Source organism: Microbacterium meiriae, from assembly GCF_040685015.1.
Classification (GTDB): Bacteria; Actinomycetota; Actinomycetes; order Actinomycetales; family Microbacteriaceae; genus Microbacterium; species Microbacterium meiriae.
This window is the reverse complement of sequence record NZ_JBFBHD010000001.1, coordinates 947,284-1,176,061: the sequence shown is the minus strand read 5'-3', so window position 1 is coordinate 1,176,061 and position 228,778 is coordinate 947,284. Positions and strand designations below refer to the sequence as shown.

At 69.4% G+C, this 228,778-nt stretch carries 202 protein-coding genes and 2 pseudogenes (2 of these 204 running past the window's edge); 104 read left to right on the top strand and 100 right to left on the bottom strand.

The annotated features are described in order from the left end of the window. A protein-coding gene (locus AB0N68_RS05740) for an AAA family ATPase (protein ID WP_280565869.1) crosses the window boundary here: on the bottom strand, positions 1–452 show its start. It extends 628 nt beyond the left edge of the window; 452 of the gene's 1,080 nt are visible here — the first part of the coding sequence; it begins with the start codon at positions 450–452; the stop codon falls past the left edge of the window. A gap of 319 nt (positions 453–771) precedes the next feature. Between AB0N68_RS05740 and AB0N68_RS05735 the strand changes: the two genes are divergently transcribed. Together AB0N68_RS05735 and AB0N68_RS05730 are read left to right on the top strand one after the other, a co-directional pair. Further along, positions 772–1,890: a HesA/MoeB/ThiF family protein gene (locus tag AB0N68_RS05735; protein WP_268777566.1), complete on the top strand. Its 1,119-nt coding sequence runs from the start codon at positions 772–774 to the stop codon at positions 1,888–1,890. Beyond that, a complete protein-coding gene (locus AB0N68_RS05730; protein WP_280565872.1) occupies positions 1,887–3,152 on the top strand; it encodes an MFS transporter in 1,266 nt (421 codons plus the stop codon). Before AB0N68_RS05735 ends, AB0N68_RS05730 begins: the two co-directional genes overlap by 4 nt. On the opposite strand, the gene AB0N68_RS05725 is transcribed toward AB0N68_RS05730, so the two are convergent. After that, positions 3,079–4,053: a DMT family transporter gene (locus AB0N68_RS05725; RefSeq protein ID WP_280565873.1), complete on the bottom strand. Its 975-nt coding sequence runs from the start codon at positions 4,051–4,053 to the stop codon at positions 3,079–3,081. The genes AB0N68_RS05730 and AB0N68_RS05725 overlap by 74 nt on opposite strands. A 214-nt stretch (positions 4,054–4,267) precedes the next feature. Between AB0N68_RS05725 and AB0N68_RS05720 the strand changes: the two genes are divergently transcribed. Beyond that, the gene (locus AB0N68_RS05720) at positions 4,268–5,629 is read left to right on the top strand and encodes a trimethylamine monooxygenase (RefSeq protein WP_259954108.1); all 1,362 of its coding nucleotides are present in this window, start codon (positions 4,268–4,270) and stop codon (positions 5,627–5,629) included. A 79-nt stretch (positions 5,630–5,708) separates the two neighbouring features. Here AB0N68_RS05720 and AB0N68_RS05715 read toward each other — a convergent pair whose 3' ends face one another. Continuing rightward, complete coding sequence (locus tag AB0N68_RS05715; RefSeq protein ID WP_363332308.1) at positions 5,709–6,392, bottom strand: Pr6Pr family membrane protein; 684 nt, start codon at positions 6,390–6,392, stop codon at positions 5,709–5,711. Positions 6,393–6,580: 188 nt separating this feature from the next. On the opposite strand from AB0N68_RS05715, the gene AB0N68_RS05710 reads away from it, so the two are divergent. The 12 genes from AB0N68_RS05710 to AB0N68_RS05655 all read left to right on the top strand — a co-directional run bounded on the left by AB0N68_RS05710 (position 6,581) and on the right by AB0N68_RS05655 (position 19,090). Continuing rightward, positions 6,581–7,720: a hypothetical protein gene (locus tag AB0N68_RS05710; RefSeq protein ID WP_292795048.1), complete on the top strand. Its 1,140-nt coding sequence runs from the start codon at positions 6,581–6,583 to the stop codon at positions 7,718–7,720. 114 nt (positions 7,721–7,834) lie between these two features. Next, positions 7,835–8,755: a hypothetical protein gene (locus tag AB0N68_RS05705; protein ID WP_292795046.1), complete on the top strand. Its 921-nt coding sequence runs from the start codon at positions 7,835–7,837 to the stop codon at positions 8,753–8,755. 220 nt (positions 8,756–8,975) lie between these two features. Beyond that, on the top strand, positions 8,976–10,262 hold the full coding sequence (locus AB0N68_RS05700) for an adenylosuccinate synthase (protein ID WP_060922320.1): 1,287 nt from the start codon (positions 8,976–8,978) through the stop codon (positions 10,260–10,262). Positions 10,263–10,267: 5 nt separating this feature from the next. Then, positions 10,268–11,371, top strand: coding sequence for a lactonase family protein (locus AB0N68_RS05695; protein ID WP_280565881.1), 1,104 nt, complete (start codon positions 10,268–10,270; stop codon positions 11,369–11,371). 123 nt (positions 11,372–11,494) lie between these two features. Beyond that, positions 11,495–12,835: an MFS transporter gene (locus AB0N68_RS05690; protein WP_363332510.1), complete on the top strand. Its 1,341-nt coding sequence runs from the start codon at positions 11,495–11,497 to the stop codon at positions 12,833–12,835. Positions 12,836–12,910: 75 nt separating this feature from the next. Next, positions 12,911–13,489: a biotin transporter BioY gene (locus AB0N68_RS05685; RefSeq protein WP_280565884.1), complete on the top strand. Its 579-nt coding sequence runs from the start codon at positions 12,911–12,913 to the stop codon at positions 13,487–13,489. Positions 13,490–13,951: 462 nt separating this feature from the next. Further along, on the top strand, positions 13,952–15,388 hold the full coding sequence (locus AB0N68_RS05680) for a dihydrolipoyl dehydrogenase family protein (RefSeq protein ID WP_292795042.1): 1,437 nt from the start codon (positions 13,952–13,954) through the stop codon (positions 15,386–15,388). A gap of 135 nt (positions 15,389–15,523) precedes the next feature. Then, positions 15,524–15,826 (top strand): DUF427 domain-containing protein, encoded by a 303-nt coding sequence (locus tag AB0N68_RS05675; RefSeq protein ID WP_280565888.1) that lies wholly within the window; start codon positions 15,524–15,526, stop codon positions 15,824–15,826. 52 nt (positions 15,827–15,878) lie between these two features. Further along, a complete protein-coding gene (locus AB0N68_RS05670) occupies positions 15,879–16,739 on the top strand; it encodes an ABC transporter ATP-binding protein (RefSeq protein WP_292795040.1) in 861 nt (286 codons plus the stop codon). Beyond that, the gene (locus tag AB0N68_RS05665; RefSeq protein ID WP_025104210.1) at positions 16,736–17,419 is read left to right on the top strand and encodes an ABC transporter permease; all 684 of its coding nucleotides are present in this window, start codon (positions 16,736–16,738) and stop codon (positions 17,417–17,419) included. Before AB0N68_RS05670 ends, AB0N68_RS05665 begins: the two co-directional genes overlap by 4 nt. After that, positions 17,416–18,135, top strand: coding sequence for an ABC transporter permease (locus AB0N68_RS05660; protein WP_025104209.1), 720 nt, complete (start codon positions 17,416–17,418; stop codon positions 18,133–18,135). The genes AB0N68_RS05665 and AB0N68_RS05660 overlap by 4 nt, the downstream gene beginning before the upstream one ends. 34 nt (positions 18,136–18,169) lie before the next feature. Then, positions 18,170–19,090, top strand: coding sequence for an ABC transporter substrate-binding protein (locus tag AB0N68_RS05655; protein WP_280565892.1), 921 nt, complete (start codon positions 18,170–18,172; stop codon positions 19,088–19,090). 158 nt (positions 19,091–19,248) lie between these two features. Here the strand turns inward: AB0N68_RS05655 and AB0N68_RS05650 are convergent, their stop codons facing one another. Next, positions 19,249–20,475 (bottom strand): AI-2E family transporter, encoded by a 1,227-nt coding sequence (locus tag AB0N68_RS05650; RefSeq protein ID WP_280565894.1) that lies wholly within the window; start codon positions 20,473–20,475, stop codon positions 19,249–19,251. 62 nt (positions 20,476–20,537) lie between these two features. Here AB0N68_RS05650 and AB0N68_RS05645 point away from each other — a divergent pair, with 62 nt between their 5' ends. Beyond that, positions 20,538–20,837, top strand: a complete 300-nt coding sequence (locus AB0N68_RS05645) for a chorismate mutase (RefSeq protein ID WP_025104206.1) — start codon at positions 20,538–20,540, stop codon at positions 20,835–20,837. A gap of 9 nt (positions 20,838–20,846) precedes the next feature. Here AB0N68_RS05645 and AB0N68_RS05640 read toward each other — a convergent pair whose 3' ends face one another. From AB0N68_RS05640 to AB0N68_RS05625, 4 genes are all read right to left on the bottom strand, one after another. Continuing rightward, a complete protein-coding gene (locus AB0N68_RS05640) occupies positions 20,847–22,553 on the bottom strand; it encodes a long-chain-fatty-acid--CoA ligase (RefSeq protein ID WP_280565896.1) in 1,707 nt (568 codons plus the stop codon). Between the two features lie 66 nt (positions 22,554–22,619). Next, positions 22,620–23,162, bottom strand: coding sequence for a GNAT family N-acetyltransferase (locus AB0N68_RS05635; RefSeq protein WP_280565898.1), 543 nt, complete (start codon positions 23,160–23,162; stop codon positions 22,620–22,622). Beyond that, positions 23,162–23,755, bottom strand: coding sequence for a short chain dehydrogenase (locus AB0N68_RS05630; protein ID WP_280565900.1), 594 nt, complete (start codon positions 23,753–23,755; stop codon positions 23,162–23,164). The genes AB0N68_RS05635 and AB0N68_RS05630 overlap by 1 nt, the downstream gene beginning before the upstream one ends. 105 nt (positions 23,756–23,860) lie before the next feature. Continuing rightward, positions 23,861–24,958 carry an ROK family transcriptional regulator gene (locus AB0N68_RS05625; protein ID WP_280565902.1) on the bottom strand — a complete coding sequence of 366 codons (1,098 nt, stop codon included), beginning with the start codon at positions 24,956–24,958 and terminating at the stop codon, positions 23,861–23,863. A gap of 122 nt (positions 24,959–25,080) precedes the next feature. Between AB0N68_RS05625 and AB0N68_RS05620 the strand changes: the two genes are divergently transcribed. Continuing rightward, positions 25,081–26,244: an ROK family protein gene (locus tag AB0N68_RS05620; protein WP_187662872.1), complete on the top strand. Its 1,164-nt coding sequence runs from the start codon at positions 25,081–25,083 to the stop codon at positions 26,242–26,244. A gap of 138 nt (positions 26,245–26,382) precedes the next feature. Here the strand turns inward: AB0N68_RS05620 and AB0N68_RS05615 are convergent, their stop codons facing one another. Genes AB0N68_RS05615 through AB0N68_RS05605 form a run of 3 tightly spaced genes read right to left on the bottom strand, consistent with a single transcriptional unit; the run spans position 26,383 to position 29,559 of the window. Further along, a complete protein-coding gene (locus tag AB0N68_RS05615; RefSeq protein ID WP_025104200.1) occupies positions 26,383–27,309 on the bottom strand; it encodes a carbohydrate ABC transporter permease in 927 nt (308 codons plus the stop codon). Positions 27,310–27,311: 2 nt separating this feature from the next. Next, positions 27,312–28,283 (bottom strand): carbohydrate ABC transporter permease, encoded by a 972-nt coding sequence (locus AB0N68_RS05610; protein ID WP_280565903.1) that lies wholly within the window; start codon positions 28,281–28,283, stop codon positions 27,312–27,314. A 31-nt stretch (positions 28,284–28,314) separates the two neighbouring features. Beyond that, the gene (locus AB0N68_RS05605; protein ID WP_187664064.1) at positions 28,315–29,559 is read right to left on the bottom strand and encodes an extracellular solute-binding protein; all 1,245 of its coding nucleotides are present in this window, start codon (positions 29,557–29,559) and stop codon (positions 28,315–28,317) included. Between the two features lie 282 nt (positions 29,560–29,841). Here AB0N68_RS05605 and AB0N68_RS05600 point away from each other — a divergent pair, with 282 nt between their 5' ends. The 5 genes from AB0N68_RS05600 to AB0N68_RS05580 are packed head-to-tail and all read left to right on the top strand — an operon-like array spanning position 29,842 to position 34,402. Beyond that, the gene (locus tag AB0N68_RS05600) at positions 29,842–30,741 is read left to right on the top strand and encodes an SIS domain-containing protein (protein ID WP_292798087.1); all 900 of its coding nucleotides are present in this window, start codon (positions 29,842–29,844) and stop codon (positions 30,739–30,741) included. A gap of 25 nt (positions 30,742–30,766) precedes the next feature. Continuing rightward, positions 30,767–31,759 carry an ROK family protein gene (locus tag AB0N68_RS05595; RefSeq protein WP_187662876.1) on the top strand — a complete coding sequence of 331 codons (993 nt, stop codon included), beginning with the start codon at positions 30,767–30,769 and terminating at the stop codon, positions 31,757–31,759. Further along, the gene (locus AB0N68_RS05590) at positions 31,756–32,700 is read left to right on the top strand and encodes a 1-phosphofructokinase family hexose kinase (protein ID WP_268777545.1); all 945 of its coding nucleotides are present in this window, start codon (positions 31,756–31,758) and stop codon (positions 32,698–32,700) included. Before AB0N68_RS05595 ends, AB0N68_RS05590 begins: the two co-directional genes overlap by 4 nt. After that, positions 32,697–33,629 (top strand): class II fructose-bisphosphate aldolase, encoded by a 933-nt coding sequence (locus AB0N68_RS05585; protein ID WP_280565906.1) that lies wholly within the window; start codon positions 32,697–32,699, stop codon positions 33,627–33,629. Before AB0N68_RS05590 ends, AB0N68_RS05585 begins: the two co-directional genes overlap by 4 nt. Continuing rightward, entirely contained in the window at positions 33,626–34,402 is a 777-nt protein-coding gene (locus AB0N68_RS05580; RefSeq protein ID WP_268777543.1) for a DeoR/GlpR family DNA-binding transcription regulator, read from the top strand. Before AB0N68_RS05585 ends, AB0N68_RS05580 begins: the two co-directional genes overlap by 4 nt. Before the next feature lie 256 nt (positions 34,403–34,658). Here the strand turns inward: AB0N68_RS05580 and AB0N68_RS05575 are convergent, their stop codons facing one another. The 4 genes from AB0N68_RS05575 to AB0N68_RS05560 are packed head-to-tail and all read right to left on the bottom strand — an operon-like array spanning position 34,659 to position 39,849. After that, on the bottom strand, positions 34,659–37,103 hold the full coding sequence (locus AB0N68_RS05575) for a CHAT domain-containing protein (protein WP_313366499.1): 2,445 nt from the start codon (positions 37,101–37,103) through the stop codon (positions 34,659–34,661). A 48-nt stretch (positions 37,104–37,151) separates the two neighbouring features. Next, positions 37,152–38,723, bottom strand: a complete 1,572-nt coding sequence (locus AB0N68_RS05570) for a S8 family peptidase (protein WP_268777541.1) — start codon at positions 38,721–38,723, stop codon at positions 37,152–37,154. A 50-nt stretch (positions 38,724–38,773) separates the two neighbouring features. Further along, on the bottom strand, positions 38,774–39,229 hold the full coding sequence (locus tag AB0N68_RS05565; protein WP_187662881.1) for a hypothetical protein: 456 nt from the start codon (positions 39,227–39,229) through the stop codon (positions 38,774–38,776). Further along, positions 39,226–39,849 (bottom strand): RNA polymerase sigma factor, encoded by a 624-nt coding sequence (locus AB0N68_RS05560; protein WP_232089144.1) that lies wholly within the window; start codon positions 39,847–39,849, stop codon positions 39,226–39,228. The genes AB0N68_RS05565 and AB0N68_RS05560 overlap by 4 nt, the downstream gene beginning before the upstream one ends. A gap of 119 nt (positions 39,850–39,968) precedes the next feature. Between AB0N68_RS05560 and AB0N68_RS05555 the strand changes: the two genes are divergently transcribed. Next, a complete protein-coding gene (locus tag AB0N68_RS05555) occupies positions 39,969–40,187 on the top strand; it encodes an SCO4848 family membrane protein (RefSeq protein WP_187662883.1) in 219 nt (72 codons plus the stop codon). 15 nt (positions 40,188–40,202) lie between these two features. Here the strand turns inward: AB0N68_RS05555 and AB0N68_RS05550 are convergent, their stop codons facing one another. Beyond that, on the bottom strand, positions 40,203–41,501 hold the full coding sequence (locus AB0N68_RS05550; protein ID WP_292793882.1) for an MFS transporter: 1,299 nt from the start codon (positions 41,499–41,501) through the stop codon (positions 40,203–40,205). Between the two features lie 70 nt (positions 41,502–41,571). On the opposite strand from AB0N68_RS05550, the gene AB0N68_RS05545 reads away from it, so the two are divergent. After that, positions 41,572–42,162 (top strand): ArsR/SmtB family transcription factor, encoded by a 591-nt coding sequence (locus AB0N68_RS05545; protein ID WP_187662885.1) that lies wholly within the window; start codon positions 41,572–41,574, stop codon positions 42,160–42,162. A 1-nt stretch (position 42,163) separates the two neighbouring features. On the opposite strand, the gene AB0N68_RS05540 is transcribed toward AB0N68_RS05545, so the two are convergent. The 4 genes from AB0N68_RS05540 to AB0N68_RS05525 form a co-directional block, all read right to left on the bottom strand. Further along, positions 42,164–43,282: an FUSC family protein gene (locus tag AB0N68_RS05540; protein ID WP_268777538.1), complete on the bottom strand. Its 1,119-nt coding sequence runs from the start codon at positions 43,280–43,282 to the stop codon at positions 42,164–42,166. A 173-nt stretch (positions 43,283–43,455) separates the two neighbouring features. Next, positions 43,456–44,142 (bottom strand): hypothetical protein, encoded by a 687-nt coding sequence (locus tag AB0N68_RS05535; protein ID WP_187662887.1) that lies wholly within the window; start codon positions 44,140–44,142, stop codon positions 43,456–43,458. Beyond that, complete coding sequence (locus AB0N68_RS05530; RefSeq protein ID WP_259951731.1) at positions 44,142–45,059, bottom strand: ABC transporter ATP-binding protein; 918 nt, start codon at positions 45,057–45,059, stop codon at positions 44,142–44,144. Before AB0N68_RS05530 ends, AB0N68_RS05535 begins: the two co-directional genes overlap by 1 nt. Continuing rightward, positions 45,056–45,445: a GntR family transcriptional regulator gene (locus AB0N68_RS05525; protein WP_025104181.1), complete on the bottom strand. Its 390-nt coding sequence runs from the start codon at positions 45,443–45,445 to the stop codon at positions 45,056–45,058. The genes AB0N68_RS05530 and AB0N68_RS05525 overlap by 4 nt, the downstream gene beginning before the upstream one ends. Before the next feature lie 201 nt (positions 45,446–45,646). On the opposite strand from AB0N68_RS05525, the gene AB0N68_RS05520 reads away from it, so the two are divergent. The 8 genes from AB0N68_RS05520 to AB0N68_RS05485 all read left to right on the top strand — a co-directional run bounded on the left by AB0N68_RS05520 (position 45,647) and on the right by AB0N68_RS05485 (position 54,615). Next, a complete protein-coding gene (locus AB0N68_RS05520) occupies positions 45,647–46,840 on the top strand; it encodes a class I SAM-dependent methyltransferase (RefSeq protein ID WP_280565820.1) in 1,194 nt (397 codons plus the stop codon). Positions 46,841–47,171: 331 nt separating this feature from the next. Beyond that, a complete protein-coding gene (locus tag AB0N68_RS05515; RefSeq protein WP_232089145.1) occupies positions 47,172–48,515 on the top strand; it encodes a quaternary amine ABC transporter ATP-binding protein in 1,344 nt (447 codons plus the stop codon). Next, positions 48,515–49,474: an ABC transporter permease gene (locus tag AB0N68_RS05510; RefSeq protein ID WP_259951736.1), complete on the top strand. Its 960-nt coding sequence runs from the start codon at positions 48,515–48,517 to the stop codon at positions 49,472–49,474. Before AB0N68_RS05515 ends, AB0N68_RS05510 begins: the two co-directional genes overlap by 1 nt. 170 nt (positions 49,475–49,644) lie before the next feature. Next, entirely contained in the window at positions 49,645–50,553 is a 909-nt protein-coding gene (locus tag AB0N68_RS05505) for a glycine betaine ABC transporter substrate-binding protein (RefSeq protein ID WP_259951737.1), read from the top strand. Positions 50,554–50,774: 221 nt separating this feature from the next. Beyond that, positions 50,775–51,470: a hypothetical protein gene (locus tag AB0N68_RS05500; protein ID WP_268777533.1), complete on the top strand. Its 696-nt coding sequence runs from the start codon at positions 50,775–50,777 to the stop codon at positions 51,468–51,470. 182 nt (positions 51,471–51,652) lie between these two features. Next, the gene (locus AB0N68_RS05495) at positions 51,653–51,931 is read left to right on the top strand and encodes a hypothetical protein (RefSeq protein ID WP_280565816.1); all 279 of its coding nucleotides are present in this window, start codon (positions 51,653–51,655) and stop codon (positions 51,929–51,931) included. 147 nt (positions 51,932–52,078) lie between these two features. Then, positions 52,079–53,056, top strand: coding sequence for a choloylglycine hydrolase (bsh, locus tag AB0N68_RS05490; RefSeq protein WP_292793892.1), 978 nt, complete (start codon positions 52,079–52,081; stop codon positions 53,054–53,056). A gap of 56 nt (positions 53,057–53,112) precedes the next feature. After that, positions 53,113–54,615: a lipase maturation factor family protein gene (locus AB0N68_RS05485; RefSeq protein ID WP_187662894.1), complete on the top strand. Its 1,503-nt coding sequence runs from the start codon at positions 53,113–53,115 to the stop codon at positions 54,613–54,615. 180 nt (positions 54,616–54,795) lie between these two features. Here the strand turns inward: AB0N68_RS05485 and AB0N68_RS05480 are convergent, their stop codons facing one another. The 6 genes from AB0N68_RS05480 to AB0N68_RS05455 form a co-directional block, all read right to left on the bottom strand. Further along, positions 54,796–55,563, bottom strand: a complete 768-nt coding sequence (locus AB0N68_RS05480) for an ABC transporter permease (protein ID WP_187662895.1) — start codon at positions 55,561–55,563, stop codon at positions 54,796–54,798. Continuing rightward, positions 55,560–56,375, bottom strand: a complete 816-nt coding sequence (locus AB0N68_RS05475; RefSeq protein ID WP_280565809.1) for an ABC transporter ATP-binding protein — start codon at positions 56,373–56,375, stop codon at positions 55,560–55,562. Before AB0N68_RS05475 ends, AB0N68_RS05480 begins: the two co-directional genes overlap by 4 nt. Continuing rightward, positions 56,372–56,743, bottom strand: a complete 372-nt coding sequence (locus AB0N68_RS05470; RefSeq protein ID WP_268777527.1) for a DUF1048 domain-containing protein — start codon at positions 56,741–56,743, stop codon at positions 56,372–56,374. Before AB0N68_RS05470 ends, AB0N68_RS05475 begins: the two co-directional genes overlap by 4 nt. 2 nt (positions 56,744–56,745) lie before the next feature. Further along, a complete protein-coding gene (locus AB0N68_RS05465; RefSeq protein ID WP_187662898.1) occupies positions 56,746–57,090 on the bottom strand; it encodes a PadR family transcriptional regulator in 345 nt (114 codons plus the stop codon). Positions 57,091–57,307: 217 nt separating this feature from the next. Beyond that, positions 57,308–57,946, bottom strand: coding sequence for a response regulator transcription factor (locus AB0N68_RS05460; RefSeq protein WP_105949014.1), 639 nt, complete (start codon positions 57,944–57,946; stop codon positions 57,308–57,310). After that, positions 57,934–59,178 carry a sensor histidine kinase gene (locus AB0N68_RS05455; RefSeq protein ID WP_268777526.1) on the bottom strand — a complete coding sequence of 415 codons (1,245 nt, stop codon included), beginning with the start codon at positions 59,176–59,178 and terminating at the stop codon, positions 57,934–57,936. Before AB0N68_RS05455 ends, AB0N68_RS05460 begins: the two co-directional genes overlap by 13 nt. Before the next feature lie 108 nt (positions 59,179–59,286). Here AB0N68_RS05455 and AB0N68_RS05450 point away from each other — a divergent pair, with 108 nt between their 5' ends. From AB0N68_RS05450 to AB0N68_RS05440, 3 genes are all read left to right on the top strand, one after another. Next, positions 59,287–60,054, top strand: coding sequence for an ABC transporter ATP-binding protein (locus AB0N68_RS05450; RefSeq protein WP_280565803.1), 768 nt, complete (start codon positions 59,287–59,289; stop codon positions 60,052–60,054). Continuing rightward, positions 60,054–62,558 (top strand): FtsX-like permease family protein, encoded by a 2,505-nt coding sequence (locus AB0N68_RS05445; RefSeq protein ID WP_280565801.1) that lies wholly within the window; start codon positions 60,054–60,056, stop codon positions 62,556–62,558. Before AB0N68_RS05450 ends, AB0N68_RS05445 begins: the two co-directional genes overlap by 1 nt. A 241-nt stretch (positions 62,559–62,799) precedes the next feature. Further along, on the top strand, positions 62,800–67,998 hold the full coding sequence (locus AB0N68_RS05440; protein WP_280565799.1) for a DUF7927 domain-containing protein: 5,199 nt from the start codon (positions 62,800–62,802) through the stop codon (positions 67,996–67,998). Positions 67,999–68,048: 50 nt separating this feature from the next. Here the strand turns inward: AB0N68_RS05440 and AB0N68_RS05435 are convergent, their stop codons facing one another. Beyond that, on the bottom strand, positions 68,049–70,589 hold the full coding sequence (locus AB0N68_RS05435; RefSeq protein ID WP_363332288.1) for a LuxR C-terminal-related transcriptional regulator: 2,541 nt from the start codon (positions 70,587–70,589) through the stop codon (positions 68,049–68,051). Positions 70,590–70,690: 101 nt separating this feature from the next. Between AB0N68_RS05435 and AB0N68_RS05430 the strand changes: the two genes are divergently transcribed. The 4 genes from AB0N68_RS05430 (at position 70,691) to AB0N68_RS05415 (ending at position 72,538) form a co-directional block, all read left to right on the top strand. Continuing rightward, the gene (locus AB0N68_RS05430; RefSeq protein ID WP_280565795.1) at positions 70,691–71,242 is read left to right on the top strand and encodes an ECF transporter S component; all 552 of its coding nucleotides are present in this window, start codon (positions 70,691–70,693) and stop codon (positions 71,240–71,242) included. Positions 71,243–71,280: 38 nt separating this feature from the next. Beyond that, positions 71,281–71,676: a DUF6153 family protein gene (locus AB0N68_RS05425; protein WP_259951753.1), complete on the top strand. Its 396-nt coding sequence runs from the start codon at positions 71,281–71,283 to the stop codon at positions 71,674–71,676. A 68-nt stretch (positions 71,677–71,744) separates the two neighbouring features. After that, the gene (locus tag AB0N68_RS05420; RefSeq protein ID WP_280565792.1) at positions 71,745–72,338 is read left to right on the top strand and encodes a DUF305 domain-containing protein; all 594 of its coding nucleotides are present in this window, start codon (positions 71,745–71,747) and stop codon (positions 72,336–72,338) included. Further along, positions 72,335–72,538 (top strand): type II toxin-antitoxin system RelE family toxin, encoded by a 204-nt coding sequence (locus AB0N68_RS05415; RefSeq protein ID WP_280565831.1) that lies wholly within the window; start codon positions 72,335–72,337, stop codon positions 72,536–72,538. Before AB0N68_RS05420 ends, AB0N68_RS05415 begins: the two co-directional genes overlap by 4 nt. Here the strand turns inward: AB0N68_RS05415 and AB0N68_RS05410 are convergent. From AB0N68_RS05410 to AB0N68_RS05395, 4 genes are all read right to left on the bottom strand, one after another. Then, positions 72,535–73,869 (bottom strand): threonine/serine exporter family protein, encoded by a 1,335-nt coding sequence (locus AB0N68_RS05410; RefSeq protein ID WP_187662908.1) that lies wholly within the window; start codon positions 73,867–73,869, stop codon positions 72,535–72,537. The two genes, AB0N68_RS05415 and AB0N68_RS05410, sit on opposite strands and share 4 nt — an antisense overlap. Position 73,870: 1 nt before the next feature. Continuing rightward, on the bottom strand, positions 73,871–75,226 hold the full coding sequence (locus AB0N68_RS05405; RefSeq protein ID WP_280565790.1) for an anaerobic C4-dicarboxylate transporter family protein: 1,356 nt from the start codon (positions 75,224–75,226) through the stop codon (positions 73,871–73,873). Then, a complete protein-coding gene (locus tag AB0N68_RS05400; protein ID WP_363332284.1) occupies positions 75,223–75,963 on the bottom strand; it encodes a Type 1 glutamine amidotransferase-like domain-containing protein in 741 nt (246 codons plus the stop codon). The genes AB0N68_RS05405 and AB0N68_RS05400 overlap by 4 nt, the downstream gene beginning before the upstream one ends. Before the next feature lie 97 nt (positions 75,964–76,060). Further along, positions 76,061–76,798: an SGNH/GDSL hydrolase family protein gene (locus AB0N68_RS05395; protein ID WP_268777515.1), complete on the bottom strand. Its 738-nt coding sequence runs from the start codon at positions 76,796–76,798 to the stop codon at positions 76,061–76,063. Between the two features lie 498 nt (positions 76,799–77,296). Here AB0N68_RS05395 and AB0N68_RS05390 point away from each other — a divergent pair, with 498 nt between their 5' ends. The 9 genes from AB0N68_RS05390 (at position 77,297) to AB0N68_RS05350 (ending at position 88,472) form a co-directional block, all read left to right on the top strand. Beyond that, a complete protein-coding gene (locus AB0N68_RS05390) occupies positions 77,297–78,823 on the top strand; it encodes a DUF5979 domain-containing protein (protein WP_292794785.1) in 1,527 nt (508 codons plus the stop codon). Positions 78,824–78,942: 119 nt separating this feature from the next. Next, on the top strand, positions 78,943–80,364 hold the full coding sequence (locus AB0N68_RS05385; RefSeq protein ID WP_268777513.1) for a sigma-70 family RNA polymerase sigma factor: 1,422 nt from the start codon (positions 78,943–78,945) through the stop codon (positions 80,362–80,364). 103 nt (positions 80,365–80,467) lie between these two features. Next, a complete protein-coding gene (locus AB0N68_RS05380) occupies positions 80,468–82,564 on the top strand; it encodes a DUF11 domain-containing protein (protein WP_313366500.1) in 2,097 nt (698 codons plus the stop codon). Positions 82,565–82,674: 110 nt separating this feature from the next. Beyond that, positions 82,675–83,772 carry a non-hydrolyzing UDP-N-acetylglucosamine 2-epimerase gene (gene wecB / locus AB0N68_RS05375; RefSeq protein WP_292793357.1) on the top strand — a complete coding sequence of 366 codons (1,098 nt, stop codon included), beginning with the start codon at positions 82,675–82,677 and terminating at the stop codon, positions 83,770–83,772. After that, on the top strand, positions 83,772–83,996 hold the full coding sequence (locus tag AB0N68_RS05370; protein WP_187662916.1) for an LPXTG cell wall anchor domain-containing protein: 225 nt from the start codon (positions 83,772–83,774) through the stop codon (positions 83,994–83,996). The genes wecB and AB0N68_RS05370 overlap by 1 nt, the downstream gene beginning before the upstream one ends. Beyond that, positions 83,996–85,354: an XrtP-associated glycosyltransferase gene (locus tag AB0N68_RS05365; RefSeq protein WP_259951757.1), complete on the top strand. Its 1,359-nt coding sequence runs from the start codon at positions 83,996–83,998 to the stop codon at positions 85,352–85,354. The genes AB0N68_RS05370 and AB0N68_RS05365 overlap by 1 nt, the downstream gene beginning before the upstream one ends. Further along, complete coding sequence (locus AB0N68_RS05360; RefSeq protein WP_292793351.1) at positions 85,354–85,947, top strand: exosortase/archaeosortase family protein; 594 nt, start codon at positions 85,354–85,356, stop codon at positions 85,945–85,947. The genes AB0N68_RS05365 and AB0N68_RS05360 overlap by 1 nt, the downstream gene beginning before the upstream one ends. Positions 85,948–86,023: 76 nt before the next feature. Next, positions 86,024–86,695 (top strand): hypothetical protein, encoded by a 672-nt coding sequence (locus AB0N68_RS05355; RefSeq protein WP_187662919.1) that lies wholly within the window; start codon positions 86,024–86,026, stop codon positions 86,693–86,695. Positions 86,696–86,729: 34 nt separating this feature from the next. Then, a complete protein-coding gene (locus AB0N68_RS05350; protein ID WP_292793348.1) occupies positions 86,730–88,472 on the top strand; it encodes a DUF7927 domain-containing protein in 1,743 nt (580 codons plus the stop codon). An 89-nt stretch (positions 88,473–88,561) separates the two neighbouring features. Here AB0N68_RS05350 and AB0N68_RS05345 read toward each other — a convergent pair whose 3' ends face one another. Then, on the bottom strand, positions 88,562–89,089 hold the full coding sequence (locus tag AB0N68_RS05345; protein ID WP_363332279.1) for a cytochrome C5: 528 nt from the start codon (positions 89,087–89,089) through the stop codon (positions 88,562–88,564). Positions 89,090–89,242: 153 nt separating this feature from the next. Between AB0N68_RS05345 and AB0N68_RS05340 the strand changes: the two genes are divergently transcribed. Further along, positions 89,243–91,423, top strand: a complete 2,181-nt coding sequence (locus tag AB0N68_RS05340; protein WP_280565774.1) for a S8 family serine peptidase — start codon at positions 89,243–89,245, stop codon at positions 91,421–91,423. A gap of 69 nt (positions 91,424–91,492) precedes the next feature. Here the strand turns inward: AB0N68_RS05340 and corA are convergent, their stop codons facing one another. From corA to AB0N68_RS05315, 5 genes are all read right to left on the bottom strand, one after another. Beyond that, complete coding sequence (gene corA, locus AB0N68_RS05335; protein ID WP_187662923.1) at positions 91,493–92,494, bottom strand: magnesium/cobalt transporter CorA; 1,002 nt, start codon at positions 92,492–92,494, stop codon at positions 91,493–91,495. A 291-nt stretch (positions 92,495–92,785) separates the two neighbouring features. Then, complete coding sequence (locus tag AB0N68_RS05330; protein ID WP_187662924.1) at positions 92,786–93,580, bottom strand: SDR family NAD(P)-dependent oxidoreductase; 795 nt, start codon at positions 93,578–93,580, stop codon at positions 92,786–92,788. Positions 93,581–93,990: 410 nt separating this feature from the next. Then, positions 93,991–95,013 (bottom strand): Gfo/Idh/MocA family protein, encoded by a 1,023-nt coding sequence (locus tag AB0N68_RS05325; protein ID WP_280565771.1) that lies wholly within the window; start codon positions 95,011–95,013, stop codon positions 93,991–93,993. Further along, complete coding sequence (locus tag AB0N68_RS05320) at positions 95,010–96,029, bottom strand: Gfo/Idh/MocA family protein (protein ID WP_363332276.1); 1,020 nt, start codon at positions 96,027–96,029, stop codon at positions 95,010–95,012. Before AB0N68_RS05320 ends, AB0N68_RS05325 begins: the two co-directional genes overlap by 4 nt. Beyond that, on the bottom strand, positions 96,026–97,195 hold the full coding sequence (locus AB0N68_RS05315; protein ID WP_280565768.1) for an ROK family transcriptional regulator: 1,170 nt from the start codon (positions 97,193–97,195) through the stop codon (positions 96,026–96,028). The genes AB0N68_RS05320 and AB0N68_RS05315 overlap by 4 nt, the downstream gene beginning before the upstream one ends. A 186-nt stretch (positions 97,196–97,381) precedes the next feature. Between AB0N68_RS05315 and AB0N68_RS05310 the strand changes: the two genes are divergently transcribed. The 8 genes from AB0N68_RS05310 (at position 97,382) to AB0N68_RS05275 (ending at position 106,830) form a co-directional block, all read left to right on the top strand. Then, positions 97,382–98,623 (top strand): ABC transporter substrate-binding protein, encoded by a 1,242-nt coding sequence (locus AB0N68_RS05310; protein ID WP_280565767.1) that lies wholly within the window; start codon positions 97,382–97,384, stop codon positions 98,621–98,623. A 67-nt stretch (positions 98,624–98,690) separates the two neighbouring features. Beyond that, positions 98,691–99,596, top strand: a complete 906-nt coding sequence (locus AB0N68_RS05305; RefSeq protein WP_280565765.1) for a carbohydrate ABC transporter permease — start codon at positions 98,691–98,693, stop codon at positions 99,594–99,596. After that, positions 99,593–100,498, top strand: coding sequence for a carbohydrate ABC transporter permease (locus AB0N68_RS05300; protein WP_187662930.1), 906 nt, complete (start codon positions 99,593–99,595; stop codon positions 100,496–100,498). The genes AB0N68_RS05305 and AB0N68_RS05300 overlap by 4 nt, the downstream gene beginning before the upstream one ends. A gap of 21 nt (positions 100,499–100,519) precedes the next feature. After that, the gene (locus AB0N68_RS05295) at positions 100,520–101,554 is read left to right on the top strand and encodes an NAD-dependent epimerase/dehydratase family protein (RefSeq protein WP_280565763.1); all 1,035 of its coding nucleotides are present in this window, start codon (positions 100,520–100,522) and stop codon (positions 101,552–101,554) included. Continuing rightward, positions 101,554–102,639 carry a dihydrodipicolinate synthase family protein gene (locus AB0N68_RS05290; RefSeq protein WP_187662932.1) on the top strand — a complete coding sequence of 362 codons (1,086 nt, stop codon included), beginning with the start codon at positions 101,554–101,556 and terminating at the stop codon, positions 102,637–102,639. Before AB0N68_RS05295 ends, AB0N68_RS05290 begins: the two co-directional genes overlap by 1 nt. Further along, the gene (locus tag AB0N68_RS05285) at positions 102,636–103,649 is read left to right on the top strand and encodes a hydroxyacid dehydrogenase (protein ID WP_259951768.1); all 1,014 of its coding nucleotides are present in this window, start codon (positions 102,636–102,638) and stop codon (positions 103,647–103,649) included. The genes AB0N68_RS05290 and AB0N68_RS05285 overlap by 4 nt, the downstream gene beginning before the upstream one ends. Beyond that, on the top strand, positions 103,646–104,572 hold the full coding sequence (locus AB0N68_RS05280) for a GNAT family N-acetyltransferase (RefSeq protein ID WP_259951769.1): 927 nt from the start codon (positions 103,646–103,648) through the stop codon (positions 104,570–104,572). Before AB0N68_RS05285 ends, AB0N68_RS05280 begins: the two co-directional genes overlap by 4 nt. A gap of 104 nt (positions 104,573–104,676) precedes the next feature. Continuing rightward, a complete protein-coding gene (locus AB0N68_RS05275) occupies positions 104,677–106,830 on the top strand; it encodes a peptidase C14 (RefSeq protein ID WP_313366501.1) in 2,154 nt (717 codons plus the stop codon). Positions 106,831–107,366: 536 nt separating this feature from the next. On the opposite strand, the gene AB0N68_RS05270 is transcribed toward AB0N68_RS05275, so the two are convergent. Both AB0N68_RS05270 and AB0N68_RS05265 read right to left on the bottom strand, forming a co-directional pair. Next, on the bottom strand, positions 107,367–108,221 hold the full coding sequence (locus AB0N68_RS05270) for an SDR family NAD(P)-dependent oxidoreductase (protein WP_292794596.1): 855 nt from the start codon (positions 108,219–108,221) through the stop codon (positions 107,367–107,369). After that, positions 108,218–108,868 (bottom strand): GntR family transcriptional regulator, encoded by a 651-nt coding sequence (locus AB0N68_RS05265; protein ID WP_280565755.1) that lies wholly within the window; start codon positions 108,866–108,868, stop codon positions 108,218–108,220. The genes AB0N68_RS05270 and AB0N68_RS05265 overlap by 4 nt, the downstream gene beginning before the upstream one ends. 151 nt (positions 108,869–109,019) lie before the next feature. Here AB0N68_RS05265 and AB0N68_RS05260 point away from each other — a divergent pair, with 151 nt between their 5' ends. The 11 genes from AB0N68_RS05260 to dinB all read left to right on the top strand — a co-directional run bounded on the left by AB0N68_RS05260 (position 109,020) and on the right by dinB (position 123,252). Further along, positions 109,020–110,381 carry an MFS transporter gene (locus AB0N68_RS05260; protein WP_268777494.1) on the top strand — a complete coding sequence of 454 codons (1,362 nt, stop codon included), beginning with the start codon at positions 109,020–109,022 and terminating at the stop codon, positions 110,379–110,381. 132 nt (positions 110,382–110,513) lie between these two features. Next, complete coding sequence (locus AB0N68_RS05255) at positions 110,514–112,049, top strand: ABC transporter substrate-binding protein (RefSeq protein ID WP_187662938.1); 1,536 nt, start codon at positions 110,514–110,516, stop codon at positions 112,047–112,049. A gap of 1 nt (position 112,050) precedes the next feature. Next, positions 112,051–113,013, top strand: a complete 963-nt coding sequence (locus tag AB0N68_RS05250; protein ID WP_292794602.1) for an ABC transporter permease — start codon at positions 112,051–112,053, stop codon at positions 113,011–113,013. Further along, entirely contained in the window at positions 113,006–113,854 is an 849-nt protein-coding gene (locus tag AB0N68_RS05245; protein ID WP_216353864.1) for an ABC transporter permease, read from the top strand. Before AB0N68_RS05250 ends, AB0N68_RS05245 begins: the two co-directional genes overlap by 8 nt. Next, complete coding sequence (locus AB0N68_RS05240) at positions 113,851–115,614, top strand: dipeptide ABC transporter ATP-binding protein (RefSeq protein WP_187662940.1); 1,764 nt, start codon at positions 113,851–113,853, stop codon at positions 115,612–115,614. Before AB0N68_RS05245 ends, AB0N68_RS05240 begins: the two co-directional genes overlap by 4 nt. Then, entirely contained in the window at positions 115,611–117,827 is a 2,217-nt protein-coding gene (locus AB0N68_RS05235; protein WP_313366502.1) for a hydrogenase maturation protease, read from the top strand. Before AB0N68_RS05240 ends, AB0N68_RS05235 begins: the two co-directional genes overlap by 4 nt. 34 nt (positions 117,828–117,861) lie before the next feature. Then, the gene (locus AB0N68_RS05230; RefSeq protein ID WP_292796017.1) at positions 117,862–119,250 is read left to right on the top strand and encodes a hypothetical protein; all 1,389 of its coding nucleotides are present in this window, start codon (positions 117,862–117,864) and stop codon (positions 119,248–119,250) included. A gap of 108 nt (positions 119,251–119,358) precedes the next feature. Continuing rightward, on the top strand, positions 119,359–120,117 hold the full coding sequence (locus AB0N68_RS05225) for an SDR family NAD(P)-dependent oxidoreductase (protein WP_259951777.1): 759 nt from the start codon (positions 119,359–119,361) through the stop codon (positions 120,115–120,117). Continuing rightward, the gene (locus AB0N68_RS05220) at positions 120,114–121,190 is read left to right on the top strand and encodes an enolase C-terminal domain-like protein (protein WP_292796011.1); all 1,077 of its coding nucleotides are present in this window, start codon (positions 120,114–120,116) and stop codon (positions 121,188–121,190) included. The genes AB0N68_RS05225 and AB0N68_RS05220 overlap by 4 nt, the downstream gene beginning before the upstream one ends. 1 nt (position 121,191) lies before the next feature. Next, a complete protein-coding gene (locus AB0N68_RS05215) occupies positions 121,192–121,995 on the top strand; it encodes an SDR family NAD(P)-dependent oxidoreductase (protein ID WP_292796008.1) in 804 nt (267 codons plus the stop codon). Between the two features lie 60 nt (positions 121,996–122,055). Further along, positions 122,056–123,252: a DNA polymerase IV gene (dinB, locus tag AB0N68_RS05210; RefSeq protein ID WP_292796005.1), complete on the top strand. Its 1,197-nt coding sequence runs from the start codon at positions 122,056–122,058 to the stop codon at positions 123,250–123,252. A 70-nt stretch (positions 123,253–123,322) separates the two neighbouring features. On the opposite strand, the gene AB0N68_RS05205 is transcribed toward dinB, so the two are convergent. Next, on the bottom strand, positions 123,323–123,673 hold the full coding sequence (locus tag AB0N68_RS05205) for a nuclear transport factor 2 family protein (RefSeq protein ID WP_292796002.1): 351 nt from the start codon (positions 123,671–123,673) through the stop codon (positions 123,323–123,325). After that, positions 123,666–124,415: an SDR family NAD(P)-dependent oxidoreductase gene (locus AB0N68_RS05200; RefSeq protein ID WP_292795999.1), complete on the bottom strand. Its 750-nt coding sequence runs from the start codon at positions 124,413–124,415 to the stop codon at positions 123,666–123,668. The genes AB0N68_RS05205 and AB0N68_RS05200 overlap by 8 nt, the downstream gene beginning before the upstream one ends. Before the next feature lie 77 nt (positions 124,416–124,492). On the opposite strand from AB0N68_RS05200, the gene AB0N68_RS05195 reads away from it, so the two are divergent. Continuing rightward, positions 124,493–125,467: a C-terminal binding protein gene (locus AB0N68_RS05195; protein WP_292795996.1), complete on the top strand. Its 975-nt coding sequence runs from the start codon at positions 124,493–124,495 to the stop codon at positions 125,465–125,467. A 10-nt stretch (positions 125,468–125,477) separates the two neighbouring features. Further along, positions 125,478–126,335, top strand: a complete 858-nt coding sequence (locus AB0N68_RS05190) for a fumarylacetoacetate hydrolase family protein (RefSeq protein ID WP_292795993.1) — start codon at positions 125,478–125,480, stop codon at positions 126,333–126,335. A 158-nt stretch (positions 126,336–126,493) separates the two neighbouring features. On the opposite strand, the gene AB0N68_RS05185 is transcribed toward AB0N68_RS05190, so the two are convergent. Together AB0N68_RS05185 and AB0N68_RS05180 are read right to left on the bottom strand one after the other, a co-directional pair. Beyond that, a complete protein-coding gene (locus AB0N68_RS05185) occupies positions 126,494–127,342 on the bottom strand; it encodes an SMP-30/gluconolactonase/LRE family protein (RefSeq protein WP_292795990.1) in 849 nt (282 codons plus the stop codon). Beyond that, positions 127,339–128,160, bottom strand: a complete 822-nt coding sequence (locus tag AB0N68_RS05180) for a hypothetical protein (RefSeq protein ID WP_187662951.1) — start codon at positions 128,158–128,160, stop codon at positions 127,339–127,341. The genes AB0N68_RS05185 and AB0N68_RS05180 overlap by 4 nt, the downstream gene beginning before the upstream one ends. Before the next feature lie 65 nt (positions 128,161–128,225). Here AB0N68_RS05180 and AB0N68_RS05175 point away from each other — a divergent pair, with 65 nt between their 5' ends. Further along, positions 128,226–129,074, top strand: a complete 849-nt coding sequence (locus AB0N68_RS05175; protein ID WP_292795987.1) for a Gfo/Idh/MocA family oxidoreductase — start codon at positions 128,226–128,228, stop codon at positions 129,072–129,074. Between the two features lie 101 nt (positions 129,075–129,175). Here the strand turns inward: AB0N68_RS05175 and AB0N68_RS05170 are convergent, their stop codons facing one another. From AB0N68_RS05170 to AB0N68_RS05160, 3 genes are all read right to left on the bottom strand, one after another. Next, positions 129,176–129,613, bottom strand: coding sequence for a VOC family protein (locus AB0N68_RS05170; RefSeq protein WP_268777478.1), 438 nt, complete (start codon positions 129,611–129,613; stop codon positions 129,176–129,178). 21 nt (positions 129,614–129,634) lie between these two features. Beyond that, on the bottom strand, positions 129,635–129,979 hold the full coding sequence (locus tag AB0N68_RS05165; RefSeq protein ID WP_259951788.1) for a TraR/DksA family transcriptional regulator: 345 nt from the start codon (positions 129,977–129,979) through the stop codon (positions 129,635–129,637). Between the two features lie 246 nt (positions 129,980–130,225). After that, positions 130,226–132,760, bottom strand: a complete 2,535-nt coding sequence (locus AB0N68_RS05160; RefSeq protein WP_292795982.1) for an MMPL family transporter — start codon at positions 132,758–132,760, stop codon at positions 130,226–130,228. 68 nt (positions 132,761–132,828) lie between these two features. Between AB0N68_RS05160 and AB0N68_RS05155 the strand changes: the two genes are divergently transcribed. Next, positions 132,829–133,401, top strand: coding sequence for a TetR/AcrR family transcriptional regulator (locus AB0N68_RS05155; protein WP_025104106.1), 573 nt, complete (start codon positions 132,829–132,831; stop codon positions 133,399–133,401). Positions 133,402–133,479: 78 nt separating this feature from the next. Here the strand turns inward: AB0N68_RS05155 and AB0N68_RS05150 are convergent, their stop codons facing one another. The 5 genes from AB0N68_RS05150 to AB0N68_RS05130 form a co-directional block, all read right to left on the bottom strand. Further along, on the bottom strand, positions 133,480–133,623 hold the full coding sequence (locus tag AB0N68_RS05150) for a hypothetical protein (RefSeq protein WP_363332262.1): 144 nt from the start codon (positions 133,621–133,623) through the stop codon (positions 133,480–133,482). Beyond that, positions 133,623–135,950 carry a phosphoribosylformylglycinamidine synthase subunit PurL gene (gene purL, locus AB0N68_RS05145; protein ID WP_187662961.1) on the bottom strand — a complete coding sequence of 776 codons (2,328 nt, stop codon included), beginning with the start codon at positions 135,948–135,950 and terminating at the stop codon, positions 133,623–133,625. The genes AB0N68_RS05150 and purL overlap by 1 nt, the downstream gene beginning before the upstream one ends. 109 nt (positions 135,951–136,059) lie before the next feature. Beyond that, positions 136,060–136,440: a PIN domain-containing protein gene (locus tag AB0N68_RS05140; RefSeq protein WP_280569560.1), complete on the bottom strand. Its 381-nt coding sequence runs from the start codon at positions 136,438–136,440 to the stop codon at positions 136,060–136,062. Then, a complete protein-coding gene (locus tag AB0N68_RS05135) occupies positions 136,437–136,700 on the bottom strand; it encodes a type II toxin-antitoxin system Phd/YefM family antitoxin (protein WP_259951792.1) in 264 nt (87 codons plus the stop codon). Before AB0N68_RS05135 ends, AB0N68_RS05140 begins: the two co-directional genes overlap by 4 nt. A 65-nt stretch (positions 136,701–136,765) precedes the next feature. Further along, the gene (locus AB0N68_RS05130; RefSeq protein WP_292795975.1) at positions 136,766–137,716 is read right to left on the bottom strand and encodes a helix-turn-helix transcriptional regulator; all 951 of its coding nucleotides are present in this window, start codon (positions 137,714–137,716) and stop codon (positions 136,766–136,768) included. A gap of 99 nt (positions 137,717–137,815) precedes the next feature. On the opposite strand from AB0N68_RS05130, the gene AB0N68_RS05125 reads away from it, so the two are divergent. The 4 genes from AB0N68_RS05125 to AB0N68_RS05110 all read left to right on the top strand — a co-directional run bounded on the left by AB0N68_RS05125 (position 137,816) and on the right by AB0N68_RS05110 (position 139,795). Beyond that, positions 137,816–138,256 carry a VOC family protein gene (locus AB0N68_RS05125; protein ID WP_292795972.1) on the top strand — a complete coding sequence of 147 codons (441 nt, stop codon included), beginning with the start codon at positions 137,816–137,818 and terminating at the stop codon, positions 138,254–138,256. Positions 138,257–138,524: 268 nt separating this feature from the next. Next, positions 138,525–138,752, top strand: coding sequence for a hypothetical protein (locus AB0N68_RS05120; RefSeq protein WP_187662965.1), 228 nt, complete (start codon positions 138,525–138,527; stop codon positions 138,750–138,752). A 7-nt stretch (positions 138,753–138,759) separates the two neighbouring features. Further along, positions 138,760–139,482 (top strand): 3-keto-5-aminohexanoate cleavage protein, encoded by a 723-nt coding sequence (locus AB0N68_RS05115; protein ID WP_280566525.1) that lies wholly within the window; start codon positions 138,760–138,762, stop codon positions 139,480–139,482. A 148-nt stretch (positions 139,483–139,630) separates the two neighbouring features. Continuing rightward, a complete protein-coding gene (locus AB0N68_RS05110) occupies positions 139,631–139,795 on the top strand; it encodes a hypothetical protein (protein WP_187662967.1) in 165 nt (54 codons plus the stop codon). 324 nt (positions 139,796–140,119) lie between these two features. On the opposite strand, the gene AB0N68_RS05105 is transcribed toward AB0N68_RS05110, so the two are convergent. Both AB0N68_RS05105 and AB0N68_RS05100 read right to left on the bottom strand, forming a co-directional pair. Beyond that, entirely contained in the window at positions 140,120–140,497 is a 378-nt protein-coding gene (locus tag AB0N68_RS05105; RefSeq protein WP_259951796.1) for a VOC family protein, read from the bottom strand. A gap of 58 nt (positions 140,498–140,555) precedes the next feature. Further along, the gene (locus tag AB0N68_RS05100; protein ID WP_232089151.1) at positions 140,556–141,260 is read right to left on the bottom strand and encodes a helix-turn-helix transcriptional regulator; all 705 of its coding nucleotides are present in this window, start codon (positions 141,258–141,260) and stop codon (positions 140,556–140,558) included. Between the two features lie 82 nt (positions 141,261–141,342). Between AB0N68_RS05100 and AB0N68_RS05095 the strand changes: the two genes are divergently transcribed. Beyond that, entirely contained in the window at positions 141,343–142,212 is an 870-nt protein-coding gene (locus tag AB0N68_RS05095) for an NmrA family NAD(P)-binding protein (protein WP_187662969.1), read from the top strand. Positions 142,213–142,255: 43 nt separating this feature from the next. Further along, on the top strand, positions 142,256–142,588 hold the full coding sequence (locus AB0N68_RS05090) for a hypothetical protein (RefSeq protein WP_187662970.1): 333 nt from the start codon (positions 142,256–142,258) through the stop codon (positions 142,586–142,588). Between the two features lie 62 nt (positions 142,589–142,650). On the opposite strand, the gene AB0N68_RS05085 is transcribed toward AB0N68_RS05090, so the two are convergent. Next, positions 142,651–143,652, bottom strand: coding sequence for an SDR family NAD(P)-dependent oxidoreductase (locus AB0N68_RS05085; RefSeq protein WP_292795963.1), 1,002 nt, complete (start codon positions 143,650–143,652; stop codon positions 142,651–142,653). A gap of 75 nt (positions 143,653–143,727) precedes the next feature. Between AB0N68_RS05085 and AB0N68_RS05080 the strand changes: the two genes are divergently transcribed. From AB0N68_RS05080 to AB0N68_RS05070, 3 genes are all read left to right on the top strand, one after another. Further along, positions 143,728–144,300 carry a TetR/AcrR family transcriptional regulator gene (locus AB0N68_RS05080; RefSeq protein ID WP_268777466.1) on the top strand — a complete coding sequence of 191 codons (573 nt, stop codon included), beginning with the start codon at positions 143,728–143,730 and terminating at the stop codon, positions 144,298–144,300. A gap of 116 nt (positions 144,301–144,416) precedes the next feature. Continuing rightward, the gene (locus AB0N68_RS05075) at positions 144,417–145,283 is read left to right on the top strand and encodes a hypothetical protein (protein ID WP_363332256.1); all 867 of its coding nucleotides are present in this window, start codon (positions 144,417–144,419) and stop codon (positions 145,281–145,283) included. Further along, on the top strand, positions 145,265–145,552 hold the full coding sequence (locus AB0N68_RS05070; RefSeq protein ID WP_363332254.1) for a hypothetical protein: 288 nt from the start codon (positions 145,265–145,267) through the stop codon (positions 145,550–145,552). The genes AB0N68_RS05075 and AB0N68_RS05070 overlap by 19 nt, the downstream gene beginning before the upstream one ends. 20 nt (positions 145,553–145,572) lie before the next feature. Here the strand turns inward: AB0N68_RS05070 and AB0N68_RS05065 are convergent, their stop codons facing one another. The 8 genes and pseudogenes from AB0N68_RS05065 to AB0N68_RS05030 form a co-directional block, all read right to left on the bottom strand. After that, positions 145,573–145,758, bottom strand: a complete 186-nt coding sequence (locus AB0N68_RS05065) for a hypothetical protein (RefSeq protein WP_259951805.1) — start codon at positions 145,756–145,758, stop codon at positions 145,573–145,575. Positions 145,759–145,790: 32 nt separating this feature from the next. Next, positions 145,791–145,946 (bottom strand): DUF2599 domain-containing protein, encoded by a 156-nt coding sequence (locus tag AB0N68_RS05060; protein ID WP_363332252.1) that lies wholly within the window; start codon positions 145,944–145,946, stop codon positions 145,791–145,793. Continuing rightward, a complete protein-coding gene (locus AB0N68_RS05055; protein ID WP_292795953.1) occupies positions 145,943–147,244 on the bottom strand; it encodes an RNA polymerase sigma factor in 1,302 nt (433 codons plus the stop codon). The genes AB0N68_RS05060 and AB0N68_RS05055 overlap by 4 nt, the downstream gene beginning before the upstream one ends. Beyond that, a complete protein-coding gene (locus AB0N68_RS05050) occupies positions 147,241–147,582 on the bottom strand; it encodes a YciI family protein (RefSeq protein ID WP_363332250.1) in 342 nt (113 codons plus the stop codon). The genes AB0N68_RS05055 and AB0N68_RS05050 overlap by 4 nt, the downstream gene beginning before the upstream one ends. 252 nt (positions 147,583–147,834) lie before the next feature. Continuing rightward, the gene (locus tag AB0N68_RS05045; protein WP_313366503.1) at positions 147,835–148,119 is read right to left on the bottom strand and encodes a hypothetical protein; all 285 of its coding nucleotides are present in this window, start codon (positions 148,117–148,119) and stop codon (positions 147,835–147,837) included. A 373-nt stretch (positions 148,120–148,492) separates the two neighbouring features. After that, positions 148,493–149,218 (bottom strand): hypothetical protein, encoded by a 726-nt coding sequence (locus AB0N68_RS05040; RefSeq protein ID WP_292795950.1) that lies wholly within the window; start codon positions 149,216–149,218, stop codon positions 148,493–148,495. A 31-nt stretch (positions 149,219–149,249) separates the two neighbouring features. Beyond that, on the bottom strand, positions 149,250–149,630 hold the full coding sequence (locus tag AB0N68_RS05035; RefSeq protein ID WP_187662975.1) for a hypothetical protein: 381 nt from the start codon (positions 149,628–149,630) through the stop codon (positions 149,250–149,252). A gap of 550 nt (positions 149,631–150,180) precedes the next feature. Further along, positions 150,181–150,675 (bottom strand): annotated as a pseudogene (locus AB0N68_RS05030) (DUF4188 domain-containing protein). A gap of 94 nt (positions 150,676–150,769) precedes the next feature. Here AB0N68_RS05030 and AB0N68_RS05025 point away from each other — a divergent pair. Then, a complete protein-coding gene (locus AB0N68_RS05025) occupies positions 150,770–151,384 on the top strand; it encodes a MerR family transcriptional regulator (protein WP_292795943.1) in 615 nt (204 codons plus the stop codon). 160 nt (positions 151,385–151,544) lie between these two features. On the opposite strand, the pseudogene vsr reads toward AB0N68_RS05025, so the two are convergent. The 13 genes and pseudogenes from vsr to AB0N68_RS04960 form a co-directional block, all read right to left on the bottom strand. Next, positions 151,545–151,802 (bottom strand): annotated as a pseudogene (gene vsr / locus AB0N68_RS05020) (DNA mismatch endonuclease Vsr); the annotation flags it as partial. Between the two features lie 99 nt (positions 151,803–151,901). Then, a complete protein-coding gene (gene drmC, locus AB0N68_RS05015; RefSeq protein ID WP_292795941.1) occupies positions 151,902–152,609 on the bottom strand; it encodes a DISARM system phospholipase D-like protein DrmC in 708 nt (235 codons plus the stop codon). A 3-nt stretch (positions 152,610–152,612) separates the two neighbouring features. Continuing rightward, complete coding sequence (gene drmB / locus AB0N68_RS05010; RefSeq protein ID WP_292795938.1) at positions 152,613–154,709, bottom strand: MrfA Zn-binding domain-containing protein; 2,097 nt, start codon at positions 154,707–154,709, stop codon at positions 152,613–152,615. Next, positions 154,706–158,404, bottom strand: coding sequence for a DISARM system helicase DrmA (gene drmA, locus AB0N68_RS05005; RefSeq protein ID WP_363332246.1), 3,699 nt, complete (start codon positions 158,402–158,404; stop codon positions 154,706–154,708). Before drmA ends, drmB begins: the two co-directional genes overlap by 4 nt. Further along, a complete protein-coding gene (locus AB0N68_RS05000; RefSeq protein ID WP_363332244.1) occupies positions 158,404–162,441 on the bottom strand; it encodes an Eco57I restriction-modification methylase domain-containing protein in 4,038 nt (1,345 codons plus the stop codon). Before AB0N68_RS05000 ends, drmA begins: the two co-directional genes overlap by 1 nt. Further along, the gene (gene drmD / locus AB0N68_RS04995; protein WP_313366504.1) at positions 162,431–165,628 is read right to left on the bottom strand and encodes a DISARM system SNF2-like helicase DrmD; all 3,198 of its coding nucleotides are present in this window, start codon (positions 165,626–165,628) and stop codon (positions 162,431–162,433) included. Before drmD ends, AB0N68_RS05000 begins: the two co-directional genes overlap by 11 nt. Before the next feature lie 61 nt (positions 165,629–165,689). After that, positions 165,690–166,874, bottom strand: coding sequence for a DNA cytosine methyltransferase (locus AB0N68_RS04990; RefSeq protein WP_292795929.1), 1,185 nt, complete (start codon positions 166,872–166,874; stop codon positions 165,690–165,692). A 441-nt stretch (positions 166,875–167,315) separates the two neighbouring features. Next, complete coding sequence (locus AB0N68_RS04985) at positions 167,316–170,354, bottom strand: C-terminal helicase domain-containing protein (RefSeq protein WP_292795926.1); 3,039 nt, start codon at positions 170,352–170,354, stop codon at positions 167,316–167,318. Then, positions 170,351–172,126, bottom strand: a complete 1,776-nt coding sequence (locus AB0N68_RS04980; RefSeq protein WP_292795923.1) for a phospholipase D family protein — start codon at positions 172,124–172,126, stop codon at positions 170,351–170,353. Before AB0N68_RS04980 ends, AB0N68_RS04985 begins: the two co-directional genes overlap by 4 nt. Then, on the bottom strand, positions 172,119–173,294 hold the full coding sequence (locus AB0N68_RS04975) for a DUF6361 family protein (protein WP_249521240.1): 1,176 nt from the start codon (positions 173,292–173,294) through the stop codon (positions 172,119–172,121). The genes AB0N68_RS04980 and AB0N68_RS04975 overlap by 8 nt, the downstream gene beginning before the upstream one ends. Next, positions 173,294–173,800, bottom strand: a complete 507-nt coding sequence (locus AB0N68_RS04970; RefSeq protein ID WP_249521239.1) for an HNH endonuclease signature motif containing protein — start codon at positions 173,798–173,800, stop codon at positions 173,294–173,296. The genes AB0N68_RS04975 and AB0N68_RS04970 overlap by 1 nt, the downstream gene beginning before the upstream one ends. Before the next feature lie 116 nt (positions 173,801–173,916). Beyond that, a complete protein-coding gene (locus AB0N68_RS04965) occupies positions 173,917–175,209 on the bottom strand; it encodes a hypothetical protein (protein WP_292795914.1) in 1,293 nt (430 codons plus the stop codon). Positions 175,210–175,323: 114 nt separating this feature from the next. Then, a complete protein-coding gene (locus AB0N68_RS04960) occupies positions 175,324–176,826 on the bottom strand; it encodes a SulP family inorganic anion transporter (RefSeq protein WP_292795911.1) in 1,503 nt (500 codons plus the stop codon). 197 nt (positions 176,827–177,023) lie between these two features. On the opposite strand from AB0N68_RS04960, the gene AB0N68_RS04955 reads away from it, so the two are divergent. Continuing rightward, positions 177,024–177,476 (top strand): hypothetical protein, encoded by a 453-nt coding sequence (locus tag AB0N68_RS04955; protein WP_292795908.1) that lies wholly within the window; start codon positions 177,024–177,026, stop codon positions 177,474–177,476. A gap of 4 nt (positions 177,477–177,480) precedes the next feature. On the opposite strand, the gene AB0N68_RS04950 is transcribed toward AB0N68_RS04955, so the two are convergent. The 5 genes from AB0N68_RS04950 to AB0N68_RS04930 all read right to left on the bottom strand — a co-directional run bounded on the left by AB0N68_RS04950 (position 177,481) and on the right by AB0N68_RS04930 (position 183,416). Then, the gene (locus AB0N68_RS04950) at positions 177,481–178,359 is read right to left on the bottom strand and encodes a metallophosphoesterase (protein WP_292795905.1); all 879 of its coding nucleotides are present in this window, start codon (positions 178,357–178,359) and stop codon (positions 177,481–177,483) included. A 42-nt stretch (positions 178,360–178,401) separates the two neighbouring features. Then, positions 178,402–179,424, bottom strand: a complete 1,023-nt coding sequence (locus AB0N68_RS04945) for a LacI family DNA-binding transcriptional regulator (protein ID WP_292795902.1) — start codon at positions 179,422–179,424, stop codon at positions 178,402–178,404. Then, the gene (locus AB0N68_RS04940) at positions 179,421–181,130 is read right to left on the bottom strand and encodes an ABC transporter permease (protein WP_292796023.1); all 1,710 of its coding nucleotides are present in this window, start codon (positions 181,128–181,130) and stop codon (positions 179,421–179,423) included. Before AB0N68_RS04940 ends, AB0N68_RS04945 begins: the two co-directional genes overlap by 4 nt. Positions 181,131–181,281: 151 nt before the next feature. Then, a complete protein-coding gene (locus tag AB0N68_RS04935; RefSeq protein ID WP_268777447.1) occupies positions 181,282–182,301 on the bottom strand; it encodes an ABC transporter ATP-binding protein in 1,020 nt (339 codons plus the stop codon). A gap of 35 nt (positions 182,302–182,336) precedes the next feature. Beyond that, entirely contained in the window at positions 182,337–183,416 is a 1,080-nt protein-coding gene (locus AB0N68_RS04930; RefSeq protein ID WP_363332238.1) for an extracellular solute-binding protein, read from the bottom strand. A gap of 216 nt (positions 183,417–183,632) precedes the next feature. On the opposite strand from AB0N68_RS04930, the gene AB0N68_RS04925 reads away from it, so the two are divergent. Beyond that, a complete protein-coding gene (locus tag AB0N68_RS04925) occupies positions 183,633–184,286 on the top strand; it encodes a hypothetical protein (RefSeq protein WP_313366507.1) in 654 nt (217 codons plus the stop codon). 394 nt (positions 184,287–184,680) lie between these two features. Beyond that, a complete protein-coding gene (locus tag AB0N68_RS04920) occupies positions 184,681–186,024 on the top strand; it encodes an HNH endonuclease signature motif containing protein (RefSeq protein ID WP_313366508.1) in 1,344 nt (447 codons plus the stop codon). An 85-nt stretch (positions 186,025–186,109) separates the two neighbouring features. Here the strand turns inward: AB0N68_RS04920 and AB0N68_RS04915 are convergent, their stop codons facing one another. From AB0N68_RS04915 to AB0N68_RS04905, 3 genes are all read right to left on the bottom strand, one after another. Next, on the bottom strand, positions 186,110–187,711 hold the full coding sequence (locus tag AB0N68_RS04915) for a glycosyltransferase family 2 protein (protein ID WP_313366509.1): 1,602 nt from the start codon (positions 187,709–187,711) through the stop codon (positions 186,110–186,112). A 129-nt stretch (positions 187,712–187,840) separates the two neighbouring features. Further along, positions 187,841–189,343 carry a DUF4127 family protein gene (locus AB0N68_RS04910; RefSeq protein WP_292793509.1) on the bottom strand — a complete coding sequence of 501 codons (1,503 nt, stop codon included), beginning with the start codon at positions 189,341–189,343 and terminating at the stop codon, positions 187,841–187,843. Positions 189,344–189,393: 50 nt separating this feature from the next. Beyond that, positions 189,394–190,110, bottom strand: coding sequence for a GntR family transcriptional regulator (locus AB0N68_RS04905; protein WP_259951856.1), 717 nt, complete (start codon positions 190,108–190,110; stop codon positions 189,394–189,396). 145 nt (positions 190,111–190,255) lie between these two features. On the opposite strand from AB0N68_RS04905, the gene AB0N68_RS04900 reads away from it, so the two are divergent. The 8 genes from AB0N68_RS04900 (at position 190,256) to AB0N68_RS04865 (ending at position 199,531) form a co-directional block, all read left to right on the top strand. Next, on the top strand, positions 190,256–191,527 hold the full coding sequence (locus AB0N68_RS04900) for an ABC transporter substrate-binding protein (RefSeq protein WP_363332235.1): 1,272 nt from the start codon (positions 190,256–190,258) through the stop codon (positions 191,525–191,527). Positions 191,528–191,537: 10 nt separating this feature from the next. Further along, positions 191,538–192,506 carry a carbohydrate ABC transporter permease gene (locus AB0N68_RS04895; RefSeq protein ID WP_363332233.1) on the top strand — a complete coding sequence of 323 codons (969 nt, stop codon included), beginning with the start codon at positions 191,538–191,540 and terminating at the stop codon, positions 192,504–192,506. Then, on the top strand, positions 192,493–193,359 hold the full coding sequence (locus tag AB0N68_RS04890; protein WP_085604539.1) for a carbohydrate ABC transporter permease: 867 nt from the start codon (positions 192,493–192,495) through the stop codon (positions 193,357–193,359). Before AB0N68_RS04895 ends, AB0N68_RS04890 begins: the two co-directional genes overlap by 14 nt. Next, the gene (locus AB0N68_RS04885; protein WP_292793500.1) at positions 193,356–194,039 is read left to right on the top strand and encodes an N-acetylmannosamine-6-phosphate 2-epimerase; all 684 of its coding nucleotides are present in this window, start codon (positions 193,356–193,358) and stop codon (positions 194,037–194,039) included. The genes AB0N68_RS04890 and AB0N68_RS04885 overlap by 4 nt, the downstream gene beginning before the upstream one ends. Further along, on the top strand, positions 194,036–194,947 hold the full coding sequence (locus AB0N68_RS04880; protein WP_292793498.1) for an ROK family protein: 912 nt from the start codon (positions 194,036–194,038) through the stop codon (positions 194,945–194,947). Before AB0N68_RS04885 ends, AB0N68_RS04880 begins: the two co-directional genes overlap by 4 nt. 71 nt (positions 194,948–195,018) lie before the next feature. Further along, the gene (locus AB0N68_RS04875) at positions 195,019–195,642 is read left to right on the top strand and encodes a PadR family transcriptional regulator (RefSeq protein ID WP_292793495.1); all 624 of its coding nucleotides are present in this window, start codon (positions 195,019–195,021) and stop codon (positions 195,640–195,642) included. 45 nt (positions 195,643–195,687) lie between these two features. After that, the gene (locus tag AB0N68_RS04870; RefSeq protein WP_292793493.1) at positions 195,688–197,457 is read left to right on the top strand and encodes an ABC1 kinase family protein; all 1,770 of its coding nucleotides are present in this window, start codon (positions 195,688–195,690) and stop codon (positions 197,455–197,457) included. Positions 197,458–197,572: 115 nt separating this feature from the next. Next, positions 197,573–199,531, top strand: a complete 1,959-nt coding sequence (locus tag AB0N68_RS04865) for a BCCT family transporter (protein ID WP_292793490.1) — start codon at positions 197,573–197,575, stop codon at positions 199,529–199,531. A gap of 18 nt (positions 199,532–199,549) precedes the next feature. On the opposite strand, the gene AB0N68_RS04860 is transcribed toward AB0N68_RS04865, so the two are convergent. Then, positions 199,550–201,133, bottom strand: a complete 1,584-nt coding sequence (locus tag AB0N68_RS04860) for an SDR family oxidoreductase (protein ID WP_292793487.1) — start codon at positions 201,131–201,133, stop codon at positions 199,550–199,552. Between the two features lie 118 nt (positions 201,134–201,251). Between AB0N68_RS04860 and AB0N68_RS04855 the strand changes: the two genes are divergently transcribed. Then, the gene (locus tag AB0N68_RS04855) at positions 201,252–202,475 is read left to right on the top strand and encodes an MFS transporter (protein WP_292793515.1); all 1,224 of its coding nucleotides are present in this window, start codon (positions 201,252–201,254) and stop codon (positions 202,473–202,475) included. On the opposite strand, the gene AB0N68_RS04850 is transcribed toward AB0N68_RS04855, so the two are convergent. After that, a complete protein-coding gene (locus AB0N68_RS04850; RefSeq protein ID WP_232089158.1) occupies positions 202,472–203,017 on the bottom strand; it encodes a MarR family winged helix-turn-helix transcriptional regulator in 546 nt (181 codons plus the stop codon). The two genes, AB0N68_RS04855 and AB0N68_RS04850, sit on opposite strands and share 4 nt — an antisense overlap. Then, positions 203,014–203,250 (bottom strand): hypothetical protein, encoded by a 237-nt coding sequence (locus tag AB0N68_RS04845; RefSeq protein WP_187663005.1) that lies wholly within the window; start codon positions 203,248–203,250, stop codon positions 203,014–203,016. Before AB0N68_RS04845 ends, AB0N68_RS04850 begins: the two co-directional genes overlap by 4 nt. 128 nt (positions 203,251–203,378) lie before the next feature. Here AB0N68_RS04845 and AB0N68_RS04840 point away from each other — a divergent pair, with 128 nt between their 5' ends. Together AB0N68_RS04840 and AB0N68_RS04835 are read left to right on the top strand one after the other, a co-directional pair. Further along, positions 203,379–203,825 carry a MarR family winged helix-turn-helix transcriptional regulator gene (locus AB0N68_RS04840; protein ID WP_187663006.1) on the top strand — a complete coding sequence of 149 codons (447 nt, stop codon included), beginning with the start codon at positions 203,379–203,381 and terminating at the stop codon, positions 203,823–203,825. A 69-nt stretch (positions 203,826–203,894) separates the two neighbouring features. After that, positions 203,895–204,221: a DUF7882 family protein gene (locus AB0N68_RS04835; protein ID WP_187663007.1), complete on the top strand. Its 327-nt coding sequence runs from the start codon at positions 203,895–203,897 to the stop codon at positions 204,219–204,221. Between the two features lie 169 nt (positions 204,222–204,390). Here AB0N68_RS04835 and AB0N68_RS04830 read toward each other — a convergent pair whose 3' ends face one another. Next, the gene (locus AB0N68_RS04830) at positions 204,391–205,143 is read right to left on the bottom strand and encodes an SDR family NAD(P)-dependent oxidoreductase (RefSeq protein WP_187663008.1); all 753 of its coding nucleotides are present in this window, start codon (positions 205,141–205,143) and stop codon (positions 204,391–204,393) included. A gap of 192 nt (positions 205,144–205,335) precedes the next feature. Here AB0N68_RS04830 and AB0N68_RS04825 point away from each other — a divergent pair, with 192 nt between their 5' ends. After that, entirely contained in the window at positions 205,336–206,271 is a 936-nt protein-coding gene (locus AB0N68_RS04825; protein WP_292793478.1) for a GrpB family protein, read from the top strand. Between the two features lie 21 nt (positions 206,272–206,292). On the opposite strand, the gene AB0N68_RS04820 is transcribed toward AB0N68_RS04825, so the two are convergent. The 4 genes from AB0N68_RS04820 to AB0N68_RS04805 all read right to left on the bottom strand — a co-directional run bounded on the left by AB0N68_RS04820 (position 206,293) and on the right by AB0N68_RS04805 (position 210,168). Continuing rightward, positions 206,293–207,639, bottom strand: coding sequence for an MFS transporter (locus AB0N68_RS04820; RefSeq protein ID WP_292793475.1), 1,347 nt, complete (start codon positions 207,637–207,639; stop codon positions 206,293–206,295). Between the two features lie 636 nt (positions 207,640–208,275). Beyond that, positions 208,276–208,698, bottom strand: a complete 423-nt coding sequence (locus AB0N68_RS04815; RefSeq protein WP_270369181.1) for a hypothetical protein — start codon at positions 208,696–208,698, stop codon at positions 208,276–208,278. Between the two features lie 73 nt (positions 208,699–208,771). Beyond that, positions 208,772–209,491 carry an RES domain-containing protein gene (locus AB0N68_RS04810; protein ID WP_083512992.1) on the bottom strand — a complete coding sequence of 240 codons (720 nt, stop codon included), beginning with the start codon at positions 209,489–209,491 and terminating at the stop codon, positions 208,772–208,774. Next, positions 209,407–210,168: a hypothetical protein gene (locus AB0N68_RS04805; RefSeq protein WP_017201976.1), complete on the bottom strand. Its 762-nt coding sequence runs from the start codon at positions 210,166–210,168 to the stop codon at positions 209,407–209,409. The genes AB0N68_RS04810 and AB0N68_RS04805 overlap by 85 nt, the downstream gene beginning before the upstream one ends. 258 nt (positions 210,169–210,426) lie before the next feature. Here AB0N68_RS04805 and AB0N68_RS04800 point away from each other — a divergent pair, with 258 nt between their 5' ends. Further along, positions 210,427–214,185, top strand: coding sequence for a hypothetical protein (locus AB0N68_RS04800; protein WP_151460109.1), 3,759 nt, complete (start codon positions 210,427–210,429; stop codon positions 214,183–214,185). Positions 214,186–214,236: 51 nt separating this feature from the next. Here the strand turns inward: AB0N68_RS04800 and AB0N68_RS04795 are convergent, their stop codons facing one another. Further along, entirely contained in the window at positions 214,237–214,887 is a 651-nt protein-coding gene (locus AB0N68_RS04795) for a hypothetical protein (RefSeq protein WP_151460108.1), read from the bottom strand. A 304-nt stretch (positions 214,888–215,191) separates the two neighbouring features. Here AB0N68_RS04795 and AB0N68_RS04790 point away from each other — a divergent pair, with 304 nt between their 5' ends. From AB0N68_RS04790 to AB0N68_RS04780, 3 genes are all read left to right on the top strand, one after another. After that, positions 215,192–217,900: an NACHT domain-containing protein gene (locus tag AB0N68_RS04790; protein ID WP_020372869.1), complete on the top strand. Its 2,709-nt coding sequence runs from the start codon at positions 215,192–215,194 to the stop codon at positions 217,898–217,900. A 76-nt stretch (positions 217,901–217,976) separates the two neighbouring features. Beyond that, positions 217,977–218,294, top strand: a complete 318-nt coding sequence (locus AB0N68_RS04785; RefSeq protein WP_040568244.1) for an ArsR/SmtB family transcription factor — start codon at positions 217,977–217,979, stop codon at positions 218,292–218,294. After that, a complete protein-coding gene (locus tag AB0N68_RS04780; protein ID WP_270366663.1) occupies positions 218,291–219,247 on the top strand; it encodes an arsenate-mycothiol transferase ArsC in 957 nt (318 codons plus the stop codon). The genes AB0N68_RS04785 and AB0N68_RS04780 overlap by 4 nt, the downstream gene beginning before the upstream one ends. Here AB0N68_RS04780 and AB0N68_RS04775 read toward each other — a convergent pair. The 5 genes from AB0N68_RS04775 to AB0N68_RS04755 all read right to left on the bottom strand — a co-directional run bounded on the left by AB0N68_RS04775 (position 219,229) and on the right by AB0N68_RS04755 (position 223,628). Further along, on the bottom strand, positions 219,229–219,807 hold the full coding sequence (locus AB0N68_RS04775) for a winged helix-turn-helix domain-containing protein (RefSeq protein WP_017201971.1): 579 nt from the start codon (positions 219,805–219,807) through the stop codon (positions 219,229–219,231). The two genes, AB0N68_RS04780 and AB0N68_RS04775, sit on opposite strands and share 19 nt — an antisense overlap. Positions 219,808–219,911: 104 nt before the next feature. Beyond that, the gene (pstB, locus tag AB0N68_RS04770; RefSeq protein WP_225855885.1) at positions 219,912–220,685 is read right to left on the bottom strand and encodes a phosphate ABC transporter ATP-binding protein PstB; all 774 of its coding nucleotides are present in this window, start codon (positions 220,683–220,685) and stop codon (positions 219,912–219,914) included. Between the two features lie 92 nt (positions 220,686–220,777). Next, positions 220,778–221,692 carry a phosphate ABC transporter permease PstA gene (gene pstA, locus AB0N68_RS04765; protein WP_017201969.1) on the bottom strand — a complete coding sequence of 305 codons (915 nt, stop codon included), beginning with the start codon at positions 221,690–221,692 and terminating at the stop codon, positions 220,778–220,780. Continuing rightward, entirely contained in the window at positions 221,692–222,648 is a 957-nt protein-coding gene (gene pstC / locus AB0N68_RS04760; protein ID WP_017201968.1) for a phosphate ABC transporter permease subunit PstC, read from the bottom strand. Before pstC ends, pstA begins: the two co-directional genes overlap by 1 nt. 14 nt (positions 222,649–222,662) lie before the next feature. Next, positions 222,663–223,628 carry a PstS family phosphate ABC transporter substrate-binding protein gene (locus tag AB0N68_RS04755; protein ID WP_026049689.1) on the bottom strand — a complete coding sequence of 322 codons (966 nt, stop codon included), beginning with the start codon at positions 223,626–223,628 and terminating at the stop codon, positions 222,663–222,665. Between the two features lie 252 nt (positions 223,629–223,880). Here AB0N68_RS04755 and AB0N68_RS04750 point away from each other — a divergent pair, with 252 nt between their 5' ends. Then, positions 223,881–225,350, top strand: a complete 1,470-nt coding sequence (locus tag AB0N68_RS04750; protein WP_017201966.1) for an FAD-dependent oxidoreductase — start codon at positions 223,881–223,883, stop codon at positions 225,348–225,350. Here the strand turns inward: AB0N68_RS04750 and AB0N68_RS04745 are convergent. Further along, entirely contained in the window at positions 225,324–226,496 is a 1,173-nt protein-coding gene (locus AB0N68_RS04745; protein WP_017201965.1) for an MFS transporter, read from the bottom strand. The two genes, AB0N68_RS04750 and AB0N68_RS04745, sit on opposite strands and share 27 nt — an antisense overlap. Next, the gene (locus AB0N68_RS04740; protein WP_017201964.1) at positions 226,493–226,837 is read right to left on the bottom strand and encodes an ArsR/SmtB family transcription factor; all 345 of its coding nucleotides are present in this window, start codon (positions 226,835–226,837) and stop codon (positions 226,493–226,495) included. The genes AB0N68_RS04745 and AB0N68_RS04740 overlap by 4 nt, the downstream gene beginning before the upstream one ends. Positions 226,838–226,920: 83 nt before the next feature. Here AB0N68_RS04740 and AB0N68_RS04735 point away from each other — a divergent pair, with 83 nt between their 5' ends. Both AB0N68_RS04735 and AB0N68_RS04730 read left to right on the top strand, forming a co-directional pair. Beyond that, positions 226,921–228,225, top strand: coding sequence for an FAD-dependent oxidoreductase (locus AB0N68_RS04735; RefSeq protein ID WP_151460106.1), 1,305 nt, complete (start codon positions 226,921–226,923; stop codon positions 228,223–228,225). Positions 228,226–228,286: 61 nt separating this feature from the next. Then, positions 228,287–228,445, top strand: a complete 159-nt coding sequence (locus AB0N68_RS04730; RefSeq protein WP_017201962.1) for a hypothetical protein — start codon at positions 228,287–228,289, stop codon at positions 228,443–228,445. A 96-nt stretch (positions 228,446–228,541) separates the two neighbouring features. Here AB0N68_RS04730 and AB0N68_RS04725 read toward each other — a convergent pair whose 3' ends face one another. Further along, positions 228,542–228,778, bottom strand: the final stretch of a protein-coding gene (locus AB0N68_RS04725; RefSeq protein ID WP_017201961.1) for an FGGY-family carbohydrate kinase. It continues 1,164 nt past the right edge of the window; only the last 237 of its 1,401 coding nucleotides appear in the window; its start codon lies beyond the right edge, outside the window; its stop codon occupies positions 228,542–228,544.

Genomic DNA, 228,778 nt, shown 5'->3' with positions numbered 1-228,778 from the left:
GCGCTGGAGCGGTTGATCTCGTCGAGCAGCACGAAGTTCGCGTGCACGGGGCCGAGCACCGTCCGGAAGCTGCCCGTTGCGGCGTCGTAGATCTGGTTGCCCGTGATGTCGCTCGGCAGGAGGTCGGGCGTGCACTGGATGCGCTTGAACTTCGCCTTCACGGTGTCGGCGAGCGTGCTGGCGGCAGTGGTCTTGGCGAGGCCGGGCACGCTCTCGAGGAGGATGTGCCCGCCGGCGATGAGCGCCACGAGCAGGCTGGTGCGCAGGCGCTCCTGGCCCACCATCTTCGCGGAGTACGCGTCGGAGATCGTCTGCAGCACGGAACCGGCGCGCGCCATCTCGGCGTCGGTCGGAGCGGCGGCGGGGGCCGCGGCGGCGATCGGCGCGGCGGACGCGGGCGGTGGCGGGGGTGCGGAGATCGTCGGCGGGGTCGGCGCGTCGGCGTCGGTCATCGGTCTTCGTCTCCCTCGGTCACACGCGGGCCCGCACGGCGCGCCCCTCCGCCGACCAGCGTAATCGCAACCTGCGCGGAGGTCGCCGCTTAGCGGCCGGATGAGTCTGCTCCAACGCCTCCATTGACATGCAACGTTTTACCCGCTGATACTTGGCTCGTTCGATACCGACCCGACTATGCGAGAGGAGGAGCTATGTCGTTCACAGTTCGGGCAACCAAGGAACGTGACATCAGCTGGGGTGTTCTCTGAGAACGCGCACGCCACCCCGTATCGCTCGGCCTCCTCGGTCGAGCGATACGGGGCCGGAAGGAACTTCATGCGACCGCAGATCAAAAGAGCGCTACCCATCTATTGGCTCGCTGACGATGTCGTCCGCATCGGCGCGCAGCAGGGGATCACGAAGGAGCTCACCGACCCGCAGGGCCAATTGCGCGTCCTGTTACCGCTGCTCGACGGCAGGCGTGAGTACGGCGACGTCCTTCGAGAGGCGTGCCAAGCCCTCGGCGACCTGTCTGAAGACGACGTGCGCGAGGGGATCCAGTATCTCGACGCAAGCGGCCTCATCGAGGACGCGTGCTCTTACGACAGCCTGCCCGTTCGGCTGGAGGCCAATCAGACGTTCTTTGCGGCCGCCGCCGAGAATACGCAGGCAGCGGCGAATCGTGCCCAGCACGTTCTCCGCGAGTCTCATGTCGTTCTGCTCGGGCTCGGAGGGGGCGGAAGCGCAAGCCTCCCGCAGCTTCTGGCGTGCGGCCTCCGTAAGCTCACCATCCTGGACTACGACGTCGTAGATGAGAGCAACCTCAACCGGCAGACTCTGTTCCGGACGAGTGATATCGGGCGGAAGAAGACCGACGTAAGCGCAGAGTATTGTCGAGCGTTCGCTCCGGACGTCGATGTCGAGGTGTTCGATCTGAAGGTCGCCTCGGTGGACGACATCGTTCGGGTCGCGCGGGGAGCCGACGTCATCATCTGCGCCATCGATGAGCCTCGGTTCATTGCCCAACGCCGTGCGAACGCCGCGGCGGTGCGACTCGGAATCCCCGTCGTCATCATGCTCACTCAGCACACCAGCGGCCGCTTCTTCTCGGTGGTTCCGCGAGAGTCCGGCTGCCTCGATTGCTTGCACATCTTCGACGAACTCAACACGGATGGCTTCCTGCGGCAGTTCCATGCACTGATGTCGCCGGCGAGAGACGCGGCGACCGCGGCGATTGCGCCGCACATTCAGAGGCTCACGTCCTTCGGCGTGGACGAGGCGATGCGCCTGATCACCGGATACGCGGCCCCTTTGGGTCTCGGCCGACAGGTCGAGGTGAACTACATCTCAGGAGCGCTCCGCATCATCATGAACTGGGATCGACACCCGGGCTGCCCGACGTGCGGATCGGGCGACTCCCAGTTCGACTACATCTTCGATGCCGACCCGCTGTGAATCCGCCTCGGCTGGGTCTCTGGCGCGTCCGCGACTATCGGGCGTGGTTCGCCGGTGACACGCTCACCCAAGTCGGCCTGAGCATCGGGGCCTTCGCCTTCACTCTTCTCGGCTACTACGTCACATCCGACGCCTTTCTCGCAGGGCTGATCGGCACTGTCTCGGCCGTCGCGCGGGCGGTGTCGACCCTTCCTGGTGGCGTTCTCGCCGACAGGTTCGACGCCCGAAGGCTGATGATCTGGTCGGGCGCGTCCGCGTTCGCAATCTACGCAGGGCTGTCGGCGATGTACGTCACGGGCACGCTGACGACAGCTGCGCTCATCGTGATCGCGGCAGGAGAGGGGCTCGTCGTGGGGCTCTTCTTCACGGTCACGGACGTCGCGCTCCCGCGCATCGTCGGGAAGCGATTCCTGGCCGAGGCATCCGCAGCCAACCAGTCTCGCGACGCAGCCATCCGGCTTGCGGCGGCACCGGTATCGGGGCTGCTCTTCGGTGTGCACCCTTCGTTGCCGCTGATCGTCTCGGCGGTCGCTCGGCTCGGAGAAGTCGGATCCGCCCTCGCGATACGCAAGGACCTCAGCCCCGAGGGCCTCGGTGACGAAGCGGAGGTGCGATCGCTCGCCGCAGGTCGTCGTTGGCTGGCGGTGTGGCGTCAACCGCGAACCCTCATCGGTCTGATCGTGCTGGTCAACTTCTGCCTGGGCGCCTGTGGAATGACCATCGTGCTCAGCCAGCAACAGACAGGCACCCCCGCGTGGCAGATCGGAACCATCCAGACCATGCAGGGCGCAGGCGTGCTCGCAGGTGGAGCCGTCGCGGGATGGATACTCCGCCGATACAGCGGGCGCGCGATCGTGCGCCTATCGATCTGCATGATCACTCTGGCGTTCACCGCTCTTCTCGTTACTCAGAGCGTTCCCGCTGTGGCGGTCATCGGCTTCGTCGCCTCGATGCCGTTGATACCTCTCAACGCCGTGCAGGGGTCGTACCTCGCGTTGATCATCCCCGACCAGATCCGCGGTCGCGTGCTGTCGCTTTCGTCCTTGCTCGGAGCGCTCGCCGGCGGTGCGGCGCCTCTGCTGGCCGGAGCGCTTCTGGAGTACGCCGGTTACTACCTTGCGGTCGGGGTGCCTCTCGCCATCCTCGCGGGGACGGCGGTGGCCGCTGCGCTCTCCAGGGCGGTCGGAGCTATTCCCCGGAGGAGCGAGTTCGACCAGGTCGAACCGCTTCCCCTGTCCGCGGGTGCCATCGCAGACGCGTGATGAGCACGCCGAGCAGGCACAGCGCGCCGCCCACGAACATGAGCGGGGTGGGCACCTCGCCGAGGATCAGCCAGGACAGCAGGATCGCGAGGGCCGGGACCACGTACGTCGTCGCGGAGGTCTTCCCCGCGGTGCTGCGCTGCAGCACGTACGCCCAGGTGGTGAAGGCGATCGCGGTGGGGAAGATACCGAGGTAGACCACCCATAGCGTTGCGTCGAGGGGCGCCGTCTGCACGTCGGCGATCAGGGCGCCGAGCCAGGGAAGCAGGGCGATCGTGCCGGCGGCCGCCCCGAGCCAGGTCAGCGTGGTGGCGTCGACCCCTGAGGTGAGCAGGTTTTTCTGCAGCAGGGTGCACCCCGCGTACATGACCGCGGCGAGAAGGGCCAGCAGGAGGCCCGTGAGGTCGGGGCCGGTGCTGCTGGTGGAGTTCATGCCGATGAGGACCACCCCGAGGAAGGCGATGGGAGCGCCGATCACGAGGGGTCGGGGGAATCCCTCCCGGAGGAAGAGACCGCTGAAGACGACGACCATGAGCGGCGCCAGGTTCACGACCATCGCGGCGGTCCCGGCGTCGAGGGTGCGTTCGGCGCTGTTGAGGGCAAGGTTGTAGATGCAGAACCATCCGACGCCCCACACGGCGATCAGCAGCCAGTGGCGGCGCTCCGGGAGACGGATGCCGTGCCGGAGCGCGATGATCGTCAGCACGAGGGTGCCCACGGCCATGCGCAGCAGCGCCAAGGCCCCGGGGTCGTAGTGCGGCCCCGCGCCACGGATCCCGATGAAAGCCGACGCCCAGAGTACGACGGTCACGCCGGCTGCGAGCAGCACGAGGGCGCCGCGCGATCGCGCCGGCGAGCCCTGCGGGTCGAGCCGCTCCGATGCCCTGATGTCCTGTCGCACCGTCCGATCCTGGCACCGGCCGCCGACATCGGCGATGCGCGGAAGCGACAGCCGTCGTCGCATTCCCGCCAGCGTCGCCGCGGGGCACTGCTAACGTCGAAGAGCAGCCACTGTCCGGGCGGGTCGAGCGTTCCGCTCCCACCGGGGAAGAACTGTCCTCCTCTCCCGGATACGGCTGCGCCCGATACATGACGGAAGAGTTTGAGGACGATACGTGACGAACAGTGAACGAGTAGCGATCATCGGCGCCGGCCCCTCGGGGATGGCGCAGCTGCGGGCCTTCGAGTCCGCGGCCCGTGCGGGGGCGGAGATCCCCGAACTGGTCTGCTTCGAGAAGCAGGCCGACTGGGGCGGCCAGTGGAACTACACCTGGCGCACCGGGCTGGACGAGTACGGCGAGCCCGTGCACTCCAGCATGTACCGCAACCTGTGGTCGAACGGCCCGAAGGAGGCCCTGGAGTTCGCCGACTACACCTTCGACGAGCACTTCGGACGGCCGATCTCGTCGTACCCGCCGCGTCCGGTGCTGTGGGACTACATCGCCGGGCGTCTCGCGAAGACGCAGGTGCGCGACCTCATCCGTTTCGAGACCGCGGTGCGCTGGGTGGAGTTCGACGAGGAGCGTGAGGTGTTCCGCCTCACCAGCGAGCACCTGCCCACCGGGCGCACCACCACGGAGGAGTTCGACCGGGTCGTCGTGGCCAGCGGTCACTTCTCCTTCCCGAACGTGCCGCACTTCGACGGCATCGAGACCTTCCCCGGATCCGTCGCCCACGCGCACGACTTCCGGGGCGCGGAGGCCCTCGCCGGGCGGGACGTGCTCGTGATCGGGTCGAGCTACTCGGCGGAGGACATCGGCAGCCAGGCGTTCAAGATGGGCGCCCGCTCGGTCACCGCGAGCTACCGGACCGCGCCGATGGGCTATGACTGGCCGGAGGGCTTCGAGGAGCGTCCGTGCGTCGAGCGCTTCGAGGGCCGTACCGTGCACTTCGCCGACGGCACCTCGAAGGAGGTGGACGCGGTCATCCTCTGCACCGGCTACCTGCACAAGTACCCGTTCCTGCCCGCGGAGCTCGCCCTGTCCTCGCCGAACAACGTCTACCCCGACGGGCTGTACCGGGGGGTGCTCTGGCAGGGCAACCCGCGCCTCGCCTACCTCGGCGCGCAGGACCAGTGGTTCACGTTCAACATGTTCGACGCGCAGGCCTGGTTCGTGCGCGACGTCATCCTCGGCCGGATCGCCCTCCCCGACGAGGCCGAGCGTGCCGCGTCCATCGCCGCGTGGCGGAAGCGGTTCGCCGAGATCGACTCGGCGGCGACGGAGATCCGCTTCCAGGCCGACTACATCCGCGACCTGCTGGAGTGCACCGACTATCCGGCGTTCGACCTCGATCGCGTCGTGGAGATCTTCCTCGCCTGGAAGCACGACAAGAAGGCCGACATCATGGGCTACCGCGACCGCGTGTACCCCTCGGTCATGACCGGGACGCTCGCCGCCGCACACCACACCCCGTGGCTCGACGAGCTCGACGACTCCCTCGAGCGCTATCTCGAGGCCGACGCGCTCCTCGTCTGATCGCCGACCCACCCCCTTCCGGCCGTCCCACCCCTTTTCGCACGTTCGCAAGGGGGTGGGGCGCACGGAAAGGGGTGGGTCACGGTCTGGCCCGACGCCGCCCGATCCCCACGACGAGCGCAGCGGTGGCGAGGATGATCGCGGCGATGAGGAGCACCCAGAGTGCGACACCGCCGTAGCCGCCGTTCAGCGCGGGATCGAGGAAGGGGTACGGGTACCACCACGGGTTCCCGGTCGCGGGTGCGGTCACGAGGTTCGCGCGGAGCAGTGTGTATATCACCCACACGATCGGGAAGATCGCGGCGATCCCCACGGCGCCCCAGCCGAGCGCACGACGACGCGGCGCGAACAGCACGTCGGCGAGCAGGACGAGCGGGATGACGACGTGCAGCACCTCGTTGGACCAGGCGACCGTGGGCCCCTGCGGCAGCGCGATCCCGCGGAGCAGCGTGTTGTAGACGACGCCCGTGACGATCATGTAGGTGCTCGCGCACACGAGCAGCGTCGCCAGCCACGTCGGTTCGACTCTCGCGTCGCGGTGCGTCAGCCCCCAGACCCCGCCGACGGCCAGCACGACCGCGGCAAGCACGTTGGAGAGGATCGTGAAGAAGCTGAAGAAGTTCGCGAACACGGTGGGCAGATGCGCGCCCCACGCGGTGTCTGCGGTGAGGGCGATCTCCAGGGTGCGCACGAGCTGCGCGACGATCGCCGCCACCGCGAGCGCCGCCGCCACGAGTCGGATGTAAGGCCACCACCGCGTCATCGCCACCTCCGTCGCCACTGTAGCGGGAACGAAACCGTGCCTCCGCCCCGGGTGTGGGATCGAAACCGTGCCTCCGGCGACTCGGGGAGGAGCGTATTCCGTCCCGTATCGCGCTTCCCCGGCGGACAAGCTTCGGCAATGATGGTCGAGATGGCGTCACGAAGGCCACGGACCCCCCGGAGGTAGTCATGTCGTACGACATCGAAGTGTATGGAAGGCTCCGGCTCGCACCGTCCGAGGTACAGACCGGGACGGGTTCAGTCACAGCGAGCGAGATCGCTGGCGAGGCGCTCGTTCAGGCCTTCACTCATGATTCAGGGGAGTACTGCTTCATCGTCGACGGGCCGCACGACGTCGGCGGCGAAGACATGGACAGTGTTCCCACCGGCCTCCCCGACAACGTGCGCTTCCGGTACAGAGTCGTCGTCGAAGGTTCTGCGCAGCCGCATATCGGACACGCGCTGCGTTTCGCGGATGAGCTTGCCGGGGCGGTGGGAGGGGTCGTGCACGATCCACAGGTCGTCGTGGAGGAGACGTCCGACCCTCGATACGTGTCACGGAGGACCGGACCCAGCCGCGAGAAGTTCCTGCACGTCGAGTGGTTCCGGTGCTTCGACGAGGAAAGCCCTTCGCTTGCTCAGATGTATCTCGAGTCAGCGAAGGAGCATCTTCCGGCCGCACTGCCCACCGTGTTCGGGGTCAGCGAGCCACTACGACGAAAGCTCGCCGAGGACGGGGTGGAAGGGGCCGACCGCATCTACCGCGAAGATAGTCACCAAAGCAGACTGGTCCTCCGGGGGCGAAAGCCCCTCATCTCGGGATTCATGGATTCGTGGTCCGATCAGTTCGTCGCTGAACACCAGTCCGCACACCTACTCTTCGACGCGGCGGCGCTCTCCAAGCCTCGATTCGTCAGCGCCTTCGAGAGCTTCTTCGTCGATTTCGCACAGCGTTCGAGCAGCTTCTTCTCGTACGCCGAGGTCACGCAGTCCCGCTTCTCACCGACGATGGCGCTGCCGCAATGGGGTGAGTGGCCGGGGCTGCCGCAGAGCCCTCCGTGGCTGAGCTGGTTCTCCACGGAGTACGCCGACCTCGTCCGCCCGCATCTGACCGCGGGTGCGCATCGCGAGCTGAGCGGCGGCATGCTCTATCGCTCGAACATGCCCGCGACGAGCGTCAGCGCTTCATGGACGGAGCCGGGGGCCTGGGTCCCCTCCGAGTTCGTTCCTGTTCAGGCGGATCCTGACAATCACCGCAAATCGACGGCTCGCGCGAGCGAGATGCCCATCGCGCTCCTGTCATCGGACTACTTCGTCAAGGTCCGGTGAACGCGAGTATTCGCACGATAGCGTCGGTGGGGCCGCTCGGAGGTCAAGCTTCCTGGCCAGTGCGAGGGGAGAAGACAGGTGTCATACGGATCGACGTGCGTCTATCACGTTCGCGTGCCGTACGACGTGAAGTCCGTGGGCGACGAGTTCCGTGCCGAGCCCGACGATCACCATCTTGGCGCGGCGAAGGAGTATGCGGAGGATCTCGCCACCGCGGTCGGCGGGCAGGTGGTCGATCCTCAGGTGATCTCCTCACCTGAGGACGAGGAAGCCGACCCTTCACAGCGGACGGCGGAGAAGCTCTACGTTCACCTCCGGTGGTTCCGAAGGTTTGGCGAACTCGCGGACGCCACTGCGCTTGCCGAACGGTACCTCCAAGCGGTCCGGGAGAGCTTCCCGCTCGCTGTGCCTGTTCGTTTCGGGTCGCATGAACCCTTTCAAGGACGCCTTCCCCGCGACGGTGGCGCCGCCTTCGATGCCCTGTACCGGGCGGAATGTCGCGCCGACAGCCTTGCCATGACGAGCAAGGACTTCATCTCGGCGAGCATCTCTCCATGGACCCCGATCGGTGGCGACTATCAGACGATCTCGATCGATTTCGAGCTCGACCACTTGGTGGAGTCGGACGCGTTAGGCGCAGTCGCGGGGTTCCTCGTGGATGTGGCACGTCGCGTCGGCAGCTTCTTCGCCTTCGCCGAGCTCAACGACACTCGGTTCGCGACGGCGCGTCCGCGCGGTTTCGACGGAGCGTGGGGAGGGCTGCCGGTCGACCCTCAGTGGGCCACCTGGTACGACGCGGAGTACTCCACGCTGGTCCGGCCCCGTCTCCGAGGTGGCGAGATCCAGGAGATCCCGGAGGGGCTCATGCACCGATGGTCCACCACACCGGCAAGGGCAGACGCGATACGCCGGGGGCTCAGCACCACATGGCCGCCACCCGATCTCGTGGGCTCGGTCCACACCACACCAGGCGGTCCCCGTGGGATCGCACAGGCGAAGGTCGTGCCGGAATCGCTACGAGTCCCTTCCTCGTGAGCGGGGGGCCGGTCCTCGGTGAACCTTCGTCGACGAATGTGCGCCGCCGCCCGGTGCGGGACCGAAACCGTGCCTCCAGGGCCCCGGGCCGGTGTGTATTCCGTCCCGTATCGCGCTTCCGAGGGCTGTCGGAGGCCTGCCGATAGGATGGGAGAGCCCGATCGGGCCAGCTCATCCGCCGGTGGAATCCCGGCGAGAGGCATCATCCAGGGGGTTACCCATGCCAGGAATCGTTATCGTCGGCGTGCAGTGGGGCGACGAAGGAAAGGGCAAGGCCACCGATCTGCTCGGTGAGCGCACCGACTGGGTGGTGAAGTTCAACGGCGGCAACAACGCCGGGCACACCGTCGTCGTCGGCGACGAGAAGTACGCCCTGCACCTGCTGCCCTCCGGCATCCTGTCGCCCGGCGTGAACCCGGTCATCGGCAACGGCGTGGTCATCGACCTCGAAGTCCTCTTCTCCGAGCTGGAGGCCCTGTCCGCCCGCGGCATCGACGTCTCGCGGCTCAAGGTCAGCGCCAACGCGCACATCATCACGCAGTACCACCGCACGCTCGACAAGGTCACGGAGCGCTTCCTCGGCAAGCGCAACATCGGCACCACGGGCCGCGGCATCGGCCCGGCCTACGCCGACAAGATCAACCGCGTCGGCATCCGCGTTCAGGACCTCTTCGACGAGAACATCCTGCGCCAGAAGGTCGAGGGCGCCCTCGACCAGAAGAACCACCTCCTGGTGAAGGTCTTCAACCGCCGCGCCGTCACCTGCGACGAGATCGTCGACGACCTGCTCTCCTACGCCGAGCGTCTGCGTCCGATGGTCGCCGACACCGGCTACCTCATCGACCAGGCACTGAGCCGCGGCGAGGTCGTCGTGTTCGAGGGTGGCCAGGCCACGATGCTCGACATCGACCACGGCACCTACCCGTTCGTCACGTCGTCCTCGGCCACGGCCGGCGGCGCCTCGACCGGGTCCGGCGTCGGTCCCGGCGCACTCGACCGCATCGTCGGCATCGTCAAGGCCTACACGACCCGCGTCGGCTCCGGCCCGTTCCCGACCGAGCTGTTCGACGAGCAGGGCGACTGGCTGCGCAAGCAGGGCTTCGAGTTCGGCACCACGACCGGGCGCCCGCGCCGCGTCGGCTGGTACGACGCCCCCATCACCCGCTACGCCACGCGCATCAACGGCATCACCGACCTCGTGCTGACCAAGCTCGACATCCTCACCGGGCTCGAGAAGATCCCCGTGTGCGTGGCCTACGACGTCGACGGGGAGCGCTTCGACGAGGTGCCGGTGAACCAGACCGACTTCCACCACGCGAAGCCGATCCTGGAGTACTTCCCCGGGTGGAGCGAGGACATCTCGACCGCGCGCACCTTCGAGGATCTTCCGCAGACGGCGCAGGACTACGTGCTCGCGCTGGAGGAGATGAGCAACACCCGCATCTCGGTGATCGGCGTCGGCCCGGAGCGCGATCAGGTGATCGTGCGTCACGACCTGCTCGACTGATCGGCATGACACGGTTCTGGCTCGGGGGCTACGGCCCGGCGATGGAAGGCTCCGCCGAGGGGATCGGCGTGCTGGCCGGTGACGAGGGCCGTGAGGCCACGACGCTCGCCTACCGCGGACCCGTGACGCAGACGCCGTCGCCGTCGTGGTTGGCGGCGCATCCGTCCCTCGACGTCGTGTACGCGGCGCTGGAGGGCGATGCCGCCGTGCAGGCGTTCGTGCGCACGGGCGATATGGCGCTGTCCCCGCTGGGCGATCCGGTGCCGACGGGGGACGGCGTCTGCCATCTCGCGGTGTCGCCGAACGGCCAGACGCTCGTCGCCAGCTGTTACGGCGACGGGCGGGTCGTCCGCTTCGGGCTCGCCGCCGATGGCCAGCTTGTCCCGGCGAAGGAGGATGCAGCCGCGGCCCTGCGTGCCGCCCTGTTCGGCGACGGCGATCCGGACGCGGCTCCCGTCACTCCCGCCGGCGATGGCATCGCCGCGGTCGATCCGTACGGCGCCGCGGACCGCGCATCCCACGCGCACGCCGCCGCCTTCCTCCCGGACGGCCGCGTGGTGACGACCGATCTCGGGTTCGATCTCGTCCGGTTCTGGCGCCTGCAGGGTGGTGGGCTCGCCCTCGATCAGGAGGTCGTGCTCCCGCGCGGCACCGGCCCGCGGCACATGGTCGTGCATCCGAGTGGCCACCTGCACATCGTGACGGAGTACTCGTGCGAGGTCTTCACGCTCGCAGCGGCCGCCGACGGCACCTGGAGCGTCGTCTCCTCGGCTCCGGCGAGCCCCATCGCACAGGTCGGCGTGGACTTCCCCGCCGAGCTCGCCCGCACCAAGGACGGTCAGTTCCTCTACACCGCTCTGCGCGGCAGCAACACCATCGCGGCACTGCGGGTGCGTGGCAGCGGCGAGGCTCTGGAGCCCGTCGCGCTCGCCGATTCCGGTGTCGACTGGCCGCGGCATCACCTCGTCTACCAGGGCAAGCTCCTCGTCGCAGGGCAACGTTCCGACACCGTGACGCTGCTCGACCTCGATGACCGCACGGGAGCCCCGCTCGGAGTTCGGCACGAGGCGCAGGCTCCCGCACCGACGAGCATCCTCCCGCTCCGCTGAGCCTGTGCGGGGCTGCGCGTACCCCGGGCTTGACCTCAACCATTCTTGAGGTTCTAGCGTCGTCCTCATGACGACCGAGACCGGGCGCGCTGCGCCGTCCACGCCCGCCCCGCCCCGCCCCGCATCCTCGGTGGCGAGTACGTCTGGATCACGATCGGCGCCTGCGCCCTCGTGTTCCTCGGCGCCTTCGAATCACTGGCGGTCACCACGGTGATGCCCGCGGTCAGCGCCGACCTCGACGGAGAGCGGCTGTACGCGCTCGCCTTCGCCGGGCCGCTCGCGACGAGCGTGATCGGCATGGTCGCGGCCGGAAACTGGTCGGACCGGCGGGGTCCCGTGGTGCCGTTGTATGCGTCCGTCGTCCTGTTCACGGTAGGGCTGCTCGTCGCGGGGCTCGCGTCGAGCATGGAGGTGCTCGTCGCCGGGCGCTTCGCCCAGGGGCTCGGCAACGGCGGGCTCATGGTGGCGCTCTACGTCGTGGTCGCCCGGGTGTATCCGACGTCGCTGCACCCGGCGATCTTCGCGGGGTTCGCCGCCGCGTGGGTCATCCCCTCCCTCATCGGTCCGACGATCGCAGGAGCGGTCACGGAGGTGTGGAGCTGGCACTGGGTCTTCCTCGGGGTCGTGGTCCTCGTCGTGCTCGCACTGCTGATGGTCGTCCCGGCTCTCCGGGGACTCGCCCGCAGCAGGGACGCGAACACGCCCTGGGCGCTCGGACGGCTGGGATGGTCGGTGCTCGCCGCCGTCGCGGTGCTCGCCCTCGACCTCGTGGGAGAGGTCCCGGTCGCCGGTCCGTTCCTTTCGGCGGTGGCGGTGGTGGTCGCGGTCGCGGCGGTGCGCCCACTCGTTCCTCGGGGCACCCTCGTCGCCCATAGGGGGCTGCCGTCGGTGATCCTGGTCCGCGGTCTGGGGGCGGCGGCGTTCTTCGGGACGCAGATCTACCTGCCGTACCTGCTCACGGATCGATACCTGCTGTCGCCGACCCTCGCCGGGCTCGCGCTGACCGGGGGTGCGCTCGCCTGGTCGGCGGCGGCGACCGTCCAAGGGCGGATGGGCGAGCGCCTGTCGAGCGTGACGGCCGTGCGGGTGGGGACGATCCTCGTGGTCGTCGGGATCGCGCTCGTCCTGGTGATCACCGTGATGCAGGCGCCCGCGCTGCTCGCCGCGTTCGCCTGGATCGTCGCCGGCGCCGGGATGGGGTTGATGAGCCCGCGCACGAGCGCTCTCGTCCTGGCGATGTCGTCCCCCGCGGAACAGGGGTTCAACAGTGGCGCCATGACCGTGGCTGACTCGTTCGGCAGTGCGCTCGCCCTCGCCGTCACGGGCTCGCTCTTCGTCGCCCTCGGGGCTGCGGCAGGGGTGGATCCGTTCGCCGGGGTGTTCGCCCTCGCCGCCGTGGTCGGGGCGGGAGCGGCCGTCCTCGCTCCGCGGACGAGGGGTGTCGACCCGGCCGCCGCGGGGTGATTTGCGCCCCGCGTGGCCCGCCCTCTAGCCTGATGAACGGTGTTCAGGTGAACACCGTTCAGGAAGGATGGACCGATGACCCCCACGACCCGCGACACCTCGGCGACCCTCGGCCGCGTCGCCGTCTTCGCCGCGCTCATCATCGTGCTCGGCACGGTCGTCGTCCCGCTGCCCGGCGGGGTGCCCATCACCGGACAGACACTCGCCGTCATGCTGGCGGGTCTCGTCCTCGGACCGCGTGTCGCGCCATGGTCGGTCGCACTCGTCCTCGTGCTCGCGGCGATCGGTCTCCCGGTGCTCGCGGGCGGGCGTGGCGGACTCGGGGTCTTCGTCGGCCCCACGGCGGGATATCTGCTCGGGTGGGTCGCCGGTGTCGTCGTCATCGGACTCCTGATGCGCACCGGCCGCCCGACCTGGTGGCGCGCCGCGATCGCGGCGTTCGTCGGCGGCGTCCTCGTCGTCTACGCCTTCGGCATCCCCGTGCAGGCCCTCGTCACCGGCGTCCCGCTCGACCTCACGGCCCTCTCGACCCTGGCCTTCCTTCCCGGCGACCTCATCAAGGTGACCGCGGCCACCCTCATCGTCATGGCCCTCCGTCGCGCCTATCCCCGGGCCTTCGCCGACCCCCGCCGCGTCCCCTCCGTCGTCGCCTGACTCTCGGGCCGCCCTTTCCGGTCCCGTCGACTCCGTCCGTTCCGTCGACTCCGTCCGTCCCGTCGACTCCGTCCGTCCTGTTCCAGATGCACGACCGTGGCACGTCTGCCGGAGGATCGCCCCGTCCGGATCGAGCGACCGTCCCCACGTCGTGCATCCGGAACCTCGGACCCGGCTCGCCGACCGGAATCCGGACCCGTACCCCGCCGGGACGAGTCCCTGGTTCCTGGTCCGGATGCACGACCAGGTCACGTCTGCCGGCGGATCGGTCCCGTCCGAGTCGCGCAGCCGCACTCGGATCGTGCACCCGGAACGTCGTCGGAAGGAACGTCGTGCATCCGGGACGGGGACCCCCCCGGGGAAGACGGGCACATCGGCCGACGGGAACAACTCACCCGTGACTCGACGTTCCTCATGAGCGAGACTGGGCCACGGACCGATGCGGCCACGAGAGGGGCGAGCATGACTGCTGCCGAGAAGACCGACGAATACGACCTCATCGTGCTGGGCGGTGGTCCGGTCGGGGAGAACGTGGCGGACCGTGCCGTGCAGGGCGGTCTCAGTGCGATCATCGTGGAGAGCGAGCTCGTCGGCGGGGAGTGCTCGTACTGGGCCTGCATGCCGTCGAAGGCCCTGCTCCGTTCGGCCCAGGCGCTCCGTGCCGCGCAGCACGTCGCCGGCGCCGCGCAGGCCGTCACCGGGACCCTCGACGTGCGGGCGGTGTTCGAGCGCCGCGACTCCTTCACGAGCAACTGGTCCGACGACGGACAGGTGAAGTGGCTCGAGTCCGCCCACATCGACCTCGCCCGAGGCCACGGCCGGCTGACCGGGGAGCGCGAGGTGACCGTGACCGACCAGGACGGCGGCACCCGCGTGCTGCGCGCCCGTCACGCGGTCGCCATCAGCACCGGCTCGGACGCGGTCATCCCGCCGATCGAGGGTCTGCGGGAGGCTTCGCCGTGGACGAGTCGCGAGGCGACCAGTGCCGAGGAGCTGCCCGAGAGCCTCGCGGTGATCGGCGGCGGCGTGGTCGCGGTCGAGATGGCCACCGCGTACGCCGCGCTCGGCTCGTCGGTGACGCTGCTCGCGCGCAGCGGGCTGCTGGGCGGGATGGAGCCCTTCGCCGGGGAGCGGGTGGCCGACGGCCTGCGTGAGCTCGGCGTCGACGTCCGCACCGACACCGGCACGACCGCAGTGCACCGCGACGGCGACCGGGTGACGATCACGCTCGACGGCGGGGAGACCGTGACCGCCGCCGAGGTGCTCGTGGCGACCGGACGCTCTCCGCGCAGCGCCGACATCGGCCTCGACGTTGTCGGACTCGAACCGGGCCGCTGGATCGAGACCGACGACACCCTCCGCGTCCCCGGACACGACTGGCTCTACGCCGTGGGCGACGTCAACGGCCGTGTGCTGCTGACCCACCAGGGCAAGTACCAGGCGCGCGCGGCGGGCGACGTCATCGCCGCCCGCGCGAAGGGCGACGCCGTCGACGACGCCCCCTGGGGGCGTCACGCCGCCACGGCCGATCAGGCCGCGGTGCCGCAGGTCACCTTCTCGATCCCGGAGGTCGGATCGGTCGGACTCACCGAGGCGGCGGCCCGCGAGGCAGGCACCGCCGTCCGGGCCGTCGACTACGACCTCGGCTGGGTGGCGGGCGCGAGCCTGTACGAGGACGGCTTCGCCGGGCAGGCGCGCCTGGTCGTCGACACCGACCGCGACGTCGTGATCGGGGCGACCTTCGTCGGCCCGGAGGTCGCCGAGCTCGTCCACGCCGCGACCATCGCGATCGTCGGGGAGGTCCCGATCGCCCGACTCTGGCACGCGGTGCCCTCCTACCCCACGATCAGCGAGATCTGGCTGCGGCTGCTGGAGGGCTACGGCCGCGACTCGGCCTGATCCGGGCAATCCGATTCCGGACGCGTGACGAACAGAACGCGCAATATGTCCCAGATTGACGACCCCGCGCGCAACCCGGTGCCGGATGTCCCACCCGTCTTATACGCTCGAACCCACATCCGAGGAGGCAGGACCATGAAGGCTGTACTCGCAGGAAACGTCATCGCCGAGGCCGACCAGGACGACCTCATCCGCATCGAGGGGAACTGGTACTTCCCGCCGGCATCCGTCGCGCCGGACGCCCTCGTCGAGAGCCCCACTCCGTACACGTGTCCGTGGAAGGGCGAGTGCCAGTACTACTCCGTCCAGGTCGGCGGAGAGCTGCACAAGGATCTCGCGTGGTCGTACCCGCATCCGTACCCGTCGGCGTTCGACCGGGTCGGCAAGGACTTCTCCGGCTACGTCGCCTTCGCCCCGGGCGTCGAGATCTCGGCCTAGTCCCGCACGACGCACGACCGCACGTCCGAACGACCGTCGGAGAGACACCCTCATGATCGAGTTCCGCAACGTCACGAAGCGCTTCCCCGAGGGGACGCTCGCCGTGGACGACTTCAGCCTCGTGCTGCCCTCCCGCAAGACCACCGTGTTCGTCGGATCCTCCGGCTGCGGGAAGACCACCCTGCTGCGGATGATCAACCGCATGGTCGAGCCGACGTCGGGGGAGGTCGAGATCGACGGGGAGAGCGTGCTCTCGGGCGACCCGGTCGCCCTGCGCCGGCGCATCGGCTATGTGATGCAGAACTCCGGGCTCATGCCGCACTTCACCGTCATCGACAACGTGGCCACCGTGCTGCGGCTGAACGGGGTGAAGCGCACACAGGCGCATGAGCGTGCTCGCGAGCTGCTCACGACCGTCGGCCTCGACCAGGCGCTCGCCGAGCGGTACCCGAGCCAGTTGTCAGGCGGTCAGCAGCAGCGCGTCGGGGTGGCCCGCGGGCTCGCCGCCGATCCGAACATCCTCCTCATGGACGAGCCGTTCGGAGCGGTCGACCCCATCGTGCGCGCCGACCTCCAGCAGGAGACCCTGCGGCTGCAGCACGAGCTCGACAAGACGGTCGTGTTCGTCACGCACGACATCGACGAGGCGTTCCTCCTCGGCGACCAGGTCGTCATCCTCGACAAGGGCGCCCGGATCGTGCAGGTCGGCAGCCCGAGCGAAATCATCGAGAACCCGGCCGACGACTTCGTCTCCTCGTTCATCGGAGCCGACCGCGGCCGCCGCGCGCTGCATCTCAAGCAGACCCCGCGCGGGACCGTGGTCGTCGACTCCGAAGGCCGCACGCAGGGAGCGATCGTCGATGCGCCGGAGGGCGTGGTCGACGGAGCAGATGCGATGAAGGCGGCCCCGTGAACTGGGTCGGCGACAACCTCGGGCTGATCCTCGAGCTCACCGCGGTGCACCTGCAGCAGAGCGCGATCGCGATCGTGCTCGGTTTCGTGCTGGCGCTCCCACTGGGGTGGGTGGCCTGGCGCTATCAACTCGTGAAGGGTCCGGTCATCGTCCTGACCGGACTGCTGTATACGATCCCGTCCCTCGCCCTCCTGATCTTGCTGCCGTCTGTGGCGGGCTACCCGGCGCGCAGCCCGGCCAACCTCGTCATCGGCCTGACGATCTACGCGATCGCGATCCTCGTCCGCGCGGTGTCCGACGGCCTGGACTCGGTCGACCCCGCGATCCGGCAGTCCGCGGTCGCGATGGGCTACGGCGGGTTCCGCCGCTTCTGGACGGTCGACTTCCCGCTCGCCGGGCCGGTCATCCTCGCGGGCCTCCGCGTGGCGGCGGTGAGCACCATCTCGCTCGCGACGGTCGGCATCCTCGTCGGCGTCACGAACCTCGGCTACCTGTTCACGAACGGCCTCCAGCGCCGCATCCTCGCCGAGGTCTTCACCGGCATCGTCGCCGTCGTCGTCATCGCTCTGGTCATCGACCTCCTGCTCGTGCTCCTCGGGCGTGCCCTCATGCCGTGGACGCGGGCGGCGGCCACCCCCGCCGCCGCGCGTCGGACGATCACGTTGAGGACGGCCGCATGAACGTGTTCACCGAGGCCTTCGCCTGGCTGTTCTCCCCCGACCGCTGGGTCGGGACGTACTCCCTCCCCGTCCTGTTCGGCCAGCATGTCTTCTACACGGTGGTCTCCGTGCTGATCGCCGCGGTGATCGCCGTACCGCTCGGCTGGCTCATCGGGCACACCGGGAAGGGGCGGGAGATCGCGGTCGCCGTCTCCGGAGCGGCCCGCGCCATCCCGTCCTTCGGACTCATGGTCCTCCTGGTGCTTCTGCTGGGCGTGCTGCGCACGCCGCTGGCGGCGATCATCACCTTCGTCGTCCTGGCGATCCCGTCCCTGCTGGCCGGCGCCTACACAGGCCTGGAGGCAGTCGATCGCCGAACCATCGATGCGGCACGGGCGATGGGGATGACCGGCTGGCAGGTGTTCTGGAAGGTCGAGGTGCCGCTCGGCATGCCGCTGCTCGTCGGCGGCCTCCGTTCGGCGCTGCTGCAGGTCATCGCCACGGTGACGATCGCGGCCTACGTGAACCTCGGCGGCCTCGGCTGGCCGATCATCCAGGGCATCCCGCTCCGCCGTTTCGACCAGGTGCTCGGCGGCGCGATCCTCGTCGCGGTGCTCGCGCTCCTCGTCGACCTCCTGCTCGCGCTCGCCCAGCACGCCGCGGTGCCCCGCGGTGTGCGCACCCGTCCGCAACGCCGCCGCGCTCGGGCGACCGCCCCCGCGGCCGCACCCGCCTGACCCACAGCATCGTCCCCCAGAGAAGAGGAAGTCCATGTTCACCGCACGAAAGTCCCGCCTCGCCCTTGCCGGCGGCGTCGCGCTCGCCGCCGCCCTCGCCCTCTCCGGCTGCGCCAACAGCAACCCCCTGGACGCGCCCACCGACGACTCCGGCGACGGTGGGGGCAGCGACACCATCGTCATCGGCTCGCAGGCCTACTACTCGAACGAGATCATCGCCGAGATCTACGCGCAGGCGCTCGAGGCCGCCGACTTCGACGTCGACCGTCAGTTCAGCATCGGCCAGCGCGACGCCTACATGCCGGACGTCGAGTCCGGGGCGATCGACCTGTTCCCGGAGTACACGGGCAACCTGCTCGAGTACCTGGACAAGGGTGCAACCGCCACGAGCCCGGACGACGTCTACGCCGCCCTGAAGGACGCGCTCCCGGACGGCCTCACCGCGCTCGACTACGCCGAGGCGTCCGACCAGGACACCTACACGGTGCTCAAGAGCTTCGCCGAGGAGAACGACCTCACCTCGATCGCCGACCTCGCGGACGTGACCACCCCGGTCACGATCGGTGCGGCGCCGGAGTTCGAGCAGCGCCCGTACGGTCCGGCTGCGGCCAAGGAGGTCTACGGCGTCGACCTGGCGTTCTCGGCCACCGGTCCCACGACGCTGGAGTCGCTGCTCGCCGGAGAGATCCAGGTGGCGGACATCTACTCGGCCGACCCCGCATTCCAGACCGAGGACATCGTGGCGCTGGAGGACCCGGAGAACATCATCCTGGCCTCCAACGTCGTGCCGATCGCGTCCAGCGACGTGGCCGACGAGATCGCCGACGTCATCAACGGCATCAGCGCCAAGCTGACCGCCGAGGAGCTCGTCGCCCTCAACGTGCAGAGCACGGTCGACCAGAAGTCGGCGGAGGACATCGCGAAGCAGTGGCTCACGGACAACGACCTCATCTGAGTCGTCTTCCCGCGAAGCGCCCGGCCCTCAGGGCCCGGGCGCTTCGTCGTTCTCGCCCGCCGGCGTGCACAACTCCGGAGATCTCGCCCGACACGCCGCGAGTACTCCCGGCTGACGGTGTGTCGTCCCGGATCTCCGGAGTTGTGCACGGGGCGGGGTCAGGTGCGAGAGTCCTGCTTCGGCACGACCACCTGCTTGACGATGATGAGGATCGAGGCGGTGACGGGCACGGCCACCAGGGCGCCGAGCAGGCCGAGGAGCGTGCCGCCGGCGAGAGCGCCGATGACGACGAGCGAGCCCGGCACCGCGACGGCCTTGTTCATGACCCGCGGCGTGAGCACATACGCCTCGATCTGCATGTAGACGAGGTAGATCGCGGCGAAGATCAGCGCGGCGATCGGGTTCGTGAACAGCGCGAGGATGGTGCCGATCATCCAGAACAGCACCGAGCCGACCAGCGGGATGAGCGTGACGCAGAAGGCGATGGCGGCCATGAGCGGCGGGAACGGCAGACCGAGGACCGTGTAGAGGATGAGGGCGAGGGTCGCGTTGCAGAAGGCGAGGACCACCATCCCCATCACGTAACCACCCACGGAGTCGGTGATCTGCTGGGAGATGTCGTCCGCGCGGCCGCGGTCGCGGGCCGGGACGAGGCGCAGCAGCCCCTGGCGCATGGCCGGGAGCGTCGCGACGAAGTACAGGGTCAGTACGAGCACCACGATCGCGCCCGAGATGCCGCTCGCGATGGACGCACCGACCTGCAGCGCGCCTCCGCCGATCGTCGCGAGGTTGCCGAAGTCCGACAGGAACTTCTCCACCTCCGATACGAGGTCCTGGAACTGGTCGCCGAACTGGTCGTTGAGGGTGGCGTAGATGTCGGACTTCGTGAAGTCCCGGATCATGCCGGGGACCGATTTCACGAAGCCCGCGATCTGCTCGACGACGATGGGAACGATCATCCAGAGGACGAGGCCGACGACGACGATGAGGGCGAGGATCGTCACCACGACGGAGAGCGCGCGGGACAGCCCGCGGCGTTCCAGGAAGCGGACGGCCGGGTCGAGGCCGAGCGCGGCGAACAGCGCGAGCGCGATGTAGATGAGCACGGTGGAGAGGTTGTAGAGCGCGCTGCCGATCACGAGCGCCCCGAGGCCGCCGAGCGTCACGAGGAACCCGAAGACGAACGGCCGATCGATCCGCGTCCAGAACGAGCGGCTCGGCGTGGTCGGCTCGATCACCACGGGCCGGGGCGGCCCGGTCACTGGCGAGTTTCCCGGCGCCTCCACCGCGGCGCCGACGAGCGCGGCATCGACGGGGGCGGGTTCCGGGGCGCGGCTGCCCTGGTCGTCCTGCGGAGCGGAGGCCGGCGACTGGTCGTTGCTCATGAGCACACGATAGCGGTGCCCCTCGTCGGGGGCAGGGTGATCTGCGGCTCTAGAGTAGGGGCATGACTGCCGCTGAGGATCCGAAGGCCGAACTGCTCCGGCTGCGTGCGAGCATCGACAACATCGACGCGGCCCTGATCTTCCTGCTCGCGGAGCGGTTCCGCGCCACACAGCAGGTGGGACACCTGAAGGCCGAGCACGCGATGCCGCCGTCCGACCCGAACCGCGAGGAGCAGCAGGTCGCCCGGCTCCGGGCGCTCGCCGAAGACGCCCACCTCGACCCGGAGTTCGCGGAGAAGTGGTTCAACTTCGTCGTCGCCGAGGTCATCCGGCACCACACCGAGGCCGCCGAGGGACGCTGACTCCGCTCGTCAGGCCCCGCGCGCCGCGAGCAGCCGATCGCGCACCTCGCGCCGCAGCACCTTGCCGATGAGCGACCGCGGGAGGTCGTCGACGGCGGTGATGCGCCGCGGCACCTTGTAGGCGGTCAGCCGCGTACGGCAGAAGTCGCGGAGCCCCTCCATGTCCTCGGCGGCACCCTCACGGAGCACCACGGCCGCCGCGACCTCTTCGCCGCCGCTCGACCGGGGCAGCCCGACGACGGCCGCCGCCACGACGTCCGGGTGGGCTTCGAGCGCGTTCTCCACCTCGCTGGGCGCGACGTTGAAGCCGCCGGTGATGATGAGCTCCTTCCGGCGGTCGACGATGGTGACGAATCCGTCCGGTGAGACCTCCGCGATGTCGCCGGTACGGAGCCAGCCGTCCGGCAACAGGGCCTCGGCCGTCTCCCCCGGCCGACCCCAGTAGCCCTGGAAAACCTGCGGTCCGCGCAGCAGCAGCTCGCCGGGCTCGCCCGTGGGCACGTCGGCGTCGGGGTCGTCGGGATCGACGATGCGGATCTCGGTGCTCGGGAACGGCACTCCCACCGTGCCGGGTCGCCGGGTCGGACCCATCGGGTTGCCGAGCGCGACGGGGGAGGCCTCGGTCATCCCATAGCCTTCGACGAGCAGCCCTCCGGTCGCCTCCTCCCAGCGCCGCACGGTCTCGACGGGGAGGCTCATGGCCCCGGAGATCGCGAACCGGACGCTCGAGAGGTCGACGGTGCCGCGTCCCGCCGCCCGCGCCAGCTGATCGTAGATCGGCGGGACGGCGGGGAGGAAGGTCGGCGGGCTCGTGCGGGCGGCGTCGGTCACGAGGCCCAGGTCGAACGTCGGGAACAGCACGACCTTGGCCCCGATGCTCAGGGCGAACGTGAGACACAGGGTGAGGCCGTACGCGTGGAAGAGCGGAAGCACGGCGTAGAAGGTCTCCTCGCCGTCGCGGAGCCCGGGCACCCAGGCCCGCCCCTGCATCGCGTTGGCCCGCAGGTTCGCATGGGTGAGGATGGCCCCCTTGGGAATCCCTGTCGTGCCGCTCGTGTACTGCAGGACGGCGGTGTCGCCGAGCGACGGCGCGGGCGTCCGTCGGGGAAGCCGCCGGTGGGACACGAGCTTCTTCCACGGCGTCAGGTGCCGCGCGCGCGGCGTGCCGGTCAGCTTCGCCCGGGACGCCCGGGCCTTCGGGACCGGGAGTCGCAGCAGGAGGCGCTTCGACAGGGGCATCGCCGCCGTGAGGTCGACGCTCACGATGTGGTCGACCCGGAGATCGTCCGGGAATCCCGCCACGGTGTCGGCGACCTTGTCCCACACGATCGCGACCCGGGCCCCGTGGTCCTCGAACTGGTGGCGCAGCTCTCGCGCCGTGTAGAGCGGGTTGTGCTCGACGACGATCGCGCCGAGACGCAGGACCGCGTAGAAGGCGACGACATGCTGCGGGCAGTTCGGCAGCACCAGCGCCACCCGGTCGCCCTTGGTGACCCCGAGGTGGCGGAGTCCTTCCGCGGCGCGGTCGATCTGCTCACCGAGGTCCCGGTAGCTCGTGACGGCGCCGAAGAACTCGAGGGCGGGCCGCCGCGCGTACTGCCGGATGCCGGCGGCCAGCATCTCCGGCAGCGTCTGCGTCGGCTCCTCGATGTCGGCCGGCACGCCCTCGGCATAGGAGCGGAGCCAGGGACGGGAGGACAGCGGCGCGTCGGTCATACCCTCATCCTCCGACACGGACCTGTGCTCCGCCTCCCCCTTGCGCTCACCGCCGTTCGGCGGCAGTCACCCGTCCGCGAGCATGCCCATGACGATCGCGTCGACCCATTCGCCGTCCCAGCGCAGCGCCTCCCGGCGCCGGCCTTCGACGACGAACCCGGCCTTCTCGTAGGCGCGCTGTGCCCGCGGGTTGAACGCGTACACCTCGAGCTCCACACGATGCAGCCCCACCGCGTCGAAGGCGTGACGGAGCACCGCGCGCGTGGCCTCCGTCCCGTATCCGGCGCCGAACCACCGCGGACCCGCGAGCGCGATGCGGAACCCTGCGGAGAGGTTCTCCTCGTCCAGGTCGCTGAGGACCACCTCGCCGATGTGCGCGCCGTCGTCGCGACGGAGGATCGCCCAATCCGCCCGGTCCTCCCGGTCGGCGAGCGACCGGAGCCAGGTCTCCACGCCCTCGTGCGTGAAGCGCGCGTGGGTGCCGGTCAACCGCAGCACCTCGGGCTCCTGCAGCGCCGCCCAGGTGCCGTCGAGATGCTCTGGTCCGAGCGGCACGAGGTCCAGCCGCTCGGTGGTCAGGGTGGGGACGGGAGTGAGGGAGAGCGCCATCAGACGGGGAGCACCCGCCCCGAGACGATGCCCTCGACCGCGCGCACGTACGCTTGGCCGACCTCGTCGTCGGTGACAGGGCGGTGGCCGGGGAAGGCCGAGAAGTACCCGGGGGAGTTCGCCAGCACGTCGGGGGAGACCGCATTGATGCGGATCCCCCGCGGGGCCTCGGCCGCCGCCGTGATCACGAACGACTCCAGGGCGCCGTTGGCCATCGCCGCCGCCGCTCCCGTCGCGATCGGCTCCCGCGCGAGCACGCCGCTGGTGAGGGTGAGGGAGCCGCCGTCGGTCACGTGGTCGAGGGCGACCCGCACGACGTCGAGCTGCGCGAGGGTCTTCCCGGTGAAGGCGGCGAGATAGTCGTCGCGGTCGAGATCGGTGAGCGGCTTGAAGGGCACGGAGCCCACGGCGACCACGACGGCGTCGACCGGGCCGACCCGCTCGAAGAGGCTGCGGATGGAGGCGGGGTCGGTCACGTCCACGTTCTGCTCGCCGGAGCGGGACGCCCGCACGACCTCGTGTCCCCGCACGTCGAGGGTGGCGGCGACGACCCCGCCGATGCTGCCGGTCGCGCCGATCACGAGTGCCTTCATGCGGATTCCTCTCCCAGGACGGATCGAGGCGACGGACCGGCCGCCCCGCGGGATCGAGTCTCCCATCCCTTCCGGGCGGGAGGGGACGGATGACGGGCGCGTCCGTCAGCGCGGGCTGAACTCGGCGGCCACCACGCGGGTCGCCGCACCCAGCAGGACGGCGTCTTCGACCGCGCTCGGCACCACGGTGGGCCCGAGAGAGGGGTGCGAGGCGGCTCGGACCGCGGTGGCCGTCGCGTCGACCAGTGCGGCTCCGACGATCTCGTCGGGACCGCTCAGCACGATCGTCGGCAGGTCGACGGCGGCGGCGATGACCGAGAGCGACGTGCCGAGCCGCGCACCCGCGGCGGCGAGCACCCGCGTGCGGTCCGCTCCCGAGGCGTCCAGGCGCCGGGCGATGGCGGGAGCCGCGGCCCACGCGTGGACGCAGCCGTCGCGTCCGCACAGGCAGACCTCGCCGGGGTCGCCGCCCGCACCGACGTGCGCGAGCTCACGGGCCCCGATGGATCGTTCGACCGGGGCGCCGTCGTCGCCGACGACGCGGATCGCGGTGCCGATGCGGGTGCCGAGGCGGACGAGGAGGAAGTCGGTGCCGACGGAGCCGAACCGCTGCTCGGCGTCGGCCACGAGATCGGCGTCGTCGAAGAGGTGCACGGGGGCGTCGAGGATCTCCGCGAGTCGTGGCCCGAGACCGAGCAGCGCGGAGGAGCCGGTGGGCACACCGATGCCGATGCCGAGCGCGGGACCGTCGGCGAGGCTCCGCAGCTCCGCGACGAGACCGGCGACGGCTTCCGCGGCGTCCGGGGTGCGCGGCCGGTGGAGGCGGTGCGAGAGGCGACCGTCGGGCGAGGCCAGCGCCCCGATGACCTCACCGGGCACGGAGAGGTCGAGCGCGATGACCTGCACGGCGCGCTGGTCGAACTCGAGCATCACGGCGGGCTTTCCCGGCCGGGACTCCTGACTGGGTCCGCTCTCCCGGATCACGCCGTCGGCGAGCAGATCGCGCACGACGTCGGACACGGTGGGGCGGGCGAGACCGGTGAGCCGGGAGAGATCCGCGCGGCTGAGAGCCGACTGCTCCATGAGCGTGCGCAGGACGAGGGCGCGGTTGCGTTCCCGGATGCCGCGAGCGTGGCCGTTGGACGACGTCTGCGCGTCTCGTGTCCGATCGGCGGCGCGCTCTAGGATCTGGGGGTAGCGCATGATGCTCCTCCCGATCGACGCTCGGGCTGACTAAGTTCAATGAATAAACTAACGGACCGAGCGTACGGAGCGGTACGCGCACTGTCAATCGACGGACCTCGGCCCCGAGAAGGAACTCGCAGATGTTCACCCACGACGACGCGCTGGACACCCAGGCGGCGGTTCGGCGAGCGAACCTGCGGCGGGCGCTCCAACTCGTCTTCCAGGCGTCCGGTTCGCAGACGCGCGCCGGTATCGCGCGGGCGACCGGCCTCACAGCGGCGACCGCGTCGTCCCTCGTCGCGGAACTGATCGAGCACCGGCTCATCGCGGAGGGCGAGCAGGCGGTGAGCACGGGGGGCAAACGCGCGACCACGCTCAGCATCGACGCGGAGCATCATCTGATCCTCGTGCTCGTCGTGCAGCCGACCAGTGCGTACCTGGCGCTCGTCGCCCTCGACGGCTCCGAGGTCGCCCGCCGCAGCGTCTCCTACACGACGCAGACCCGCGACCGGGTGCTGGACGAGACCGTCGCCGAGGTGGTGGCCGCCTACGGCGCGCGGCTGCTCGCGGTCGGCGTGCAGGTCCCGGGGACGACCGACGGGCGCACGGTGCTGGAGAGCGTGCAGCTGGAGTGGCACGAGGTGCCGCTGGCCGAGCGCTTCGAGACCATTGCGGGCGTCCCGGTCCTCCTCGTCAACGACGTCGACGCCGAGGCCATCGCGGAGGCCGGTCTGGACGCCGCACCCTCGGGTTACCGGCTGTTCATCCACAGCGGCGGAGGCATCGGCGCCGCGGTCACCCTCGACGGGGAGCTCGCGCCGGGGCCCCGCGACCGTGCGGGGGAGATCGGGCATGTGCAGGTGGTGTTCGGCGAGGCCGCGCGTCCGTGCCGCTGCGGACGCCGCGGCTGTCTGGAGTCGGCGGCCGCGATGGGACCGATGCTGGGGGAGGAGTTCTCGGACGCGCTGGACGTGCCGGCCGTCCGCACCCTCGTCTCCCGTGCGGATCAGACGCTGATCGACGACGGCGCGCGGGCCCTGGCCCGTGCCATCAAGCTCATCGGGGCGCTGCTCGATCCCATCGAGGTCGTCATCGGCGGTCCCGCGACGGAGCTCGGTCCTCGGTTCCTGGAGCGTGTCCGCGCCGAGAGCGGCTATCCCGCCCGCGGCACCGCCGACGTGCCGATCCGGTATGCCGATCCCCGCGTCGCTCCTTCCGCCGGGGCCGCGCAGGCCGCCCTCACCGCGGTCCTCGGCGTGCGATGGAGCCCCGAGCAGCTCCGCGCCGGCGGCCCCCGCCCCTGACCTCTGCCGACGGATGTTCCGGCTGCACGACCCGGGTACGTTCGCATGACCGGATCCGTCCGGAACCCCTGCACGCGCGCCGCGGTCGTGCAGGTGTGCCGGACGGGAACCCGGGGGGTGGACCGGAAGCCGGGTGGGTTACTTCACGCTGCCGGCGGTGAGGCCGCCGACGAGACGCTTCTCGATGAGCATGAACAGGATGATGACGGGCAGGATCGCGACGATCGAGACGCCGAACACGTACTGCCAGCTCGTCTCGTACTGACCGACGAACTTCGTGAGCGCGACCGACAGCGGCTGGTTCTTGTCCGTCGACAGGATCACCAGCGAGGCGGCGAACTCGTTCCAGCAGGCCACGAACGTGAACACGATCGCGGTGACGATGCCCGGCCAGACGAGCGGGAGGTTGATCCGGAACAGGACCGTGAGGCGCCCGGCGCCGTCGATCTGCGCGGCCTCGTCGACCTCCTTCGGGATGCCGGCGAAGAACGAGTGCATGATCCACACCGCGAACGAGAGGTTGAAGGCCGCGTTGATGAAGATCATCGCGGTCCAGGTGTCGCCGAGGCCGAGGACGGTGAACTGCCGGAACAGGCCCGAGGTGAGCACGGCCGGCTGCAGCATCTGGGTCACGATCACGAGGAACAGGAACACCATGCGCCCGGGGAACCGGAACCGGGCCGTGTAGTAGGCCGCGGGGAGCGACACGAGCAGCACGAGGAGGGTCGCGAACACGGAGATGACGATCGTCGAGACGAGGTTGTACGGCAGCGGCGTCTCGGGCGTCGACCACATCGTGAGGTAGTTCTCCCAGTGCCACTCCACCGGGAGGTAGGTCGGGTCGACCGAGCGGATCTGCGCCTTCGTCTTCACCGAACCGAAGAACATGATGAGGTACGGCAGCACGAAGATCGCGAGGACGAGGAATCCGGCGGCGGTGCGCAGGATCACCCGGGGCAGAGTCACCTGGTCGGCGGTGTAGCGGCGCCGACGGCCGGGGATCGGCGGGGTGCGTCGTCCGCGGGAGTCGGCGGTGGTCACGAGGGCGGTCTCGGTCACGGTCATGATCAGACCTCCTTCATGGGCTTGACGATCTTGACGTAGGCCGCGACGATCGCGATCACGATGAGGAAGGCGACGACCGACAGCGCGCTCGCGACGTCGACCTTCTTCTGCAGCTCGATGTACTTGAAGATCAGGGTCATGATCGTGTCGGCGCCGTAGCCCGGGATGGACCCGGTCATCACCTTGAGGATCGGCAGCGAGTTGAAGACGTTGATGATGTTGATGAGGATCGCCACGGCGAGGGCGCTGCGCAGCTGCGGCAGGATGATCGACCAGTAGGTCCTGGCGGCGCCGGCGCCGTCCATCTTCGCGGCCTCGATCGCGTCGGCGGGGACCGCCTGAAGTCCCGCGAGGATCGTGTAGGTCGTGAAGGGCAGCGACACGAACACCGCGATGACGATGGACCAGACGAACGCCGTCGTCGGGTTCTTCGTCCAGCCGTAGCCCACCGCGTCGTCGGAGAGCCCGATGTCGTAGAGGAACTTGTTGAACACCCCGAAGTACGGTTCGAGGCTGTAGTAGAAGACCATCGTGGTCATCACCACCGACGCGGCCCACGGCACGATGACCGCCATCCGCACGAGCTGGCGACCCGGGAACGCCTTGTTGAGGATCTGCGCGAGGCCGAGCGAGATGACGACCGTGAAGAGCACCACCGACACGACCCAGACGATCGTGCGGACGAAGATCGGCCAGAACTCCGGGAACGTGAAGACGGTCACGAAGTTGTCGAAGCCGACCGAGCCCTTGTCCAGACCCGAGAGCGAGATGTCCCGCGTGGAGTTGAAGAACATGACGCCGGCGGGGAACAGCACCACGCCGATGATGAGCACCAGCGCGGGAGCGATCCAGGGCAGCGCCTGGAGGAGGTCCCGCCCGCCGGGGCGACCGCGCACGGCCGTCCCGACGTCCGGGGTGCGGAGGCGGCCGGTGGCCGCCCCCGCGAGGTTCGAGGATTCTGTCGTCTGGCTCATGGGGGATTCCCGAACCTCTCCGTTCCGCGGGTCAGCCCGCGTCCACCTGGTCCTGGATCTGCTTCAGCACATCGGCCGCCGGCTGGTCCTGGATCTGTCCGAACAGCGACTTGAAGGCGCCGTCCGCGGCCGACCACTTCGGGTTGGTCGACGGGTAGAACTGCGCGTCGGGCAGCACGTCGAGGAACGGCTTGAGGGCCTCCTCGCCGGACAGCTCCTCGGCGCCGGACTTCGTGACGGGGAGGAAGCCCTCCGCCTGCACCCACGGCACGTAGACCTCGGGCGAGTAGAAGTAGTCGAGGAACTTCGTGATCGCCTCCTGCTTGTCGCCGTCGTTCTCGAACGCCATCAGCTGGTCCATGACGCCGAGGGTGAACGGCGAGCCGTCCTTCGTCGGGATCGGGACGATGGAGTAGTCGAGCTCCGGGTTGTTCTCGGCGATCTGACCGACCGTCGGCGGCAGGCCGACCTGCATGCCGATCTTGCCCTGGATGAAGATGTCCATCAGCGGGGAGCGCTGCGTGGAGCCGGGGTCGGCCTGGGTCGCTCCGGCGTCGATCATCTTCTTGATCTGCTCGGCGCCGACCAGGTTCTCCGGGGTGTCGATGGTGATCTCCGACGCGTCGCCGAAGGATCCCCCGCCGCCCCAGAGCCACACGGCGGCCTCGGCCTGTGCCTCCTCCGAGCCGAGCGGCATGCCGTAGCCCGCGACACCACCGCCGAGCCCGGACACCTTGGTCGCCGCGTCGAGCAGGGAGTCCCAGTCGGTCGGCGCCTCGACGCCCGCCTGGGAGAGGAGGTCGTTGTTGACGAACAGGGCGCGCGCGGAGGCGATCATCGGCAGCGCGTAGGCGGTGCCGTCGACCTCGGCGTTGGCGAGGAAGGAGTCCTGGAAGTCGGAGTAGACGTCGTCGGACACGACCTCCTCGACGGGGTAGAGCAGCTCGTCCTCGACGAAGCCCGCGAAGGGGCCGCCGTTGTAGATGTCGGGCGCCTCGCCGGCCTGGACCTTCGTGGAGATGACCTTCTCGAGGTTGTCCCACGACTGCACCTCGAGGTTGACCTTGATGTCGGGGTTCTTCTCGGTGAACCCGTCGATGACGTCTTCCCAGAGACCCTTCGTGGCGTCGGAGTAGCTGGGGACGAGCAGGTCGAGCGTACTGGCGTCGTCGCCGCCACCGCTGTCTCCTCCCGATCCACCGAAACCGCAGGATGCGAGCGACAGCGTGGCGACGGCCGCGACCGCTGCGGCCCCGTATCGCCGTGACTTGTTCATGGGCATTGCATTCCTCACTGTGGGTGCTGCTCCAGCGGGCGGGATCCGCTCTCCGGAGAGGGGGGTGGTGCACAGTCGCAGAACACTCCACGCGACGGTGCGTGATGATCGCGCCGCCTGCGCGGTCGTGATCGTCCGAGCGGGGGCTCGGGGGAACTCGTCCTGATTATTTGTCAGGCAAACAAACAAATCAAGATGTTGCTCTCCTGGGACGAAATACTATGATCGGATAACGCCCGAAACAATCACAAGTACGCAACAACTCGTCCGAAAGGCCTCTTCATGACCGCTTCGCTGCCCGGCGCACACATGCGCGCAGAGCTCCGCTCCCAGCCGGAGATGTGGGCCACCGCCGCCGAACTCACCGCCGAGCAGGCTCTGCTGCCGGCCCGGGGTGCACGGGTCGCGGTCGTCGGCTGCGGCACCTCGTGGTTCATGGCGCAGTCCTACGCCGCGCTGCGCGAGTCGTCCGGCCACGGCGAGACCGACGCGTTCGCGGCCTCCGAGGCCTTCGTCGACCGCGGCTACGACGCCGTCGTCGCCCTCACCCGCTCCGGCACCACGACCGAGGTGCTGGAGCTGGTCGACCGCATCAAGGGGCGCACCCGCACGATCGGCGTGATCGGCGACCCCGACTCCCCGCTCGTCTCCCTCGTCGACGACGCGGTGCTGCTGCCGTTCGCCGACGAGCAGTCCGTCGTCCAGACGCGCTTCGCCACGACGGCGCTCGCACTCTTCCGGGCGTCGCTGGGTGAGGACCTCTCCGGAGCCATCGCCGACGCGACGGCCGTGCTCGCCGAAGACGGGGACGACATCGAGCTGCGCGATGCCGAGCAGTACACGTTCCTCGGTCGGGGCTGGACGATCGGCCTGGCCCACGAGGCCGCCCTGAAGCTGCGCGAGTCGTCGCAGTCGTGGACCGAGGCGTATCCGTCGATGGACTACCGTCACGGTCCGATCGCCATCGCCGCCCCGGGCCGGGTGACGTGGCAGTTCGGAGAGGCACCGGAAGGACTGGCCGCGGAGGTGCGCGCCACGGGCGCCCGTTTCGAGCACCGCGCGATCGACCCGCTCGCCGATCTCGTGCGCCTGCACCGGACAGCCCTCGACCGTGCCGTGGCCCGCGGGCTCGCCCCCGACCAGCCGCGCAACCTCACGCGATCCGTCATCCTGGATGCATGACGCCAGCGATCCCCGGAGCCGAGCGATGACCCCGAACGACGCCGCGGACGCGATCCCCGACGTCGCGAGGGACGAGGCCGGCGAGAAGCTCGCCGCGGTGCGCACGCTCGGCGCCGGGTCGCCCGTCCTGGCCTTCGACGTCGGAGGGACGGACATCAAGTCGGCGCTGTTCGATGCGGACGGGCGGGCGCTCGGTCTCCGCCGCACGCCCACCCCCACGGCCGACGGCGACCGCACCCCCGCGCTGCTCGACCGGCTGCAGGTGCTCGCCGCGCAGCTCCGCGATGAGCATCCCGACGTGACGCCGCGCGCCGCCGGGCTCGTGGTGCCGGGGATCGTCGACGCGGCCGCCGGGATCGGCGTGTTCGCGAGCAACATGGGCTGGCGGGACGCACCGCTGCGCGCGCTCGCCGCCGAGCGTCTCGGCCTCCCCGTCGCGTTCGACCACGACGTGCGCGCCGCGAGTTGGGCCGAGCACGAGCTGGGCGGCGCGCGGGCCTACGACGACGCGGTGATCCTCGTGATCGGCACCGGGATCGCGGGGGCCCTGCTCGTCGGCGGCCACCCCTACACGGCCGGAGGCTACGCCGGCGAGATCGGGCACTCCCCGATCGCCGACGGACCGGTGTGCCCGTGCGGTGCCCGTGGCTGTCTGGAGGCCGTGGCCTCGGCGGGCGCCATCGCGCGCCGCTACCGGGAGGCCACGGGGACGACCCCGGACGGCGCCAAGGACGTCATCGCCCGCGCGGCCGCCGGGGACCGGGTCGCCGCCGACATCTGGGACTCGGCGCTGGACGCGCTCACCCTGTCGCTCGCGCAGCTGACCGCCGTGGTCGCCCCCGAGGCCGTGGTAATCGGCGGCGGACTGTCGCGGGCGGGCGGCGCGCTCTTCGACGAGCTGCGGACCCGTCTCGCGGCGCGTCTCAGCTTCCACCGCCTCCCCGCGCTCGTCCCCGCCGAGCTGTCCGGCAACGCGGGACTGATCGGCGCCGCCCTCCGTGCCAGGGAGCTCGCATGATCCTCACCGTCACCCCGAACCCGGCTCTGGACCTCACCTGGCGGGTCGATCGCCTCGTCGCAGGCGGGACACACCGCACGGACACCGGGGCGTCCCGCGCCGGCGGCAAGGGCCTCAACGTCGCCAGGGTCGCGCACGCCGAGGGGGCGTCCGTCCTCGCGCTGACCACGGCCGGCGGTCCGGTCGGCGCGGAGTTCGCCGCGGAGCTCACGGCCAGCGGCGTGCCCCATGTGCTCGTGCCCGTCGCGGCCGACACCCGTCGCAGCATCGCCCTCGTCGACGAGGCCGCGGGCGACACCACGATCGTCAACGAACGAGGGGTGAACCCCACCGATGCCGAGTGGGGCGGGCTTCTCGCGGAGATCGTCGACCGGCTTCCCGGCGCCGGGGTCCTCGTCGTCTCCGGGAGCCTCCCCCCGGGAGCGCCGGAATCGCTCGTGCCGATGCTCGTCGCGGTGGGCGCCGACGCCCGGGTCCCGGTGATCGTGGACACCTCGGGCCCGGCCCTCCTGCGCGCCGCCGACGCCGGAGCCACCGTGCTCAAACCCAATGCCGCGGAGCTCGCCGAAGCCACCGGCATCGACGACCCCGTCGAGGGGGCCCGGTCGCTGCTGGCCCGGGGCGCCGAGCTCGTGCTCCTGTCGCTCGGGGCCGACGGCATGCTCGCGGTGACCGCGACCGATCTCCTGCACGCCCGACTCGACGAGCCGCTCTCCGGCAACCCGACCGGTGCGGGAGACGCCGCGGTCGCGGCCTGCGCCGTGCTCTCCGCGGAGGGCGAGCGTGATCCCGAGGTCATCCTCCGCCGCGCGACCGCGTGGTCGGCGGCCGCCGTGCTCATGCCGCTCGCCGGCGACATCTCTCCCCGCTGGCGCGCGCTCGAGGAGCAGCTCCGCGTGTCCCGCCCCGACCCCGCCTCCTTCCGGAAGGACCCTTCGTGACCCTCGTCTCCGCCCGGGAGCTCGTCTCCGCGGCTGCCACCGCCGGCACCGGCATCGGTGCCTTCAACGTCATCCACCTGGAGACCGCGGAGGGCCTCGTGCGGGCCTCCGCACTCGCACAGCTCCCCGTGATCCTGCAGATCTCGCAGAACTGCGCCGACTATCACGGCGGTCTGGAGCCGATCGCCCTCGCGACGCTCGCCGCGGCAGGACGCGCGGAGACCCCGGTGGCGGTGCACCTCGACCACGCGGAGCGACCGGAGCTCGTCGACGAGGCGGTGGCCCTCGGCTTCGGCTCGGTCATGTTCGACGGCGGCGCGCTGCCCTACGACGAGAACGTGGCGGTGACCGCCGAGGTCGCCGCCCGGGCGCGCGCGGCAGGGGTCTACGTGGAGGGCGAGCTCGGCGAGGTGGGCGGGAAGGACGGCGCCCATGCCCCCGGCGTGCGCACCGATCCGGACGAGGCGCGGGCGTTCGTCGCCGCGACCGGGGTGGACGCGCTCGCCGTGGCCGTGGGGTCGTCGCACGCCATGACCGACCGCACCGCCTCCCTCGACCTCGACCTCATCGCCCGCCTGCGGGCGGCCCTCCGCGGTGCCGCCTCCGACGGGACGGACGTGCCTCTCGTGCTGCACGGCTCCTCCGGGGTTGCCGACGCCGTGATCGCCGACGCCGTGCGCGCCGGGATGACGAAGGTCAACGTCTCCACCCACCTCAACGGCTTCTTCACGCGCGCGGTCCGCGAGGTGCTCGCCGCCGACGAGCGTCTCGTCGACTCCCGCAAGTACCTCGCTCCCGCCCGCGCCGCCCTCGCGGACGAAGCCGCCCGGATGCTGCGACTGTTCGCCCTGCTTTCGTCGCAGAATCCCGCTCCGGTCGCAGAGGTTCCCGGCAGGGCTGCGACCTCGACGCGAAACGACGACCGGTGAAGCGCGCGGCCCGACTGCACGCGATCCTCGACCTCCTCGCGGCGGACGGGGAGGTGACGGTGGAGGAGCTGGTGGAGCGGTTCGGAGCCTCTCCGGCCACCACCCGCCGCGACCTCGACTCCCTCGCCGAGCAGCGGCTGCTCACCCGCACGCACGGCGGCGCCGTGGCGCAGACCGTCGCCTACGAGCTGCCCCTCCGCTACAAGAGCCATCTCCGCACGCACGAGAAGGAGAGCATCGCACAGACCGCGGCGGCGCTCGTCACCCCCGGTATGGTGGTCGGCCTCTCCGGCGGCACGACGACCACGGCCATCGCGGCCGCGCTCGCCGCCCGCGAGGACCTGGCGGCGGAGGGCGGGATCACGGTGGTCACGAACGCCGTGAACATCGCCGCTCAGCTCGCCACCCGGCCGGAGATCAAGGTGGTCGTCACGGGCGGTGTCATCCACTCGCGCACGTACGAGCTCGTGGGCCCGTTCGTCGAGCAGCTGCTCCGCGGGGTGCGGCTGGACCTCGCCTTCATCGGTGTGAACGGGATGGACGCGACAGCCGGGGCGACCACGCAGGACGAGCGCGAGGCGGCGGTGAACCGGATGATGGCGGAGCGTGCGCGGCGCGCCGTCGTCGTGACCGACGGCAGCAAGCTCGGGGTCGAGGCGTTCTCCACGGTCGGCGGGCCGGAGCTCTTCGCCACCGTCATCACGGATCGAGGAGCCGACGGCGCCGCGGTCGATGCGCTGCGCGCCGCGGGGTACAGCGTCCTCCTCGCCTGAGGCGCTCCGGCCGCCCGCGGACACCCCGAGGGCCTCGGCGTCCCCAGATCGCCGAGGCCCTGCGAGAGCGTCGCGGCTGCATACCGCGACGCTCCCGAGCAGATGGTGTCCGTCTCGTCTTCCCGCTCCCCAGCGGCGTTTCCCCAGAACCGACGGCGCCTCCCTCGGGCCTCTCCCTTCGAGGCCTGTCGCTCGACACCTTCCGAAGAACAGGAGAGGGTGGGTGCGATTCTGATACCTCGGTCCGGCAAAAAAGTCAGAATCCGTTGCCGTGACACTGGAATGGGGCGGAAACCCCCGTCGTCAGCGCGGCGCTCGCCAGGGCGTCGGCGGGAGAAGCGCCGGTCGAGAGGCCGTCGTGGACCGCGGTGAGGAGCTCGCAGGCGTCGTCGTCCGGCACCGTGACCGGGGCCGCGATCACCGAGTCCGCGCCCGCGTGCAGCCAGACCCGCGTCATGCCCAGGGCCTCCTCTCCCCAGCGCACGGAGGAGCGCCCCAGCTCGCACGCCGAGAGGATCACGGTCCGCGGCACCCGGGGGATGAGGTCGACGTCGTAGCCGAAGAGCACCCCGTCGGCGAGCTCGAAGCCGGAGAACAGAGGATTGTCGACCGCATGGCGTCCGTGCGCGGCGATGTGGAGCACATCGACGGAAGCGGCCAGTGCCGTGGCGGCGGTCACGGTCGCCTCGGTGCCCTGCAGCAGGCGGGTCGCCCCCCGCGTCGTCCATGAATCCGCCGCGCGCCGGACCTCTTCCGCCGCCCGCGGTACCCGTGGTCCCGCCGCGAAGCCCACGCTCGGGGTCGAGGCGGCGGCCGTCGTGCCGTGAAACCAGCGCGAGACCGAGGTCGCGAGGGTGAACGGCACGCCGTGCATGCTGGGGAGCATGGCCCACGGCACCCCGCCGAGGATCCCGGGAACGGTGACGACGAACCGCTCGGCGCCCGCGGCGGCCCGGCGCATCGGCCCGAGCAGCTCGTCGTCCAGGACTGCGAGGCGTGCCGTCAGAGCGCGCGCGGTCACCGGCCCCATCGCGCCGCCCCGCGTGAGCGCGGCCATGTCGAGGTCGGTTCGCAGGCCGTCGAGAGCGGTCCGTACCCGCGACCACGACAGGTCGACGACGGTCGCGCCGTCCGGCCGCACCACTACCCCGTGCAGGCCGGTGCCGGTGTAGACGTAGGCCAGCACCGCCGTATCGGACGGCAGGAGCGCGGAGGTCTCGGCGAGCGTCCGGCGCTCCCTCGTCGCTCCCGAGCCGGTGGCGGACCACTGCCGCTCCCGCACCCGGTCGCGGAGCGCGCGGACGGTGGGGTCGGTCGTCCAGTCCGCCCCCGCGAGGTCGGCGCGCAGCATCCGCAGTTCTGCGAGGTCGGCGGCGAGGGCGTCGTCGTGCGGGGGGCGGACGGGGGCGACCTGCTGGCTGAGGTGCCGGGCGCGCTCGGACCACTCGAAGAGCGTCGCAGGGTCGCGGCGGCGGACCGCGGCGGCGAGCCCGGTGAACACGAGGTCGCTGGCGTGCATGGCGACGGAGGCCTGCAGGTCGAGGGCGCCGAACGACCGCTGCCACACCGACAGCAGGTCGAGCCCGGCGGCCGCGGCGCGCAGCGCCTCCCCGTCACGGCCGCGTCCGGCGGCGCGGGCCGCACGGACCTCCTGCGCACGGAGCCGCAGCGGCGTCGGGGCCGAGGCGGGGACGCGGGGGAGGCGGCCGGTGCCGTCGCGGCGGGCGCTCAGCCGCAGGGCCGTGGCCTCGGTGCGGAAGCCGCTCCGGTCGAGCTCCTGCGCCACGCGTTCCCACGCGTCCGCATCGAGGGGGCGGTCGGGCCGGATCCGCTGCCGCGCCTCCAGCTGCACCGCGGCGGCTCTGGCCGCCCAGCCGCTGCTGCCGAGGGCGGTGAAGCGTCGGGCGGCGGTGCGGGCGGCGCGCTCGGCCGCCCGAGGGTCGTGCCGGACGAGCGAGCGGGCGAGGTGGAACTCGGCCTCACCACGGGCCTGGCGCATCCGCTGTGCACCGAACTGCACGGCCACGCGGCCGAGCAGCGCCTCCGCCTCGGTGGTCAGGCCCGCGTCGCGGAGCACCTCGGCGCGGTCGAGGTCGCTGATGGCGGTGGCCAGGGCGCTGGTGGCCGCGAACGTCGACCGGGACGCGGCCATCAGGCGCAGCGCCGACACGAGGTCCCCGCCGAGCAGCGCGGCATAGCCGAGGTTGTGCGTGGCCTCGGCGAGGGAGTCCCGTTCCTCGTGCGCCTCGTAGATCGCGATCGCGCGCCGGAGGTCGGCCATGCAGGTGTCCAGACGATGGCGCTGCATCCGCACCACCGACCGGTTCATCAGACAGTTCGCGAGCGCGGTGGTCTCGGCACCGGCAGCGGTGAGGGCGTCGATCGCGGCGGTCAGGCTCGCCTCGGCCTCCTCCATCCGTCCGCCGTGCATGAGGAGGGCGCCGAGCTGCCCGCCGAGGAGGGCGACCGTCTCGGCCTGCAGTCCGTCCCTGGCCAGGGCCTCCCGGCACAGCGCCTCCGCCGCCGCGGGCTCGCCGGTCTGCGCGAGCACGTAGGCGGCCGTCCCGTCGATGCGGGCGCGGAGGTCGGCGTCGTCGGTGCGGGCGGCGGCCTTCTCCAGTTCCCGCCGGGCGCGGGTGAACTGCCGGGCGTTGGCCGCCTCGACGCCGCGTCGGTGCAGCGCGCTCGCGGACAGGGGCATCCGTCCAGGATGCCGTGCCGGAGCGGTCGTGCGGAAGGGTGAGAGGCGTCAGGACCTCTCGTGCGGCGTCGGCAGCGACGTCAGGACGGCGGCGACGGCCTTCGCGGCGACGGCGGGCTTCACACCCTGGGTCGGGACGGCGCCGAGCTGGGCGGCGACCCGTCCGGCGATGTACGGAGCCGCGAAGGAGGTGCCGCTCCACACCGCGAAGCCGCCTCGGTAGTCGTCCGGGTCGAGCGTCTCGCGCGGCAGCCCGTCGACGTCTGCGCGGGTCGCGGCCTGCGCGCCGCCGACGAAGGCCGGCGAGGTGCTGACCACCGCGGCGCCCGGGGCGTACACCTGCACCCACGGGCCGACGTTCGAGAACAGGGCCACGGAGTGCGCCGACGGGTTCAGGGCGCCGACGGAGACGTGCGGAGCCCCGTCGTCGGACCGCAGCCCGTTGTCGGCGCCGGGCCACGGCCACAGCGACGCGGGGAAGGAGGGGCGGTCGATCGCGTCGTTGCCGGCCGAGCAGACGACCACGCAGCCGAGTTCCCTGGCCTTCGCGAGCAGCTCGTACAGCGTCGTGCTGAAGAGCCCGTCGGTCGGGGTCTCGTGGTAGTAGCTGAGGGAGAGGTTCAGCACGTCGATCGGGAAGCCCGTCGTCGGATCCTCCCGATGCCGCCGGAGCAGCTCCACGACCTGCGCCACGGTCTCGAGGAGCGTGCTCTCGTCCACCACCCCGAGCGCGCCGGCGACACGGATCGACAGGATGTCGGCGTCCGGAGCGGCCTGACGCACGAGGCCCGCGATGAAGGTGCCGTGCCCGGCCACCGCGTCGATCTCGCCGTCGAGCTGCCCGTAGAGGTCGGGGTAGCGCTCCGGGTCGGCGTCGTCCGTGAAGCCCACGGGGACGCCGTCGAGCTCCACGTGCCGGGTGACGATGTCGGACGGCAGCCAGGCGTGCTCGCCGCACCCGGTGTCGAGGACCGCCACGACCGGTCGTCGTCCGCGCTTCGGAGCGGCGGCGCGGGCCGGGGCGGGACCGAGCCAGGTGACCGGCTGCCGCGCCCCGCGTCCGGGCTCCAGGTAGTCGTCGCTGCCGCCTCCGCCGGGTGCCGCACCGCGGACGGGGTTCGTCCGGGTGAACGGGTTGGTCCGGGTGAACGGGTTCGTCCGGGTGAACGGGTTGAGTCCGACCGGATCGATCGAGAGCACGTGCTCGAGGCTGGTCCGCGGCATCGTCGAGCGCGACAAACGACGCGCGCGTTGCAGCACCCGCCAGGCATCGGGTGCCACGGGGGACTCGCCCCTGGTCGGCTCATCCGGCGTGGTCAAGCGCGCCCGCAGGAACCCCGCGACACCCGGCACGAGCTCGCCGTTCCCGATCTCGCGCTCCGGCGACTCCAACTCCAGCCGCCAGCCGAAGGAGTCGGCGGCATCCCTCAGGGCGCGCAGCTCGCGGTCGTACGCCTCCTGCTCGTCGAGGGCACGCGTGATCAGCAGGCGCTCCGGCAGGTACGCGGTGGGGAACGCTCGGATCCCGTCCACCGGTTCGGTGCTGGGGTCGAGGGCGGTCCCGCGGCGGATCGATCCCTCCGCGCGGTCCTGCCAGGTCCATCCCTGGGGCTGCTCCATCGGTCATCCTCTCCGTGGGCATCGACGGCGACGGCGCCGGCGATGCGGGGTCACAACTCGAACTGCGGGGTCTCCAGGGTGCGGGTCTCGTCGCCGACCGTCGCGGTCAGGCGCACGCGGCTGAGCCCCGACGGCACCTCGTCGAACACGAAACGGCCGGTCTCCGCCGGGGTCGTGCGGCGCTCGCGCTCGCCCTGCAGCAACACGATCTCCGCAGCGGCGGTGTCCACCCAGCCGTCGATCCGCCGTCGCCCGGACGCGGTCGTCGTGACGTGGAGGAGGATGCTCGTGCTGCCGTCGCTGAACTGCAGGGTGAGGGCGTCGGTCTCGCCGCGGACCGTGCCGAGCTGGCCCTCCACGAGAGTGAGCAGCGCGTACTCGCGGTTGAGCCCGTCCGCCGCGACCGCGGCGACCATCCGGTCGATCAGCCCGGCAGGGACCGGATCGACCTCTCCCCAGAGGCTGCGCAGGCGGGCGAAGAGCCGGGCGTCGTCCTCATCGCTCATGATCGTCCCTCCGTCCGACGGGCCGGGGCGTCGAGGAGGTCGCGGAGCTTCGCGAGGCAGCGGCTGCGGGTCGGCCCGATGCTGCCGACCGGCATGGACAGGTCGCGGGCGAGGCGCGCGTAGTCAGGGCGGTCCTCGAAGGCGATCACCCGGAGGAGACGCTGGCAGCGCTCGGCGAGGCGGCGTACCGCGGCCCAGAGCCGTCGGTTCTCGTCGTCCAGCGTGGCGTGCTCCTCGGCGGACGCCTGCTCCGGAAGCAGGGCGTCCAGGTCGTCGGATTCCGCGGTGTCGACGCGACCGTTCGCCTTGCCGACCTTCCAGGCCTCGCGGCGGGCGGTGGTCGTGAGCCACGCGGAGACGGCCCGCGGGTCGGCGATGGCACCGTGGCCGCGCACGAGCTGGAGCCAGGTCGTCTGCACGACGTCTTCCGCGAGGGTGCGTTCGAGGCCGTAGGCGCGCACGACGTGCCACAGCACCGGCGTCATCAGCCGCACCAGGTCGTCCATCGAGCGGCCGTCGCCATCGCGCCACGCATCGAACAGGTCCGCGGCACGTTCCCAGCGTGCGCGCCCGTCGTCGGATGCCGGATCGAAGGCGGCGCCGGGGGCACCGTCGATCATGAAGCCCATTGTGATCACACCTACCAGGAGCACGGCAAGGGCTCGGTGATACATGTCGCGGTCCAAGAATTCCGACGCCCGAATCCGTGGGGCGACGACACCCTCGATACCGTGGAGGGGTGATCGCTCTCGTCGTCGTGCTGTTCCTCAATGCCGGCTTCAACGTGCTCGTCTGGCCGCGGTTCTACAAGCGGGTCGCGAACGATCCGCGCGCCAGGGACGACAACGGCAAGGCCACCCCGTTCCTCCGCGTGCACGTCATCCTCATCGCGATCGCGCTGGTGCTCGCCGTAGCCTCCGCGGCGGCGGGGATCACCGTGCTGGCGGTCGCGCCCTAGCGCACTGTCTCCGCCTCAGTCCGCCTCGTACTGGGCGGCGTGCGCGGCCCACCGAGACTCGACGGGGAGGCTGCGGAGGGCGCGATTCCCGATCGCGAGGGCGGCGGCCAGCACGCACAGGGCTGCGCAGATCAGGATCGTGCCCTGGCGTCCCGCCCACGCGAGGCCGAAGCCGGCGATGAGGGGGGCGAGCGGCATGGCTCCCATCGCAAGCACGCCGATGGCGCTGTTCGCGCGCCCCAGCAGTCGGGAGGGCGTGGCCACCATGAAGTAGCCCATCATCCCCGCGTTCAGGGCGGGGAGGAGGAGCACCGAGGCACCGAGGACGACCGCGACGGCCCACGGCGCGGACACGAACGACAGCACCACGGCGCAGAGGGCGACGACCGTGAGTCCGCCGATCGTCAGCACCCCCGCCGGGATCCGGGGCACGAGGAACGGGGCGACGACCGCGCCGACGAGCATCACGGCGCCGATCGCCGCGCTGACCGTGCCGATGAGCAGTTCGGAGTGCCCCGCCTGCTGCAGGGCGTAGACGACGGTGGTGATCGCGGCGTTGAAGCCGAGGTTGATGATCGTCATGATGAGCATGACGCCGCCGAGGTCGGGGCGGGACAGCAGCCAGCCGAATCCCTCCCGGAACTCCCGCCAGGCGTTCGGGCGGGTGGTGGGCGCGTCGAGGTCCGCGTCCTCCTCGGCACCGGTGTCGGCGATGCCCGCTCGCCTGGTCTGACGGCCGAGCAACCCGGCGGTCAGGGCCGCGACGAGGTGGCAGAGGGTCATGACGGCACCGACGAGCCAGCCGCCCACGCCGAGCAACAGCCCGCCCAGGGGTCCGCCCGCGAGCTGGAGGGCGGCGTCGCGCCCCTGGTTCGCGGCCTGCGCCCGCCCCATCGCGTCGTCCGGGACGATCTCCTTCAATGCGCTCTCGCCGGCGACGTCGAAGAGGCCGCTCCGTGCGGCCAACAGCACGTCGATCACGAGGAGGGTCGCGAAGGTGAGAGCGCCGCCGAGAGCGAGGAGCGTGAAGGCTCCGGCCATCACGATCCCCAGGATCGAGCCGACGAGCATGAGCACGATGCGCCGGTGCCGGTCCGCCAGGATGCCGCCGACCAGCGTGAGCAGCAGGCGGGCCACCATGCCCGCACCTGCGATGACGCCGGCCTGCGCGGGGTCGTTCGTGATGATCAGCGCGAGCAGCGGCACGGCGAATCCGAACAGGGCAGACGCCAGGCCTTTGCTCGTGTCGCTGATGAGCCAGGTGAGGTAACGCGTGTTCCGCGACAGGCGGTGGGGGGTGGGCGTCATCGTCATGGCTCGACGATAGTTGCGCAAGACTAATTGCGCAACTATTCGTGCGGAAATGCGTGACTAGGATCGGGGAATGGCCGACGACGCGGAAACGACCTCCCGGGAGGACGCCGCCTTCATGACGTCGGCCATGCTCAAGGCCTACTCGCACCCGTTGCGCCGGCAGATCCTGCGTCTCATCGCCCGGCGGGGATTCCTGCGCGCGGCGGACATCGCGGGCGAGCTCGATGTGCCCGCCAACAGCGCCAGCTTCCACCTGCGAGTGCTCGCCGAGGCGGGGCTCATCGAGGAGGCGCCGGAGCAGGCCAGAGACCGCCGCGACCGCGTGTGGACGGGCCGCAAAGGGGCCCTCAACGTCGGCGGTCCGGAGAACCCCGTGCCCGACGAGGCGCTCGGCGGGGCCGTCGTGGCGGCGCTCGCCGAAGACCACCAGGACCTCGTGCGGCGGGTGATGGCCTGGACGCCGGAGTACGTCTCCGGGCGCACGGCCGAGGTGCACGCGTCATTCGTGCAGCGCACCATCCGCCTCACGGAGGCCGAGTTCGACGACGTGATGCACAACATCAACGACGTGCTCTCCGCCGCCGACGCCGCGCACGACGACACCGACCCGACCGGCCGTTACTGGCAGATGGACATCGTCGTCGCCGACGACACCATCTGAGTCACTCGTCGTCGTCGTCGGGGCGCTCGCCGCTGAGGATGAGGATGCGGCGGAGGTGCATCGCCGTCAGCACGCCCGGTCCCATCGAACTGCGGACGTCGAACGTGCGGTCGTCGACGCGCTCCAGCAGGAGCCGGATCGCCCGCGCCGCCTCGCCGCGACGGCGGTGCGCCGCGCTCGAGGCGGGGTCGTCCTCGGCGATGACGTCGGCGACGGCGTGGCAGGCCGCGGACAACGGCTCGGGCAGCGCGGGGTCGAGGGGCATGCCGGCGGGGCGCTCCCAGATCGTGTCGGCCGTCGCGTCGGCGATGTCGCGGATGAGGTGCGCGATCCGGTCCAGGGTGGAGAGCTGCTCGTGGATGTGGGCGGTTCCCGCGTGCCGACGGCGCGCTCGGGGGTTGTAGCGCACGCTCTCGTCGGCTTCGGCCAGGGCCGCACGGAGGTCGGCAGTGGTCTCGGCGAGCGCGGCGGCGTCGTCCGCCCACTGCGCGGTCTCCGGCGGCCAGGATTCGGAGACCGCGGAGCCGATGTCGTGCAGGTGTCCCGCGAGCTGTCGTCGGAACTGCTCCACCCGCGCCTCCGCCGATCCGATGAGCGGTGCGGGTGCGAAGAGAAGGTTCACCACCAGGCCGATCACGACTCCGACCCCCATTTGGGCCAGGTAGCCGACGGAGTAGTCGTCCGCGTTCTGACCGCCGATGATGAGCACGAACAGCGCCGCCATCGGGACGTACTCCTTCCCGACGCCGAACCAGCCGGTGCCGGAGACGAGGACGCCGAGGCCGACGACGAGGGGGATCGTCCACCACGTCGGTCCGACGGTGAGCACGATCACCGCGGCCAGACCGATACCGGTGGCCAGGCCGAACAGGGTCTGCAGGCTCGACCGCATGGACCCCATGAGCGTCGGATACATGCTCACGAGCGCGCCGAGGGGTGCGTAGTACGGATACTCGTCGGTGACTCCCGGCATGTGCGGCGCGATGGTCCACGCGAGCCCGACGGCGAGCGCCGTCTTGACGACGAGGAGCAGGCGGGCGGGGCGGACCGCCTCGCGAATGGTGCGGGCGAGGTACGAGCGGCGCTCGCGGACGCGCAGGCGCGAAAGGTCAGGCGTCACGTCATCCTCTCCTCGCGGCGGTCGGGTGGTCCTCTCTGGCGAGGATAGGGCCGAGGGCCGCCTGCGGCCACCGGGTTGCCCCGGCTCGGGCCGCTGGGTAGAGGCGGTAGGACGCGGATGCCGCGACCGCGCGGGGTGCGCAGTCGCGGCATCAGCGGATTCGGATCCTCACGTCAGGGCGTGGCCCGACGGAACGCGAGGAACGAGATGACGCTGAGGACGGCCACGACCACGAGCCCCCAGAGCGCGAGGCCCACGGCGCCGAGGTCGAGGATGCCGAGCCACACGTCGCCCCACAGCTCGAGCCGTGTCACCAGGTACACGACCCCCACGAGGAGGAGCGCCAGGGCGACGCCGACGATGGTGAGGACCATCGGACCCCAGCTCTTGTAGATGGTCGCGCCGGTGAACCCGACCACGAAGAAGAACAGGGCGAGGGTGAAGTAGACGACGAAGGCGCCGAGCGGGCCGGCCTCCCACAGCCACGGCAGGTGGAACACCCAGCCGTTCACGCCGTAGCCGTTGGTGGCGAGCTCGATCGCACCGCCCAGGAGGAACAGCACCCCGAGCAGTGCGCTCCCGAGGATCGCGGTCAGCAGCGTCCCGATGAAGAACTCGCGCCGGGTGACGCTCATGGCCTGCGAGAACGGGAAGGTCAGCGTCATGGCCGACAGGCCGATCGCGAAGAAGTACCACAGCGGCGCCTGGCCGCCTCCGCCGTACTTGGGGGCATCGCCCGGGATCATCGCGTAGATGAGGACCGAGATCACGACGGCGGAGCCGAGGATGATCAGGGGGACCCAGACGAAGGTCTGCCGGTTGATGAGCTGCAGCCGGATGACGTTGAGTGTGCGTCGCATCAGCGGACTCCTTCCGTGGTGGCATCGGCTCTCGTGGCGCCGCGGCTCTCGGCCTTCTGGGTGAGGCGGACGATGAGCTGCTGCAGCGAGACGGGGGCGAGGTCGAGACCCGCGGCCCGCACGTCGGCGCGGTCGTCGGCGGTGAGGGTGCCGAGCACGGTGACCGAGGCGACGCGGCCGAGTTCATCCCGGTGCAGCACCTCGCGGCCGGCGGTCCAGGCGTCGACCTTGGTGGCGTCGCCGACGACGGTCACGGCGCGGTCGCGGACGGCATCGGTGTCCTCGTTCAGGAGGATCTGGCCGTTGTCGATCACGATGACCTTCTCGATGAGGTTCGCGACCTCGTCGATCAGGTGCGAGGAGAGGATGATCGTGCGCGGGTGCTCCGCGTAGTCCTCCACGAGCCGGTCGTAGAAGATCTGCCGGGCGACGGCGTCGAGCCCCAGGTAGGGCTCGTCGAAGAACGTGATCTCGGCGCGGGAGGCCAGGCCGATGATGACGCCGACCGCGGAGAGCTGCCCGCGGGAGAGCTTCTTGATGGTCTGCTTCATCGGCAGCTGGAACTCCGCGATGAGCTCGTCCGCGAGGTCCTGGTCCCAGTGCGGGAAGAACAGGCGCGCGGCGGCGAACGCGTGCCGCGGGGTCGCGTCGTCCGGGTACTTCTGGCTCTCCCGGACGAAGCAGATCCGGCCGAGCACGTGGGCGTTCTCGTACGGGTGCTCGCCGAACACCTTCACAGTGCCGGAGGACTCGAAGTTCTGCGCCGTGAGGATCGACATGAGTGTCGTCTTCCCGGCACCGTTGCGGCCGAGGAGCCCGTAGATTGAGCCTCCCTCGAGCGAGAGCGACACGTTGTCGAGCGCCCTCTTCTCCTTGTAGCGCTTGGTGAGGTTCTGCACCTCGATGACGGCGGTCATGCGGGGTTCTTCCCTTCTGGGGTGGGGGCGGATGCGGCGCGCTGCCGGAGCAGGTCCGCGAGGTCTTCCGCGCCGAGACCCAGCGTGCGGGCCTCCGCGAGGAGCGGGTCGATGTAGCGGTCGGCGAAGGCCGCGCGGCGCTCGCCGAGGAGCAGTTCCCTGGCGCCTTCCGAGACGAACATGCCGATGCCTCGGCGCTTGTGGAGCACTCCCTTGTCGGTGAGCATGGCGACTCCCTTCGCAGCGGTGGCGGGGTTGATGCGGTAGAACGCGGCGAGCTCGTTCGTCGAAGGGGCCTGCGCCTCCTCGGCCAGCGAGCCGTCGAGGATGGAGTCCTCGATCTGCTCGGCGATCTGGAGGAAGAGCGGCTTGCCTTCTTCGATCATGAGTCCTCCGTGGTTGCTGGGTTACTTACTTGACTAAGTAACCATGGGACCCGGTTCCGTGTCAACCCTCTCCTTCGCGGGCAGGCACAGCTTCGGAGATCTCGGTCGACACGCCGCCAGACGGGCGGTCCGGGCGGCGTGCCGGCCGTCAGCTCCGAAGTTGTGCACGGGGGGGCGAGGCGGGCCGCGTACAGTGGGCTGGTGCCGGAGTTCCCCTACAGTCGTCTGCGTCGCTGGCCCGACGTCGAGGCGGACAACCTCCAGGCCCACGATGCGACCGATCTGCTGCTCGTGGAGCGGACGCTCGCCCTCGACGTGCCAGGGTCCGAGACGGTCGTGATCGGAGACGAGTACGGCGCGATCTCGCTCGCTCTCACGGCGGCCGGGAGGCGCGGGATCCGTGTGCACCAGGACCTCGCGACCGGACGCCGCGCGCTCGCCCGCAATGCGGAGGAGCTCAGGATCGGTGGGTTCACCCCGCACGAACTCGACGAGAGCCTGCTCGCCGGTGCGCAACTGGTGCTGCTGCAGCTCCCGAAGGCCCTCGCCGAACTGGAGGAGATCGCGGATGCGGTCGCCCGGTGGGCTGCGCCTGACGTGGTGCTCGTCGCAGGCGGTCGGGTGAAGCACATGACTCTGGCGCAGAACGAGGTGCTGGGGCGGAGCTTCGCCCGGGTACAGGCGCAGCGCGCCGAGCGGAAGTCGCGGCTGCTCGTCGCCTCCGAGCCGCTCCCGGTGCCCGAGTCGCCGCCGTTCCCGGTCACCGCGCGGCACGGCGACCTCGTCCTCGTGGCCCACGGCGGCGCCTTCGCCGGGTCCCGCCTCGATATCGGCACCCGGGTCCTGCTCGAGGTGCTCGACCTCGACGGTTCACAACTCAGGAGAACAGAGGTGACACGCGCCGAGAACGAGCGGAACGGCGGCGAGAGCGGCCGTTCTTCCGGAGTTGTGAACGGCGGACGCCGCGTGCTCGACCTCGGCTGCGGGACCGGAGCGCTCGCCGTGTCCTGGGCGCTCGCCCACCCGCAGGACCGCGTCGTCGCCACAGACCGTTCGGCCGCCGCCGTCGCCTCCGCCCGTGCCACCGCGTCGGCGAACGGCGTGGCCTACCGGGTCGAGGTCACGCACGACGACGCGGGTTCGGCGCTCGCCGCGGGGAGCTTCGACACGGCGCTCTTGAATCCGCCGTTCCACCTCGGCGCCAGCGTGCACACCGGCGCCGCGACCCGCCTGTTCGAGGCCACCGCGCGTCTGCTCCGACCGGACGGGGAGCTGTTCACGGTGTACAACTCGAGCCTCGGCCACCGGGCCGAGATGAGCCGTCTGATCGGCCCCACCGATCAGCTCCGGCGCACCCCGAAGTTCACCGTGACGCGCACCGTCCGGCGCCCGTGAGTACGCCGCCCCGAGATTGCTAGACGCTCGTACTATCCCCCGGTCAGCGGCGGAAACCCGGGTACGTCCGTGGAGCAGGATTTGCCGCTGACCGGCCATTTCGTTACGTTGGTCTGCGGGCCCGACGGCCCATAGACCAGTCCGCGGTCACGTCCTTCCTTCGATGAGCTGTGCGGCGAAGAGGCGTGGGCGTACGGTCGATCCCCTCTGCGGCGGATCCGAAATCCGCCGCCTGTGCCGCCACAGCGAAGACGTCGAACGGCCTCGTGAGGATCACCCGGGCGTAACCGAAGCAGGCTCAGCCACCCGAAGGCCGAGCCGCAGGGGAAACGTGTCCGAAACAGCACTCGAAGCGCGCCATCTGTACAAGGTGTTCGGGAGGAATCCGAGCGCCGCCGTCCGCCGACTGAAGGCCGGGGAGAGCCGCACGGCCGTCGCCGACGCGGGGACCGCCGCGGTCATCGACGCCAGCTTCACCGTCAACCGCGGTGAGATCTTCGTCATCATGGGCCTGTCCGGATCGGGCAAGTCGACCATCATCCGCATGCTCAACGGCCTGCACGACATCACCGCCGGCACCGTCACCGTGGGCGGCGACCCGATCACGGGGATCCCGGCCGCGCGCCTGCGCGAGATCCGCCGCGACCGCATCTCGATGGTGTTCCAGCACTTCGCGCTGCTGCCGCACCGCACGGTCGCCGCGAACGTCGCCTACCCGCTCGAGCTCAAGGGGGTCGGCAAGGCCGAGCGCCAGGCCAAGGCCGAGGAGATCCTCGCCCTCGTCGGACTCGAGGGCCAGGGAGACAAGCTGCCCTCCGAGCTCTCCGGCGGCATGCAGCAGCGCGTCGGCATCGCCCGCGCCCTCGCCGCCGACAGCGACATCCTGCTCATGGACGAGGCCTTCAGCGCGCTCGACCCGCTGATCCGCCGCGAGATGCAGGAGCAGCTTCTGGAGCTGCAGCAGAAGCTCCAGAAGACCATCGTCTTCATCACGCACGACCTCAACGAGGCCATGTTCCTCGGCGACCGCATCGCCGTCATGCGCGACGGGCGCATCGTGCAGATCGGCACGCCGGAGGACATCCTCATGGACCCGGCGAACGACTACGTCGAGCAGTTCGTGCAGGACGTCGACCGCGCGCGCGTGCTCACCGCCGCGAACGTCATGGAGCGTCCGCGCCCCGTCGTCGCCGAGTCGGCCGGTCCCCGCACCGCGCTCCGCCAGATGCGGGACGCCTACATGTCGGCGACCTACGTGGTCGGCAAGGATCGCCAGCTGGTCGGCGTCGTCACCGACCGCGACGCCGTGAAGCTCGTCCGTCAGGGCGCCACGCGCCTCGACTCGATCATCAAGCCGGTGCTGCAGAGCGTCCGCGAGGACGACGTCCTCATGAACCTGTTCGTCCCCGCCGTCGAGTCGCCGCTGCCCCTCGCGGTGACGGATGCCGACGGCCGCCTCGCGGGCGTGATCCCGCGCGTCACCCTGCTCGCGGCGCTCGGTCCCGGGCCCGGAGCGACCGAGGAGATCCTGCTGCCGATGACCCCCATGCCCCAGGCTGAGATCGACGCCGTGCTCGACGACGGATGGACGGCCGAGCCCGGCCCTTCGACGAGCTCAGGGACCCAGGGTGGGTTCGGCTCAGAGGCCCAGGTCGACACGGAGGAGGTGCGCTGATGGACGGTTTCCGCATTCCTGTGGGCGACTGGGTCGCCGCCGGCGTCGACTGGATCACCGCCAACCTCGACGGCCTGCTCGACGCGGTCTCGTTCGTGGTGAGCTTCCTCGTCGACGGCCTGACCCGCCTGCTCCTCACCCCGCACTTCGCGGTCATCATCGTGATCGCCGCGCTGATCGCCTGGGTCGTGCGGTCGTGGCAGCTCGCGATCGGCACGATCCTGTCGTTCGGGCTCATCGTCGCCATGGACCTCTGGGTCCCGGCGATGCAGACGCTCGCGCTGGTCCTCGTCGCCGCCGTCGTGGCCGTGCTGATCGCGGTGCCACTGGGCATCTGGTCGGCGCGCAATGCGACGGTGCGCGCGACGTTGAAGCCGGTGCTCGACTTCATGCAGACCATGCCGGCCTTCGTGTACCTGATCCCGGCGATCGTGTTCTTCGGCATCGGTGTGGTGCCCGGACTCGTCGCCACCGTGATCTTCGCGCTGCCTCCCGGCGTGCGCCTGACCGAGCTGGGCATCCGCGGTGTCGACGCCGAGACCGTCGAGGCCGGACACGCCTTCGGAGCGACGCCGAGTCAGATCCTCCGCGGGATCCAGCTGCCGCTCGCGATGCCGACCATCATGGCCGGCGTGAACCAGGTCATCATGCTCGCGCTGTCGATGGCGGTCATCGCCGGTATGGCCGGAGCCGACGGGCTCGGGAAGATGGTCGTCGAGGCGATCTCGACGATCAACATCCCCAAGGGTGTCGAGGCGGGACTGGGCGTCGTGCTCATCGCCGTGTTCCTCGACCGGGTGACCGCCGCTCTGGGCGCGCCCGGCGAGAACCGCTCCTCGCTCCTCGGCATGCTGAAGCGTCGCGGTTCGTCCCGGCCTTCCGCTCCCGTGGCGTCGGAGCCCGCAGCCTCCGCGCCCGCCGACTCCGCCCCGACCGAGTCCGAGCTCGCCCGCGCCTGAGCGCCCCGCCCCGCGCCCCCGTCTCCGTCCCCCACCCCCTTTCGTCCGGTGCGGGATGGAAAACGGGCGCCGGGGCGCGGCTCCCGGCACGGTTTCGATCCCGGCACAGCTGTCCCGCGGCCTCGTCCGCACCTCCTGAATCACATACGGAACGCAAGAGAGAGAGTCACATGAAGAAGAAGATCCTGACCATCACCGCCCTCGGTGCAGCCGCAGCGCTCACCCTCGCCGGATGCAGCGGCGACGGCGCCGGCGGCACGAGCGGCGGCGGCGACGGTGCCGAGGACAAGGGCACCATCACCCTCGGGTTCCTGCCCTCCTGGACCGACGGCCTCAGCACCGCCTACCTCCTGCAGGACCAGCTCGAGAAGATCGGCTACACGGTCGAGATGAAGACGCTCACCGAAGCCGGCCCGCTCTACACCGGACTCGCGCAGGGCGACGTCGACATGTACCCGTCGGCGTGGCCGGAACTCACCCACGCCTCCTACATGGACACCTACGGCGACGACATCGAAGACCTCGGCACGTACTACAAGAACGCGAAGCTGACCCTCGCGGTGCCGGAGTACTCCGAGCTCACCTCGATCGAGGACCTCGCGGGCAAGGGCGCCGACTTCGACGGCAAGATCTACGGCATCGAGCCGGGTGCGGGCCTGACCGCCCAGACCCAGAAGATGATGCCCGAGTACGGCCTCGACGGCGAGTACGAGCTCGTCACCTCGTCGACCGCGGCGATGCTCACCGAGCTGAAGACCGCGACCGACAAGAAGGAGGACATCGTCGTCACGCTGTGGCGTCCGTTCTGGGCGAACGACGCCTTCCCCGTGAAGGACCTCGAGGACCCGAAGGGTGCCATGGGCGAGGCCGAGGGCCTGCACTTCCTGGGCACCACGGGCTTCGCGGACGAGTTCCCCGAGGCGGCCGAGCTGATCAAGAAGATCAAGCTGGACGACGAGCAGTACGGCGCGCTCGAAGACCTCGTGGTCAACGAGTACGGCGAGGGCAAGGAAGCCGACGCGGTCGACGCGTGGCTCGAGGAGTACGGCGACCAGTTCGACTGGACCGTCACCAGCTGACACCCGTCGCACGTCTCGAAGGAGGGTCTCCCACAGCGGGAGGCCCTCCTTCGTCGTGGGCGACCCTTTTCGCTCGCGGTCACGGTCATGGTCGCGCTCAGCTATTCCGATCGTCCGGTCTGATCGCGCTGTCCCCCGAAGGGGGGACAGCGCGCCTACGACAGCCCGGGTACTGTCCTGTACAGGCGGGATGTTGAACTCGATACAAGAAGAGGTATCTGATGAATCGACAGAACCGATTCCCGCGCGTCGGTATCGCGAGCGTCGTGATAGTCGCCATGCTCGCTTCCTCCGGGGGTGTGGCAGCGAACGCGTTTGAAATCGACGGTACGGAGGAAGCCGTGGATGTCGTCTCGTCCGCCGCGGAGATCCATCCGCAGGCAGATGAAGTGACGCAGGTGCCGTTGCAGCCTCTGAACGGAGCGCTCGTCTCAGCCGGGGAGGACGCAACCGTATCCGTGCCTCGCGCCTTCTCGGACCCGATTGAAATCTCGCCGGCCGGTACGTGGGGAGGGGAGCTGACGGGCCTCACGATCGGTCTGCCTGAGCAGGTTCAAAGCGCTGAGGTGTCCGTTGCACAGGACGGGAGCGCGGTGGGCGAGGGGTCAGAGGTGACCGGGGTGATTCAGGCACTTGAGGGTGGTTTGCGCATTAGCACGGTCATCACCGGCCCGGATGCGCCCGGACGCTTGTCGTATGCGCTGCCCGACGATGTGGATATCGCGATCAACGAGGACGGCTCGGCTTCATTGAGCAGAACTGCCGTGGACGACGGCACTGGGGTACTCACCGCAATGATCGGAAGGATTGGCACACCGTGGGCTACGGATGCGAGAGGCCAGCGCATCGCGACGCACTACGAAGTCTCCGGCAGCAAGCTCGTCCAGGTCGTCGATCACCATCAGGGTGGCGGTTAACGTCACATCCTTGGCAGGCGCGCTCCTTGGCTTCGGTGCGGCACTCCTTAATGTCTGCAACATCAAGAGCCGTGGTGTTTGGGTAGGGCACACCTGGGTGACTGGAGTTCTGCCCTTCGCCCCTACGGTGATGCGGTCCGGCTACTTCTGCGTGCCCAATTAGCGTGAAAGGGTCTCCTGCGGTGGAGAAAACCATGACCAATATGTTGTTAGCTGCGCTGATGGTTTTGTCCACGGGCGCCTTGATGTCGACCGACCTTCGCCATATACGAGTGGTGCACGTAACGCTGTGGGGGCTCATGCTCTCAGAAGTCGCCCTCCTCGCTCTGCTGGTCTTCGTCGATGGAGCGAGTGCTGCGGGGTGGGTGCCGCTGATCCTCTGCATCGTCGCGGGAGTGAACGTCGCATTGTGGATCGGAGCTATCGTCCGGTCGTCGGGAGGAGCCGGTAGCGAGATCTGACACCCGTCGCACGTCTCGAAGGAGGGTCTCCCGCAGCGGGAGGCCCTCCTTCGTCGTGGGTGAGCCCCCCTTATGCTCATGCCCGGAAGGTGGAAGCATGGCCCGCACTCGCCGACCCGCCCGGGTCGCGGAGGGGGGAAGAGACCGATGTGCACAGGACTGAGCTTCACGACCGCCGACCACTACTTCGGGAGGAACCTCGATCTGGAGTTCTCCTACAACGAGACGGTGACCGTCACGCCGCGGAACTTCCCGTTCCCGTTCCACCGGCTGCCGTCGTTGCCGACGCATCACGCGATCATCGGGATCGCCACGATCGCCGACGGTTACCCGCTCTACTACGACGCCGTCAACGAGAAGGGGCTCGGCATGGCCGGGCTCAACTTCCCGGACAACGCGCACTATCCGGCACCGGGGTCGGGGGACACCGAGGTCACGCCGTTCGAGTTCATCCCCTGGGTTCTCGGACAGTTCGAGACCGTGGCCGAGGTGAAAGAGGCCCTGCGGTCGGTGAGTCTCGTGGACATCAACTTCAGCCCGGAGTTCCCGCTGTCGCCGCTGCACTGGATCATCGCCGACAAGAGCGCGTCGATCACGGTCGAGAGCGTGCGCGGCGGCCTCAAGGTGTATGACAACCCGTGGGGCGTGCTCACGAACAATCCCACGTTCGACATCCAGAGCTTCCGGCTCAACGACTATCAGCACCTCTCGAAGCGGCAGCCGGAGAACACCTTCGCCTCGGACGTCCCGATGGACCTCTACAGCCGGGGCATGGGCGGGATCGGCCTGCCGGGCGACCTGTCGTCGTCGTCGCGGTTCGTGAAGGCGGTGTTCACACGCATGAACTCGGTGTGCGGGACGTCGGAGTCGGAGTCGATCAGCCAGTTCTTCCAGATCCTCGGCTCGGTCGCCCAGCAGCGCGGGTGCGTGCAGGTCGGCGATGAGAACAAGTACGAGATCACGATCTACTCGTCGTGCGCCAACACCGCGACCGGCGTATACTACTACACGACCTACGAGAACAGCCAGATCACGCGTGTGGACATGCACAAGGAGGATCTCGACGGCTCCGAGCTCGCGGCGTATCCGCTCGTGAAGGGCCAGCAGATCGCGATGCAGAACTGATCTCCGGAACGCGCAACCCCCTCATCGGCCGGCGGGTCGCGGCGTAGCCTGTGGCCGTGGACGGGTTCGCGGCGGTCGACTTCGGGTTCGCCCGCGAGGTCCTGCAGCGGGGCATCGCGGCGCTGTACCTCGTCGCGTTCGTCTCGACGCTGAACCAGTTCCGTCCGCTCCTCGGCGAGCATGGGCTCCTGCCCGCGCCCGTGCTGCTCGACTGGGTGACGCAGAAGCGCGAGCGCCGGAAGCTGCTGCACCCCACGCTCTTCACCCGCGTCCGCTACACCGACCGGCGCCTGGTGGCCCTGTCCTGGGCGGGGATCGTCGTCGCCGCGCTGCTCGTCGTCGGGGTTCCCCAGCTCGGACCGCCGTGGGTGCCGATGCTCGCGTTCCTCGCCCTGTGGTTCGGCTACATGTCGGTGGTGAGCGTGGGGCAGACGTTCTACTCGTTCGGGTGGGAGATGCTGCTGCTGGAGGCGGGGTTCCTCGCGGCGTTCCTCGGCTCGAACGACCAGCCGCCGCCGACTGTGGTGATCGTGCTGTTCTGGTGGCTGCTGTTCCGGCTGGAGTTCGGCGCCGGGATGATCAAGATCCGCGGCGGACGCGAGTGGCGCGACCTCACCGCGATGACCTTCCACCACGAGACCCAGCCGATGCCCGGGCCGCTGAGCCGCCAGGCGCATCTGCTGCCGCGGTGGTTCCACAAGCTCGAGGTGGTCGGCAACCACGTCGCGCAGCTCGTCGTGCCGTTCTTCCTCTTCGCGCCGATCCTGTCCCTCTGGCTCCCCGACAGCGCTGGCTGGGTCCCTGAGCCTGTCGAAGGGGCCGCGTGGGTCGGTGCCGTCGCCGGGGGGATCGTGATCGCGACGCAGCTGTGGCTCGTGCTCACCGGGAACTTCGCGTGGCTGAACTGGGCCACGATCGTGCTCGGGTTCTCCGCGATCGGCCTCCCCGGCATCGGGACTCCGGAGCGGACGCCGGAGACCTCGCTGCCGTGGACGGTGTCGGGCATGCCGCTGTGGTGGGTCGTGGCGACCTCGGCGGTCGGTGTGCTCTTCGTCGTGCTGAGCGTGCCCGCGGTGCGCAACCTCTTCGCGCGACGGCAGCTCATGAACGCGAGCTTCAACCGCTGGCAGCTCGCCAACGCCTACGGAGCCTTCGGCACGGTCACGCGGGAGCGGGTCGAGATCGTCGTCGAGGGGTCGGACGACGAGGAGGGCCGGCACTGGCGCGAGTACGAGTTCCGGGGGAAGCCGGGGGACGTGCGGCGGATCCCGCGGCAGTTCGCTCCGTATCATCTGCGGCTGGACTGGCTGATGTGGTTCCTGCCGCTCGGGCACTCGCTGGACGACTGGTTCTCCGTGTTCCTCGTGCGGCTGCTGGAGGCTGATGCCCCGACGCTGCGGATGCTGCGGGTGGACCCCTTCCACGGCGAGCGGCCGCGGTGGGTGCGAGCCGTGTCCTACCGCTACCGCTTCACGACCCGCGCCGAGCACCGTGCCGACGGCGCGATCTGGGTCCGGACGGGTCGCCGTGTGGTGCTCGGTCCGGTCGGCCTCCGCTGAGGTCGCAGATCCGCACGAGGTCGCACGGATTCCGGGCGAAGCTGCGACCTCAGCGAGAATCTGCGACCTGACGCAACCCGACGCGACGGAACGCGGCCGGGAGAACACGCGCCGAGCGCGGCGAAACGCCCCGGCCGGGGAGAGTCCCCGGTCGGAGCGTTCCGTCTCGCTGGACGTCGATCAGCTGACCTTCTTCCGGTAGGAGATGATCGCGAAGACGTAGGCGACCGCGAGGATCCCGACGCACCAGGCGAGAGCGACCCAGATGTCGGACCCGACCGGCTCCCCCGCGAACAACGCCTGGATGGAGTTGACGATCGAGGTCACCGGCTGGTTCTCCGCGAACCACTGCACCGGAGCCGGCATGGTGTCGGTCGGCACGAACGCCGAGCTGATGAACGGCAGGAAGATCAGCGGATACGAGAAGGCGCTGGCCCCGTCGACGGTCTTGGCGTTCAGGCCCGCGATGATCGCCAGCCAGGTGAGCGCCAGGGTGAACAGCATCAGGATGCCGATCACTCCGAGCCAGGCCCAGACGCTCGCCCCGGTGCGGAAGCCCATCAGGAACCCGACCCCGAAGATGATCGCGAGGGTGATCGCGTTCGCCGTGAGGGACGTGAGCACGTGGGCCCACAAGACGCTCGACCGAGCGATCGGCATGGAGTGGAACCGCTCGAAGATGCCGCTCTGCATATCGGTGAACAGCCGGAACGCCGTGTAGGCGATGCCCGACGCGATCGCAATGAGCAGGATGCCCGGCAGCAGGTAGTTCACGTAGTTCTCGGCGCCGGTGCTCTGCTGGAGCGCGCCGCCGAAGACGTACACGAACAGGAGCATCAGGGCGATCGGGGTGACCGCGGTGGTAATGATCGTGTCGGGGCTGCGGAAGATGTGCCGCATCGAGCGGCCGGTGAGCGTCGCCGTGTCGGCGGCGAAGTGCGTGGTCATGCTGCATCTCCTTTCTTCACCTGGGTCCCTGAGCCCGTCGAAGGGTGGGTCCCTGAGCCTGTCGAAGGGCCGATGAGGCTGAGGAAGATCTCCTCGAGGGTGGGCTGCTTCTCGACGTACTCGACCTTCGCGGGCGGAAGGAGCCGCTTCAGTCCGGCGAGGGTGTCGTTCGCGATGATGCGGCCCTCGTGCAGGATCGCGATGCGGTCGGCGAGCTGCTCCGCCTCATCGAGGTACTGCGTGGTGAGCAGCACGGTCGTGCCGCCGCTCGCGAGTTCCTTCACGACGTCCCACACCTCGATGCGCGACTCGGGGTCGAGGCCCGTGGTCGGCTCGTCGAGGTAGATGACCTCGGGGTCGCCGACCAGGCTCATCGCGATGTCGAGCCGGCGTCGCATCCCGCCGGAGTACGTGCCGACCTTGCGGCCCCCGGCCTCGGTGAGCCGGAAGCGTGCGAGGAGCCGGTCGGCCACCGCACCCGGGTCGGGCAGGTGCCGCAGCTTCGCGACGAGCACGAGGTTCTCGCGTCCGGTGAGGATCTCGTCGACCGCGGCGAACTGCCCGGTGAGGCTGATCCTCTCCCGCACGCCGAGCGGGTCCGCCGCGACGTCGATGCCCTGCACCGACGCGGTGCCGGCATCCGCCTTCAGCAGCGTGGAGAGGATCCGGACCATCGTGGTCTTGCCCGCGCCGTTCGACCCGAGGAGGGCGAAGATCGATCCCCGCTCCGCCTCGAAGTCGACGCCGCGCAGCACGTGCAGGTCCTTGTACGACTTCTCGATGCCGCGGACGGAGATCGCAGGCGTCGTCATGATTCCTCCTCCTTCTTCTTCGCGTCGTCGAACGCCTTGATGAGGCGTGCGCGCTCCTTGTCGATCCACTGGCGACCGCCGTACGCCGCGGCGTAGTTCTCGGCGAACTCGACCGGGTCGTCGCCGACGATCGCGCTGACCGGGGTGCCGTCGATCGCGGCGCGCTCCCACATGTCGGCGATGTCGAGGAACATCTTCACGATGGTGTCGCCGTCGGTGAGGCCCCCGTAGGAGAGGTTGTAGCGCTGCTGGGCCTTCGCCATCTCCCGGTACGGTTCGGGGAGGGCGTTGATGCGGGCCTGCGCCTGCTTGTACTGCTTCTTCTCTTCGAGTGATCCGGTGATCGCTTCGATCCACTTCGCGGCCATGCTCAGTTCTCCTTGTTCTCGGTGTCGCGCTTTTCCAGCTGTTCGATGTGCGTCTTGAGGAAGCTCCAGGTGGTCCAGAACTCCTCGAGCTCCTGTCGGCCCTGGGCGTTCAGGGTGTACACCTTCCGGGGTGGACCCTTCTCGCTCGGCACCTTCTCGACGTCGACGAGGTTCTTCTGCTCGATGCGCACCAGGAGTGCGTAGATCGTGCCCTCGGCGATGTCGGTGAACCCGTGGTCTCGGATCCGTGCGGTGATCTCGTACCCGTAGGCCGGCTGCTCGGCGAGGAGGGCCAGCACGATGCCCTCCAGGGTTCCCTTGAGCATCTCGGTCATCTGCTTGCCCATCGTCCCCTCCTCTCGTTGTTTGTCTTCCGTTCGGTACTCAGTGTTGCTGGGTACCGGTACAAAGTAACACTGAGTACCGGTACTTAGCAACACCGAATACTGAATCTCTTCGCCGAGACCCCGGGTACGCGGCGAGACCCCGGGCTGCAGACGCGAGAACCCCGGGGCGTCGACGACAACCCGGGGTCTCAGCGAAAGAGGGGAGGGGGCGGAAGCGTCAGCCGCGGAGATAGGCGAGGACGGCGAGGACGCGGCGGTGGCCGCTGTCACTGGCGGCGAGCCCGAGCTTGGCGAAGATGTTGCCGATGTGCTTGCTCACCGCGGTCTCCGTCACGAACAGGCGTGCGGCGATGGTGGTGTTGTCGAGGCCCTCGGCCATCAGCCCGAGCACCTCACGCTCCCGCGGAGTGAGGGTCTGCACGGGGTCGTCGGCGCGACGCCGGCTCATGAGCTGCGAGATGACCTCGGGGTCCATCACGGTCCCCCCGGCGGCCACCCGGCGCAGGGCGTCGACGAACGCGGCGACCTTGCCCACGCGCTCCTTCAACAGGTAGCCGAGGCCGTCCGCCCCCGCCGCGAGGAGCTCCCCCGCGTAACGGTCCTCCACGTACGCCGAGAGCACGAGCACCGGGAAGCCCGGGCGGCGGGCTCTCGCCTCGGCCGCGGCCTTGAGCCCCTCGCTGGTGAAGGTCGGCGGCATCCGCACGTCGACCACCGCCGCATCGGCCTCGTCGAGCAGGGCGAGGAACCCGTCCGCGTCCGGCACGGCGCCGATCACGTCGAAGCCCTCACTGCGCAACAGGAGCGCGAGGCCCTCCCGCAGCAGGGTGTCGTCCTCCGCGATCACGATCCGCATGGCAGCTCCGTCCGCAGGATGGTGGGTCCCCCGGCGGGACTCGACAGGTCCATCGTGCCCTCGAACGCCTCGACCCGGCGTCGGATCCCCGCGAGACCCCCGCCCGGACGCTCGACCGCGCCGCCGACCCCGTCGTCCTCCACCGCGATGAGGAGCAGCTCGCCCTCTCGCTCGACCCGCACCGTGGCGCGGGTCGCGGCGCTGTACTTGTTCACGTTGGTCAGCGCCTCCGCGACTACGAAGTACGAGGCCGACTCGACCGCTGCCGGCACCCGACCGACGTCCGCGGCGTCGAGCGTGCACGGGACGACGCTGCGCCCGGCGAGCGAGGCGAGCGCCCCCTCGAGACCCAGTTCGTCGAGGATCGGCGGATAGATGTCGTGCACCGTGCGGCGGAGGCCGGCGAGGGCATCGGTCGCCGCGTCCTGCGCGCGCCGCAACGGCTCGAGCACGTCGCCACCCGTCTCCTGGGCGCGCTCCGCGATCCCCAGCATCATCACGACGTTCACCAGGCGGTTCTGGGCGCCGTCGTGCAGGTCGCGCTCGATGCGACGGAGCTCGGCGGCATGGGCGTCGAGGGCGGCCGCGCGGCTGAGAGTCAGCGCGTCGACGCGGGCGGCGAGGCGCGACTTCTGCGGCGTCGCGAGGAGCTTCGCCGAGACGAACGCCACCAGCCGGGCGACCACCGGCACGAGGAACAGCGCGGCCACCGCATAGGCGAGGGCGACGAGCGGCATGGTCCACGCCAGCTCCCACGACGTGACCGGGTACGGTGAGCCCACCGGGTCGTCGGCCGGGGCGAACTGCCAGTACCAGGTGACGGCGAGGCTGTTGACGGCGGACAGGGGCAGCGCGAGCGTCAGCAGCGACAGCCACATCACCGGGAAGGCGTGCACCGTGAGCCACAGCGCGTCTCGGGCGGTGGCGCGGGAGAAGGCGTAGCGGAGCCGTTCGTCGATCGTCGCGCCGCGCGGCAGCGTGCGCGTGAGCGGGGGGAGGTCCTCCCCGCGCCGGCGTCCGATCCGGCGGCGCGCCCGGTCGCTCCAGGCATGCAGCACCTGCACGACCTGCGGGAGCAGCAGCACCCCGCCCGTGATGAGCATGAGCGGCAGCAGCACGAGGATGACGCAGAACAGCGCGAGGGACACGACGGAGGCCCCGAGTTCGACGGCGAGGAACCGCGCATCGGGCAGCCATCCACGCAGCCAGCGGCGCATCCATCCGTCGTTCACCCTGCAAGTCTGCCCGAGCGCCCCGCGGCCCGCGGTAGAGCCAGCTCCACCATCGATGCGGCACCGTGCGGGATGGGAGCCGTCGCGCGGCTTTCCTACCGTCGAAGCATGACCTCCCTCTCCTCTGCGCCGCTCGTCGAAGCGGCCCCCGCCGAGGCCCTGCGCCTCAGCGGCCTCGTCAAGACCTACGGTTCCGGCAGCACCCGGGTGACCGCGCTCCGTGGCATCGACCTCGCCATCGCCCGAGGCTCGTTCACCGCGATCATGGGGCCGTCCGGCTCGGGCAAGAGCACGCTGCTGCACAGTGCCGCAGGCCTCGACCGCCCGACCAGTGGCACGGTGCACCTGGGCGGCACCGAGATCTCCGCGCTCACGCCCCGGCAGCTCACGGCCTTCCGCCGCGACCACGTGGGCTTCGTCTTCCAGGCCTACAACCTGCTGCCGGCGCTGAGCGTGGAGGACAACATCACCCTCCCGCTGCGCCTCGGCCGCCGCCCCCTCGATCACGGCCGGCTCGAGACGCTGCTCGACGCGGTGGGGCTCACCGACCGTCGCCACCGTCGCCCTGCCGAGCTCTCCGGCGGACAGCAGCAGCGCGTCGCGATCGCCAGAGCCCTCATCACCCGCCCGCACGTCGTGTTCGGCGACGAGCCCACCGGGGCCCTGGACTCCCGCACCGGGAAGCAGGTGCTCGACCTCCTCGCGCACACCACGAAGGAGCTGCATCAGACCGTGGTCGTCGTCACCCACGATCCCGTGGTGGCGTCCCACGCCGACCGGGTGATCTTCCTCGCCGATGGGGCGTTCGCCGGACATCTCGACGGCGGCACCCCGCAGCAGATCACGGATCGCATGAGCACGCTGGGGGAGTGGTGATGTCGGCCGCGCCGCTCGGGCTCGGACGGATCGTCCGCGCCGACCTCCGTCATCATCGGCGCAGTCTGGCCGGGGTCTTCGTCGCCATCTTCGTCGCGAGTGCGCTCGTCACGGGACTCGGCGTGCTCGTCGAGTCCGGCATCCGCGGCGGCCTCGCCCCGCAGCGCTACACGGCGGCCGAGGTGGTCGTCGGGGCGGTGCAGCAGGTCGACGTGCCGGAGGACCTGCCGGTGCCGCTGCGTGAGCGCGCTCCCGTCCCCGCCGACGCCGCGCGCGAGATCGCTGCGCTTCCGGGCGTCGAGGCCGTGGTCGCCGACGTGACCGTGCCTCTGTCGGTGCCCGGCGGGACGGCCCCTGCCGTGGTCGAGGCGCACCCCTGGTCCGCGACGGCACTCACCGGCTTCACGCTCGCGGAGGGGCGGGAGCCCGCCGCCGACGACGAGGTCGTGGTGGTCTCCGGAGCCGGGCATGCCGTGGGCGACTCCCTTGCGCTCGCCCACGGCGGCATCGCGGCGACGTACACGGTCGTCGGTGTGGTCTCGGCGGAGAGCCTGCCGGAGCGCGCGGTGTCGGTGTTCCTGACGGACGAGCGTATCCGCGACCTCGACCCGCACGACGGGGCCCCGCAGGCGCTCGGCGTGTTCGTCGACGGGGACCCCGAGCGCACGGCGGTCGCGATCCGCGAGGCGTTCCCGGATCTGGTCGCCCGGACCGGAGACGCCAGAGGAGACGTGGAGTTCCTCGACTCGGCGGCGGCGCGCACCCTGCTCATCGCTATCGGCAGCGCGTTCGTCGGCACCTGCATCCTCGTCGCCCTGTTCATCGTCGCGGGGACGCTGTCGCTGTCGGTCCAGGCGCGTCGCCGCGAGTATGCCCTGCACCGCGCGGTGGGGGCGACCCCGTCGCAGGTGCACGCCCTCATCGCGCGGGAGACGCTCGCGGTCGCCGTCGTCGCCGCGCTGCTCGGGATCGCCCCGGGGTACCTGCTGTCCTCCGCACTGCAGTCGGCGTTCGTGGCCGGAGGAGTCATCCCCGGCGACTTCGCCCTCGCGCTGAGCCCGTTCCCGGCGCTGAGCGCACTGGTGCTGGTGCTCGGAGCGGCCTGGGGAGCGGCGCGCATCGCGGCCCGGCGGCCCGCCCGCCTCGATCCGATCGAGGCGCTGCGCGACTCCTCGACGGGCCAGGGCCCGATCGGCCTGCCCCGCATCATCACCGGCATCGTGTTCGCCGCCGCCGGCGTCTCGGTCTCGACCGTCCCGCTGATGCTCCGCGGCGACGCAGCGGTCGGCGCCTCCGCCGGAGCCGCGATCATGCTCATCGTGGCGCTCGCGCTCCTGGGACCGTGGCTCGTCGCCCTGTGCGTGCGCCTCGTCGGGCCGGTGCTGCGTCGTTCGTCGGCCGCGGGCTTCCTCGCCGCCGCCCACACCACCGCGGGCAGTCGGCGGATGGCGGCCGCGATCCTCCCGATCGCCCTCGGCATCGGGTTGGGTCTCGTGCAGATCGGCGGGCCGGCGATCGTCGCGGACGAGGCCGCGACCCAGGCTCGGGCCGGGGTCACCGCCGACCTGCGTGTGGCCGCCCCGGCCGGGCTCTCCCCCGACGCCGTCGGCGCGCTGCGCGACGAGCCGGGGGTGACGGCAGCGACCGGCGTGGTCGTCAGCACCGCGGTGCTCGACTCGCTCGACATCGAAGGTCAGATCGAGCGCACGGAGTACGTGCTCCAGGGCGTGGACCCGACGACCGCGGACGGCCTGCTCGACCTGCGGGTGCAGGAGGGGTCCCTCACCGCCCTCGACGGCGGTGCGACCGTCGCGGTCAGCGCCGATGCGGCGCACACGCTCGGCCTCGACGTCGGCGACCCGGTGACGGGCGTCCTCGGCGACGGGGCGCCGCTGGAGGCGACCGTGGTCGGCATCTACGAGCGCGGTCTCGGGTTCGGCGATCTCACCATGGCGGTCGACCACGTCCGCGCGCACACCTCCGCAGCGCTCGACTCGTTCGCCCTCGTGTCGGTGGACGGTGACGCGCCGGCCGACGCCTTCGCCGCCGACGGTCTGCAGGTGGCCCCCGGCTCGGGTCAGAAGCCCAGCATGACCGGGGCCGTGTCGCAGCAGGGATGGGTGAGCCTCATCGGTCTGCTGGTCATCCTCGGGTACATCGCGATCGCCGTCGTGAACACGCTCGTCATGGCGACGGGGGAGCGGTCCCGGGAGTTCGCCCTGCTGCAGCTCATCGGCGCCTCCCGGGGACAGGTGCGCGCCACGATGCGCACCGAGGCGATCCTGATCGCCGCCCTCGCGATGGTCTTCGGCGTGCTGGTGGCGATCCCGCCGCTGATGGGGATGAGCTACGGCATCTCCGGGCAGCCGCTCCCGGCGATGCCCGTGCTCGGCTCCCTCGCGATCGTCGGCGGCATGGGCGCGCTCGCCCTCGTCGCGCTGCGGGTCGCGACAGGGGCCGCGCTGCGCCGCCGCCCGATCGAGGAGATCGGCTCTCGCGAGTAGGCCCGCGACCACCGGAGGGCGCATCGGGATCCCGGTGCGCCCTCCGGCGTGCCGTCCCGGGGTGAAAAGCAGGGGTGAATTCCCCCGGTTCGGTCGGGGGCCTCCGCGGCAGCCGGGCAGGCTGGCGGAGGCCCGGACCGAGTCCACCCTGCCCGAAAGGGTGCTCGGCGGTCGCCTGAGGGGGCGGGGGCTTCCGTGTGCGCGGATGCGTGCCGGAACGCGATGAATGGGGAGAGCAGTCATGGGATTCCGTGTTGCCCGCAAGGACCGCACGTCCGATGGCCTTCCGCCGGAGCGGCACAGCCGCTGGCGGGGCCGGACGAAGAGGCTGATCGGCGGTGCCGTGAGCACGGCGCTCGTCGCATCGTCGATGATCGTCGTCGGCGGGACGCTGACCGCCGCGCCTGCCGCCGCGGCAGAGCCGTTCCTCTGCACGCCGGGAGCGGTGTACGTGCAGAGCGCCACCGAGGTGCGCGAGTTCGCCGTGAACGAGCAGGGCGGCACCCTCGGCGCCACGAGCATCGGCCTCGGCCACTCCGACAACGGGCTCGGCCTGTCGGCGGACGGAACGTACGCGTACACGGTGACCAACGTCGGCACGGAGAAGGTGCTGGCCAAGCACGACCGTCGGGGCGAGGGAACGACGACCCGAACGCCGTTCACGCTGGGAACCAGCCGCACAGACTCCTCTGTCCTCCGAGGGGCCGTGCATCCCGTCACGGGCGTGTACTACTTCGCCAGCGGCACGCTCGATGGCGCCATCAACCTTTATGCGTGGAACGAGAGCGTCACGCCGCAGACCTACGTGCAGGTAGGCAAGCTGCGCCCGACTACCGGCAGCAGCGCCTTCGGGGCCAACGGCGACATGGCCTTCAGTGCCTCCGGTCAGCTCGTGCTGGTCGCCGACCGATACATCTACTCCGCCGACCTGCCCGCAACGCTCCAGCCCAGCACGGCCACGATCGATGCCAAGCAGGTGCACGACATGGGCGCGGGCGTGCAGGGCAACGGCATCGCGTTCGGGAACCTCGGCCACATCTTCGTCTCGGTGGGGGGGACCAACCCGTACATCGTCGAGGTCGATCTGCCCCGCGGACAGACCGTCAACACCACCTCGCTCGGGTCCTTCTCGCCCACCGACATGGCGAGCTGCACGTTCCCGAACACGCTGACGCTGAAGAAGGATCTCCCCGAAGGCCGTCACGCCGGGACCGACCAGTTCGGGCTCCGCGTGCAGTCGCCGGTCGGCTACCAGGTCGCGCAGACCGACGCCGTCACCCGTGGCGACCGCTCCGGTCTGCAGCCGGACTACGTCGGCCCCGTGTTCACCAACCAGGGGGACACCTTCCGGCTGTCCGAGTCGGCGGCGGGCTCGACCGACCTCACGAAGTACGACGCCTCCCTCGTCTGCCTGCAGGTGAACGCCGACGGCTCGACCACCCCGGTGGCCGTCACCGCCGACGGACAGGTCACCCAGCCGTCCGGCCCGCTCGGCACCGACGTCACGTGCACCTACACGAACGTCCGCCTCGCGCCGGACCTCGCGCTCCGCAAGACCTCCGACCCCGCCGACGGCACCGCCGTGCAGGCCGGCCAGCGACTGACCTACACGGTGCAGGCCGAGAACACCGGCAACACCCGCCTCGACCCGGTCACCGTGACCGACGACCTGTCGAGTGTGCTCGCCAACGCCGAGTACCAGGGCGACGTGGCCACGGCGATCGACGGCGACCCGGTGTCGTCCGGCGCCGCCACCGTCACGGGCGACGACCTCGCCTGGACCGGTGCCCTCGAGCCCGGGCAGGTACTCACGATCACGTACTCCGTCGTCGTCGACGAGGGCGTGGAGGGCGAGCGCATCGCCAACCGCGTCACCGCATCCGGCACGCCGCCCGGGGGTCTGCCTCCGATCACCCCTCCAGCCGTCACCACCGAGCACCCCGTCGCCGGCTTCGAGGTCGCGAAGACCTCCGATCCCGCCGCGGGCACCGTGGTGGAGCCGGGCCAGACCATCGAGTACACCGTCACGGGCACGAACACCGGGGCGACCGTCCTGAACCCGGCGACCGTCACCGACGATCTCTCCGGCGTGCTCGCGAGCGCCGCCTTCAACGACGACATCACGACCACGGTCGGCGGCACCACCGTCACCACGGGCGGCGCGACCCTGACCGGGAACGCCCTCGCCTGGACCGGAACGCTTCAGCCCGGACAGACCGTGACGATCACGTACTCGGTGACCGTGGGCGACGACACCTCCGGCGAGATCCTGCGCAACAGCGTGACCGGATCGGGCACTCCCACCACCCCGAACCCGGGCAACCCGACCGGGCCGCAGGTTCCGGGTGACCCCATCGTCCCGCCGACGGTCACCACCGAGCACCCCGTGATCGGCTCCGGCTTCACGATCTCGAAGTCGGCCGACCCCGCCTCCGGCACGGCCGTGTCCGCCGGTGACACGATCACCTACACGATCACCGGCACCAATACGGGCGACACCGACCTCGATCCCGCGGAGATCGTCGACGACCTGTCGGGCGTGCTCGGCTCCGCCGGCTACAACGACGACGTCACGGCCGACCGCGGCTCCGTGCGGGTCGCCGACGCCACCCTCACCTGGACGGGCGCCATCCCGCGCGGGGAATCGGTCACGATCCGCTACACCGTGACGGTGGACGCGGGTGTCGAGAAGGCCCTGCTGCACAACGTCGTCACCGGATCGGCCACGCCGCAGATCCCGACCGACCCCGCCGACCCCTCCGGGGCGAAGACCCCGGGCACCCCGATCGTCCCGCCGGCGGCAGAGACGGAGCACCCCGTCGTCGACACGGGCTTCGAGGTCTCGAAGTCGGCTGACCCGGCCTCCGGCACCGCCGTCCGCGCGGGTGACACGATCACCTACACGGTCTCGGGCGTCAACACCGGCAACACGGTCCTCGACCCCGCGACGATCGTCGACGACCTCTCCGCCGTCCTCGCGAACGCGGAGTACGGCGGCGACGCGAAGGCCTCGTCCGGATCCGTCGCGCTCTCCGGCACCACCCTCACCTGGACCGGGACGCTCGCTCCCGGCGACCGCGTCGACATCACCTACACGGTGACCGTGGACGAGGAGGCGACCGGCGTGCTGCTCCGCAACACGGTGTCCGGCGAGGGCACCCCGCTGATCCCGACCGACCCGACCGACCCGGAGAGCCCGACCACGCCGGGCACCCCGGTCGAGACCCCGCCGGCGACGACGGAGCACCCCGTCGCGACCCCCGGGTTCACCGTCACCAAGACGGCCGACCCGGCGACGGGCACGCGCGTCGACCCCGGCAGCGTGATCACCTACACCGTGACCGGCCGCAACACGGGCGACACCGTCCTCGACCCCGTCGAGATCGGCGACGACCTGCGCGCGGCGCTGGCCCACGCGTCGTACAACGACGACGTGTCCGCGACCCGCGGCGACGTCCGCGTGGCCGACGGCGCCCTCTCGTGGAACGGCGTGCTGCGCCCCGGCCAGGACGTCGTGATCACCTACTCGGTGACCGTCGACGCCACCGCCGGCGGCGAGACCATCGCGAACACGGCGACCGGAGAGGCGACCCCGCTGATCCCCGCCGACCCGAGCGACCCCGAGAGCCCCACGACTCCCGGCACCCCGATCACGCCGCCGCCGTCGAGCACGGAGCACCCCGTGAACGAGCCCGGCTTCGCGTTCGCCAAGACCGTCGACCCCGCCGCCGGTACCGCTGTCGACCCCGGTGATGTGCTCACCTACACGCTGACCGCGGTCAACACGGGCCAGACGGTGCTCGACCCGGTGACGATCACCGACGACCTGTCGGGCGTGCTGCCGTACGCGACGTTCAACGCGGACGCCGTGGCGAGCATCGCGGGTGCCGCTGCGGGTGCCGCGACCCTGGACGGCACGGAGCTGTCATGGACGGGGGCGCTCGCGGTCGGCCAGACCGTGACCGTCACCTACTCCGTGACCGTGAGCGCCGAGGGCGTCGGAACCGTGATCGAGAACGCGGCGTCCGCGACGGCGACCCCGCCGGGAGGATCGACGATCACCCCGCCGCCCGGTGTCACGACCAACCCGGTCAACGAGCCCGGATTCTCCGTCTCGAAGAGCGTCGACCCGGCTGCGGGCACGGCGGTCGACCCGGGCAGCGTCCTCACCTACACGGTGACCGGCGTGAACACGGGGGAGACGGCCCTCGACCCCGTCACCATCGCCGACGACCTCTCCGGTGTCCTGGCGCACGCGGAGTTCAACGACGACGCGACGGCGACGATCGGCGGCACGGTGACCACCGCGCCGACGGTGGCCGAGGAGGGGCTGTCGTGGACGGGTGCGCTGCAGGTCGGCGAGACCGTCACGATCACCTACTCGGTGACCGTGCGGGCGGATGCCGGCGGGTCCGTGATCGAGAACTCGGCCTCCGGCTCGGCGACCCCGCCGGGTGGCGTGCCGCCCATCGAGACGCCGCCGGCGACGACCGAGAACCCCGTGAACGAGCCGGGCTTCGAGCTGCGCAAGTTCGCCGACCCCGCCTCCGGCACGCGTGTCGACCCGGGCAGCGTCGTCACCTACACGGTGACCGGCGTGAACACGGGGGAGACGGCGCTGGCTCCGGTCCGCATCGTCGACGACCTCTCGGGTGTGCTCGCCCACGCCGCCTACAACGGCGACGCGACGGCGACCCTGAGCGACGGCACCGCCGCGACACCCGTCGTCGCGGGAGATGAGCTCACCTGGACCGGTGACCTCGCGGTCGGCGAGCGCGTCACGATCACCTACTCGGTGACCGTGCACGGCGACGCCGGCGGCGTGATCATCGCGAACACCGTCGAGGGCACGGCGACGCCTCCGGGTGGCGCCGAGCTGACCCCGCCGCCGGTGACGACGGAGAACCCCGTCGGCACCCCGGGCTTCGCGTTCGTCAAGACGTCCGACCCCGCATCCGGCTCCGCCGTCGCGACGGGCAGCGTCGTGACCTACACCCTCACCGGCACCAACACCGGCGAGACGGGTCTGGACGAGGTCGTCGTCACGGATGACCTGGCCGGAGTGCTGCGGCACGCCGACCTCCGCGGCTCGGCGACCGCCACGGTGGGTGACCGTGCGGTGGCCGCGCCGACGATCGACGGCACGACGCTGCGCTGGACCGGCAGCCTCGCCGAAGGGGAGCGCGTCGTGATCACCTATGCGGTGACCGTGCACGCCGACGCGGCGGGAGCGACGCTGCGGAACGCGGCCACGGCGTCGGCCACGCCTCCCGGCGGGGAGACGATCACGCCGCCGACGAGCACGACCGAGAACCCGGTGCTGACGCCGCTCGCTCTCACGGGTGGACAGCTGGCCCCGTGGGTCCTCGGGCTCGCGATCGCCCTGCTGATCGGCGGTGCCGTGCTGCTGCTGGTGCGCCGACGCCGCATGCAGAGCTAGCGGTTCCGCCGGAGAGCCCCGCCCGTCGTCTGCGACGGGCGGGGCTCTCGTCATCCGCGGAGGAGGCCGTGCCGGGCGGCCTGTTCGAGTGCCTCCGTACGGTTGGCCGCGTCGAGCTTGCGGTAGATGCTGCGGAGCTGCGTCTTCAGGGTGTTCGGCGAGACCTGGAGCTCCGCGGCGATCTCGGGCAGCGGCGCCCCGGTGGTGAGCGCGTGCAGCACCACCTGCTCCCGCGAGGACAGCCTCGGGCGGGCGGCGAACGATGGCAACGCGGATCGGCCGGGCAGCGGCGCGCCGCCGATCGGAGCGAGGTCGGCGCGGACGGCGGCGAGATCCTCGGCGCTGAGCAGCGCCAGCGGGGTGCGCAGTCCGCGGTCGGCGAGCTGGGCGTTCAGCGCCTCGGTCACGGCCTGCGCGGCGGCGGGACTGACCCGGTGGAGGGCTGCACTCTGCACCGCCGCGGCCTCCGCGCGCTCGCGCGAGGTCGTCGGCTCGAGGCGCGTGTGAGAGAGGAGCCGCGCCGCCTCGGGCGCGCGACCGTCGATCAGGGCGACCCTGGCTCGTTCCAGAAGGGTGCCGAAGCGGTCCGCCCCGGCGTCGCGCTGCTTGATGCCGCGCGCGGCGCGGATGTCGCCGAGGGCGAGGTGGAGCAGGATCCGCGGGCGGCTCAGCGCCTGGCGGGCCGGCGGAGAGCCGGCCTCGCGTCCGCGCAGCCGGGCGAACGACTCCAGTCGCTCCAGCCCACCGGCGGCATCGCCCTCGTGCAGCGCGATCCAGGCTTCGACCGTCGCCATCGTCGTCCAGTGCTCGCTCGTCGCCCGGTGCGGGAGGAAGGCGCGCGCGTGGTGCTTGGCTGCGGCGAGGTCGCCGTCCTCGACCGCCAGCATCGCCTCGGCGACGCGGTAGAACGTGCCGCGGTAGCCGTCCAGCTGCGCGGGATCCCACGAGCCGTCGCGGATGATCTCGACATAGTGCCGGGCCTCCGGCAGATCGCCGTTGAGGGCGTGGATCCCGCCGAGGAGGCTGACGGCGTGGAACGCCTTCCCGCTGCCCTGCGACGCCGCGAGGGCGGCGGCCTCGTCGAAGAGGCGCACGGCCTGTTCCCGACGGCCGCCGTAGTAGAGCGAGATGCCGAGGTGCGTGCACAGCAGCGGCATCTCCATCGCGTACTGCTCCCACTGGGACTCGGGTGTCTCGGTGAACAGAGCCAGCGCGCGGGCGGCCACCTGCCCCGCCCTGTCGGGCATCCCGATCACGCGCAGCGCCGCACTCTCGGCAGTCCAGATGAACAGGCGCTCCGTCGGCGAGAGCGTGTTCCGACGGGCGTTCGCGGCGGAGATCGCCATCCGCAGCAGCTGCAGTCCGCGCACCCGCCGGAGCCGGTTGGCATTGAGGCAGATGCCCAGGAGCATGGCCACCAGCGGCTCCTGCTTCAGCCGGGCGAGAGGCAGGTCGCCCAGCAGCGCCACGACCCGGCGACCGTCGTGGTCCAGGAGGTGGCTCCACCCGGACATGATGACGTGGGCCGCGAGGTGGAGGTCGTCCTCCTCCATCGCGAGGCGCAGTCCTTCGAAGGGGGCGCCGCGGCGCAGGGCGCCCTCGATCGCGAGGCGTCGGAGCACGCGGATCTCGGCGGGGAACCGCCGCAGGAGGTCGTGACGCAGCAGGGTGCGGGCCGGCGCGGCGATCGTGAAGGTCCGGCGCCCGGAGTCCGTCGACCATCGGCCGAAGCCGAACGCCTCGGCCTCGTCGAGGGCCGTGCCGATGTCCGGATCGCTGCTGAGGGCCTGCGCCAACGGCAGGTCGACCGTGTCCGTGATGCTGATCCGGATAAGACCCTCCAGGACGCCGGCGCCGAACGTGCCCTCCTCCATGCGGCTGCGGAGGTAGTCGTCGACCGCCGCCGTCGCGACCTCCACGATCGTCGTGCCGTCGGGGGCACGGCCGCGGAGAGCGACGGCACGCACGACCGCCGCGAATCCCTCGGTGGCCGCCCGCACGGCGACGGCGGTGTCCTCGTCCACGTCGAGAGCGCGGCGGATCTCGTCGGTGTCGAACGCGAGGTCTTCCGGAGAGATCAGCGCGGTGTCGATCACGAGGCCGATGCCGTCGCTGTCGAAGGGACTGGGGCGATTCGTGGCGACGATCAGGCGGACGTGCGACGGGACGGCGACCGTGCGGCAGAGGTCGAAGACCGCATCCCGGTCGAGCGCGGCGGCGTCGTCCAGGACGATGACGACAGGCTCCTCGTGATCGCACAGATAGTGCCCGACGGCGGGCCAGCCGTCCCCGGTGGCCGGATCGGTGCTGCCTGCGCCCGTGTCCGTGTCCGTGCCGCGCAGCACCCGCAGCAGCGCAGATGCCAGTGCCGGGCTCGTCGCCAGGGCCGGTGTGACCGTGAGCCACACGACCCGGGCGGAGCAGGTGAAGGCCCAGCCGACCAGGGCGGTGGTCTTCCCGGAGCCCGCGGCGCCGCGCAGCAGCGTGAGCGGAGCCCCGGCATCCAGCACCGCGTTCAGCCGCGGACGCCCGATCACGTGCGCGGAAACCCGCGGAAACCTCGTGTCCCCTTGCGCGCCGAAAGTCGGCATCGTCCCTCCCCAGGTACGCATCCCCACCCCTACGATATCCAAACCCGCACGGTGCAGGACGCTGCGGAGCGAGGGGCGCCGGGAGTTCTAGGCTCGGAGGAGTGAGTGGTCCGTTATCGCCCGTGTCCCGCCGTGTGCCGACCAGCGCCCTGCTCGTGAGCGCAGCCCTCGGCGCGGTTCAGGCCCTCGTCTTCCTGGCTGTCGTCCCGGTCACGAGCGTGCTGGCCGCCGCCTCCCCTCCCGCGTATGCCCTGGTCGCGGCCGTGCACACCGCACTGCCCTTCCTCGCCCGCGTCGTCACCCGGGTCCCTGGCATGGCGACGCTGGCCGCCTTCGTGACCGGGGTGCTGACGCTCGCGGTGTCCCCCATCGGGCTGCTCGGGGTGGTGCCGCTCGTCCTCGGCGGCGCGGTCCTCGACCTCGCGCTGCCGTTCCGGCGCGACGCCGCGGTCCGCCCGGGTCGTGTCCTGCTCGCCGGCGCCGTGACCGGGGTGGTGCTCTTCCTCGTGGCCCTCCCGGTGTTCTCCCCGGAGCACCTCGTCCCGCCGGTGCTCATCGCCACGCTGCTCGGCCGGGTGCTCGGGGAGCTCGCGGTGGCGGGAGTCGTTCTCGCCGTCCGCCGGCTGCTGCGTCGCGCGGGCGTCGCCCGCTGACTGCGGTCCACTATACCCCCACCGGGTATAGTGAACCCATGGCCGGTCGTCGCGTGCTCCAGAGGGCGCTGCTCGTCGTCCTCCTCGTGGGCGGCGTCGTGTTCGGGCTCCTCGGCATGCACGCGCTCGACACGCACGGCACCCCCGGAGCGCACGCGATGGCGGGCCACGCGGCACCGGTGCCCGGGCACCCCTCGGCGTCGGCGGCGCATGCGGTGTCCGTCGCCGAGGCGGCCGTCGCCCCCGACGACTCCGCGGGGGATGGCGGCGCGGCCTGCGTCCTCGCGCTCCTCGGCGGACTGCTCCTGGTGCTGCGCCCCACCCGCGCGGCCGTGATCGCTCCCCTGCTGCGCGCCCTCCGCGTGCGCGCGGGAACCGCCGCCGCCCCTCTCCGTCCCCCCTCACTCCACGTCCTCTGCATCAGTCGGACCTGATCGGCGCTGGTGAGCGCCCGGGCTCCGCGACCGCGGACGCCCTTCCGACAGACAGAGATGAGAGAGAAATGAAGAATCGAACCGCTGCCGCCGCCGCCCTCGTGCTGGTCGGAACCCTCGCCCTCGCGGGATGCGCCTCGGCCGCACCTGCGGGACCGGCCGACCACTCCGGTATGGATCACTCCACCTCGGACGCCCCGCTGGCCGGAGCGAACGAGGCCGATGCGATGTTCGCGTCCATGATGATCGTCCATCACGAGCAGGCCGTCGAGATGTCGGACATCGTGCTCGCGAAGGATGACGTCGACCCACGGGTGACCGACCTCGCCGAACGCATCAAGGCCGCTCAGGGCCCGGAGATCGAGCAGCTGCAGGGGTGGCTCGACGACTGGGGTGCCGAGGCGGGTGACCCCGCGGAAATGGACCACGGTGACGGCATGATGAGCGACGACGACCTCGCCGCGCTCGAAGCCGCCGCGGGCCCGGAGGCGTCCCGGCTGTTCCTGGAGCAGATGATCGCCCACCACGAGGGCGCGGTCGAGATGGCCGAGACGGAGGTCGCGGACGGCGAGAACGCCGACGCGGTCGCCCTCGCGCAGGACATCGTCGACGCGCAGACCGCGGAGATCGCGGAGATGAAGGAGATCCTCGCCACGCTCTGATCGACACCGGGTCCCGACGTATCCAGGCCGTCATCGAGCTCCTCTCCGAAGACCCACGGCCCCCCGCGGCACGCAAGCTCACCGGCCGACCGGAGTGGCGGGTGCGGACGGGGGACTACCGGGTTCTCTACCGGATCGAGGACGGGATCCTGACGGTCGTCGTCGTGCACGCCGGCCACCGTCGCGAGGTGTACCGCTAGCGATCGCGGCGGCGCAGGCGGCGCAGCGGGGCAGACAGGCGGTGCCAGAGCGTCGGCGCGGGCTCCTCGTCCTCCGCGGGCGGCGGGGCGACGGCGAACTGGACGAACTCCTCCGCGCCGTGGTGCACGACGCGGTAGAGCGCCGTGCCGATGAGCACACCCAAGGCGATCGACATGACGGAGACGAGGGCGGCGGTGAAGTCGGCGAGACCGTTGTCGGTCGCCACCGCCTCGGTGAGTCCCACCAGCCCCGCCGCTCCCGGCACCAGCAGCCAGAACGCGGGGAGGAACGTGAGCTGCGACGGGGCCCCGTGGCGCAGCCCGGCGATCCAGAACACGACCGGCGTGACGGCGACCGCGCCGACGAAGCCGCCGACCGCCGGGTCGATGAACTCCGTTCCCGCCCATTGGCCGAGGTAGGCGACGACCAGGGCGAGCAGCACCCACCCGAATGTGGACGGCGGGGAGGAGAAGTGCAAGTAGTTGCCGAGCGCGAACACGAGGATGCCCAGCAGCGGCACCCACCAGGGCAGGTAGGACGAGGAGGCGTCGAGCGCCTCGTACGAGTCGCTCGAGACGCCCACCACCGCGCCCGCGGCGAGGATGCCGAAGGCGAGGAGGGCGAGCTGCACGAACCCGTAGATGAGGCGGGACGCACCGGAGATCATCTGCCCGGCTGCGAGCTCGACCGTCGCCGTGGTGAGCACGCCGCCGGGGAGGAAGGTCACCAGCGGCGCGATCAGCAGCCGGATCGGGTCGCCGATCTCGATCACCTCCGCGAGCAGGAACACCGCGGCGGCGCACACGAAGGCCGCGGCGATGGGCATGACCAGCTGCAGCGTGGGGGAGCGCACGAGCTTGAGCAGGCCGATCCCGAAGCCGAGCACGAAGGCGACGAGCGCGCCCTGCCAGGTCGGCGCGAGCAGGAGCGCGAGGCCGGTCGTGAGGATGGCATGCCCGAGCGTGCGGGTGAACCAGCCGAGCCGCGGGCGCATCGCGCCGATCTCGTTGAGCCGCCGGATGCCGTCCAGCGGGTCCACGGCGCCGGTCTTCGCCTGCGCGATGAGGTCGTACAGCGCGGCGATCTGGTCGAAGCGGAACGAGGCGTTCGTGGCCGACCGGAACGCGACCCGCTGCTCCTCCGCGTCCCCCGTCTCCACGATGATGATCGTCGGCAGGACGACGAAGTCGGCGCCGTCTCCCCCCGATGCCGTGGCCACCTCGGCGATCGTGTCCCGGATGCGGTCGACGGACTCCGCCGATGCATTCATGCCCTGAGCCAGTCCCAGGAGGAACTGCCGCAGCGCCGACCGGTCGACGACGTCGGTCATGTCACGTGAACAGGAACGACAGCGCCACCCCGACGACGATGGCCGTGCCGACGTAGACGAGGTTCGGCAGCTGGAACGAGTGGTCGATGACGAACTTGCCCATCTTCGTCGTCCCGGTCTGGTCGAACGCGACCGTCGCCACCTGGCTGCCGTTGGCGGGCAGCGTGTAGATGCCCATCGCCGCCGGCCACAGCCCCACCAGCAGGGAGGCGGGCAGACCGATCGTGATGCCGATCGGGACGATCGCGTTCGTGGCGCTCGACTGGCTGGTCGTGAGCATGGCGACCGCGAAGAGCGCCAGCGCGAACAGCAGAGCGCCGAGGAAGGCGGACGATCCGGAGACGACCGAGCCCAGCCCGTCGACGATGAGGGTCTGGTTCGCGGCGACGAACGTGTTGGCGAGCCAGGCGATGCCGAACAGGGCGATGGCCCCGACGATGCCCGCGGGGAACGTGGACTGCTTCGGCACGTCGGCGGCCTTGACCTTGCAGAACACGAAGATCAGCGCGGCGATGATGCCCATGACGACCTCGATGATCACCGTGACGCTCAGGCGGAGCGGGCCGCCGTCGTCATCGGTGCCGATGACCGGACGGAGGTTCTCGAACAGGCCGAAGAAGACGATCACCGCGACGCCGGCGAGGAACAGCGAGGCCGAGAGCACGGCGGTCGGCGGGAGCTTGTTCTCGTGCGCGTCGACGGTGGGCGGCTTGATCTGCCCCTCCGCCAGGCGCTTCTGGTACTCCGGGTCGTCCTCGAGGTCCTTGCCGTGACGCATCATGACCAGGGCGGCGACGAGCAGGCCCGCGATCGAGGCCGGCCACATGATGAGGAGCAGGCCGCCGAGGTCGACGCCCTGCGGCGCGAGCAGCACGACCATCGATGCGGTGGCCGCGGAGACCGGCGAGCACAGGATGCCGACCTGCGAGGCGACGGCCGAGACCGACAGCGCCCGCTCCGGCCGGATCTTCTGCTGGTAGGAGACGTCGTAGATCACGGGCAGCAGCGGGTAGAAGATGTTGCCGGTCCCCGCGCCGACCGTGAAGAGGAACGACATGGCCGGCGCGAGGAAGACGACGGACTTCGGGCGTTTGCGGATGACCTTCGCGGCCACCGACACCATCCAGTCGATGCCGCCGGCGGCCTGCATGGTCGAGGCCGCGGTGATGACCGTGATGACGATGAACACCGCGTCGACGGGGGCGTTGCCGGGGGCCTCCCCGAACACGAACACGAGCACCGCGACGCCGACGAGGCCCCACACGCCCAGGCCGATCCCGCTCGTGCGGGTGCCCATGAAGATCGCCAGGACGACGACGATGAGCTCGGCGACGAGGATCCAGACGCTGTCGTTCACGACGACGGCCCCTTCACGACCGGCGCCGCCCCGGTGAGGACCTGCACCGGCAGCTCGGTCTCGACGATATTCCCGTCGGCCGCCTCGACCTTCAGCGCCAACGCGTTCTCGACCGGGCTGACCGCCGTGACGAACTCGCTGTTCTCGAAGTGCAACGACTGCAGGTTGCCCACCGCATACCCGGTGGAGAGCTCGCCGCTGAGCAGGGAGGCGTGGAAGAGCGGCCGTCGCTGGTCCTCGGCGTCGTAGTGCGGACAGAAGCTGCCGTGCAGGAACCCGAGACCCTCGGGGAGCACCTGCAGCGTGGGTCCGTAGCTGTCGGTCGTGCCGCCCTCGAACCAGCAGATGCCGCCCGCGCTGCCTCCCGTGAACACGACGTTCGACGAAGGGTCCTCCCACATCTCGCGCATGATCTCGTCGAGGCCCTGATGCTTCCAGACGTCGAGCATGTTGGCGGTGTTCCCGCCGCCGACGTGGATGACGTCGAAGCCCTTCACGAACCCGGCCAGGTCGTCGACGGCGCGATGGAACAGCGGCAGGTGGTGCGGCGCGCATCTGTCGGAGTCGTACGTGGAGTAGAAGCTCACGATGTAGGCGGTGTCATCGCCGGTCGCGGTGCCGACGAAGAGGACCCGAGGCCGCTCCTTGCCGGTGAGCTTCAGGATGTACTCGTGCGTCGGATCGTTCCGACGTTCCATCATGGCCTTGCCGGCCCCGGTTGCGACGACGTGCGACATGCCCCCACCTCACTGTCGAGTGTGAATGCGCTCAACCTAGCGTCGCGCCGTCACCGCCGTCCAGAGCGGTCACCCTGGCCGGGTGAATCCGGGCCTCTCAGCCGAAGACGCGAGCCGTGCCGACCATGCCTTCCAGGAGGGCGGCTGTGCGGGCGCGCGGTCCCTCCGGCGCGATGCCGAGGACGCGGGCGAGCTCCAGGGCGAGAGCGGCGTGTCCGGCGGCGCTGGGGTGGAAGGGGTCGTTCATGAGGCCCCACGGCATCCCGCCACCGCCCAGCTCCGCGAAGTGCGCGTACTGGTCGACGAGGATCACGTCCTCCGCGGACGCGATCCGACGGACGGCCTCCGCGAAGGCGGCGATCCGCGCCCGCTCCGGCGCGTTGCGGACGTCGATGGCGGGCGGCGTCTGGAGCACCGGGATGGCGCCGAGTTCGCGCACCCGGCTCACGAAGTCATGCAGGGAGGCGGCGTAGTCATCCGGCGAGATCACCGGTCGGGGCCCGCCGTCCGAGGCGTCGTTGGTGCCGACCATGAGGGTGACGACATCCGGCTGCCAGCCCGCGACCCGACGCTCCCAGTCGTCGAGGATGTCGACGATCCGGTTGCCGCTGATCGCGGTGTTGAGCACGATGTCGCGGACGCGCTCGAGCTCGCCCCTGATCAGCTCGTGGAGGTGCTCCTGGTAGCTGCGCCCGCCCTGGGTGTGCACCAGGCCGTGGGTGATCGAGTCGCCGGTGATGACCCAGTTCAGCGGTGCCGGGTCGCGGAGCGCGTCGGCGAGGCGGCGGAGGTCGTCGTCGGCGGTGGCAGGGGAGGCGGAGGGGGCGATCGGCACGTTTCCGAGCTTATCCGGCGTAATGCTCAGGGGCCGTCCCCGTCCTGTTTGCCGAGGGGCGAGGCTGGGCATGTGAGCGCGGACGGGATCCGTGGCCCAGGACGTCGTCGAATCCCCAACCCGACGACGTGGAGAAATCGAGTCCCTCGTGCGGCGGGCTGCTCCCCCGGCCCGCCGCACATCCCCGATCTCGGGGCGTTCCGTCGGCCCATTCCGGAACGCCGATATACGCGCGGCTGCGAACACCTGCGATGCGCCGCATGAGGGGTACGGTCGTTGGCGGCCTGTTCGAGGGAGGGCAACCTTGCGGGCCGGGGGAGAGCTCCGCGGCATCGCCGCGGGCGGAGAGAGTGCGACGCCGCGCGGCGTGGAGACACGTGCGGCGTGCATCGGCGCGTTCCGCAATCCTGCGGAACGCGCGTAGTACGTCGGGCCCCGCCGTGTCTCATCTTCGACCGTGCCCACGTCGCGTGTGCGCGGCTGTCACCGGAGGAACACATGCTGACCCATTCGCCACCCGTCCGACCCCGCTCGGGACGGAGCCGCGTCGCCCGCCGCGTCGCCGCCGTCGCCATGATCGTCGGCGGATTCGTCGGAGCCCTGCTCGTCCCCGTCGCGGCGACCGCGGCCCCGCCGTACACGACCGGCGCGACGGTCGAGTCCCTGGCCTTCACGGAGAAGGCCGTCGCCAGCGGCACGAAGGCCGAGCTGACCGGCACCTGGTCCCTGCCGGACAACCCGGTCGCACCTGCCGGTTTCGTCGTCGAGCTCCCCGAGGGCCTCCGTGGGCTGCCGGACACCTTCCCGTTGCTCGACGCGGCGGGAGCTGAGGCGGGACGCTGCGTGACGACCGCCGCGCAGCTCGTCTGCGACATCGACAGCGCCTACCTGGAGGAGCACCCCGTCGGTCTCTCCGGAGGCTTCTCCTTCTGGGCGACGGTGACCACCGAGGTGAGCGAGACCACCACGGTCACCTACGACTTCGGTGACGTCACCGCTTCCGTCGATGTGAAGCCGGACCCTTTCATCTGCACGACCGACTGTGACTTCCGAGGCCGCGCGGACTTCAAGAGCGGGGAGTACCAGAACACCTCGGACACCATCGCGTGGGACGTCGCCGTCGGGGCGGGAGCGAAGGGCATGGCCGCGGGTCAGGAAGTCGTCGTCACCGACGTCATCGGCTCCGACCAGGAGCTCCTGCGCGAATCCGCCGCCGGGGAACGCTATCCGTCGCTGTGGGTCGCCACCGGTCTGCAGACGCTCCCCAGCGGTCTCGTCGTCCCGGGGCCGGTCACCGAGGTCCCTGCCGCCGACTACACCGTCTCCGCCGACGGGACCACCGTCACCTTCACCGCCGTCGAGGGCGGCTTCTACAACGTGCACTACCTCTCGCGGGTGACCGACGACGGTGCGGCCGGCACCTACCGCAACGCCGCCGAGATCCGGGTCGGCACCGAGACATCGTCGACGGTCACGTCGGAGGTCACCCGCCACGGCGGCTCCGGGACGGGGAACGGTACGCGCGTCGGGCGCTTCACGGCGCTGAAGACCCTCAGCGGTCCGGCGGCCGCGACCGAGCGGATCCCCGCCGGGACCCGGTACGTGCTGGAGTACGCGTACCCGGCGGGGCCGGGCTTCCCGGCGGGGTCGGGGGTGCTCGATCTCGAAGCCGGATCGCCGGTGACGAGCCCGGCGCTGCCTGCCGGCGCGGAGGTCAGGGTCCGCGAGCGGGCGCCGGAGCCCGTGGCCGGCACCGCATGGGGAACGCCGGTGATCAGCCCGGAGCGGTTCACGGTGGGGGACGAGACCGTCACCGTGAGCGTGCAGAACCCGGTGGCCGTCGTGCCCCCGCCGCCCGTTCCGGCCACGCCGAGCACGCCGGCGACGCCGGCGGGCACTCCCGGGGGCTCGCTGGCCACGACCGGCGGGGAGATCGCGACAGCGGGTCTGCTCGCCGGGGTGCTGCTTCTGGGGATAGGAGGTGCGCTGGCGGCCGCGCGACGCGCACGCCGCGGGAACCGCTGATCGCACGCGCCGGGCGGGGTGCGGCCGACATCCGTCGGGTCGTGCCCCGCGTCGGCGCGAGAACGCACGGGTGAGGTCTGTCACCTCACCGACACAGGCCCTCGGGGGAAGGGAACACCATGAGCGACCAACGCAGAGACGAGGAGAGGGAACGCGACGCGGACCTGCTGGACCGAGTCCGCGGGGGTGACGAGCAGGCCTATGCGGAGCTGTGGGAGCGCTACGCACCCGCGGCGGCGGCCGTGGCCCGCAGCTACTGGTGGTCAGCCGATGCCGACGACCTCGTCGCAGAGTCCTTCACCCGCATCTATCAGGCGATCCAGGCCGGGAAGGGGCCCACGGCCGCGTTCAAGCCGTACCTGTTCGCCACGATGCGCAACCTCGCCATCAGCTGGGGCCGCGCCCGTCGCGAGGTGCCCATCGAGTACATCGAGGCGGTGGAGGACCCGAACAGCACGGATGCCGCGGCCGACGCCGATTTCGACGCCTCGCTCGTCTCGCAGGCCATCCTGGCCCTGCCGGAGCGCTGGCAGGATGTGCTGTGGTTCGGCGAGGTCGAGCACCTCTCCATGCACGAGATCGGCAAGCGCCTCGACATCAGCGAGCGCGCGGCCGCGGTCCTCGCCTTCCGTGCCAGGGAGGGGCTCCGGCAGGCCTGGATCACCGCGCACGTCGCGGCCCGCCCGCCGGCCTCCCGGGAGTGTCAGTGGACGATGGGGAAGCTGGGCGCGCACGCCCGCCAGCGCCTCACGCCCCGGGACACGGCCCGTGTGCACGCCCACCTCGACGAGTGCGCCGACTGCCGCGCCAAGGCCGAGGAGGCGCGTCACGCCAGCTCGCGCATGCTGTCCGTCCTCTTCCCCGCCGGCATCACGGTGGGGGCCGGTGCGCAGATCTGGCAGTCGCTGACATCTGCCGGACTGTCCGCCAGCGCCGCCCCGCTGCCGCCCGCGATCGCCGCTCCGGTCGCGGGTATCGCTGCGGCGAAGGCCACCATCGGTATCGTGGCCGCGGTCACCGCGACGACGCTCGCGGCGACCGTCGCCGCCACGGTGGTCGGGGGCACCGCCGTGGTCGCGGCGCCCGCCGCCACGGAGGTCGTGACGTGGAACGTACCCACCCCGGTCCCATCCCCGGAGGCGACATCCGCCCCGGCGGCGACGCCGGTCGCGAGCCCTCCGCCGTCGGCCGCGCCGGAGCCGTCCGCTCCGGCAGCGCCGCCGCCGGAGCCGGAGCCGGAACCCGCCCCCGAGGCGAGCGTGCCGAGCGCTCCTGTCCTCATCGACGTGCCAGGACAGGTCTCACGCACCGAGCTGCTGTCCGTGACCGTGGCGTGCGAGGTCGGTGCCGACCTCACGGTGTCCGCCTACGGCGCCACCCTGGCGGCGGGGACGTGCGCGGCGAACGAGCGATGGCAGGCGAGCTTCCGCGTCGACGCCTATCCGGTGCCCGCCGGGACCGCAGTGACCCTGAGTTTCGCGCAGTCCAACATCGCCGGGATCTCCGGCGCGGCGAGCGCGGAGGTGGTCATCGTGGATTGATTTCGGAACCGCGCGTAATCACCCCCGCGGATCGCTGTCCTGTAGGAGTCCGCCATCTCCGGATACCAGCGGATGAAGAGATCGAGATTGGAACCACATCGCCATGAGGAAACGATCGGGCGCCTTCGTGCTCGGATTGCTGCTCGCCCTGGGCGCCGTCGCTGCCGCGGCACCCGCTGACGCCGCGACGGGAGCCGCGACCATCGTCGACGCGAACACCGGCCGGTTCACGCTGCCGGACGGCACGATCGCCACCGCCACACTCGCCGGCGGCTCCCGCATCTTCGGCGGCGAGGGTAAGACGCTGAGCTCCTGGAGCGGCACGGACGCCATGTACGCGGCCGGTGTCTCGGCGAAGGACCTCGCGACGCTCGACGTCCACTCGAACGCGAACTGCGGGACGTCGTCGCGCTGCGGCGAGGGGCAGCTCACGATCACGTTCGATCACCCGGTCGACGATCCCGCGATCCACATCGCCGAGTTCGGCGCCGGGACCGGCGGTACCGGACTCGGCGGGATCTCGGTCGCGGACGGCATCCGCTTCGCCTCCGCCGACGGCGGCGCGACCCGTGCGGTCGTCTCCGACGGCGCCACCTTCGTGGACGGAGGCGACGGCTACTCCCGCGGCGACATGAGGATCTCCTGCACCGCGGCCTCGCGCCCCGGGGGCTGCGGAAGCTTCACCGTCCCGGGCACCAAGATCACCCGGATCGTCTTCGATGTCGCCCGCTTCGCCCTCGGCGGCACGCAGACCGCAGCGCTGGACGGCTACGCCCTCGGGGTGACCGCCACCGCCACGCCGGACCCGAAGGTCGCCGGACTCTCGATCGCCAAGGTCGTCGACAAGGCCGCGGCCGCACCGGGCGACGTCCTCGACTACACCATCACCGTCCGGAACACCGGCGAGGCGGAGGCCCGTCAGGTGCCCGTGACCGACACGCTTCCCGCCGGGCTGCGCGATGCGACGGCCGATCAAGGCGGCGTGGTCGCCGACGGCGCGGTCGCCTGGACGATCGACGCCCTTCCCGCCGGCGGCACGAGCACCCTGCACGTCTCCGGGACCGTCGACCGCGCAGGCGCGGGCACCACCCTCGTCAACCGCGCCGTGGTGGAGAACCCCGCCGGTGTCCCGGCCGAGACGCCGGCGCCCACGTCCTCCACGCCGTGTGCGGACGACGCGAGTGTCGCCTGCGCCTCCACGGTCGTCGCCGCCCTGCCGGCGTTGTCCCTCGCGAAGACCGTCGACAAGCAGGTCGCCGGCCATGACGAAGCGCTGTCGTACACCCTGGTCGTCGGCAACGCCGGGACGGCCCCGGCGACCGATGTCCCCGTGACCGATGTCCTTCCGCCCGCCTTGACCGCGGTCTCGGCCGATCAGGGCGGCGTGGTCGCCGACGGCGCCGTCCACTGGACGCTCCCCGAGGTCCCGGCCGGCGGCGAGGTCGTGCTGCACGTGACCGGCACGACGCCGGGAGGTCTCGACGAGGCCCAGCTCGTGAACCGCGCCACCGTGCAGAACTCCGCCGCTGCGCCGAACGGGACGCCCGCGCCGACGGTGACCACCCCGTGTCCCGACGACCCGCAGCAGGCATGCGCCCTGACCGCGGTGGCCCCGCTCGCCTCGTTGGAGATCGACAAGACCGTGGCGCAGTCCGCCGCGCCGGCCGGGTCCATCCTCGACTACACGATCACCGTGACGAACGTCGGCCCCGGTGCCGCGACGCAGATCCCCGTCGTCGACGACCTGCCCGACGGTGCGCGGTTCATCGCCGCCTCGACCGGGGGCGTCGCCGTGCAGGACAGGGTGGGCTGGGTGGTGCCGGAGCTCGGCCCCGGGGAGTCGGCCACGATGACCCTCCGCGCGCAGCTGCCGCGAGACGCCGAGGGCACCGTCGTCAACCGCGCCACCGTCGCCTATGACGAGTCGATGATCGCCGGCCTGCGGGCAGCGGCGGTCCAGGCCGGGATCGCCGTTCCGGACGACCTGTCCGGCCTCCCCGCGCTGCCGCCGCTGTCGGCGACGCACGCCTGCGCGGACGACGCGCAGTGGTCGTGCGCGGCGACCGTCGTCCGTGCCCCTGCCGCTGCAGGGCTCGCGCAGACGGGCGGCACGCCGCTCTCCGTCCTCCCCGCGATCGCGCTGCTGGCGGGTGGAGCTCTGCTCCTCATCGTCTCCGCGCGTCGCGCGACCCACCGATAACCACTGATCGCGTCAGCCACGGGGGACCTGCCTCCGGGGGCTGATCGAGGTACCCAGAAATGCACTTCTCACAGTCCACTTCGTCCGTTCCGCTGCCGAAAGGCTCCGTCATGATCGTCTTCGGGACCCGTCCCGAGATCATCAAGCTCGCTCCGCTCGTCCGCGAACTGGGAGATGCCGCCTTCGTCGTCCATACCGGGCAGCACTACGACCCGGGGATGTCCCGGGTGTTCCTCCGGTCCTGCGGGATCGAGCGCGTCGATCTCCAGCTGCATGTCGGCGGTCTCCCGCGCGCGGCGCAGATCGGGCGCGCCGCCGAGCAGATCGCCGAGGCCATCACCCGCTTCGAGCCGCGGTACGTCGTGGTCCAGGGCGACACGAACGCGACGTTCGCCGCCGCTCTCGCCGCGAATGCCGCAGGGGTGCGCCTCGGGCACGTCGAGGCGGGACTGCGGGCGCACGATCGCCGGATGCCCGAGGAGCACAACCGGGTGATGGTCGACCACATCGCCGACGACCTGTTCGCGGCGACGGCGGCGAACCGTGCCAACCTCCTCGCCGAGGGCATCGACGAGGAGCGCATCCGCGTCACCGGCAATCCGGTGGTGGAGGCGGTGCGCGCCCAGCGTGCGGGCGCGGCCGGCGATGCGGACGAGCTCGCGCGGCTCGGATTGACGCCTGCCGGCTTCGTCCTCGCCACCCTGCACCGTCAGGAGAACGTGGACACTCCGGAGAACCTCCTGGCCACCCTCCGCGCGTTCAACGCGATCGCGGCGTCGGGGTGGCCCGTCGTGTTCCCCGTGCACCCGCGCACCAGGGCGATGCTCAGCACGTTGGACGCCACGCATCTCCTGGACGCGCTGATCGCCGAGGAACCGCTTCCCTACGAGCGGTTCCTGGCGCTCGCCGCCCACGCCGCTCTGCTGGTCTCCGACTCCGGCGGCATACAGGAGGAGGCGACGGTGATCGGCCGCCCCGTCCTCGTCGTGCGGGACTCGACCGAGCGCCCCGAGGCGCTGGGCGCCTTCACCCGGCTCGTCACCCCGCAGGAGCTCGCTCCGGCCGCCTCCGCCCTGCTCGGCGCGGTGGAGCCGACCCTCGCCCGACTCGCCACCCTGCCGTCCCCCTTCGGCGACGGGCAGGCCACCGCGCGCATCGCGGCGCACATCCGCAGCACCGTCGCCTCGACCCGCACTGAGGAGTCCTGATGTACAGCAACGCCCTGACCACCCCGCTCGCCACGGTCGGCGCCCTCGCCGTCACAGGTCCGGAATCGATGACCACCTGGGTCATGGCGGCGGGCATCGCGGTGACCGTGGGGGCGGGGCTGCTCCTGCGCACCCGCCTGCTGCGGCGGTCGGCACCGGCTCCCCGCCCGATCCGTCGGTCCGTCGCGCCGGAAGAGGACCCCGCGCCGGGGAGGACACCCTGATGTTCCCGGTGCTCAACGCGTTCACGGTCCTGCTCGGCGTCGCGTTCGTCACGTACGTCCTGTTCATCCTCATCCCCTATCTCCGTTATCCGAAGACCACCCCGGGCGATCCGGCGAGCTTCGAATGGCACTTCTTCATCCCGTGCCGGGACGAGGAGGCGGTGATCGATACGACCGTGTCGCGGGCGCGGCGGGACTTCCCCGGCGCCCACGTCTGGGTGATCGACGACGACAGCGAGGACGCCACGGCGTCGATCGTCACCCGATGGGCCGAGGCCGACGAGCACGTGCATCTCGTTCAGCGCCGTCGCCCCGAGGCGCGGACCGGCAAGGGCGACGCACTCAACGCCGCCTATCATCAGCTCCTGGCCTGGCTCCCCGCAGACGCCGACCACGATCGGATCGTCGTCGTCGTCATCGACGCGGACGGCGAGATGGAGCCCAACGCCCTCGAGATCTGCGCCGCCGACGACATCTTCGGCGACGAGAGCGTGGGGGCGGCGCAGATCGCGGTCTGGATGAAGAACCGCGACGACCCGAAGCCCTACCCGCACGGCGGGCGGTTCGCCAACACGTTCGCGCGGTTCCTGCTGCGGATGCAGGATCTCGAGTTCCGCACCACCATCGCCGCGATGCAGTCGCTCCGGGCGAAGACCGGGACCGTGGGGCTGGGCGGCAACGGCCAGTTCACCCGGCTCTCCGTGCTCGATGCGATCGGCGACACCTTCGGCGAACCGTGGCACGGCGCCCTGCTCGAGGACTACGAGCTGGGCGTCCATGTCGTGCTGGCGGGCTACCAGGTCCGCCACGTCTACGACACGCACGTGAACCAGGAGGCGCTGCCTTCGATCCGCCGTCTGCTCACGCAGCGCACCCGGTGGGCGCAGGGGAACATCCAGTGCGTCAAGTACATCCGCGAAGTGGTGAAGTCGCCGTACGTCGACAACGCCGGGGTCATCGAGACCGTGTACTACCTCGTGCTGCCCTTCCTCCAGATGCTCGGAGGGCTCTCGTTCCTCATCCTGTTCAGCGCCCAGGTCGGGTACTGGGTGCAGCAGCCGGAGCTCTTCCAGGTCGCGCTCGGCGACACCCTCGGCGTCCTCGGGCTGCTGTTCGCCTTCTCCGTCGCCCCGTTCGCCGTCTGGGGGTTCGTCTACAAGATCCGCTGCGAACCCCAGGCGAGCTGGCTGACGGCGCTGGGGTGGGGGCTCGGGGTGTGGCTCTACGTCTATTACATGTACATCTGCATCGCGCGGGCGTTCCTGCGCATCGTCCGGGGCAAGAACGGATGGGCCAAGACACGCCGCAATGCGGAGGCCCACGTCGTCGTCAACGGATCCGTCGCCGTGGAGGCCTGATGACCACCGTCACCGAAACCCTGCCCGCCCTCCGCGCCCGTCGACTGGATCGGGTGTCGCCGCCGAACCGTGCCGCGCGGGTGGTCGTGGCCCTGCTGATGCTCACCGCGGGCGGAGCGCTCCTGGCGGTCAACACCTCCTTCCGCGCCGTCGAGGCGGTCGTCGCGACGTGGCTGCTCTCGCCGTTCGTCGAGGGCCAGCGCGCGGCGATCGGCGAGCACTATCTCGTCTGGACCCCGACCGGAGACCTGATCGCTCTGCAGATCACGGTCGAGTGCACAGCACTCCTGATCGGGCTCCCGCTCACCGTGGTCGCCGCGGTGATCCTCGCCTTCACCCGCGTGCGGTGGAGCCGGCTGTTCGGCGGGCTCGCAGCCATGTGGGGCATCGTCTTCGCGGTCAACATGCTGCGGCTCGTCCTGATCGGCTGGGCCACCCATACCTGGGGTCTCGATCCGGGCTACAAGGTGAGCCACGTGTTCGTGGGTTCCCTCGTCGGCGTCCTGGGGTACGTCGTCGGACTCGTCGTGATGCTCCTGATCATCGGCGTCCGTGCCCCGCAGCGCCGGAATACTCGCCGTCCGCGGGCGTAATCGACCCCCGTCCCCACCGTCTCATTCGCGGCGAAGCACTCTGCTCGTCGTGTCCACATCAAGAAAGAGGCTCATCATGAAGAGCATCCTCAAGACCGCGTGCAGCGCCGGTGTCGGCCTGCTGATCGTCGGGGGCTCGCTCCTCGGCGCGCAGGGGGCCATGGCCGCCGACCAGCCCGACTCCACCGACGGCGCATCGAGCGGCGGCATCTCCTCGGTCCGCAGCACGGAAGACGTCGACGGTCAGGCCTCGACCCGCGGCTACCTGGGTCGAGCCACCCAGACGGCCGCGACGGGCGTGACGCCGGGGTCCGAGATCAAGGAGGGCGCGATCGTGCAGCTCGTCAACGACGAGCAGATCGACGGCGTCTACAAGGTGATCCTGCCCGTGCCGGCGCACACGACCTTCGCGTCGGCGACCAGCGGCGGTCAGCTCGTCGGTGGGAACGTCGTCTGGACGTTCAACGTCACGCACGACGGCGGCACCAGCATCGTCACCCCGATGGCGACGTTCACCGTCGACGCCGACTACTGGGGTCCGCAGATCACCAACAGCGCCAAGGTGCTCTACACCGGCGGCGTCTTCACCGACGACCACCGCTTCACCTACAACTACAGCCACACCTTCGCCGAGCGTCCGCCGGTGCCGGTGGCCGATCCTGCCGTCGGACTCGCGGGCGCCGGAGTGATCGCCGTCGGAGCCGCTGGCGCGTTCGCGCTGCGTCGTCGTCCCTCGGCGACCCGGTGACGGGCGCCGGACAGACACGGAGGAACAGAGACCTGTGAAGAAGACATCCTTTCTTCGGGGTGCGCTGACCGTGGGGGTGCTCACCGCTCTGGCGGCGGGCGCCCTCGCGGGTGCCCCCGCCGCCTCGGCGGCCGACGTCAACGGCTGGAGCGGATCGGGAGACACCCGCACCGCGTCGGCCGCCGGAGCGACGGCTCGCATCACCACCACCGACAAGGTGCAGATCAAGAGCTCCGGTGACGTCGTCAACCTCGCCACCGTGCGCGACGGCGGGGAGCTCGGGCTCAACGTGATCGGCCTCAACGAGGGCTACCCCTGCAAGAACGGCATCGAGTGCGTCCGCGGGAACGTCGTGGTCGACTTCGGCCAGCAGGTGACGAACCCGAAGATCACCCTCGCCAACCTCGGCGGTGACGTGTACTCCATCGGCGGCGTCGTGCAGTCCTCGGCGAAGTACACGCTGAAGACCTCAGGGGTGAGCCTCAGCGCCGTGAGCGGCAACCTGGACGTGACATCGAACACGATCACCTCGACCTCCTTCGCCGCCAAGACCGGCACGGTGCAGGTCAACGGCACGGTCTCGAAGGTGGAGTTCCAGCTCAGCATGCGCTCGAAGGGCGCGTTCCTCGGGCTCGTGCCGACCTGGACGAAGGTGCCGAGCGACCTGCACAGCATCGACATCGACGTGGACACGCCGACGGCGCCCGCGCTGACGGTGGACAAGAACGATCACCGCGACAGCGCCGTGATCGGCGACCAGCTCTCGTACGACATCGTGGTGCGCAACACCGGCACCGCTGCGGCGAGCAACGTCGTCGTCAGCGACGACCTGCCGGCCGGGCTCACCGGTATCACCGCCTCGTACACCGCTGGCACGACCGGTCAGGTGTCGATCACCGGGCAGCGCGTCCAGGGCACGATCCCATCGCTCGCTCCTGGCGCGTCCTCGACGATCACCGTGAAGGCGACCGTCGGGGCATCCACGCCGATCGGGAACCTGCGCAACAACGCCTGCGCCGTGGGAACCGCCACGAACCAGGCCTGTGACTGGGACGACACCACCATCACCAAGAAGACCACGCCCGTGCTGACGATCAGCAAGGACGACGGTCAGGGTGATGTGAAGCTCGGACAGGACCTGACGTACGACATCGTCGTGCGGAACACCGGCGACGGTGCGGCCACGAACGTCGTGGTCAGCGATCCGCTCCCGGCCGGTCTCGACTTCGTCTCGGGCAGCGGCCCGTCGGGTGTGACGGTGAGCGCCTCCGGGCGCACCGTGACCGCCAACCTCGGCACACTCGAGGCAGGGCAGTCGGTCACGCTGAAGGTGAACGCCAAGGTCAACCAGTCGGCTCCTCCCGGGGCGCTGACCAACCAGGCCTGCGCGGTCGCCGGTAACGCGGCGAACGTCTGCGCGACCGACACCGACACCGTCAAGCGCGAGTTCTTCCAGTACACGTTCAACTCGAACCCGACCGACCCGACGCCGGGCCAGGCCGTGACGTACCGGATGGAGTTCGGCAACAACGGCAACGTCGACTCGGCGAACGCGGAGATCGCATACACGCTGGCGGGCATCCTCGACGATTCCAGCTGGAACCCGTCGAGCGTGACGGCCAATCGCGGCACCGTCACCGTGAGCGGCGACAGCATCGACTGGAAGGGAGCCCTCGCCTCGGGTGAGACGGTCGTGATCACCTTCACCGGTGTCTGGAACGGGAACGGCGACGGCTTCGCCTTCCCGAACGTCACCTACTACGGCAGCGCGCGCTAGCCGGCACTCAGGCGAACGCGCGGGTGCAGGCCCATTCCTCTGGGGTGGCCTGTGCTCGCGTGTTCGCCTGTTTCCGCGCGTCGGCGGGGTCAGTCGCGGTCGGCGCGGCTGATGAGGTCCATCAGCTCGTCGAGCGTGTCGACGTCGATGACCTCGGTGCCGTCGGGCTCGCGCACCTCGATGCCGTCGACCTCCAGCTCCTCATCGAGCTGCACGAGGATGCGCGACTCCGGGAACTGCCGGGGGGCGACGAACGCGAGCAGCACGGCGTCCGCGAACACCACGACCGACGTGGCCTCGAGGTCGTCCCGCAGGTCGACCTGCTCGACCACCGGCTCCTCGTCCACCGCATCCTCGATGTCGAGCGCGACCTCCTCGACGATCGCCCGCCACCGCTTCTCGCTCATCGAGAGCACGCGCGCGATGGCCGCCACGAGCTCGTCCGGATCCATGTCCTCCGCGCTCTCGTCGCCGTCGAGCTCGGGGTCCACGTTCACGTTCACGACGGTGCCGGCGGCGTCCAGGCTCGCCCGTCCGTAGACGAGACCGTTCTCGGAGACGGGGTCTTCGAGCACACCGCTCTCGACGATGCGGGACAGGAGGATTTCGAGCGCCATGCTTCCAGTCTCGCGCATCCTGCCTTCCGCGGCCCCTGGTTCCTCCGCGACCTCGGCCCAGGGTCGCGCGTAATCGAACACCCCTTCGCGCCTCTTGTTCACTGGACCATCCCGACTCGACGGCCCAGGGCCGCGTTCGAAAGGCAGGCTGCTGTGATCCGTCCCCTCTCCCGCGGCATCGGCGTGGCGCTCGCCGTCGGTGTCGCTCTCGCCCTCGCGATCCCGTCATCCCCGCTCCCGGCGGCTGCGGAGGTCGCCCCCGACACCCCCGCCCTGAACTGGGTCGTGAACACCGCCCCCGGCGGTCCGAGCGAGGAGACGCTGCGTGCGGCCATCGCCGACGCGGGAGGGACGTTCCTGATCTCGTACCCGGAGATCGGGGTCACCGTCGTCCGGGCGCCCGAGGGCGGGTTCGCCGCGCAGCTCCGCGACCTCCCGTGGGTGCAGTCCGTCGGTCCCACCCGCACGTCGACCACGCCCGACCGCCTCCCCGACCCCGCCGAGTCCGCGGCAGGCGTCACGGAGGAACCCGAGGCGATGCCTGCCGAGGGCACCGCGTGGGACACGGTCGCCGTCGGCGCGACGACCCCGGGCGGCGCAGGTGTGGTCGTCGGGGTCGCGGACAACGGCATCGATGCGGGGCACCCCGACCTCGCCGACCGCATCGACCCCGCTCTCTCGGTCGGCTGCGGCATCAACGGCGTCCCGGACACCCGACCGGCGGCGTGGGCTCCGGAAGCGGGACTCTCCGGGGCCCACGGGACGCATGTGGCAGGCAGCATCGCGGGCGCTGCGGACGGCGCCGGCATCCGGGGGATCGCCTCGGACGCGCGTGTCGCGGCCATCAAGGTCGACAACCAGACAGGGCACATCTACCCGGAGGCCAGCATCTGCGCCACGATGTGGGCGGTCCGGCACGACATCCCGGTCGTGAACCACAGCTACTACGTCGACCCCTGGTACGTCTGGTGCGCCGGCGACGAGACGCAGTCCGCCGCGCTCGAAGCCCTTCGGCGCACGTATGCGTACGCGCATGAGCAGGGCGTCGTCAGCGTCGCCGCCGTGGGCAACGAGGCGCAGGACCTCGCCACCATGACCACCGACGTCGTCAGCCCCAATGACGGTGCACCCGAGCCGCGGCCGGTCGACTCGTCGTGCCTGAAGGCCCCGGCCGGGCTGCCCGACGTGATCTCGGTCGCCGCCGCCGACCAGGACGAGACCAGCGGCGCCGTCGTCATGGCTCGATTCTCCAACTACGGAGCGGGCACGGTCACCGTCACCGCACCCGGCGTCGTCTGGTCTGCGGTGACCCGTCAGGACGACGGCTCGATCTACGCGCTGTTCCCCGGCACCTCCATGGCCTCCCCGCACGTCGCGGGGCTCGCCGCGCGGCTGCTCGCGGCCGACCCGACGCTCACCCCGGACGAGGTCACGCGCCGTATCACGGCAACGGCCGACGGGGTCGCGGACGAAGGGCCGGACCGGATGGGCGCAGGCCTCATGGACGCCGACATCGGCGCCTCCGTCCCCGCCGTCGGCGTCTACTCCCGTGTCGCCCTCACCGGTCAGCCGTTCCGGGTGACGGGCAGCGGGTATCCGCCGCGGAGCCGTGTGGAGCTTCGCGTGGGCACGGCCACCATGCCGGTGCAGACCGACGGGCAGGGACGGTTCGCGACCGTGTTCCCCATCCCGGCGGATGCCCCTGCGGGCGTGAGCACTCTGACCGCCGGCGCGGCCCGTGCGCCCATAGTCATCCGCACTTCTCCGGCTGCGCCGACCATCCTCACCCCGAAGGCCGGAACCACGGTCGCGGCGACCACCACGACGATCTCGGGTACCGGCGTCCCGGGCTCGCGCGTCCGCGTGCACGTGCGCGACGGGGAGCTCACGCCGTTCCTGCGGTTCGTGACCGTGCGCGACGACGGCACCTGGACGGTGGACGCGCCGCTGACGCAGGGGACCTACGAGGTCGTGGCCCGGACGGTCATGGGCACCGACACCTCGGCCACCACCGCGCCGATCCGGTTCTCGGTGCACACGAAGTCGGCGATCGGCTACTCGGTCGAGCTGTCCCCGCAGCCGGGAGCCGCGCAGGACACGCTGATCGTCCTGGACCTCGCCAACGCCGGGGCAGTGGGAGGACGGGCTGTCGTGGACATCGATCTGACGGCGTTCGCGGATGTCGAGGTCCCCGTGCCGCCGGTGGGCGAGGTCGAGCGGACGGCTCGGGGGCTGCGGTGGACCCTCACGCTGGACTCGGCGCAGAAGGCCCAGCTGCAGATCCCCGCGACCTCCGGCGACGACCCGGCGTTCCCCGTGATCGCTGTTCGATGAGACAGGCGGTCACGCCGGTTCAGGCGCTTTCCGGAAGCGATGGCCTGAATCGGCGTGACAGCCTGCGCGTCACAACCACTTCTTGTACTTGAACACCCCGAACAGGCCGACGGCGAAGGCAAGCATCGCCCCGATCGCCATCGGATAGCCGAACGCCCAGTGCAGCTCGGGCATCACGTCGAAGTTCATGCCGTAGACGGTGCCGACGAGGGTGGGCGCGAAGATGATGGCCGCCCACGAGGAGATCTTCTTGATCTCATCGTTCTGGGCCAAACCCGCCTCCGAATGCCGCCGGGCGACGAGGGCCGACTGCACCGTGAGGGCGTTCTCCAGGATCGCCCGGAACGAGTCCACGCGCTCGTTGACGCGGATCGTGTGGTCGAGCACGTCGCGGAGCGAGCGCTGCAGCTCCTCGTCGATCCGGTACTTCTCCGACCCGCGGCGCAGCCACTCCAGCATGCCGCTCAGGGGGTGCACGGCGCGCTGGAAGTTGATGACCTCCCGGGAGAGCTCGTAGATGCGGCGGGAGAGGGCGTCGTCGTCGCTGTCGCCGAAGAGCTGGTCCTCGATCTCGTCGATGTCGTTCTCGAGACCGGCGACGACGGGCTCGTACTCGTCCACGACCTCGTCGAGGATCGCGTAGAACACCGCCTCCGGTCCCATCGCGAGCAGCTCCGGGTTCGCCTCCATCCGGCGGCGGACCGCGGCGAGGTTCGGCGACTCGGCGTGGCGGATCGTCACCACGAAGTCGGGGCCGATGAACAGGTGCAGCTCCCCGAACTCGATCGACTCCTCCTTGTCGCGGTACCGAGCGGGGCGCAGCACGGCGAAGAGGGTGTCGCCGTAGCGCTCCACCTTCGAGCGCTGATGCCCCGAGAGCGCGTCCTCGACGGCGAGCGGATGCAGATCGAACTCCCGAGCGACGGACGCGACCTCCTCGGGACTCGGTCGATACAGACCGATCCACGCGATCCCGCCGGCGGCATCCAGCATCCGGTAGGTCTCGTCCAGGTTCTTCGGGGTCTCCACGCGACGTCCGTGGACGTACACGCCGTTGTCGATGAGCGCCATGATGCGGCTCCGTTCTCGCGGGTGCACGCAGACCACGGTCTGCGTGCGGATTCGTCAGGGGGCGGGAGACGCCGCCGATGACTGCGAGGCGAGAGGCACGGACGCGGAGCGGGAGCTCAACGCGCAGATGCAGGGAAGCGCGACGCAGCGAGGGCGGCGTCGTTACTATCGTCGGACATCGCCATCACCGCCTCTCCGTGCTTCTCCGGGGGCCAGCTTACCCCTCCGTTTCGAATCGCCCGAATGGCCCCATTCCGACCGGAGATGCCGCCACGTGCGCGATTCGAAGGATCAGGGGATGATGGCGTCGATGTAACCGCCGTCGACGCGGACCGCGGCGCCCGTCGTCGCCGAGGCGAGCGGGGACGCGAGGTACGCGACCATGTTCGCGATCTCCTCCGGCTCGATGAGCCGCTGCAGCAGGGACTGGGGGCGGTGCACGCGCATGAACTCACGCTGCGCCTCCTCCCACGGCAGCTGCGGATCCACGAGCGAGTACACGAAGTCCTCCACGCCGCCGGTGTGGGTCGGGCCCGCGAGCACTGAGTTCACCGTCACGCCCGTGCCGGCCGCCTCCTTCGCGAAACCCCGGGACACCGCGAGCAGCGCGGTCTTCGACATCCCGTAGTGGATCATCTCGGCGGGGATCACGACCGCGGAGTCGCTGGCGATGTCGAGCACCCGCCCCCAGCCGCGCTCGCTCATGCCGGGCAGGGTCGCGCGGATGAGCCGGACGGCGGCGAGCACGTTCACCTCGAAATACCGCCGCCACTCGTCGTCGGAGATGTCGAGCGCGGGGGTCGCTCCGAAGATGCCGAGGTTGTTGACGAGGATGTCCACGTCTCCGGTGGCGGCGAGGACCGCAGCGGCACCGTCCTCCGTGGTGACGTCGCCCGGGGCCGGGACGAGGTTCCGGTCCGGATCCTCCTCCTGCAGCGTGGCGATGACCGACGACACGGTCTCGGGGTTCCGTCCGTTGACCGCGACCCGCGCTCCCGCGTCGGCGAGGGTCGTCGCGATGGCGAGTCCGATGCCCTGAGTGGAACCCGTGACGAGGGCGGTTCTCCCGGCGAGGTCGATGCGCATGATGTCTCCTTCGTGTCGCTGCGGCCCCGGGTACAACGCCCGTCGCGCCGGTTTCATGCCCGCTCGCTCGCCCGCCACGGAAGGGGCGGGGAGGCGGGCATGCGCGCACGGTGTGCCTGCGGGAGGGCCGGGAGTGGGACGTGCCGTCTCCGTGCGGGACGGGAATCGCACCCGCGGGCCCTGAGTCAGGCGCGTTCTCGATCGGGCACGTGTCGACCCAGCGGGCCGGGAACTCGGCCATGCCGGTGGGTGCGGGACCGGAAACGGGCCCGGTACGGGAGCGGAAGGCGCGGTTTTGATCCCGCATGGCGGGACGCGGCACGTGCGGGACGGGAAACGGGCCTGGAGGGACGGGAGTGGGACCGTTTTCGATCCCGCGAGGTGCCGGTGGAGGTGCGCACGCCCCGGGGCTAGAGGGGGATGGGGGTGCCGGCGCGGGACGCGGACTCCTGGGCGGCCTTCACGATCTCGACGGTCCGGATGCCGACACCGGCGTCGGGCTGAGGCTGACGGCCCGCGCGGACGGCCTGCACGAACTCCTCGAGCAGCAGGGCGTCGAGGTCGGCCCCGACCGGGGTCCAGGTCTCTCCGTGGGAATCGTGCCCGGCCACGCCCTTCGCGAAGGGGCTCACGGTCACGGTCCCGCGCTCTGCCACGACCTCGAGGGTGAGGCCGCCCCAGGTCGCCGAGCTCGTCGGCCAGCTCCACGAGCAGTCGATCGTGGCGACCACGCCGCTCGGATACTGGATCGTCACGAGGCCCCCCGTCTCGACCGCGAGGTCGCGCTCCCCGTGCAGGATGCTGTTCGACACCGCGCGGACGGTCTGCGCGCGCTCTCCCAGGAGCTCGTCGAGGAGGTCGGCGCAGTGCACGACGTGGTCGACCAGGGCACCGCCGCCGGCGAGCTCGGGGTCGGTGAACCAGGCCCGGTCCTGCGGCAGCTTGCCGTTGTTGATGCCGGTGACGCCGAGGATCGCCCCGAGGCGTCCGCTGCGCAGCTCGGCGACCGCATCACGCACCGCGGGGGAGAAGCGCACCGGGTACGCCACCATGAGCAGCACGCCCGCCCGGTTGCAGGCGTCGCGCATCGCGATCGCGTCCTCGACGGTCGTCGCGAGCGGCTTCTCGCACAGCACGTGCACGCCGGCCGCGGCGGCCTGCTCGACGAGGGCGCGGTGACGGGAGTTCTCGGCGGCCACCACGACCGCGTCGGGGCCCCACGCGAAGGCGTCCTCGTAGGTCTCGACGTAGGCGACCCCGAGCTCCGCGGCCAGGGCGGCGCCGCGCGGAGCGTCGTCCGGGGCGGAGGCGCCGTCGGGGTCGGCGGCGATCAGCTCGACGTCGGGCATCTGCTGCAGCGCGTGCACGTAGCTGAGGGCGTGCGTGTGCGCGAAGGACAGCACGGCGATCCGCAGCGGGCGGGGAGCGGTCATCGGGTGGCCTCCTCGGCGACGGCGACGGCGGGGGACGAAGCGGGGAGGGCGACCGGGGCTCCGGAGGCGATCGAGGCGTAGGCGGCCTCGGCGACCGCGACCGCCCGGATCCCGTCCTCCGGGGTGACGGCGGCGTCGCGTCCCTCCGCGATCGCGGCCACGAAGTCGGCGATCTCCGCGTAGTACGGGCTCTCCTCCGGTGACATCGGCGGCAGGTAGTCGGTCGCACCCTCGACGAGCACGGCGTCGGTGCGCAGCGTGTGGTCCTCGGCGCTGTCGTAGCGCAGGCGCCCCTCGGAGCCGGCGACCCCGACGCTCGTGCGGAAGGGCATGCCGGGCTGCACCCAGCTCGCGTGCACGTGGCTGATGACCCCGTTGCGATGGGTCAGCACGACGTGCGCCGTGACCGGGGCCGGCACACGGTCGTCGACCGTCGGCGGGTTCTGCACGGCGTAGACGCTGTCGACCGGGCCGGCGAACCACAGCGCCTGATCGATGTCGTGGATCATGAGGTCGCGGATGACGCCGCCCCCGGCGCGCTCCGAGAAGAACCACGGGGCCTGGGGCGCGGCGCCGAGGCGACGGAAGCGCTGCACGGCGGGGATGCCGATCTGCCCGGCGTCGATGCCGGCCTTGATGCGGGCGTACTCCCCCATGTACCGGACGACGTGCGCGGGGAACAGCCGCACTCCCGCGGCGGCTGCGGCGGCGGTCACCTCGGCGGCGGCCTCCGCGGTCGCGGCGAGCGGCTTCTCGCAGATCACGTCGAGCTCGCGGGCGATGGCGCGCAGGGCGAAGTCGGCGTGGGTGCTGCTGGGGGTGACGATGTCGACGACATCGACCTTCTCGAGGAGCGCATCGACGTCGCCCACGACCTCGAACCCGTACTCGCCGGCGATCTCCTCGGCGCCCTCCTTCGAGGTGACGAAGCCCTGCACGCCGAGCGCCCGCCAGGCGTCGGCGTGCACGCGGGAGATCCCGCCCGCGCCGATGAGTCCGACCTTCAACGTGCTCACTGCTTCTCCTCGGGGTCGTCGCCGGCCGCGGGGTCGTGCGGCAGGGGGGTGATCGGTGGGGCGGGCATGTCCTCGATGCCGTAGATGTCGCCCGGATGCCGCTGGAACGCGTGCACGACGGCGCCGTGGGCGGCGGCTTCCGCTCCCAGCCGTGCCTCCGCGACGGGCACCTGGAACGGCAGTCCGAGGTGGCCGGGCAGAGCGGCGCGCAGGGGGTCGAGCAGCTGTTCGTGCGCGGCCGAGAGTCCGCCGCCGATCACGACCATGGCGGGGTCGACCGTCATGATCAGGGTCGCGATCCCATGGGCGAGTTCATCGATGAAGCCGTCGAGCTCCTCGTGGGCGGCCTGCTCTCCGGTGCGCGCCAGGGCGAACACCTCGGCGGCCGTCGGGGCGGTGCGCCACGAGATCTGCCCGGTCTCGGTGTTCAGGCCACGGAACGCCAGGCGGCCGATGTCTCCCGCCGCGTTGTGGATGCCGCGTCGGGGACGGCCCCCGAGGATGAGGCCCATGGCGATGCGGTTGCCGACGGACAGGTAGATGACGTCGTCGACGAGCTGCGCGACGCCGAGGTGGTGCTCCGCGACGGCCGCGAGTCGCACGCCGTTGTCGACGGCCACGGGGCAGCCGAACGCCTGACGCAGCTGCGAGCCGATGTCGATGCCGGACCACTCCGGGATGACGACCGAGGTGGTGACCCGTCCGTCGTCGTCGACGATGCCGGGCAGGGAGACGCCGATCGCCCGCAGACCGGTCCGCGGCAGCGAGAGCGGGGCGAGAGTGCCGCGGACGTCGTCGATCACCGCGGCGAGCTTGGCCGGGCCGTCCGGCTGCTCCGCGACGCCGGGGAACGCCCGCTGGGCGATGACCACGCCCGCGAGATCCGCGACGACGACCCGCACGCTCGCGACCCCGATGTCCACGCCCACCACCACACCGGCCGCGGCGTGGAAGGAGTAGCGGCGGGCCGGGCGCCCCGCGCCGCCGCCGTTCTGCGCGGGAGCGTCGACGAGGAGTCCGGAGTCGGAGAGCACCGCCACGGCGTTCTCCACGGAGGTGCGAGAGACCTCGAGCGAGCGGGAGAGGTCGCTGACGGTCGCCGGCCCGGCGTCCCGCAGCCGGAGTGCGGACCGCGCCACGATCGAGAGCGGACTGGTCGCGCCCATCGGGTCCCTCCTTCGTCTCCGCCGTTGGTGCGATCAAATTAGCACACCCGATTCTCAGATCGGGGATTGTTGTTCACGGCCGAGAAACACGGCCGAAACAAGGCTCTGAGAACTTGTGCTTGACGAATTATCCAAAGCCAATGTCATAATGAACCGTACTCAGCACGGTTTACGCAAAGGAGCACCATGCGCGTCAGCAAGATCACCGGCGTCGTCGCGGGAGTCGCGGCCGCCACCCTGTTGGCCGGATGTTCGGCCGGCGGAGGCAACACCGCAGAAGGCGAGCAGGACATCACGGTCTGGCTCTACCCCGTCATCGCCGACGAGGCGATGCACAAGGACTTCTGGGACTCGACCATCGAGGCGTTCGAGAAGGAGAACGAGAACGTCAACGTGAAGTACGAGATCTTCCCGTGGGCGAACCGCGACGAGGCCCTGCAGACGGCGATCGCCGCCGGCAAGGGACCGGACGTCGTCTACCTCATCCCCGACCAGCTCGCGGCGTACCAGAAGTCGATCGCGCCGCTGAACGACCTGCTCAGCGAGGAGCGCCAGGGCGACCTGCTCCCCAACGTCAAGGAGTCGGTCACGCTCGGCGGCGACATCCTCGGTGCCCCGATCCTCACCAGCGCGCAGCCCCTCATCTGCAACGCGGCCGCGTTCGAGGCCGCCGGCGTGACCGAGTACCCGGAGACCTGGGACGACATCGCCGAGATGGCCCCGGCCTTCGTCGACAAGGGCATGTACGCCCTCAACTACCCGGCGTCGGCCGAGAACACCCTCAACCTCACCTACTACCCGCTGCTGTGGCAGGCCGGCGGCGAGGTCTACACCGAGGACGGCGAGGTCGGCTTCGACAGCAAGGCCGGCGAAGAGGCGCTCACGTTCCTGACCGACCTGGCCGAGGAGGGCGCGCTCGACCCGGAGGCACTCACGACCAACGTCCCGCTGGAGCAGACCGCCATCGCCCAGGGCAAGGTCGCCTGCACCTGGAACAACGCCGTGACCGAGGTCGCGCCGTTCTGGGGCGAGGAGAACGTCAAGGTCCTCGCGCCGCTGACCGACAAGGAGTCCGTCGCCTACGGCACCGTCGGCTCGCTGTCCGTGCTCAAGGGCTCGAAGGCCCCGGAGGCTGCAGCCGCGTTCGCCGAGTTCGCGACCGGCGCCGACGTCGTCGAGCCGTACCTCAAGGCCGCCGGGTTCTTCTCGGCCCTCAGCACGACCGAGCCTCTGTACGCCGACGACCCGCTCCTCGGCGAGGTCGAGAAGTACGTCCCCGACACCACGGTGGGCGAGCTCGACGCCAGCTCCCGTGCGCTCATGGGCGTGCTCTCGCCGGAGATCCAGGCCGCCCTGCTCGGCCAGAAGTCCCCGGCCGACGCCCTGAAGGACGCCGCGGCCGCCGCAGCCCCGCTGCTGCAGAAGTGACACCCCGGGGGCGTGCGGGTACCCGCCGCACGCCCCCTCTCTCCGCCCCCCACGTGAGGAATCGACAATGACGACGGCCACCACGGCGCCGAAGCCCGCAGGACGGGTCGCCCGGGTGCTCGCCCGACGGGAAGCGCGCGTCGCGTTCCTGTTCGTGCTCCCCGCCTTCCTGCTGTTCATCGCCTTCCGCTTCGGCCCGAGCATCGCGGGTGTGGCGCTGAGCTTCTTCGACTACGACATCTCCGGCGAGATCGCCTGGCGCGGCCTCGACCACTTCCAGCGTCTCGTCGCCGACCCGCTGTTCTGGCGGGCGCTGGGGACCACGCTCATCTACACGGTCTTCGCGGTGCCGATCGCGCTCGTCCTGTCGACGATCATGGCCCTCGGCGTGCGCCGCGCCTTCCGGGGGGCCCGGTTCTTCCGCTCGATCTTCTTCCTCCCCGTCATCACCTCGCTCGTGCTGGCCGGCTCGATCTTCGTCTGGATCTTCTCCGCCAACGGTCCGTGGTCCGCGCTGATGGCCCCGCTCGGCCTCGGCGGCTCGTGGCTCGGCAGCACGGTGCTCGTGATCCCCGCGATCGTCGTCGTCGGCGTCTGGTCCCGGTTCGGCTACGGGATGATGATCCTCATCGCCGCCCTGCAGGACGTGCCGCGCGAGCTGGAGGAGGCGGCGCTGGTCGACGGCGCGAACGCCTGGCAGCGCTTCCGGTGGATCATCCTCCCGCACCTGCGCCCGACGTTCTTCTTCCTCGCGGTGATCGAGACGACGGCCGCCTTCCAGGTCTTCGACGTCATCTACGTGATGACCCAGGGCGGTCCGGCGAACGCCAGCTACTCGCTCGTCTACATGCTCTACGACCAGGGCTTCCGCTACTTCGACTACGGCTACGCGGCCGCGGTGGGCGTGGCCCTGTTCATCATGACCCTCGTGGTCGCCCTCATCCAGCGCCTCGTGATCGGAAAGCAGAAATGACCGCCCTCCTGCAGCCGCCGACGCAGACGACGCCACCCGCGACGCGTCCCGCCGCGCGCAAGCGCCGCTCGTTCCGCGCGCTCGAGCCGACCGGCTGGGGCATCGCCGTCCGCTGGATCTGGCTAAGTCTCGCCGGCATCCTCAGCTTCTTCCCCTTCTATGCGATGGTCGTGCTGAGCCTGAAGCCGGGCATGGTCGTCGAGCTGCCCGGCTCGCTGATCCCCTGGAACGACATCTCCTTCGAGGCGTACGAGCAGGTGCTCGGCGGACAGAACATCCTCGTCTGGCTCTTCAACACGCTCGTCTACTCGCTCGTGTCGGTCGTGGCGGTGCTGTTCCTCTCCGCGCTCGCCGGATACGCCTTCGCCAAGAAGCGCTTCCGTGGCAAGGAGGTCATGTTCTGGTCGTTCCTGGCGATGGTCATGGTGCCGTTCCACGTGACGCTGATCCCGACGTTCATCCTCATGGCGAACCTGGGCGGCATCGACACCTACTGGGGCCTCATCCTGCCGACGCTCGCGAACGCGCAGGCCGTGTTTTTGATGCGCCAGTTCATCCAGGGCCTTCCCGACGAGCTGTTCGAGGCCGCCCGCATCGACGGCGCCGGCGAGTTCCGCATCTTCCTGCGGATCGTGCTGCCGCTGTGCAAGCCGATCCTCGCGACGCTCGGGATCTTCGTCTTCCTCTGGCACTGGAACGACTTCCTCTGGCCGCTCATCATCGCCAAGTCCAACTCGATGTTCACGCTCACCGTGGGCATCTCGTCGCTGCAGCAGCAGGATGTGCCGCTCAGCACCATGCTCGCCGGCTCCGTCGTGGCGCTGCTGCCGATCTTCCTCGCGTACCTCATCGCTCAGCGGTACGTGCAGGAGGGCGTCACCGGCACCGGGATCAAGGGCTGAGAAGAAGGGAACCGCACCACCATGACGCAGTACGCATTCGCCTCCGAGGCCGAGCTCGAGGAGGCGCTCGCCACCCCGAGCGAGGGGCTCGTGGCCGACCTCGCTCAGGGCTCCGGAGACCTCGTGATCCTCGGCGCCGGCGGCAAGATGGGCCCGACCCTGGCGATGCTCGCCCGGCGCGGCCTGGACGCCGCCGGCCGCACCGACGACGCGGTGTACGCGGTCTCCCGCTTCGGCGACGCCGCCATCCGCGAGCGCCTGGAGGCCGCGGGGGTGCGCGTCGTGCCGTTCGACCTCATCGAGAACGACGACCTCTCCGGTCTCCCCGATGCCCCGAACGTGGTGTTCATGGTGGGCGCGAAGTTCGGCGCCGCGACCAACGCCTCCTGGGCCTGGGAGGTCAACGCGGCTCTGCCCGACCGCATCGCCCGCCGCTACCGCGACAGCGCGATCTCGGTGCTCTCCACCGGGAACGTGTACCCGTTCGTCCCCGCCTCCTCCGGCGGCGCCGACGAGGAGACCACGCCCGCGCCGATCGGCGAGTACGCGCAGTCCTGCCTCGGACGGGAGCGCGTGTTCGAGTTCGGGGCGCAGGAGCGCGGCACCAAGGTCGCGATCATCCGCCTGAACTACGCCGTCGACCTCCGCTACGGGGTGCTCGCCGACATCGGCAGCGCCGTGCACGCGGGGGAGCCGGTTTCGGTCGCCACCGCCAACGTCAACGTGATCTGGCAGGGCTACGCGAACGAGGTCGTGCTGCGGAGCCTCGTGCACGCCTCCACCGACCCCTTCGTGATCAACCTCACGGGACCGGAGCTGCTCAGCGTCTCCTCGATCGCCCACCGTTTCGGCGCCCTGTTCGAGCGGGAGGTCGAGATCGTCGACGAGCCGATGCCGACCGCGCTGCTCAGCGACGCCCGGCGCTGCATGGCCCTGTTCGGCTACCCGTCCGTCTCCGCCGAGGAGCTCATCCGCATGCAGGCCGGCTGGATCCGCGACGGACTGCCGATGATCGCCAAGCCCACCAAGTGGGCCGTGCGGGACGGGAAGTTCTGATGACCGACGCCGCTGCGCACACGGCGACCGTGCCGTCGCTGCGCCCTGAGGCCGCTGCGACCCTGGCCCGCGGCGCCGTGATCCCGGCCCATCCGCTCGCCCTCACCGCAGAGCGCACGCTCGACGAGCGGCGGCAGCGGGCGCTCTCCCGCTACTACCTCGACGCCGGGGCCGGCGGCCTCGCCGTCGGCGTGCACACGACGCAGTTCGAGATCCGCGACCCGGAGCACGCGCTCTTCGAGCCGGTGCTCGCGCTGGCCGCGGAGGAGATGGACGCCCGCGGCGACGCGACCCTCGTGCGCATCGCCGGAGTGGCGGGCGACACCGCGCAAGCGGTCGCCGAGGCGGAGCTCGCCCGCTCCCTCGGCTACGACGCCGTGCTGGTGAGTCCCCGCGTCGCGGGTGCGGACGAGCGTGCCCTGCTCGACCGCGCCCGCGCCGTCGGCGAGGTGCTGCCGCTGGTCGGCTTCTATCTGCAGACCGCGATCGGCGGGCCCGTGCTCGACCGCGAGTTCTGGCGGGAGTTCGCCGCGATCCCGTCCGTCGTCGCCGTGAAGGCGGCGCCCTTCGACCGTTATCGCACGCTGGAGCTCGTGCGCGGCGTGGCCGCCTCGGGACGCGCCGACGAGATCGCGCTGTACACCGGCAACGACGACGCGATCGTCGCCGACCTGCTCTCCGAGTTCCATGTCGACTCCCCGTCCGGGCGGCGCACCCTCCGGTTCGTCGGCGGGCTGCTGGGCCAGTGGGCCGTCGGCACGCATGCGGCCGTCGCGCTGCTGGAGCGTGTGCACCGAGCCCTCGCGGGAGACGCGGAGGCCTACCGGGAGGTGGGACGCCGTGCCTCGGACATGGTGGACGTGAATCAGGCAGTTTTCGATCCGGGCAACGACTTCCACGGGGTCATCGCCGGGGTGCACGAGATGCTCCGCCAGCAGGGCCTCCTCGAAGGCATCTGGTGCCTCGACCCGGCCGAGGGCCTCTCCCCGGGGCAGGCGGAGGAGATCGCCCGTGTCCGGCAGGCGTACCCGGAGCTCAACGACGACGCGTTCATCGCCGAGAACCTCGAGGCCTGGCTGCGATGACCGCGGGGACGGGCGCACCGACCGTGGTCGCGGTCGTCTCCGCCGAGCTGTTCGCGGAGTTCTTCTCGACGGACGATGCGGCCCGCCTGGAGACCATCGCGGCGCGGCTCGGTGGGTCGTTCGTGCGGGTGGACCGCCTCGCGGAGGCAGTGCTCGACGAGGCGCGCGTCGTGGTGACGAGCTGGGGCGTGGGTCCTTTCGACGACACCGTGCTCGCCACCCTCCCGAAGCTCGAGCTCATCGCGCACACCGGCGCCACGATCAAGCCCTTCGCCACCGACGCGCTGTTCGACCGTGGCGTGCGGGTGACGCAGGCCGGGGCGGGGATGGCCCGGTCGGTGGCGGAGGTGTCGCTGACGTTCACGCTCGCCCTGCTGCACCGGGTGCCGGAGATGCATGACGCCCTGCGCGTCGGCGACGGCTGGTGGGACGCGGAGGCCGTCGGGGTGCAGCACGAGATCCTCGGGGCGCCCATCGCGGTCATCGGCGCCTCCCGGACCGGGCGGGCGTACCTCGAGCTGATCCGGGCGCTCGGCGCGCAGCCGCTGCTCGTCGACCCCACGCTCGACGCGGCCGAGGCGTCGTCCCTCGGGGCGGAGCTCGTGGGGCTCGACGCCGCGCTTCGCCGCGCGCAGATCGTCGCGGTGCACGCCCCGACGTTGCCGGAGACGCACCACCTGATCGGTGCGCGCGAACTCGCCCTGATGCCGGATGGCGCGGGCCTGGTGAACACGGCGCGCTCGTGGCTGGTCGACGAGGCCGCCCTGCTCGCCGAACTCCAGCGCGGTCGGTTGAGCGCCGCGATCGACGTGTTCGACGAGGAGCCGTTGCCCGTGGAGAGTCCCTTCCGCTCGGCCCCGCGGGTGCTGCTCACCCCGCACCGCGCGGCCGGGACCAGGGAGGGGCGGCTGCGACAGGGGCGGATCGTGGCGGACGAGCTCGACGCCTTCGCCGCGGGGCAGCCCCTCGGACACGCCGTCCACCGCGACCAGCTCTCCTCGATGGCATGAGCGCCGTGCTCGTGCGGTCGGCGCGCGCGGAGGATCAGTCCGCCCTCGCTGCACTGTGGGCGGCCGCCTTCACGCCGCCCCTCGCGCCGGACCAGTGGCTGGTGGACGACGAGCGGCTGGATCACACGATCGTCGCCGCCGACGACGACGGCCTGTGCGGGTCGATCTACGGGTTGCCGAAGCGCCTGCGGGAGTCGGACGGCGGCGTGGCGCAGGTGCACGCGATCGGCAGCGTCGCGGTCGCCGAGCGGGCTCGCGGTCGGGGACTGGCCCGCCGGCTCGTGGCGGCCACCCTGGACGCGGCCGGTGACGCCGACTGGGCCCTGCTGTTCACCGGGACTCCCGAGGTGTACCGGTCGAGCGGCTTCGCGACCATCTCGATGCCCCGCACGATGGCCGGGCCGTGGACGGCGTCGGCGACGGCCGCAGAGCACGCCTCGGTCCGCCGTGAGTCCGTGGGACTCGGTGTCCTCGGCCCGGTGCGCGAGGTCTACGAGCGCTCCCGCACCGGTGCGGTCGTGCTCGCTCCGGTGCGCAGCGACCGCGACTGGACGATGGCGGAGGTGCGGCTACGGGGCGCGACGCTGTACCGGTTCGCCGAGGCGGAGACGACGGTCGGCTACGCGGTGGCGGAGGTGCGCGACGGCGTCGGGCTGCTGCACGAGAGCGCGACCGATCCCACCCTGGCCGATCCTGCCGCGGTGCGTCGCACCCTGCTGGACGCCGTGGCCGCGGACTGGGCCGCGGCGGGCGTCCGCACCTGCGAGCTGGCCGTCCCCGCGCTCGCCGCGGACGAACGCGCCGTCCGCGCGTTCGCTCCGGCGGCCGTGCGGCAGGACGACCGCACCGGGATGATCCGGCCGCTGCGCCGCGAGGCCCGGGTGGACGGCATCCGCCACTTCACGGCGGGCGACTACTTCTGAGCATCCGCTCGGAGAGCGCTGGGGATCGGGGACTGATCGGTGACCGCGATCCGGCCGAGGGCCGGACGCCTGACCGCGGCGAGGACGCCGCAAGGAGGATGAGCATGACCCAGCTGGACACCACCACGGAGACCGCCGCGCTGCGCAGTCGACGCATGCTGCTCGCCGGTTTCGGCGCCGCCGCCCTCGGCGGGGTCGCGGCGATCGGCACCCCTGCCGTCGCCCAGGCCGCAGGGCCCACCGTGCCGCAGGAGTCGTCGGGCTCCAAGAACGTCGCGCACGGAGGCGTCGCCACCGCTCTCGCGACGCGCAAGGGCAAGGACGGCGACCTCGTGCGCACGAGCGGCTACGCCGCCCCGGGCGACGGCGGCGACGGGCTCTACCGGTTCGTGAAGAAGGACGCCCCCGCGGCCAACGGCGGCACGGTGCTCGCGGGGCCGAAGGGCGGCGCCTGGGTGCTCGTGCACGACGGCACGGTCGACTTCCGGAAGTTCGGCATCATGGACGCCTCCGCGCCCGCCGACGACGCGCTCGACACGATGGTGGGCGACGCCCGCGTGCGGCGCGTGGAGGCGCACACCGACCTCAACTTCGTCCGTCGTCATAAGTTCTCCCGGTCGAACATCGCCTTCGACTTCGGGCACCACCTGATGACGACCGAGGGTATCGAGAACGCCGGGAAGGACGACCCCTTCGCGGCCGTCATGTTCTTCCGCGGCGAGGTGACCGACGCAGTGCAGGAGGCGAAGCTCGGGGAGGACGTGCCCGACCTTGCCGACATCTTCCCCGTCGCCGACTCCTCGTTCTTCGCGGTCGGGGAGTGGTACGCCGCCGAGGTCAACGCGCTGTCTGGTCGCTGGGAGCGCGAGCTGCAGCGGCTGGTGCAGGTGACCCAGATCGTCGACGGTCGGCACATCCGCGTGAACTACAAGAACGGCTGGCCGCTCGGCAAGGACCGCACGATGACGTGGCGGCATGTGAAGCCGGTGCAGGACGTGACGGTGTCGAACCTCAAGTTCCTCGGCAAGGGGACGGACGAGTACACCGGGTCGCACCCGCTGGCCTTCGAGTACGCGGTGCGCTGCGACGTGGACCACATCGACGGCACGGCGACCTTCTGGCCGCTGATCCAGCGCCGGTGGAACACCTACTTCACCACGGAGAGCTGCACGCTGAAGAACCCGACCTCCGTCACGTGGGGTGGCGCCGGCTACCTGACGCAGCAGATCTACTGCCTGTACGGGTACGTCGCCAACTGCCACACCGCCAACGCCCGGCACCTCAACGACTTCACCGCCAGCGCCTACTGCCTCGTGGAGAACTGCCACGGCGACGGCGACGACCAGGGACCCTTCGTCACGCACGGCCAGTACGAGCACGACCTCACCTACACGGGCAACTCCGGACTCATGACGTTCGCGAACTCCGGCGCCGCGTGGGGATCGGCGGCCAAGCGCATCACCGTCCGCAAGCACGTGTGCTCGTGGTTCGTCGCGCGCGTGCGCATCACCGACCTGACGCTCGAGGACGTGCAGGTGATCGGCAAGCCCTCGCTCGCCGGTTCCGGGATGCTGTGGATCAACGCGGACGGTGCGCAGCTGCGCGGCTGCACCGCGTCGGACACGCTCGTCATCACCCAGGCCTCCGACAACTCCGCGCGGCCGACCGTGATCGCCGACTCGCACTTCACGTTCGTCGCTCCCGGCGAGCTCACCAATGCGACGGTGAAGACGCCGGTGACCTTCGTCGACACGGTGCTCGACCGCGTCGGCGGCATGAAGATCAACGGGCCGGGTGCAGTCACCTTTCGCGGCTCGACCCTCACCGCGGCGGACGATGCCGCCCCCATCGCCTCGGCGACGGGCAAGCTGCGCGTCGAGGGCTCCACGCTCCGGAACGCCCGCATCGCGGCAGCATCGAAGGACCGTCAGGTCGTCGAGATCGCGGGTTCCGAGGTGTCGGCGAAGGGCGGGACGACGGTGTCGCGGTCGGGTGCGGGCGAGCTGCACCTGACGCTCGCCGACAGCACCTTCCGGGCGGAGGGGACGACCACGCACGTCGCCGTGACGAGCGGCGCGACCCACTACCGCGCGGTCGGCAACCGGTTCGAGGGCGGCGCCCTGGAGCTCCGCGACGACGCCTTCGGGGCCGGCTCGACACTGCTGCACACCGGCAACGTCGAAGCGAGTGTCACGCGCACGGCGTTCCCCGCCGAGGGCGACCGGGTCGTCGACACCGCCAACCTCGTCGTCGGCTGATCCCGCCGGGCACGACTTCGGAACTGCGGCGCGACCCGCCGCCTCCCCGGCCCCGCCTACGGCGTGTCGCCGGGGGTCTCCGGAGTTGTGCCCGGGCGGCGCAGCGGTGGGGCTGCTTGTCGCCGGTGTGCTCACCACGGGTGCCACGGTGGCGGCAGCAGGCGGACCGGTGCCCCAGTCTGTCCAGGCCGTCTGGAAGCCGATTCCGGCCGATGGCTCCGGGGGCAACCAGTCGCGTTGCGTCCTGCTGTCCGGATGCTTCGGCGGATGAGGGCCGCGATGAAGGGCCTGTTGGTCACGGTCGTTCTCGCGACGGGGGTGGTGGTCGCGGCAAGTGCCGCGCCGGCGCCCACCGTCGTCCAGGCCGACTGGAAGCGCACCATCATGGCAGGGTGAGTTGATCCCCCGGGCATAACTCCGGAGATGCGGCGCGATCCGCCGCCGCCTCGGCCCCGCCTACGGCGTGTCGCCGGGGTTCTCCGGAGTTGTGCCCGGGCGGTGCCGGGGGCTGTCCGGGTTCAGCGGGACTGACCTCCTCAGGCCTCGGACACACCCACGAGCTCGGCGCTGCGCTGCCAGAGGGCCTCGGCGAGAGCGGGATCGTTCACCTGCGGGTTCACGCGGGTGCTGAGGACGCGCTCGTCGTAGTAGCCGCCGGAGATCCAGGTCTCGCCCGGCGTGCCCTCCAGGAACCCGCGCAGCGTCGCGCCACCGCGGTCGCTGCCGATGAGGACGAGGCGGCGCAGCGGGGTGCGGTAGACGAGGCGCATGATGCTCGACGACTCGGCGGCGAAGTTCGTCGCCACGGTGCCGGGGTGGAAGGCCACCGCGCTGAGCCCCTGCGCATGGAACTTCTCGTGCAGGCTCTTCGCCATCAGGACGTTGGCGAGCTTGGCGTCGCCGTAGGCCTTGTTCGGGGAGTATCGGCGGGTGTTGTCGAGATCGTCGACGTCGAGATGCCCGAAGAGGCGGTGGGCGACACTGGAGGTGTTCACGACCGCGCCGCGCGCGGCGAGGAGTTGCGGGAGCAGGAGGTTCGTCAGCAGGAACGGGGCGAGGTGGTTCACCTGCATGGTCTTCTCGTGCCCGTCGACGGTGGGGGTGCGGTCGCCGAAGATGCCGCCGGCGTTGTTGGCCAGCACGTCGATGCCCGCCGCGCCCACGGCGTCCGCGAGCTGCGCGGCGAGGGTGCGCACGTCGTCGAGGCGCGCGAAGTCGGCAGTGAACCACTCCGCGCCGGCCTCCTCCGCCACGGCCCGCATCTTGTCGGGTGAACGGCCCACGAGGAGCAGGCGGTGCGGGGATCCGGCGAGCTGGCGGGCGGCGGCGGCGCCGATCCCGTCCGAGGCTCCGGTGAGGACGATGGTGCGCGCGGCCACGGCGGCGCTCACTCGGCCGACGGAGTGATGCGGCGCACGGCCCTGGTCACGTGCTCGGCGATCACCGCGCGCGCCTGCTCCGGATCGCCGGTCGCGATGGCGTCGACGATCTGCTGGTGGCTGCGCACGTGCTCCTCCTGCTCGGCGGGGTCGAGGGCGGAGTTGGCCGCCTGGATGAACCCGGCGATCCGGCCGCGGAGCTGGGCGCTGAGCTCGTCGAGGAACCGGTGCTCGGCGAGGTCGGCCAGGGTCTCGTGGAAGAGGCGGTCCTGGCGCAGGACCTCGGCGACGTCGCCCGGCGCCGCATCCGCCATCGCCTGGATGATGGCCTCCAGCCGGGCCGCCGACTCGTCGTTCCAGCGTTCCTGCACCCGGATCGCCATGAACTGCTCCAGCACGATCCGCAGGCTCGAGATCTCCTCCAGGTCCTGCGCGCTGAGCTGGGCGACGCGGGCGCCGCGGCGGGGCTCGCGGGTGATGAGGCGCTCCTCGGCGAGCCGGGTCAGGGCCTCGCGCACGGGGATGTGGCTGACGCCGAGACGGTCGGCGAGCTTGCGCTCCACGAGGCGCTCGCCCGGGGCGAGCTCTCCGGAGTGGATCGCCGCCCGGAGCTCGTCCGTGACCTGCTCGGCGATGTTCTGATCCGACACGCTGCGCATCCGGGGCCCTTCTCGATCTCGCGCGGCCCGGTGCTCGTCGAGCGGGGCTCCTTCGCTCGGTCGATGCTATGGCATGAGGGCGGGACTGGACAGGAAGCGCGCGGTGCTAGATGCTATAGCAAAACCCGAAACCGATGACGAAGGAGTTGTCATGTCCGGCAGAGAGACGCTCGCGCAGGCGCGCGCCGCGGAGGACGCGGTGGGAGCCGCCGCCATGAAGAAGGCGATCTGGAGGCTGGGTCCGTTCCTCGGACTGCTCTACCTCGTCGCCTACATCGACCGGAACAACGCGGGCTTCGCGAAGCTGGAGATGACCGCCGCCCTCCAGATCACCGAGGCCGCCTTCGGCTTCGCGGCGGGCATCTTCTTCATCGGCTACCTGTTGTTCGAGGTGCCGAGCAACCTGCTGCTGGAGAAGTTCGGCGCCCGCAAGTGGATCGCGCGCATCATGATCTCGTGGGGCATCGTCGCCGCGCTGACCGCCTTCGTGCAGGACGCGACGCAGTTCGCGATCGCGCGCTTCATCCTCGGGATCGCGGAGGCCGGATTCTTCCCCGGCGTGCTGCTCTACCTCACGCTGTGGTTCCCGCGGCAGTACCGCACGCAGGTGCTCGCCGTCTTCGTGCTCTCGAACCCGATCGCCAACGCGGTCGCCGCGCCGCTGTCCGGCTGGATGCTGGAGCTGCACGGGCTGTGGGGGCTGGACGGCTGGCAGCTCGTGTTCCTGCTGCAGGGCGTTCCCGCCGTGCTCCTCGCGTTCGTCGTGTTCTTCTGGCTCCCCGACCGTCCGCAGGACGCGCGCTGGCTGAACCCCGCCGAGCAGCGCTGGATCACCGACACGCTCGCCGCCGAGACCCAGGCGACCGAGCAGCGGCACGGACGCCTTCGTCTGGGCGAGGTCTTCCGCAACGGGCGCCTGTGGACGCTCATCGTGCTCTTCTTCGGCGTCGTTTTCGGTGCCTACGGCCTGGGGATGTGGCTGCCGACGATCGTGAAGAGCATGGGCGACTTCTCGAACTCGACCACCGGGTGGCTCGTGGCGCTGCCGAACCTGTGCGCCGCCCTCGTGATGCTGCCGTGGGAGCGCGCCGCCCGGAAGCAGGGCAACATCCCGCTGCAGATCGGCATCACGCTCAGCATCACCGCCCTGTCGCTCATCGCGGCGGTCGCGGCGCAGGGCACACCGGTGCTCGCGCTCGCAGCGCTGTGCGTCGGGATGTCGGCGCTCTTCTCGACCACCCCGCTGTTCTGGAGCCTGCCGCCGATGGTGCTCACCGGCACGGCAGCCGCGGCCGGCCTCGCCTTCATCAACTCGGTCGGCAACCTCGCCGGCTTCGCGGGACCCTACGCGATCGGCTGGATCAGCGAGACCACGGGGTCGGCGGTGTGGGGCCTGCTCCTCATCTCGGGGCTCACGCTGCTCGGGGCGACGATCGCCTTCGTGCTCAGCCGCCGCACGGACTTCACGACGGCGCCCGACCTCGCCGTCGAGGCGTCCACCGCCCGGCGATGACCGGTCCGGGTCGGCGGTCGTGACGAGAACGTGACCCCGCCGGCCCGGTTCGCTCTAGACGCCTCTCCGCTTTTGCTACATGCTATAGCGCAACACCCTTACCCGAAGCACCACCCGACCTTGGAGGCACCCATGTCGCGTCGTCGTGTTCGGCTCGGCGGAGCAGCAGTGCTGCTGACCGCCGCGCTCATCACCGCTGGTTGCAGCACCTCATCCACTCCCGACGGCCAGGCGCAGGAGGGCGGCACGCTCACCGTCGCCGCCGCGCAGGGCATCCCACAGCTCAATCCCGCCATCCGCACGTTCGCGTGGGAGGAGGTGCTGTTCCCGCTGCTGTGGAACGGCCTCACCACGACCGACGAGTCCGGCGAGGTCGTCGGCGATCTCGCCGAGAGCTGGGAGGCCTCCGATGACCAGAAGACCTGGACGTTCACCCTCCGCGACGGCGTGACGTTCTCGAACGGTGAGGACTTCACCGCCGACGACGCCGTGGCCGCCTTCGACTACTACCTCGACCCGGAGACGGCGACGCAGGAGAAGAACAAGATCTCGATGGTCACCGACGTCGCCGCGCCGGACGAGAAGACCGTCGTGGTGACGCTGTCCGAGCCCATCGCGACCTTCCCCGCGGGCATCGTCTGGGTGAAGATGATCGACGTCGACGCGCTCGACACGATCGACAAGGAGCCCATCGGCACCGGGCCGTACGTCGTGGACGCCTTCACGCCCGACGACAGCCTCACCCTCGTCCCCAACCCGGAGTACTTCGGCGAGGCGCCGGCGCTCGACGAGATCACGATCGTGAAGGCCGCGGAGTCCACCGCCGCCGTCACCGGCCTCCGCTCCGGCGACATCGACGTGCTGTGGTCGGTGCCGCAGGGGGATGTGGCGGGGCTGGAGGGCGGCGACATCGCCCTGGTGAAGCCCGAGAACCCCAGCCAATGGCCCTCGTGGGAGATCGACACGACGTCGCCGCCGTTCGACGACGTGCGCGCCCGGCAGGCCCTCGCCTACGCGATCGACCGCGAGGCCATCCTCGACGCCGCCTACTACGGCCAGGGCACGGTCTCGCCGACGAACAACGCGCTCGGCGAGGTCAACCCCTGGTTCGGCGGCGAGCTGACCGACTACTCCTATGACCTGGACAAGGCGAAGGAGCTGTTCGCCGAGGCCGGGGTGACCGAGGGCAGCACGCTCACCTGGTGGGGCGTGGCCGGACAGTACCCGGAGTGGAACACGAGCGGCGAGATCCTGCAGGCGAGCCTGAAGGAGATCGGCATCACGCTGAAGATCGACAACAACGACATCGGCACCTGGGTCGACGCGTTCTACCCCGCGGGCAAGAGCTATCCCGGGTACATCGTGCCGAACTTCCAGTCCACCCCGCCCGAGCCGGCCTACTCGCTGAACTTCTACCTGGAGGGGCGGTGCGAGTGCAACTGGGTCGACCCCGACTTCCAGACGGCGTTCGCCGACGCCGTCGCCGAGCCGGACGAGACCGCGCGGGCCGAGAAGTGGGGCACGGTGCAGACCATCATCAACGAGCAGGTGCCGCTCATCGTGCCGCTGCAGTCGACGGTCGTCACCGCCACCAGCACGGCGGTCGACGGTGTGTGGGTCGAGGGCGGCGGACAGCTGCACCTCGAGGGCGCGCAGCTGAAGGGCTGACATGGTCCTCTCCGTCCTCCGGCGGGTGGCGATCAGCATCGCGATGCTGATCGCCACCTCGCTCCTCGTCTTCGTCGTGCTCCGGCTGCTGCCGGGCGACCCCGTCATCACCCGCCTCGGCTCGACGCCGGGCGTGGATGCCGAGACCATCGCCCGGCTCCGGGAGGAGGCCGGCCTCGACGCCCCCGTCATCGAGCAGTACCTGCGGTGGATCGGCGGCGTCTTCACGGGCGACTTCGGCCAGTCCTACTTCAACCAGTACTCGGTGACGGAGCTCATCGCGCAGCGCCTGCCCGCGACGCTGGAGCTCACGCTCATCGGGGTGCTGCTGGCCGTGCTCATCGCCACCCCGGCTGCCGTGTTCGCCTCACTGCGTCCGCTCGGCCTGGTCGACAGGGTGCTCACCGCGATCTCGACCGCGGGCATGGCCCTTCCGCAGTTCCTCATCGGCATCGTGCTCATCGTCGTGTTCGCCGTGCAGCTCAAGGTGCTGCCGGCCCGCGGCTACACGCCGTTCGCGGAGGACCCAGCCGAGAACCTCGTGCGCATGATCCTCCCCGGCCTCACCCTCGCCTTCGCGGCGGCGCCGCTGCTCATGCGCTTCCTCCGGGCCTCGATGGTCGAGGTGCTGGACGCCCCCTACATCCGCACCGCGAAGGGCAAGGGACAGTCGGCGAGTGGCGTGGTGCTCGGCCACGCGCTCCGCAACGCCCTGATCCCCGGACTCACCATGCTCGGCCTGATCGTCGGCTACACCCTGGGCGGCGTGGTGATCGTGGAGTACGTGTTCGGCGTCCCCGGACTCGGCTCGCTCGCGATCGACGCGGTCTTCAAGCGGGACTACGCGGTGCTGCAGTCGGTCGTGCTGCTGATCTCCGCGATGTTCATCCTCACCACGCTCATCGTCGACCTCCTCTACGGGGTGCTCGATCCGCGTCTTCGTGCAAGGAGCAGCCGTGGCTGACACCCTCACCCTCGCGCTGCGCTCCGCGCGTCCCCGCCGACGGGTCGCCGTCGCCTCCTGGATCCCGCTGGGGCTGCTGGCGATCATCGTCCTCGCCTGCGTGCTCGCCCCGCTCCTGGCCCCGTACGACCCCGCGGCCCAGTCGTCCGACCGGTTCGCCGGTCCCTCGGCCGCGCACCTCTTCGGGACCGACGAGCTGGGCCGCGACCTCTTCAGCCGCGTGCTCTACGGCGGCCAGCTCACCGTGTTCATCGCCGGGGGCGCGACGCTCGTGGCCATGGTCCTCGGGATCGCCTGGGGTATGGCGGCGGCGTTCGGACGCGGCTGGGTCGATGAGATCCTCATGCGTCTCGCCGACACGGTCATGGCGATCCCGCAGATCCTGTTCGCGCTCGTCTTCATCTCCGCGTTCGGCGCCGACCCCGTCAAGCTCGCCGTCATCATCGGGGTGCTCCTCACGCCGACCACCGCGCGGCTCGTGCGGTCGTCGGTGCTCAGCGAACTGCAGGAGGACTACTTCACGGCCGCTGTGGCGTTCGGCTCGACCCGGCGCCGTCTGCTATTCGCCGAGGTGCTGCCGAACGCCAAGGGGCCGATCGTCGTGCAGGCGGCCATCAACGCCGCCAACGCGATCCTCCTGGAGGCGTCGATGAGCTTCGTCGGGCTCGGCATCGCGCCGCCCGAGGCCACCTGGGGCACGCTCGTGCAGCAGGGCTACCAGAAGATGTACCAGTCCATCGGGTACGTGCTGTTCCCCGCCCTGTTCATCTTCGTCACCATCTGGCTGCTCAACGTGCTCGCCGACCAGTTCGGCGGCGATCGGAAGGGGAGGGGCCGATGACCGACCTCACGCCCGTCCTGCAGGTGCAGGATCTCACCGTCTCCTACGGCGACGTCATGCCCGTCCAGGGCATCACGTTCGCGGTGCGGCCCGGTGAGCGCATCGGCCTCGTCGGCGAATCCGGCTCCGGCAAGTCGCTCACGGCGCTGTCGATCATGCGGCTGAACGACGGGGCGACCCTCGGCGGCAGCATCCGGCTGCGCGACCGCGAACTGCTCACGCTGAGCCCGCGGGAGATGACCCGCGTGCGCGGAGGCGAGATCGCGATGGTCTATCAGGACCCGATGTCATCGCTGAACCCGGTCCGCACGATCGGGCACCAGCTCGTGGAGGCGATCCGGCTGCACGACCGGGTCTCGGCGGCGGCCGCCCGCGCGCGGGCCGTCGAGCTGCTGACCGAGGTCGGGGTGCCGCTGCCCGAGGAGCGTCTGGGCCAGTACCCGCACGAGTTCTCCGGCGGGATGCGGCAGCGCGTCATGATCGCGATGGCCATGTCCTCCCGGCCCGCCGTGCTCATCGCGGACGAGCCGACCACGGCCCTCGACGTGACGACGCAGTCCCGGATCATCGACCTCCTCGATCGGCTCGCGGAGGACCACGGGACCGCGGTCGTGCTCATCACGCACGACCTCGGCGTCGCCGCCGGGTTCTGCGAGCGCATCCACGTGATGCGGCACGGGCGCGTGGTCGAGGAGGGGCCGGTCGACCGCATCTACACGGCCCCGGAGCATCCGTACACGCAGGCGCTGCTCGGCGCGGTCGTCGACCTCACGGTGGACGTGCAGCAGCCCATCCGCACCGCCGCGGAGGTGCTCGAACGCGGGACGGAGCCGCTCGCCGAGGCCGGGTCGATCAGCGCGGTGGATCGGGCGCGGGAGTCCGGCGACGTGCTGGTGGACGTGCAGGGCGTCTCGAAGGTGTTCACGCTCGGCTCCGGGCGCCGGGTGACCGCGGTCGACGACGTGTCGTTCCAGATCCGGCGCGGCGAGACGGTCGGGCTCGTCGGCGAGTCGGGCTCCGGCAAGTCGACCGTGTCGAAGGCCGTGCTCGCGCTCGGCGGCATCGACGGAGGCACGGTCGTCTTCGACGGGCAGCGCCCGCACGACCTCCGCGGCGAGGAGCTGCGGCGGCTGCGCAAGCGCATGCAGATGGTGTTCCAGGACCCGTTCTCGGCCCTGAACCGGCGGCAGACCGTCGCGCAGATCATCGAGGCGCCGCTGCGCGCCCACGGCATCGGCACCCGGGCCTCCCGCGCCGAGAAGGTGCGCGAGACCATGCACCGCGTGCGTCTGGACGAGGAGTTCGCGCACCGGCTGCCGCGCTCGATGTCCGGCGGGCAGTGCCAGCGCGTGTCCATCGCCCGGTCGCTCGTGCTCGAGCCGGAGTTCCTCGTGCTCGACGAATCGGTGTCGGCGCTCGACGTGTCGATCCAGGCGCAGGTTCTCAATCTGCTGCGGGAGCTGCAGGCGGAGCTCGGCCTCACCTACCTCTTCATCAGCCACGACCTGGCGGTGATCCGGTACATGTCCTCGACGGTCGCCGTGATGCAGCAGGGCCGCATCGTCGAGATCGGGGCGCGCGACGCGCTCTTCGCGAACCCGCAGCACGAGTACACGCGCGGGCTCATGGCGGCGATCCCCATCGCCGACCCGGTCCTCGAGCGCCGACGGCGCGCGGAGGCCGCGGCGCTCTGGCAGGCCCAGGGCGGGCAGACGGGCGCGGTCCCTGCCGCGCTCGCAGGACGAGGAGGACGACGATGACCACCATGGATCAGGAGACGGGGCCCTCGACGGACGCCGCGGGCGCCGGCGCGGCGGTGCGGTCGACCGGCCGCCGCGCGCTCATGGCCGGGCTCGGCGCGGTCGCGCTCGGCACGGCGGGCGTTCTCGCGAGCACCGCACCGGCGCAGGCCGCGCCGGTCGCCGCCGGCGCCAAGGACGTCACGCGAGCGGAGTCCGTCGCCGACCTGGCCCGTCTCCGCGCCCGCGACGGCGAGGTGGCGGTCGTCGCCGGGTACCGGAAGCCCGGCGACGCCGGACTGCTCGTGTACGTGGGCAGCGAGAACGCGAAGACCAAGGTCAACGGCGGCACCGTGATCGCGGGGAAGCACGACACCCGCTGGGTCCTGCAGCACGACGGCACCGTCGACTTCCGGGTCTTCGGCATCACGGGACCGGAGAAGCCGGCCGACGATGCGCTCGCGGCGATGGTGAACGATCCCCGCATCCGCCGGATCGAGGCGAGCACCGACCTCCTGTTCCGGCGCCGGCATCGCTTCACCCGGTCGTACGTCGAGATCGACTTCGGCGGACACGTCATCACGACGGACGGCATCGAGAAGAACACCCACGACAACCCGTTCGGTGCCGTGATGTTCTTCACCGGAGTGCCGAAGGACGTCACGGTCGAGCACGCGCTGGCCGAGGCCTGGCCGGAGTTGACCGACGCGGTCGCCGTGCCGGACGCGTCCCGGTTCCCCGTGGACTCGTGGTGGGCGGTGCAGTGCGACCCCGTCGCCGGAGGAGGGGCTGATGAGCGCGAGCTGCAGCGGTTCGTGCAGGTGACGCAGCAGATCGACGGCACCCACATCCGCATCGACTACCTCAACGGCTGGCCGCTCGACACGGGGCGGAAGCTCATCTGGCGGCAGATGGCACCGGTCGCGGGCGTGCGGATCGCGAACATGCGGTTCCTCGGCGCCGGTCCCTTCGACGGTCCCACCGACGGCTCCTTCCCCGACTCGCGCGAGCTCACCGGCTCCCACCCGATCGCCTTCGAGTACGCGATCCACTGCGACGTCGCCGACGTGCACGCGAGCCGCACCTGGTGGCCCGTCATCATGCGGCGCTGGAACACGCACTTCACCACGGAGCGCTGCTCGGTCGAGAACCCGCCGACGGTGTTCTACGGCGGTGCGGGGTACCTGACGCAGCAGATCTACAGCCTCTACGGCCGGGTGAGCGACTGCACGTCGTCGAACGCCCGGCACCTGAACGACCTCACCGCCAGCGCCTACTGCCTCGTCGAGAACTGCCACGGCGACGGCGACGACCAGGGCGGCAATCCCTTCACCACGCACGGCCAGTACGAGCACGACCTCACCTTCATCGGCAACTCGGGGCTGATGGACATCGCCAACTCGGGCGCGCAGTGGGGCACCGCGGCCAAGCGCATCACGGTGCGCGACCACGTCTGCTCCTGGTTCGTCGCCGGGACGAAGATCAGCGATCTGACGCTGGAGAACGTGCGCGTCATCGGCCGCTCGACCTTCGATCCGCAGGCGACCATGACCATCAACGCCGACGGTGCGCAGGTGCGCGGGTGCACCGCGGGACTTCTGGCGATCGGACAGCGGTCGCAGCGCTCATCGCGGCCGACCGTCATCCAGGACTCCACCTTTGCGCTGCCCAAGGATCAGGTGCTCGTGCAGACCCCGGTCACGGCTCCCGTCCGCTTCGTGGACTGCACGATCACCGGTATCGACGGGGTCAAGGCGCGCGGGTCTGGGCCGGTCGAGTTCGTGGACTGTCGTCTCAGCGGCCCGGCGACCGGCGCCCCGTTCGAGGTCGGCGCATCGAAGGTGACGATCCGCGGCGGATCCGTGCGCGACGTGCGCCTGACCGCGACAGCGGTGCGGGATCAGCTCATCGCTCTGGACGGGGTCGAGCTGTCCACGGAGCGCGCGGACGGGGCTCTGCTCAGCAGGGCCGCAGGCGCCGGCGTCGTCACCTGGCGGGTGAGCGGGGTGACCTCGACGGTGCCGAAGGGCGCTGCCCACCTCGACATCGGCGCGGGCGTCAATCACGCCCGCGTCACCGGCAGCCAGTTCGTCGGCGGACGACTGCGGCTGGCGAACGGTTTCGCCGAGCCGTCGACGCTGCTCTACAGCGACACCGTCGAGCGCGGCGTCGAGACCGCACTGCCGGAGGCCGGACCGCGCGTCGTCATCGCCGACGTGCTGACGAGCGCGTGACGGACGGCATCATGGACATCAGGGAGGACCACGCGTGAACGACACGGCAGCGGCGACGCACCTCGGAGACCGCATCCGCATCCCCCGCACGCAGGCGCGCATCGGCGTCGCCCGGCGCGACATCACGCCGCCCGTCGGCATCCGCGCCAAGAACTGGGGACCGGCCGACTGGGAGCGCTCCGAGGGGGCGCACCGGCCGTTCGAGCTGACCGCGCTCGCCGTGGTCGCCTCGGACGAGCGGCCGCGGGTGCTGCTCGCGGTGGACGGCACGTGGTGGCGCCGGGTCGCCGATGAGCAGGGCGTGCGCGGGGCGATCCTCGACGGTCTGGGCCTCGAGCCCGATCAGCTGATGCTCTCCCTCTCGCACACCCACGCGGGGGCCGTGCTGTGCGCCGCGGACGCGCATCTGCCGGGCGGCGAGCTCATCCCCGGGTACCTGGAGGCGCTGTCCGCCGCGGGAATCGCGGCAGGGCGGGAAGCGCTGGAGACCGCGCGACCGGGACTGATCGAGTGGACCACGGGCACCTGCGCCCTCGCGGCGGAGCGGGAGCTCGACCTCGACGGCCGCGCTCTCGTCGGCTACAACCCTCAGGGCACCGCCGACGACACCGTGACGATCGGCCGGATCAGCATCGACGGGGAGGTGCGGGCGACGCTGGTGAACTACGCCTGCCATCCGACGACCCTGGCCTGGCAGAACCGCGAGGTGTCGCCGGACTACGTCGGCGCGATGCGCGAGGTCGTGGAGGCGGCCACCGGTGCACCGTGCCTGTTCGTGCAGGGAGCCTCGGGCGAGCTGGCCCCGCGGGAGCAGTACACCGGCGACGCCGCGGTGGCCGACCGGCACGGACGTTCGCTCGGGCACGCGGTGCTCGCGGCGCTGGACGGCTTGCCTGTGCCCGGTGAGGAGCTGACGCTGGACGGGGTCGTGGAGTCGGGTGCTCCGCTCGCGATCTGGACCGGGACTCCGGCGGACGGCGGCGAGGAGGCGGCGGGAGTCGTCTCGTCGGTCGAGCTGCCGCTGCGCGACCTGCCCACCCTGGACGAGCTCGCCGAGGAGTGGAAGGACATCGACCCCCGGTCGCGGGAGGAGCGTCTCGGACGGGCCCGGAACCTCCGCGACGGCTACATCGAGGGGCCGACCGTGTCGCATCCGGTGTGGGCCTGGCGGCTCGGTGACGCCGTGATCCTGGGGCATCCGGGCGAGGCGTATTCCCGGCTGCAGACGACACTGCGGGAGCGGTTCCCGGAGACGCCGATCGTGGTCATGAACCTCACGAACGGTCCGGGCTTCGTGTACCTCCCGACCCGCGAGGCCTACGACCGCGGTGCCTATCAGTCCTGGCAGACGCCCCTGGCCCCCGGTGCCCTGGAGCTCCTGGAGGCCCATGCCGTGTCGTTGGTGGCCGGACTGCGGGGGTAGCCCCTTTCGAATCGCCCACTTTGCTCCATATCCGGCCGAAATCGAACCAGTTGCGCGATTCGAACCGGATAGAGTTGCTATAGCAAATCCCCGAGGTAGAGGAGAGACATGACCGCGCGCCCCGTCGCCATCGTCACCGGAGGCTCGGCCGGCATCGGCTGGGAGATCGGACAGCGACTCTCCGCGGACGGCTACCTCGTCGTCGCGACCGACCGAGTCCCCGGGCTCACCGCGGGTGAGAACCCCGCCGAGATCCTGTGGCGGGAGCTCGACGTCACCGACCACGCCGCCGTCGACCGGGTCTTCGGCGAGATCGAGGCGGAGCTCGGGCCCATCGAGGTGCTCGTGAACAACGCCGGGATCCAGCGGCACCGCGGGATCGAAGACCTCACGTGGGATGAGTGGTCCGCGGTCGTCGACGTGAACCTGCACGGGGTGTTCTCCGCGCTCCAAGCTGCAGGGAAGCGGATGCTCGACCGGGGCGAGGGCCGCATCGTCAACATCTCGTCCATCTCCTCGCGAGGCTCCGCGGGGCGGGCGCCGTATGCCACGACCAAGGCCGCCGTCATCGGCCTCACCTCCACGGCCGGAGCGGAGTGGGCGTCGCGGGGCGTGCGCGTCAACGCCGTGGCGCCCGGCTACGTCGACACCGGGGTGTTCCGGCAGGGCGTCGAACAGGGGACGCTGAGTCTCGACACGATCCTGTCCCGCATCCCCGCGAAGCGCCTGGCCGACGCGAGTGAGATCGCCGCGGCCGTGAGCTTCCTCGTGTCGGACCAGTCGCGCTACATGAACGGTCAGACGCTGTACGTCGACGGCGGCTTCATGGTGGACTACGGCGTGCCCCTCGCGAAGAAGCCCGAATGACCACCGTCGCCCGGATCGACACGGCCACGGCGGTGCTCCCCCTTCCGGCACCGCTGCAGCTCGGTGCGATGACGGTCACGCGACGGGAGTATTCCGCGGTGCAGGTGACGGCGGACGACGGCACCACCGGGGTCGCCTACTGCCTGTCGCGCGAGGCCCCGATGGCGGAGATCGTCGAGCGCCTGGTGGCTCCGCACGCGCTGGGGCTCGACGCCGACGACCCGGCGGCCGCGTGGGACCGGATGCTCCGCGGCAGTGCGATCGTCGGACGGGTGGGGCTCGTGCGGCGGGCGATCGGTCTCGTCGACATCGCCCTGTGGGACATCGCGGCCCGTCGTGCCGGCGTGCCGCTGTGGACCCTGCTCGGCACCGGTGACGCCCCGCGGGAGGGGATGCTCGTCGCCGCGTATCCCTCTCCGCAGCGGACGCCGCGGGAGGTCGCCGATGAGGTGCTCGCGCAGGCGGACGGCTGGGCGCAGGTGAAGATCTCCCGCATTCCCGATCCGGCATACATGCGCGAACTGCTCGCGATCCTCGGCGCCGAGCTGCCGTCCGCGACCGGTCTCGTCGTGGACGTGGGCTTCGGCTGGCCCGATGCGGAGGCTGCAGTGGCGGAGGTCGCGCAGTGGGGCGACCCGCGCCTGGCCTGGCTGGAGGACCCGCTGCTCCCCGAGGACGCGGCCGGCGTGGCCCGGATCCGCCGGGAGACCGGATTGCCGGTGGCGGTGGGCGACGAGGTGACGGACCCCGCCGTGCTCCGGGCTCTCGTGGAGGTCGGCGAGGTCGATGCCCTCCGCCTCGACGTCGTCGCGATCGGCGGCATCACGCCCGCCAGGGAACTCATCTCCTGGGCGGCAGAGCGCGGCGTCCCGGTGTCCGGACACGTGTACCCCGAGGTCACGGCGCACCTCGGCATCCAGGTGGAGACCTTCGCCCGCGGGGTGAACCCCTACGACCCCGCGCCCTCGTTCGTGACGGGCGGTCCGGAGTTCGCCGGGACCGTGACGCCGCCTGCAGCTCCCGGGCTCGGCTTCGGCCTCGATCCTGCCGTCTTCCGATTCGAGAGGGACTGACATGACACCTTCCCCGCGTAGCGTCGTGGTGACCGGCAGCGGCAAGGGCATCGGGCGCGCGGTCGCCGAGCGGCTCACCGCCGACGGCTGGATCGTGGTCGGGCTCGAACGCTCGCCCGGCTCCGGCACCGTCGAGGACGGCATCGTCGCCGAGGTGGTGCTCGGCGACGCCTCCGACCGCACGGCTCATCAGCAGGCGGCCGCCGCGGCGCGCGCCAGGGCTCCGCTGGCCGGCTGGGTCAACAACGCCGGCATCACGAAGCGCACGCCGCTGCACGAGCTCGACGAGACGGTCGTGCGCGAGATCGTCGACATCAACGGCTTCGGCTACCTCTGGGGCTGCTCGACGGCCGTGTCCGCGTTCCTCGATCAGGGCGTGGCGGGCGCGATCGTGAACATCGGGTCGATCCACGGTCGATCGAGCTTCGTGGACCACGCGGCCTACGAGTTCACGAAGGGTGGCATCGACGCCCTGAGCCGCAGCGTCGCGGTGACATATGGCGGAGTGGGCATACGGGCGAACACCGTCGCGCCGGGCGGCGTGCGCACTCCGCATCTGGAGGCACAGATCGCCAGGGCCGCCGACCCCGAGGCGGAGGAGCGGCTGCTCGCGGAGGGCCCGCCGATGGGACGCATCGCCCGCGCGGAGGAGGTCGCCGCGGTGACGGCGTTCCTCCTCTCCGACGAGGCCCCCTACCTCTCCGGCCAGTCCATCGCCGTCGACGGAGCCTGGACCGCGTCGTTCGGGGACATCGCGCTCGACCCCGCGCTGCGGGAGCGGTTCAAGGCGCCGCCGGCTTCCTGAGCGCGCCCACGCCGATGTCCCCGGTCCGTGCGACGATCCGCTCGTCGACGGGAGAACGGGATGCGCGGGGAAGCGACGGTTCTGCACGCCGATCTCGATGCGTTCTACGCCTCGGTCGAGCAGCGTGATGCGCCGGAGCTCCGCGGGCGCCCGGTGATCGTCGGCGGCGGGGTCGTGCTGGCCGCGAGCTATGAGGCGAAGGCACGCGGCGTCCGCACGGCGATGGGCGGACGGCGGGCACGAGAGCTGTGCCCCGACGCCGTCGTCGTGCCGCCGCGGATGGAGGCCTACTCCGCCGCCAGCAAGGACGTCTTCCGCATCTTCCGCGACACCACCCCGCTCGTGGAGGGTCTCTCGATCGACGAGGCGTTCCTCGAGGTCGGCGGTCTGCGTCGCATCGCCGGCACTCCCGAGGCCATCGCCGTCCGGCTGCGGGAGCGGGTGCGCGCCGAGGCGGGCCTGGCCATCTCGGTCGGCGTCGCCCGCACGAAGTTCCTCGCCAAGGTCGCGAGTGCGGTCAGCAAGCCCGACGGACTCCTCATCGTCGAGCCCGACCGGGAGGAGGAGTTCCTGCTGCCGCTTCCCGTCGAGCGGCTGTGGGGCGTCGGCGCCGTGACGGCGGAGAAGCTGCACCGGTACGGCATCCGCACGGTCGGCGAGCTCGCGGAGCTCGAGGCCGCGACGGCGGAGCGGATGCTCGGGAAGGCGACCGGAGCGCACGTCCATGCTCTCGCCCGCCTGCGGGATCCGCGCCCCGTGGACACGACGCGGCGCCGCGGGTCGATCGGGTCGCAGCGCGCGCTCGGGACCCGTCCCCGGTCGGCCGACGAGCTCGACGTCATCCTCACCCAGATCGTCGACCGGCTCGCGCGGCGTCTCCGCGACGGCGGCCGCGTGTGCCGGACGGTCGTGCTGCGGCTGCGCTTCGGCGACTTCACGAAGGCCACCCGCTCGCGGTCGCTTCGGGCGCCGACCGACCGCACCGCCCTGCTGCTCGCCGTCGCCCGCACGCTCCTCGCCGCGGCGCAGCCCGAGATCAGCGGTCGCGGGCTCACCCTGCTCGGCCTCTCGTTCACCCAGCTCGATGCCGCGGACAGCGTCCCGCCCGAGCTGCCGATCGACTGGGGCGACGAGTCCCGCCTCGATACCGTGCTCGACACGCTCCGTGACCGCTACGGCTCCGCCTCGGTCTCCCGCGCCGCCCACCTCGGCCGCGACCCCGGTTGGTCGTCCCCGGTGCTTCCGGAGCACCACTGACCCTCTTTCGAATCGCCTGAATGGTCCCATTTCGACCGGAGATACAGCCGATCGGGCGATTCGAAGCGGGTCAGGCCTTGAGCATCGACGCCCGCGAGATCACGCCGTCGACCACGTCGAAGGTCGCGATGGTCTCCGTGGCGACGCCGGCGTTGATGACCTGCTCCTGCGCGACGACCCAGCGCGAGCCGAACAGGACGCTCGTGTCGATCACGCAGGAGAGCTCCGGGTCCTGCAGCCGCGGCTCGTAGAAGGCACGGATCGCGGCCGAGCCGACGAGGGGTTCCGGCGCGACCCCGGTGACCACGGCATCGTCGGCATATGTCGCGACGAAGGCGTCGAGGTCGTGCGCGTTGAAGGCGTCCAGCTGCGCCTGCACGGTGTCGAGAGCGGAACGGTCGAGGGTGGTGCGGTCAGTCAATGCGAACTCCTCCGTTGACGTCGTAGGTGGCTCCGGTGATGAAGCGGGCACGCTCCGAGGCGAGCGAGGCGATGATCCAGGCGACGTCCTCCGGCTGACCGAAGGCGCCGAGGGGGATGCCCGCCTCGAGCTTCGCGCGGCCTTCACCCTGGAGCTGATCGGTGATCGCGCTGGCGACCGGTCCGGGGGTGACGGCGTTGACGCGGATGCCCTCGGCGGCGAGGTGCCGGGCGAAGCTGCGGGTGATCGCGAGGATCGCCCCCTTGCTGGCCGCGTAGTGGATGCCCGTCTGCAGTGCGCCGACCTGCCCGGCGATCGAGGCGATGTTGATGACCGAGCGGTCGCCGTCGGCAGCCCGGAGCAGGGGGAGCGCCGCGCGGGTGAGCAGGAAGGTCCCGCGGGCGTTCGTCTCCAGGACGAAGTCCCACTCCTCGATGTCGATCTCGGGATACGGGGTGTACGGGCACACGCCGCCGTTGTTGACGAGGACGTGCAGGTCGCCCCAGGCGGCCGTGACCTCGGCGATGAGGGCGGCGATGGAGTCCGGTTCGCGGAGGTCGAGGCGCGACACGTGCACGTCCGGGGAACCGGCGGCACGGCACTCCTCAGCCACGCGGACGGCTTCGGCCTCGCGTCCGGCGTAGGTGATCCAGAGGGCGACGCCCTCGCGGGCGAGTTCGAGGGCGGCGGCGGTTCCGATGCCGGAACTGGCGCCCGTGACGAGTGCGCGGCGAACAGTCATGCCTAAACGCTATAGCAAGAAGCGGTCTCGCGACAGCGGCTGTACGCGAGCTTGCTAGATGCTATAGCATCGCATCCATGACCGCGCCGCTCATCCTCGTCACCGACTGCGACCTCCCGGGAATCGTCATCGAAGACACCCTCCGGGCCGCCGGCCTCCGTGCCGAACGGGCAGCCTCCGGGAGCCCGGACGACATCGCCGCCGCCGGAGCCGACGCCGAAGCGCTGGTCGTGCAGTGGGCGCGCATCGACGGCCCCCTCATGGACCGCCTGCCGAACCTCCGTTTCATCAGCCGGGTCGGCATCGGCTACGACATGATCGACGTCGAGGCCGCCACGGCCCGCGGCATCGCCGTCGCGAACACGCCGAGCTACTGCATCGAAGAGGTCGCCGCGCACACCGTCGCGATGATCATGACCCAGGCCCGCGGCCTCTCCGCCTACGACCGGGCCGTGCGCGACGGCGTCTGGAAGGCCGTCGACGCCCGGCCGCTCGCCGTGCGGCCGTCCTCCACCACCGTGTCGGTGCTCGGGTTCGGGCGCATCGGATCGATCGTCGCCCGCGGGTGCCGGGCGCTCGGCTTCCGCGTGCTCGTCGCCGACCCCTACGCTTCCGACGACGCCGTGCGCGACGCGGGCTGCGAGCCCGTCGACATCCCCTCGGCGATCGCCCGCGCCGACATCCTCACGCTGCACGTGCCGCTGACGGACGAGACCCGCCACCTGATCGACGCCGCGGCCCTGGCGACGATGAAGCGCGACGCCGTGATCGTGAACACCTGCCGCGGCCCGCTCATCGACGAGGACGCCCTGGCCGCGGCGCTCCGCGACGGGCGGCTCGCCGGTGCCGCCCTCGACGTCTTCGCGGAGGAGCCCCTCCCCGCGACCTCCCCGCTGCGGGCGCTCGACACCGTGCTCCTCACGCCGCACGCCGCCTGGTACTCCCCGGAGGCCCTGGCGGATCTTCCCGTGCACGCCGCCGAGAACGTGATCCGCTCGCTCGCCGGCGAGGCCGTGCCCATCGTCAACCCGGCCTTCGCCGCCGCGCGCTGAGAGGACTCCCATGGAACTGCTGCGACTCGGCGAGATCGGCCACGAGCGCCCCTACGTCCGCGATGACGAGGGTGTGGTGCGCGATCTCGGATCCCTGACCCGCGACATCGACGGCGCCTTCCTCGCCGCGGACGGCATCGCCCGCGTGCGGGCGGCGCTCGCGGACGGCTCGCTGCCGCAAGCGGAGACGACGGGACTGCGCGTCGGCGCCCCTGTGGCGCGGCCGACCGCCGTGATCTGCATCGGACAGAACTACGCGGCGCACGCGGCGGAGTCCGGCGCCGAGCCGCCCGCGCACCCGGTGGTGTTCTTCAAGCACCCGAACACGGTCGTGGGCCCGGACGACGTCGTGCTCCTGCCGCCGGGCGCCGAGAAGGTGGATTGGGAGGTCGAGCTCGCGGTCGTCATCGGCCGCACGGCGCGGTATCTGCCCTCCGTCGAGGCCGCGCGCGACGTGATCGCCGGCTACACCATCTCGAACGACGTGTCCGAGCGCGCGTATCAGCTCGAGGTCTCCGGCGGACAGTGGTCGAAGGGGAAGTGCTCCGAGACGTTCAACCCCCTCGGCCCCGTGCTGGTGCCCGCCGACGAGGTCGACCCCCAGGCGCTGCGCCTGCGGTCCTTCGTGAACGGCGAGCCGCGGCAGGACTCCTCCACCGCCGACATGATCTTCCCCGTGCTGCAGCTCGTGCACGAGCTCAGCCACTACCTCGTGCTCGAACCCGGGGACGTCATCAACACCGGCACCCCGCAGGGCGTCGCGCTGTCCGGGCGCTTCCCCTATCTGCAGGACGGCGACGAGATGACCATCGAGATCGAGCGGCTCGGCCGTCAGCACCAGCGCACGGAGCGGGTCCGGCTCGGGTGAGGCCTGTGCCCGGGGCACGGTTCCTTTCGCTGAGTGCAACCGTGTCCCGGGTAGAGGCCTCTCCCGGGCACCCCACGGCCACAGGCATCCGCGCCGGCTCAGGCGGGTGGAGGGGAAAGGCGCCTGATGTCGCGCGAGCGCCTGAACCCGCGCGAAGGTCAGCCGGCGAAGGGGAGGACCGGGAGGCCGTGCACCCCGGGGCGCACCGCGAAGACCGACCCCGCGGCAGTGCCGTGATCGGGCGGCAGGCCCTGCGCGGAGGTCGTGATGAAGAGCGTGCCGAGGTCGTCGCCGCCGAACGTGCAGGCACTGACCTGGGGCACCGGCAGCACGATGTCCTCGCGCACGGCCCCGGACGGCTCGAACCCGCGCACACGGCTCCCGCCCCACAGCGCGACCCAGACGCTGCCGTCCGCGGCGACCGTGAGGCCGTCGGGCACGCCGTCGTCTTCGGGGATGTGCGCGAACACCCGGCGTCCGCGGAGGTCGCCCTCGGCCACGTCGAACACGTCGATCCGGCCGGTGTCGGTGTCCACGTAGTAGACGCGGCGGCCGTCGGGGGAGTAGCTGACCCCGTTGGACGAGGTCACGCGGGGGAGCACCGTGGTCACGTCGAGCGCGGCGTCGATGCGCAGCACGGTCCCTGCACCCTCGGTGGAGTCCGTGGACATCGATCCGGCCAGGAGTCGTCCTCGCGGGTCGCAGCAGCCGTCGTTCATGCGCACCGCGCCGTCGTCGAGGAGGGTCGCGGCGGGACGGGCCTCCGCGTCGGGGCCGTCGGCGAGGTACAGGGTACGCGCGCCCACCGCCACGAAGCCGCCGGACGTCCGCGGACGGAAGAACGCGAGGTACTCGTCGTCGACGTGCTGGCGGACGATGTCGTCGCCGCGGAGGGTGAGCAGGTCGCCCGCGTCTCCGTCGACCCAGCGCAGCCCGCCCCACCCGGGCCACCAGACCGGGGCTTCCGCGTGGACGGCGACCGGGCCGGTCACGTTCTCGGGAGTCATGCGCCCTCCGCCGTCCGCCGCGGGTCGGTCACGGGCAGCGGCTCCGGAACGGGGCCGTCATGATCTGCCGCTGCGGCACGGGCGGACGGAAGCTCCTTCGCGACCTGCTTCTCGAGCACGGTCACGGCCTCGTCGGAGAGCAGGATGAGGCCGTCGAGCTCCTCGCGCACCCGCTTGTACGCGATGTTCCGCTCGGACTGCGTCGCCGACTCGTCCACGGCGACCTTGAGGAGCTGCTGCGCACGGTCGAGGCGCTTGCGCTCGGCCTCGGTGAACGTCGAGTCGCGCAGCCGACGGGCGTCCTTCTCCGCGATCTCGAACGCGACGGCGTAGTCGCCGACGGCCTGCAGGTACTCCGCGATCTGCTGCTCCGAGAGCGTCGCGTCGGCGGAGGCCGGACGCAGCGCGTCCGCGGTCTTCTTCGCGCGGAGGAAGGCGGCCGTCAGCGGCTGGCGGCCGTCGCTCATCGCGGGGAAGGCGATCAACTTGGCGACGTCGAGCTCGTAGTCGAGCCAGCGCGCGGTGATCTCGTCATGCTCGGCGAAGAGGCGGGCGAGCAGGTCGTCGGGCGCCACCGACGCGGTCGTGTCGACCACGGTAGGACCCTGGCGCTTCGCCTGCCGTCCGGCCGCGCGCGCCTCGATCTCGGCCGTCTTCAGCTGCGCCTTCATACGCAGCGTCTCCAGCCGGCGCTCGTGCCGACGCTTGGAGCTGCGCTCCCAGGCCTTGGCGGCGCCGCCGGCCATGCCCATGATCGGGAAGATGAGCCACCAGTAGTCACCCGCGAAGTTCCAGAAGCCCCGGATGAACTCGTCCATGATGGGTTCAGCCTACTGCGCGACGGCGGGTCGCCGGGGGCCCGCACGAGAGGGAGGGCGGCCGCATGAAGAGCGTCGGCATCGTCGGGATCGAGAACAGCCACGCCGCGGAGATCGTCCGCTTCCTCAACGTCGAGGCCCCGGACGTGCCCGTGCGGATCACGGCCCTCGTGGCCGGGGAGCCGGAGCGCACGCGGGAACTGGCCGCGCTCGGCGGCATCGAACGCGTCGTCGACGAGGCGGGCGCGCTCCTCGGCACGGTGGATGCGCTCATCGTGACCGCCCGCGACGGTGTCGATCATCGCGCCATCGCCGTCCCCTTCCTGGAAGCCGGGGTGCCGGTCTGGGTCGACAAGCCCCTCGCAGCAGCGGTCGCCGATGCCGACGCGATCCTCGCCGCCGCGCAGGGTGGGCAGGCGCCCGTCACCTCATCGTCCACGCTCCGCTGGCTCGCCGACACCGCGGAGCTCACGGCGGAGGCCGGCCGCATCGGGGAGGTCCAGGCGGTCACCGTCACAGGGCCTGCCGATCCGGACAGCCCGTACAGCGGCATCTTCTTCTACGGCATCCACATCGCCGATCTCGCCCAGGTTCTGCGGCGCGGCATCGCGGAGGACGTCGAGGTGCAGTTCCTGCCCGCGGGTGTCGTCGCCCGCTACCGGGTCGACGGGGTGCCCGTCACGCTGGAGTTCGTGCGGCCGGACGGCGATCGCCAGGTGCCGTTCCGGGCGACCGTCGTCGGCCGACGGGGCATCGCCAGCCGGGAGATCCCGATCGGTCCCGGGTACGTGCAGCCCGGCGTCCGTGCCTTCGCCCGGATGCTCGAGACCGGTGAGCCGCCGGTTCCCGCGTCCGAGATGCGCGCTCCGATCGCCGTGCTCGACCAGATCGCCGAGGTCCTCGCCTCCCGCTGACCCGGGCACAGCTTCGGATATCCGGGCCGACACGCCGTCGACAGGTTCCGTTCAACGGCGTGTCGCCTGCGGTCTCCGAAGCTGTGCCCGGCCGAGCGGGTTCAGGCCTTCGTGAGGTCTTGCGCGAGCATGAGGATGATCCCGCTGGGGCCGCGGAGGTAGGTCAGTCGGTAGATGTCCCGGTAGTTCGCGACGCCGCGCAGGGGATGGAACCCGTGCCGCGCGGCGATGGCGAGGGAGGCGTCGATGTCGTCGACGGAGAAGGCGATCCGGTGCATGCCGATCTCGTTCGGCCTCGTCGGCTCCGTCTCGATCGCGTCCGGATGGATGTACTCGAAGAGCTCGATCTGCCCGCGCCCGTCCGGGGTCTGCAGCACGGCGATCCGCGCGTGGTTCCCGTCGAGTCCGACCGCGGTGGACGCCCACTCGCCGCTGACCTCGTCCCGTCCGACCACGGACAGCCCCAGGTCGGTGAAGAAGGCGATGGTGGCGTCGAGGTCGCGCACGGCGATCCCGATGTTCTCGAGGGCGATGGCCATGCCCGCGATGCTACTCCGGCGTCAGCGACCGAGCTTCTCGGCGCAGGCCACGCAGTATTCCGCGAACGGCCGTACCTCCAGGCGCTCCGGCGGGATGGGCTTGCCGCAGTGCGCGCAGATGCCGTAGGTCCCGGCGTCCATCCGCATCAGCGCCTCGTCCACCTGGCGGAGCTCCGCCTGCGCCGCCTCGGCGAGCCCCGACAGCCGGGACCACTCCGACGAGAGCGTCACCCCTTCCGGGTCGTGCTCGTCGTCGTCGTTCGAGCCCTCGCGATCGTGCATGAGCTCCGCGAGGGTGGCCGCCGTCGCCGTGACGCGAGCCGCGGCCTCGGCGCGACGCTCTTCCAACAGCGCTCGCAGATCCATCCGCCCACTCTAGGCCCGGCGACGCTCGCGTCGTCGCGGGTCCAGCCGTCCGCGCGGATTCAGGCGCCCGCGCGGAATCAGGCGACACGGGCAGCAGGCGCCTGAACTCTCGCGCCTGCCTGTCCTCTCCTGAACGCCTGCGCCCGCGACGGCGCGCGCAGGGTCAGGCATCCGCGCGGCATCAGGCGACACCAGCAGCAGGTGCCTGAACCCGCGCGAACGCCTGAACCCGCGCGTGACCGCGATTCAGCCGCGGGTGCGCGGAGCCTCTACGGTGGGCACGGAGTCGGTGTGCACGCTGGGGTGGTCCCGCTCCAGCGCCGCGCCCTCCATGTCGACGTTCGGGATGATGCGGTCGAGCCACTTCGGCAGCCACCAGGCCGAGCGTCCGAGCAGGTGCATGAGCGCGGGCATCAGCAGCATCCGCACGACAAACGCGTCGAGCAGCACGCCGAACGCGAGGCCGAACCCGATGGACCGGATGATGGTCGACTCCGAGAACACGAACCCGCCGAACACCGACACCATGATGAGCGCGGCCGCGATGACCACCGAGCGCCCGGCTCGGAAGCCCTGGGCCACGGCATCGCGCGCGGAGGCGCCGTGCACATAGGCCTCCCGCATCCCCGAGGCGAGGAAGAGCTGGTAGTCCATGGCCAGTCCGAACAGGATGCCGACGAGGATCACCGGCAGGAAGCTCAGGATCGGACCGGTGCTGTGCAACCCGATGAGGTCGGCGCCCCACCCCCACTGGAACACCGCGACGATGAGCCCGTACGTCGCGAACAGCGACAGCACGAACCCTCCCGTGGCGATGAGCGGCACGAGCAGTGAGCGGAACACGACGATCATGATGAGCAGCGACAGTCCCACGACGACCACGAGGTACAGCGGCAGCACGCTCGCCAGGGCCTCGGAGATGTCGATGTTCGTGGCAGCCTGCCCGGCGACGCCGAGGGTGATGCCGCCGTCGATCTCGGGGAGACCTCGCAGATCCTGCACCAGTTTCTCGGTGGAGGCGCTGTTCGGGCCCTCGGCAGGAAGCACCTGGAAGGCGAGGAGCGTGTTGTCGTCCGACGTCGCGATGGGAGCGACCGCGACCACGTCGTCCTGCTCCGCGATCTTCTCGGCCACGGTCACCTGGGTGGCCAGCAGGTCGTCGTCGCTCACGGCGTCGTCGAGGGTCGCGGTCACCAGGAGCGGCCCGTTCGCACCCTCGCCGAACTGCTCGTCGACGGTCTGGAACGCGCGGTAGCTGGTGGAGTCGGCGGGTTCGCTCGACCCGTCCGGGAGGCCGAGGCGCATCGACATCGCGGGGATCGCGATCACGAGCAGCGCGATGACGCTGACGAGGGCGGTGACGACCGCGCGCAGCGTCGACATCCGGCGCACGGGCTTTCCGGCCGCGTGCTCCTGGCCGATGGTCGCCCGCGCCTTGCGGCCGAGCAGGCGGGTGCCGACGAGGCCGAGGATCGCCGGGGCGAGGGTCACGGCCACGAGCACGGCGACCGCGACGCAGACCGCGCCTACCGTGCCCATGAGGCCGAGGAACGGCACGCCCGTCACGTTGAGCGCGAGGAGCGCGACGATGACCGTGGTCCCCGCGAACACCACCGCGGTCCCGGAGGTGCCGGTGGCCAGACCGATGGACTCGCGCACGGGCGACCCGGCCAGCAGCTGCTTGCGGTGCCGGTTCACGATGAAGAGGGAGTAGTCGATGCCGACCGCCAGCCCCAGCATCACGCCGAGGACGGGAGTGACCGAGGCCATGTCGACGACGCCGGAGAACGCGAGCGACGCCGTGACGCCCACGCCGACGCCGACCACGGCCGTGACGATCGGAAGGGCCGCACCGATCAGCGAGCCGAGCATGACGATGAGCACGACCGCGGCGAACGCGAGACCGATGGCTTCGCCGACGCCGAAGATCTCCGGCACGCCCTGGGCGATGTCGGTGCCGAAGTCGACCGTGACGCCGTCGATCTCCTCGTCCTGGAAGTGGGCGATGGTGCTCTGCTTGGTCTCTTCGGCGAGTTCCAGGCGCGGGTCGACGAAGGAGACGTTGACGATCGCCGTGGAGCCGTCCTCCGAGACGACGCCGATGCCCTCCGAGAGGTTGAGAAGGGTCGTTCCGAGCTCCAGCTGCTCCGCACTGTCGGCGAGCTCGTCGCGGTTCGCGTCGATGGTGGCCTGCTGGGCCTCGAGCTGCGCGAGCTGGGCGTTCAGCTCCGCGAGCTGCGCGTCGAGCGCGGCAGTCTGCTCGGGCGGTGCACCGGCGGCGTTGGCCTGAGCCCGCGCTCCTTCGAGCTGGGTGATCCCGGTCTCGAGCTGGGCGCGGCCGTCGTCGAGCTGGGCCTGGCCGGCGTCGAGCTGCGCGCGGCCGTCGTCGAGCTGGGCCTGTCCGTCTGTCAACTCCTTCGCCTGCTCGTCCTGCTGCCGCTGGGCGTCGAACGGGTCGACGACGGAGGCGACGCCGTCGAGGTCCTCCGCGCTCGCGGCGAGGTCGGAGATCGCCTGCTTCTGCTCGTCGGTGAACGGCTCGCCGTCGTCCGTCCGGTAGACGACCGTCCCGGTGCCGCCGGCGGTGTCCGGCAGCTTGTCGGCGAGCTGATCGGTGACCTCGCCGGACGCGGTGCCCGGGATGTCGAAGCTGTTGCTCAGCGTGCCGCCGAACGTGAGGAAGGCGCCGACGCCGAGCCCGAGGATGAGCACCCAGGAGACGATCACCGTCCATGCTTTGCGCGCAGCGAAAGAACCCAGACGGAACAGCAGTGAAGCCACGTGATCTCCTTCAGACGAAAAGAGCATACGGCACGTCTCGTCTAGGGATCTGTGGCTATCCTGAACGCATGGTGAACGAGCATCGCAGCGGCCCCGTGCGCAGCACCGCGGCCCGCGAGGCGATCCTCGACGCGACGGCCCGGCTCTTTCACAATCAGGGGTACGACCGGCTCACGATCGAGGGCATCGCCAAGGAGGCCAAGGTCGGCAAGCAGACCATCTACCGCTGGTGGCCGTCGCGGGGTGCGCTCATCGGGGAGTGCCTGGCCGAGGGGCGACTCATCCCCGTGGACTTCGTCGTGCCCGACACCGGAGACCTCTCCGCCGACGTGGAGACCTGGCTGCGGAGCGTGCTCTCCATCCTCGAGAAACCCCAGGGCGGGGTGCTGCTGCGGTCGCTCGTGGCCGCGGCGACCGAGGACGCCTCGGTCGGCGCGCACCTCGGGGAGAGCCTCGGGGTGGAGAAGTACCTGTCGGAGCGCCTCCGCGGGGGCATCCGCGACGGCCAGCTGCCGGAGGACGCCCCGGTCGAGCAGCTCGGTCGCGCGATCCTGGGGGCCATCATCGTGGAGTCCCTCGGCCGCGAGGCCCACGATCCGGGTTCCGTCGTCGCCCTGACCCGCTACCTCTTCGCCCGCTGAGGTCGCGGATCCGCACGAGGTCGCATGGGTTCCTGGAATCCCTGCGACCCGGGTGCGAATCTGCGACGTAACGCCAGGTCAGCCGAGGAGGATGGTGAGCACGGTCGCGCCGCCGCCACCGAGGATCAGTGCCACGATGACGGTCCACGCGATGATGCGGATGCGCCGGTTGCGCTTCTCGCCGAGGTCGCCGTAGTCCTCGCTGAGGCGGTCGCCGCTCATCAGGCCACCGGCTCCGTGACGGTCGGACCGAAGTACGACGGCAGCGTGGCCTGCGAGCGCTCGCGGAGCTCGGCGGCCGAGACGGTGAAGACGTCCTGCACCTCGAGCTGTGGCTCGCTGTCCGTGACGCCGATGCGGGCGACCGGGTAGCCGCGGCCCTCGCAGAGACCTCGGAACTTCACGTCGTCCTCGCGGGGGACGGTCACGAGCACGCGGCCGGTCGACTCGGAGAACAGGGCGGTCGCGGCGTCCACGCCATCGCGTTCGATGATTTCGTTCAGCCAGACGCGGGCACCGACGCCGAAGCGCATGACACCCTCGGCCAGGGCCTGGGCGAGACCACCCTCCGAGAGGTCGTGCGCCGAGGAGATGAGCCACTCGTCACGGGCCGCGGCGAGTAGTCCGGCCAGGCGCTTCTCGCCCGCGAGGTCGACCTTCGGCGGGCGGCCGCCGAGGTGCTGGTGCACGACGTCGGCCCACGCGGAGCCGGACAGCTCGGTCGAAGTCGTGCCGAGCAGGTAGATGTTCTGCCCCTCGTCCTGCCAGCCGGACGGGATGCGGCGGGAGACGTCGTCGATGATGCCCAGCACGCCGACGAGCGGGGTCGGGTGGATCGGCACGTCACCGGTCTGGTTGTAGAACGAGACGTTACCGCCCGTGACCGGGGTGCCCAGCTCGTAGCAGCCGTCCGCGAGGCCGTCGACGGTCTGCCCGAACTGCCACATGACCTCGGGGTTCTCGGGGGAGCCGAAGTTCAGGCAGTCGGTGATGGCCGTCGGCACGGCGCCGGTGACGGCGACGTTCCGGTAGGCCTCGGCGAGCGCGAGCTGCGCGCCCGCATAGGGGTCGAGCTGGCAGTAGCGGCCATTGGCGTCCGTCGAGACCGCGAAGCCCAGGCCGGATTCCTCGTCCACGCGGATCATGCCGGCGTCGTCGGGGAAGCTCAGGGCCGTGTTGCCGAGCACATAGTAGTCGTACTGGTTCGTGATCCAGCTCGTGTCCGCGAGGTTCGGGGAGGCGACGAGGGCGAGGAACTGTTCGCGGAGCGTCTCCGGGTCGTTTGCCCGCGGCAGGTTCTCGGCGGCGTCCGCCTGCAGGGCGTCGATCCACGTCGGGTAGGCGACGGGACGGTCGTAGACGGGGCCGTCGACCGCGACGGTCGAGGGGTCGACGTCGACGATGCGCTCGCCCTGCCAGTCGATGATGAGGCGTCCGTCGCCGGTGACCTCGCCGAGCACGGAGGTCTCGACCTCCCACTTGTTCACGACGGCCAGGAAGGCGTCGAGCTTCTCGGGGGCGACGATCGCCATCATGCGCTCCTGCGACTCCGACATGAGGATCTCCTCGGCCGTGAGCGTGGGGTCGCGCAGCAGCACGTTGTCGAGGGAGACCTTCATACCGCTGTTGCCGTTGGCCGCGAGCTCGCTCGTCGCGCACGAGATGCCGGCGGCGCCGAGGTCCTGGATCGCCTCGACGAGCTCGCCGCGGTACAGCTCCAGGCAGCACTCGATGAGCACCTTCTCGGCGAACGGGTCTCCCACCTGCACCGCGGGGCGCTTCGTGGGGCCGCCGTCGGCGAACGTGTCGGAGGCCAGGATGCTCGCGCCGCCGATGCCGTCGCCGCCGGTGCGGGCACCGAACAGGACGACCTTGTTGCCGACGCCGGTGGCGTTCGCGAGCTTGAGGTCTTCGTGGCGCAGCACGCCCACCGCGAGCGCGTTCACGAGCGGGTTGGCCTGGTAGACGCTGTCGAAGACGGTCTCGCCGCCGATGTTCGGAAGGCCCAGGCAGTTGCCGTAGAAGCTGATGCCGCTGGTCACGCCGTGCACGACGCGGGCGGTGTCCGGGTGGTCGATCGCGCCGAAGCGCAGGGCGTCCATGACCGCGACGGGGCGGGCGCCCATCGAGATGATGTCGCGGACGATGCCGCCGACACCGGTCGCCGCGCCCTGGAAGGGCTCGATGAACGACGGGTGGTTGTGCGACTCGGCCTTGAAGGTGACGGCCCAGCCCTCGCCGACGTCGACGACGCCCGCGTTCTGGCCCATGCCGACCATCAGGCGTTCCTTCATCTCGTCGGAGACCTTCTGGCCGAAGCGGCGCAGGTAGTTCTTGCTCGACTTGTAGGAGCAGTGCTCCGACCACATCACCGAGTACATCGCCAGCTCGCCCGAGGTGGGGCGGCGGCCGAGGATCTCCTTGATGCGCGCGTACTCGTCGTCCTTGAGCCCGAGGGCGCCGTACGGCTGCTCCTTCTCGGGCGTCGCGATCGCGTTCTCGACGGAGTCGGGGACGTGCTGGGGGGAAGGTGCAGGGGCGGTGGTCACGCGCACTCCAAAGGAAGGGGCCGGCGGGGCGTGTTCAGTCTACCGGCGCGGTCGGGGCCGTTCTCTCGTGCGCGCAGTCGCACGGCGTCGGGGTGGGAAGGCGGCGGCGTCATGGCAGCTCGGCGAGGCTCAGGCCCTGTGCGCGTGCTGCGGCCGCCAGCTCACGGTCGAAGGTGAGGAGCGCAGTGACCACGTCGCCGAGTTCGAGCGCGGCGGCGAGGTGGAGAGCATCCAGAGTGCGGAGCCCTGAGCCTGCCTGGATGGCCGCGGTCAGCGTTTCGTCGTCGACGGAGACGAGCGCGACGCGGTCGAGGAGATCGACGACGGCTGCGCGGTCGAGGGAACGGCGGTCGGCGATCGCGTGCAGCTCCACGGCGAGGAGGCGCGAGGAGACGAACTCGCTGCCGTCCGCGAAGGCGCGGACGACCGCTTCCGACCCCTCTTCCTCGATGAGTGCCTTCGCGGCCGCTGAGGTGTCGAGGTAGATCACGACCGGTCGGCCCGAAGCTCGCCGAGGATCTCCGTCACGGACAGCGAGTCCGGCACGGGGGCGTGGCGGAGCGGACCGTTCGCGCGGGGCAGCGTCACCCGCCCGTTGGCGATCATGCGCGTCCAGGCCGTCTCGGCGGGCGGCGACAACTCGGCGATCGGGCGCCCGCGGTCTGTCACCGTCAGGTGCTCTCCGGCGGTGACGCGCGCCAGCACCCGCGCGGTCTGCTGATTCAGTTCGGTCTTCGACACGGTGCCCATCTCCTCAGGGTAGATCCAAAGTAGTAGAACTACTAGTTCTTGGATAACTCCCCCACAGGGCAGCGTCAGGAGGAGGAGTGCGCTGCCGCGAACCGCTGCGCCAGCATCCCCGCCGCCTCGCGCAGCGCCTCGGGCCCGACCACCGTGAACGGTGCGTCGAACCGGGCCACCGCGGCGAGCACACCCGTCCACGACCAGGAGCCGACCATAAGGCGGCACGAGCCGTCCGACAGGGGCACCACCTCGCCGTCGCCGACCCACGGCATCACCTCCCGCGCGGGCAGGTCGAGGTCCACCTCGCCCGTGCACGGCCAGCGATCCTCGGTCGTCGAGCCCTTGGCGCGCGCGGCGAGGAGTGTCTGCGCGTCCGCGGCGGGGAGAGGCCGCGGCGTGAAGGAGGGTCCGGTCGGCGTGCGGGGCCGCAGTCGATCGAGGCGGTACGTGCGCCAGTCGGCCGCGTCGAGGTCCCAGGCCAGCAGGTACCAGCGGCCTTCCCGCGCCACGACGGCATGGGGCTCCGTGCGCCGGGGCGGGCGGTCCCGTGCGGAGCCGTAGTCGAATCGGAGCACCTGTCGGTCGCGCACGGCCGCGCTCGCCGCCTCCAGCACGGCCGGGTCCACGCGGATCTCGGCCGGTGCGCCGGTGAAGCGGATGCCGTCGATCCGGTGGCGCAGGCGTGAGGGCATCACCTGGCGCACGGTCGCGAGTGCACGATGTGCGGCCTCGGTGACTTCGACCCCGGTCGCGCTCGCACTCTGCAGGGCCACGGCGATCGCCACGGCCTGATCGTCGTCGAACAGCAGCGGCGGCATATCCGATCCCGCTTCGAGGCGGTAGCCGCCGTACGGGCCCTTGCTGGATCCGATGCGGTAGCCGAGCGCGCGCAGTCGATCGACGTCGCGGCGCACCGTCCTGGGTGTGACGCCGAGACGGTCGGCGAGTTCCCCGCCCGGCCAGTCCCGTGTCGCCTGCAGCAGGGACAGCAATGCGAGCATGCGCGAGGAGCTTCCGGTCATGGCTCCATTCTGTGTGGAGAAGCGGACAGAAACAGACCTCTACTGCTGTGAAGGTGGGGTCACACGGCCCGATCGGCGGGCCGGGACACGGAGGACACCATGACTCTCACGACCACCACCCACCTCAACTTCCGCGGCACGGCTCGGGAGGCGCTCGACTTCTACGGGTCGGTCTTCGGCGGCGAGGTGACCGCGGCGACCTACGGGCAGTTCGGGATGCCGGAGGGGGTTCCCGGGTTCGACAAGGTCGTGTTCGGGCAGCTCGACGGACCCGTGCGGCTGATGGCGTACGACATCCCGGGTGCGGACGACACCGCTGCGCCCTCGGGAGCCACCCGCCGCGAGAACGGGATGACGATCACCGACCGCTCCTTCTTCCAGTCGCTGCGGGCGGAGTCCCTCGCGGAGCTTCAGCCCGTGTGGGATGCCCTCGCCGACGGCGCGACGGTGGTCGAGCCCCTCGCCGCCTCCGCGTGGTCGGCCGGCTTCGGCATGCTCACCGACCGCTTCGGCGTGACCTGGGTCCTCGACGTCGCCTGATCCCGTCGGACACTCGACCCGGCCCACCCCCTTGCGGTCGACTCGGCCCCTTGCGGTCGTCCGCAAGGGGCCGGAACGCACCGAACGGGGTGGGTCAACGAGCGTGGTCGACCCAGCCTCTTGCGGTCGACCCGGCCCCTTGCGACCGTCCGCAGGGGGCCGGGATGCGCGGAAGGGGGTGGGTCGGCGCGGGCGCGCGACACGACATGTCAAGGGCCTCTTCGCTGTCGGTCGCCTCACGTAGAAAGGAGGAGACGAAAGGCAGGGCATGGCCGCAGGAGACATCGAGACGTTCTCGCGCAACGGCATCTGGTTCAACCGGATCCAGGGCGAGTCGCACACGCTGGGCAGCAGCTTCGAGTCGATGGAGGAGGCGGTGAAGGTCGGCCGCGGGGCGGCGACCGCGCGCCAGGTGCAGCACTTCGTCCGCACGGAGGAGGGGCCGTCGGAGGACGTGGCCCCGAACGAAGCGCACCCGCGCGACCTCATGTGGTGAGGCGCGGATGATCCTGCAGGCCTGTGTGAACGGCGCCAGAGACGTCGCGGAGCACCCGTGGCTGAGCGCCGACGAGACGGTGGTCGCTCAAGACGCCGCGGCGGCCGTCGATGCCGGGGCTGCGGAGATCCACGTGCACGCGAAGGACGCCGCCGGCCGCGACTCCCTCGCGCCCGAGGATGTGCAGCGGTGGCTCGGGGCCGTCCGCGCCGCGGCGCCGGGAGTGCCCGTGGGCGTGACGACCGGGGCCTGGGCCGAGCCCGACGTGTCGCGAAGGCTCGAGGCCATCGGAGGCTGGACGGAGCTCCCCGACTATGCTTCCGTGAACTGGCACGAAGACGGGGCCGACGATGTGGCCGTGGCGCTGGGTCGACGGGGCATCGGCGTGGAGGCGGGTATCTGGGACGCGGCGGGACTCGAGGCGTGGCGGGTCTCCCCGGTCCGCGGCGACTGCCTGCGCGTGCTCGTGGAGCTTCCGGCGGAGGCGGCCGACGTCGTCCGTTCGCACGCTGAAGGTCTGATCGCGCACGTGGCTCGCGAGGAGCCCGACCTGCCGATCCTGCTGCACGGGGAGGAGCTGTCGACCTGGCCCGCCCTCGACCTGGCCGCGGAGTTCGGCCTCGACACGCGGATCGGCCTGGAGGACACACTCCTCCTCCCAGACGGCTCCGAGGCTCCGAGCAATGCCGCCCTCGTCCGCGCCGCCCGCGCCCGCCTCCCGCGCCCCTAGCCACGCCGCGTCCCTCCTTTCGCGTGAGAGTGCAGGAACGTCCCTTCGGCCACCGGATTCGGGGCGTTCTTGCACTTCTGACCGCAGCGAGGTGGCGATCCTCTGCTACCTACCGTCGCTGGAGCACGACCGCCCCTACGCTGGAGCGATGTTCGCCGGTACCTCCGTCCTCTTCCTCCTCGTCTACCTGGTCGTCCCGCTTCTCGCGCTGCTGCTCTTGTGGCTGATCATCTACTCGGCGGTCCGGGCGGCGCTGACTGCGCATCGCCGCGCGCTTGCCGCCGAGCGCACCACCGCGCCGGATACTCTCTGACCCTTCGCCTCCAGCGACCTCGACGGCCTCATGCGTCGTCGCTGAAGCCCCGGTGCAGGCGCAGAACCGTTCCTCCCGTCGCCGGCTCGGGCACGTTTCCGCCCTTCTCTGCACGGGTTCCCGTCCGGGACCCCGGTGCGAGCGCAGAAACATCCCTCATCCTGATCTCGCCTCGACCGGAACGGTTTCGCACTCCCCACCGGGTGCATCCCATTCAGTGCCGATACGGGATCAGAAACGGCCCCGACACCGCCCGCCTCGGAACGTTTTCGCACTCTGCACCCGCGGGAGACCGCACGAACGGGCCGCACGAACACCCCGGACTCACGCGGTGCTCCACCCACGCCAGTCGGGACGGTCGACGACGCAGAAGCGGTTCCCCTCGGGGTCTTCCATGATGATGTAGTCCGCGTCATCGGGGCGGCCGTCCCAGTGCACCTCCCGTGCTCCGAGTCCGGCGAGGCGCTCCACCTCCGCGGACTGATCCTCCGCATAGATGTCGAGGTGGATGCGCGGCGGAAGCACACGCTCCGAGTGGTGTGCGTCGAGGGCGATGCAGGGTGCGTCGGCGTCGCGGGGTCTGAGCACGACCCAGTCGTCCTCCGCGGGGTCTCGTTCGACGTAGTCGAGGGCGGCCTTCCAGAACGCGGTCTGGGCCGGGAGGTCGTCCACGCGGATCACGATCGACACGATCTTCAACATGCGGCGAGGGTACGGCGAGGGAAGGCGTCCGCGGAGGGGCTTGCGCCGCCGCGTGCGATCAGCTTTCGGAACGGCCGAAGTCGCTCGTGAGCCACTCCTCGACCGATGCGAACGGGAACTCCCGGGGCGCGAACACCCCCGGCAGTGCCCGCACCTCCCGCATCCGGTCGAGCCGGAACAGCCGCCAGTCGTCGCGGTCGATGTCGAAGCCGACCACATACCACCGCCCTCCGCGGAAGATATGGCGATGCGGCGCGATCACCCGCTCTGAAGCGCGATCGTGCTGGTCGGTATAGGTGAAAGCGACCCGAGCACCCTGAGCGACCGCGTCCGCGAGCGTCCCGACCGCAGCCCACTCCGCGGGCGCCGGCTCGGCCCGCAGGATCTGCGTGGACAGCGCCGTCGCCGCGGCCCGTCGCCGGAGGCCAGGCGGGAGGACCTGTTCGATCTTCCCGCGGGCGACGGCGGCGGCCGGGTCCTCCGGGCTCCACGCTTCGAGGACGAGCAACCCGGTGATGATCGTGGTGACGTCGTCGGCGTCCAGGAGCAACGGCGGAATGCGCGTCCCCGGTCGCAGGCGGTAGGCCGCGCCGGGACCGGGGCGGGAGAGCACGTCGTAGCCGAGGTCGCGCAGGCGCTGCGCATCACGGCGGACCGTCCGCGGGCTCACCGCGAGGCGGGCGGCGAGGTCGGGCACGCTCCACTCGCCGCCGGTCTGCAGGAGGGACAGCAGATGGAGGGTGCGGTGCGAGGGGGCGTCCACGGCTCCATCATCGCGCGAGATGCGGCCGGAATCAGGCCGTATCCGTCCGTAGCGTGGAGCGACACCGACCGAGAGGACCCTCATGCGCATCGCTGTCACCACCCCGAACGGCCACGTCGGGCACCACCTCACCCGGATGCTGATCCGCGCCGGTGTCCGTCCCCTACTGCTCACCAGGGACCCCGATCGCATCGCCGCCGACCTGCGCCCGTACGTCGACATCGCGCAGGCCGACTCGCAGGATCCCGAGGCGATCGTCGCCGCGACACGAGACGTCGATGCCCTGTACTGGGTGGATCCGTCGGCGTTCTCCGACGACCCGCTCGCCGACTACGCGCGTGCGACCGAGGCCCTGGTGCAGGCCGTCCGGGCGAACGGCGTCCGGCGGGTGGTGTTCCAGAGCAGCGTCGGGGCGGAGAAGCGGCACGGCGTCGGCGAGATCGACGGCCTGGCCGGCACGGAGGTCGCGCTCGACGCCCTCGACATCGACGTGACGCATCTGCGCTGCGGCTACTTCTTCACCAACCTGCTGCTCGACGTCGAGTCACTGCGGGCAGGGACGCTCGCCACCGTGCTGCCGCTGGACTTACGGATGCCGTGGGTGGCGCCGCGCGACATCGCGGAGGTCGCCGCCCTCACGCTGCTGAACGGGGAGTGGAGGGGGCGGCGGGTGCAGGCCGTGCATGGACCCGCGGACCTGAGCTGGGCTGAGGTCGCCGCGATCCTGACGCGCGAGCTCGGGCGAGAGGTGACCGTGCAGCGCATCGACGACGAGGAGATGCGCCAGGGGCTCCGCGCCGCCGGGATGCCGGAGGCGATGGCCGTGGCCGTGCTCGGGATGTCGACCGGGCTCCGCGACGGCTTCGTGGCGGAGCAGCCGCGGTCCGTCCTCTCGACGACGCCGACGACCCTTCAAGCGTGGGTGCGCGAGGAGCTCGTCGGAGTGGTGTGACCGGCGTCCTGCCGGAACCGGTCCCGTCCGGTATGGTGCGGCCATGGAGACCACATCCGAGGTGACGCCCGAGACCGATGACGACGCGCGGTCGGGGACCGCGCCCGAGACCGATGAGGTCGACCTCGCGGAGCGGCGACGGCTGGCCGTGAACAGCTTCGGATGGATCGCCGCGTGGGGTGTGTCGGTCGTGGCCCTGATCGTCGGCATCAGTCTCACGGGAGTCGGGACGGTCGAGCACATCGTCGAGTACGACGACAGCTATGACGTCTTCACGCGAGAGGTCTGGCCCGCGGGTCTCGTGCTCCTCGGCGTGGGCGCGCTCGGCATCATCGCCACCGCCCTCGCCACCACGGTCCTCACGCAGAGGCGCTGACCCCGGGCGGAGAACGCCCCCGCCGTTCGGGTCGGCGGGGGCGTCGGTTCCATGGAGTCTCGTTACTGCACGGACCAGCCTCCGTCGGAGGCGAGGATGGCGCCGTTGATGTTCACGGCGTCATCCGAGAGCAGGAAGGTGATCGACGCGGCCAGGTGCTCGGCGGTCGCGACGGTCGGGATGGCCTGCTGGAACGGGGCGAGGCGGCCGGAGCCGTACTCGGACATGTTCGGCGGCATCGGGATGCCGGTGGCGACGCCGCCGGGGGCGACGGAGTTCACGCGGATGCCCTTCGGCCCGTACATGAAAGCGGCGGACTTGGTGACCCCGATGATGCCGTGCTTGCTGGCCGTGTAGGCGTTGCCCGAGGCGTTGCCGCGCAGACCCGCCTCGCTCGACACGTTGAGGATCGCGCCGCGACCGGCCTTCTCCATGACGGGGATGACCGCGCGCATGAGCTTGAACGGCGCGGTGAGGTTGATCGCGATGACGCGGTCCCACACGGCATCCGGGGTCTCGCCCGCAGGGGAGAAGTCGTCGTTGATACCGGCGACGTTCGCGAGCCCGTGGATGCGGTCGCCCGCCGCGGCGAGGACGGCGTCGATCGCGTCCTGCTTGGTGAGGTCGCCCGCGACCGTGACGATGTCGGCGTCCGGCAGCTCGGCCTTGAGGGCGTCGAGCTTCTCGGCGGCGATGTCGCTGGCGATCACGCGACCGCCTTCCCGGGCGATGCGGGAAGCGGTGGCCTTGCCGATGCCGGACGCGGCGCCCGTGACGATGACGGTCTTGCCGGCGAAGCGGCCCGCCGTGACCTTCTCGGTCCAGCCCTCGGAGGCGTCGTCCTCGGGGATCTCGCCGTTGTTCGCGGCGCGCACGAGGTCGTCGACGACCGACTGCGGGAGCTGGCCCTGGCTCATGGCGACGAGCTGCTGCAGGGGGAGTCCGAGCACGGGGGTGAGGAGTTCGGGGTCGGCACCCGTCTGCTCGAAGAGGCCCCGGATGAGCGGGCCGCCGGTGGGGTCGTTCATCCAGTCGCCGATGGTGGAGTGTGCGGTGAGGGCCATGCTCTTTCTCCTTGCTCGGGTTTCGCAACGGTGCGTCTACTTATATTCCAGTGTACGCCTCTGTACGCTCGAAAGGTGCCTCGTCCTCGCAGTGAAAAGGCCCGCCAGTCCGTGCTGGAGGCGATGCGTCGCGCGCTCGCCGCAGACGGGTACGAGGCCGTGACGATCGAGGGTCTCGCGGCTGAGGCGGAGGTGTCGAAGCAGACCATCTACCGCTGGTGGCCGTCGAAGGCCGCGATCCTCGGCGAGGCGCTGCTCGAAGGGGCGGTCCCTGGTTCGGATGTCGTCGTACCGATGACGGATGACCTCGGCGCGGACCTGCGCGCATGGTTCACAGCGGTGTCCGCGGGGCTCGCCCGGCCCGAGGGCGTCTCGCTGGCGCGGGCGCTCATCGAGGTGACGGCGGCCGACCCGGAGCTGGGTCTCGTCTTGAACGAGCGGCTGGCGGCGCCGATCCGGGAATGGGTCTCGGAGCGGGTCTCTCGCGGGCGCGCGGACGGCGACGTGCGGGCCGACGTGGATGCCGCCGCGGTCGCGGACGAGTTCATCGCGATCGCCTCGTACTCCGCCCTGATCGGGCAGCCGTTGAGTGCGGAGCGCGTGGAGGAGACGGTGGTGCGGTTGCTGCGGGGGATCGCGGCGAGCTGAGTCTCTCGCTGGATTGTTGTGCGGCGCGACGGTCGCGGTTCTCGATGCTGCACTCGTCGGATGCCCTAAGTCGAGAATATCGGTTGTGACCTCATATGTATGCTTTCATGTGTCGCATGACACAGCAAATCCGATCCAGTGGCATTCTCCTCGCGGCTGGACTCAGTCTTCTTCTCGCTCTTCTTCCGGCGACTGCGCAGGCGGCCGTCCCGGGTGAGTCGAGCGACGTGGCGGATGTTCTCGAGGACGCTGAGACGGCTGCGGTAGGAACTCCGACGCCGTCGGACGTCGAGTTGCCGATGCTGCAGGCGGATGGCGCTGAAGCATCGGTCATTCTGAATGGAATCGACTCGGAAGTCACTTTGGGTGGCTCTGAGCGGGCAGAGATATCCGTAGCGGACCAATACGCCATCGCCGAAGGCGACTCCGTCACCTACGCAGTCAGCTTCCCTGAGGAAGGGGCCACGAGATTCTCCGCAATCCTGTCTGCTCCGCCGGCGAAGTCTCAGGAGTGGACCTTCGAGAGTGGCACTCAGCTGCTGCTCCTCGACGACGGATCGGTGTCGGTTTCGGATGCTGATGGCTTCTTGGGCGGTATCGAAGCTCCTTGGGCCATCGATGCAGCGGGTCGGTCGCTACCTACGCACTATGAGATCTCAGGTTCAACCCTCATGCAGATCGTCGACACCACTGGAGCGAGCTTCCCCGTCGTCGCGGATCCGACGGTGCAGTTCTTCGGACCGTACATTCAGGTCCACCTGAACAAAGCTGAGAGTCGCACAGCGATCGGCGGCTACGCAGCGTGTGCCGGAGTGTTGAGCAAGTCTCCTGTGCCGTTCGCAAAGCTCCTCCAGGTCTCCTGTACGACAGTCGCCGCGATCGGGGCGTCGCAGCTGGTGGGCAATCGATGCATCTCGATCCACTACGTCGTCGGTGTCGGTGGGCCGGCGGGTGTGTGGTGGCCGTGGGTGAGGAACTGCTAGAGGTGGACATCATGCTTTTTGTCGCGGTGGGCGTAGCTCTTCTCCTCTGGGGGACGTTGGTGGGGCGGGTCGGCAGGAAGCTCGGCACTCTTCTCGCCATCGTTCCCGTTCTGGTGTGGTTCGGGGTCCTTGCGTGGTTCGGCTCGTCGGGCAACCTCGACAGCCCGGCCGGAGATGCGCTACCGGTGTACCTCGTGATCGGGCTCCTTGCCTTTACGATCGGCGTCAACCTCACCGATCGCTCCGTGTCCGGTAGCGGGGCCGAGTGAGCAGAGCTGTAGACCCTTGGTCACTCTTTTCGGAGGAGGGTGCTTCCGAAGCCGAGGAGCATGGGGCATGCGCCGAGCAGGCCGGTCAGAGCAGCAGGTGCGAGGTTGCCGGTCGTGTGCTCCGCGTCTGAGATGTAGCCCTCAGCAATCGCCATGACGATGGCGAGGGCGATGACGCCGGCACCGACGCATCCAACGCTGACCATTGCTCGTCTCGTTCGTTGCTTCACAATCGCTCCTACGGGTTGCATCCTGCGGCCAAGACGTCGCTGTACCTTACGTCAGGCCGCCACGCGTCGAGGTTCCATGGCGACTTGAACGGGGCGATGCCGACGTGGGACCGAAGCTGGGTATAGAACTCGTTGCCCTCGTACCAGGAAGGGGCGCGGGTCACGTCGACGCCGAGGCGATGTCGTCCGCGTGCTGGGAGTAAGACCGTCGCTCGCGTTCCGTCGGAGCGGCACGCGCGGCAGCGCGAAACGCGGAGCTCGCTTCTTCGACGCGCTTGAGGCGTTGCAGGAGGTCTCCCCGAACCGCTGAGTAGAGGTGGTGTCCTCCCAGCGAGCTCTCGAGCGCCTCCGTCAGCGCGAGGGCTTCGGCCGGTCGTCCCGCGTTCGCGACGGCGACCGCACGGTTCAGGCGGACGAACGGTGATGCATCCACCTGCTCCAGCACCCCGTACATGTCGGCGATGCGGGCGTGGTCGATCTCCATCCCCGGGTCGGGGCGGACGTACTCGGCCGCGACGGTGGCGCGGATGAGGTGCCGTCCGCCGTGGATGCCCGCCCGTGCTGCCTCCTCGACGGCGTCATCGAGAAGCCGCAGCCCCTCCTCGATCTCGGAGACATCCCACAGTTCGCGATCCTGTTCGTCGAACGGCACGGACAGGCCGTCGGGCGTCGTGCGTGCTGCGCGGCGGGAGTGCTGAAGAAGAAGGAGGGCGAGAAGCCCCGTGAACTCGAGTCGAGCCGGGGAGTCCGCGGGGAGCAGCTGCCGGCAGAGCCGAGCAAGGCGGATGGCCTCGGCGCTCGGATCAGTCTGGAGCGTCGGATCGGAGTAGCCGATGGTGAACAGGGCGGACAGGACCTCGCAGACGCTCGCGCTTCGACTGTCGAGCTGCGCGGCATCCGGAACGCGGTACGGGATGTTCGCGTGCGCGATCTTGGCCCGCGCCCGCACGAGTCTCTTCTCCATCGTCGCGGGTGCGACTGCGAAGATCCCGGCGAGCTGTTCGATCGACACGTTCAGGACAGTGCGGAGTGTCAGCGCCGCGCGGGCTTCCAAGGTCAACGCGGGGTGGCAGGCGGTGAAGATCAGCTTCAGCCGCTCGTCCCCGTGCGGGAACGCGTCCTCGTGGTCGTCGGTTTCCGGGGTGTTGTCGACGCCACCGTGCGGCTCGTGCTCCAGTCGAGCCACCGCCCGGCGCTCGGCGTCCGCGTGCCGGACGAGGTCGATCGCGCGTCGGCGCGCGACGGTCGTGACCCAGGCGGCGGGGTTCGCCGGAACCCCGTCGCCTGGCCACCGCTCGACCGCTCGAGCCAGAGCGTCCTGCACGGCGTCTTCGGCGAGAGTCCAGTCGTGGACGGTGCCGATCACGCTCGCGACCACGCGGCCGTACTCGATCGATGCCACGTGCCGCACGGCGGCCATGGCATCCGGAAGCGCGCCCGGCGGCTCCTCCGGTGTGGTCACATCGTCGACCCGAGCGGCCAGACGGGACGCACTTCCACCAGGCCGAACCGGGCCATCGGGTGTGCGGCGGCGATCTCGATCGCGGCGTCGAGGTCGTCGGCGTCGATCACGTCGAACCCGGCGATCCATTCGCGGCTCTCGGTGTACGGTCCGTCGGCCACGATCCGCTCGCCGGCTCGCACGCGCACGGTCGTGGCGTCTTCGACAGGCCGCAGACGGTCGCCCAAGACGTAGGAGCCGCTGTCCTGCAGCGACGCCACCCACTCCCCGGCGTTGTCCTCGGCCTCGACATAGGGCTCAGCGGTCGGGTCGGTGCAGATGAAAAGTACGTAGCGCATGTGTGTTCTCCTCAAGGTCTTTCTACATCTAATTACTCAGACGACGGATGACCACCAGCGCAGAGGACACGGATCCGGAAAATGGATCGCGTCGAAACACTGAACGGCAACGGGCGGGCCTCAGAAGTCGCCTTCGGCCACCTGGAAGCAGATCGGTCTTGACGATGTTGTCGGTGCGCTGGTCGCCGGTGACGCGTGGGGTGGAATGGATGAGGGCCGGCGCCACCTCCGCGACGGCAGCCCGGCTGGGGATCACGACGTGGGTCCGGGTGGCGAGGAATTCCGGCTCGCGTCGCGATATCGCCTCATCATCGCGAAGTGCCATACGGCGGCGCCCGTCGCCGCGGTCGCTTCGAGCGCCGGAGCGAGCTGCGGCACAGAGTCCGCGCCTGCGAGCACCGCGACGAACCAGCCCCATACGCACAGGGTCGCTACGAGATGGCGGCGGGGGCGCGTGATCGTTGCGAACCACGTCGAATGCTCGACGACGAGCGGCTGCTCCGATCGCACGTCACGCACCACCGGGGTTCCGGCCATGCGTCGCCTTTCGAGTTAGCCAACGCCTCATCATGTGCAGGTACCACGCGGCACCGATCAGCGCGGTGATCACGAACAACCATGGCACTGTAGGGGGATAGAGCACTGAGAGCACCGTGGCTGCTGCGACCAGCAGGCCATCGCGATTGTCAGCGCCCGTTCGCGCCCGCGCTCTGTGATCACTCCCCACCAGGTTCGCGGCACATCCCTCATCTGCAGGGACCTCCTCGGTACGTGTCGACCCACCACACCAAGCCCGGAACCACATACGGCTGGGTGGCAGTGACCTGGACAGTGTCTGGGGCTGGGCTTTTGGGCGACGAACATCGTGGCTCCCTTCTCGTGTGGCTGGTGTGAGCGAAAGACGAATGCATCAACGACTCGCGATGCGCTGCAGATCCGCATCGGTGACATCCTGAAAGCCGATCGACACGGGCGCGAGCCGAGTGGTGCGTGCTTTGCCACTGTCGTCCGTATAGTCGATGGACGGGCTCATGATGCGGAAGTCGAAGTCTCCTTCGCACCCGAGTTCTGCTGTGACGCTGTGCGACCGGGCGTCCAACGAGACCTCGTCTGCGCGGACGTCTGGTGAGCCCGGGTCGAAGCGCTGGACCGACGCCACCGCATCAGGAACGGGGAAGTCGGCTGTTGTGCATCGCGGCATTCCGACCACGTCCGCACCGGCGTCTTCGGAAGCGAAATCGTCGGCCGGCGCACCCCTCAGCGACCAGCTGCCAACGGGAACCTGAGTGATCGTCGACGAGCCTGCGAAGACGAGGCCGACCGTGCGGAACGACAGCCCGGCGGCGGCAACGTCGACAGTGAAGGTGACGTTCCCGAGTATGACCCCGTTGGTGCCGTCTCCACGCATGACGGTGAAGTCGCCCGGCGGAATCGACAACTCGTCCGAAAGCACGATGCCGGCGAGGTCGGTCCAGATCGAGTCGTCGGGCTCGGCCACGAAGATCAGGTTGATCGGATAGGCCGCGTTGGTCGGCTGGACGATCGTCGCGGATGTCCGTGCGAACGAGGCGGTCGAACGTGGCGTTTCCCCCGGAGAGCAGGATGCCAGGGTCGCGAGGACGCTGAGGCAGAGCACCCCGACACTCCATCGCAGAAGGAGCTTCACGTCAGCGGTAGTACACGACGAGGAACTGATCCTTGGTGGGGGAGTAAAGATCGCCGTAGGTCCAGGTCGACCCAGGGACGACCTTGCCGTTCTGGAACCAGGTGGACTTGACCGCGTACCGATTGAAGTTGGATGCGAGCCCGAGCTTGGAGTACTTGCTGCTGTTGGCGCTGATGTTGACCGTGACACCGTAGGTCTTCGTGACGCTCGAGGAGACCCCGAGGTTGCTGGACGCCACGCCGGCGCTGACACCCAATCCGGACGATATCGACGATGTGACGGTGGTGTCCTCCCGCCACGAGTATCCGGTCGAACGCGCCCATGCGCCCGTGAGGTACTCGACGAACTTCTTCTGGACCAGCACGGGGCCGCTGACCTTCACGGCCTTCTTGACGGGAGCCCCACAGACGACGCAGCGGGGAGTGACGGCGTTCGTGTGCCCGGATCCTTTCGTGTCGTCGGGTGGGATCGGTGAGGTCCCGGGAGTGCTGATCAATGTTGATGAGCTGTCGCCCTCCGCCGACTGTGCAGCCGAAGTGGCGGCAACGGCGGCTCCCGGCGATGCGACAAGCAGCGAAATCCCCGCGGCCAGCGCGAGTGCCGTCAGTGACACGCGCCTTCCGATAACATGCATGTTGTCCCCCTCAAGGTCGTAGCGATCTGAAAACAGATAACTCTCGTATGAGGACTATTGCAATATATTCGAGGACCCCGCCGAGGAGCGGGCGGAGCGCTAGGCTCCAGGCATGGATGCGTCGCTCTTTAGCTGGACCGGGTTCGCCATCACCGCAGCGGTCGCGGTCGTGATCCTCGTGCTCGCGTTCGTGCTCGTGCGCGGGGCGGCGCGAATGATTGCGCGTCGCCGGAGCCGTGGCCGAGGGCGCATGCCATCCGCACCTCGACGCCCGTCCGGAAGTTGAGCGCGACCTGCCTCACTCCATTGGGTTTTGCGCGGGCGCTGCTGTTGGGGTTGCTGTCCGCCCATCCGTGAACCGCGCCTGCGCGCGGTCATGGCGTCGCGGTACGGGGACGTGCTCCGTCGCGGCTGCGAGGCCCATGCGCTTCGTCGAGACGTACACGCTCTCGGCGGTGTCGACGAGAAACGTCTCGTGCCACACGCCGACCGCTCCCGGAGCCTTGCGAGCAGCGCGGTTGAAGGCGGTCCAGGCCGGACGGTGCTGCTATTCCGGGTTCGAGGCATAGGCGTAGAGCTTGTCGACGGACGACCAGAACTGCACGACGTAGGGCCCGCCCGATCCGAGGAGGAGCTGGTAGCCGAGCAGGCCGGAGTCGGGCTCGGTACTGAGCTCGCGGAGCATGCGCGGCATGGCGACGAACGCCGGCAGCCACAGGTCGGGGCGCCACCACCGGTTGATCTGCATCCCGATGTGGAACACGACGAGCTCGCCCTCGTGGCGGTGGGTCATGCGGCCCGTGACGACTTTCGACATGGTGACTCCTCGATTGGATAGCGATGCTATCCATAATGGATAGCGCTACTATCGAAGTCAAGAGGTGGCCATGAGGATTTCCGAACTGTCAGCGCAGACCGGCGTGACCGTGCCGACGATCAAGTACTACCTGCGCGAGGGGCTGCTGCCCGAGGGGGAGCGCACCTCCGCGACGCAGGCCGTCTATGGCGAGAAGCACGTCGAGCGGCTGCGCGTCATCCGGGCGCTGCTCGACGCGGGCGTGAGCATCGCCGAGACGCGACGGGTGGTCGCGGCGCTGGATGATCCGCCCGCGAACCCGCACGAGCTGCTGGGCACCGCGCATGCCGCGATCACCCCGCCGGCCGATGACGCGTTCGACCTCGCCGGCGCTGAGGCGCTCGCCGCCCGGCTCGGGTGGAAGCCAGGGATGTGTGACCCCGCGGTGCTGCATGCGGTCGCGCGGGCGCTGCAGGGGCTGGAGCGCGTCGGGTTCACGGTGCCGGATGCGGTGATGGTGGAGTACCTCGCGAGTGCGCGGCGGATCGCGGATGCGGAGATCGCGGGGGTGCCGGAGGAGTCTGCGGAAGCGGCCGTGCGGTACGTGGTGTTGGGGTCGGTGTTGGTGGAGCCGTTGTTGTTGGCGTTGCGGCGAGTGGCGCAGCAGGTGAAGTCGGGGGAGCGGTTTGGGGGAGCCGACTGGTAGAGGGCTCCTCAGCGATCGCCGAGACATGCGTCCGATGTATTGCGGTCCCAAGGGCAGCGCCTACCTCGCCCGCAATCGTCGCTGCCACGTCCTCAGGTGATTCATGTTCCCAGAAGCGCAGCACTGTCCATCCTGCGAGTTTCAGGCGCGCGTCCGACTCGCGATCGCGCGCGACATTCCGCTGAAGTTTGGGAAGCCAGTAGTCGCTATTGCGTTTCGGGTTGGTGGCATGAATCGGGCAGCTGTGCCAAAAGCAGCCATCTATGTAGATGGCGACACGGGCGCGAGTGAACACGATATCGGCGCGAGACCGACCGCCAATCGGCGCGAAGTCCACCCGGTATCGGAGACCAGCAGCATGAATCAAGCGTCGGACGGCCAACTCCGGCTTGGTGTCGCGACGTCGATTTCCGCGCATCGAACGTCGTGACCCCTCGGTGCTCGCCCACGACATGAGAGCAGCCTATGTCGCGCTGGTTCAACCGTGGACCAGGACCAGCTGCGTATCGCCTGATAGTCAGGAAGTCGAGTCGAGGACATACAGGTGACCTTCGCTCAGCAGAGTCGAGTAGCGCCGACGGACACTCGAAGCGAAATCCGGGTCGCGGATAATGACGCCTGCCTCGAGGTTCTTCTCGTGGGCGGCTTTAGAGAGATTCGCACTGGTGATGAAAGCGGAGCTGGAGTCGACGACGATCACCTTGGAATGCTGAACACCGCCGAGGGGGCCGGGCTTGAAGCCGAGGAAGCGCGCGCCGTGCAGCTTCTCCTGCATCCAGGCGGCCGTCTTCCCATCATTCAAGTCCGCATCCACAAGTACGGTCGTTTTCACCCCGCGCGCCACGGCTCGCCACAGGGAGTGCACATATGCCGAGTCCGATGACGCGGAGTACGTCGATGCGAAGACGTCCTCAGTGGCCTCATCGATGAGGTGCGCGATGGCGGCAGTGGTGTGGTCGCCGTCGCCCGCAAAGGATGGCCCGCTCCACACCGCACGAAGGTCCGTCCCGTTCGACCTTGCCGCTGCAGAGAACCCACGGAGCACCGCTGCTAGATTGACCCCGCCGAGCGCGGTGAAGCACTCGGCAAGTAATGCTTGTGAGGGACCAGTCGCTAGCTTCGCCGATGCCTTCGCGAGGTTTCCGTCGATTTCAAGGCTCGAAGCGAGCTTGAGCGCGAGCGATGGCGATATCGCCATCGCCAGCTTCTCGATCGCCTCGGGCACGCGTCAGCTCCAGCTCTCGTAGTCGATGCCGGCGAGCAGCGGGGCGAGCCCTTCCGAACCGGCATTCAGGTCGAGCACGAACCGTCGATCGAGGAATCGGTTCGCCCGCTCGCAGGATGTCTCCGAGACGAAGGCGCAGAAGTGGCAGGCGGCTCCGTGCAGGAAGTCCTCCTGATCACGCGGCACGCGGTGGGCGCAGATCGGATCGGACGAGCACCGGCGGGCGCGGTGCAGAGCCTCGTGCATCACCGACTCGAGCCGCTCTGTGCGTGCCAGGTCGACGAGCCCGCCGAGGGTTCCCTCGCTGTCGGGCGATGTCGTCGTGATCAAGATTCCGGCCGCTGGTGCTCTGCCATCCGCCTCACGCCACGCATAGATCCGCTCCGACAGCGATGCCGATCCGTAGCCGCTCGACATCGCCATCTCGCGGATCAACAAGTGCGACAGGGTATGCAGGGCCCAGTACCGGGGCGGAGGCATTCGCGCGTCGGAATCGAGTTCGGTAGCAGTGCGACTCTGGCGCCGAGCGAGGTTTCGCTCATGCGCTGCAACGTGTGCATTCCAGACTTTGCTCTCGAGGACGGTCGACTCCCACGAGGAGACGACTGTCTCCTCGAAGCGGAGGAAGACGCCTTCGCCACGGTCCTCGGTGGCAGGCACCCATGTCGGCTTTCCGGTGAGCGAGATGGGTGCGACCCGGCCGGGCTCATCGCCGACCCGGTCGAGCGCATCGATCCGGGTGAATCCGATGAACGCGTTCGCCTTCCGGATGCGGTCGACGGCGATCACCTGGTGCAGAGGAGCTGCGATGGAAGAGGCGATCTCGACCGGATGCACCTTGAATCCGTTCCTCCGGTCCTCGGCGAGGAACTCGTCAGGGTGTGTGAGCGTCTCCCACTCCGGCACCAGGAGGTGGTTGGGGTCGTAGACCGTCGACACCGGCGATGCAGGGATGAGTGGAGGAAGATCGCCCCTCGCGACCTGAACGGCGTGCCAGAGGTCGTCGTCGGAGATGCCGGCGAACTTTTCAGTCATGCTCTCAGGTGCGAATTCGCGCCACGAGCTCACGGCCGCGAGCGAGGTCAGCTTCATCACCTGGGCCGGGGGCAGGCCCAGGACCTCGCCGACGGTGTCGGCGGGCCTCGGCTCCTTTCGCGATGGCAGCACGAGCACGCTCACCGTCGCCGGGAACCATTGATTCGCCGCGCCGAGCAGCATCAACCGAACCTCGCCCCTGCAAGGATCGGAGGACGAACCGAATGAGGGCAGGTGCGGGTGCCGTCCGCGGCAATTGGGCAGGGAGGTCTCGCCGCCGGCGCGCGTCAGTTCGGCGATATTGCGCGATGAGTTGCACTGCACACATCTGATCGTCACCTGCGGGCCGAGGTTCGAGCGCCACTCCAGCATCCGCAGTTGCGGATTCGGCACGCACTCGGTGCGGTGCCCATCGGCACCATGTACCCAGTCGACGTAGGGGAACTCGTCGAGATGGCCGTTCGTGCAGGCGATCAGGTAGCGGGCCGGTACGGCGATGCGATCCCGGCCGGTGGTGCCCTTGAATCGCCCCTTGCACTTCCGATGCAGGAAGCGCGCGAGGTCGGGCCTGTGCTTGCGAGTGTTCTCGAAATCGAACACACCTGCCGAGACGGGCGCGAGCAGGTCGCACCCGGTGCAGCGCAACCACTGCGGGAAGACCCGGGTCGGGATGCCGATAGGCGCTGTCTCTCCGCCGCCGAACAGCTCTGGCATCCACGGCGGCTGGCGAAGCTCGCCGACCTTCTCGAGCCCGGGCTGGGAACGCACGGCCTGGAGAAGTCGAGGCACGAGGACGAGCGTCGGGTCCCCGCCCATACGCCCGTACGCCTTGTCCCACGCATCGATACCCTGCGGCATGACCGCGATGTGCGGGAGGTCCACGGTCGCGCCGATGCCCGACGTATAGAGCATCGCATTCGGGCGGATGGATCCGACTCGCGCTCGGTTCTTCGTCTTCAGCTCCGAGTCGACGTACGGGTCCGCGACTTCGCCGGGCACACCCGGTGCTTCGTCAGGAAGGGCGGCTTCAGAGGCTGCAGGCGCGTCGCCCTCGAGATCGGTCATTCGTCGTCCTTCCTGGGCGTGAACGTCCACTTCGGGGTGGCGGTCGACACGGGTTCGGCCAGCTTGCCCGGGAACGGCGAGACGAGCAGGTCGATCTCGGGCTGCACCTCGCGCATCGAGTTCGCGACCTGGAAGAGCCTGTCGCCCTCCTCGCCGATCGTGTCCTCGGGGCTGACCAGCAGCGGCACGATGTGCTGCTTGGGCAGCGACTTGCGAACATAGGTGAGTCCGCCGCTGTGCAGATCGGACCGCTCGGTCCACTCGTCGAGTCGGAAGACGAGCTTGCTCTTCGTCAGCGCGGCCGCGTCGTCATCGCTCGCTTGTGCGACACGGTCGACCAGCTTCTCGACGAGTGCATCGAGGGGCGGGCGCCGATGAGTGACGCGGCCCGCTCCGGCGACTGCATCGGGTGAGAGAGAGACGTCCGCCGTGGTGCCGGCGTCGATCACCCGAGCCGCCGAGACGATGAGACCGGTGAGTCCGCGTTCGAGCGATGCCTCAGAGAACGGCGTCACCGACAGCGCCTCGACGTTCGCGTAGAACGTGTCGTGATAGTGCTCGAACTGCTCGTAGTGCGCCATGTCGCGCGGGCGCGACCGGTTGGCGAGCGTCACCACCAGTCCCGGCTTGCGAGCGTCGCGACCGACGCGGGAGGAAGCCTGGATGTACTCCGCCGTGTTCTTCGGTTGACCGACGATCAGCATGAGTCCGAGGCGGGGCACGTCGACGCCGACCTGGAGCATGGATGTCGCGAGCACGACGTCGAACGGCAGCTCGCGATCGGGCAGTTTCTCGCCGGCCTTGAGCTTCGCGGCGATCGCGGCGCGACCGGTGGTGGAGTCGAGCTCGACGTCGAACGGTGATGCCAGGTGCGTGAGCGTCTTGCTGATCTCCGACGAGGAGATGCGCGAGGTCAGCTCGCCGATCCGCAGCGGGGTGCGCCGCCGCGAATACCCGCTCGACTTGTCCGGGTTGCTGACGCGGGTCGTGACATCATCCTCGAGATACCGCCGCATACCCGCCAGTTCCCGCGTTGCCGAGAAGTAATCGACCACGGTGAGGTACGGTTCGGCGGCGTCTCCGTGGGTGTCGAAGAGACGCTGACCAGCGAGCAGCAGGATCTCGCTAAGTCGGATCTCCGCGAGCGTGAGGCGGGCGCCGTGCAGACAGACGCCCAGGTACTTGCGCCCGGGTTCTTCATCCAGCGGGACTTCCTTCGAGAAGAAGGTGTCGCTGACGCTCAGCACCTGCGGCGGGAAGACCTCGACGTCTCGTGCGTAGAGGCGCTGCACCTGCTCGGCAGCCTTGCGCACGGTCGCCGTGGAGGCGATCACGAGTGGCTTCACTGCTTTCAGAGCTTCCGCATCGCCGAGCTCCCAGCTCGACAGTACGTCGACGGCGCCTTCGAACAGCCCGACGGCGGTGCCGAGTGCACCCGTGATCAGGTGCAGCTCGTCCTGGATGATGAGGTCTGGCGGTCGGAGTCGACCGGTCGGCTGCACCTGCGTCGGCGCGTAGGTGCGGCCGTTCGCCTTGCTCGTGTTGTGATGGTCGGCGCCGCAGACACTTGCATCGGTATCGGCATGCTTGTACCCGTGACGCGGGCACTTCTTCCCCACGTACCCGAAAAGGCTCGCCGCCTCACCTTCGCGTGCGAGACGCGCGAACTTGTCTACCGTCGCGAGCAGGAAGGTCGGCGGATGCCGATAGATCTCATCGTCGACCGTGAGCACCGGGAGGCCTTCGACAGCCGCACCGCCTGCGCTGAACGGGCATCCGTTGCGCTTATCACCGCAGTAGACCCGGATGCGTTTGTCGACGTCGTCGGCCTCGACGTCCGCCTTCGGATTGATCGGGGTACCGCACCACGGGCAGTGACTGAACTGCAACACCGTGAGACCGAAAGCCGCACCCTCGCTGTCGCGCACGCTCTTCACCTGATCGGCCGCTTCGGCATACCGCTTCGGACTCACGCTCGAGCCGACCCAGAGTCCGATGCGGAATGGGACATCGCCCCACGCGGTCGGGTCTTCGCGGCGCACCACCTCGGCGGCGCACATCAGCGTGGTCGCTCGCAGGAACTGCTGCGATGTGAGCAGGCGCAGGGTGTACCGCATGAGCACGGCGACACCGTCGCCACCGTCGAGCAACCCTTCGGGTGTCTCGACCTTTCCCTGGAGACGTCGGATGCCGAAGGTGAACGCCGCAAGACCGAGATACGCCTCGGTCTTACCGCCGCCCGTGGGGAAGAACAGCAGCTCGGCGCGAGGGAAGTCGGACGAGCGGCGCTTGTGAGTGGGATCGATAACCGCCGGCAGCTGCATCAGGATGAACGCCAGCTGGAACGCACGCCAGGAGGCGGCCCTATCTCCGTAGCCCTCGACCTTCGTGGTCGCCGCCGTGATCGTGACCGAGGGGTCGGCGATACGCACCGCCGCGATCTGCGAGCGGATGCGCTGGTCGCGCATCGTGCGATTCATGAACCAGAACGCCCGCTGCGCATGCTGGTCGGTCGTGAGCAGGTCGAGGCCGGCGCGGAGACGGTGGAGCGCAGCTTCGCCGTCGGCGATCCCGATGGCGCCCTCCTTGCGGAGCCACTCGGGGAGCCGTTCATTCGCGGCGGCCTGCTTCTTGAGCCAGACGTCGTATGCATCGATGAGCGGTCGCAGTCCGGTGCGCAATTGATCGGGGTCCGACTCCATTAGCACGCGCATGCTCAGCACCGCGCCGGGCACGTCGGGTGCCTGAGTCTGCGGCACTTCTGCGGTCGGCAGCCAGGTGGTGCGCACTGCCGTCGCGCGACGGGCATCGTCAGGGGAGAGATCCCAGGTGGCGGAGGCAGTGCGGCCGATGGCGAACTCGAGCCGATCTCGGTACAGGAGGTCGAGGCGGCGAACCTCGTCGTCACGCGATGCGCGATCGTCGACGAGTGCATCACGTGTCGGAAGGAAGACGGCGGAACCCGCGTCGGCAGCGGTCACCTCGAGCTCGGCTTGGAACAACCAGAGCCTCGGCGGCAGTTCCCGCCCGGTCTCTTTGGTATTGAGCAAGGCTGCTTCGACGACGCGACGACCTTCGTGATCGAACACCTCGACCGAGACGTTCACGTCGTCGGCGAACGTCCGGCGTACCGACGCACCGCTCGCGATCGCGGAGATGTCTACTTCGACAGCTTCTTCGAACGGTGTGCGGTCGTAGTAGGTCTGCGTGCGGCCGTTCTCATCGACCTCGCGGCGCGACTCGTACTTGCCCCACCGGCCGACGAAGCGCAATATCGTCGTGTCGGCGCGGACTTGGAATCTGATGCCCATTGACGATGGAGCGATAATCTTGGACTCCGGGCCACGATCTTCATCGGAGTCGGTCGGGGACGCCTCGCCGATCGTGTCTTCCTCATCGGCTGGTACACCTTGCACATCGTGCGCCGCCGAAAGATCGGTGACCGCGAGCGTTTCGTCATGGCGAACGTCGTCGAGCGTCGCCGCGGAGGCGGAGGCGGAGGCGGTGGGGGCCGTAGCTGAGCCGGACGCCTCGAGCAGAGAGATCGGCGCCAACGCGCCCGCGAGATAGCGGCCGCGCGGCGTACCGACGATCGTCTCGTTCGGCCCGTCCCACGGCCCGACGAGGTCGCGTTCGAGCAGGTCGAGCAACTCGTCGCGAACGTGTGCCGATGTTGTATCAATTTTTTCGCTCACTAGAACATCGCTCCCTCGGGCTTCGCGGATTCCTCGAGCGACTTGCCCTTCTTCTTGGAGCCGAGTCCGGCCGCGGCCTCGGACGCTGCGCGCCGGTGGTTCTCTGCAAGCAGCCGGTCGAAGATCTCCACGCGAGCAGCGGGGCTCATAGTCCATCGCTCCATCTGTCTATAGGTGTGGAAGCCGTGATCGAGAGAGATGTCGGTCCACCCGTAGGCTTCGAGTACGGCTTCATCTATCTGAATCTGAAGTGAGCGGATCGTATCAATGTCTGGGTCCGAGTCAACGTGCTGTGCGTTGACCGAGTTGTATAGCGCGGTTAAGCCAAGTGCACGCCGTAGCATAATTTCGCGTCGCTGCATGTCCAATTCTGCGCCCAGGTTTGCGAGGAGCTGATTCTCGACCGGTCTCGGAAAAGTTCCGAAGCCTTCTTTCAGTGAATAGCGTGCGCCGCTGCCGAAAGTCGACCCGTACCTCAAAACCCAAGAACGATGGATCTCACTTGAGATGATCGCGAGGAAAGCGAAGCTCTCAGTTGCAAAGACCGGCGCGGTTTGATCGATCACCTGACCGGTGTCAATCTTAAGCGCAGTTAGGGCGTTGCACGTGAGCGTAATGGCAAAGGCGTAGTCGAGTCGCTCGGTCGCTCGGTACAGGGCATCAGCGCGACGTCCATACTTCCACCAGTTTCGTCCGCGGTCCGTTCCTGTTGGATTTCGTCCGATCAAATGAACTCTCGACGGCTTGACCAAGGATTCAACTCGGGCGAAAGGGCCCCGATATTCTTTCGCCACTTCCGCGCTGCGATTGCCGAAGTTAATGATCCAACGAGAAGCGGAGGCGTCTGGTCGGCTGGAAAGATCCTCTCCGCCGAGGTAGCGAAAGACTACGTCGGCGTTTCGAGAGTCCTGTTCGATGAATTCTTCAGCATCTTCGCGTGTAAGGACGAATCCGCCACCAAGTACATATGAACCAATGAACACCGTGTTTGCGTTCTCAGTCAGGGCGAGCGGGTGACCGTCCACAGCGCCTTCGGCTTCTAGAAGCGCGTTGATTCGCTTCACCCTGATCCCATCCGAAACAGGGCCTCTGGAGGTGCCCCAGGTCAACCAGGCGGCGGCATAGTGTACCGTCGCTTTTCGTGGCCATGGTGCGCTCTGCAACGATCTGTCAATTGTCATCCCCCTTCTCAAAAGCTGTTGAAGTCCAACGTCGCGCGTGTCCCCCTGCCCTAGAGTATTGGTCCCGATTAGACCAAGGCGGCCCTTGTCGTTGCGGAGTAGTTCCGATGCTCTCAGGAAAAAATAGGCCACGAGATCGGCGCTGCCTCTTGCGCCGTCTGCGATCGTATTCAGAACCCAGTCTCGAACGTTTGAGCCGACGTCGTCGGAAATCTTCTGCCCCCCACGGAAAGGGGGATTCCCGATGATTGCGTCGAAGCCGCCGTGTTCGTGCATCACGTCGGGAACTTCAATGATCCAATGCAAGGGATTCCACCGCGGTTCACCCGTATTGACGCTTGGGGTGAGCCCCGTCTGCAAGAGCGTCTCGATATGGCGACGATCGGAATGGCCGCCCTTCTTGGGGTAGGCCTCACTAAGCGCATCTGCGAGCTCGTCGTAGCGCGCCTCCAGCTTTGCGCCCGCTTTACCGCCCTCGAGCAGGCCCGCCGCGATGATGCCATCCGCGACGTCGCGCAGCTTAGCCGTCACGCGCTTCGACTCTTCGAGCAGCGTTTGCTTTGCTCTCGTCGAGCGCATCCGATCAGCGTCGTCGACCTGTCCCGACGCGAGTTCGCGTCGCAACCGTGCCGCCGTGTGCAAGTCGGCATCAACATCGAAATGCATCAGCTTCTGGGGCCTGAGCTTGCTCTTCGCCGGGTCGATGTGTTGATACCGAAGCTGATCCTCGGTGGTTACCCCGAGCAGAGAGTTCCCGTGGAACACGCGGTCGTCGACGAACGAGAACGGCTTCCCCGGGTCCATCGAGATGAGCCAGAGGGAGAGCTTGCACATCTCGACGGCCATGCCGTTGATATCGGCGCCGTAGAGGCAGCGCGCGACGACCTCGCGGATCGCCCAGCGTTCGAGTTCGGGCTCCTTCGCGACATCGAGACCTTCGAGTGCTCTCGCCTCGACGAGTCTGGCCGCGAGGTAACGCGCCGCAGCGACGAGAAACGCGCCCGAGCCCACGGCGATGTCGGCGACCTTGAGATCGAGGATCTCTGTCGACGGTTTCAGCTTCCACTGGGTTTCATCCTCGGTGTCGAGCGGACCGGGGGAGTACACGAGTGGCTGGAGTGCGTGCAGTACGATCTCTTCCGCAAGTGATCGCGGGGTGTAGTGCGTGCCAGTACTCGCGCGCTGCGGAGATTCCGTCATCACGACGCCGCCGGCAGGGACGACGTAGGGCAAGTCGCGCAGGTCGGAGCGGATCAGGCCCGCGAACGGCACCAGCTGCTCAGCCGTTTCGTCATCATCGAGCAGCGTGTGGCGGAGCTTGGTCCGGGCGTCAGCCTCTTTCTCGGCATCCGTCGACGCATACGCCTTCGCGATCTGGTTCGCGGTTCTCGGCTTCGCGTGCTCCTGAGTCTTCTTCAGATGCTCGACGAGACGCTTCGCGAAGTCCGCCGGTGTTGTGGCCGCTGCAGCGATCGCTTCGAGCTCGGTGAGCGGGATCTCGGGCTCGAAGCCCGCCTTCCCGTCGAGTCCGACGGTGAGCTCGGACGCATATTCTGCCGAGTAGCCGAGCAGGCCTTCGTACACGTACCCGATCTGCTCGACGTCGAGCTCACGGAACGAGAGATGCCGTGCGTCGCCGGCGACTACTGCGATCTGAACCGCGTTCAGAACCTCAAGCATCGCCCTGTCGGAAACGCGGACGAGGAGGCGGCCCTGCTGGTCGGTGGCTTCGAGCCAGGGGAACCGAGTCGGGTCGAAGAGCGACCCGCCGTAGGCCGGCATCCGCATGTCCTCGAACGAAGCGCCGTTGAAGACTGCACTGCTCGCGGCGAGCAGACGATGCCAGGTCTCCCAGGTATGGTCGAGCGCTTCCGCAGAAGCCGCGTGTACTTCGGTCAGGAGTTTCTCGCGCACACCGGAAATCGCGTAGGCATTTCGGTAGAGCTCATGCTCGGGTAGAAGGCCACGCTCTTCGGCGAAGAGCAGGAACACCACGCGCATGAGCACGGTCACCGCGCCCTCATAGACGCGCTTGGGGTCATCCGGCAATGGTGACCTGCCGTGCTCGGCGAGAGCACGAAGGTGCACATCGGAGAATGACTGCAGCACGAGCTCCACCGCGCGTCGCACCTGGTCGCCGAGCGCCTCGGTGATCTGCTCAGCGCTGGCGACACTTTCGGCGAACAAGAGATCGAGCCGCTTCTCGGGGAGGCCACCCGCGATCGAGGTGAAGCTCGCGAGCGCGAAGAACGCGTCACGGCTCGGTCGCTCTTCACGCCAGAGCTGCGCGTCGAAGACACCGCTCGCTGTCGTTATGTCTTTCGCTGCGGTCACCAGCGCCCACCAGCGGCCGTCAGTGACGATGCCGACTGTGACGCCGGTCTCGCGGAGGAGATTCGCCATGCGGTCGATCGCGTTTGCCGACCACCCGTCGCCGCCGGTCGAACGTAGGTTCTCCGTGCGATCGACGACGGTGACGAGCGCACGCAGCGCACCATTCGTCTCGAGTGTCGCCCATGGAGCCACAGTGACTGCACTGTTCGGCGAATGAGCCCGGAGAGATGCTGCGGGTTCGAGGTTCAGGTCCTCCGCCCACTGCAGGAGATCGCGCAGAACGACGGCGACCCAGCGGTCGCGCGCTTCGCGGGCGACGTCGACCGAAGTCGAAGCGGATGCCTTCAGCCAGCGCCTGTGCTCGTCGACGAAGATCGCGTTGACATCGTCGACTGAGGCCTCGGGCTTCGGAAGGCCTTGGGGGTAGAACGAGCGAAGCGCTGCCTTGGAGAGGAACGGCCCGTCGGTGTCGACGAGCGTCAGCCACTCCCACGTGTCTTCGTTTCGGGTCCTAACGGCCACCAGCGGCCTCCAGCTTCTGCACATCGTCGGGGGTCAGGGCGAATACGAGCGCGGCGACGAACGTGTGGGCGGTCACGTTGCGATAGCGGCGCTCGACGGATTCGCGCTCCGCGCGGTGCTCGTCGTCGAGGGTGGCGAGGCGCTTGCGTACGCGCTCGAGATCCTTCTCCCGCTGCGCCTTCTCCTCGTCGAACTGGAACAACATCTGTTGACCTGCCAGGCGAGCCTCTTCGGCCGACGCGAGGGTGCCGGTGAGAGTGGACCGGAAGCGGTCGAAGATCGCGTCGATCGCGGCGAGGTCCGCCACGCGGCGGGCCTCGAGATCGTCGGCGACTTCACGTTTGCGGCGTTCGGCGCGTTTTTCGATCGAGTCATTCACTCGGGCTCCGAGGCCCTCGGCGTGGCCGACGTCGTTGTTCCAGTTCTCGGCGATGAGCTCGATCGCCGACTCGCTGGGAGCCGAGAGCCTGGACCCGTCGAGCGCAGACGCGAGCAGACTCTCTGCCTTCTCGATGCCCAATTCCTGCTTGCGGGAGATCCGAGTCCCGGCGAGGAAGACCTCTTCATGCAAGCGCACTCCGCCTTCGCCGACCAGGACAAGTCGCGCCACACCGGCGGCGAACGATTGGTCGAGCCCATCGATGACGACCGCGCTGACACCGCGTACCTTGTCGGTTCTAGTCCACACCTGGCCTCGGAGTTCCCGTGCCGCGCGCTGGATCAACGGATGGCCGAGATGAGCGAAGACGGTATCGGTGCCGATGCGCGCCCGCTGCTCCTCGAAGGTCAGCGCGCGGTAGGCGCCGCGATTGAGGCGCGTGTCCAGACCATCGAGGGCTGGGACCCAGGACTTCGAAAGTCCGCGGGGCACCTCATACAGCACGCCGTCACCACGCGGATCGTCCACCTCGCGCAACGGCGGCTGACCCGACAAGCGCAGGCCTTCCTCCATCACACGGAGCAGGTTCTGTTCGTGGAGGTGTATCCGGTCGCGTGAGTTGTCGAGGCGCTCCGCAAGTCGCGTGAGCTCCCGACCCAGCTCGTGCTCCTCCTGGAGCACCTTGTTGATGACGTGCTCGCCGGCATCCGTCTTCTGCCTGCGGGCCGGGCCCTCACCAAACCCGAGCTCGCGCTGGAGGTCCGGTGCAATGATCTCGTTCGCCGACCCGATGTCGCGACGAACCTGGGAGATCTTCTGGGCCACTCGCAACAGCAGATCGACGTCCTTCGCGTACGCGCTCTCCCCGCCTGCGGCCTGAGGGTGCCACACGATCGGGGTCTGAGTCTGCCCATACCGGTCGATGCGACCGATGCGCTGCTCGAGGCGGTTCGGGTTGAACGGGATGTCGAAGTTGATCAGTCGATAGCAGAAAGTCTGCAGGTCGATCCCCTCGCCCGCGGCATCCGTCGCGAGCAGAATGCGGACGGGTTCGTCCGCCGGAGGTGCAGTGAAGCGCGCGCGGATGTCCTCCCGCGTGTCCGCGTCGACGCTGCCGTCGATGACGGCGAGTCGATCGCCTCCATACCCATGGGCTGTGAGCACGTCCTTCAGCCAGTCGAGAGTGCTCACGTATTCGGTGAACACGACGATCCGCTCATCGGCCCAGCCGAGGCCAGGTATCTTCACGACGCCCTCGATCAGGCGGATGAGCGCCTGCAGCTTCGCGTCAGCCCGGCCCTCATGCTCCGATCCCCAGGCGATTAAGTGCTCGAGGTCGGTGACATCCTCAGGGGTCAACGCCACCTGCGCCCGCTTCGCGCTGCGGAGCGCTTCGAGTTCGGGCTGCTCAGCGCGGCCCTCCTCCTCGTCGGACGCCTCCTCGCCGAGCACGTCGTCGTACTCGGGCAGGTCGAGGGCGTCGTCGCCGCGTGCCGCGAGGTACGCCTCGGCAGTAGATGCGAACGCCACTGGCGAAGAGAAGAAACGCTTCTTGAGGATGAGTGTCGCGAGGTCGGTCGCCCGCTTCCCGCGCTCCTGCTTCACCGCGGCATTGCGGCGCTTCGTGAAGGCGATGAGGCGCTCGTAGGCCTCGGCCTCGCCCGCGGCCGGCTCGAAAGCGAGCGTCTGCACCTTGCGTGGGAGGAAGCCCTTGTTCGGGAGGTCGCGCTTCAGCCGCCGCACGGCCACCTCGCGGAGCGCCTGCTCATCGAGATCAGCCCCCCGCGCGAACCGCTGCTGGTCGATCATCTCGAGCAACGCCGTGAACGACTCGGTGTAGCCGTTGTGGGGTGTCGCGCTCAGGAACAGTCGGTGCTCGCAGGCCTCCGCGAGACGGCGAACGGCGACGGTGCGCTGGCTGTCGATGGCGTAGCGGGCCTTCTGGTCGTTCGCACCGCGACTCGGAGTAGCGGGGGCGACGTGATGCGCCTCATCGACGACGAGGATGTCGAACGCGCGACGCGAAGCCGTGTCGGCGTCTTTGACGCTCGCATACACGTCCTCGAGCATGCGCTCGGCTCGCGGGCCGGGAAGCCACGACATCGAGACGATCACGCGCGGGTAGACGCGGAAGGGATTCGCGTGAACGCCGAATGTGCGCCGGAAGGTCTTCATCGTCTCGGAGTTGACGATCTCGAAGGTCAGACCGAACTTGTCGCGCATCTCCTCCTGCCACTTGAGCTGCAGGCCAGCGGGGCAGACGATGATCACCGAGCGGGCGCGGTGGCGGAGGAGCAGTTCCTGGATGACGAGGCCCGCCTCGATCGTCTTGCCGAGGCCGACGTCGTCGGCGAGGAGCATATTCGCACGGGGCGACTCGAGCGCGCGGCGAAGGGGCTCGAGTTGGTAGTCCTCCACCGTCGCGCTGCTCCGGAACGGAGCTTGGAGGGTCTTCGGGTCGGCACTCGTCAGAGCGCCCCAGCGGAGGGCATCGACGTAAGCGGCGAACGTTGTCGGGTTGTCGAACTTCGCGGGGTCGATGTGCTCGGGAAGACCCTGCTCACGAACCAGGCTGCGACCGGGCTCGAGCTCCCAGATGACAGTGAGCTCGCGGCCGTAGTGATCGTCCTCGATCGACTGCAATGTCACAGCATGCTGCAGTTCGGCTCTGCCATCGTCCGCACTGCTGCGAGGAAGCGACTGCGCCGAGACATCGGTCACCGACCAGCGGGCGCCTCGCACGTTGACGAGGCGACCGACTTCCGGCACCTCGATCGATGCCGCTTGTGTATCCGCAGTCGAGATCACGTCGTCATTCCCTCACCATCGATCTGGATCTTCTTTCCAGTATTGCCTGGCTCATCGAATGTCAGGCCGAGTGAGCTTCCTTCGGCATTCCCGGCTCATTCGACATCTCACGGAACTCAAGGACGGCACTCATCGCCGCTGCCCCGAGCTGCGGAGGCACCGCGTTTCCGATCATCGTCGCGAGGGCAGTGCGAGTCGGGCAAGCCGAGAAGTCGAAGTAATCCGGGAACCCCTGAATACGAGCTGCCTCGTGCGCCGTGAGCGCACGTGCCTGTTCCGGGTGCATGTAGCGTCCCTGGCCGATGCTGCCGAAGCCGCTGGTGATGGTCTGGGCAGGTTCACTCCATCGGAGCTGTCCGTACATCGACTTGTAGCTGTGGTCGCCCTGTTGGCACTTCGGGCGGAGCTCGTTGGGCAAGTCGTATACATCAGGATGCTCGAGGAGCCATTGCATGCGGGCCAGATTCTCCGCCTTTGCCTGGGGGCGACGGTCGAGGGCCGTGCCGTCATCGATGTCGCGCAGATCACCGATCGCCCATTCGAGATCCCGTTGGATGGCGTTCTCGGCAAGCTGGTTGAAAATGTCCGACGGGAGCACTTCGCCTTCTAATGTCGCCAGAAGCAGGTGGCGTCGCCGGGTCTGCGCAACCCCCAGAGCTGCGACGGAGACGACGTCGTCGGCGACTCGATAGCCCAAGCCTTCGAGGTGTTGACGGGCGCGGATGACCACGCTCTCACCCTCGTGTCGATCTCTCAGAACTGCCGGCACGTTCTCGATGAGCAGCACGCGCGGTCTGACGACCTCTGCAGCCCGAACCATTCGAAGATAGAGCGCGTTCTTCGCGTCGACGCGCCGGGTGTGGTTGTTGAGGTTGCTGTGCCCCTGGCACGGGGGGCCGCCCGCGAGTACATCGACTGCGCCCGTCGACTCGCGCGTGCGAGTCTCTCTAAAGGTCAAGACAGCGCCGAGGGCGCCATCGAAGAACTCCTCGACTGGTGCGAGCTCGACCCGACGAGCCTCCGGGAAATTCGCCCGGTAGACATCGATGGCTGTCGTCTCGAAGTCCACAGCGAGCGCGATATCCGTCGCCATGCCATGGTCGTGAGCCGCCTGCGAGATACCCAGGGTGATGCCGCCACAGCCGGCGAATAGATCGACCAGGGTGAGCGATGGAGCGCTGTCCTCGACCTGCGGGCGAGCGACTTCGCGAAGTGGGTGCCTTTCTGACGTCCCCTCTGCGCTCATGCGATTCACTGTATCCGAGTCCGGACGCGAGGTCGCGGCGCAACCCAGGGCCGAGCAGTCCTGCTGAACTCGGATGCGCAGCCGTCGATGCGTACCTGTGCATCGCCGGCACGGATTCTCTTTGTTGAGGCTGGTGGCCGCGTTGTACCGGAAGACATCGTCAGGGGATCCGCCGCACGTGCATCGAGTAGGACACCATCGCTTACCACGTCTTCCGATGGCTCGATGCGCGGCAGAAGGAAGGGCCCCTCCGAGCATGGCCGGGACCCCAGAGTCCGGCCGACTTCTATCTGACCCCAAGGATCACCGAGCTCTGAGAACATGGGGCGATCCGGCGGGATCGCTCAGAGGGCTTGCTCACGTCGTGACATCTATCGCGCCAGGGCTACGTCAGGCTTCGTAGGGACTCCGGGCCCACGATGCAAAGGTGAAGGTGTTGTGTCAGGCCTTGCCTGGTGGCCGAAGGTCCAGTCCCCCGGCCGTACGGCCCCGGTCCACGCCACCCTGCATCATCAACCGCAGCATGTCCTCCTGTCGGGGCTGCCCGAGCGTGAGGCGGTACAGGGTCAAGGCGTCGAGCAACCGCTCGTACTTCTCGTGATCCCTGCTCAACGTGAACGAGGCGATCCGCCGATGGATGCGGGCGTCCCCCTCGTAGACCCACCACGGCGCGAACTGTCCCAGCCGCTCGGTCTCGGGCGACGCGAGAGCAGCAGCGAACGCCGCGTCCCATGCCCCCTCCGACGATGACAGCACCTCCTCCCAGTGCGCGGCGGCCACGTTCTTGCGCACGGCATGGCCCATGAACCGGTGCACGCGGCCCTCGCGCTGCTCGAAGTCGACGGGGTTCGACGGCAGGTTCCAGTGCACGACGGCGTGGCTCCACCAGTGGAAGTCGATCCCCTCCTGGCCGATGCTCGTCGACGCCAGCACGAATGGCGCGAAGGGGCTGTTGAACGCGGCTCGCACTTCGCTCTGACGCGCCGCCACCTTCTCGTCGGCGTCCGTGCCGGTGCCGCCGTACCGCACCGCGAACCTCGTCGGGAACGGGATCTGCGCACGCTCGGCAGTCGCCTCGTGCCCGCGCAGCGTCGCCGCGTTCGTCCGCACCGCCGACGCCGCACCCGCCGCGATCTTCCACAGCCCGTCGTCGTCGAGCAGCCCGCCGCCGAGATCACTGCGTAACTGGTGCACGTACTCGTCGATGACCGCCTGCAGGTTCCCGTCCGCGCAGTAGTCCAGCACGGCGCTCCAATAGTGCGTACCCGGGGCACCGACGGTGTCGAGGAGGGCCGCGGCATCCGGCCGGGCGAAGAGCGACCGCAGACCGAGCGACAGCACCCATGCCGCATGCCACACACCCGCCTCCGTCGCCTCCGCCGACGCGGCACCGCGCAACGCTCGATACGCGATCGACCCCGGAGCATGCGCGCCGAAACGGGCCAGGTCACGGTGTGCACTGGCGTCCTGATCCATCGCCTCGGCCGCCGCCCGCACATAGTCCGCGAAACGGCCGGACCGTGCGTCGAGCACCCGCAGGACCGACAGGGCGTTCACGCCGGTCGGCACCGCACCGGGTGTCGCGAAGAAGGCATGCGACGGCTCGGCCGCATCATCGTCGCTGGCGGCGCTCGCCGTGAACGCCTCCGCATCGACGAGCCCGCCGGTCGCACGAGCCGCCCGCAGCGGATCCCACGACTCGGCCAGCGCCGGATGCGGCCAGAACAGTGCGAGCGAGTTCATCTGCGACGGCCGCCCCGCCTCGCTCATCGCCCACGTCAGACGGCTGCTCGTCGAATCGGTCGACAGTTCCGAACCCGCATACGCGTGGCGAGCCGCCTCATGGCTGAGCAGGCCAGCGACTGCGGTCGGCACCCCGTTCCACGCCGAGAACACGACGTGCTTCGTGACATCCCCCACACTCGAGAACACCGGGCCCGGCCGGAAGTACGGCATCGACGGCGGCATCCAGAGCAGCTTCCACCACCCGCGCCCGATCGTGTCGGCGGCCAACGCGCGCAGCAGCCCGTTGCCGAGATCGAGCTCCTCCCGCGCACTCACCTCGTCACGCGTCAGCCCTCTCGTTGCGGCCAGCAGCTCGCGGACCGTGACATCGTCGCGCCCCAACGCGTCCCGCACGCTGCTCCCCGACTTGTACGTGTCCATGAACGAGGCGAAATACGGGATCGACTTCCACTGCTCCAGATCCACCCGCGCTCCGAGATGCGTGCCCAGCCGATGCAGCGCCGCCCAGTCGGAGATCTCCGCCGCCGTCGGCACCCCGCCGTCGAGTGGACGGTCGACCACCATGTCCTGGTTGCGCGCGAGCGGCGGCCGCTCCGACCGCGACAGGTACGGAAGCAGCACCTCACGCACCCGGCGAGCGGATGCCTTCGCATCGCCGTCGGTGATCAGGGCGAGACGGTGCGCGTCGAGCGCATCCTTGACCGACCTGACACGGACGGCGTCCTTGTCGGTGAGGAACTCGATGAGCTTGAGGAAATCGGCATTGTGGTCCTCGCCGACCTCAGCCTCCGTCGTATAGGGCTTGAACGGGGTCGCCGAGAGGAGCAGGACCTTGACGCCCTCGGCGTTGAAGAGGTCGTGCGCGAGCTCACCGCCCTCGGTCATCGGATCGAGGAGCGGGCGGAAGCGCTGGAACTCATCGAGGATGACCAGATCAGGCTGCAGAGCGTCCACCCCGGCACGGGCCAGATGCCGACGCAGCTTCGCGACGAGCTCCATCACCTCGTGCCACAGTCGACCGCGGGGCGGGCGATCGCCCAGGACACGGACCTCCTCGCGGAGCTCGAGGAACCGCGCCCACAGGTCGTCCCCGACGATCGCCTCCTGGTACCGCCTGGCGATCTCGGGATCGGCGCCGTCCTCACCCAGGCGGTCCCGCGTCCACTGCACCCGCCCCGCGAAGTTTCTCGCCGACTGCACAGCCCCTTGGAAGAGCCAGCGCGTCGGCTCGTCCTCGTCCACCCCGAGCGCATCCTCCGCCAGCACGCACAGCAGCGCCCGCTCGTCGCCGTTGCCCGACCGCCAGCCGCCCTCCTTGAACGACGTGCCAGGGGTGAAGGAGACGAGGTTCACCTTCTTGCGGCTCGTGTCGTCGGTGGCTGCGAGCTTGCGGCTCTCCCGCGCCAACAGCGTGAGCCGCGTCGCCATCGCGAGGTGCTTGTCGCCGGTGACGTTCAGACGCTGCAGGTTCTGGTTGGCGAGGTCGGCGTTGCTGCAGATGTACACGATGTCGATGCGCTTCACCGCGTCGACGTCGTTCAGCTCCTGGATGGCCCTGGCGATGATCCCCCGCGCGATCACGCTCTTGCCCAACCCGGTCTCGTCGGCGACGAGGAACCGGCCGCTGCCGTCCGCACGCCCTGACCCGTAGAAACGGTCGATCACATGCTCCACCGCGTCCTGTTGGAAGCCCTTGAGCCCGCGCATCACGGCGTCGACGTCGAGACCCGTCATTGCTGCACACCCGCCGCTTCCGTGATAGCAGCCCACACCTCGGTGAAGCCCGGCGGTAGAGCACTGCTGCGCGCATCCTCCGGCACATGCCGCAGCACCCGCTCGACGTCCACGAGACCCGACCGGTTCGTCGCCGTCGCCCGCACGAGAAGCTCCAACAGCCCGGCACCGTTCTCCGTGACCCCAGCACCGAACGCCGAGGAGAACGCGCCCCCGCCCCCGCCGGTGCCGATCGACGTGAGGCTCCCGTCTTGCAGCATGATCCGGATGAAACGCGCCACCGCCCCGGGCTCAGTGAGGTGAGCGGCTACGATCGCGTCGCCCCGGCCCGGCACGTCGTCGAGCAGGTCCGCGACCAGCAGGGTCTCGCGTCGGCGGCCGTCGCCGTCCGTCAGCGCGATCACCACGAACGGCGTGATCTGCTCCAGGCGCAGGGCCGTGGACTCGTAGGGGGCGTCGGCCGTAGGCAGAGGTCCGGGGATCGGATCCGGCTGGGACAGCATCCGCCAGCTCAGCGTGAACCGGTCGTCCACCACCTGCGCACCCTCCGCCCACACCGTGACCGTGTACTCGCCCTCCGCGTTCACCCGAACTACGAGCCGGGCGCGGGCGAGCTCCCGCAGCGCACTCTCCAGCCGACGGTCGGCCTCCTCGTCCTGGCTGCTCTGGGCGCCGCCCGCCGTGGTGTACTCCTCGATCAGCGGAGCAAGCGACCCGAGCACTGCTTCGACCCCGAGGTGCGACTTCGGCCCCTCGGCCTCGACCATCACCTCGACGTTGTTCGACCAGGCTGGCCCAGTGGCGTTCGCCGACCCCACGAGCAGTGTCGACTGCTTGTGCGCGTGGTCGTGCACCACGATCTTCGCGTGCAGCCCCCGCAGCTCTCCGGCAGCGACCGCCGAGGTCTCGGCGTCGGCGAGCGCCTGATCCACCATCTCGTCGAGCACGCGCAGCGAGAGCCCCTGCAGCGTCTCGGGCTGCAACCGATCAAGCGCCTCCGGGCGGCTGAGCAGCGTCGTCTCGCCGCCCGGCCGGGACCGCAGAAGCCGGACGCCCTCATCGGTGACGAACGGGGAGACGACGGCGGTGCGGATGCCGCCGAGACGCGGTCCCGCGTCGCTCGACGGCAGCCCGATCCCGAGGGCGTGCACCCGGACCGCGCGCACGTGGTCCGGATGCTCCCAGCGGATGCCGGCCCACGCCTCCGCCAGGCGCGCGATCCGGTCGGCGCGATCGGGGGCGAGCGCTGGGGCTGTCCGACCGTCGTCCACCAGCCAGCGCAGCAGGCCGGCCATCACGTGGTTCGAGCGCACCGTCTCCTCATCGAGATCCTCGTCGGGCCCGCCGTCGAGGGAGATCACCGCATCCCACGTGCGGTCGTTCGTGAGGTTCCGGCTGCTGCAGACGAATCGGTAGCGGCGCTCCTCGTTCCGCTCGAACTCCAGGAACCACACCTTCGGGTGGAACAGGCGGCTCCCCGGCATCCGCACCGGGTGCACCATCGGCTCGAGCACCGTGACGAGCTCGCTCGCCGTGCCGAGACCCAGGCACCCGGCCTGGGCGAACAGGTCGATGCGCTGCGTGGCCCGGCGCACGGCCCCGAGGATGCCGACCTCGTCGTCGACCTCCACCGCGCCAGCGAACGCGAGCGGGATCGACAGGGCCGCTTCGAGGGTCATCGTGAAGCTCGTGCCGACCGCATGTGACAGGTGGAATCCAGCCGGAGGCCGGAGCAGCTCGGACAGGAGCGAGCGCGAATCGGGTTCAAGCACGAGCCAGCCCCTCGTGGATGTCGCGGGCGAACTGCCGAACGGTCGCCCAACGGAACGTCAGCAGAGCGCTCCCCGACGCCCCCTTCCACGTCTCGAGCCGCCGCGGGTTGCCCAGACGCGTCTTCGCACCCTTGATCTTCTCCCGCTCTCGGATCATCGATCGAGCTTCCGGGAGATCGGCGATCGAGCCCGGATCGCTGCGCTGCAGGAGGGTGGTCCAGTTCTGCACGAACCGCTGCGCGGCGGGTGCGACCGGGAGCCTACTGCCCCGTTCCTCCCGGAGGACGGCGAGCAGGTCATCGAGACGCCACTCGTCGTAGCCCGCCGCGAGCTCCGCGGGCCACCGGGCGAGGCGATCACGGTAGTCGCCGCGGAGCTCTGCACGGTCCGCTTCCTCGGCGAGGAGCAGGTTGTAGAGCAGTTGCGCGCCGTGGAGGATCGTCGCGAAATGCTGCGCATGGCGCAGGACCCTTGCAGCCCGTTGCGGTGCTCGGGTCGCGACCGCGTCCTCCCACGGAGCCCGGCGGTCGTCCTCCGGCCGGTGCTGCACGAGATGCGCCAGAAGAGTGCCGGGTGCGTGCTCGAGCACGCGATCCCGCAGCCAGCTCGCCTCATCGGCGGTCAGCGCGAACCCGTCAGCCACCTCGTCGGGGAACCCTTTCGGGATCGGTGGGGCAGACCAGAGGGAGGTGGACGTCGTCAGGCCGTCGTCGTCGACGTGCACGTGGGGGTTCGACGCCTCGAACGCCTCCGCACGGCTCGCCGGCCGGGTGAGGATGCCGTACCGCTGCAGCATCGACCAATACACCGAGGACGGCAGGGTCTGCAGGTCCCGGCCGGCACGCTCGCCGAGCAGACCGTCCGCATCCGGCGAGAACCGCAGGGTCTCGATCAGCTCCAGCTCGGTCGCATCGGGCTGGCGCGTGCCACCCTTCACTCGTGACCTCGACTGTGCGGCGTACTGGAAGCACCACGGCACGAACAGCAGATAGCGGGCGCGGGTGTGCAGGGTTGACGTGCCAGGGAACAGGGCGTCGCTGATGCCGTCGCGGAGCTGCCCGATGCCCAGCTCATCTCGGCTGTCTCGTTGCGTGAACATCGCCGCGAGTTCCCGCATCCGTCGCTGCTCGTCTGCCGACACGTCGAGCCATGTGATCACGGACGCCATCAGGGCGCTGCCTGTCTCTTGGCCTCATGGGCCTCCCGCACGCGGGTTCTGATCTCCTGCGCGTCCTGATCGGCCACGCGCATCAGCTCCAGCAGGTGCTTGTGGTGCGCCCAGTGCCGCTGCCACAGCTCGGGGCCGACGGCCGCTTCAAAGTCGACACGAGTCGGGGATGCCCTGCGCTCGTACTCCTGTAGGCGAGCGATGCGATCTTCGATGTCAGCGACACCCCGAGATCTCGGAGAGAGCGGGGCCGAGCTGCGCATCCAGGTCAGCCAATCCTTGTTGCCCTTGCTCTGGTTGCACTTGCCGCAGGCGGGTACGAGATTGTGGATCTCGGAAATGTATCCCGTCGGCCGCTGGTTGCTCACCAGAGGACGAAGATGGTCCCATTCCGTGCTGGTGTCGCCGCAGTAGCTGCAGCTCACGCGATCGAGCATGCCGAGGGTCTCGAGGGCTGCGCGAACCTCTGCCTCGGTTGGCGGGACAACAGGGATGATGCCGTTCACGAATGAGTTTGTAATGCTCGAACTCCGACCCGTAATCCGCACGGGTTTCGGCATCGCGAACGTGCTGAGGAATGTCTTTGCGGTCAATTCGCCAGTCCTGTGCCCCGCCTCGTCACTCACTCGCCCGCCGTGTCTTTCGGTGGACGCCGACGAAAAGTGCGTCCAGCGAGGTCTGCGAAGGATCCAGCGATCTCCTTTGCCTTGTCCACGCTTTCGGCGCCGACCCGCCCGGCAACCTGGATGCCCTCCGCGCCGATGCGCCACGCGGCGTCCAATCCGTCCGCACCGGCCTTGAGTAGATCGTCGCGGGTATCCGTGGCCGCCGTCGACCAGCGTCTCGACTCCCGCACCTCCGCTGCCCCCTCGATCCCGAGTCGCTCGTGGAAGGTGCCGACAGAGTCGGTCACTTTGTTTCTGGAACGGACGATGGCCGGAGACTCGATCGGGTTGAACAGGACTTTCGAGTTCGCCAGAGTTGCGGCCTCGTCGACCTGGTAGAGGAGCTGTCGCGTGGTCCGAGTGATCAGTTCCGCGCGCTTTGCGCGAGCTGTTTGCAGGCCGACTCGGTGTTGCTCCAGTTCCTCGGGGGAGGTCTGCAGGACACGGTCGAGTTCGATCACCCCCGTCGCCTCCTGCAAATAGAAGCACTGTGCGAGGACGGCGAGCCATTCCTGTACCTCGCCATCGATCTTCTTGGACGAGTCAGCCAGTTCGTTGACAGACTTGCTTTGGAGCTTCCCCGCCAATGCCTCGATCTGCCTTAAGGCGTATGCCTGCGTGCGGGCGATCGTCATCGAGGAAGCTTGCACTTTCGACCAGGTCACCTCGGAGACGCCGCCGACCTCCTTGCGGATCGTGAGTGCCTCTTCGAGCATCATGTCTACGCCGATGATGTCCGCGAGCACGGCGTCCTTCTGCGCGCGCAGTACGTCATCGACCTTCTGATCGATTGCGGCGAGGTAGTCAGTGATCTCGTCCATAGTCTGTTGCATCGCAACTTGCGCCATGATTCCGGCCACACCAGCGAGCATCGCAGGGTTTGTGAGGATCGACCCTGGTGTCTTGAGGAACTGCAGGTTCTTCGCGAACTGACCATTAGGTGCCCGAAGAGTTGCGTGGATGTTTCCGCTCGACGAGTTGGTTACCTTGGGCAGCTTTTGGGCGGCTGCCCACGACTCTTCGGTCAGCTTCATCCAGCGCCCCGAGTTCGCCGCTATCTCGGAGCCGGCCTTCGTGACAGCCGCCCCGGCGCCGAACGCGGTCTTGAGCTTGGACAGATCCAGCTCGCGAGACCGTAACCCGTTGGCCTCAATAAACTCCTCGACTGGTTCGCGCCGTCCGATCAGGGAGATCCCATCCCCGTCGATGACCAACTCAATCTCGGACAGGTCCCCGTCGTCCATCCTCATGCCCCGTTCGTCGTCGGCCCGCTAATGGACCTCTCACGATGATGGCCTAAACCGGGGACGTATGTATGCAGCCACAGCTGCTTGGGGTTAGCAGCGCTCCGTCGCCCGGGGGCTCTACTCGAACCCGCCCGTCAACCGCCCGTGCATCGTCCCGCTCGAGTCATTCATCCCAACGATCTCCACCGTCTTCCCCAGGCTCGCGTACTTCGTCTCGATCGCATCCAACGCGGCAACGGTCGACGCATCCCACACATGCGACCCGGACAGGTCCACCACGACCCGAGCCGGGTCCTCCGAGTACGAGAACAACGTCGTCAAGTCATTGCTCGACGCGAAGAACAGCTCCCCCTCCACGACATACGTCACCACATCGCCCGCCGGCCCCAGAACCCGACGAACCGAAACGAAGTGCGCCACCCGCCGCACGAACAGCACCGACGCGACCAGCACCCCACCGACGACCCCGACCGCCAGGTTGTGCGTGATCAGCACCAGCACCACCGTCGCGATCATTACGAACGTCTCGCTCTTCGGCATCCGCTTCAGCGTCGACGGACGCACGCTGTGCCAGTCGAATGCCCCGATCGCGACCATGATCATCACAGCCACGAGCGCCGCCATCGGGATCGTCCCGACGAAGTCGCCAAACACGACCACCAGCAGGAACAGGAAGATCCCGGCGCAGAACGTCGAGATGCGGGTCCGCGCGCCTGACGCCTTCACGTTGATCATCGTCTGACCGATCACCGCGCACCCGCCCATGCCGCCGAACATTCCGGAGAGCACGTTCGCGACGCCCTGCCCCCACGATTCGCGGGTCTTGTTCGAGTGGGTGTCGGTGATCTCGTCGACGAGCTTCGCGGTGAGCAGCGACTCCAGCAACCCGACCACCGCGACCCCGAGCGCGAACGGCGCGATGATCGTGAACGTCTCCCAAGTCAGCGGAACGTTCGGGATGAACAGTGACGGCAGACTCCGAGGCAGCTCACCCTGATCGCCGACCGTCGGCACCGTGATCCCGAAGGCGAGCACGACGCCGGTCACGATGATCACCGACACCAGCGGCGCCGGAACGATCTTGGTGATCTTCGGCATCACCAGCATCACGACGATGCCCAGCGCCACCAGCGGATACACCAACCACGGCACATCGATCAGCTGCGGGAACTGCGAGCTGAACACGAAGACCGCCAGCGCGTTCACGAACCCCACCATGACGCTGCGGGGAATGAAGCGCATGAGCTTCGCGACGCCGAGCACTCCGAGGACCACCTGGAAGATGCCAGCGAGGATGACCGTCGCGATGAAGTAGTCGAGCCCGTACGTCGGCGCGACGGGAGCGATCACGAGCGCCACGGCTCCCGTCGCCGCCGTCACCATCGCCGGGCGTCCACCGAGGAACGCGATCGACACCGCCATGATGAACGACGAGAACAGCCCCACCTTCGGGTCCACCCCCGCGATCACCGAGAACGCGATGGCTTCCGGGATGAGCGCGAGGCCGACGACGAGCCCGGCCAGCACCTCCCGCGTCAGCAGTCGCGGATTCTTCAGCGCATCGAGCACCGAGGGGTGGACGCGATAGCGGGCGCGGTCGTCGACCGTCGTTGCAGACATGGAGCTCCAGGGGAAGGCGCCTCAGAGAGGAGGCAGACGTTCCAGCCTAGGACTGATGCGCAAGTCGCCCACCCCGCGCCCCTTCCACCCGTCCCATACATCCGCCAGGATGAACACGACCGCCCCCGAAGGAGCCCCGCACGTCGCTCGCCCCGTCCACCTCCCCGGACACGGCATCCGCCGCACTCCCCGGCGCCGTGGTCATCGCCGCGATCCGCCGCGTCCTCCTCTGGTCGCTGATCACCGCGTTCCTCTACCCGGCGCTCATGACCGCGAGCAAGGGCATCTGCCCCGGCGCCGTCGACGGGAACGGCGGGTTCATCGACTCCGCGGGTCAGCCGGTGGACGAGGCTCCGCAGTGCATCCAGCTGTCGCTCACGCCGAGCCCCCTCGTCTACATCGCCATCGCCGTCATCGTGCTGCTCGCGCTCGGTCGGGTGATGAAGGCGGCCGACGAGCGCACGGCGCTGCGGACGCTGGAGTGGACGCTGCGCGGAGTCGGGGTGCTCGTCGTGGTCGCGATCGTCGTCTCGCACGTGTGGTTCGCGCTGATCCCGCTCGAGCAGTTCACCGGCGACTCCTGGAGCGTGTTCAGCCCGTTCCCGTTCGGCTCGATCGACGTCGAGGTGACGCCGATGACGACCTCGTGACGGCTTAGTCCCGCCAGTCGATCCCGACGCCGGCGATCCGTCGCCCGGCCTCGTCGGCGGCCACCGGCTCTCCGACGTCCGCGCCGCGTTCGAGCGAGACGGCGGAGTGCACGATGGTGTCGGCGTAGACGTGCACGAGGTTGTAGCCCTGCGCGGCGTCCTGTCCGCGGGTGGCACCCACCGGCTGCGCGAGGTCCTGACCGTAGGCGCTCGACGAGGCGACGGCCACGGGGATCCCGGCAAAGGTGCCGAACGACGGGTGGTGCACGTGTCCCGACAGGATGCCCCGCACGTCCGACCCCCGCAGCACCGCGGCCAGCGCGTCCTGGTTCCGCAGCTCGACGGTCACGGCGAGGTCGAGCACCGTGGGCAGGGGCGGATGGTGCAGGAGCAGCAGCGTGCCCTGCGGTGCCGCCGTCGACAGCTCTCCCTCCAGCCGAACCAGCTGCGACGACGGCACCTCCCCCCAATGCGCGCCGGGCACCGTCGAATCGACGACGATGACGCGCATCCCCCCGAACCACCGCACCTCGACGATCGGCTCGTCACCCGCCCCCGCGAGTCCGAGCTCCGATCGCATGGCACGGCGGTCGTCATGGTTGCCGGCCGCCCACACGACCTCGCACCCGAGCGCCGCGGCAGCGGGCGCCACGAGCTCGCGCAGTCGCTTGTAGGCGGCGGCATCGCCCCGGTCCGTCAGGTCTCCGGTGAACAGCAGCGCGTCGGGACGGAGCCCCGAGGCGACGAGCCGGTCGAGCATCTCCGCCAGGTTCGCGTCGGCGTCGGCCCCGCTGCCGTACAGCGGCGACCGTTCACCCGGCAGGTGCGTGTCGGAGATGTGCACGAAGGTGTGCGACGGGCGGGGGTGTTCGGTGAGGATCATGTCTCTTCCTGGTCGGCGGACGGAGGCAGGTCGGGGCAGATGTCAGACGGCGGCGGCCGTGGAGCCGGGGACGAGGGCTCCCGTGAACGAGCGGCGCACGAGCGTCTCCGGCTCGTCCGCGGTGAGCAGCTGCTGCATGGTCTCGACGGATGCCGCGGCCACCGCCTCCACGGGGATCCGCAGCGTCGTGAGCCCGAGCAGGTCGGCGCCGGGCAGGATGCCGTCGCACCCGGTCACGCTCACGTCGTCCGGCACGCGGAGCCCGGCCGCGCGGGCGGCGCGCATGACGGCGAGCTGCCGGTAGTCCGAGGCGCACATGACGGCGGTCGCCCCGGCGCGCACGGCGACGAGGGCTTCGTCGACGCCGTCGTCGGGACCGGCACCGGCGGAGATCATCGTCACGGCGACGCCGGCCGCGGTCAGCACCTCCTGCATCGCGAGCGCGCGCAGGTGCTCGGGGTACGACGCGTCGGGGCTTCCGGCGAGCACGACGACGGTCCGATGCCCGAGCCCGACGATGTGCTCCGCGAGCAGACGTCCGTGGCCCTCGTCGTCGTAGTGGGCGGTGTGGATGCGGCCCGCTGACTCCACGCGCCCGGCACGGAGGATCGGCACCTGGTCGGCGAACGGCTCGAGCTGCGCTGCGGAGATGCCGCCGGTGGCGACGATGAGTCCCGCGACCCGCATGCCGAGCAGCCGGTGCAGCGCATTCACCTGCTTGGCGCCCTGCTCGTCGGCGCCGATCGTGACGGTCACGAGGTCGAGGCCGCGCTGATGCGCCTCCTCCTGCAACCGGGAGAAGAGGAGGCCGTACGCGGGGTTGCTCGCGTCGCGCAGCATGAGGCCGACGGTGCCGGTGCGTCCGGCGGCGAGCTCAGCGGCCATCGTGTTGCGCACGTATCCGAGCCGCTCGGCGGCTTCCAGGATGCGCTCCTGCGTCTCCGGCGCGAACCGGCCCTCGCCCTTCAAGGCTCTGGTCGCCGTGGCTCGCGACACCCCGGCCGCCGCGGCGACGTCGCTGATCGTGACCCGCAGGGCGGGCGTCCCGGCATCCGCCCCGCTCATGCGCGCCGCTTCCGTCGGCGGGGCGCTCCGGCGCGTGAACCTCGTCCATACACGAGATACATGGTGACACCCATGATGATCATGAGCAGCACGGTGTAGACGAACGTGATGGGCATCGCGTCGAGGTTGTTCTCCCCGCGCGTGCTCTCCTGGATCGCGACGCCGAGCGGCTTGTACAGCGGGTGGTAGAGGAAGATCGCGGCGTCGTAGTCGTCGAGCAGGCTGTTGAAGTTCAGCGCCGTGATCGCGGCCGCGGTCGGCAGCACGAGCGGGATGAGCACGCGCCGGAACGTGGTCAGCGAGCGCGCTCCGAGGATGCGCGAGGCGTCTTCCAGGGAGTCCGGCACGGACGCGAAGCCCGCCTTGAGCAGCCGCAACGTGAACGGGATCTTCACGCAGATGTACGCGACGAGCAGCAGCACCGGCGTCCCCGTGAGCACGATGTTGCCGACGAGCGGCTGCGGGGCGTCGAACGCCATCACGAAGGCCAGTGCGATCAGCACGATCGGCAGGATCCACGGGATGTGCAGCACGTACTCGATGGCCGTGGTCAGCAGGTTGCGGTGCTTCTGCATCATCCGCGCCACGAAGAGCAGGCCGCCCACCACGATGACCGCGGCGAGGGCGCTGTAGACGACGCTCACGATGAACGGCCGGAGGGCCGCCGCGCTGGAGAACACGGTGATGTAGTTGTCGAGCGTGAAGCTGTCGAGCGTGATGGATCCGGCGAGGATGCTCCGCGCGTCCACGAACGAGAAGATCACGATGAGCACGACCGGGATGAGGTAGATCACCCAGAGCAGGTAGGCGACCACGTGCACGACGGCATTCGCGAACGGGTTGCGGATCCGCTGCTTCTGGATCGGCGTCGCCACCTTCGCCACCGAGAAGTACACCCCCGACTTCTCGGCGCGGTTCATGATCGCGAGCAGGATGATCGTCGCGACACCGAGCACGATCGCCAGCAGCGCCGCGATGTCACGGGTGATCGGACTCCGCGACAGGTCGATGATGAGGGGTGCGACGGTCTGGAAGTCCGGACCGCCGAGCACGAGCGGCGCGGTCAGGGCCCCGAGGCCGATGAGGAACGTCAGCACCGTGACGGCGAAGAGCATCGGCTTCATGACCGGCAGCACGATGCGCCGCAGGATCGTCCATGTCGAGGCACCCATGAGCTTCGCGGCCTCGATCGACGCATAGTCCACCTTGCCGAGCGACGAGGACAGGAACAGCATGTGGTTCGTCGTCGTCGCGAACGTCATCACGAACACGACCGCGAAGTAGCCGGAGAACCAGTCCCGGTTCATGTCCGTCCAGATGTTCACCATCAGATTCGTGATGAAGCCGAACTTGCCGTAGATGAAGTTGTAGCCGGCCGCGAGCACGATGCCGCCGTAGATCAGGGTGGTGGCGTAGCCGAGCCAGAGGAGTTTCGCGCCGCGCACCTGGAAGTACTGCGTCACCAGCACGATGAACACCCCGACGACGTTCACCGTGACCGACAGCGTGATCGCGAGGAGGAAGCTGTTGCCGAGCGTCTTCAGCGCGCGCTCGCTGCCGAGCAGCTTCTCGACGGCGCGGATGCTGAACTGCCCGTCCGGGAAGAAGGTCGCGGCGAGCAGCTCGGCGTTCGGCAGCACGAGGAAGGCGGCGGCGAACCAGATCACGACGATGCCGGTCACCCAGGCGAGCGGCGAGCGGAGCATCGCGCGCACGCTGCCCGGCCGTCCGCGGCGGAGGCGGGGCTTCGTCGCGGTGCCCGCCTCGGCCGCCTCGGTCGTCAGCGCGCCGGGGGTGTCGGTCATCGCCGCGGACGGCGGCGGCACCGGACGGGAGTCGTTCTGCGGAGCGCTCATGTCACGCCGCCGGGTACTGCAGGATCCACCGCGGGTCGACGTCGATGCGCACGGCGTCGCCGACGTCCCAGCGGTGCGCGCTCGCCGCGGCCGGCACGCTCACCCGGAGCGTCGCGTCGGCAGCGGAGACCGTGTAGACGCTGTGGCTGCCGTGGTACGTGCGCTCGGCGACGGTGCCGTCGAGCGACGCCGTGCCGCCGGCGGTGGCCTCGGACGGCGACGCCAGGTGCAGCTTCTCCGGCCGCACGTAGCTCTCGGCCGTGGCATCGAGGCCAGCGCCGATCGCGATGAGCTGCGCGGGCGTGAGGCGGTTGTTCTCGCCGATGAACCGGCAGACGAACGGCGTCGCGCTGCGGTCGTAGATCTCCTCCGGCGTGCCCACCTGCTGCAGCGTCCCGGCGTCGAGCACGGCGATCCGGTCGCTGAGAGTGAGCGCCTCCTCCTGATCATGCGTGACGTACACGGTGGTCACGCCGACCTCGTGCTGCAGCTCCTTGAGCTGTTCGCGCAGCTGCACGCGGAGCTTGGCGTCGAGGTTCGACAGCGGCTCGTCGAGCAGCAGGATGCTGGGGGTGAGCGCGAGCGCCCGGGCGATGGCGACGCGCTGCTGCTGGCCGCCGGACAGTTCCGCCACGTTCTTCTCGAGCTGCGACGCGGCGAGCCCGGTGCGGTCGGCGACCTCGTCCACGCGCCGCCGCTGCTCGGCCTTCGACACCTTCTGCACCGAGAGGCCGAACGCGATGTTCTCCCGCACATTCATGCTCGGGAACAGGGCGTAGTTCTGGAACACCATGCCCACGCCGCGCTTCTCGCTCGGCACCCGGGTCACGTCGCGGCCGGCGATGTGGATGCGACCGCCGGTGGGCTCGATGAACCCCGCGAGCGTGCGCAGGGCGGTGGTCTTGCCGCATCCGGACGGACCCAGGAGGGTGAAGAACTCACCCTCCTGGATCTCCAGATCGAGGTGCGAGACCGCACGGTGGTCGCCGAACACGACCTCGACGTCGTCGAAACGGATCATCGTCTTCTCTCTCTGCCGGTGCGGGACTGCGCGGGTCAGCCGATGTACTCGAGCGTGACCTTCTCGACCCAGGCGCCGAGGTTCTCGCTCACGAAGCCGAAGTCGATGTCCTGACGGTCGAGCGTGCCCATGAGCTCGACGACCTCGGGGTTGGCCTTCTCGACCGCGCCCTCGTTCACGGGCATGGCGTTGAACTCCGCAGCGAACTCGCCCTGGACCTCGGCGCTGCCGAACCAGTCGATAAATTCCTGGGCCTTCTCCTCGTTGTCCGTGCCGTTGATCTGGGCGATCTGCTCGGTCACGTAGGGGACGCCGTACTCGGGAACGATCATGCCCGTGCTGGTGCCGTACTCCTCGTCGCGGGCGGAGATGCCGCTCGACGGCAGCACGCCGTAGTCCACCTCGTCGCGGGTGATGCGGGCGTAGAGGTCGGTGCCCTCCACAGCGGGGGAGCCGTTGGCATAGTACGACTTCACCAGGTCCCAGCCCTCGTCGCTCACGCCGAGGTCGCCGTCCTCGTCGAGGTGACGGGTGAGCATGCTGGCGAGCACGAGCTGCGGGGTGGCCTGGCCGAGCGCGGGGTTGACCTCGTAACGGCCGGCGAACTCCTCGTCGGTGTACAGGTCGTCCGGGTCCGCCGGAGCGTCGCTGATGCGGTTCTCGTCGTAGACCGTGACGATCGCCTGCTCCACGAGCGGCCAGAACGCGCCGTCCTTCGGGTCGCCGGCGTCCGCGGGGACCTCGCCGCTCCAGCTCGGTTCGTAGGCCGTGATGGCTTCCTCGGTCTTGAGCTGCTCGAAGAACATGTTGTTCAGGCCGAAGACCACGTCGCCGACCGGGTTGTTCTTCTCCGCGATGATGCGGTTCGTCAGGTCGGCGCCGCCGAGGCCCACGATCTCGATGTCGATGCCCGCGTCCGCCGCCTTCTCGGTGATCCACTCACCGCGGCCGTCGCTGTTCGAGTTCGTGTAGACGATGAGGGTGTCCCCGGAGCCGCCGTCGCTGCCGCCGTCGCCCGCGTCTCCGTGGCCGCTCGCGGTGCATCCGCTGAGCGCGATCGCCGCCGCGGCCGTCATTCCGATGAGCGCCCAGCGCCTCTGCTGCCTGTCGGCCATGTTCGTCCCTTTCTCGCCTTCGAGGTGTGTCGATGCGACACTACCGGTTCTTGTGGTGAAGGCACAAAGATTGTCTGGTTTCGTGAGCGCGGTCGCGCGTCCGCACTCAAGATAGGCGCGCGGCGTGAACGCGAGGATGCGACGAGGTGAACGAGTGGGACTCGTGAATGTCATCCTTTAGTTGACGCTCGCCAGTCAGGTCCATAGGCTCGCTTCATGGACGGATCATCGACCAGCGGCTTGTCGCTTGCCGACCTCGCCTCCCTCGTCGACGCTGGCGGAGGAGAAGCGCCGTCTCGCTCGGGCGATGAGGTCCTGATGATCCGTCAGGCCGACGAGTTGGTCCGGCGTTCGCGTGAGCGATTGCAGGAGTCGGTCTCCACCGCGCGCTCGTATGGCGTCTCGTGGCAAGAGATCGGCGCCACGCTCGGCGTGAGCCGACAAGCAGCGTTCAAGCGATTCGGCACCAAGGGTGAGGCAGGGATGATGGCAGCGCCGGTGACAGACCTCTCGGATCGCACGAGCGCGGTATTCGCACACCTGGATGCCGGCGACTACGAGGCGGTGCGAGCACACATGACGTACGCCTGCGGTCGCGCGCTGACCAAGCGCAAACTGATGAGCGTGTGGGACCAGATCCGCAGTGACACCGGCCGCCTCGAAGCCTGCGTCGATTCGACGGTACAGACGGCGGACGGCAGCACGCCGCTGAGCACGCTCGCCAACCGGCACCTGAGTAACGGAGCGATCGTGCAGGTGACCCTGCACCACGAGGCCGGAGAGTGGATCGGCCGCGTTGCCTACAACGGCTTCGGCAAGATCACGGGCATCCTCATCGCCCCACCGGGGTCTCGCGACCTGCCGTTCTAGACTCGTTCCACCCGGGCGTCTCACCCTCCTGACTGGGCGGGTTGCTGTGATTTGATCCCGCCGCCGCTGTCCTGCTCGGGACGTGTGGTGTTCGTCGCGTGCTGATGCGCACGCGCGATCGTCGGACCGATCGACACGGCCCGTGATCTTTCCCGCCGCGTGGGCATCGGCGAGGATGCGCCCCGTCGACCTCGCCGAATCGGCGTCAGTTCGCCTCGCGATCCATAGGGGAGACGCCCGAGAGGAGCCGTCGCCTGTGCGCGGGGGCGCGGATGCCCGCCTGCCGCCCTGGCTCGTTTTCGGGAGCGCAGGGGCGGGCGGGAACAGCTGCAGAATGCCGGCATGCATTCGAACATAACTACGAAAGTCGAGGCCTGGCGAGATAGAATGAAGCATGTCGAAAACGTCCGGACTGCGCGAGGCGATGGATCGCCTCGACGAGGCGTGGGGCGCCGCGGGCGATGTCGCCGAGCTCTCCCGCGTGCAGCTCGTCGAGGTGGCCGACGCGACCGGACTTCTGCAGCGCCGGCTCGATGCGATCCACGTCGACGTGGCCGCCGGCATCGCCCGGGAGTCGCGCGCGGAGCTCGGGGCCGACAGCTTGGCGAAGCAACGCGGGTTCCGCACGGCGGCGAAGCTCATCGCCGCGACGACGGGCATCTCGACGGCGGGGGCGCAGCGCCTGGTGAAGGTCGGAGAGGCGACCGCGCCGCGGAGCGATCTGCTCGGCGCACCGCTGCCCGCGCGGTATCCGCTCCTCCGGGAAGCACTCGCGTCGGGTGTGCTCGGAGCGCCGGCGATCGGTCTCCTCGTCGCTCTCCTCGATCGCTGCCGCGTGGCCGCCGGTGCGGAGCGCATCGCCGAGGCGGAACGCGTGCTGACCGCCGCAGCCGAAGGGCTCGAGCTTGATGCGGTGCGCAAGCTCGTCCTCCGCGCCGAAGCGTGGCTCGACCCCGACGGCGTAGCGCCGCGGGCGGAGGAACAGCGCGGTCGGCGCGGACTGCGCATCTTCGAACGTGACGGCATGGTGCATCTGCACGCGCAGCTCGATGCCGAGTCCGCTGCGCCGGTCGTCACCGCGATCCGCGGGCACGTGTCTGCCGTGTTCGCCGCCCGCCTCGAAGCCCCCGATGCGGAGTCGCCCGACGCGGATCGGCGCTCCGTCGCGATGATCCAGGCCGATGCGCTGTCCCTCTTCTGCGCGCACGCGCTCGGGTGCGAGGGCGATCGGGTGCCGCTCGCCGGGGCGACGGTGATCGTTCGGGTATCGCTGGACGATCTGCAGGCGGGAACCGGGTCGGCGACGGTCGACGGGCTCGACCAGGTGATCGACATCGGCGCCGCGCGGCGGATGGCGGCCAGCGGGGGCGTCATCCCCTGCGTCCTCGGCGGTGCGAGCGAGGTTCTGGACTGGGGCCGCGAGAAGCGCCTCTTCACCCGAGCCCAACGACTGGCCCTCGCCGAGCGGGATGGCGGGTGCGCCATGTGCGGGCTCCCGCCCGGGATGACGAAGGCTCACCACCTCCGCTGGTGGCAGCGAGATCGAGGTCCGACCGATCTCTCGAACGGGATCCTGCTCTGCGAGACCTGCCACCACCGTATCCACGACAACGGGTGGGAGATCGTGATCGAGGGTTCCGGCGTGACCGGCCGACCGTGGTTCCTTCCGCCGCGGTGGGTCGACCCTCAGCGCACACCGCGGCTGGGCGGACGGGCGCGCTTCGATGTCGCAGCGTGAGTGGGCCGCGCCTGCTCGCGGTGGTGGGTGTCGGGGTCACAGCTGGTCGGCGCCCGAAGGGAGGGGGCGCGCGACGCTCGGTCTGTCAGCGGCGAAGTCGGGAGCGGACGCGGCGGGCGGCTCGTGCGAGGGCGTCGCGCCAGGCGCCGCCCGGCCACTCGCGGCGCAGCCGCAGGCTGCCGTCCTCGTTCCGTGCGAGCTCGACCCGACGGCCCGCGAGAAGCGGGGACCTGCCGAGGTGTGCCGTCACGTCGGGCGCCGCTGTCAGCGGGGCGGTGAACATCCACCCGGCGTAGCGGACGGCGACGGTGAGGTCGGCGTCGCGAGCGCCGTCCTCACGGAACGCCTTCATCGGGTCCAGGGCGATCGGCACCGCGTCGAGGCGCTTCGGGCGTCGGCCGCCGATCTTGCGCTCCGAGCCTGCCGTCGACTCCGGCGCCTGTCCGGGGGTCGGCGTATCCCGCGCGACGAGGTCGACGCGGTCAGCGCGACGCTCCTTGCGGGCGTTGAGCACCCCGGAGGGAAGGTCTTCGGTCGCCGACGGGGGCAGGGAGACCAGCCGGTCGGCGGAACCGACGGTCTCGAACACGAACGCTTCCTCGCCGTCCCGGAGCAGACGGACGCGCACGGTGAGCTGCAACCCGCCGCGCGACCAGCGCGCCGCGGTCACGGTGGCCGTGCAGGTCGTGTCCGCCTCGAACGCGGCGAAGGCGAGCAGGTCATCCCGGCGGTCGGCGCGCAGCAGAGCCGCCCGGATGCGCTGCGGGAACGACAGCCCCGCATCCACGCCGGGGCCGAATCGACGCTGCGCGAGCGGCACCACCACGTCCAGCAGGCGGTCGCGGTACTCCGTCGGGTACTTCACCATCCGTCGTGCGGCGATCCGGTTGAGGATCTTGCCGCGGAACCAGTGCCGCAGCAGCCGGTCGCGCACCTTCCCGGGCTCCGTGTTCGCCTCGACGACATCGAGCACGGTCTCCAGGTGCGGGAAGTACGACTCGGGGTCGATGCGCGACGAGCTCGCACTCCCGGGCTCCTTCACCCACGCGTAGCAGGGCTCGCTGGCGAGCACCGAGATCGTGTCGGCGGCGAAGTACGCCTGCATCACGAACAGGTGGTCCTCGAGTCGCACCTTGCCATCAGGGAAGCGGATGCCGTGCTCGCGGAGGAACGCCGTCCGGAACATCTTGTGCGGCGTCAGCATCTCCAGGATCGGGTCCTCGCCGAGCACCGCGTGCGGGATGTCGCGCTGGAAGATCTTGGCGGGCAGCTTCCGTCCGATGCCCACCTCCTTGCCGACCACGACGTCCGACCCGTGCTCATCGGCGTAGTCGCACAGCCGCTCGAGTGCGCGCGGGTACAGCCAGTCGTCCTGGTCCACGAACTGCACGTACGTCCCTCTGGCCTCCTCGACGCCGCGGTTGCGCGGAGTACCGGGCCAGCCGGAGTGCGGCAGCGACAGCACGCGTACATGAGGGCGATCCTTCGCGATGCTCTCCAGCCGCGCGGCCGTCTCCTCCCCGGAGCCGTCGTCGCAGAGCAGGACCTCGAAGGCCTCCCGGTCCAGCGTCTGGGCGTCGAGCGAGGCGATGAGGTCGTCGAACGACGCCTTCGGCCGGAACACCGGCACCACCACACTCACCCGCACTCGGCTGCCCGCCGCCTCGTGCCCGGTCGTACTGCTCATGGACGCCGTCCCCCCTGTGGTCGTACCCGGCTCGAATCTCCCCCGCCGGAGGTTCCAGCCAACCATCCCTTCCTGTGGAGCGCGCCAGGCTCGCGGCGGTCGCGGGTGTATGCCGGTGCCGCGGAGGAGTCAGCGCAGGGTGAGACCGATCTCGAACGAGCGCCGCCAGGGGAGGGTCAGCTCCTCGATCCGCACGTCGTCGGCGGGCAGCATCGACTCCAGCAGGCCCGTCAGCTCGGCGCGGATGACCCGCTCGGCCGTCGCCACCTGCGCATCGTCGGCCATCGGATAGATGTCAGGGAAGAGGGACGGCCCCGCATCCGTGCGCACCACGGCCTGGTAGGCGAAGTCGTCGAGCAGGCGGGTCAGCAGGGCGATCCGCGCGGCGCGGTCGTCGAAGGAGCCCGAGGCCCGACCGACGACGCCGGCGGCGGCCACCGCGACGACGCTGCCGAGCGTGTTCCCGGCGGTGTTCCACCCACCGAACGCCTCCAGGCGGTCGAGCACTCCGGCCTCGGCGAGCGCGCGTACGAGCGCCTCGTCCGCGCCGTTCGGGTACCGCACATCCGCCAGGGCGACGTGCTCCCCGGCGTCCAGACGCTCCCGCACGAGAGCGACCGTCCCCGCGACGGCGTCCGCATCGACGACCTCGGGCCGCCCGCGGAACATGTCGTGCCGGTCGGGGTCGGGGGCGTGCAGCACGAGGGTGACGTCGCCTCCGGTGGCGACCTCCTCGGCGCCGGCCGCGCGGATCTGCCGGCTCGCCGACGCTGCGAGCGACATGTTCTCGTAGGGCGGGACGCGCTCCATGCCGTCGGCGTCCGCGCAGGCGACCGAGAACGAGGCGGTCACCCCGGCGTTCGCCGCCAGGGCCCGGGCGACGAGCGCTGCGCCCACCTCGTCGGCACCGGGGTACATCAGCACGCGACGGCCCGACGGCAGCATCCGCATCCAGTGCCGGAGCCACACCTGCTCCGCGCTGCCCGCCGCGAAGGGAGCGGTGTCGTCGGCGGTGATCGCCAGGAAGTCGAGGGTCTCGTCCTCCAGGAGTCCCAGCGTGGAGAGGTTCACGATGTGGTTGCGCAGCCGTCGAGACGAGTAGTCGGAGACGACCTCGGCGGGCACCGGAGTCAGGTCGTCCAGCGGCAGCACCTCGATCTCGCCGAGCAGTCGGTGCGCGTCGCCGCCGAGTGCGTGGATCTCCTTGCCGTGCTCCGTCCAGTAGGTCGGCTCCTCGGCGGCGGAGTACGAGTTGCTCGCCCGGGTCACGAGCGACACCGCTGAGATCGGCAGGTCGGGCCGCAGCCGCCGCACCTCGCGCAGCACGTCGAGGCGCGCCAGCACGTCGCGGGTGGTGTCGTCGCTCGTGCGGCTCGCGATCAGACCGCCGTAGAGGAGCATGTCCACCGAGACGACCAGGTGCACCGTCGCGGGGTCGGCCGCCCGCTCCCGCAGCCACCCGCCCAACGCGTCGGCGTCGCCCGCGGTCCGGTACGAGGGGAGGATCTCGGCGGGCGGGACGTCGAGGATCACTCCGGCGACGGCCGCGACGTCGCCCGGGAGCTTGACGTTCACCGGCCGATCGTCGAGGGGGAGCAACGCGATGCGCGGGCGGAGGGTCGGGTCGGACACGAGGAGCCTTTCGTCGGTGAAGGGGATCGCAGGTCGGGAGTCGTCGGGGATCAGGGGCGGGCGATGGAGACGAGGTACGAGTAGCGGTCGCCGCGGTACACCGACTCGGCGTACTCGATCGGGCGGCTGCGGGCGTCATAGGTTGTGCGCTTCACGAGGAACGCGGGGGAGAACGGCGGCGTCTGCAGCGCGGCGGCCTGCTCCTCGTCGAGCACGACCGCATGGATCTCCTGGTCGGCGCGCACGGCGGTGATGCCGAACCGGGTGCGCAGGTCGTCGTAGAGCGAGTCGCCCACGATGCCGTCCTCCAGGCCCGGCACGGCGTCGGCCGCGATCGAGCACACCTCCAGGCAGATCGGGATGTCGTCGGCGGTCCGGACGCGGCGGATCCGCACGACGGGGGACTGCGGGCTGAGGTTCAGGGCGTACCCTGCGGTCTGCCCGGCCGCCGCGGTGCCGACGTCGACGGAGAGGGAGCCCGGTCGCATGTTCCGGGCGAGCATGTCCTCCGAGAACGAGGTCAGCTCGAAGGCCTTGCTGATCCGCGAGGCGCTCACGAACGTGCCCGCCCCCTGCAGCCGATACACCAGTCCGTCCCGTTCGAGCTCGTCGAGGGCGCGACGCACGGTCTGCCGGTTCACCTCGAGCGACTCCGCGAGCTCGCGCTCCGTGGGCAGCTTCTCGTGGGGTGCGAGGCCCTGGTCGATGACCTGCTCCAGATGCCGCCGCACGCGTTCGTGCTTCGTGACGCCCTCGATCGCCGACATGATTCCCCCTCGTTTGGACTAACCCAATATTGACGATCACGCCGGTTTGTGTCAATGTCTCCTCTCAGTGGTTCTTAATTGGTCTATTCCAATCCTTTGCACGGTCAACGATGAGCGGAGAATCCCCATGCACGTGAAGCACAACATGCGCCGACGCGTCCTGGTCGCCGGGGCGCTGGGCACGGCGACGATCGTCGCCCTGAGCGGCTGCGCCGGCGGCGGCGGCGACGCGGACGGCCCCACCGAGATCACGTTCTCGTACCTGTGGGGCGGGGAGGAGGCGAAGGCGCTGGAGGCGATCATCGCCGACTTCAACGCCAGCCAGGACGACATCGTCGTCAAGGGCGTCTCCAGCCCCGACACCCAGAAGCAGCTCACGTCGATGTCGTCGTCGAACGGCTCCTTCGACATCTCCGACAACTTCGGCAACACCGTCGGCGCCTGGGCTTCGAAGGGCATCCTCGCGCCGCTCGACGACGCGATCGCCGCCGAGGACATCGACGTCGACGACTTCGTCCCGAGCGCCATGGAGCAGATGACCTACGACGGCACGATCTACTCGCTGCCGATCGCGATCCACAGCTTCCAGCTCCTCTACAACCCGCAGCTGCTGGAGGAGGCCGGGGTCACCCCGCCGACGACGATGGACGAGCTCGCCGCCGCCATCCCGAAGCTCACCAAGAAGGACGCCTCCGGCAAGATCACGCAGCTCGGTCTCGGCTCGGCGAACGACAGCACCACCCTCACGACCCTCGGCTACGCGTTCGGCGGCAGCTGGGACGGCGAGGACGGCCCGACCCCCGCGGAGGACGGGAACCTCGAGGCCCTGCAGTGGTACCAGGACAACGTGATCGAACCGGTCGGCGCCGATGCCATGGCCACGTTCGTATCCGGACAGGGCGAGTACCTCTCCGCACAGGACCCGTTCTTCAGCGGCCAGGTCGCCATGATCATCGACGGCGAGTGGCGGTCGGCCAGCGCCGCCAAGATCGCCCCCGACTTCGAGTGGGGCGTGACCGCGATCCCCGCCGCCTCGCCGGACCTGGAGAACAGCACGCAGGTCACGGCGAGCACCCTGTTCATCCCCGCGAACTCGAAGCACAAGGAGGAGGCGGCCACCTTCCTCGCCTACCTCGTGAGCGACGAGCCCATGGAGAAGTTCGCCGTCGCCCTCGGCAACCTCCCGGGCCGCTCCTCCCTCGCCGGCAGCGCCGCGTTCGACGAGCTGCAGGACTTCGGTGTCTGGGCGGAGGCCGCGTCCTCCCCGAACGCGAAGTCCCTGGCCAGCCGTCCGTACAGCGCCGAGTACGCGACGGACCTCGCGACCGCGTTCGACGAGGTCGTGCGGCTGACCGCCACCCCGGAGGAGGCGATCGCGACCGTCGAGGAGCGCATGGCCTCCTACACCTCGAAGTGAGCCGGTCCTCGTGACCACGGCAACAGCACCCCGGGTCCGGCAGGAGAACGCTCCTGCCGGACCCGGCGCTCCCGTCCGGCGGCGCCGCAGCCGCCGGACCACGATGATCGGCCTGGCTTTCGCGTCGCCGTTCATCGTCGGCTTCCTGTTCCTGTTCGCCTATCCGATCGCGGCGTCGGCGTACTACAGCTTCACCGACTTCAACCTGTTCCAGGCGCCCGAGTGGGTGGGACTGGACAACTACACCCAGCTGTTCGCCGACGGGGTGTTCTGGAAGTCCCTCGCCAACACGGCCGTGCTCACAGTGTTCGGCGTACCGCTCGCGATCGGCATCGCCCTGGCCGGTGCGCACCTGCTGAACACCCCGGTGCGGGGCCAGCCGCTGTATCGCGCGCTCGTGTATCTCCCGTCGATCGTGCCGGTCGTCGTCGGCGGCTACCTGTGGCGCTGGCTCCCGAACGCCCAGTACGGCTTCATCAACCACTTCCTCTCGTGGTTCGGCATCGAGGGACCGGCCTGGCTGCAGCAGCCGGAGTGGACGAAGCCCGCCATCATCCTCATGTCGCTGTGGACCGTGGGCGGCACCATGATCATCTACCTCGCCGCCCTGCAGGAGGTGCCGAAGGAGCTGTACGAGGCGGCCGAGCTCGACGGCGCGGGGGCGTGGCGTCGCTTCACGAACGTCACCTGGCCCACGGTCTCCCCGGTCACCCTGTTCCAGGTGATCGTGAGCATCATCGGGTTCCTGCAGATCTTCACGCAGCCCTACATCCTGTCGCAGGAGCGCCTGAATCAGGCGGGGTCGGGCCCGGGGCAGTCGATGCTCTCGTACGCGATGTACCTGTACCAGAACGCCTTCGTGTTCCTGAAGATGGGCTACGCCTCCGCCATGGCGTGGACGCTGTTCATCGTCACGCTCGTCGTGAGCCTCATCGTGCTCGCGACCTCGAGGAAGTGGGTCCACGATGGCGCACGCTGACATCTCCGCTCCGGTACGCCGCCCCCGTCGCACCCGCCGCACGCTCCGCCGCGTCCGGCAGCAGATCGCGGTGACGCTGCTCGCGCTGCTGTTCCTGTTCCCGTTGCTGGTGATGCTGTCGACGGCGTTCAAGACGCCCGGCGACGTGTTCTCCTCGCCGCCCACCCTGCTGCCCGCCGAGTGGACCACGGCCAACTTCGCCGAGGCGTTCGCGCAGATCCCGGTGTGGCGCTACCTCGCCAACACGCTCTTCGTCTCGGGCATGAGCATCCTCGGCACGGTCATCTCGTGTCCGCTCGTCGCCTACGCCCTCGCGAAGGTGAAGTGGCGCGGTGCCCGGCCGCTCCTGATCCTCGTGCTCGCCACGATGATGCTGCCGCCGCAGGTCACGCTGATCCCGCTGTTCCTCGTGTGGAACGGGCTGGAGGCGACGAACACCTACCTCCCGCTCATCGTCCCCGCGTTCCTGGGCACGCCGTTCTTCATCTTCATGATCCGGCAGTTCCTCCTCGCGGTACCGGACGAGCTCATCGAGGCCGCCCGTCTCGACGGCGCCTCGGAGTTCCGCACCTACGCGACGATCGTCCTTCCCCTGGCGCGTCCGGCCATCGTGACCGCCGCGATCTTCCAGTTCGTCTGGGCGTGGACCGACTTCCTAAATCCCCTCATCTACCTCAACGACCAGTCGACGTACACGCTGTCGATCGGTCTGTACGCCTTCTTCGGGGAGAACGACGTGGCCTGGGGGCCGCTCATGGCCGCGTGCGTGATGTTCACGCTCCCGGCCGTGGCGATCTTCCTCCTCGGTCAGAAGTTCTTCATCGGCGGCGCCAGTGCAGGAGCCCTCAAGTGACCCACGATTCCCTCGCTCTCCTCCGCGGCCGGCTCGTCGCCTCGGTCCAGGCGTCCACGGGCGCCCCCGCCAGGGACACCCACGTCATCGGTGCGCTCGCCGAGTCTGCGCTCCTCGGCGGCGCGAGCGGTCTGCGGCTCAACGGGCCGGAGGACATCCGCCGGGTGCGTCCGGTCACCGACGTGCCGATCATCGGACTCCACAAGATCTGGAACGGCGTCCGCAACGTCATCACCCCGGAGCTCGCGCTCGCCACGGGACTCGCAGAAGCTGGAGCCGACATCATCGCGGTGGACGCCACGACGGAGCAGCTCGGCACGGACTTCCGGCTCATCGGGGAGATCGCCGCGGCGACGGGGCGACCGGTGATGGCCGACGTGTCGACGGTCGCGGAGGGCGAGCGCGCATGGGCGGCGGGGGCAGCGGTCGTCGGCACGACCCTGTCCGGCTACACCCCGCACTCGCCGCGCCAGGACGAACCGGACCTCGACCTCGTGGCCGCGCTCGCCGCCGCGGGGATCCCGGCCATCGCCGAGGGGCGCTACCAGACCCCTGCGCAGGTACGAGCGGCCTTCGATGCCGGAGCCTTCGCCGTCGTCGTGGGTGGGGCGATCACCGATCCCATCGCCCTCACCCGCCGCTTCGTCGCCGCGACGCCGGCCGCCACGGAGCGGGCGTGATCGTCGGGGTCGACATCGGCGGCACGAAGATCGCCGTCGCCGGGTTCCGGCAGGAGCCGGACGGCGGGCGCCGTCGCGTCACCGCCGTGCGCACCCTGTCCACTCCGGCCAGGGAGGGCGGCGAGGCCATCGTGCGGGCGGTCGTCGATGCGATCGACATGGTCCGCGGTGCGGAGCGGGTCGCGGCGGTCGGTGTGGGCACCGCCGGGGTCGTCGATCAGGACGGCGGCATCACCTCGGCGACCGATGCGATCAGCGGCTGGGCGGGCTTCCCGCTGCGCGCGGCGCTCATCCACGCCCTCGATGTGCCGGTGGCGGTCGTGAACGACGTGCACGCGGCGGCGGTCGCGGAGGCCGCGGCAGGGGCGGGTCGGGGAGCGTGCGGGCTGTTGATGGTCACCGTCGGCACCGGCATCGGCGGAGCCGTCGTGCTCCCGGACGGTCTCCGCGCGGGCGTGACCGGCACGGCGGGGTCGGTCGGGCACACCGAACTGGTCCTCCCTCCGGAGCTGGCCGGGCGTCGCTGCGGCTGCGGAGGAGTCGGACACGTCGAAGCCGTCGCCTCCGGCCCCGGGCTGGAGCAGACGTACCGGGAGCGCACGGGCACGGCGCTCACGCTGCGGGAGGTGGACGCGGCCGCTCGCGCCGGTGACGCGGTCGCCGAGGAGGTGATCGCGGAGGGGGCGCGGTTCCTCGGTCGCGCGCTGGCCGGGGCGCAGGCGCTTCTCGACGTCGAGGTGATCGCGGTCGGCGGCGGTGTGGCGGCCATCGGGGAGCGCTATCTCGCCGAGGTCGCCCGCGCCTACCGCGCGGCGGCGATGCCGGGCCCGTCGACGGCCCGGGTGCGATCCGCGGAGCTCGGGGTCGATGCGACCGTCACCGGGGCTGCGGTGCTGGCACCGGTCTGAGTCCGGATTCCCACCCCGCATTCAGCGTTAACGATATATCGTTGAGTATCGTTCACGACTGGGAGGTCATCATGAACAACGCATTCCCCTCCACCCCATTCGGCGGAAACAGCAACGGCAGCAACAGCGGCGATTTCGTCGGCGGCCTCGGCAATCTCTTCGGCGGCTCGCAGGGTCCGGCCGGAGCGCTGTTCGAGGCGATGGACCAGCTGCGCAAGTCGTTCGAGTCGCGCCCCTCCGGCGGATCCCGCATGGCCCGCGGCGACGTGCGCGCCGCCGTCCTCTCGCTCCTCGTTGAGCGACCGATGCACGGCTACCAGATCATCAACGAGATCGCCGAGCGCAGCGGCGGCACCTGGAAGCCGAGCGCCGGTTCCGTCTACCCGACGCTCCAGCTCCTCGCCGACGAGGGCCTGATCGAGGCCGAGGAGCGGAACGGCCGCAAGACCTACGCCCTCACCGAGGCCGGCCGTGCCGTCGCCGCGGAGAGCACCGAGACCCCGCCGTGGGTGCCGTCCTCCGACAAGGACCGCAGCCGCGACGCCCGCTACAGCGCCCTGCCCAAGGCCGGGGTCGACCTCGCCGCCGCGGCCGCGCAGGTCGGGCGCAGCGGCTCGCCGGAGCAGGTGCAGCAGGCCATCGAGGTGCTCGACGAGGCCCGCCGTAGGCTGTACACGATCCTCGCCCAGGACTGACCGCGTCGTGCGGCGTCCGGCGCGGAACGGCGGAAGGATGACGCGATGACGGCAGCGGCGGCACAGGGTCCTCACCGAGCCCGGTACCGCCGCATCCTGTCCTTCGCGAGCCGTGAGTTCGTGGCGATCTGGTGGTTCGAGCTCGTCCTTCCGCGGTTCGGGCTGCGTGGTGTCGCCGAGCGTACCCGCGCCCGTCGCATGCAGCGGTTCGCGCGGCGGTTCCATGCGCTCGCCGTCGATCTCGGCGGCCTCATGATCAAGGTCGGGCAGTTCATGTCCTCGCGCCTCGACGTGCTGCCGCCCGAGATCACGGCGGAGCTGGAGGGGCTGCAGGACGAGGTCCCGGCCGTGCCCACGCCGCAGATCCGGGCGCTCGCGGAGGCCGAGCTGGGCATGCCGCTCGAGCGTGTGTACACCTGGTTCGACGACACCCCGGTTGCGGCCGCATCCCTCGGCCAGGTGCACCGCGCCCGCCTCTCGTCGCTCGATGCCGAGGACACCGGGCTCGACGAGGTCGTGGTCAAGGTGCAGCGCCCTGGCATCGACGAGATCGTCGCCGTCGACCTCGCCGCCCTCCGCCGGGTCGCGCGGTGGTTGACCCGGGTCCGGATCGTCGCCGACCGGGTGGACGCCCCCGCCCTCGTCGAGGAGTTCGCCGTGACGAGCCTCGAGGAGATCGACTACCTCCACGAGGCCCGCAGCGCCGAGCGGTTCCGCGAGAACTTCGCCGACGACCCGCGTGTGGCCGCCCCCGAGATCGTCTGGGAGCGTACGACCCGACGGGTGCTCACACTGTCCGACGTGACCGCGATCAAGATCAACGACACCGCGGCTCTCCGAGCGGCAGGCATCGACCCCTCCGCGGTCGCGGATGCCTTCGCCGAGGTCATGTTCGACCAGGTCTTCACGCACCGGTTCGTGCATGCCGACCCGCACCCCGGCAACATCTTCGTCACGCCGGTCCCTTCGACGAGCTCAGGGACCCAGGGCGGCTCAGGAGCCCAGAGCGGCTCAGGAGCCCAGGGCGGCTCAGGGGCCCAGGGCGGCTCAGGAGCTCAGGGGGGCTTCCGGCTCACGTTCATCGACTTCGGCATGATGGCCGAGGTCTCCGACAACCTCCGGCAGGGACTGCGGACGCTGCTCATCGCGGTGACCGCGCGGGACAGCCGGGGCCTGGTCCGCGCCGCGAAGGAGATCGGCGTGCTCCTGCCGACCGCCGACACCGGCGAGCTGGAGCGGGCGCTGACGGCCCTCTTCGCGCGCTTCGGGGGGATGGGCTTCGCGGAGCTGAGCCGCGTGGACCCGCGGGAGTTCACCGACTTCGCCGAGGAGTTCGGCGACATGGTGCGCCGGCTCCCGCTGCAGCTCCCCGAGGACATGCTGCTCCTCATCCGGGCCGTGTCCCTCACCTCCGGCATGTGCAGCGCCCTGAACCCGGCGTTCAACGTGTGGGACGCGGCCGAGCCGTATGCCGCGCGGCTGCTCCGGGACGAGTCCGGCACCCTCATGCAGGACATGGCGGAACAGGCGATGGCGAACGCGGCCACGACCTGGCGGCTCCCGAAGCGCATCGACGACATCATCACCCGCGTCGACGACGGCAATGTGTCCTTCGACACCTCCCGACTGGAGCGGCGGCTCGACCGGCTGGAGGGCATCGCGCGACGGATCGCCTCCGGGGTCCTGTTCGCGGCGATGCTCGTGGGTGGGGCGCTGCTCGTCGGTCCGCTGCCCCCGCTGGGTATCACCCTGCTGTGGGTGTCGGTGCTGCCGCTGCTGGGCGCCCTCTTCCTGGGTCGCCGCCGCCCCCGCTGACCCCACTCGACAGCCCCGCCAGAACAGGCGAACGCGCGGGATCAGGCACTCCCGCGGGAGAACGCCTGCTGTCCCGCGTTCGCCTGAGCCCGCGCAGGTGGAAAGATGGTCTCTCATGGACACGCCTGACGAGAAGCCCACCGAACGCTCCGCAGGATCGACCCGTCCGCGCACCGACGCCGTCGTGACCGGGACGCACCGCCAGGCCGCGAAGGCCTCCGAGGCCGCGCGCAAGATCGTCCGCGACATCACGACGGTCCCGCCGCGCAGCGTGCACCCGGCGCTCGTCCCCGGGGTCTCGGTCGAGGAGACGGGGCGCACCTACCGCACGGACCCGCTGGTCTTCGGCGTCGCCGCCGCGTTCGCCCTCGCCTTCATCGCCTGGGGCGTGTTCGCGGGGGACAACCTCGCCGGCACGACCAGCACGGTGCTGGCCTGGGTGGTCGAGTACTTCGGCTTCTTCTTCACGACGATCGCCACGATCATCCTCGTCTTCATGCTGTTCGTCGGGTTCAGCAAGTACGGGCGCATCCCCCTCGGCCGCGACGACGAGGAGCCCGAGTTCTCGATGTTCTCGTGGATCTCGATGCTCTTCGCGGCGGGCATGGGCATCGGCCTGGTGTTCTGGGGCGCCGCCGAGCCGCTGACGTTCTTCGAGAACCCGCCGCCCGGCACCGTCGAGGCGAACACCCTCGAGGCCATGCACACCGCGCAGACCCAGGTGCTGTACCACTGGGGCCCGCAGGCCTGGGCGTTCTACGCGCTCGTCGGTGGAGCCATCGCCTACGGCGCCTACCGCCGCGGTCGTACGCCGCTGATCTCGTCGATCTTCGCCCCGCTGCTGGGCGAGAACCGCACGACGGGTCCGGTCGGCCGCACGATCGACATCTTCTCCATCATCGTGACGCTGTTCGGCACGGCCGCCTCGCTCGGCCTCGGGGCGCTGCAGATCGGCCACGGCGTCGAGATCATCAGCGGAGCCGGACCCCTCGGCAACGGCATCCTCATCGCGGTCATCGCCGTGCTCACGGCGTGCTTCATCGCCTCCGCCGTGTCGGGCGTCTCCAAGGGCATCCGCGCGCTGTCGAACATCAACGCCGTCGTCGCCATCCTGCTGGCGTTCTTCGTCTTCTTCGTCGGTCCGACGCTGCTGATCCTCAATGTCATCCCGTCGGTCGCGGTCCAGTTCCTCGGTGACCTGCCGACCATGATCGGCCGCTCCGCCTCGCAGGGTGAGGCCGCGCAGGCCTTCCTGTCGAGCTGGACGATCTTCTACTGGGCGTGGTGGATCTCGTGGTCGCCCTTCGTCGGGATGTTCATCGCGAAGATCTCGCGCGGCCGCACGCTCCGTCAGTTCGTGTCGGTCGTCATCGTGGTGCCCTCCGCGATCTCGCTCGTGTGGTTCGCGATCTTCGGCACCACGGCCATCCAGCAGCAGATGGACGGCGCGGGCCTCGTGGTCGACCCGCCGGAGGAAGTGCTGTTCGGGGTACTGGAGAACCTCCCGTTCCCGCTCGTGACCAGCATCGTCCTGATCATCCTCATCGCGATCTTCTTCATCACCGGCGCCGACTCCGCCTCGCTCGTCATGGGCACGCTGTCGCAGCAGGGCCGCCCGGAGCCGTCGCGCTGGGTCGCCGTCGTCTGGGGTGTGCTCGTGGGGGTGATCGCCGCCGTGCTGCTGGTCAGCGGGGCCGAGGGCAGCGGACTGCAGTCGCTGCAGAACGCGACGATCATCGCGGCGCTGCCGTTCGCGATCATCATGGCCTTCATGATGATCGCGTTCATGAAGGATCTGCGGCGCGATCCGCTGATCCTGCGCGACCGGTATGCTCGCGCCGCCGTCCGGCACAGCGTCATGGCCGGGCTCGAGGAGTACGGCGACGACTTCGCCCTCGTGCCCGTCGAGTACGACCACTCGGAGGACGACCTCGCCTGGATCGACGAGGATACCGTCGACGACACGCTCGCCGAGGTGTACGAGGCCGCGACCGAGGCGATCGACATCATCCCGCCGGCCGAGGTGGACGCCGCCGTCGAGGCCGCGATGGACGCCCCCGCCGACAAGGACTGAGCGCGGGAGCTCAGGCGCTCACGCCGGGTCAGGCACTTCCGCGCGGAAGGCGCCTGAACCGGCGTGATCGCCTGACTCGGCGGCCGCGGTGATCCGTGCGGCCATGCCGGAGAAGATGAGTCCGTGGAAGGGCAGCACGGCGAGCCAGTACAGCCGGCCGAGGAGGCCGCGGGGGAAGAACACGGCGCGCTGCTCGTAGCGGGCGCCCTCGCCGTCGGGCACCGCGCGCAGTTCGAGCCAGGCCTCGCCCGGCACCTTCATCTCCGCGCGGAGCCGCAGCAGATGGCCTTCCTCGGTCTGCTCCACCGCCTCCACGCGCCAGAAGTCGATCGCATCGCCCACCCGGGCGGCGGTGCGGCTGCGGCGTCCGCGGCTGAGGCCCACGCCGCCGACCACGCGGTCCATGAGCCCCCGCACCGCCCAGAGCAGCGGCGACGAGTACCACCCGTTCTCCCCGCCGATCCCGAGGATGACGCGCCACAGCTCGGCGACGGACGCGCGGGTCGCCACGGAGCGTTTGTCCGTGAACACGGTCCGTCCCGCCCAGTCGGGGTCGCTCGGCAGCGGGTCGCTCGGCGCTCCGGACACCTCGGCATCCTGCCAGCTCGTCTCCACGGCGTCCGCGTCCACCCGTCCGAGGGCCAGCGCCACGGAGCGGCGGTACGGCGTGAGGCCGCCGTCGGGCCGCGGGATGAGTGCGTCGACGGCGTGATCCTTCATGATGCACTCGTTCTGCAGCGAGGCCACCAGGGGCCGGGCGATGGAGCGCGGCACCGGCGTGACGAGGTTCACCCAGTGCGACGCGAGCTCCGGCGTCAGCACCGGAAGGGCCGCGATGGCGCGCTGCCGCAGTCCGGCCTCCACCGCGTACCCGTTCATCATCTGCCCGTAGCGCAGCACATCCGGTCCGCCGATGTCGACGGCGCGATTGACACCCGCGTCGACCCGCGCCGCGCCGAGTAGATAGTGCAGCACGTCGCGGACGGCGATCGGCTGGATCCGGTTGCGCACCCACTTCGGCGCCGGCATGTACGGCAGCACGTCGGTGAGGTGCCGGATCATCTCGAAGGACGCCGAGCCGGAGCCGATCACCACGCCCGCCTGCAGGACGAGGGTGGGCACCCCGGACTCCAGGAAGATCTCCCCGACGTGGACCCGGGAGCGGAGGTGCGGGGAGAGCTTCACGTCGTCCGGGTGCAGGCCGCCGAGGTAGACGATCCGCCGGACCCCGGCGCGCGCGGCAGCGGTGGCGACGGTGGTCGCCGCGCGCTCGTCGCTCTCCTCGAAGCCCTTGCCGGCCGACATGGAGTGGATGAGGTAGTACACGACATCGACGTCGTCCATCGCGGAGGCCACGGCGTGCTCGTCGTCGGCGGACCCCTCGAAGATCTCGCACTCCTCGCCCCAGCCGAAGGAGGCGGCACGAGCGGCATCTCGCGCGAGGACCCGGACCCGGTAGCCGGCGTTCAGCAGGCGCGGTGTCAGGCGGCCGCCGATGTAGCCGGTGGCTCCAAGCACGAGCGCGCGCGGCGCGGAGCCATCGCCGCGCGGGATCGCCCGCAGGGCGTCCTCGCGACCGGTGGGCTGGGTGAGCTCGCTCATGCTCCGAGCGTAGATCCCGGGGCCGACACGCGGAACGGGCTTGCGCCCCCAGCATCGCGCCGTCACGACACGCTCGCGAGCACCCCGGAGACACGGTACGGTCGTATCCGTGACTTCAATCGAATCGATTCGACGAGCGCCCGCGGACGTCGCCACCCGTCGGGCGCGCATCGCCGTCTCGGCGCTGTTCCTCACGAACGGCGCCCTGTTCGCGAACATCCTGCCGCGGTACCCCGAGATCAAGGCCGCCCTCGGCCTCGACAACCTCGGCTACGGTCTCGCGCTCGCCGCCTTCCCCGCCGGCGCGATCGCGGCCGGACTCCTGGCGGCCACGCTGATCCGTCGCTTCGGGTCGGCGCGCATCGCGGTCATCGGCACCGTCCTCACGAGCCTCGGTCTGCTGTCGGCGGCGCTGTCCCCGACCGGCGTCCTCTTCGCGATCGCGCTCTTCGTCGGCGGTGCCTCCGACGCCATCACCGATGTCGCGCAGAACGCCCACGGCCTGCGCGTGCAACGGCGGTACGGGCGCTCCATCATCAACTCCTTCCACGCCATCTGGTCCATCGGCGCGGTGCTCGGCGGAGTGATGGCGGCGGGCGCGATCGCGCTGCAGCTCCCGCTCGCCGTCCACCTGGGGATCTCGACCGCGGTGTTCGCCACGGTCGCCCTCGTCGCCCTCCGCTTCTGCCTGCCCGACCGCGACGACGAGACGGAGGAGGACGCCGTGGCGGAACCGGAGGAGATCTCCGGCGCTGTCCGTCGCGGCATCCCGGCGCGGACGGTGGTGGCCGTGATCGCCCTGACCCTCATCGCGATGGCCGGCGCCATCGCCGAAGACGCCGGCAACTCGTGGGCCACGCTCTACCTCGGCGACTCCCTCGGGGCCGCGGCGGCCGTCGCGCCGCTCGGGTTCATCGCCCTCGTCGGCGCGCAGTTCGTCGGGCGTCTGCTCGGCGATCCGATGACCGACCGCTTCGGACAGCGCTGGGTGGCGCGGGTCGGCGGCCTCATCGCCGCCCTCGGGATGACCCTCGCTCTGCTGTTCCCGAGCGTGCCCGGCACGATCCTCGGGTTCGCGGCTGTCGGCTTCGGCATCGCCACCCTCATCCCCGCCGCGATGCATGCCGCCGATGAGCTCCCGGGGCTGCGGCCCGGTGTCGGGCTCACCGTGGTGTCCTGGCTGCTCCGGCTCGGCTTCCTGCTGTCGCCGCCGTTCGTCGGATGGCTGGCGGAGACGCAGAGCCTTCGCGCAGGACTCGTGGTGGCGCCGGTCGCGGCGCTCGTGGCGGTGCTGCTCGCAGGCTTCCTGGACAAGCGGCGCCCGCGGAACGCGTCGGACTAGGCCGGCTCGTCCACGAGGTCGGCGCCGCTGTGCACGGCGTCCGCCTCGGCGGCCTCCTGGATCGCGGCGGTCATCCCGACGAGGAACCGCATCACGACCACGCGCTCGTCGTCGGAGAGGTCGTCCACGAGGGAGAGCATCCGGCGGTGCATCGCCCCGAGCGTCGCCCGCACCTCGTCGTCGCTGCTCACGGTCGGCACGACGATGCCGGCGCGACGGTCGGTGGGGTGGGGTTCGCGGCGCGCGTGCCCGCCCTTCTCCAGCCGGTCGATGAGTGTGGTCGTCGACGCCGTGGAGATGTCCAGCGTGCGGGCCAGATCGATCGGGCGCACGATGCGTCCCGCCTTCTGCTCGCGCAGCAGGAACCGGAGGGCGACGAGGTCGGTCTCGTTCATCCCCATGGACGCGCGCGTGCGGGCGCGCATCGCCGTCTCGGCGCTGCGGTAGCGCCGCAGCATGTTGAGCACGTCGACCGTGGTGGCGCGCTCGCTGTCGGGGTACCAGTACCCGGAGGCGTGGAACTCGCCGGTGCTGTCGGTCACGCGACCTCTCCTTCGTCGCTGGAACCGGCCTCCCGCTCGAGCATCTCCATCGCGCCGGTCTCGACCTCTGCGGGGACGATGCGCAGGAGCCCACCCGTGATCGCGTCGGTCTCGGCGCTGATGATCTGCTCGATCCGGCGTCGCGAGACGGAGGGGAAGAGTTCCTCCAGACGGGCGAGCAGATCGGCGTAGCGGATGTACGACGCCTCCTCGAGACTCAGTCGCTCCGGCATGGCATCCTTTCGGGGGCAGGCTTCCATCTTCGCATCTCCGGAAGTCCTGGTCGCCCCCGAATATCGCTAGTCAGCCTTACTGTCAGGCAGTCGAGGTACCATGGGAAGCGGGGAAGGAGGATCTCTGCATGGGGAACATCAGTACCGACGTCACGACCTCGGCGCTCGCGCGCGATGTCGACGATTTCCGTCGCGCCGACGCGCAGCTGAACCGCCGTCTCGCCGCCCGCCGCGAGCCCAACGATACCGACCGCGCGGCGATGCACTTCATCAGCACGGCGCCGGTCGAGAAGCCGGTCACTCCCCGCGATCTCGCCACGTACCTCGGCATCAGCACGGCCGCCGTCACGAGTGTCGTGCGACGGATGTCCGAGCGGGGGCAGATCGTCGTCGCCCCGCACCCCCTGGATGCCCGGTCCAAAGTTCTCCGTCCTTCGCTCCGTGATCTGCACGGTCACGGGGATGAGCTCACCCAGCGGGTCGCCGCCCTGGAGGAGGAGTTCTCCCCGGAGGAGGCCGCGGTGATCTCCCGCTTCCTGCGCCGTCTCACCGACGAACTCGGCGACCTTCCCTGATCGATTTGATTTAACTAGTTAAACTAGTAAACTATCCTCGTCCAGGTTTTCTGCCACGAGGAGAAGAACATGGGAACCCTCACCTACGCGAACCTCGCCGACCCGATCGAGATCGACGACGAGCTGCTCGCCCACCTTCGCGCCGCCACCGTGACCAAGCTGCGGCGCAACGAGCCGTTCGCGCTCACGGTGCAGACCGGCGCCGACCGCACCGAGACGCTGTGGATCCACGCGTCCATTCCGATCCGCTTCGTCGTCGAGACGTCGGTCACGCTCCAGCGGCCGCTGTTGGCCCGCCTCATGCAGGCCGCGGGCTCGACCGGCGGACTCGACCTCACCGACCCCGAGCTCTCGCTCGATGCGATGTCGCGCGAACTGCACGCGATGTCCGCCTGATAACGGAGGGGTGCACAACCTGCCTCATCGCCTCGGGATCCTCTTCAAGGGCTCTCGGATTCCCGGACGGTGACGGCTACGGCGAGAACGGAGCGGGGGCTCTGGATCGCCGACCGCGGCATCCGGCCGCCGGGATTCGGGTTCCCGGCAGCCGGATGCCGTTTCTTCGTCAGAGGGCGGTGTAGCCGCCGTCGACCAGGTGGTAGCTGCCGGTGATGAAGCTGGCCGCGTCGCTCGCGAGGAACACCACGAGGTTCGCCACCTCGTCCGCCTGGCCGAGGCGACCGATCGGGTGCTTCGACACGAGGAAGTCCTTCGCCTCGTCGCCCATGTTCGCCAGGAGCGGGGTGTCGATGAAGCCGGGGCCGACCGAGTTCACGCGGACGCCCTGCGCCGAGTACTCCAGAGCGGCGGTCTTCGTCATTCCGACGACGCCGTGCTTGGCGGTGACGTAGGCGGGGGAGCCTGCGAAGCCGACGCTGCCGAGGATCGAGGCGATGTTCACGACCGAGCCGCCGCCGTTGGCGAGGATCGACGGGATCTGCGCCTTCATGTTGCGGAACACCGCGTTGAGGTTGATGGCGATCACCTTGTCCCACGCGTCTTCCTCATAGTCCGCGGTGGGCGCGGTGGCGCCGCCGATGCCGGCGTTGTTGACGCCGATGCGGAGCGGGGCGAGCGAGTTGGCGAGCTCGACCGACGAGGCGATCCAGGCCGGGTCCGTCGCGTCGCCGACCGACGCCTCCGCGGTGCCTCCGGCGGCGCGGATCTCCTCGACGACCGCGTTCGCGTTCTCCGCGTTCAGATCGTTCACGACCACCGCCGCGCCGTTCTGCGCCAGCAGCAGGGCGACCGAGCGGCCGATGCCGCTGCCCGCTCCTGTCACGATCGCCGAGCGGTTCGAGACGTCGTACTGAGCCACTTTCGGGCTCCTTCCCGGGCGGGCGCGGTGCCGGGAGATCTTCTCGGACGGTCCGTCCTTCCCTCCAGCCTACGCCCGGAATACCGGTGTGGATTCATGTGAATGGAAATGCTCGGCCGCCTGGCTACGCTGTGGGGACCGTCTGCCGCGGGAGTGCCGACTCCGGCGGGACGAATCCGGAGGAGGCGACCAGTGGATCCGCTCGCCGATGAGTCCGAAGGCTCTCCGGGGGCGGACGCGTTCTCGCCCCTCGCCCTGGTCGTCGTCGGGGAGGATGACGGCGTGGTCGTGCGCCGTCTGCGTGCGGCACGGCCGGATGCGGTCGTGACGGGTCTCGGGCCCGTCGATGCGGCCACCGTGGCGCACGCCTCCGCGACGGCGCATCTCGTGCTCGGCATCGGCGAAGTCTCCGCCGTCGCGTGGTGCGATGCGGTTCTCGCGGAGGGCGACGAGGACGGCCTGTCCCGCTTCCTCGCCCGAGCGGCGGAGGTCGAGGAGCGCCGGAGGGCTCGACGACTCCCTCCGGACACGCCGCCGATCCTCGAGTCCTGGTCGCCGCGCTGGGCGGTGGATGCGGCCCGCCTCGGCGCTCGGATCGCCGCGACATTCGACGGTGTCCCCGTGCGCGTCGATCACATCGGCTCGACGGCCGTGCCCGGGCTGCGCGCCAAGCCGATCATCGACCTCCAGGTGGGGGTGCGCGACCTCGCGGACGCGGATGCCGCGGAGCAGCGCCTCGGGGACGCCGGCTTCGTGAACGTGCAGCGCATCGTGCCGGACGCGCCGGGCGTCTCCCGGGACAACGCGCGGACGGGCGGCGGTCCGGACGAGTGGTCGAAACGCCTGTTCGCGAGCGTGGACGCCAGGGCCCGGGCGATCGTGCACGTGCGACGCGTCGGGGCGTCGAACGGGCGATACGCCCTCCTGTTCCGAGACTGGCTGCGGGCGGACCCGGAGGCGCGCGACGAGTATGCGGCGCTCAAGACCGCCCTGGGCTCCGCGCACCGGGACGACCGCGACTTCGACGACTACGCGCGGGCGAAGGACCACTGGTTCGACCGGGCGCAGGGGGAGATGGAGGCCTGGGCGCGAGCGACCGGATGGGTGCCGGGCGGCCGTGCGGCGTGAGTGTCGCGGAGAGATCCGAGCTCATGACGCAGGGCGAGGCTGCTCCTCGGCTGCGGGATCGCTGTGCTCCGGTGCCGCGTCGTCCGAGTCCTCGGGGTCATCGACATCCTCGCACGGCTGAAGGCCGCGCATGAGCGTGGCACCCAGGCACAGCAGGACGAGAGCGACCACCCCGGCACCGACCAGGGCAAGCCGGGGGCCGGCCACCGCCACGATGATGCCGGCGGAGAGGAAGACAAGGATCTGGATGACGTTCTCGGCCATCTCGTCGAGCCCGCCGATTCGCCCCAGGTGTTCGTCCTCGACGCTCGTCTGAAAGAGCGAGGTGACGGCGACGTTGTAGGGCGCGTTGACGAGCGCGCTGATACCCACGCCGACGAGGAGGACTCCGATGTCGGGTGCCATGCCCATCACGAACTGCGCGACCACGAAGAAGGCGAGGCAGACAAGGAACAATGGTTTGACCTTCACCCACTTCACGAAGATCCCCACGAGCAAAGCAGCGACGACCGCAATCAGTCCGTTCCACGACAGCACGATTCCCAGGGTCTCGACGGGGAGGCCGAGTTCGTCGTCGAGCAGGAAGATGAGACCGAAGGAGTTGACGCCCGCAGTGAACGTCACGCCGTAGGAAGCGACCAGCATGCCGAGCGCGAGTCGGTTGCGCGCCAGGATGCCGACAGCTTCGGGAATGCCGCGGATCGAGTCGGTGGCTTCCCCCAGGCCGGTGCGGATGCTGACGCGGAGAGGCGTCTTCTCTCCACTCGTGGGCTCGGGGCGGATCAGGACCTGCAGGAGCGCGGCCGAGATGAGGAAAGACACCGCGTCCAGGAGGAAGGCGACCGACGGGCCGTAGGCGGCGAAGGCAAGCGCCGCCAACGCCGGACCGACGGAGGCGAGGGCCCAGCTCACCGCCTGGATGATGCTGTTCGCGCGGGGGATCATCCCGCGCCGAACCAGGCGGGGCACGAAGACGAACGCCGACGAGGCGAAGAAGACGCTCGCCGTCGCTGCGCTGAAGACGAGCACATAGGCGAGCGCGCCTGGAGCAACAAACCATGCGACGACAGCGAGCGCCACGCTGAGAGCGCCGCGGATGAGCATGGTGGCAATGAACGTCTTCCGAAGGTCGAAGCGATCGGCGATCGCTCCGGCGATCGGAGCGAAGAGCATCCCGGGGATGACTCCTGCCAACAGGAGAAGGACGCGGGTGAGCTCCTTGTCCGGAGTCTCCTCGTAGAACCAGAGATTCAACGACATGACCCGGAAGGCGTCGCCGAGGTTCGACACGGCGATCGTGCTCAGGAACACGAAGAAGGTTCCGGGGAGGCCGAAGAACGACCTTCCGGGGTGCCGCACTGTGTTCATGCTCTGCCTTCTTGATTCGGTGCAAGACGATCCGCCCACCGTAGCCGAGCGGGGATCGCCGACAGGAAATGTCAGAATCGCGATGAAATCGGACTAAGTCCGATGTAAAGCGCGAAGCCCACTCCCTCACCGAACCGCCTCACGAAGGGGCTGATTCGATCATACGGATGGGGTCGGACATCTCGCCTCAGGGAGCTCTGAATCCCCATGGCGCGCATCTCGGCGACCCAGCGCTCCCCGATCGGCCAAGCAGGACAGCTCTAGCGTCGAAGTTCGTAACCCTGTTCGTTAAGGAGGTTGATTGCGATCTCGAGCAGCGTCCCAATGAACTCGATGAGGTCTGCGATCAACTCCTCGTCTGGTTCGTACAGAGTCCTGCCCATCTGAGGTGTAGATGGGCGCGTCTCGATCGCGTGGCGCAGAGTGGTGATGAACTGCCCGTGCGCGTGGGCCGAAGTTATCGCCCAATAGTTGAAGGTCCGCAACGTGGGGCCTGGAACGCGACTCGCAATCTTCCTTGTGATCGAGGAGGGATCGATCAATGGCGCACTGAGAACGTCCTCTGGATCGGACCCGAGGTTGGTCGCGGTGGTCCTAAGGAAACGCCCCAGCGCGGCTATTCCTTGTTCCGTTCTGTCATCTGGTGTTTGAGCTTTGCGCAGAGCGTTCGTCAGCTTCAGCCCGTGCCTGTACTCGATGCGGGCGATCTCGAGCGCCCTGCGGACTCGAGGAATCGGTGCCGTCCAGGATCCAGATGAGCTCCGCGAGCCCCTCCAAGACAGGACGGAACAAGGTGTAGTCAGCCTGCATATGAAGGAGCAACACGTTCTCCTCGGGGCTAGCGGCAAGCTCCGCCCAGGCGGATACGTGGTCCGCAGCGGTGAGGACGAGCCCGGAGACTATGGCATGAGGGATGACGATGTTTCCTGCGAGGGCTTGATCTTCCTCCGCCATTGACCCCTTTCGAACCGTGGGCACTCCACTCTTGATCGCCGCCGCGAAGTCCCGGAATCCTTCGACAGCACCGCCGAGAGTCTGCAATGTGGAACGCTTTGGCATAGCACTGAGAGTACGGGTGGATCGAGCGTCATCTGATAATCCGAGAATCGCGGACTGCCGTCCTGGGGCGGTTCTATTTCTTAACGCGGTAGCCGAGCCTTTTCACGGCTTTCGCGAGGTACACGTTCGCACTGGATGAGTCCAGTCGGGTGTGCACCAACGGCAGCGGCGGGAACGAGCCCTCGGCGGACGAGAACAGCGTCACCATCGGGCCGAAGTCGATCGATGACACATGGTAGAGCCCGTCGATGCTCGACCCAAGCTGGTCATGGATCGCATTCGCCCAGTTCCGCGTGTATCGCTTAGGCCCCATCTGGATCGAAGAGGTCGTCCCGTTGATCACGGGCCAGTTGCTGGTGAGATCCAGTAACCGAAGCTCACGCGTCGGCCGCCAAGCCGCGAGGGTGTTTCCACGAACGCGCCGATTGATTAGTCGGCCCTTCTGAAACACCTCGCCGAGAGCTGTTGTAGATCCGGCAGCTGCGTACGTCACGCCATAATCGGCATGGTGCTGCTGCGGCTCGGGATGCGGGTCAAAGCGCATGGTTCTGATCGGCCCGAAGTGCCGTAGCTCATCCCACGCCTGTGGGTGAGCACCTCTCGTAGCGAAGACCCGCCAGAGGATCCCATCGAATGATCTCAGGTGCTCACTCGCGTCGAGTGTGAGCGGCGCCGGGGGTGTTGCGGGGACTTTCGCGTTCGACGGGCTCACGTGATGTCGGCGTCTTCGAGGATGTCCACTACGGGTGCAGGATCCTTCGCGGCAGCCAGCCACTCGATCGGCGTCATCCATTCCTGGGGGTCGACAGACTCATCGCTCGACCGCAAGTCGTCTTGAGGTGTTGTCATGAAGCCTTCGACGTCGGCCGGATCCCAGTCGGACGGGATCGCTCGGACGAGCAGCGGGAGGTGGGGGATCGTCGAGACCCTATCGCCGGAAATGAACTGCCATCGAGGGTAGAGGCGGATCCTTCCTGCCCGGAAGCCGTACAAGGTGTTCTTGCTCTGGCGGTGACGCACACTGGAGGCATCGATGCCGAGGAGCGCTGCGACCTCGGATGCGGTGTAGGTGTTGGTTAGGGCGCGCACGTGAGTCTCGCGCTCGAGCTTGGCGATCCCACCGCTGGTGACGAATGCGGCTGCCTCGGCGAGCTCCTCCGGAGTGAAATCGCCAGACTCGATCAGGAAGTTGGCTTCCTGCTCTGTGAGGCCCAGCTCGGTCGATTGACGGTCGGTCATGGCATCGGCGAGCTCGTCGATGAGTGCGTTGAACACGGATACGTCGACGTTTGACGTCTTCGCCACCTGCGCAAGGCGCTCGACACCGGCTTGTACGTCGGTCTTTGCGGGGGCCTTGGTCGCCACGACGAGCTTCGGGTTCCCGTTGAGGAATCGACCTGTCACTGTGCCGCGGTTCACAGTCGCCTCGCGAGCGGAGGCGGCACGAGTGCGACTTTTCTTCACGGCCATCTTGCCTCCTCGTGTCGTCATCTGGTTAGCGCGTACACGCAATATCTTACGCGCGCTTTTGCGTGTATGCACCCCCGCGAGGTGACGAGGTGAGAGCGGTCAAGAGCTCCCTGGCCCGGGAGCAGCGGCGTTGAAGGAGACCTGTCGTCCGCGCGTTCGAGGCGGCACCCCAACTCTTCGCCACCTTCCTCCCCGGCGCAACGCTTTCAACGCTCAGTAATCAGTGCGGATGTCGTTGGCTTACGCTTGAATGCTTGCGTGGGAAAGAGCAAGAAAACTCGGAGAAGCAAGCGGTCTCGATCTCAACCGCGGGCGGTGAGCGCCGCGCGACGGGAGCCCGACGCACTCGAACTGGCCTTTTCAGCGTACGATCCGGACGAGCTCTGGACGCTGATTTTCGCCGCCGCCACGTCCCCCGGCAACAGGCATCGGTCGGTGACATTGGGGAGCAGCTTCGCGGCTGCGCTACGAGCCTCCGCCGCTCCGGCGCCAGACGAATACCAGCCGCTGCCTTCGATCCAAGCACTGTCCGATCTAGCGGCTACCACCTATGGGATCGGCCCGGCGCGTGAAGATTTCATCCCCACCGACCCGACTCGAACTGTCTTCCTCGCGGTCGGCTCTGAGCCGCTGCGCGCGGTGCCTGGCCTCACCGAACGGCCGGTCGCCGACCTCACGCGTGCGCTCAGAATGGCGGAAGCGGTAGACGGTCGGCTTCACAGACGATTTCAATTCGGCATCGCAAACGTGGTGAACGTGGCGATGAAGTACGGCGACTTCTGCGCCCGCCACCTTGCAGACGCATGGGTACCAGCCCCGGACCTCGCGCTCAACGACGAGGTCTCCCTGCCGGACGCGGAGTACGAAGCGACGCGGGCCCTCCTCAACCTGAACCCGCTCGACCACATCGAACTCGGTGAAGCTGATGAAAGGGCGTTGGAATGGATGACGAACTCCGCAAGTCGGGCCACGTTCGACGCGGAGAGTCTCTCCAGCCCGTTCGGGAGGTACCTTCGCTTCGCTGACTCGGCGGGTGCACATCGATGGGTGCCGCCACTTTTCATCCCAGAGATCATGGCCCATGCCGTACGAGAACTGGTGTCTGCGCTCGACCGGGACGGGCAAGCACGACGAGCCCTCCGGAGTTCTTGCCTGAACCAGATTCGCCAGTCCCTATGGCGCTTTTCCAACAGCTTGATCGAAGCTCCTCCCAACAGCGAAGGCCTCGATTCCCCGCTTCGCGGGATTGACGTTCAGTGGTTGGTGCCGGTGAACCCGTCCACTTTCATCGCCGTCTCAGTCATCTACGTCCCCGACCTGGGGGCCGCGCCGGCGCCATACATCGGCTCAGTGGAGCTGGCGAAACAGGTGAGGTCGCAATCAGACCCTGTGCCGGTGCGGATGGCGGGCGGGCGACGAGGAACCGTCAGGCCGGGCGCGGAGGTCATCCCGTTGACGGTGTTCGCTGCGCCCGGTCACATCGCTGTGCCGCAGGCGGTCGGCGAAGCAAAACTCGCGCTCGAAGACCTGACCTGGATCGCGGAAACGGCTACGTCCGACGATGATCTCTACGCATTCACGCGGGACCTGAGCGCTCCCGATTTCCCTGAGAGTTTCGGATGGGAAGCGATCAACTACTGGGAGCCATGGAAAGCCAATGGCAAGTCTTTTTTCAAGGGTGGCGTGGTACCCAATGCCGTCTACTTTGAAGCGCACGCGGGCGAGGCCGAGTGGGATCGAGCGGTAGAGCTATCGGATCTCGAAGTGGCGCTCCTCAGGGTTGGGCTTCCCCCGATTCGAGACCTCCGAGCGGCAGAAGTCGCCCCGGGGCCCGTCGCAAACGTCGCGATGATCGCAGGTGACCCCATGTACGACGCCACCCGCGGTGTCAACATCGCGCCGAGTGTTGACGGGTGGTCTCTCGCTCTCACCGAACCTCCCGTTGCCGTGGCACGGGCGAGCCTGGAGGAAGCATCTGCCGACCACCGACGGTTCTTCTTCGACTTCTGCGGCGGGCTAATCTACGGCTTCGCTGCGCTTGGTGATCGATGGCGTTTCGCGCACCAGGAGATCGATGTGCCCGGATACGTCCTCTACCTCCACGCATCGGAAACGGTCTCGGGTGAACCGCCCGGTGTGGTCACGCCGTATCTCGACCCGCACGCGCGTGCCGTCGACGAACCAGTCAACTTCTTGTGGCGCATCGATGTCGAGGGATTCGCAGACTCGGCGAATGGAGATCCGCACGCGGCGAATCTCCTAACAGCGGATGCAGTGTTCGATCTGCTCCGCGCGGGCGGCATGGATATCGACACCGGAGCGGCGCTCCGCGACCAGTGGCGCACAGCGAGACCCTTTCTCATCTTGGAGATGAAGCAGGCCCGGACCACTCTCAATCACCTGCCTGATCCGTGGCGTCTACGACCCTCTGATGAGAGCCGCATGGTTGCGGCTTTGGGACGACGACTCCACGACGCCGGCGTTCAACCGGGAGAGTACCGAGCGGACGACGCGAATCGACTCATCCGCGAGCATCTTGCGCCCCTTGCTCTCGAGACCCTGACTGAAGGAATCAAGAGACACGACGTGAGCGAGGTGGTGCTCACGGGGATGGAGCAGCTGGCGAGGGTGATGGACAGTGCCATTCATCAGCAAGACGATCTATCCCGAGTCGCAGCGAATCTCGCGACCGAATGGGATCCGCTCACCCGCACGGCCGAGCTCTCGGCGGAGACACTTCAGCTTCGTCAGTGTAACGAGATCGTGGTGGAGGCTGCCTTGCGCATCCTGGGCAATCCGGCGGCGGTGAAGCCGATCACTCCTCAGGAGTGGAGCGGTCTTCTTGCCGCCGCAGATGCGTACCTCACCGCGACCACGCTGAGTGAGCGGATGTATCACCAAGTCGCGCCCGCAGTCATCAACCTCAGCCCGATGTACGAGCTGGCAGTTGACGACGATCCGCATCCCGACGCATCGGCGTGGGGCCTGCGAAACGACGAACTGACCCGTGCAGCTGCGAGCGTCCGATTGCACGGCACTCAAGACGACGACTCGCTGCAACAGGCGAACGAAGAAGACGACGTCGAAGATGCGTTCCAGCCGGCATGGGGAGCGACGTCGCAGGACATGCTCGCCGCACTCGCCACCCTCGCAAAGTGGGAAACGTTCGAGCCAAGCAGGACGACCGCGCACGTCACCGTGGCCGAGGCAACAGCATGGGTCTGTGACGCGCTGGGCCCGGACGCGGATGAGTCGCAGAGAACGCGTGTTGACGCCGCTATTCGGATGCTCACCAGCACGGCCGTCCAGATGCAAGCCGTGGAGTGGAAACCCTGGCAAACGCGCACACGGCGTCACCGGCTCCTCGTGCAACCGCTGGTGCAAGACTCGGACGGACGACTCATTATCAGCCCGCAGTACTTACTGACGTCCTTCCAGGTCTACTACCGCCACCTCCTCCAAGGAGTTCTTCCCTGGGCGGGAGACGTTCCCCAGCCTGTCAGCAACGCGCTTGCGGATCGCCGTGCGCGCCGCAATATTCGGTTCGAAAGATTCCTTCAAGACCGGCTAGAGGAACTCGGCTACACCACGGTCGCCCGCGTGAAACCCAACGACCACGCGCGACTCGGCGTGCCGATTCTCACGACCGAAGTTGACCTCGTGTGCGGACGCCCTGGCGATAGCACCATCTGGTTAATCGAGGCGAAGGATCCTGCGTCGGTGCACGGATTCGCTGAGACGGCACGCCAACTGCGCACCTTCTTCCGGGACCAGGTAGGAGACCGCGGGGCCAAGCCCTGCTACGCCACGCAGCTAGCCCGCAAGGAGAGCGAACTAGCGCCCCACGTCGCGAGCATTGCGACGCGCCTCGGACTCGGGGACCCGCCTGAAGGCGAGCAGTTTCGCCTGAGCACGCTCTTCGTAACCCGAAATCTCACTCCGGCAAACTACGTCGACGAGCGGTATCGGGTTGAGACGGCGACGGAGTTTCTCGCAGCTCGAGGCCAAACGCCGTAGGTGACATGCGAGAGCGGCGGCGCGCACGAATTCACGTCCCCAGCAGGAGCTCTATCGCCACTTCTGAGCCTCGATGATCCGAGCCAGGGTCTCCGCGTCGCCGCCGCGCCTGAACCATTCCACAGGGCTCTGGTGCCCGTCGGTGACCATGATCGACTGGGGCGTCGCCATGAGAGCCGATACCGACACCCATCCTTTGTCTTTCACAATGTCGATGATCTCGGTCAGGTGCGGCAGGATTTTTCCTGGCGACGAGAGACTGAACTGCCACGACGGAAACCGTCTGGAGTGGGCAACATCGACGGCGTACAACTCGCCACGATCGGCGGCGGCGAAGAGCGAGTCCTCGTCCATACTCAAGAAGGCAGCGGCTGCGGACGCGGACATGGTTTGAAGCACGCCCGTCAGAAGGGTGCTCGCTTCGCTCGCCAGAAGACCGCCGCGAGCAACCCGAGTCGATGTCTTCTCGAACGACTCGGGCGTGAAGGCCTTGGACCGGGTGAGATAGCTGATCTCCTGCGGCGTCAGCTCTTCCTGGTCCGCGATCGGTCGCTCTGCGAGCAGCTGGTCAGTCAGCGCTCGAACGATGAAGTCCCCGTCGGCGTTCAACCGAGCGACGGCGTCAGTGAACGCCGCGATCACATCGGTGGATGGCTGTGCTTGCCAAGGGCGGGGCCGTGGCTGGCCATCGGTTTCATCCATGTGCGACAGCGTAGATGAGCCTTCACCGGAAGGGGAGGGTTCCCTGGGCATTGACGTCGAGGATCCGATCGGTTCAATGGCAGGCGGGCGGAGCTCAGGCCTCGCCCTACTCGGCTCAAATGTGCGCGCTGGTGATCGGATTGGGATCGTTTCTCGTCGCCGGGAGAACCCCGTACGGTCGAACGCGTTCGCTCGCCGGTTCAGCCGGATAGGCAGCAGCACTGGTACAGAATGTCTCTAATGCGCCTCATAGGCGTCGACGTTGACCCGGAGGGACTCTGTGGGCCACTACAACCTCAACCGAATGGGCTGGCAGCAGTTCGAGCACATGCTCCAAGCGCTTGCAAAGGCTGAGCTGGGCAATGGTGTCCGGCCGTTTGGGTCAGGTCGCGACGCGCAGCGCGACGCCACGTTCGACGGCCGCGTCGACTTCCCGGTCGGGGCGGGCGCGAAGTGGGATGGCTACGGCGTCATTCAAATGAAGTACAACGAGAAGCCTGTATCGACGACGGCTGACTGGCGTTGGTTCCTTGACGAGGTCCGCTCCGAGCTGCGTGGTTGGCTCGTAAAGAGGAGGGTCGGCGAGAAGACGCCGGAGTACCTGCTGTTCTCCACCAACGTTGTGCTGACGGGGACCAAAGACACGGGCGGCCGCGACCAGTTCGACCAGCTTCTTGCAGCCAACGCGGAAGATTTGGGGCTGCGTGGGTGGTACGTGTGGGACTACGACGAGATTCGCGTCATGCTCGACACCCACACGTCCATTCGACAGCGATACCTGGAGCAGATCGTCACCGGCGACTTTCTTGCGCAAGTCGCCGAACTGCTCCCGGAAAAGACAGCTCTCGAGGTGGACCGGCTTGCTGGGCATGCAGTCGCCGAGCTCATCAACAGGCAATGGGTTCGAACGGGCGACGCGGGGTACAACGACGCGTCGAAGGTGAGGCTCGCGGACATCGCTATCGATTTGCCGTTCACTGCGGAGGCGCGCGCGGGCGAGGAGGGCCACCTGCGGTTGATGACCGCGGCCGAGACGGTGCAAATCGGAGACCTCCACTTGTCGACCGTCTCAGGGCGGGGGCCTCGCGGGGTGGTCATCGTTGGAGGCCCAGGTCAGGGCAAGAGCACGATCGCCCAAGTGATCGCCCACACGTATCGTGTCGCCTTCCTCGCTGACACAAACGTCGCGGAGTACGGCGAGAGGGCGCAGCTCGCCTTCGATGGCCTCGACGCACGGCTCAGAAAGGCGGGAATCCCGAACCCGCAGAAACGTCGGTGGCCGTTCGTGATCGAGCTGGCAAAGGCGGGGGCCGCAATCGCATCCTCCCCGTCGACGTTTTCATTGCTCACCTACATTGCAGATTCCATCCTGATTCGGGGGAAGAAGTCAGACCCAGGGGCGTTGCTGGACTGGTTGCGCACCTGGCCGTCATGCCTCGTGCTCGACGGCCTTGACGAGGTGCCTGACGCGAAGATCCGCAGCCGGCTCATCGAGGCCGTCACAGCGCTAGTGAGCGAGCTCAGCTCTGAGAAGGCGGACGTGCTCTTCGTCGCCACAACACGCCCACAGGGATACCGGCGGGAGTTCGACGATGCGTTTCCCTGCACGCAGATCATCCTGTCTGAACTCACCGAGACAGAAGCGATTAGCTACTCGGAAGCACTCACCGCGTTGCGGGCGGTCGACGATCCGGACCTCGCCGAGCAGGTTGCACAAAGGCTCATCACGGCCGTCCATGAACGAGTGACGCAACGACTGATGACCACACCGTTGCAGGTGACGATCATGACTGCTCTCGCTGAAGAAGCAGTCGACCTTCCGACGGATCGATTCGAGCTGTTCGACCGGTACTATCGCGTCGTCTACGACCGTGAACTGGCGAAAAGTGAAGCCTTCACGGAACTGAAGTCGCTGCGCCCACACATCGACCATCTTCACGAACAGGCCGGGCTCAAGCTGCAAGCAAGAACTGAGCGACCAGGTAACTCGGACGCTATCCTCACGAAAGCCGAGATCTCCCGTATCCTATGCCGCCGGCTGAGCGCGGCTGGGTTCGAAGAGAGTGAATCGGAGTCGATCGCGACGACTCTCCTCAAACTGTCGACGGAGCGACTGGTCATGCTCGTCTCCCCGAAGACATCGAAGTATGAGTTCGAGGTGCGATCGCTGCAGGAATACATGGCGGCTCGCGCGATCACCGATGGTGACGAACAGGTCGTCTTGCAGAACCTGCGCGAACTCGTTCCATCAAGTCACTGGCGCAACACGTGGCTGCTCGCGGCGGGCCGCCTGCTGAAGCGTCGAGAGCACCTCATCGATGACCTCATCAACATCGTCGTTCAATACGACACTCAAGCCGCCGAGTCGCCGATCACAGCCCTCGGCGCGAGCCTCGCCGGCGACCTCTACCTCGACAACTTCGGGATCGAGTTCCCGGCGACACGACGCAAACTCCTCAGCGCCGCTGTGAACCAATTCGCAGATCTCGCTGATGGCATGCCGGCCGGCGTTGCGAACCTTCTGGCGACTGCGTTGGAGCAAGGCGAGCGAGAGCAGGCCATCGTGCTTGAAGCCCTGCACGAGCTCAGCCGCGAGAACCCTGCAAACCTCGCCACCCGCGCATTGAGCGACAATAGTGCCGGTATGTCAGATCTCGCCAAGCAGGCACGAACGACCTTGACCGAGGGGCGGAAATACATCAGACCCGAACCCGGACCGATCCACGCTGATGCGGCGATCCTCGCACGCGCTCTCGCCCGGGCATCCAACCCGACGGCGGAGGTCCTCCTCCTTGTCGAGCAACTGCAGACGCCTGGTGCTGTCTGGCGGGGACGTTCGCTCGGAGTCTCGGTCGACATGCTGATTGCTCTTGAGCGGGATGCCGCTCGTCCCGCCCTTGCAGCTGCTGCGAAGAGCTTGTCGCAGAGCAGTCCGGCAAGCGCAGCCCTCAGTATCGAGCTACTTCGGTTGCACGCCGCGTCGAAGCTTCGCGGCGACATGTTCGCGAAGTAGTCGCGTCTCAGTCCCGCACGTTTCGAGCACCGGCACGTCTGAGGGGGTCGCAAGGTTCGGCAACTAGAATCCTGGCATGACCGCTCAGCCTGCACCGAAGCCTCGGGTCGGAGCTGCGCTCAATCGTGGTGCGGCCGAAGAGCTGGCGCGGACGCTGAGGGCGGTCGCTGATCCGACTCGTCTCCAGATTTTGAGTATCGTGCTGGGCTCGGCTGATGAACGGGCGACCGTAGGTCAACTGACGGAGGCGCTGGGGCTGCGGCAGCCGACAGTGACCCATCACGTCCGCATTCTCTTGGACGACGGGTTCCTGGCACGTGAGCAGGACGGCAAGCTCGGCTGGCTCTCCGTGCACCCGACGCGCCGCAGCGCCGTTGAGGATTTTCTGCGGTGAGCGAGGAGTCGCAGCACCGAGTGGGAAGCCCTCTCGGCGAGCGTGCTGCCCGGGAGCGCGCAGGTCAAGTGTCGGTTCTCGGTAACCCCGACACGCTCCGTGTTCTCAGCGCGCTTGCTTCCGGTATCAAAGCGCCGGACATAGCGGTTGTGCTGAATGCCGATCTCTCGGTCGTCGAGCAAGCAATCCACTCGCTGGAGCTCGTCGATCTCATCCGCAGCGATGACGATGTCTGGGTGCCGACCGTCGATGCCTGGGTCCGTTTCGGGAGACTGCTGTTGAGTGAGTCGATTGAGCCGACAACCCCCGAGGCTCCCGTCACGGCTCTCCCACGCGCTGTGGCCACCGTCGTTGACGACCTCTCTTACAGATTCAGTTCAACCTTCAGCCGCGAGACAGTGGCCGGTTATGTCGCCCAAAGCTACCTGTTGCTGAGCCAGCGAACGCGAGTGCGTGAGCACCTGTTGACGATGACCGCTCGGTACGCGGCCGACCGCTTGGACGCACTGGCGACTAGTCAGGGCCTGGTTCTCCGTGACACTCCTGAGGTCCTGTTTGTGTGCGTTCAGAACGCGGGGCGGTCGCAGATGGCTGGAGCCCTGCTACGTCATCTTTCGGGCGGCCGGGTGCACGTGCGTACCGCAGGTTCCTCACCGGCGGAGGGTGCACACCCTCGTGTTGCCGCTGCGCTCGAGGAAGTGGGCGTGGAGCTGTGGGGAGAGTTCCCGAAACCGCTGACCGATGAAGTGGTGCGTGCCGCCGACTACGTCATCACGATGGGGTGTGGGGATGCGTGCCCCGTCTTCCCTGGGCGCCGCTACATGGAGTGGGATCTACCGGATCCGTTGGAGCTCGACCAAGACGGTCTTCGTGGCGTTCGAGACGACATTCGCGCCCGGGTGCTACAACTCCTGGTCGAGCTCAAAGTGGAGCCTCAGGACGCGAGCCGGTAGCCGGCGACTCGCACCGTCTCGATGAGGGCTTGTGCGGGGGCGAAAGTCGCCAGCCGTGCGCGCAGCTTCGTCATGGCGACGCGAACAGAGGCGTGCGGATCCTCAAGGTCGGAGCCGAAGGCGAGGGCGAGTGTGTCAATGCTCACGCTCTCCGGGTACGCGCGCATGATCTGATGCAGGAGTTCGAATTCGCGCGGAGGAAGCAACAGCGCATGCTTCTGCCAACGGAGGCTGCGGTGCGTGATGTCGAGGGTCAGTTCCCCGAATCGGAGGGTGCGGTCCAGCGGCCCTGTCCGTGGGTGCAAGCGGGCCAATTCACGCAATCGGTCGGGGGTGATGGGGAGGCGGATGGTGCCACGCATTCCTGCCCGCATCGCGGCTTCAATCATCGACGTCTCCGTGTCTTCGCTCACCCCGAAGAAGATCGGTCCTCCGCACACCGGCTCGGCGATCTGCACGATGGCCGCCAGCCGGTCAACTGACTCCCCGCCGGCGAGGACGAGCGACGCCTCGTAGTCGTGGGCCAAGTCTGCCAGCGCATCGACGATCTCAGCGTGCACCGCTATCGGGACGCCTGCATGCCTGAACTCAGCGAAGCTTCCACGAAGGATCTCCGAACTGCGTCCGTGCAGAACGAACCGCGGGTCACCACCAGACGGGGAGGTCATCCGAATCGTCCGCTGATGTAGTCCTCCGTGCGCTGGTCTTGCGGCTGCTCGAAGATGTTGCGGGTGAGGTCGTACTCGACGAGCACGCCGGTGCGGTCACCGGTGCTTTCGTCGGCGAGGGCGGTGAAGAATGCGGTGCGATCGGCCACGCGTGCTGCCTGCTGCATGTTGTGGGTGACGATGATGATCGTGTAGTCCTTGCGGAGCTCGTGCATGAGGTCTTCGATCCGAGACGTGGCGATCGGGTCAAGGGCGGAGCAGGGCTCGTCCATCAGGATCACGTCGGGTTGCACGGCGATCGTCCGCGCGATGCACAGGCGCTGCTGTTGACCACCGGAGAGACCGAACGCGGATTGTTTGAGCTTGTCCCTCACCTCGCCCCAGAGCGCGGAGCGGGTCAGTGCCTCTTCGACGAGGTCGTCCATGTTGTCGACTTTCATCCCGGTGACCCGGGGGCCGTAGGCGATGTTGTCGTAGATCGATTTCGGGAACGGGTTGGGCTTTTGGAACACCATGCCGATCCGCCGACGAACCTCGATCGGATCCACGGCCTTGGCATAGATGTCCTCGTCTTGGAAGAGGACGGTGCCCTCCACGCGGGCACCATCGACGAGGTCGTTCATACGGTTCAGGGAGCGCAACAGCGTTGATTTTCCGCAGCCGGAGGGTCCGATTAGCGCGGTGATCTCGTTACGCCCGAACTCGAGGTTGACGCCGGTCACGGCCCGGAAGTCGCCGTAGTACACATTGACGTCTTCGCAGCGGATCAGGCCACTGGGGGTGGCGGCGAGCCGTCGTGTTTCTGCGGCATGGAAGTTCGTGTGCGTCGCTGTCGCGGCGCTGCCTGTGGGAGTGCTCATGGTTACCACCGTTTCTGGAACTTGTTGCGGATGAAGATCGCGAGAGCGTTCATCAGGATGAGGACGGCGAGCAGCAGGATGCTGGTGGCGCCGGCGAGTTCGTGGAACCCTTCTTGCGGGCGGCCGGTCCAGTTGAAGATCTGGATCGGCAGCGTGGTGTAGCCACTGAGGAGCCCGTTCGGGTCGAAGGTGATGTACACCAGCGCGCCGAGCACGAGCAGCGGGGCGGCCTCCCCGAGTGCGCGGGAGAGCGCGAGGATGGAGCCGGTCGCGATCCCGGGAACGGATGCGGGGAGCACCTGTCTCCACGTCGTCTGCCATTGGGTGGCGCCGAGTGCGAGGGATCCGTCGCGAATCTCTCGCGGGACCGCGCGCAGTGCTTCTCTGGTCGCGATGATGATCACCGGCAGGATGAGCAGCGTCAGGGCGAACGCCCCGCCGATGACGATGTTTTTGTTGGTGACGCCGAGCATCGAGAGGAAGGCGAGCGCGAGCAGCCCGTACACGATCGAGGGCACTGCGGCGAGGTTCTGCACGTTGAGTTCGATGAACCGGTTGAACCACCGCTTCCGGTCGGCGAACTCTTCCAGGTGCACGGCGGCGGCGATCCCGAGCGGGAGTGTCATCACGGCGGTCGCACCGATGGCCCACACGGATCCGAGGATGGCGGGCCGGGCTCCGGCCTCGTCAGGGTCGGCGGAGGGGAAGTTGAACAGCAGCGCCGTGGAGAGCTTGTTCTGCCCGGTGAGGAAGATCGTGATCAGCAGTGTGATGAGCACCGCGAATGCGACGAACAGGGAGAGCCACAGCAGCACAAGGAACGCGAGTGCGCTCGGTCGCATCTCACCGTTGCGGCCGGTCGCGATGGGGGCCGAGGCGCGCAACGGTTGCGTCGCGGTCGTCGAGGTGGGGGACATCAGTAGGCCTCCCGGAAGCGGCGGACGAATCGGATGCTGATGAAGTTGATCAGCAGGGTGATGAGGAACAGCAGCAGCCCGACCGCGAACAACGTGTTGTATTCGAGGCTCCCGACACGGGAGTCGCCGAGGGCGGCGTTGGCGATGAATCCCGTCATCGTCTGCCCCTGATCGAGCGGGTTGGTGACGAGCTGTGCTTGGTTGCCGGCGGCGATGGCGACGATCATGGTTTCGCCGACCGCTCGGGAGATGCCCAGCACGACGGCCGCGACGATCCCGGACAGGGCGGCGGGGAACACGACACGGAGGGTGGTCTGCATCCGGTTCGCTCCGAGCGCGGCGCTGCCCTGGCGGAGCGCCTGCGGGACAGCGGACATGGCGTCTTCTGCGATCGACGCGATCGTCGGGATGATCATCACACCCATAACGAGGCCCGCCGCGAGGACACTGAACGCCCCGGTCGGAAGGTGGAGCCAGTCCCGCAGGACGGTGCCTTGCACGAACTGCAGGGCGAAGAATCCGTAGACGACCGTGGGGATGCCAGCGAGGATCTCGAGCAAGGGCTTGAGGACCTTGCGGACGCGGGGGCGGGCGTACTCGGCGAGCAGCGTTGCAGCCCCGAGCCCGAACGGCACCGCCACGAGCAGCGCGATGAGCGTGGTCCACAACGTCGCGGTGACCAGGGGCAGCACGCCGAACGATGCGTCGGCGAAGCGCGGCGCCCACCGGGTGCCGAACAGGAACTCCAGGACCGGGACCTCGGCGAAGAAGCTCAGCGACGGGATAAGCAGCGCGATGAGGATCCCTACCGTCGTCACGACGGTGACGGCTGCAGCCAGGCGCAGGGCGAGCTTGATGAGGAACTCGCCGGGGCGGCGGCGGCCGGCGAAGCTGCTGGCGGGGGCAGGGGCCCGGCCGGAAGCCGGACCCCCACGCCGTTCAATGATGGCGGTCATGGAGAGTGCGGTGCTCAGCCGAGCGAGGCGAGCTCGTCGGTGGCGATGGTGACCTGCTCCTCGGTCAGCGGCACGAACAGTGCACGCTCAGCGATCTCCGCGGAGTTGGCGACGTAGAAGTCGATGAACGACTTCACCTGCTCCTTGTCGACGTACGAAGCGTTGTTGACGTAGATGAACAGGGGGCGACCCAGCGGCGTGTAGGTGCCGTCCTGCACGGTCTCGGTGCTCGGCAGGACGCCGTCGACGGCGACTGCCTTGATGACGCCTTCGTTCTCCTCAACGTAGCTGAGACCGAGGAACCCGATTGCGCCGACGTCTCCGGCGACACCCTGGATGGTGATGTTGTCATCTTCGGAGGGGCTGTAGTCGGTGCGGATCGCACCGTCCTCGCCGTTGATCGCCTCGGTGAAATAGTCGAACGTTCCTGAGTCGGTGCCGGCGCCGAAGAGCGTGATGGCCTGGTCGGGGAAACTGGAATCGACCTGATTCCAGTTCGTGATCTCGCCTTCCGCTTCGGGACCCCAGATCAGGTTGAGCTGCTCGACGGTCAAGTCCTCCGCCCAGTCATTCTCCGGGTTCACGATGACCGACAGGCCATCGTTGGCGGCGATGATCTCGGTGTACTCGATGCCAGCGGCCTCGCACTCGGCGGCCTCCTCGTCCTTGATCGGACGTGACGCGTTGGACACATCCGTTTCACCGGCGCAGAACGTCTTGAAGCCACCACCGGTTCCCGACGTCGCGACCGAGACGTTCACGCCGCTCTCCTCGTCGCGGAACAGATCGGCGGCGGCCTCAGTCAGCGGGGCGACGGTCGATGAACCGTCGGTGTTCACCGAACCGGTCAGTCCGCCTCCGCTCGCGCCGGATCCAGAGGTGTCGCCACCAGAGGACTGCCCGCCGCACCCGCTCAGGGCTAGTGCCCCGATCACGACCAATGCGGTGGACGCGAAGATCTTTGCTGTGGACTTTCGCACGTGTGCTTCCTTCATCTCAGGTATTCGAGGGATGAAGCAGTCAAATCGCCGCTTCACATAGATGCTTGTCTATCCGACGTAGTTATAGAAGGCTATCTATATGAACGCGGGGTGAACGGGGGCGAAAGGGTTCGTTGATCTTCCCGCCCGGGTGTCGGATCGTGCCGTGATCGACGCGATGATCAGGTGCGCGGACGTCGCGCGCGTCAGTGAGGCTTCGCAGGCGGCGAGGTCTCGACAGAAAGGACTCACATGCACCTGGTCGTGATCGGGGGAAGTGACGCAGGAATCTCCGCGGCGCTCCGTGCCCGAGAGGTGGACGAATCCGCTGATGTGACGGTCGTCGTTGCCGATGCATACCCGAACTTCTCGATCTGTGGCATCCCTTACTACTTCTCGCGGGAGGTGCAACCGTGGCAGTCGCTCGCACATCGCACGCTTGCCGATCTGGAAGCGGCCGGTCTCCAGGTGCGCACCAACACGCTCGCGACGGGCATCAGCGTCAATGCCCGCACACTCACCGTGCGGAACAACGGTGGAGCGGAGTCCGCCATTCCTTACGATGCGCTCGTCGTCGGGACGGGCGCATCCGCCTCGACGGCGGGTATCCACGGGACCGACCGGCTCGGGCCTGCGGACGGGGTGCATACGCTCCACACGATGGGTGACACCTTCGCTCTTGAGAACTACCTCGATGAGCATCAACCGTCGACGGCAATCATCATCGGCGCGGGGTACGTCGGCCTCGAGATGGCCGAAGCGCTCACCATCCGCGGGCTCCAGGTCACGCAGCTGCAACGCGGACCCCAGGTGCTCTCCACCCTCGACACGGAACTCGGAGCGCTCGTGCGCGACGAGCTCGACCGCAACGGCGTCACGGTGGAAACGGGCATGCAGGTGCACGATATCGGCCGCGACAGCGGGCTCCTCGCGGTCCAGGGCACCCGCGACGGTGCCCCGTTCGTGCGTCGCGCCGAGCTGGTCCTCGTCGTGGTGGGTGTGCGCCCCAATGTGGAGCTCCTCACCGGAATCGGGGCACGAACCGGAGCCGGCGGCGCCGTCATCGTGGACGAACGGATGCAGACAGGGATCCCGCAGATCTGGGCGGGCGGGGACGGTGTGATCACCCGTCATCGCCTTCTCGGCGACACGTATCTTCCGCTCGGCACGACCGCGCACAAACAAGGGCGAGTCGCGGGCGCGAACGCGGTCGGCGCCGATGCGCGATTCCACGGCAGCCTGGGAACCCAGGTCGTGAAGGTGTTCGACCTGGTGGCTGCCCGCACGGGCCTTCGAGATCACGAAGCCGAAACCGCGGGGCATCGACCGCACAGCCACACCGTCACTGCCGACGACCACAAGCGCTACTACCCCGGTGCCACCCCCATCCACATCCGCGTGACCGGAGACTTCGAATCGGGGCGTCTCCTCGGCGCGCAACTGCTCGGATCGCGCAGCGCCGAGATATCCAAGCGCGTCGATACGTTCGCGACAGCACTGCACCACAGCATGTCCGTAGACGCGATCAGCGACCTCGACCTGTCCTATACCCCGCCGCTCGGCTCCCCCTGGGATGCGGTGCAGATCGCTACCCAAGCGTGGAGCACGTCAACCCGCGCAGCGGGATCAACGACCCCTGTCCACGCCGGTGCGTCTCGCAGCTCGGAGGCGGGCGGCATTGACCGGGCGGCGAGATCAGGTGAAGCGGGCGAAAATGAGTGAAAGCCCGGCGAACCCGACAGCAACCCATGCCATGGCGGAGTACGACCCCGTCGCCACCGCGATGAGCGGGCCGAGTGCGGGACCGACCGCACCGATCGCCGTGATCGGTGCGGCGAAGACACCATTGATCGAGCCGTAGTTCCGCGTGCCCCACCGGTCAGCGACGGCAGAGCCCTGCACGAGCGTCTGTGCACCGCGCACGGCTCCGACCCCCACGCCGATACTGATGAGCAGCCACGGCGGCCCAGGCACGATCGCGAGCAGAGCAAGCCCGATGACGCTCAGCCCCGCCGTCGCCGCCAACGCCACCCAGGGTGCGGCGGCGTGTGGGATGGCGACATACAGCAGTCGGCCGATCACCTGGCCGGCGCCGAGCAGCCCCAGCGCCCAAGCGGCGACCTCGTACGTCATCCCCTTCTCAGTGAACAGAGGAATGATCGCGAGTGTGACGCTGAACAGCGCCGCCGCCAAGGTGAGCATCGACGCCTCAAGCATCCAGAAGCGCCGCGTGCGCACCACGCTCGCCACCGTATGGTGATCGGCCGACGCATCATGGACGACGGGCGGCCAGGACGACTCGAGAAAGAACCAGTGCAGCGGTGTGGTCGTCACCACGAGGACGACGGCGAGGACAAGAAACACCGACCGCCAATCCATCACCGTCAGCAACACGGCGACGATAGGAGCGAAGACGGTCGACGCCAATCCTCCCGCGAGGGTGAGGATCGTCATCGCACCCCGGCGGCGGTCTCCATACCGGCGAGCGATCACCGTGAACGCGGCCTGGTACAACACCGCGGCCTGCGCGGTCCCCGCCACGATCCACCCCGCCGTGAACACGACAAGATTCGGCGCGGCCGCGACGATGACCAGCCCACCCGCACCGACAATGCTTCCCACGGTCATGATCATCCGAGGCCCACGCTCGTCGAGCCAGCGCCCGACAACGACGCCCGCGATCGCCGACGCAGCGAGTCCACCCGAGAACGACAACGTCACCAGCGCCACGGGCCACCCTGTCGCGTCCGCGATCGCGGGCGAGGCGACGATCAACGCATAGAACAGAACCCCCCAGCTGATGACCTGCCCCAGCGACAGCGCGACAAGCCGCCCCCCGAACCGGGAGCCCGGGGCCCGGGCCGTCACACCGAACGCAGGGTGTCCGCGGCGGCGTCCAGCGCCCCGTCGGTGATCGCGAAGTATGCCCACTTCCCTCGCTGCTCGCGGGTGACAAGCCCCGCGTCGGCGAGCAACTTCATGTGGTGCGACACCGTGCCCTGCGACAGTCCGACCGGCGCGGTGAGGTCGCAGATGCACGCCTCCCCACCGTCACCGGCGGCAATCAGCGACAACAGGCGCACCCGTGTCGGATCCCCGAGCGCTTTGAACACCCGTGCGACGCGCTCCGCGTCCTCGACCGTGATCGCTGCTGTCACCCGAGGGGCGCAGCAGGACGTCGAGGTGTCGAGGGTGGCAGGAAGACTCATGACACCAGTATCGCACGCATTGACAAACTTCGATAGGAGGAGCAGGCTATTCATATTGAAGTTTTTCGATTTGAGGAGATGTGATGAACGAGCTTCCCGTCGTAGTCATCGGCGCCGGCCCCCAAGGGCTTGCTGCGGCCGCCCACCTGACGGAGCGTGGCATCGCCGTGACGGTCGTTGAGCGAGGCGATGAGCCAGCTGCTGCGGTGTCCGAGTGGGGGCATGTGCGCCTGTTCTCCAGCTGGCCGGAACTCACCGACACGGCCGCCCGGCGTCTGCTGGAGCCGACCGGGTGGACCGCACCGCACTCGGGCTACCCCACGGGAGCCGAATGGGTCGCCGGCTACCTGGACCCGCTCGCCCGCGTCTTCGGTGACCGCGTCGTCTACTCGACGACCGTCACCGGTGTCGCCCGCAAGGGCCGGGATCTGATGGTCGACAGCGGCCGTAAGGGGCAGCCGTTCATCGTGCATACCCGGGACACGCAGGGGGCAGAAGGGCGGATCTCCGCGCGCGCCGTCATCGACGCCAGCGGCACATGGACGCTCCCGAACCCTGCCGGGGCGGACGGGCTGCCCGCGCTCGGCGAGCGGGCCGCGGTCGCGGCCTCACGGATCTCGTACCGCATCCCGGAGGATGTCTCCGCGTGTGCGGGGCAGCACCTGGTCGTGATCGGTGCCGGGCACTCCGCAGTGCATGCCGTCCTCCGGCTGAGCGAGCTGGCGCGCAGAACCCCAGGCACCCGGGTGACGTGGCTGCTGCGTCGCGGTACGACGGGCAACGTCTTGGGTGGTGGAGCGGGCGATGAACTGCCCGAGCGTGCAGCTCTGGGCACCCGAGCGCGCAAGGTGATCGAAGCCGGTGTTGTCGAGGTGGTGACGGGCTTCCGCGTCGCCGAGTTCCACGACGAGGCGGCGGGGCTGCGCATCGTCGCGGAGAACGGCAAGGAGGTCGACGGGGTGTCCCGCGTGTTCGCGCTGACCGGATTCCGCCCCGATGTGAGCATCCTGTCGGAGATGCGCATCGACCTGGATGCGTCCTTGGAGGCGGTCGCCGGGATCGCGGAAGAGATCAATCCGAACGTCCACTCCTGCGGATCGATCGGCGCCACCGGGGCCCGCGACCTCACCCAGCCCGAGCCGGACTTCTTCATCGTCGGCGCGAAAAGCTACGGGCGCGCCCCCACCTTCCTCGCTCTCACCGGGTTCGAGCAGGTTCGCAGCGTCGCCGCCCACCTCGCGGGCGACCATGCAGGCGCCGAGCGCAATGAGCTCGTCCTTCCCGACACCGGCGTCTGCGGCGGATCCGGAGACTTCGACGGGGCCGGCAGCAGCTGCTGCGCAGCGCCCGTCATCCAGCTCGAGCCCACCCGCGTCGCCGTCGGCTGACCGGCCGCTCGAACCACCACCCAGCGCCCCGCGGGGCGCAATCAACCCAAGGAGTACTCACATGGCCAACCAGCTGATCGAGAAGAACGTCACGATCGAAGACCCCCGCGACGGCACCCCGCTCGCCGTCACCATCCAGCTCGAGCTGGATCTGTCCGACTGTGCATGCACGCCGCGCACGCCCTCCCTGGGCAACCCAGTTGGATACGGCTCCAAGTAGACCTGGACGTCGAACCTCGGCCCCGCGAAGGGGAGCTCTTCCACCTCGGGCGAGCTCCCCTTCTGCATGTATCGCGGGACATCTGCCGTGAGTGGCTTATGGGGAGAACAGCGTCCGCACGCGGGGAATCACTCGTCTGTACGTCTGACGGACTTCCCCGTACGCGCTGACGAGTTCGAGGTCGGGCTGAATTTCTTGTCCTGTCCCCACCATGGCAGTGATGGCGTCAGCCCAGGTGGGGTGCAGCCCCGTCCCGACGGCCGCGCAGATCGCTGCCCCCATACCAGCTGCGTCACGTACACGGGGTGTGCGCACGGGTACCCCATATACGGC

What these genes read in the sequence shown, in the direction of transcription:
- AB0N68_RS05075 (WP_363332256.1), top strand. Translation starts at nt 144,417, where the DNA reads ATGACACAGCAAATCCGATCCAGTGGCATTCTCCTCGCGGCTGGACTC.
- AB0N68_RS05250 (WP_292794602.1), top strand. Translation starts at nt 112,051, where the DNA reads ATGGTCCTCTCCGTCCTCCGGCGGGTGGCGATCAGCATCGCGATGCTG.
- AB0N68_RS04785 (WP_040568244.1), top strand. Translation starts at nt 217,977, where the DNA reads ATGACCGCTCAGCCTGCACCGAAGCCTCGGGTCGGAGCTGCGCTCAAT.
- AB0N68_RS05155 (WP_025104106.1), top strand. Translation starts at nt 132,829, where the DNA reads ATGGTGAACGAGCATCGCAGCGGCCCCGTGCGCAGCACCGCGGCCCGC.
- AB0N68_RS05240 (WP_187662940.1), top strand. Translation starts at nt 113,851, where the DNA reads ATGACCGACCTCACGCCCGTCCTGCAGGTGCAGGATCTCACCGTCTCC.
- AB0N68_RS05645 (WP_025104206.1), top strand. Translation starts at nt 20,538, where the DNA reads ATGACTGCCGCTGAGGATCCGAAGGCCGAACTGCTCCGGCTGCGTGCG.
- AB0N68_RS05130 (WP_292795975.1), bottom strand. Translation starts at nt 137,716, where the DNA reads ATGACCGGAAGCTCCTCGCGCATGCTCGCATTGCTGTCCCTGCTGCAG.
- wecB (WP_292793357.1), top strand. Translation starts at nt 82,675, where the DNA reads ATGATCGTCTTCGGGACCCGTCCCGAGATCATCAAGCTCGCTCCGCTC.
- AB0N68_RS05735 (WP_268777566.1), top strand. Translation starts at nt 772, where the DNA reads ATGCGACCGCAGATCAAAAGAGCGCTACCCATCTATTGGCTCGCTGAC.
- AB0N68_RS04840 (WP_187663006.1), top strand. Translation starts at nt 203,379, where the DNA reads ATGGGGAACATCAGTACCGACGTCACGACCTCGGCGCTCGCGCGCGAT.
- corA (WP_187662923.1), bottom strand. Translation starts at nt 92,494, where the DNA reads ATGGCGCTCATCGACAACGGCGTGTACGTCCACGGACGTCGCGTGGAG.
- AB0N68_RS04790 (WP_020372869.1), top strand. Translation starts at nt 215,192, where the DNA reads ATGGGCTGGCAGCAGTTCGAGCACATGCTCCAAGCGCTTGCAAAGGCT.
- AB0N68_RS05260 (WP_268777494.1), top strand. Translation starts at nt 109,020, where the DNA reads ATGTCCGGCAGAGAGACGCTCGCGCAGGCGCGCGCCGCGGAGGACGCG.
- AB0N68_RS05595 (WP_187662876.1), top strand. Translation starts at nt 30,767, where the DNA reads ATGACCCCGAACGACGCCGCGGACGCGATCCCCGACGTCGCGAGGGAC.
- AB0N68_RS05480 (WP_187662895.1), bottom strand. Translation starts at nt 55,563, where the DNA reads ATGACCACGCACTTCGCCGCCGACACGGCGACGCTCACCGGCCGCTCG.
- AB0N68_RS05085 (WP_292795963.1), bottom strand. Translation starts at nt 143,652, where the DNA reads ATGGCCCTCACCGCACACTCCACCATCGGCGACTGGATGAACGACCCC.
- AB0N68_RS05265 (WP_280565755.1), bottom strand. Translation starts at nt 108,868, where the DNA reads ATGCGCAGCGTGTCGGATCAGAACATCGCCGAGCAGGTCACGGACGAG.
- AB0N68_RS05695 (WP_280565881.1), top strand. Translation starts at nt 10,268, where the DNA reads ATGACACGGTTCTGGCTCGGGGGCTACGGCCCGGCGATGGAAGGCTCC.
- AB0N68_RS05120 (WP_187662965.1), top strand. Translation starts at nt 138,525, where the DNA reads ATGGCCGCAGGAGACATCGAGACGTTCTCGCGCAACGGCATCTGGTTC.
- AB0N68_RS05535 (WP_187662887.1), bottom strand. Translation starts at nt 44,142, where the DNA reads ATGCGACGCACACTCAACGTCATCCGGCTGCAGCTCATCAACCGGCAG.
- AB0N68_RS05150 (WP_363332262.1), bottom strand. Translation starts at nt 133,623, where the DNA reads ATGAGCGGCGACCGCCTCAGCGAGGACTACGGCGACCTCGGCGAGAAG.
- AB0N68_RS05680 (WP_292795042.1), top strand. Translation starts at nt 13,952, where the DNA reads ATGACTGCTGCCGAGAAGACCGACGAATACGACCTCATCGTGCTGGGC.
- AB0N68_RS05380 (WP_313366500.1), top strand. Translation starts at nt 80,468, where the DNA reads ATGAGGAAACGATCGGGCGCCTTCGTGCTCGGATTGCTGCTCGCCCTG.
- AB0N68_RS05165 (WP_259951788.1), bottom strand. Translation starts at nt 129,979, where the DNA reads ATGGATCTGCGAGCGCTGTTGGAAGAGCGTCGCGCCGAGGCCGCGGCT.
- AB0N68_RS05360 (WP_292793351.1), top strand. Translation starts at nt 85,354, where the DNA reads ATGACCACCGTCACCGAAACCCTGCCCGCCCTCCGCGCCCGTCGACTG.
- AB0N68_RS05300 (WP_187662930.1), top strand. Translation starts at nt 99,593, where the DNA reads ATGACCGCCCTCCTGCAGCCGCCGACGCAGACGACGCCACCCGCGACG.
- AB0N68_RS05685 (WP_280565884.1), top strand. Translation starts at nt 12,911, where the DNA reads ATGACCCCCACGACCCGCGACACCTCGGCGACCCTCGGCCGCGTCGCC.
- AB0N68_RS05390 (WP_292794785.1), top strand. Translation starts at nt 77,297, where the DNA reads ATGCTGACCCATTCGCCACCCGTCCGACCCCGCTCGGGACGGAGCCGC.
- AB0N68_RS05050 (WP_363332250.1), bottom strand. Translation starts at nt 147,582, where the DNA reads ATGCGCTACGTACTTTTCATCTGCACCGACCCGACCGCTGAGCCCTAT.
- AB0N68_RS05365 (WP_259951757.1), top strand. Translation starts at nt 83,996, where the DNA reads ATGTTCCCGGTGCTCAACGCGTTCACGGTCCTGCTCGGCGTCGCGTTC.
- AB0N68_RS04945 (WP_292795902.1), bottom strand. Translation starts at nt 179,424, where the DNA reads ATGAGCGGGGCGGATGCCGGGACGCCCGCCCTGCGGGTCACGATCAGC.
- AB0N68_RS04920 (WP_313366508.1), top strand. Translation starts at nt 184,681, where the DNA reads ATGTCGAAAACGTCCGGACTGCGCGAGGCGATGGATCGCCTCGACGAG.
- AB0N68_RS04805 (WP_017201976.1), bottom strand. Translation starts at nt 210,168, where the DNA reads ATGGCCGTGAAGAAAAGTCGCACTCGTGCCGCCTCCGCTCGCGAGGCG.
- AB0N68_RS05255 (WP_187662938.1), top strand. Translation starts at nt 110,514, where the DNA reads ATGTCGCGTCGTCGTGTTCGGCTCGGCGGAGCAGCAGTGCTGCTGACC.
- AB0N68_RS05670 (WP_292795040.1), top strand. Translation starts at nt 15,879, where the DNA reads ATGATCGAGTTCCGCAACGTCACGAAGCGCTTCCCCGAGGGGACGCTC.
- AB0N68_RS04935 (WP_268777447.1), bottom strand. Translation starts at nt 182,301, where the DNA reads ATGATCCGTTTCGACGACGTCGAGGTCGTGTTCGGCGACCACCGTGCG.
- AB0N68_RS04835 (WP_187663007.1), top strand. Translation starts at nt 203,895, where the DNA reads ATGGGAACCCTCACCTACGCGAACCTCGCCGACCCGATCGAGATCGAC.
- AB0N68_RS04740 (WP_017201964.1), bottom strand. Translation starts at nt 226,837, where the DNA reads ATGAGTCTTCCTGCCACCCTCGACACCTCGACGTCCTGCTGCGCCCCT.
- AB0N68_RS05575 (WP_313366499.1), bottom strand. Translation starts at nt 37,103, where the DNA reads ATGCCCCTGTCCGCGAGCGCGCTGCACCGACGCGGCGTCGAGGCGGCC.
- AB0N68_RS04870 (WP_292793493.1), top strand. Translation starts at nt 195,688, where the DNA reads ATGACGGCAGCGGCGGCACAGGGTCCTCACCGAGCCCGGTACCGCCGC.
- AB0N68_RS05185 (WP_292795990.1), bottom strand. Translation starts at nt 127,342, where the DNA reads ATGACTCCCGAGAACGTGACCGGCCCGGTCGCCGTCCACGCGGAAGCC.
- AB0N68_RS04975 (WP_249521240.1), bottom strand. Translation starts at nt 173,294, where the DNA reads ATGGCGTCCGTGATCACATGGCTCGACGTGTCGGCAGACGAGCAGCGA.
- AB0N68_RS05475 (WP_280565809.1), bottom strand. Translation starts at nt 56,375, where the DNA reads ATGACGACGCCTGCGATCTCCGTCCGCGGCATCGAGAAGTCGTACAAG.
- AB0N68_RS05330 (WP_187662924.1), bottom strand. Translation starts at nt 93,580, where the DNA reads ATGCGCATCGACCTCGCCGGGAGAACCGCCCTCGTCACGGGTTCCACT.
- AB0N68_RS04865 (WP_292793490.1), top strand. Translation starts at nt 197,573, where the DNA reads ATGGACACGCCTGACGAGAAGCCCACCGAACGCTCCGCAGGATCGACC.
- AB0N68_RS05095 (WP_187662969.1), top strand. Translation starts at nt 141,343, where the DNA reads ATGCGCATCGCTGTCACCACCCCGAACGGCCACGTCGGGCACCACCTC.
- AB0N68_RS05625 (WP_280565902.1), bottom strand. Translation starts at nt 24,958, where the DNA reads ATGCGCTACCCCCAGATCCTAGAGCGCGCCGCCGATCGGACACGAGAC.
- AB0N68_RS04950 (WP_292795905.1), bottom strand. Translation starts at nt 178,359, where the DNA reads ATGATCCTCACCGAACACCCCCGCCCGTCGCACACCTTCGTGCACATC.
- AB0N68_RS04890 (WP_085604539.1), top strand. Translation starts at nt 192,493, where the DNA reads ATGGCGCACGCTGACATCTCCGCTCCGGTACGCCGCCCCCGTCGCACC.
- AB0N68_RS05110 (WP_187662967.1), top strand. Translation starts at nt 139,631, where the DNA reads ATGTTCGCCGGTACCTCCGTCCTCTTCCTCCTCGTCTACCTGGTCGTC.
- AB0N68_RS05090 (WP_187662970.1), top strand. Translation starts at nt 142,256, where the DNA reads ATGGAGACCACATCCGAGGTGACGCCCGAGACCGATGACGACGCGCGG.
- AB0N68_RS04940 (WP_292796023.1), bottom strand. Translation starts at nt 181,130, where the DNA reads ATGCTCCGCTCGCCGCTCGCCTGGGTGACCGGCATCGTCGTGATCTGG.
- AB0N68_RS05115 (WP_280566525.1), top strand. Translation starts at nt 138,760, where the DNA reads ATGATCCTGCAGGCCTGTGTGAACGGCGCCAGAGACGTCGCGGAGCAC.
- AB0N68_RS05500 (WP_268777533.1), top strand. Translation starts at nt 50,775, where the DNA reads ATGAATCGACAGAACCGATTCCCGCGCGTCGGTATCGCGAGCGTCGTG.
- AB0N68_RS04875 (WP_292793495.1), top strand. Translation starts at nt 195,019, where the DNA reads ATGAACAACGCATTCCCCTCCACCCCATTCGGCGGAAACAGCAACGGC.
- AB0N68_RS05600 (WP_292798087.1), top strand. Translation starts at nt 29,842, where the DNA reads ATGACCGCTTCGCTGCCCGGCGCACACATGCGCGCAGAGCTCCGCTCC.
- AB0N68_RS05105 (WP_259951796.1), bottom strand. Translation starts at nt 140,497, where the DNA reads ATGTTGAAGATCGTGTCGATCGTGATCCGCGTGGACGACCTCCCGGCC.
- AB0N68_RS05630 (WP_280565900.1), bottom strand. Translation starts at nt 23,755, where the DNA reads ATGAAGGCACTCGTGATCGGCGCGACCGGCAGCATCGGCGGGGTCGTC.
- drmB (WP_292795938.1), bottom strand. Translation starts at nt 154,709, where the DNA reads ATGACCGATCTCGAGGGCGACGCGCCTGCAGCCTCTGAAGCCGCCCTT.
- AB0N68_RS04815 (WP_270369181.1), bottom strand. Translation starts at nt 208,698, where the DNA reads ATGCCAAAGCGTTCCACATTGCAGACTCTCGGCGGTGCTGTCGAAGGA.
- AB0N68_RS05545 (WP_187662885.1), top strand. Translation starts at nt 41,572, where the DNA reads ATGGCCGACGACGCGGAAACGACCTCCCGGGAGGACGCCGCCTTCATG.
- AB0N68_RS04860 (WP_292793487.1), bottom strand. Translation starts at nt 201,133, where the DNA reads ATGAGCGAGCTCACCCAGCCCACCGGTCGCGAGGACGCCCTGCGGGCG.
- pstA (WP_017201969.1), bottom strand. Translation starts at nt 221,692, where the DNA reads ATGTCCCCCACCTCGACGACCGCGACGCAACCGTTGCGCGCCTCGGCC.
- AB0N68_RS05465 (WP_187662898.1), bottom strand. Translation starts at nt 57,090, where the DNA reads ATGGGCAAGCAGATGACCGAGATGCTCAAGGGAACCCTGGAGGGCATC.
- AB0N68_RS05295 (WP_280565763.1), top strand. Translation starts at nt 100,520, where the DNA reads ATGACGCAGTACGCATTCGCCTCCGAGGCCGAGCTCGAGGAGGCGCTC.
- AB0N68_RS05425 (WP_259951753.1), top strand. Translation starts at nt 71,281, where the DNA reads ATGGCCGGTCGTCGCGTGCTCCAGAGGGCGCTGCTCGTCGTCCTCCTC.
- AB0N68_RS05460 (WP_105949014.1), bottom strand. Translation starts at nt 57,946, where the DNA reads ATGCGGATCGTGATCGCGGAGGACGACACCCTGCTGCGGGAGGGCCTC.
- AB0N68_RS05215 (WP_292796008.1), top strand. Translation starts at nt 121,192, where the DNA reads ATGACACCTTCCCCGCGTAGCGTCGTGGTGACCGGCAGCGGCAAGGGC.
- AB0N68_RS05175 (WP_292795987.1), top strand. Translation starts at nt 128,226, where the DNA reads ATGAAGAGCGTCGGCATCGTCGGGATCGAGAACAGCCACGCCGCGGAG.
- AB0N68_RS05450 (WP_280565803.1), top strand. Translation starts at nt 59,287, where the DNA reads ATGACCTCCCTCTCCTCTGCGCCGCTCGTCGAAGCGGCCCCCGCCGAG.
- AB0N68_RS05505 (WP_259951737.1), top strand. Translation starts at nt 49,645, where the DNA reads ATGAAGAAGAAGATCCTGACCATCACCGCCCTCGGTGCAGCCGCAGCG.
- AB0N68_RS05125 (WP_292795972.1), top strand. Translation starts at nt 137,816, where the DNA reads ATGACTCTCACGACCACCACCCACCTCAACTTCCGCGGCACGGCTCGG.
- AB0N68_RS05345 (WP_363332279.1), bottom strand. Translation starts at nt 89,089, where the DNA reads ATGGCGCTCGAAATCCTCCTGTCCCGCATCGTCGAGAGCGGTGTGCTC.
- AB0N68_RS05550 (WP_292793882.1), bottom strand. Translation starts at nt 41,501, where the DNA reads ATGACGATGACGCCCACCCCCCACCGCCTGTCGCGGAACACGCGTTAC.
- AB0N68_RS05700 (WP_060922320.1), top strand. Translation starts at nt 8,976, where the DNA reads ATGCCAGGAATCGTTATCGTCGGCGTGCAGTGGGGCGACGAAGGAAAG.
- AB0N68_RS05620 (WP_187662872.1), top strand. Translation starts at nt 25,081, where the DNA reads ATGTTCACCCACGACGACGCGCTGGACACCCAGGCGGCGGTTCGGCGA.
- AB0N68_RS05640 (WP_280565896.1), bottom strand. Translation starts at nt 22,553, where the DNA reads ATGACCGACGCGCCGCTGTCCTCCCGTCCCTGGCTCCGCTCCTATGCC.
- AB0N68_RS04730 (WP_017201962.1), top strand. Translation starts at nt 228,287, where the DNA reads ATGGCCAACCAGCTGATCGAGAAGAACGTCACGATCGAAGACCCCCGC.
- AB0N68_RS04795 (WP_151460108.1), bottom strand. Translation starts at nt 214,887, where the DNA reads ATGGATGAAACCGATGGCCAGCCACGGCCCCGCCCTTGGCAAGCACAG.
- AB0N68_RS05400 (WP_363332284.1), bottom strand. Translation starts at nt 75,963, where the DNA reads ATGTCGCACGTCGTCGCAACCGGGGCCGGCAAGGCCATGATGGAACGT.
- AB0N68_RS05675 (WP_280565888.1), top strand. Translation starts at nt 15,524, where the DNA reads ATGAAGGCTGTACTCGCAGGAAACGTCATCGCCGAGGCCGACCAGGAC.
- AB0N68_RS05605 (WP_187664064.1), bottom strand. Translation starts at nt 29,559, where the DNA reads ATGAACAAGTCACGGCGATACGGGGCCGCAGCGGTCGCGGCCGTCGCC.
- AB0N68_RS05195 (WP_292795996.1), top strand. Translation starts at nt 124,493, where the DNA reads ATGACCGCGCCGCTCATCCTCGTCACCGACTGCGACCTCCCGGGAATC.
- AB0N68_RS05280 (WP_259951769.1), top strand. Translation starts at nt 103,646, where the DNA reads ATGAGCGCCGTGCTCGTGCGGTCGGCGCGCGCGGAGGATCAGTCCGCC.
- AB0N68_RS05610 (WP_280565903.1), bottom strand. Translation starts at nt 28,283, where the DNA reads ATGAGCCAGACGACAGAATCCTCGAACCTCGCGGGGGCGGCCACCGGC.
- AB0N68_RS05570 (WP_268777541.1), bottom strand. Translation starts at nt 38,723, where the DNA reads ATGGAGCAGCCCCAGGGATGGACCTGGCAGGACCGCGCGGAGGGATCG.
- AB0N68_RS05715 (WP_363332308.1), bottom strand. Translation starts at nt 6,392, where the DNA reads ATGACGCGGTGGTGGCCTTACATCCGACTCGTGGCGGCGGCGCTCGCG.
- AB0N68_RS05290 (WP_187662932.1), top strand. Translation starts at nt 101,554, where the DNA reads ATGACCGACGCCGCTGCGCACACGGCGACCGTGCCGTCGCTGCGCCCT.
- AB0N68_RS05045 (WP_313366503.1), bottom strand. Translation starts at nt 148,119, where the DNA reads ATGGCCGGAACCCCGGTGGTGCGTGACGTGCGATCGGAGCAGCCGCTC.
- AB0N68_RS04925 (WP_313366507.1), top strand. Translation starts at nt 183,633, where the DNA reads ATGGACGGATCATCGACCAGCGGCTTGTCGCTTGCCGACCTCGCCTCC.
- AB0N68_RS04845 (WP_187663005.1), bottom strand. Translation starts at nt 203,250, where the DNA reads ATGCCGGAGCGACTGAGTCTCGAGGAGGCGTCGTACATCCGCTACGCC.
- AB0N68_RS05285 (WP_259951768.1), top strand. Translation starts at nt 102,636, where the DNA reads ATGACCGCGGGGACGGGCGCACCGACCGTGGTCGCGGTCGTCTCCGCC.
- AB0N68_RS04965 (WP_292795914.1), bottom strand. Translation starts at nt 175,209, where the DNA reads ATGAGGATGGACGACGGGGACCTGTCCGAGATTGAGTTGGTCATCGAC.
- AB0N68_RS04750 (WP_017201966.1), top strand. Translation starts at nt 223,881, where the DNA reads ATGCACCTGGTCGTGATCGGGGGAAGTGACGCAGGAATCTCCGCGGCG.
- AB0N68_RS05410 (WP_187662908.1), bottom strand. Translation starts at nt 73,869, where the DNA reads ATGACCGACGTCGTCGACCGGTCGGCGCTGCGGCAGTTCCTCCTGGGA.
- AB0N68_RS05435 (WP_363332288.1), bottom strand. Translation starts at nt 70,589, where the DNA reads ATGCCGACTTTCGGCGCGCAAGGGGACACGAGGTTTCCGCGGGTTTCC.
- AB0N68_RS04960 (WP_292795911.1), bottom strand. Translation starts at nt 176,826, where the DNA reads ATGTCTGCAACGACGGTCGACGACCGCGCCCGCTATCGCGTCCACCCC.
- dinB (WP_292796005.1), top strand. Translation starts at nt 122,056, where the DNA reads ATGCGCGGGGAAGCGACGGTTCTGCACGCCGATCTCGATGCGTTCTAC.
- AB0N68_RS05200 (WP_292795999.1), bottom strand. Translation starts at nt 124,415, where the DNA reads ATGACTGTTCGCCGCGCACTCGTCACGGGCGCCAGTTCCGGCATCGGA.
- AB0N68_RS04915 (WP_313366509.1), bottom strand. Translation starts at nt 187,711, where the DNA reads ATGAGCAGTACGACCGGGCACGAGGCGGCGGGCAGCCGAGTGCGGGTG.
- AB0N68_RS05275 (WP_313366501.1), top strand. Translation starts at nt 104,677, where the DNA reads ATGACCCAGCTGGACACCACCACGGAGACCGCCGCGCTGCGCAGTCGA.
- AB0N68_RS05305 (WP_280565765.1), top strand. Translation starts at nt 98,691, where the DNA reads ATGACGACGGCCACCACGGCGCCGAAGCCCGCAGGACGGGTCGCCCGG.
- AB0N68_RS05370 (WP_187662916.1), top strand. Translation starts at nt 83,772, where the DNA reads ATGTACAGCAACGCCCTGACCACCCCGCTCGCCACGGTCGGCGCCCTC.
- bsh (WP_292793892.1), top strand. Translation starts at nt 52,079, where the DNA reads ATGTGCACAGGACTGAGCTTCACGACCGCCGACCACTACTTCGGGAGG.
- AB0N68_RS05385 (WP_268777513.1), top strand. Translation starts at nt 78,943, where the DNA reads ATGAGCGACCAACGCAGAGACGAGGAGAGGGAACGCGACGCGGACCTG.
- AB0N68_RS05510 (WP_259951736.1), top strand. Translation starts at nt 48,515, where the DNA reads ATGGACGGTTTCCGCATTCCTGTGGGCGACTGGGTCGCCGCCGGCGTC.
- AB0N68_RS05420 (WP_280565792.1), top strand. Translation starts at nt 71,745, where the DNA reads ATGAAGAATCGAACCGCTGCCGCCGCCGCCCTCGTGCTGGTCGGAACC.
- AB0N68_RS05355 (WP_187662919.1), top strand. Translation starts at nt 86,024, where the DNA reads ATGAAGAGCATCCTCAAGACCGCGTGCAGCGCCGGTGTCGGCCTGCTG.
- AB0N68_RS05525 (WP_025104181.1), bottom strand. Translation starts at nt 45,445, where the DNA reads ATGATCGAAGAAGGCAAGCCGCTCTTCCTCCAGATCGCCGAGCAGATC.
- AB0N68_RS05445 (WP_280565801.1), top strand. Translation starts at nt 60,054, where the DNA reads ATGTCGGCCGCGCCGCTCGGGCTCGGACGGATCGTCCGCGCCGACCTC.
- AB0N68_RS04990 (WP_292795929.1), bottom strand. Translation starts at nt 166,874, where the DNA reads ATGAGCGCAGAGGGGACGTCAGAAAGGCACCCACTTCGCGAAGTCGCT.
- AB0N68_RS05220 (WP_292796011.1), top strand. Translation starts at nt 120,114, where the DNA reads ATGACCACCGTCGCCCGGATCGACACGGCCACGGCGGTGCTCCCCCTT.
- AB0N68_RS05470 (WP_268777527.1), bottom strand. Translation starts at nt 56,743, where the DNA reads ATGGCCGCGAAGTGGATCGAAGCGATCACCGGATCACTCGAAGAGAAG.
- AB0N68_RS05225 (WP_259951777.1), top strand. Translation starts at nt 119,359, where the DNA reads ATGACCGCGCGCCCCGTCGCCATCGTCACCGGAGGCTCGGCCGGCATC.
- AB0N68_RS05180 (WP_187662951.1), bottom strand. Translation starts at nt 128,160, where the DNA reads ATGGACGAGTTCATCCGGGGCTTCTGGAACTTCGCGGGTGACTACTGG.
- AB0N68_RS05650 (WP_280565894.1), bottom strand. Translation starts at nt 20,475, where the DNA reads ATGAGCAACGACCAGTCGCCGGCCTCCGCTCCGCAGGACGACCAGGGC.
- AB0N68_RS05235 (WP_313366502.1), top strand. Translation starts at nt 115,611, where the DNA reads ATGACCACCATGGATCAGGAGACGGGGCCCTCGACGGACGCCGCGGGC.
- AB0N68_RS05655 (WP_280565892.1), top strand. Translation starts at nt 18,170, where the DNA reads ATGTTCACCGCACGAAAGTCCCGCCTCGCCCTTGCCGGCGGCGTCGCG.
- AB0N68_RS05315 (WP_280565768.1), bottom strand. Translation starts at nt 97,195, where the DNA reads ATGGGCGCGACCAGTCCGCTCTCGATCGTGGCGCGGTCCGCACTCCGG.
- AB0N68_RS04735 (WP_151460106.1), top strand. Translation starts at nt 226,921, where the DNA reads ATGAACGAGCTTCCCGTCGTAGTCATCGGCGCCGGCCCCCAAGGGCTT.
- AB0N68_RS04820 (WP_292793475.1), bottom strand. Translation starts at nt 207,639, where the DNA reads ATGAACACAGTGCGGCACCCCGGAAGGTCGTTCTTCGGCCTCCCCGGA.
- AB0N68_RS04905 (WP_259951856.1), bottom strand. Translation starts at nt 190,110, where the DNA reads ATGTCGGCGATCGAGGGCGTCACGAAGCACGAACGCGTGCGGCGGCAT.
- AB0N68_RS05310 (WP_280565767.1), top strand. Translation starts at nt 97,382, where the DNA reads ATGCGCGTCAGCAAGATCACCGGCGTCGTCGCGGGAGTCGCGGCCGCC.
- AB0N68_RS05190 (WP_292795993.1), top strand. Translation starts at nt 125,478, where the DNA reads ATGGAACTGCTGCGACTCGGCGAGATCGGCCACGAGCGCCCCTACGTC.
- AB0N68_RS05565 (WP_187662881.1), bottom strand. Translation starts at nt 39,229, where the DNA reads ATGAGCGATGAGGACGACGCCCGGCTCTTCGCCCGCCTGCGCAGCCTC.
- AB0N68_RS05325 (WP_280565771.1), bottom strand. Translation starts at nt 95,013, where the DNA reads ATGACCGCTCCCCGCCCGCTGCGGATCGCCGTGCTGTCCTTCGCGCAC.
- AB0N68_RS05530 (WP_259951731.1), bottom strand. Translation starts at nt 45,059, where the DNA reads ATGACCGCCGTCATCGAGGTGCAGAACCTCACCAAGCGCTACAAGGAG.
- AB0N68_RS05440 (WP_280565799.1), top strand. Translation starts at nt 62,800, where the DNA reads ATGGGATTCCGTGTTGCCCGCAAGGACCGCACGTCCGATGGCCTTCCG.
- AB0N68_RS05710 (WP_292795048.1), top strand. Translation starts at nt 6,581, where the DNA reads ATGTCGTACGACATCGAAGTGTATGGAAGGCTCCGGCTCGCACCGTCC.
- AB0N68_RS05635 (WP_280565898.1), bottom strand. Translation starts at nt 23,162, where the DNA reads ATGGCGCTCTCCCTCACTCCCGTCCCCACCCTGACCACCGAGCGGCTG.
- AB0N68_RS05025 (WP_292795943.1), top strand. Translation starts at nt 150,770, where the DNA reads ATGAGGATTTCCGAACTGTCAGCGCAGACCGGCGTGACCGTGCCGACG.
- AB0N68_RS04810 (WP_083512992.1), bottom strand. Translation starts at nt 209,491, where the DNA reads ATGGATGACGCCGATCGAGTGGCTGGCTGCCGCGAAGGATCCTGCACC.
- AB0N68_RS05135 (WP_259951792.1), bottom strand. Translation starts at nt 136,700, where the DNA reads ATGGGCACCGTGTCGAAGACCGAACTGAATCAGCAGACCGCGCGGGTG.
- AB0N68_RS05615 (WP_025104200.1), bottom strand. Translation starts at nt 27,309, where the DNA reads ATGACCGTGACCGAGACCGCCCTCGTGACCACCGCCGACTCCCGCGGA.
- AB0N68_RS05660 (WP_025104209.1), top strand. Translation starts at nt 17,416, where the DNA reads ATGAACGTGTTCACCGAGGCCTTCGCCTGGCTGTTCTCCCCCGACCGC.
- AB0N68_RS05170 (WP_268777478.1), bottom strand. Translation starts at nt 129,613, where the DNA reads ATGGCCATCGCCCTCGAGAACATCGGGATCGCCGTGCGCGACCTCGAC.
- AB0N68_RS05590 (WP_268777545.1), top strand. Translation starts at nt 31,756, where the DNA reads ATGATCCTCACCGTCACCCCGAACCCGGCTCTGGACCTCACCTGGCGG.
- AB0N68_RS04930 (WP_363332238.1), bottom strand. Translation starts at nt 183,416, where the DNA reads ATGGCCGACAGGCAGCAGAGGCGCTGGGCGCTCATCGGAATGACGGCC.
- pstC (WP_017201968.1), bottom strand. Translation starts at nt 222,648, where the DNA reads ATGACCGCCATCATTGAACGGCGTGGGGGTCCGGCTTCCGGCCGGGCC.
- AB0N68_RS05065 (WP_259951805.1), bottom strand. Translation starts at nt 145,758, where the DNA reads ATGGTCAGCGTTGGATGCGTCGGTGCCGGCGTCATCGCCCTCGCCATC.
- AB0N68_RS05560 (WP_232089144.1), bottom strand. Translation starts at nt 39,849, where the DNA reads ATGATCGACGGTGCCCCCGGCGCCGCCTTCGATCCGGCATCCGACGAC.
- AB0N68_RS04985 (WP_292795926.1), bottom strand. Translation starts at nt 170,354, where the DNA reads ATGACGGGTCTCGACGTCGACGCCGTGATGCGCGGGCTCAAGGGCTTC.
- AB0N68_RS04900 (WP_363332235.1), top strand. Translation starts at nt 190,256, where the DNA reads ATGCGCCGACGCGTCCTGGTCGCCGGGGCGCTGGGCACGGCGACGATC.